Genomic DNA, 221,942 nt, shown 5'->3' on the forward strand with positions numbered 1-221,942 from the left:
CGCCACGCTGGAGGACGGGCTTTACACGCTGCAGGCGACGCTCGACGATCCGGCGATGCAGGACCGGCTGGTCCGGTTTGTCCGCGCCTCGATGAAGGGCTGGAAATACGCCGAGGAAAACCCCGAGGAAGCCGCGGGGATCGTCCTCGACAACGACGAGACGGGCGCCCAGACCGAGGCGCATCAGGTCCGCATGATGCAGGAAGTGGCCAAGCTCACCGCCGGATCGAACGGCGCGCTGGACGAGGCGGATTACCAGCGAACGGTCGACACGCTGCTGGCAGGCGGATCGGACCCGGTGATTTCCAAGGCGCCCGAAGGGGCGTGGAGCCACGCGATCACCGACAAGGCGCTGCAGTAAACGGGCCGGGGCGGGATCATGCCGCCCCGATCACCACCATGCCGCCCGCATCGACCGTCACCGGGATCGCGTCGAGCGCGCAGTCGAGGCCAAGCCCCTCGACCCCCACGCCGTCTTCCAGCCGGAAGGCGGCGTCGTGGTTGGTACAGCGCAGCAGCCGGCCGTCAGCGCTGATGACGTTCGGTCCGCGATGGTCCAGCGGCAGGTACTGGTGCGGGCAGGCGTTGACATAGGCGCGCAGCGTGGCTCCGTTCCGCGCCAGCAGCACCGGAAAGCGCCCGACCAGGACGCCGTGCGTACCCGGATCAGGGATCGCATCCAGGGAACACAGCGGCGTTCCGTCGGCGGGGGCGCCGCGATACTTGCGCCAGGCTTCGGTCATGGTTTTCCCCGCGTGGGCGGCCGCGGTGGGCCGCCCCGGAACGGATCAGGCCGTCAGCACGCCACGGCGGATCTGGTCTTCCTCGATCGATTCGAACAGGGCCTTGAAGTTGCCCTCGCCGAAGCCGTCGTCGCCCTTGCGCTGGATGAACTCGAAGAAGATCGGGCCGATCACGGTTTTCGAGAAGATCTGCAGCAGGATCCGCGTCTCGCCGCCCTCGACCACGCCTTCGCCGTCGATTAGGATGCCGTGCTTTTCCAGCCGCTCGACCGGCTCGTCGTGGCCTTTCACGCGGTCGAACGACTTGTCGTAGTAGATCGGGGGCGGGCCGGGCATGAACTCGAGCCCCTTGGCCGCGATCGCGTCGGTCGAGGCGTAGATGTCCTCGGTCCCGACCGCGATGTGCTGGATGCCCTCGCCCTTGTATTCGCGCAGATATTCCGCGATCTGGCTCTTGTCGTCGGAACTTTCGTTGATCGGGATACGGATCTTGCCGTCGGGCGAGGTCAGCGCGCGGCTGGTGAGGCCGGTCTGCTTGCCGGCGATGTCGAAATAGCGGATCTCGCGGAAACTGAACACGTCGGCGTAGAACCGGTACCACGTGCTCATGTTGCCGCGCTCGACGTTGTGGGTCAGGTGGTCGAGGTAGTAGAAGCCCACGCCCTGCGGCTTCGGGTCGGCCTCGCCCAGCCATTCGTAGTCGGCGGCGTAGGGCGAGCCCTTGTCGCCGTAGGTTTCCACCAGATACAGCAGCGAGCCGCCGATGCCGATCACGGCGGGCACGTCGAGGCTTTTGTCGGTCCCGGTGTATTCCTTGGCGCCGTAGTCGAGGCAGCGTTGCAGCGCGACCTTGGCATCGACCACGCGCCACGCCATCGCGGGGGCGCAGGGGCCGTGTTCCTGAACGAAGCGGGCGGCGTGGCTGCCCGGCTCGCGGTTCAGGACGTAGTTGATGTGGCCCTGCCGGTATAGCGAGATGTCGCGGGTCTTGTGACGCGCGACTTCGGTGTAGCCCATGCGCTGAAACAGCGTCTCAAGCTCGGCGGGGTTCGGGTGGGCGAATTCCACGAACTCGAAACCGTCGGTGCCGGCGGGGTTCGCCTCGCTGATGACGGCTCGGGGGGCGTCGTGCGGGAAGGGTCCCATGATGTTTCCTCACTCCTCGTTGTGGATGGACCATACCGCATCGAAAGGATGAGGAACACCGGATCGTTGCAAATGATGCGAATTGGCTGGCGACCTCAGTCGGGCGGTCTCAGGCCGGTGACGGCCGGGGGGCGTGGACCGCGCGGCTGTCGGCGGGGGCCTGCGCGCGGTCCGACATGCCGTAGTCGTGCACGACATGGGCGATGCGGATGCGATAGTCGCTGAAGATGCCCGCCCGGCCCCGCGCCTGCCCGTCGCGATGCGCGCCAAGATTGCGCCAGCGGGCCACCGCCGCCTCGTCGCGAAAAAACGACAGCGACAGGATCATTCCGGGGTCGGTCAGGCTCTGGAACCGCTCGACCGAGATGAAGCCGTCCACTGTCTCGAGGATCGGCCGCAGCTCCGCCGCGATGTCCAGATAGTCCTGCGCGCGGCCATCGGCGGGCAGGGTCTCGAAGATCACGGCCATCATGCGCGCGCCCCGTGCGGGGCCGAGGCGAGTTTCAGGAAGGTCCGGTCCTCGCGCAGGATGAACCGTTCGGACTGGGCGAAGGCGTAGTTTTCCCGGCCCAGCGGATCGGCGGACAGGCGGGCGCGATAGGCCTCGTACGCGGCGAGGTCGGGGATGTTGTAGATGCCGTAGGCGAGGGTCGACGATCCCTCGTGCGGGGCGAAGTAGCCGATCAGGTCGGCGCCGCAGCGCGGGATCGCCTCGCCCCAGTTGCGCGAATAACGTTCGAACTGGGGCTTCTTGGTCGGGTCGATGTGGTAGCGGATGATGCAGGTCAGCATGTCGTTTCTCCTTCGCTGCCTGGCTGTGCCACGTTGACCCGTGCGAATGTTTCGGTGAACATCGAAGCATGAAGGAAGGCCCCGACATCGCCCGCGTCGCCGCGCTGATCGGCGATCCCGCCCGCGCCAACATGCTGACCGCGCTGATGGCCGGAAAGGCGTTGACCGCGACCGAACTGGCGGGCGTCGCGGGCATCACCCCGCAGACCGCGACCTCGCATCTTGCCCGGCTGGTCGATGGCGGTCTGGCGATCACCCGCAAGCAGGGGCGCCACAAGTATCTCGCTCTGGCGGACGACCAGATCGCGGGCACGCTGGAATCGCTGATGGGCCTGGCCGCGCGGATCGGCCACAGCCGCACCCGTACCGGTCCGAAGGACGCGGCGATGCGCGAGGCGCTCGTCTGCTACAACCACCTCGCCGGGGCGATGGGCACGCGGATGTTCGACAGCATGGTCGGCCACGGCCTGCTGGAGCAATCGGGCGAGGCGCTGCGGCTGACCGACGCGGGCGCCCGCGCAGCCGCCGCGCTGGGGATCGACGTGGCGGCGCTGTCGCGCGGGCGCGCGCCCGTCTGCCGGTCGTGCCTGGATTGGAGCGAGCGGCGCACCCACCTGGCGGGCAGCCTGGGCCGCGCCCTGCTGGCGCGGTTCGAGGCCGAGGGCTGGGCCCGGCGCGATCCTGCCTCTCGCGCGGTGCGGTTCAGCCCCGACGGGCGGCGGCGGTTCGACGCGCTGTTTCCCGCGTAGCCCGTCTCGGGGTCCCGTGCCAAAGCCGCGCCGATGGGGTATGTCGCGGATGGAACGCGATCCGCCCGGCGCCACACCCGGACCTCGCGTCACGACACCGACCAAGCCTGCGCCGGGCACCACCCCCGCGCCTTCACCACACCGTCGAGGTATCCGCATGACCGCTCCGCGTTACGACACCATCCTGATCACCGGCGCCGCCGGCCGCCTGGGGACCGAACTGCGCCGGGGGCTCGCGCCGCTGGCCCGCAAGCTGCGGCTGGCGGACGTGACGCCGATCAAGGACGTGCGCTCGAACGAAGAGGCGCTGACCTTCGACCTGGCCGATCAGGCCGCGGTGGAAAAGGCGGCCCAAGGCGTGGACGTGATCGTCCATTTCGGCGGTCACGCAGCGGAAAAGGGCTGGGACGATATCCTGAACGCCAACATCCGCGGCAGCTATCACGTCTACGAGGCGGCGCGGAAAGCGGGGGTGAAGCGGGTCGTCTATGCCTCGTCGGTGCATGCGATCGGCTATCACAAGCTGGAAGACCAGATCGACGCCAACGCGCCGCACCGCCCGGACGGGCTTTACGGCGTGGCGAAATGCTTCGTCGAAGACCTGGGCCGGCTTTACTGGGACAAGTTCGGGATCGAATCCGTGATGCTGCGGATCTTCTCGTCTTTCCCGGAACCGGCCGATCGGCGGATGCTGTGGTCGTGGCTCAGCTTCGACGACTGCGTGCGGCTGGTCGCGGCATCGCTGACCGCGCCGCGGGTCGGCTATACGATCTCGTTCGGGATGTCGGACAACACGGTGAAGCCGGTGGACAACCGCTTGGCCGGGCACCTGGGCTATCACCCCAAGGACAGCGCCGAGCCGCATCGCGCCCGGGTCGAGGCCGACAAGACCGTGGGCGACCCCACCGCGCCCGCCGTCCAGTGCCTGGGCGGATGGTTCGTCGAACTGGGTCACCCGGACGACCCCACGAACGATTGAGGCGACGGTCGCGCATCGGGTGCGCGGCAGTCACGGCGCGGCGGCGGAACGACACCCTTGACGGGGTGGGCGTCCCGCCTGCTACGTTCCGGGACAGGACATCTGGGCGGTGCCGAGGGGGGGAAATTGCGTCGCCGCCCGGCTCTCTCTCGCGTGAACTAACAAATATTGTTCTTTTCAAACATGATATTATTCTGGTTTGATGCAGCTTCGCCCGCCTGACTGCCCGCATGACCGGTTGCGTCGGACCAGCCCGTGCCCTGCTTTTCCGATTTGACCATTTGTCCAACCCGACAGACCTCGCCATCCCGATGCCGCACGACAACTCAGCCCACCCCTCACACGCCGGCGCGCGGGACGCGATCGCTGGCCGGACCTTCTTTGCCGAGGGTGGGCAGACCGGGCGCGAACTTGCGGCCTTTGACTGGACGACCCACCCGCTGGGCCATCCGCAGGATTGGGATCCGCTGCTGCTGGCGATGGTCAATTCGCTTCTGTCGTCGGTCGAGGCCGAATACCTGCTGTGGGGCGACGAGCGGTGGTTCTTTTCCAACGACGCCTACCGCCCTGTGCTGGGGCCCCGCGTGGCCGATGCGATCGGCCGCACGCTGCCCGCGCTGTGGCCCGATGCGTGGCCCGCCGTGAAAGACATGGTCGAGCGCGGCTTTGCGGGCGTGCCGACAATGATGAAGGATTACCACATCCGCATGGCACGCTACGGCGTCCCCGAGGATACGTGGTGGACGTTTTCGTATTCGCCCGTCCGCGACGCTGCCGGACGGGTCCGCGGCCTGCGCTGCCTGACGCTGGAACAGACCGAGGCGGTGGCCACGGCCGCTCGACTGCAGGAATCCGAGGCGTGGTGGCAGGCGCTGTTCACCAAGCTGCAAGAGGCGCTGCTGGTGGGCGAGCTGGTGCGCGGCCCGGACGGGCGCGCCTTCGATGTTCGCATGATCGAATACAATCCCTCGTGGCGGCGGCTCGGCGGCTTTGACGACAAGGTCGCGGCCGGTGCGACCGTGCGCGAGGTCTTGGGCGACATCGACCATTACTGGATCGACCTCGCCGTCGAGGTGGTCGATACGCAGGCCCCCCTGTCATTCACCCGGCAGGTCGGCCGCGAGGGCGGCTGGTACGACGGCGTCGCGCAGCCGCTGGCGGGCGATCAGTTCGTGCTGGTCCTTTCCAACGTCTCGGACCGGGTCCGCGCGGAACAGCTGCGGGCCGAGCTTGAACAGCGCCGCCGCCTGGCCGTCGAGATCGGCGACGTGGGCCTGTGGGACATCGACCTTCGCACCGGGACGGTGGACTGGGACCGCAAGGTGCGGGCGCTTTTCGGCGCGGCCGAGGGGCGGGTCCCGGTCCTGCGCGACATGGTCGGCGCCATCCACCCCGACGACCGGGCCGAGTTCGAGCGCCGCTTTGCCGGGGCTTGCACCGGGACCGACGTGTTCGACATGAAGTTCCGCGTGTTCGGCTTGGACGACCGGATCGAACGCTGGGCCTCGATGAAGGGCGTGACGCTGCGCGAGGATGACGCGCCGACCAGCTTCGTCGGCGCGATGCGCGACATCACCCGGCGGGTCCGCAACGAACAGCGCCGCGCCACGCTGAACCACGAACTGGCGCACCGGCTCAAGAACACGCTGTCGGTGGTGTCGGCGATCGTGTCGCAGACCCTGCGCGACGCCGACGACATCGAGACCGGGCGGCAGTCCATGCTGGACCGGATCAGGGCGCTGTCGTCGGCGCATGACGTGGTGATGACGGGGCAAAGCAACGCCGCCGCGATCCGGTCGATCATCGAGGGCGCGGCGGCGGTCCACGGGCAGGGGCGGCGGATCGTGATCGACGGCCCGGACGTGACGATCGGGTCACGCTCGGCGCTGTCGCTGTCGCTGATCGTCCACGAGCTGGCGACGAACGCGGGCAAGTACGGCGCGCTGTCGGTGCCGGATGGCCGGGTGGACCTGACATGGTCGGTCCGGGACGGCGAGGGGGCGGCCGGTCCGGTCCTGGCGATGGACTGGGTCGAAAGTGGCGGTCCCGTGGTCGTGGCGCCCGAACACACGGGCTTCGGGACCCAGCTGCTCGAGATGGGGCTTGCCGATGCCGGCGCGGGCTGGGTCCGCATCGTCTATGACCCGGACGGGGTGAAATGCCACCTGACCGCGCCGCTGGCCGATGTCATGAACAACGACGACGGCTTGCCCGAGGCCGACGACACCCCGCTGGGCTAAGGCGGCGGGCGGCGTCGCCCGCGAAAGTCGCCACCGCGGAAAAGCGAAGCACCCGGCCGTGGCGACCGGGTGTTCCTTGTCGTCAGAACCGCGCCGTCACTCGCCGAGGTTCAGCGCCGAATAGGGGCCGGGATCCTCGTTCGTGACCGTCAGCGCCGCGTCGGTGCCGTGCGGTTCGGCGTCAAGCCCGATGATGAACACGGGCGGGCCCACCGGCACCTGCGCCACGACCGCGCCCGCGTTGGTAAAGACGAGGACCGAGGTGTCGTCCGTCAGGGTCTCGCCCAGCGGACCCATCTTGTAGTCGTCGCCCAGCCGGCTGCGGTACATCTGGATCGGCATGTTCGGGGCGAACCCGTACACCGTGTCCCATTCAAAGTCGGTCACGTCGGCCAGCTTCAGCCGCGCGCCCGAGGGGCCGGCGGCGGTAAAGGCCTGGATTTCGTCAAGCATTGCCGTATCGGTTCCCGTCGTTGCCCCCTGGGCCCAGAGCGCCGATCCGAGGATCGACGCGCCAAGCGCAAGTGCGGCGGCCTTGGCCGTGAGGTTCGGTAGCATAGGCTATCCAGTTCAGGTCGGTTCGGATCAGTTCGAGTTGTAGGCCGGCACCTTCTGCGTGCCGGGCAGGACCTGCGGCGCGGCGTATCCGGTTTCGCCCACCGCAACCCCGTCCGACCAGGTCAGCTTGCCGTCCTTGCCGACGACCAGCATGTCACCCTTCTTGACCGCCTCATAGGTTTTCTGGGCCAGGTCCTCGTCCGAGGCGTCCGGGTTCTCGCGTGCGATCTTGCGGCCGACCTCGTCGTTGTACAGGTCCATCGCCTCGCGGTCGGCAGGGTTGCCCGGAATACCTTCGTGCGCGGTCGAGAACGAGGTCGCGAAGTTCTCGCCGAAGCGCTTGCTCATCAGTCCGTTCCAGTAGGCGTGGCGGAAGGCGTCGTTGTGCCCGTCCTCGCCACCCTTCACGAAGGTGCCGTCGCCGTCCACCTGCGGGAAGCGTTCGTCGGCGACCTTGCCGGCAAGGCCCGGATCGTCCGGGTTGCGCGACGAGATCTTCTGGAACTCCTTGAGGTCGAAGACGTTGCCCGCGCCCAGCCGGTCCAGCAGGCTCGCCTCGGTCGAGGTCATGGACGTGCTGTCCACACCCGGCACCGTGATCGGCAGCGGCCCCAGCTTGGGCTTGTAGTCCGTCATCGTGTCGTCGCCGACCTGATAGCGCGACCGGATGTCGTCAATCGACGGACGGCCGTTGGCCGGGGCCGCGGGCGCGGCGGGCGCAGCTTTCGTCGAGCCGTTCGGTGCGGCGGGCGCGCCGGGGGTTGCGGGCTGGCCGTTGCTGGTCGTTCCGTTGCTAGAGGTGCCGCCGTTGCTTTTCGTCGGGTCGTTGCTGCCGGTCGTGCCCGGCTGGGTCGGGGCCTGCTGCGGCTCGACCCGAACCTCGACGGGCTTCGCGCCCTTGCCGGTCCCCGGCAGATAGACCTTGTCGCCCTGGAACACGAGCGACGGGTTGATGACGTGGTCCTTGTTCACCTCGACCATCTGCTTGGGATCGACGCCCAGCTTCTGCGCGAGATCGTAGAGGTTGTCGTCCTTTTCCACCTGAACGGTGTCAAAGCGTTCGTGATCGAGCGCCGGGTTGATCCGGCCGCGCTCGTCCATCGCGCCGGTCGCGCTGGAGTGTTTCTGCAACAGGTCCGACCGCACCCAGCCTTCGGCAAGCTTGTCCTTGTCGTCGGTGCCGGCCACGCGCGTCCATTCCTGGCCGTTGGCGTCGATTTGGCGGTCGCCCCGGTCGCGCACGAAGGTCCCGTTCTGCAGCGTGGCGCTTTCGGCACCCAGCGGCGCGTCGCGCACGATCGCGCCGTTGTACGGGGTCACGACCAGCGTCTTGCCGTCGTCGGTGGGGCCGGGCGGGACCACGGTCTTGGTTTTGGGATCGACCGGCGCGGGGGTGTCCACAACCTTGCCGGTGTCGGGCTGGATCGTCTTGGACGCGACATGGGTGATGTCGTTGACGCCCGTGGTCGCGATCAGCGACGCCTCGACGTCGCCCACGCCCAGGTCCACCTTCAGCCCGGTCTGGGTGTCGGTGCCGCTGCGCTTGATCTGCTCGGCCTTCAGGTCGACGCGCGCGCCCGTGTCGATCGCCGCCTGGCGGAAGTCGCCGTCGAGGAACTTGCCGACCGCGCCTTCGACGTTCTGCGGCTTGTCGAGCGTGAACGCCGCGCTCAGCCGCTTGCTGTCGCCGCGCGACGGGTCGCCAAACGGCTGGTCGCGATATTCGACCGTCGATTTCACCGACACCGACTGCAGCGGCATCCCGGCGCTGCCCGGCGTCGCGTCGAGTTCCGGGACAACCCGGCCGCCCGTCGATCTCGTCGGGTCGTTGCCGCCCTTGGGCAGCGTGAAGGTCATGCTGATCTTGGTGGCGCCCTGCGCGAGATCCAGCCGGTTCTCGAACTTCGGGTCGATCGGCAGGCCGTTGAGCTTGAAGCCCTTGTTCGCCTTTTCCTTTGCGGAAACGCGGGTGCCGCCTTCCATCGAATAGGTGACGCTGCCGTCCTTTTGGTCGGTCGGCAGCTCGACCCGGCGCGAGATGCGCGCGGTGCCGTCGATCCGGCCCTCGCCCGCGACCTTGAACAGCTTCAGGTCGCCCTTCAGCTCGCCCGCGAGCCGGTGGCGCGTGCCCAGCGTCTGCTCATAAGCGGACACGTGGCCCTTGAGGAACTTCATGTCGTCGTCCGACACGCCCGCGATCTTGCGGCCCAGCTTGCCGTCGGTGCCGTCCAGCAGCGGGTTCGACAGCGGGTTGTCGTTGCCGCCGTTGACATAGTCCTCGATCTTGTCGAGCGGCTTGGCCACCGGGCCGGCCGCGCTCAGCGACATGTCGATCGAGTTGTTGACGGCGTCTGCCATCGTGATCTTCTTCATCGTCTCGGCGGCGCGGACGGCGTCGTCCTTGCTGTCGAAGGTCATTTCGACCGCGTCGAAGGTCTGGCCGCCGACCTCGGCCTTGAGGTTCAGGTCGACTGCGCTCTTGTCGCCGCCGGGGGCCGCGCCGCCCGGGACCGCGCCGCCCTTGCCCTTGCCCTTGCCCAGAGAGTCCGACCCGATCTCGCCCGTGACCGCGGCAAGCGCCTGCTTGTCGTAGCGCACGACGTACTTGGCGTCCGGCCCCTCGCCCTTCTGGGTGACGGTCGTTTCCGAACCGAGCTGCCCTTTGGCGCCAAGCTTCCCAAGCCGCACGTTCGCCTGCGCCTTTCCCTCCGGCGTCAGGCGGAAGGTCGTGGAATCGCCGTCGCTGTTGAGCGCATTGATGCCGTCGCGCGGGTTCAGCCCCGCCTTGATGCCCTTGCCGGCTTCGGTGAAGCCCGAGGCGGTCGGGTCCTTGGCGGGTTGGCCCGCGGGCGGCTTGGCACCGGGAAGGCTGCTGGTCGCATCGTGCGGCTGCGCCGGGTTCTGGGGCTGCGACGCGGTTTGCGGCGGCTTGTGGGGCTGCGCGGGCGCGGTGGCGGGCGGCGTGAACGGCTTCGGCGTCGACTTGATGACGTTCGCGACGGCATTGGTCGCGGCGCGGCGGATACTGTCAAAGTTCATGGGCGTGTTCCTGGAAGAAGCCGGGCTTATGGCGGATGCAGGCTTTCGGACCCGCTGACCGAGCCCGAACGAATCACCGTTCCCCGCCATCACATCACCACGATGCAACGGTTTCTTGTCAGATGCTTAGGATACGATCTTTCCGCGCACCGCGGCGGATTGACGCTGACGGGGGCCGCGTCATGCGCGCCGAACCGCCGCCATTGGCCTGTGTTGGAAACGACGCGATTGCCCGATCCGCCGCTCGATGGCACCGTGCGCCGTTCTGCGCGCAGGCCCCGCTTACAGCCGCCCGTGACGCAGCCCCAGGGTGCGACGCACCAGTTACCCTGCCAGCCTGCCCGTCCCGGCCGTGCCCGACGACACGCTGACGACCGGATGCGCCGGACGGTCCGAACACAGGACCGTCAGCAGGTTCGCGGCCATCTGTGCCTTCTGTTCGTCGCTGAACTCGACCACATTGCGCGCGCTCAGCTCGCGCAGCGCGTCCTCGACCATGCCGACCGCGCCCGCCACGATCTGCTGGCGCGCCGCCACGACCGCCGTCGCCTGCTGGCGCTGCAGCATCGCCTGCGCGATCTCGGGCGAATAGGCGAGGTGGCTGATCCGCGCCCCGATGATCCGCAGGCCCGCCTGATCCACCTGGGCCGAGATGCTGGCCTGCAGCAGGTCCGAGATTTCGGCCGCGTTCGCGCGCAGCGACAACCGGCCCTCGGGCGCGTCATAGGCGTGCAGCGACGCGATTTCCCGCACCGCGGATTCGGACTGCACCCGCAGGAACGAGGGGTAGTCCTCGACGTTGAAGACCGCTTCGGCGGCGTCCGTCACCTGCCACACGACGATCGCCGCGATCTCGATCGGATTGCCGTCCAGATCGTTGACCTTGAGATTGCCGGTCTCGAAGTTCTGGACCCGGCGGCTGACATGGCGGCGCACGTGCAGCGGGTTGCTGAAGCGCAGGCCGGTGTGCCCGTCGGTGCCGACGTAGCGGCCGAAAAGGCTTGCGACCACCGCCTGGTTCGGCTGGTTGGTGTAGATGCCCTTGGCCACGATCAGAAGGAACAGGACGGCGATGACCCAGACGAGCGACAGGTCGTCGAACAGCATGCCCGCGGCCGAGCCGGCGACCCGTCCGTAAAGATAGCTGCCGCCCAGCACGAGCAGCAGGGTCAGGATCAGAAGCGCCGTCCACTGAAAGCGCAGCGGCCGGTCGGTGACGATCTGGCGCGGGTCGGGCTTCATGCCCCGGCACCGCGCGCGGGCGTCGGGTCCAGCTTGTCGATCATCATCCGCCCGGTCCCCACCTGTTGCCGCATCGCCCAACGCACGCGCCGCCTGCTTCGTTCAAGCACGAAACCCTTGCGATAGCGTAAACCTCGGGTCAAAACATTCGCAAGATCAGCCATCAAGCCGCGGCCGTTCGCTGGACTGTCACGGAAACTTCACGCGGTGGCCTTAACCGACAACGGCCGACCGAGGAGCCTTGATGACGTCCTTCACATCCTTCCCGCCCTCGCTGCGCCGGGCGCTCGTCGCGCTGCCCATGATCGGCGCGCTGGCCGCCTGCGATCCCGAATACGGGGTCGAGGAAACGCGCCAGACCACCGCCACCCAGCGCGTGGCGGAGCTTCGCCACGAACTCAGGACCGATCCGGGCGACGTGGACGCGCTGCGGCAGATGGGCAAGATCTATGCCGACCAGGGGCTGTGGGTGGAATCGATGGGCGCCTATCGCGAGGCGCTGATCGTCGCGCCCGGCGACCGGCTGCTGATGCTGGGCTATGGCCGCGGGCAGCTGGCGGTGGGCGACTACGCGGGCGCCTACAAGTCGGCGCAAAGCGCGGGCGGCGGCGATGTCGAGGTGATGCTGCTGCGGTCGGGCGCGCTGGCCGGCATGAACCGCCTGACCGAGGCGCGGACCGAACTGACGACGGCGCAGCAGATCGCGCCGCGCGACCTCGACGTGCGCAGCAACCTCGCGCTGGTCGCCGCGTTGCAGGGCGACGCGACCGCCTATGCGATCGGCCGCGCCGTGGCCTTCGCGCCCGACGCGGAATACAGCCACATCCGCAACATGGTGCTGGTCGGCGGGATCACGGGCAACGACGCGTCGGCGCGCAACGATGCCGAGCGGCGCGGCCTTGATCCGGCCGAGATCGGCGACATCCTGGCCGTGGGCCGCCGCGCCCGCACGCAGGGCATGCGCGCGTTCACGGTGCTGACCAACTGACATCGCAGCCGCCGCGAACCGAGAAACGAACGCCCGGACGATTGTCGTCCGGGCGTCTTGCGTTCAAGGGCAGGCGGGCAGGCGGGCCGTTAATCAGCCGCCATAGGGGTCCATCGGCACGCCCGGCGCGGTCACGACCGAGGGTTGGGCGCGCACGCCGCCCGACGACCCGGTAAGGATCAGCGGCCTGCCGCCCTGCAGATAGGTCTCGGCCGCGCGGCCGACCGGGCCCGCCGTCGGCGGCGCGGGGCGGCGCGGGGCCACCAGGTCGTCGGCGTTCGCCACCTGCCGCGCGAACACCACGTCGCGCTGGCAGCTGGACGGGGTGCCCGAATAGGTCGACGACCGCCCGGTCAGGCACGAGGTCGGGAAGATGCGCCCGCCCTGATCGTAGGTATAGGCGGGCTCCGACGCATAGCGGATCACGTCGCTGTCGGTGATCATCGGCTCGTTGCAGGCCGACAGCGCGATCAGCGGCAGCAGGGCGGCGAGGCCGCGTTTCAGCTTGCGTGTCATCGCGTGATGAACCCCACGGTTGATTGCGGTGCGGGACGGGCAGGGCGCGGCTGGGTCGCGTCCGATGCCTCGGCCAGGTAGGGCGTGATGAAGATCATCAGCTCGCGTTCGCGGCGCAGGCGGGTGTTCTGGCCCAGAACCTTGCTCATCCCCGGAACGCCGCGGCCCGAATCCTCGGACTGCTGCTCGTAAAGCCCGGCGATGGCGAAGCTTTGCCCGCTGCCGACCTCGACCATCGTATCGGCGCGGCGGACCGACAGGCCGGGCACGTTGAACCCTTCGACGGACGTCGAGTTCGACCGGTCCAGAAAGCTCACCTCGGGGGCGACGTGGATCGCGATGCGGTTGCCCGGCAGGATCGTGGGGGTGAAGTCGATCGAGACGCCGTATTCCTTGAACGCGGCCGAGATCACGCCGTCGCCCTGGTTGACCGGATAGGCGAACTCGCCGCCCGCGCGGAAGCTCGCGGTCTGGCCGCTCATGGTGGTCAGCGTGGGTTCGGACAGGATCTGCACCGCGCCCCGGCTTTCCAGCGCGTCGATCAGCGTGTCGATGGTGAACGACCCCGAGGTGATGCGCCCGCCCACGGCCGGGCTGCTGACGTCGGCCCCGCCCAGAAAGCCCGAGGGATCGCCAAGGCCCGTCACCACCCGGATCGGCCCGGCGGTCGACCGACCCAGCGCCGCAAGGTCCACGCCCAGGCGGCGCAGGTCGGTGCGCGACGCCTCGATGAACCGGACCCGCAGCGAGACGAGGTTCGGGCCGTTGTAGAAGCTGTTGTCCACGACCGTCTGGCCGTCGAGCGCCAGCGAGTTCTGCGCGGCCGAGACGCCGCGCGCGCCGGTCACGTCGTTGACGGAGCCGTTGATGACCGACACCTCGCCGCCCTGGCGGATGGTCAGCCCGTCCTCAAGCAGCGCCTGCGCGCCGCTGGTGTCGTTGCGCACGATCACCGTGTAGCTGGCGACCGTGGTGTCGGCCGCGTCGCGCACGACGATGTTGGTGCGGCCCGCGCCCATCCCGGTCACGAAGATCGAGGTGGGCGAGGTGCTTTGCACGTCCGCCACGCCCGGATCGGCCACGAGAACCGTCGATGCGCTGTCGGGCAGGTTCACGTCGCGCCCCTCGCCCTCGACCAGCGACAGGACGGACTGCGCGGACGCAGGCATCGCCAGCACGAAGGCCGCGCACAGCACGGCGGCAAGGGTCAGCGCGCAGCGGCGCAGAAGTTGCGGCAACGTCATCGGATCGACAGCATGGCGAGGGGTTGGACCTTGTACTGGGGCGCCACTTCCTTGTGCGACAGGACCGGCAGGTCCATGTCGTGGTTCGTGAGGAAGCGGCGCAGGAAACGGCGGACGTCCATCGCGGACAGGAACACCGGGGTGCGGGCGTGGTCGGACAGGTCGCCCACCGCGGACTTGAGAACCTCGAGCAGGCGGCGCGACTGCTGCGCCTCGAGCGCAAGGAACACGCCCGACGGGGCCTGCCGGATCGCGAGGCGGATGGTTTCCTCGATGTCGGATTCCAGCACGTAGGCCGGGATCATCCGGTCGCCGTCGGCGTATTTGTGGCTGATCTGGCGGGCAAGCGCGGCGCGGACGTATTCCGTCAGCAGGTCGCTGTCCTTTTCACGGGGCGCCCATTCGACGATCGTTTCCAGCAGGATCCGCAGGTTGCGAATGGGGATTTCCTCTTCCACGAGACGCCGCATGATTGCCGCGATCTTCTGCACGGGCAATGCCTTCTGCGCCTCGGCGACAAGGCTGTCATAGCGCGATTCCATCGCGCCCAAGAGCGCGCCGACCTCCTGCACGCCCAGGAACTCGGACGCGTGGCGGGGCAGGCGGGCGGTGGCGAGCGCGGCCAGCGCCTGTTCGGGCGACTGGAAGCGCAGACCGGCGCGACGCAGCGCGCTTTCGGACGAAGGTTCCAGCCACCAGCTGTGCTGTTCGGCCGCCGAAAGCGGCGCCTCGGTCAGCGTCAGGCCCAGGATGCGGGCGGCGTCGGGCTGGTCGGTCAGACGCAGCTTGCCGGGCGGGATCGCGCCTTCGGCCACGGGCACGTTTTCCACCCGAAGCTGCCAGCGGTCGCCGGGCAGCGTGGCGTCGGTGGACAGCTGAAGCCGCGGAAACGGCACGCCCAGATCGTCGAAAAGCCGGGTCCGCTCGCGCAGCGCCGCGCGGTCGAAGGTGCCGCGGTGCAGCCCTTCGGCGATGTCGTTGCCCACGGTCAGCTGCACCGGCGGCATCGGCACCAGCATCAGGTCGGTCTTGCCCACGGCGGTCGGCGCATCGGGGCCGAGGGGGTCGGATTCATCGGCCCGGCGGCGGACGTTGCGTTCGATCATCAGGCCGCCGCCGCCGATCAGCAGCGCCAGCAGGAAGAAGGTGAGTTTCGGAAAGCCGGGGATGAAGGCGAACCCCACCATGATGATGCCCGCGACCTGCATCGCGCGCGGGCTTTTGGCGATCTGGCCCGCGATGTCGCGGCCAAGGTCCGCGGAATCGGTGTGGCTGATGCGGGTGATGACGATGCCCGCCGCGATCGCCATCAGCAGCGCCGGGATCTGGCTGACCATGCCGTCGCCGACCGTCAGCACCGAATAGCGGTGCAGCGCCTCGCCGAACGGCATCCCCATCTGCCCCACGCCCACGCCGAGACCGCCGAGGATGTTGACGGCGATGATGATGAGGCCTGCGATGGCGTCGCCCTTCACGAACTTCATCGCGCCGTCCATCGAGCCGTAGAACTCGGATTCCAGCTGCAGCCCTTCGCGGCGGCGGCGCGCCTCGGCCATGTCGATCTCGCCCGCGCGCATGTCGCTGTCGATCGACATCTGCCGCCCCGGCAGCGCGTCGAGCGAGAACCGCGCCGACACCTCGGCCACCCGTTCTGCGCCCTTGGTGATGACGATGAACTGGACGATCGTGATGATGAGGAACACCACGATCCCGACGACCAGGCTGCCGCCAAGGACGAACTTGCCGAAGGTTTCGACGATCTTGCCCGCGTCGGCCTGCAGCAGGATCATCCGGGTGGTGGAAATCCCGATCGCCAGCCGGAACAGCGTGGCGAACAGCAGGATCGCGGGCAGGGTGGTGAAGCTCGACGGCCTGACGAGATAGATCGAGACGATCAGGATCAGCAGCGACAGCGCCATGTTGGTGCCGATCATCATGTCCAGCAGCCACGTCGGCAGCGGCAGGATGATCATGAAGACGATCAGGATCAGCAGCAGGATCAGCGCGAGGTCCTGCCGCGCGGCGACCTTCCGCAGGAATCCCGTGATCGCGTTCATGCGCGTGCCTCCGCCGGGGTGTCCGTGTCGTCGTCGTCGATGTTCAGCGGCGGCAGCATCGACGCACGCTCGATCGCGCGGTCGAACGCCTCGCGGGCGCTGTCCACGTCGCCGCGGCGCATCAGCACCCGGGCGGTGAGAAAGTCGCGCGCGGCAAGGTGGTAGTCGGTGACCGGTCCCTCGACCTGCGGCTCGCCCGGCGCCGCCATGGCGTCGGGCAGCTGCGGGTCCGGCCGGTCCACGACCCCCGGCACGCCGTCAAGGTCCAGCCGTCCCAGCACGGTCAGCGCCTGTTCGGGGTCGCCCGCCTGCAACAGCGCCTCGGCCACCAGAAGGATCGTCTGCGGCCGCAGATCGCCCATCGCCATCGCGGCAAGCCCCAGCACCATCGCGCGCGGCGCGGCGGCATGGCGCAGGTACAGAAGCGCCAGCGCCGACAGGTGCCGCGCATGGCGCGCGACGACGCGCGGGTCGGTCGAATTGCCAGGCACCGCAAGGTCCTGCGGATCGACGATGTCGAAGGACCCGGCCCCGCCTTGCCCGGCAGTTTGCGCCCCGGTGCCCGGGGTCGGCGGGTCTAGGCGGGTGGGCTGGTTCACTATCGCCCCAGGTCCAGCATGCGGGCCAGCTTGAAGCGTTCGTCCTCGATCACCGCACTGACGAGCCTGCCGAGGCCCGGCACCGCGCGGTCGGCCAATGGCGCGAACTCCTGCGCGGCCTCAAGCGCGGCCATCAGTTCAAGGGGCGGCGGCAGATCCACGCGGCCCATGCTTTCGCGCAGGATCCGTTCGGGGCCGGGCGGGGTCGGGGCAAGCCCTTCGGGCCGCGCGGTTCCGGCATCGCGGGCGCGGTTGCCGTCGGGGCGCGCCGCGCCACGGGTGGCCGTGCCCCGCGCGGGGTCCATCCCGCGCAGCCCGGCCGTGCGTTCCGCCTGACGGATCGCGCCCGGCGATGTGCCGGGCCCGGTCGGCCCGGTTGGTCCAGTCGGCGCCGGGGGCAGCTTCATGTCCATCAGAAGCGCACCGTCACGTCCTGTTCGCCCCGGACGAGGTCGATCCGGCCCTGCGCGATGCCCTTGACGGTCCAGCCGTCCTTGGTGCTGTCGCCGATCCGCAGCACGTCGCCGGCCTTGGTGCGAAGTTCGGGCGTGCCGCCCAGCCAGATGGACGACACCGCGAGCGAGGGCGCGCTGGGGCCGGCCCCGGTATCGACCAGCAGCGGCAGGCTGCGGCTGTATTCCGTCTCGAAGCTGCGGCGCAGGTCGGTCCACGCGGCCTCGCGTCCCTCGGGCAGGGCGCCCGACACGCGCAGCACGTCGCCGTCCACGGTCAGCGTCAGCCCGTCGAGCCCGGCGTCCGCCATCCGCGCGCGCAGCATCTCGGCCGCCGCCGTCTGGCAGTCGCCCAGGCATTGCTCGATCCGGGGCGAGGCCTGGACCTTCTGCGGCTTCGCCTCGACCGCGGCGGGCAGGGGCGACGGGCGCGCGGCGTCGGGTGAAATCGCGGCCAGCGCGGGCGTTACCGGGGCGATGTGGGTGCCCGGCGGCAGTTGCAGGCCGATCAGCAGCCCGCCCAGCAGCATCAGCGCGCCGCCGATCCCGGCCGCCTTCAGGCTGACGCGGTTGCCGTTCGCGGCGCTGCGGCAGGCCAGGTTCACGGTCGTCTCGTCGTTCAGGCGCACCATGACCGGCAGGGTCGCGATATGCGCCTTGCCGCGCGGCAGGTCCACGACGTTGGGCGCGGCATCGCCCACGGCCACGCCGTCGGCGCCCGCGCCGATCCGGGCGCGCTGGCCGTCGAGCGTCAGGGAAAGATGTCCGGGCGCCATCCCGTCAAGGATCAGCGCGTCGTCCTGCCCGCAGCCGATCGACGTGCGGCCGGCGGACAGCGGCACGCTTGCACCAGCGTTCGGCCCGGTAAGGACCGTCAGCACGAAAGCGGAAGTCGACTGTGCCATCTCGATACTCCTTCGCGCCGGTCGGCCAGTGTGGCCCCGGCGCAGGTCCGCCCCGTCGGGCAGCGGGAGGAATGGGAAGGCGGGGCGATCCCGCCTTCCCAGTGCAGTCAAAAGATCAGCCGTGGATCTTTTCGAACGCTTTTTTCTCGGCGTCCTTGTTCGCCATCAGCGTGTTGAACACGGCCGACTGGTTGTTCATCTTCGTCTGAGCGCCAAGAACGGCGGCCTGGGTGGCGGCGCTGTCCTTGATCGACTGGTTCATCGAAGCGGCGACGTTGTTGTCCATGGTACTCTCCTAAAATCTACTGGTTTTCAGCTTGGTGAATGGATGCCCAAAGCTTCGGCAGCGCATCGATGCCAGCATCGTATGCCTGGGAGAGAAGGGAGAGCCGGGCATATTCGTCGGTGCTCGTCCCCCGGCCCAGTTCCTGGACCACACGCCCTTTACCTGCCATCAGCCGTTCAGTCAGTCGCCGAAGCTCGAGCCCGTCAGGATCGTTCGCCAGGCGCCGATCCAGTTCGACGATCTCGATCTTTTGGTCGGACAACTTAGCCTCCTTAATGCAGACACCTTGTCTGCCGAACGACATGTCTCAGCCGAACGAGGGGAAACATGGGTTCGACATGTGACAGGAACATGAAATACCCGGAAAAGTTTGGCGACATAGAACTTCTTCGCGGGGCACCTGCGAAAACTGGGCGGAAGTCTGCCAACGCCGGCGATATTCGGCCGGTTCCTGCCGTGCGTCACAAAATTGACTCGGTCCCCGACAATTTTAGGCATGCTGGCGACCACAGGTTATCAACTCGGGAATCTGGTTACATGAACAACGTACTGACGCAGCAGCCGCTGGGCGGCCTGCAAAATCTTTTCCGACCCCATTGCATCGTCGGCGGCGGCTGCGGGGGCATGGCGCCCTTCGGCGGGCTGATGGGTGGCTTTTCGCAGCTGCTGTCGGGCCTGTCCGACGCGCTCAAGAACCTTGCTGCGCTGATCGGCGACGACAAGGGTGGCCTGTCGCCTTTCGGCAGCGGCTTCTTCGACACCGGCTCCAGCTCGCCCTTCGGCCCGAGCATCGGCAATCCCTTCGGTCCTGCGACCGAGCCGAAGAAGATCGCGGGCACGGCCCGGATCTGGGGCGACCCCCACTTCATCGACCCCGACGGCGGCAAGTTCGACGTGCAGGGCGAAGCCGGCAAGACCTACAATCTGCTGTCCGACAAGGGCTTCCAGATGAACGGCCGCTTCGACAAGTGGGGCAGCGAGGGTGCGACCGTCGTGGGTGAGGTCGGCATCACCGCCACCGGCAACACGATCAGCGTGGACAAGTCGGGCAAGGCCGTGGTCAACGGCCAGGTCCTCAAGGACGGCCAGCGCGTCGGCCTCGCCAACGGTGGGTATGTCGAAAAGAACGGCAACGACATCACCGTGAAGAAAGGGGAATGGGAGGTCAACTTCCAGACCAAGGGCGACCACATCAACATGGACATCAAGACCGACAACGCGATCGCCGACGGCGTTCGTCCGCACGGTCTGATCGGCCAGACGTTCGACGGCGACGGCAAGGCCCGCAACGGCGACCAGGGTTCCGGGACCCAGGGCGGCGGCGCGATCGAGGACGCGTTCGGCAACATGACGAAGGCCGGCGACAAGTATGCCGTCCAGTCGTACGAAGTGCGCGGCCTCTACGACAACCGCTTCTACAGCCATAACGAGGACTTTGCCGGTCTGGGCATGGGGTCGACCAGCGACCACGTGAGCCGCCTGCAGATGATGTCGGGCTTCCAGTCGCTGGGCATGTCGCTGCTTTCGCTGGCCGGCCTGGGCTTCGGCAGCTTCAGCGGCATGGGCGCGTTCGGCGGCTCGAACGACTGGTCGAAGCCGAACTGGCTCTGATTTCAGGCGTCACGAACAGGAAGGGGGCTCCGCGTCGCGGGGCCCCATTTCGTTTTGGGGGGCCTCAGCGGCTCAGATGCGGCATGATCGCGGCGATCTGTTCGTCGGTGGTGATCCAGTCGCCGACGGCCACGCCGCGCAGTTCCTTGATCGCCACGGCCGAATCGCCCGGCGTCAGGTCGGTCCGGGACGCCAGCGCCCGGCGGATCGCGCCCGCGCCCTTGGCCCTGATCGTGAGGTAGGGCGCAGGGGTGTCGCCCTCGACGTAGCGCACGCCGACCAGTTCGCGGTTGCCGTCGCGGATGAAGGCGGTGGTCATCGCCCCGCCCACTGGCCGCTCCCCCATCTCGCGGCGCTGCGCCTGGATGTGGCCCTTGAGCAGCGGGTCGCCTTCCTGTTCCTTGTATTCGCGCTTCAGCTCGGAAATCGACATCTTCTGCTCGCGCATGAACTCGCTGCGCTGCACCAGATAGTCGAACAGGCCGGCGAGAATCAGGATCGCCGCGATGCCCGTCAGCAGCGGACCCAGGATCCCCTCGGTGATCCGCGACATGCATTCGACCCCGCACGGCGGGGCGGGCAGCAGCGCGCCGATCTGCCCGCGCAGCATCACCGCGACCAGCGACCCGATCGCCGCGATTCGCACCAGATGCATCAGCATGCGCATCCAGGCGGCGCGTCCGAACATCTTCTTGAACCCCTCGGCCGGGTTCAGCTTGTTGAAATCGGGCGTCAGCGGCTGGACGGAAAACAGCGGCCCGCCCGAAATCGCCATCGCCCCCATGACCGACAGCACGATCACCAGGACAAGGACGGGGACAAGAATCCCCATCCCCAGATCGAACGCGATTCGCGCGCGTTCCTGCAGGTCCTGCATCAGCGGCAGCCCCGGCGCGGGCTCGACCGAAAATAGCGTGCGAAAGTCGTTCCAGATCGAATCGCGCCGCGCATAGATGTAGATCAGCCCCGCCAGCGTCGAAACCGACGCCAGCGTCTCGCGCGAGGTGACGACCTGCCCCTTTTCGCGCGCCTTTTTCAGCTTCTGCTGGCTTGGCGGGTGGGTCTTTTCCTCGCTGTTGCCGCTCATCGCGTCACCTCAGCGCGTCGAGGAACGGGCGCAGCGCCCCGGCGCTCAGCGCCGCGTCGTCCAGCATGCCCATCGCGTAGCGTGCCAGAAGCGCCGCATAGGCCACCATCAGGATCACGAACAGCGCCTGCTTGATCGACATCGCCAGGAACATGGCGTTGAGCTGCGGGATGTACTTGGTGGCGACGACCAGCCCCATCTCGATCAGCAGCATCGGCACGATCATCGGCAGCGCCAGGATGATGCCCGCGCGCAGAAGCGTGTCCAGCAGCCCCAGCGCCAGCGCCCCCTGCGCGGGGTCGAGGGGCGGCAGCTTTTCCAGCAGCGGGATGACGTTGTAGCTTTCGTAAAGCGGCCCGAAGAGCGCCGGGATCAGCGTGCCCGTGACCGCCAGCACCATCACGCAGACCAGCAGCAGTAGCGTTCCGGTCAGCGATTCCTCGGTGCCCGCCCCGGGGTCGAACAGCAGCGCCATCGACGCGCCGCGCTGCGCGTCCACGAATTCGCCCGCCGCCATCGCGGCCCAGAACGGGATACCGGTCAGAAGGCCAAGGACGACCCCGATGATAAGCTCACGCCCGATCAGCGCGGGCAGACCGGCGGGGGTGACAAGGTCCGGGGTCGCGCCCACCTGCACGATCGCACCGGGCAGGATCGGCATGATCATCGACGCCAGCACCGCCCCGCGCAGGAACCCCACGGTCAGGTGAAAGCGCCCGAAAAGCGGCATCATCGCGATGAAGCCCAAGGGGCGCGCGGCCACCAGAACGAGAATGACGAGCATCTGCCCGGCCTGCACCGGGACGGGCGCGCGGATGCCGGCCCCGGCCAGCAGGTCGGGCAGCAGCCCCTCCACCCGTCAGATCCCGGCGATGCGGGAAAACACGTCGTCGGCGAACCGCACCAGCTGCGACGCAAGGCCGCCGCCGACCAGCAGCAGCACCGCGCCCGCCGCGACCAACTTGACGGCATGCGGCAGCGTCTGGTCCTGGATCTGGGTCAGCGCCTGCACCAGACCCACGATCAGCCCCACGGCCGTCGCGGCGATGATGACCGGCATCGACAGCGTCAGCACCAGCCACAGCGCCTGGTTGAGCGAATCGTAAAGCGGCATCAGGTCCCCGGCACGTAGCTCATGACCAGACCGTGCGTCAGCCGCGACCATCCGTCCACCGCCACGAACAGCAGCAGCTTGAACGGCAGCGAGATCACCATCGGCGACACCATCATCATCCCCATGGCGGTCAGAATGTTGGTGATGACGAGGTCGATCACGATGAACGGCAGGTACAGCAGCACGCCGATCTCGAACGCGCGGGTCAGTTCGGCCGTGACGAAGGACGGGGCGAGGATGAAGATGTCGTTCTCGGTCGGGTTCATCGCCGTGCCCGCGTGCATTTCCTGCGCCGCCTGCAGGAAGAAGGCGCGGTCGCCCGGCGTGGTGAAGCGCAGAAGGAACGCGCGGACGGGGGCCAGCCCCTGTTCGATCAAACCGGGCCACTGGCCGGGCTGGGTCAGCGATTCCATGCCGCCCGCCTGGTTCACGGCGGCGAAGGACTGCGCGATCACCGGCGACATGACATAGGCCGTCAGCACCAGCGTCACCCCGTAAAGGACGAGGTTCGGCGGCGTCTGCTGGATCCCCAGCGCGCTGCGGACCAGAAACAGGACCACGGCGATCTTCACGAAGGCGGTCAGGCTGACCACGATGAACGGGACCAGCATCAGCCCCGACACCGCGATCAGCATCGGAAAGGGACTATCCATCGCCGAACAGGGTACGGATCTCGCAGGCTTTCTGGCCGGCCACGGTGACGATCTGGCCGGTGCCCACGACCTGACCGTTGACGACGATGTCCACCGGCGCGCCGTCGGGGCGGTCCAGCGTCACGATGGTGCCCACGCCCGCGCGGCGCAGTTCGGCCAGCGGCATCAGCGCCTCGCCCACGCGGAACGACAGCCGCAGTTCCAGCGCGTCGATGGCGGCAAGCTGACCGTCGCCTTCGCGCGGCTGATCGCCGGGGGCGGGGTCGGGCCGGGGCTGAGCCGACGGCTGCGGTTGCCGGGGGTCCTGCGCGGCGGGGGCGGCGTCGGTCGTGGAAGCCGGGGCGGGATCGGTGCCCGGTTGCTGGCCCGGTTGCTGGTCGGCGTCGGTCATCGCGTCGGTCCTTGGAATAAACGTATTGGGCAATTGCGTTGGGGCGTGGGCGGGCCACACCGCGCCTTGCGGCGGGCGCGGCGCAAAGGGCGCGGCCAGCCGCCAGCCGCCGCCCGGCACCGGGGCAACGGCGGCCGCGAGCGCGCCCTCGACGATCGCCACCGCCTGGCGCTCGGTCACGTCGCCGGGCAGAAGCAGCGCGTCGCCGGGGGCAAGGCTTTCCAGTTCGGCCAGAGTGATGGGCGTGCCGTCGATCTCGATCCGCAGCCGCAGGGACAGCCCCGGCAGCGCGCCGCGCGGGCGGTCCCAGTGCGCCAGCGCGCGGGCCAGCGCGTCGGCGGCGGCGGGCGACAGCATCAGCCGCAGCCGGTGGCGCGACGGCTGCGACCCCGCGATCTCGATCCCCAGCGACAGCGCGACCGGGTCGGCGATCCGCGGCAGATCGCGCGTCACCTGCGCGAAGCGCAGCGACAGCCCAAGCGCATCCTCGGCCGCGTCGAGCCACGTGGTCAGCGCGTCCTCGACCAGCAGCGCCGCGTCGTCGGGCGTCGCCGCCTCAAGCGGCTGGCCCGCGATCCGGCGGATCAGCGACCACGGCAGGGCCACGGCGGCGGGCGCCCCGTCGAGCGACAGCGCCAGCCACGGCGCGTCGCCCGCGCCGCCCGCGCCCGGCAGCAGCACCATCTGCACCTGCCGGTTGCCAACCCGCAGCCCGAACGGCCGCCGCCGGATCAGCGCGGCGTTGCCGCAGCGCGCCTGCGCGGCCGACACCGCAAGGGCGGGCGCGGCAGGGGATGCGGTCGCGGGGGCAAGGGGCGCCCGCCCGACCGCATCGGGCGCCGGTTGCGCCGCACCTGCCTTGGCGGCGGGCAGGCCCGGCAGCGACGCGCCGCGCAGGTCCAGCCCGAGGTTGGTCGGAAAGCCGTCGCTCATGCCATCTGTCCTGCGTTCAGCCCTTCGAGCAGGCGCCGTTCCTCGGCCTCGAGCTCGTCGCTGCGGTCGATCGCGCGCATCCGCGCATCGGCCAGCGGCGCGCGCATCCTGCGGCGCTTGTCGATCATGCGTTCGGCGCGGGCGACGAGCTGGCGCGCCTCGGTCACCTTGTGGCGCGCCGCCTCGACCGCCTGGTCGGCGGCGACGATGGCGCGCTCGGCCTCGGCCTCGCGCTCGCGGTCGGCGGCGAACGTGTTCAGCACGCTGTCGAGCGCGCCGCGCAGCTGCGCGTTGCCCAGCATCGGGTGGCGCAGCACCTCGCGCCGCGCGGCCTGCTCGTCTGCCAGCGCCCGGGCGGCGGCGGCGGCCGCCTCGCGCGCGGCGACCGCGTCGGCAAGGCCCCGGCGCGCGCCGGCAAGCGCCTGCACGGCCACGTCGCGGCGCAGTTCGGCCAGCCGGATCAGCACGTCCGACTGGTGCAAACGGCGCTTGAGCAGCGCGGGCGCGATCGACTTCATCATGGCGCGACGCCCAGCCGCGCCAGCCGCGCCAGCGTGTCGTCGCGGCTGCTGCGGTCGGCGGTGGACTGCTGAAGGAAGCTCTCCATGTCGCCGCGCGTGGCCAGCGCCTCGTCCGCCATCGCGTCGCTGCCCTGCCGGTATTCGCCGACCTGCACCAGGATCTCGATCTCTTCCAGCTTGGCCATGCGGGCGAGGATGCGCTGGCTGGCCGCGATCTGGTCGCCGTCCGCGACCGAGGACATGACCCGGCTTTTCGACCGCAGCACGTCGATCGCGGGATAATGGCCGCGCCCGGCGAGGTCGCGCGACAGGATGATGTGGCCGTCGAGCAGGCTTCGCATCTCGTCCGCGACCGGGTCGGCGGCGTCGTCGTCGCCTTCCACGAGGACCGTGTAGATTGCGGTGATCGACCCGGTCCGGGTCCGGCCGGGGCGTTCGACCAGCCGGGGCAGCTGGGCGAAGGTCGATGGCGGAAAGCCGCGCCGCACCGGCGGCTCGCCCGCGGCAAGGCCGATCTCGCGCAGCGCGCGGGCGACGCGGGTGACGGAATCGATCAGCAGCAGGACCCGCATCCCCTGCGCGCGGAACGCCTCGGCCGCGGCGGTGGCGGTCAGGGCGGCGCGCAGCCGTTCGGTCGCTGGCCGGTCCGAGGTGGACACCACGACCGCCGCGCGCTTGCGCCCCTCGACGCCGAGGTCGCGTTCCAGGAACTCGGCCACCTCGCGGCCGCGTTCCCCGATCAGGCCCAGGACCACGACGTCGGCTTCGGCCCCGCGGATGATCTGGCTGAGCAGGGTGGACTTGCCGACACCCGCCGCGCCGAAGATGCCGATCCGCTGGCCCTCGCCCATCGTCAGCATCCCGTCGATGACCCGCAGCCCGGTCACGAAGGGGGTGTCGATCACCGGCCGGTCCAGCGGCGCGGGCGGATCGACGGTCAGGCGGGCGGTGCGCGGGATCGGCTGGCCGCCGTCCAGGGGGTTTCCGAACGCGTCCACGACCCGACCCATCAGCGCCATGCCGGCCGGGCCAAGCGGCTCGCTGCCGGTCGGGATCACCTCGGTCCGGCCCGACAGGCCGCGCATGTCGCCGGCCGGCGCAAGGATCGCCTGCTCGCCATCAAAGCCGATGATCTCGGCCGTCATCTCGACCCGGCTCACGGGGTCGCGCAGGATGCATTCCTCGCCCACCCGGCCGTCGGCCAGCTGGGCGTGAAGGACGCAGCCCGAGATGCGGGTGACGCGGCCGCGCAGGTCGAGGACGGACACCCGGCTTGCCCGCGCGCGCAGGCTTTCGCCAAGGACGTCCGCACCGGGCGCGACCGGGTCGAAGGGCGCGCGCCCGGCGAGCGCGGCGGGGTCCGTGTCGGCGGGCGCGGTCATGCGTCGTCGTCCGGCGCGCGGGAAAGGGGCGCGGCGGGTTCGGCGGTCAAGGGCGGCGCGACGACGGCGTGGCGATCCGTCGCCGCCGGCGCTTCCCACGCGCGCAGCGCCTGGTCGGTCAGCGCGCCAAGCCCGATTTCGGCGCTTCCCTGATCGCTCGTCAGCACCGCGCGGCCGGGTTCCAGCGCGTGGTCGGTGTGGACGTCGAGGATTTCGGGACCCGACGCGCCCGCATCCTCGACCGCGCGGTCGATCGGGGCGGCGATGTCGGGCGCGGCGAAGACGCGGCCGCGCCGGTGTTCGCGGAACTGGCGCAGCGCGGTCAGCGCGGCATGGTAGGTCGCCTCTTCCCTGGCGAAGTCGCCGACGATCTGGCGCACGGTGTGGGCGACCAGCCGCGCAAGCTCGGGCTCCAGCCCGACCAGCCGTTCCTGCGCCTTGGCCTCGGCCTGCGCGATCAGCCGCGCGGCGGTGCGGGCGCTGTCGCGCAGCGCCTTTTGCCGTGCCTCGGTCAGCACCGACTGGGCCTCGGCGGCGGCGGCGGTTTCGCTGTCGCGGCGCGCGGTCTCGGCGTCGCGCAGGATCGATTCCGCCTGGCGAAGCTGGCGCAGCTCGTCGCTGCGCAGGATGGTCGCGGGACGTTCCGGGGGGCGCTCGGGCGGGGTCATGGCTTAGCGTCCGGGGCAGCGTTCAGGGCGGCGTCGGGGGGGGGCGGCAAACAGCGCGAGCGCCTCGTCCAGCGCGCGGGCGGGGCGGTCGGCCGCTGGCACGGCGGCGGGGTTGGCGGGGACGACGACGGCGCTGCGGCGGAAGATGCGGCCGCGCAGGCCGCGCGCGGGGGACGGTGCGTTGGCGGGCGCGACTTGAGGGTCGGCGCCGGTTTCAGCGCGTTCATCGGCGGTTCCGGCAGGCACGGGCGTCACGTCGCGGACATGACCATGCGCCGCGGCATACTCCCCGGCCAGCGGCTCGGGCAGGCGGGCGATCCATTCGGCTTGGGCAAGCATCCGGGCGGCCGCGAGCGCCTGCGGCAGGTCGCCGCCGCCCAAGGGCAGCGACAGGTGCCGGCGACGCAGCGCGAAGTCGCGGGCAATGCGGTCCACCAGCGCGTCGGCTTCGGCCCGGTCGGGCGCGGTCACGGCGAGCGCCAGGCGGTGCGACGCCAGCGCGGCGGCGGCGGCGGCAAAGACCCGGTCCTCGGCCGCGGCGTCGATGGCGGGTGCCAGCAGCGGATCGCCGGCGTCGATGTCGGCGGCCAGCGGCGGCAGCGCGCGCGCGCGGCGGCCCAGGCCCCGGCCCTGCGCCGCGCGTCCCGCGGGCAGCCAGCCCGCGCGCCGGTTCGCCAGCGCCACCCGCGCCGCCGCCGCCCGGACCCGCGCCGGGTCGGTGCGGCCGCCTGCGGTGGCGCCGGTGGCGGTCACGATCCGCCGTCCTGGCGCAGCGGATCGGCGGCGCGGCGGCGGCGCAGCAGCATCGCCGCGTAGGGCCAGCCCGCGAACAGGAAGCCCGCGGTGGCCGTCGCCATCAGCGCCGTCAGCATCCCCCACAGCCGCGCCACGCTCGCCGGGTGGACCCACACCCCCGCGATGTTGGCAAGCTTCGGCATCGCCTCGGCCTGCGCGGCGGGCGTCGCCTCGTCGGCCGGGACCATCACGACGGTGATGTTGTCGTAAAGCAGCCCCTCGATCGAGTTCGCGACCAGCATCTTGATCTGGGTGCTGTAGCTTTCGACGTTCGAGGTCGGGACGTAGCGCACGAACACCGACGCCGACGACGGCTTCACGTCGCGGCCCAGCATGTCGGCTTCGGGCAGGACAACATGGATCCGGGCGGACAGGACGCCGTCGATTTCCGCGATGGTGCGCGACAGTTCCTGGCTCAGCGCATAGATCAGCCGGGCGCGTTCCTCGGTCGGGGACGAGACGAGCCCTTCCTTGGCGAACACGTCGCCCATGCTGTCGTACTTGCGCGACGGCAGGCCGCGCTGATCCAGAAGCGTCATCGCGTCGCCGAAGCGCGCGTCGTCCACCATCACCGTCAGCCCCTCGGCGCCCGGCGCCTTGGACGCGGGAATGCCGGACCCGATCAGGGCGGCGACGATCTCGTTCGCCTCGCGTTCGGTCAGGCCGGTGTAAAGCTCGGATTTGCAGGCGGTCAGCGCCAGCACGACGGAAAGCGCCGCCGCAAGTCTGGCCGCGCGGCGGCGCGCGGCCGTTGGGGGCAGGGAAATCATGATGTTCCGGGGTCCGCGTCCGAAAAGGGTCAGGCGCCCTTCAGGAAGCTGTTGAGGTTGTTGCCCAGGCTCGACGAGACCGAGGTGGCCAGCGTGAACTGCACGATCTGCTGCTGCACCTGGATCGCCATGCGGGATTGCGACCGCATCGCCTCGATCTGCTGGCTCAGCATCTCGGGGCCGGATCCGGTGATCGCCACGGGGCGGTCCATTTCCTGCCGGATCGCCATCGAGCCGGACTGGTAATCCGAATGCATCTGCCCCAGCCCGTCCAGCGCGCGCTGCGCGAAATCGCTGAGCTGCGGCTGGTTCTGGGTCGCGGGTTGCGCCAGCGCGGCGCTAGCGGCGGACAGGTCGGTGACGGCGGTGACCATGACGGGTTCCTTTCGCGTCGGGCTTTGCCGGGGTCTCAGGCCGCGCGGGCGGCCCTGTCGTTGAAACCGTGGCGAGGGTGTCGGCAGATCGTAAAAGCGGGGATTCGGGGACAGGCGCAGCTGTCTTTTACCGGAACGGAGTGACGCGTCACAGGGTTCCGCGAAGCGACCTGCCGGTTCGGACTTCCGCCGCCTCCACCCGCAAGGCCGGTGCCGAGCGTGCTGAGGGTGGGTCGTCCGTACGGCATGGCGACGGAACGGGGGGTGACTTGCGGGCGGTCACTCCGCAAATGACCGGCGGCCCGGAACGGGCGCGCCATCGCCGCGACGAGGCGGCGAAACGGGTTGGCACGGCGACCCAGCAGTTCGTCCCGACGCCGCAGCATCGCCCGCAGCGCCGCCGCGACATCGCGGCGCGCGGTCCGGGCAAGGCCGGGTGCGGCCTTTGCGTCTGCAGGGGTTCGGGTCGTGCTGGTCATCTGGCCGTGCCGGTCTTTCCAGGGTCGTTGGCAGTGGTGGTAGTAGTAGTCGTATCAAGGATCAGGGACGCAGGGTCGCGTCCCGTGGGGAAGGGGGTGCGGCGAGGTCGTTGCTGGCGACCAGGATACCGCATCCCCCTAGTGCGGGCGCGTCAGTACTGCGCGCCGCCGCCGATCGAATCGGCCAGGCTGCCGGCCATGCCGACGAAGTTCAGGATGCCACCGGCTGCCGCGAGGGGCGGGAAAGCCATTTTCAGCAGGTTGCCGAGCGGCGAGTTCAGGATGCCGCCGAGAGCTTTGGCGATGCCGCCCAGGCCGCTGACGATCTTGGTCAGGCCGCCGAGCGCCTTACCGATACCGGAAAAAAGTCCCATGTTCATGACTCCATGCAGTTGAACTTGCCCACTTAACCGTCGGTGCCGGGACGCGCGGGCGTCGCCTCGGCCTCTGCCGCAAGGCCTTCGTGGCCCTGGGTCAGATCTTCTGCGCCATTGACCAGGCCGTCCGCGAAGGCCTCGGCGTGACCGCCGGTTCCCTGCAGGTCGGCGGCCAGGCGGCGCGCATCTTCGTGCTGGTTCTGAAGGACGCGGCACATGGCAAGGATCGCCGTCGCCTCGTTCTTGCCTTCCAGGTTGGACGCGATGATCGTTTCAAGCAGCTCGTCGGCGCCCCGAAGATCGCCGGCCACCATGCGGACCAGCGCGGTGCCGATCGGGCCGGCGGCGTATTGCGGCATCCATTCGGAAATGGCCGCGAACACGGGGCCCATGTCGGTGTCGATGCCGCGCATGACGCCGGAATACCCGGCCTCGATCAGCAGTTTCATGTCGGCGCGGTCGATCTGCATCGAAGAAATACCTTAACGTGCGAGTTCGGGAAAATCGGAAACGAGGGAATCGAGCACGTCGCGCGCCTGGTCGGCGCGGGTGCGGGCGGTGCGGGCGGCGTCGGCGATGATCGCGATCCCGCCCTCGGCATTGCCGTTGCCGACCATGAACAGGCCGATCCCCAGACGGCCGAGCGCGTCTTCGGGGTAATGCAGGCTCCAGCATTCGAACACCGGCAGGACCGGGGTGTCGATGCCGCGCTGGCCGGTCAGCACCGCGACCGCCATCAGCAGGTGCAGGTCGTCGATCTGTTCGGGGGTGCCAGCCACGGCGGTCTGGTCGGGCGAGGTGTTCATGGCTGGTCCTTTCACTGTGACGCCCGGCCGGCCGCGGGGGCCGTGGCGGGCGCGAAATAGCCGGGCGCGGTGGCACCGGATGTGGCGGGCGCCGGCGCGGCGCCGAAGTTGCCGGCCCCGAAGTTGCCAGCCCCGAAATTTCCGGCCCCGAAACTACCGGCCCCGAAATTGCCGGCCGGGTAACCCGCGCCGTAATACCCGTTCGCGGGATAGCCGCGGCCCGCGTCGACTGGGGCCGCGTTGGTGTTGGAATATGCGCCCGCCGGATAGCCGGAGGGCTGGTAGCCCGCGCCCGGCTGCGCGCCGTAGCCCAGGTTCGCGGGGCGGCGCTGGCGGGCGGGGCCGCGGATGATGAGCGGCATGCCCGAACGCCCGCCATCGGCGCGGGCCGAACGCTCGGCCGCCATTGCGGCGATGACCTCGGCCAGTGCGTCGGTATAGCCGCGCGGGGCAACCACGCGGACCACGCTCGCGCGGTCGTTCGCGATCATGCGGTAGCTGGTATGGGCCATGCCCACCGCGTCGAGCTGCTCGCGCAGCGCGGGCATCGACACGCCCTGCAGGGGAAGAAGGCGGCTGGTCATCGCGGATGCCGGCTCGACATGGACCGCGGCCCCGTCGAACCACCACAACAGACCCGCGTCGCCCGAAACCTGATCCAGCGCGTCGCGCAGCGAACCCGACCCGTTGGCCACGCTGACCCGACCCGCCAGCCCCTGGGCCGCGATGACCGGCACGCCGGTCTTTATGGTCATCTGCTGCAGCATGTCGGTCAGTGCCACGTCCTTCGCTTCGTACGGGAACGGTTGATAGAGAACCGCCAGATCGTCGAGTGCCCAGCCCGGCTCGTCACCGGCCTGTGCCCATGCGGCCCCCGGAACGGACAGCTTCGCCGCCAGCGTCAATGCCAGCACAATCAAGGCCACCCGGCCCCGGTCACGCCAGTCATTCCGCGTGCAGGTCATCTGTCTTTCCGTTCACCTGCCGAGGACACAAGACGATTAAAGCGACAGAAGCGTGACAAATCATGTGAAATCGGTCCTCCCGGCGGGGTGCCGCCCCAAGCGGCGAGTTCTCGCCGATGGCGCCAGCCTTTCAGCGATCGGGTATCGGGCGCAATAGCGCGGCTTCGGTGGCGACGAGATTTCTGCCCGGCCGCGCCTCACGGTGACGGCGCGGCTTTCAGCCGCCGCGCGCGGCGACCGGCAAGTTTTCGCCCGTCCGCAAACTTCGTCATGCAGGTGTCACCGGAAAGGTTAACCTGCCTGCAATCCATTACCCGGATCTTGCAGCAAGGCCGTTCGATGCGTCGTTACCTTTTTCCCATTGCGATCACCTGCGCCGTTTCGGCGTCACCCGCCTTTGCCGGCGACAAGCACATTACCCCGGAAGACGCCGACATCGCCGTCACCGCCGTCCATGCCCTGATCGAGGCGCAGGGCGGGTCGATCGACAAGGAAACGGTGCGGACCGAGCTTGACGCCATGTTCAAGATCGCGGACGCCGGCGCGAACGGGCCCAACGACCTGCCCGAGGGGCTGATGCAGGCCGCGCGCCTGGCGATCGCCGCCGACAACCCGGCCTCGCGCGGCGTGGCGCTGGACTGCACCCGCGACATTCTCGTGGCGTTGACCATCGAAGCCAAGGCCGAACACAGCAAGACCCTTGCCGCGTGGAACGCAGCCGACCCGATGATCCGCGAGCGGGTGCCGGGGCAGGGGATGGCGCAAAGCGACATCGACGCGTTCGAGCGGCTGAAGGCCCGTATGCCCGGGGTGGCTCACGCCGACGCGGTCGAGTTCTGGGACACCCAGGACAAGGAGGTCAACCGCATGTTCCCCACCAAGCTGGCGGCGTGGGAAGCGGGCGTGGCCGAGGTGTGGGACGAACTGGACGACAGCGAGCGCCGGATCGTCGTCGGCGTCCTCGACAACAAGGAAGTCCCGCCCAAGGCGCTCATCAAGAAAGTGACGGGCGCGGACGACATCCTCGCCTGGATCGCGGTCGTGAACCTGCCGCTGACCAAGGACGAACGCAAGGCCAGCCCCGACCTCGTCGACTTCGCGGAATACACCGCCTTCGCCGGACCGCTGCAGAAGCGGTTCCAGGAAATCATCCTGGCGGCCGCCCGCAACGGCGGCGGTGGCGGCGGTGGCGGCATGAACGAGATGTTCTGGCAGCAGTACCGGCTGAACAACTGGTCGGCCATGACCGGCGAAATGTACAGCTGGGATTCCTATCGCTACATGACCCAGGGGTACTGACGGGATGCCTGGCGCCGCCCCAAAGGCCCGCGGGCCACGCCGCGTCGGCGCCCACCGCCCGGGCCCCGACCGCCGACCGGGCGGACACCCGCACAGCCAGGCTTCGCCAACCGCCTTCATCCTCACACATCCGGGCCGCTGAGCCCCGCCCATCCGAGCCGGAGAACCGCCATGTCCAACATCTTCAGCGCCATCCGTGCCGGAATCGAGCGTGCCACGCAGCCGCAGAAGCCGCCCGAGCCGATCAAGCCGCCGGCCCCTCCGCAGCCGAAGCCGCAGCCCAAGCCGCAACCCCAGCCGCAGGCCCAGCCGAAGCCGCAGGCGCAGGCGCCCGCCCCCGCGCAGGTCCCCGCGAAGCCCGCGACGGCCCCGGCTGGCCTGACGCCGCTGCTTCAGAACGTGACGAACCGCCAGCAGGGGCCCGTTCTGGGTCCCGTCGCCCCCGGCGCGCCCACCGCGCCGGTCGCGCCCGTCGATACGGTCACGCCCGAACGGCAGGCCAAGATCGACAGCTGGGTCAAGGACAACGCCACCCACGAAAAGGGCGGGATCTTCTGGGACAGCGAAGGCGGCACCCGCGCGTCGCAGGCGCTGCGCGGCGATTCCGACCTGGGCCGGCTGACCGATGCCGAGCGCGCGGCGCTTGCCGAAGGCTCGGTCAAGGCGTGGCAGGGCCAGTCCGACAACGGCCGCTTCAACGAGAACGTGCGCGAGGCGGTCGACGGCGTCCGCAACGATCCCGCCGCGCGCGAGGCGCTGGCGGCGGCGCTGGCCAGGCCCGAGATGAGCAACCAGGCGATCTATGCGAAAGGCGGCAGCGTCGCCTCGTCCCCGGAATGGGCGCAGCGGTCGGTGGGGATGCTGGAAACGGCGATGAACCTCGATCCGGCGGCGGTGGTGCGCGCCAATCCGGGGCTCGAGCCGCAGATCGCCAAGCAGACCCAGTGGATGGACGGCAGCGTCCGCGACAAGCTGTGGTCGGCGGCGGCGGACCGCAACAGCTTCTCGCCCGAGCAGCAGCAAAGCATCGCCACCTCGTTGTTTATGTTCGAGGACAAGAACGGCGCGCGGAACGGCCCGCAGCGGACCGACATCGCGAACGCGCTGGCCAACGCCCGCGCCCCCGGCAGCACCGACGCGGACCGCATCGCGCGCGAGCAGATGGCGCGCAACCTCGACGGCGTGATGGCCCATGAAGGCGCGCGCGAGATGCTGTTCGGCGAAAAGGTGACGCCGGAAATGCGGGTCTGGGCGCTGGACCAGGTCGCCGGCCGCGGCACCAGCATCAACGCGGACGCGTTCAAGGACGGCTGGGAATCCGAGGCGATCTCGAAAGCCTATGCCGCCAAGGTGACGGACGCCTATCAGACGCGCGGCACCGATCCGCAGTCCCTGGGCGGCGAGGCGCTTCGCAACACCGTGGGCCAGGCGATGGGCATCCGCCCGGACATGCTGCCCCAGGGCGAGCCGTCGGCCGAGTTCCTCGAACGGGGGATGAACAACCAGTTCTATTCCAACGGCGGCAACAACCAGGCGATCGACGACGTCCAGCGCAAGATCACCGAACTTGGCGGGCCGCAGGCCAGGGTCTCGGTCGTGCCGGTGACGATCACCAGCAAGGACGAGGGCGCGGCGACCGTTCCCGTGTTCCGGGTCGATGACAAGGCCACCGGCGAGGCGCGCTTCGTCGATCACACCGGCCGGACCTACACCGACCTCAAGGATTGGGAAGAAAACAACAAGCTGCCCGAAGGCAAGATGACCTACGCCAAGGGCATGGACCTGAAGTCCGAGGAACTGTCGCACGGGAACACGCCCGGCGTCGTGGACAGCTTCGGCGAGGGGTTCGGCAAGGTCATGGACGGCGTCGCGCTTGGCGCGGGGATCGTCGCGGGTGGCGCGCTGATCCTGGGCACCGGCGGCACCGCGGCGCCGCTGGTCGCGGGCGGGGCCGCCCTGTGGGCGACGGGCCGCGCCGCCTCGGACCTGCACGACAAGGCGACCCACGGCCAGGACATCACCGACCTGTCGGACCCGTCGGTGCGGTCGAACTGGCTCGAGGTGGCGGCGGGCGCGCTGTCGGTCGGCGCCGTGGGCGGCGCGCTGAAGCTGGGCGCGATGGGCGGCCGGGCGACGCCCGCGTTCGCGCGCGCGGTGTCGGGCACGGCCACCGCGGCCGAGGTCATGGACGGTGCGGCCGTCACCGACCAGTCGATCCAGCTTGCCCGGAACTGGGACAACATGTCGGGGCAGGACCGCGCCGCGGGCCTGCTGAACGTGGCCTTCTGGGGTGGCATGGCGGGCGCGTCGCGGATGTCGGGCGGGGTGGCCCGGAACGGGACCGACGGCATGTCCTTCGCAGGCCTGGACCAGCGCATCCGCGCGGGCGCAACCACGCCGCCGGCCAACGTGCCGGTTTCGCAGGTGCCGGGGATGGGCCCGGGCGAGGTGCGGGTCGCCTATGACACCCGGAACGGCCGCGCGACCAACATCCGCATCGAACACGGCGCGGGCACGCCGGACCCGGCGCAGCTTGCGCTGCACGAACACACCGCCGCGCAACTGTCGTCGGCGGGCGGGCTGCGGTCGAAACTCGACAACATCCTGCGCGGCAAGGCCGAGCCCGAGCCCGGATCCTCGGCGTTCGAGGCCAAGCTGGAGATCGACAAGATCACCCGCGAGGCCGACGCGCTGGCCAGGACCCAGACCGCCGGCCTGACCCAGACCCAGCGCAACGACATCGCCGTGCGCCAGCGCGAACTGGACCAGGCGCTGGTGCGCGAGACGAACCGGCTGAACAGCCCGATCGCGCAGGGGAACGGCTTCGTCGCGGCCCCGCGTTCGCTGACCGACATCATCAACGACCACGAGGCGAGCGGGGCGATCACGCGCGGGGTGCCCGCGAACATTGCCCCGCTCAGCGCGCCGGCCGCTACCGCGCCGTCGCGGATCGACTATGGCAGCCTGAACGCGTCGGGACAGGCGCAGGGGATCGAGGCGACGATCACCAGAGACATGCTGGGGACGGGCAGCCATGCCAAGCAGTCAATCAAGCCGCCGGGCTTCGTCAGCGGTGATGAAAACCACTCGCGCGGCCACCTGCTGGCGCGTTCGCTCGGGGGTTCTGGCACCGACGAGCGAAACTTGGTGATGCTCTATCAGCGTTTCACGAACTCGCCGGTGATGAGCGACTTCGAGCGGCAGGTCCACGACGCCGTGAGCGCGGGAGAGGTGGTGAATTACAAGGTGACGCCCCTTTACGCGGCGGGCCAGGACCACCCGGTCGGCGTCGCACTTCAGGCGCGCGGATCCCAGGGGCTGGACATCTCCATCACCATCAACAACATCGACAACTCGTAAGCGGCTCCGGTCGCGACAGAAGGAGCCGACATGGATTGGTCCGCCGAACTCGCCGCAGTCATGCCGCCGCCCGCGTTGGAGCAACGCCATCCGGTGCCGCAGCCAGCCGAGTGGACCACGGTCGAAGAGGCATTGGGGCGCGCAATCCCTGCCGACTACACGGCGTTCATGGCCGAGTGGGGACCGGGCGGCATCGGCGATTTCATCCGCCTGTTTGCGCCGAACGGAGCCCGTCCTGCCGTGCGGATGCCGGATGCAACGCTCGGTCCCGTTCGATCCTACGAGACGCTGAAGGCGCACCATCCCCAGACCTTCACGATGCCGGTCTTTCCGCAGGACGGCGGGCTGATGCCCTTTGCCGTTACTGACAACGGCGACTATCTCGGCTGGATCGTCGGACCGGGCGGTCCGGAAACCTGGCCGGTCGGCATCTGGGGCGAGGACGAGGGCGTGGCAGAGGTGTTCCCGATGAGCTTTGGTCCGTTCATTGTGGAATTGGTAAAGGGCGAGCTTCGCCCGCAAGCGTTTCCCGAAGACCTGTGGGACAACCTTCCCCTTAGCTTCGAGCCCCGCGCGCAGAGCCGCTGAGCGGCGACGCGGTACTGCGGGCCGACTGGATCGCCGACCTCGCCGCGGTCATGCAAACCTGCCCGTGGCGGCGCTGTGGCCTGCGCTGGCCCGCCGCGGCCTACGCCACCCGCTTGCCGCCGACCCACGTCTCGCGCAGGACCGGGGTTCCGTCCAGCATGGCAAACCGGATCAGGTCGGCGCGGCGGCCGGGCTCGATCCGGCCGCGATCGGGCAGGCCCGCGGCCTCGGCCGGGTTCGCCGTCACGGTGGCGATGGCGCGGGGCAGGTCGTCCCAGATGCCGCCCAGGATGGCCGCGCCCGCCAGCAGCGACGAGGGCACGTAGTCCGACGACAGGATGTCCAGCCGGTCGGCGCGCGCCAATTCGGCGGCGGCGACATTGCCCGAATGACTGCCGCCCCGCACCAGGTTCGGCGCGCCCATGATCGTGGCGATCCCGTGGTCGCGGCAGGCGTCTGCGGCCTCGAGCGTGGTCGGAAACTCGGCCAGGCGGATGCCGTAGCCGGCCGATGTCGCGACCTGTTCGGGGGTGGTGTCGTCGTGGCTGGCCAGCACCGCCCCCAGCCGCTGCGCCACCGCGACCGCCGCCGCCTCGTGCTGGGCGCCGAAGCGTTGCTGCAGATCGGTCAGGCGGCGGACGTGGGCGGCGAACGCCTCGTCCGACATGCGGCTTTTGCCCTGCACGTATTTGGCCAGCTTGGTGATGTCGCGGAACTGGCGCTGGCCGGGGGTGTGGTCCATCAGGCTGACCAGCTTGACCCGGTCGCCCGCGTCGAACTCGTCCAGCTCGGCCACCAGCGTCTGCGAACAGACCTCGGCGCGCAGGTGGATGTAGTGGCTGATCCGCAGCGCGTCGGTCGCGATCATGGCCAGGATTTCCGACGCGAGGGGGCGGGCGTAGCGGGGGTATTCGGCCTCGTCCTCCTCGATCGAGCCGACGCGCAGCGCGTCGAACACCGTGGTGATGCCGACGCTTGCCAGTTCCGCGTCGTGGGCCACGATGGCTGCGGCGTGGGGCCAGCCGACGCTTGGGCGGGGCTGGATGTGGCGTTCCAGGTTGTCGGTGTGCAGTTCGACCATCCCGGGCGCGATGAAGTCGCCGCCGCAGTCGATCGCGCCGGCCGGCGCCGCGCCGCTTTCGTCCAGATCGGCGATCAGCCCGTCCCGGATGACGAGGCTGCCGCGGGCGACCCGGTCGCGCAGGATCAGTGAGGCGTTGGCGAACACGGTTTCGGAGGTCATGGAAAGCTCTTGTCTGTGGGGGCGGGCAGCAGCGAAAGGACCGCCCGCACGGCATGGTCCAGCGGGCCGGAATTGTCGATCAGGTGGACCCGGGTTCCGGGCAGGTCCGGCAGGTCGCGGCCCGCCGTCAGCAGGCGTTCGCCGATCGCGCCCGCATCCTCGCGCCCGCGCGCGCTGAGACGCCGGGCGAGGACTTCGGGCGCGGCCGTGATGTGGATCACGCTCAGCGGCGCCAGCACCTGCGCCGCCTGCGGCAGGACCGCGCGGGACAGGTTCACGCACAGGATCCGGCCCGCCTGCTGCGCCGCGCGGACCTCGCCCGGGATGCCGTAGGACAGCCCGTGCGCGTCCCAGTCGAGGACGAACCGCCCCGCCGCCCGGTCGCGGTCGAAGCTTTCGCGGGTCGCGGGCCGGAACGGTTCGGTCGGGTCGGCGGGGCGGGTAATGACGCGGGTCGCCAGCAGCACGTCGGGGCGGGCGCGGGCCACCGCCGCCATCACGCTGTCCTTGCCCGCGCCAGAGGGACCGACGAAGGCGAAGCAGGGGGCCGCGCCGGGTGCCTGTCCTGACGCCGATCCTGCCGCCGGGCCTGACGCCGGGTCGGGGTCCGCCGTCATGCCGCCGCCCGTTCCGGGGCGAAGCTCGTCACGTCCACCAGCCGGTCGCAGACGCGGGCGCGCGCGTCCTCGTCGTGGAAGATGCCGAGGATCGCGGCGCCGGCCGCCTTGGCGTCGAGGATCAGCGACAGCACAACCTCGCGGTTGGCGGCATCGAGGCTCGCGGTCGGCTCGTCCAGCAAGAGCGCGGGCCAGGGGTGGACGAAACCGCGGGCGATGTTCACCCGCTGCTGCTCACCGCCCGAAAAGGTCGTCGGCGACAGCGGCCACAGCCGTTCGGGGATGTTGAGGCGCGTGAGCAGCGCGGCGGCGCGGTCGCGCGCCTCGTCATCGGGAACGCCGAGGGTCAGCAGCGGCTCGGCCACGACGTCGATCGTGGGCACGCGGGGGACGACGCGCAGGAACTGGCTGACGTAGCCCAAGGTCGCGCGGCGCAGCGCGATGATGTCGCGCGGCACGGCGGTCGCCAGGTCCACCCCGCCCACGCGGACCGACCCCGCGTCGATCCGGTAGTTGCCCCAGATCATCCGCATCAGCGTGGATTTGCCCGCGCCCGACGCGCCGACCAGCCCCACGCATTCGCCGGGGCCGACCGACAGCCGCGCCCCTTCCATCACCCGCAGCACGGTCCCGCCCTGATTGTGGAGCGTGAAGTCCTTGGCCACGTCTTCTACGTCGATCATCGTCATACCTGCAGGACCGAGGACACGAGAAGCTGCGTATAGGCGTGGCGCGGATCGTCAAGCACCTGGTCGGTCAGCCCGGTCTCGACCACGCGGCCGTCCTTCATCACCATCAGCCGGTCGGCGAGCAGCCGCACCACGGCCAGATCGTGCGTCACCAGCACTGCCGACAGCCCCATCCGCCGCACCAGTCCGCGCAGAAGGTCCAGAAGCCGCGCCTGCACGCTGACATCAAGGCCGCCGGTCGGCTCGTCCATGAACACGAGCCGGGGGCCGGTCACCAGGTTCCGCGCGATCTGCAGACGCTGCTGCATCCCGCCCGAGAACTGGCGCGGCCGGTCGTCGATCCGCGAGGGGTCGATCTCGACCCGGCTCAGCCAGTCCTCGGCGGTGTCGCGGATCCGGCCGTAGTGGCGCGCGCCGACGGCCATCAGCCGCTCGCCCACGTTGCCCCCGGCGCTGACCGCCATCCGCAGCCCGTCGCGCGGGTTCTGGTGGACAAAGGCCCAGTCGGTGCGGCCCAGCATCCGGCGTTCCGGTTCGGACATTGTGACCGTATCGACCAGCCCGCGGTCGCTGGTGTCGAAAAGGACCTGCCCCCGGTCGGGCGCAAGGTGCCCGGCCATGCAGTTGAGCAGCGTCGATTTGCCCGACCCGGATTCGCCGACGATCCCCAAGACCTCGCCCGGCCACAGATCGAAGCTCACGTCGGTGCAGCCGATCCGCGCGCCGTAGCGTTTTTCAAGGTCGCGGACGGACAGCAGCGGGGTGTCAGTCATGGCCGCTCTCCTGCCTCGTAGCGCAGTAGTCGGTGTCGGAACAGACGAACATCCGCCCGCCCGCGTCGTCGGTGATGACCTCGTCCAGATAGCTGTCCGTCGCCCCGCAGATCGCGCAGGGGTGGTCGGCCTTGCTGGCGGTGAACGGGTGGTCGTCGAAATCGAGGCTGACGACCCCGGTCCACGGCGGCACCGCGTAGATGCGCTGCTCGCGCCCCGCGCCGAACAGCTGGATCGCCGCCGACATGTGCATCTTGGGGTTGTCGAAGCGCGGGATGGGCGAGGGGTCCATGACGTAGTGACCCGCGACCTTGACCGGATAGGCGTAGGATGTCGCGATCTCGCCGTGGCGGGCGATGTCCTCGTACAGCCGGACCTGCATCAGGCCGTAATCGGACAGCGCGTGCATCCGCCGGGTTTCCGTCTCGCGCGGTTCCAGAAAGCGCAGCGGTTCCGGGATCGGGACCTGGTAGACGAGGATCTGGTCCCCGGTCAGCGGGGTTTCCGGGATCCGGTGGCGGGTCTGGATCACGGTCGCCTCGGCCGTGCGCTCGGTCGTGGCGACGCCCGCCACCCGGCGGAAGAAGCCGCGGATGCTGACCGCGTTGGTGGTGTCGTCCGCGCCCTGGTCGATGACCTTGAGCGTGTCGTCGGGGGTCAGGCACGCCGCCGTCACCTGCACGCCGCCGGTGCCCCAGCCATAGGGCATCGGCATCTCGCGGCTCGCGAACGGCACCTGATAGCCGGGAACTGCCAGCCCTTTCAGGATCGCGCGGCGGATCATCCGCTTCGTGTCCTCGTCCAGATAGGCGAAGTTGTAGGCCTGGCCGGGATCGTGCGCGGTCACAGCAGCCACCGGTCGTTCAACTCGCGCTCCAGCGCGGCGGGGTCGGTGAACAGCACCGCGTCCATGCCGACGGCGCGCGCGCCCTCGACGTTGGCGGCGCTGTCGTCGATGAACAGGCAGTCCGATGCCTCAAGCCCGTTGCGGTCCATCAGCAGGCGGTAGATCGCGGGGTCGGGCTTCAGCATCTTCTCGCGCCCCGACACCACGATGTCGCGGAAGCGGTCGGTCAGGCGCGGGTGCAGCGCCAGCGCGTCGTTCCAGCTTTCGGCGGACCAGTTGGTGATCGCGTAAAGCGCGTGCCCGTTCTCGGCCAGGCGCTGGATCAGGTTCCACGTCCCCTCGATCGGCTCGGCGATCGTCAGGCGGTGGCGTTCGGGATAAAGCGACGCCGGATGCGCGCGCTCGCCGTGCCGCGCGCGCAGGTCGTCCACCGCCTCGGCCCAGCTTCGCCCGCCGTCCTGCTGCCGGTTCCAGTCGGAAAACCCCACCTCGGCCAGGTAGGCGTCGGTTTCGGCGGGGGATGCGAAGTGTCCCGCGAACGCCGCATGCAGGTTCCAGCGGATCAGGACGTTGCCGATGTCGAATACGATGTTCATTCCGCGGCTTCCCTGTTGTTGTCGGCGCCGGTCCCCGCCGCGTCCGCGCGCAGCCGCCGCACCAGCTCAAGCTCGGCCTGGAAATCGACGTAGTGCGGCAGCTTGATGTGTTCCAGGAACCCGGTCGCCTGGATGTTGTCGCAGTGATACAGCACGAACTCGGCGTCCTGCGCGGGCGCGCCCGCGTCATCCTCGCCCAGCTCCTCCCACCGCAGGGCGCGGTCCACCAGCGCCATCGACAGCGCCTTGCGTTCGGTCTGGCCGAAGCTGAGGCCGTAGCCCCGCGTGAACTGCGCGGGCTCGGTGCGGCTGCCCGTGAACTGGTTCACGGTGTCGCATTCCGTGACCTCGATCTCGCCGATGTCGATGGCGAAACCCAGCTCGGGAATGTCCATCGCGACCGGCACGGTGCCGATCCGCAATTCGCCGACAAAGGCGTGGTTGCGGGCGTAGCCGCGCTGCGTCGAATAGGCGAGGCCCAGCAGGAAGCCTTCGTCCCCCCGCGCCAGCGCCTGCAGGCGCAGCGCGCGGTCGGCGGGCAGTTCCAGCGGCTCGCGGGTCAAATCGCCGGGGTCGGCGTCGGTCGGGTTCTCGGACTGGATCAGCCCGTCGCGGTTCAGGAACGACAGGATGTGCAGCACGTCTGAGGCGGCGGGCGACGGCGCGGCCTCGGCGCCGGTGCCTTCGACCGGCACCTCGCCATCGGCCATCAGGCGGAAGTCCAGCAGGCGGTGGGTGTAATCGTAGGTTGGCCCCAGCACCTGACCGCCCGGCGCGTCCTTGAATGTGGCCGAGATGCGGCGGGCGATGTCCATCGCGCCGGTGTCCACCGGCGCGGACCCGCCGAAGCGCGGCAGGGTGGTGCGATAGGCGCGGATCAGGAAGATCGCCTCGATCAGGTCGCCGCGCGCCTGCTTGATCGCCAGCGCGGCAAGGTCGGGGTCGTAAAGCGAGCCTTCGGCCATGACCCGGTCCACCGCCAGCGACAGCTGGTCGCGGATCGCGTCGGTATGGATCGCGGGCTGGTCCGCGGGGCCGCGCCGGACCTCTGCCAGCCAGTAGTGGGCGGCACCGATCGCGCGCTCGCCCCCTTTCACGGCGACATACATCAGCGCGCCTCCCCGGTGTGGATCGCGGTCGAGCGCGGCACGGCGGCCACCCGGTCGCCGCAGGTCAGGATCGCGTCCCAGCCGAGCGGAAAGCGGGCGTGGTTCGCGGCAAAGGCGGCCGGGTCGGGCAGGGGCAGGGTGGCGGTGTCGCGGATGCCGGGGCCGGTGAGGGTCGCGCCGACCGGATCGAGCGCCGGCAATTCCACGATCAGCGTCGCGGCGCGGTCGGGATATTCGGGGTTGCCGATGGGGAAGCGGTCGGTCGGCAGCAGCGCGTCCCAGGTGCCGAGCGCAAAGGCCGCATCCCCGGCCGTCACCAGTGGCGCGGCGCAGTGGAACGTGACCCACGCCCGCACCTCGGCCGTGTCGTGCGAGGGGCCAAGGAACAGGGGCGTGGTCCGGTCGCACAGCGTCAGCAGCGCCGTTCCCGCCGCGATCGACAGCGGCGCGGGCGGGCGGGCGCCGGTGACGTCGTGGATCGTGCCGGGGCGGGCCATCGCCTGCATGATCGCGCGGAAGGCGTGGGCGGCGTCGGCGGGCGGATCGGCGAAGCCGCCCGACAGCAGGTGCGCGGTCATGCGTCCTCTCCCCTCACCAGCGTGAAGAACTCGACCCTGGTGGCGGCCGCGCGGCCGGCGCGGGCGTGGCGGCGGGCGGTTTCCTCGGCCCGCAGGGGGGCGATCACGCCGGCCTCGATTCGGGCGGCGGCGTCGGTTTGCAGCAGCGCGTCGATGGCTGCGGCGCGCAGCGCATGGGGGCGCGAGCGGCCCTGCACGTAGCCGTGGCCGACCGTCCCGCAGGGAAGCTGGACCGAGGCGCGGGTGACGGTCATCTCGCCCAGGTTGAAGGGCGCGCCGGTCCCGCCCGCGCGGCCGCGGACCATGACGGTCCCGATCTCGGGCGCGCGCAGGACCTGGTGGTCCGGCAGGTCGGGAAGCAGCGCCTGGATGCGGCTGGCGCTTGCGCGGGCCAGCAGACCAAGGTTGTCTGCGCGTGTATGGGGGAGGGGCGGGTGATCGGTCATGGAAACTATACAACTAGACAAATCACCTATAGCACGCCCCGCGCGCATGTCCCGTGAATATTCGGTGACGCCGTGAGCTTGTGGCGCACCATTGCCGATCACCTGCGCGACGACATCGCCCGCGGCCACCACGCGCCGGGCGAGCGCCTGCCGAGCGAGGCGGCGCTGGCGGCCCGGTTCGGGGTCAACCGCCACACCGTCAGGCAGGCGCTGGCCGCGCTTTCGGATGAAGGGCTGGTCTGGTCGCGGCGCGGCGCGGGGGTGTTCGTGCAGGCGGCGCCGACCGACTATCCCCTGGGCGGGCGCACGGTGCAGTTTCACCGCGCGATCGCGCTGGCGGGGCGGATGCCGGGGCGGCAGATCGACTTCGTGGCCACCCGCACCGCCGACGCGGTCGAGGCCGAGGCGCTGGCCCTGCCCCCCGGCGCGCAGGTCCACGTGGCCGAAGGGGTTTCGCTGGTCGATGGCCAGCCGGTCGCGATGTTCCGGTCGGTGTTTCCGGCCGAGTGGCTGCCCGCCTTGCCCGACGGGCTGCGCGAGACCGGCTCGATCACCGCGGCGCTGGACCGCTGCGGCGTCCCGGCCTTTCGCCGCGCCCATACCCGCATCACCGCGCGCGTGGCCGACGCGACCCGCGCGGCGCGGCTGCAGGCCCGGCCGGGCGACGCCCTGATCCGGACCGAGGCGGTGAACGTCACCCCCGACGGCACCCCGGTCGAACGGGGCCTGTCGTGGTGGCTGGCCGCGCGGATCACGCTGACCGTCACGCCCGAAGGGGGCGGGTCGGACCCCTGAAGCGCCGGCCCCGCCCCTGTCAGCCCCTGCCGATTACCGCCTCGATCTCGCGCCCCAGCCGGTCACTGTGCGCGCGCACGAAGCTGCCGGTCAGGTGGTGTTCGTCACGATAGACCAGCAGGCCGCCATCGGTCGCCCGGCAGCGCGTGTCGTCGCAGATGAGGTCGGAAAAATCCGCGAACCGCAGCCCCGGCATCGCCAGCCCGGCGGCCGGATCGCGGGCGTTCAGCAGGTCCGCCCGCCGCGCGTCGCAGGCCGCAGGGTCGTCCGCGTGGCGCGCGACGCAGTCCACCACGTCGCCCGGGAACCACGGGTTGTCCCGCAGCGCCAGCACCTTGATCCCCCGCCCCGTCAGCCCGGCCCAGAGCGAGCGGTAGATCTCGGGCACCGCCTCGTCAGGGCCGCGGCCCCGGGTGGCGATCGTCAGGATCAGGTCGGGCCGCAGGGCCATGACCCGGGCCAGAACGGCGGTGTTCCACGCGGCGCAGCTGTCTGGATCGAGCAGGTTGAACTCTGCCCCCGCCCGCGCGACCCGGGCCGGGTCGCGGGCGTCAAGAAACACGCACGAGCTTTTCGTGACGCTGACGATCCGCAGGTCCAGCGCCGGGGCAAGGTCCTGCAGCGCGGGCAGCCATTGCAGCGAATGCGAGCCGCCGGCCAGCACGACCGTGCGCGCACCGTCGCGGACGCCATAGACGCATTCGATCACCGCCGCGTCGGTGATGGTCTGGTGGCATCCGTCGGCATAGGCCCGCGCCACGTCCGCCCGCGCGATCAGCGGGTCGGGCACAAGGCCGCCGTTCCCCGCCCAGTTGAGTGGGTCCCGGTCGAACGCCGCCTTGCGCGCGTAGGCCGTGGCGATTGCGGCGCGGTTCGCGTCGGCCCAGGCATAGATCGCGCCCAGCACCGGCAGCATGACGACGACCCCCAGCGCGACGGACGCCAGGGGGCGCGCGACCAGCGGCGGCCAGCGGCGGACCGGCGCCTCGAACAGCCGCAGCGTCCCCCACGCGAGCAGCCCGGCCAGCGCCATGATGCCGAGGCCGGGCAGAATGCCGACCTCGGGCGTGCCGGTCCAGCTGCGCCAGAACACCAGCAGCGGCCAGTGCCACAGGTAAAAGGAAAAGCTGATCTCTCCCGCCGCCATGACGGGGCGGTTGGTCAGCGGGGCGATGTCGGCACCCGACCGCGCCGCGACGATCAGCCCCAGCGTGGACAGCACCGGGATCAGCGCGGCGATGCCCGGGAACGACTTGCCGACCGGGATCACGGCGGCGAACGTCACCAGCACGGCAAGGCAGGCGTATCCCAGCACCCGCGCCGCGCGGCGGGGGATGGTCGGCAGCCGGTCGATGTTCAGCGCCAGCGCCGCGCCCAGCATGTATTCCCATCCGCGCGCGAGGCTGTCGAAATACGCCCACGGCTGGTTCCGGTCGGTGATCCACAGGTTATAGGCGAACGACGCGACCATCAGCGCCACGACCAGCCCGGCCCATGCCCGCCTGACCGACACGCCGCGGCGCGAGGCGAAGGCCGCCGCGATCCACAGCAGCAGCGGCAGCACGAGGTAGTACTGCATCTGCAGCGACAGCGCCCACATCTGCTGGAACGGCGACACCGCCAGGCCAAGCCGCAGATAATCGGTGCCGGTCCATGCGAGCCACCAGTTCTCGACGAACACCGCCGACGCCAGCCCGTGAAACGCGAACTCCCGCCAGTAGATCGCCGGGATGAACAGGAGCGTGCCCGCGACCGTGGCAAGGATCACGACGGCGGCCAGCGGCACGACCCGCCGGACGGTGGCGCCGTAGTAGCGCAGCACGTCGCGCCCGCCGGGGGTGCCGATCCTGACGAACGACGCCATCATGAAGAACGCGGCGATGACGAAGAACGCATCCACCCCGCCCGACACCCGGTTGAACCAGATGTGGTAGATCGCCACCAGCAGCGCCGCGACGGCGCGAAGCCCCTGGATTTCCCGGATATAGGTCATCTGCCGTCGGCCCCTTGTCCGTTCAGGCAAAGGGCTAGCAGGCGGGGCGGTCGCGGTCACGCGCCGCGTGCGTCGATGGGCGAAGCCACGCCCGGACCGGACGCCCTCGCGTCCGAACCGCGCCTATTCGTAGCGGTCCAGAAATGCCTCGGCCGTCAGGCTGCGGAAATCGGGCAGGGCCGCGCGCAGGCGCTCGTGGTCCCAGTCCCACCAGGCCAGCGCCTCCATCCGCGCGGCGGTTTCTTCGCTGAAACGGCGGCGCAGGGGGCGGGCGGGGTTGCCGACGACGATGGTCCAGGGCGCCACGTCGCGGGTCACGACCGCGCCCGCGCCGACGATGGCGCCAAGGCCCACCGTCACCTCGGGCTTCACGATCGCGCCGTGGCCGATCCAGGTGTCGTGCCCGATCACCGTGCGGCGCGACTGGCGGCGGGTGAAGAACGCGTCGTCCCGCGCCTCGTCGGGCCAGTAGTAGTTCGAGCGATAGAGAAAGTGGTGCAGGCTCGCCGTGGTCATCGGGTGGTCGGTCGGCCCGATCCGGGTTAGCGCGGCGATGTTGGCGAACTTGCCGACGCTCGTGTTGGCGATGTCCGCCATACGGTCGCAATAGCTGTAGTCGTCGAAGTCCGAGTGGTTGATGCGCGACCCGGCCCCCACCTCGCAGAAGCGGCCGAAGCTGGTCGCCACGACCTCGGCGTCGTCGGGGATCAGGGGGGTGTCTGCCGAAAGGATCATGTCGCCTCAGTCTCCGCGGATCATGCGCCGCCTGATACGGCCGGAAATGCTGTCCATCAGCATCACCACCAGCACGATCAGCACGATGTAGTAGGTCACGTCCTCCCAGTCCTGCTGGGTGACGATGGACTGGGTGAGCAGCAGCCCGATCCCGCCGCCGACGATGGCGCCGATCACGGTCGCGCTGCGGGTGTTGCTTTCCAGTAAATACAGCACCTGGCTGACGATCACGGGCGCCACCTGCGGGATCACCCCCCAGCGCGCGCGCAAAAGCCCGTTCGCGCCGGTCGCGCGCAGCCCCTCGACCTGCCGGCGGTCGATGTTCTCCAGCGCTTCCGAGAACAGTTTCCCAAAGCTGCCGATGTCGGTCAGCATGATCGCCAGCGCGCCGGTCAGCGGCCCCGGACCCAGCGCCCGCGACAGGATCACGGTCCAGATCAGCGCGTCCACCCCGCGCAGAAAGTCGTAGCCGCGCCGGGTCGCGAAGCGCGACACGAACCCCAGCGAGAAGTTGCGCGCCGACAGGAACGACAGCGGCAGCGACACCAGCGCCGCGCCGATGGTGCCGAGGAACGCCATCAGCACCGTCTCGCCCATCGCCCAGGCGACGTCGCCGTGGTGCCAGACCTTGTTGGTCCAGAAATCGTGCCACATCGACGCCGCCGCGCCCGGCTGGGTCAGCGCCGCCAGCCGCTCGCCCCAGGACAGCGGGTGCCATTCGCTGTCGAGGGTGAAGAAGAACAGCTCCCACCCGGGCGAGCGGCGGAACACCTCGGTCTTGGATTTCGTGACCGCGATCCGCGACCCGCGGTCCGGCGTCAGCCCGACGCGGGTGTCCGAGGCGGAAATCCAGTCCGGCAGCGGTCCCTGCGGGGCGTCCAGCACGATGCCGCCGTCGGTGGTGACGATCTTCAGCGTGCCGTAGTCGGGCACCTCAACCTGCAGGCGGCGGTCGGGCAGAAAAGTCACGACCTTGCCGCCCGGCAGGTCCACGGTGGCGCCGCCGGGGGCGGGCGCGATCCAGCCCGGCGCATCGCCCGCGGCGTAGGTCATGTTCCGGCTGCCCTCGATCGCGACCTCGATCCCGCCCGCGCCCGCGCCGCGGTTGGGGCGGGTGACGTGGGTCTTGTAGGACCAGAAGTCCTGCAAAAGGACGGACGCGTTGTCGAGCCGGGCGCGGCCCGCGACGCCGGCAAGATCGAACGCGAAGGCGGCATAGGCCAGATAGGCCAGCACCAGCACCGGCGCGGCGAGGGCCAGCAGCCGCTTGCGGCGGATCAGCCGGTGCGCGGCCTGCGCGGGGGGCACGGCGCCTTCGGTCATCGTCGCGGTCATGCGGCGTTCCCCCGGATCAGGCGGTCGCGGACCATGCCGGACAGCTGGTCCACCGCGACGATGGTCAGGAACAGCAACAGGAACACGCCCGCGGCTTCCGTATAGCGGCCCGGACCCCAGGCGATGGCGTTGCGCAACTCGTAGCCGATCCCGCCCGCGCCGACGAAGCCCAGGATCGCCGAGGCGCGGATGTTGATCTCGAACCGCAGCAGCGCGTAGCTGAGCCAGTTCGGCGCGACCTGCGGCATCACCGCCAGCAGCATCCGCTGCGTCCAGCCCGCGCCGACCGACGCCAGCCCCTCGACCGGGCGCAGGTCGGCGTTCTCGGCCACTTCGGAAAACAGCTTTCCCAGCGAGCCGGTGGTGTGAAAGGCGATGGCGATCATCGCGGGCACGGGCCCGCCGCCAAGGACGAAGATCAGGACCAGCGCGATCACCACGTCGGGGATCGCGCGGGTGACGTCGAGAATGCGGCGCAGAACCCCCACCAGCGCGGGCCAGGGCGCCAGCGCGCGCGTGGCCAGCAGCGCCAGCAAGGCCCCGGCCGCGCCGCCGACCAGCGTGGACACGGCGGCGATGTTGATCGTTTCGATCAGCGCCGGGATCTTCGACGCCATGATCGCGGGCAGGCGGGCCAGGTTGGCCGCCGTCTCGGACAGCAGTTCGGCCGGATAGTCGAAAAAGCCCGGAAGCTGCGCCAGAAAGCCGCCCGCGTTGCGGTCGTTGGCGACGAGCCAGCTCCACCCGAAGAGCAGGCAGAAAAGCGCCAGCAGCACCGCCGACCGGATGCGGCGGCCCCGGACCGCGGCCAGGTAGCGCGCGGTTATGGCGGCGGTCAGGACGGGCGCGGGATGGATGCTGGTGTCGGTCATCGGCTCTGCGTGCGGCAGGGGAAAGGGCGGGCCGCGTCGATGCGGCCCGCCCGGATGGTCATGCGGCGGGAAAGGTCAGTTCTTGCCCGCTTCCAGCTCGGCCTTGCGGACGTCGATGATGGTCGAATAGGCGTCGTGCGTGACCGGCGAGAAGCCGGCGGTCTCGCCCGAGGCGACGCCGTAGGCGCAGTCCTTGTCGGTCTTGATAAGGTTCGCGACCAGTTCGGTCATCTTGGCCTTGGCGTCGGCGGGCAGCGCCTTGCGCAGCACGACCGGGCCTTCCGGGATCGGCGACGAGCGCCAGATCTCGACCATCTCGTTCATGTCCACCAGACCCGCGTCGGCCGCCTTGCGCAGCGCGCCCGAGTTGTAGCCGTCAGCGAAGTCGCCCTGCCCGTCGGCCCAAGTCACGCCCGCGTCCACGTCGCCGTTCTTGACCGCGACGATGGTCTGTTCGTGCCCGCCGGTGAAGGGCGTGTCCTTGAAGTATTCGCCCGGCTTCATCGAGTAGCCCGCCTTCGGCAGCTCGACCAGCGGGATCAGGTAGCCCGAGGTGGAGTTCGGGTCGCCGAAGCCCAGCGTCTTGCCCTTCATGGCGGCCATGTCGGTGATGCCGCTGTCCTTCCGTGCGATCCCGATCGAGTAATAGGTGAAGCTGCCGTCGAGGTTGGTCTTGACCAGCACCGGCTCGACCGCCTCGGGGTCGGTCAGGTAGATCTTGGCGTAACCCGACGCGCCCAGCAGCGCCATGTCCAGCGTGCCGCCCAGCAGGCCCTGGATCACGCCGTCATAGTCGGCGGGGGTGAACAGCTTGACCGGAACGCCCAGCGTTTCCTCGGCGTGCTTGCGCAGGCACTCGTTCGAGGTCATCCGGTCCTGGGCGTTCTCGCCGCCCATGACGCCGATGTTGAACTGCTGAAGGTCCTGCGCGAACACCGGCGCGGTCATTGCCCCGGTGATGGCCGAGGTGGCGAGGGCGAAGGCGAGAAGCGATTTCATGATCGTGAGGCTCCGTGGCTGGAGAGAGGGGGAGGGGGGCAGAAAAAAGGACGCCTACAGATCCGACAGCATCGCTTCGGCGTAGCGGTCGGGCGGGGGCGCTTTGGGCGTGTCGATGGCGGTCGAGGTCGCGGCTTCGGAAAAATCCGCGCCGGCGCCGTAGATCTCGCGCGCGGCGGAGGTGGTGAGCTGGTCGGGCGCGCCGTCGAACACGATCCGGCCCTTCCGCATCCCGATGATCCGGTCGCAGTAGCGGCGCGCGGTGTCGAGCGTGTGCAGGTTGGCGATGACCGTGCGGCCGTCCTCGTCATGGATGCGGCGCAGCGTCTCCATCACAATCTGCGCGTTCATCGGGTCGAGGCTGGCGATGGGCTCGTCCGCCAGCACGATGGCCGGGTCCTGCATCAGCGCGCGGGCGATGGCCACGCGCTGCTGCTGGCCGCCCGACAGCGCCTCGGCGCGCTTGGCCGCCTGCTCGGCGATGCCCAGGCGGTCCAGGATGGCGATGGCGCGGGTGATGTCGTCGCGGGACCACAGGTTGAACATCGCGGTCATCGTGCCGCGCTTGTTCAGAAGGCCGTGCAGGACATTCGACACCACGTCGATGCGCGGCACCAGGTTGAACTGCTGGAACACCATCGCGCAGCGGCTTTGCCAGGCGCGCATCGCCGCGCCCTTGAGCGCAAGCACGTCGGTCCCGTCCACGATCAGCTGCCCCGACGACGCGTCGGTGAGCCGGTTCACCATCCGCAGAAGCGTCGATTTGCCCGCGCCCGAGCTGCCGATGATCCCCACCATCATCGGCCGGTCGATGACGAAGCTGGCGGCATCGACCGCCTTCGTCTGGCCGAACAGGCGGGTGACGTTGCGGGCCTCAATCTGCATCGGCTGCCTTCCACTTTTCGCGGCCTCCTTTGATCCCCGGCCGCGAAGATCAGGCGACGTTCGGGTGACGGTTGGATGAAGTCTGGTAGCGCAAACTGTCCGCCCCGTGCGGCGACCGGCTTTCCACCGGCGCGCGGCGCGCGCTATGCGGGGTCCGGGACGCGAAGGGGCAGAGCGATGGACCAGCAGGCCGATCCGTGGACGGACGCGATGCGCCGGGGCGATCATGATGCTGCGTGGCACATCATGGCCACCGCCCACCGCGCGCGCGACCCCGCGACCCGCGACGATCCGAACCTGCCCTATCACCTGCGCTGGGTCTGGGACGGGCGGCCGTTCGATGGACGCCGGGTGCTGGTGCGCTGCTATCACGGCTACGGCGACACGGTGCAGTTCGCCCGCTTCCTGCCGCATCTGCGGGCGCGGGCGGCCCACGTCACGGTCGAGATGCAGCCCCGGCTGATGCCGCTGTTCGCGGGCCATCCCGGCATCGACCGGCTGGTCCCCTTTGACGTGGCCCGCCCCCTGCCGCCGCAGGATTGCGACATCGAGATCATGGAACTGCCCTTCGCGCTGCGGGTGCCGCCCGTCGCCGCGCCGCCGCTGCCGCTGGCGGTGCGCGCCGCCGACCTGCCGCCGGACGCGGTCGGGCTCTGCTGGCAGGGCGGCGACTGGGACCCGTCGCGGTCCATTCCCGAACGGCTGATGCCGCCGCTGTGCCGCGCGCCCGCGTTCTCGCTGGTGGCGGCGCCGACCGCGCTGCCGGTTCTGAACCCCGAGGGCTGCCCGATGGACATGCAGCGCACCGCCGCGCTGGTCGCGGGCGCGGCGCTGGTCGTCACGGTGGACACGCTGATCGCCCATCTGGCGGGGACTTTGGGGCGGCCGACATGGCTTTTGCTGAAGAACGACGCGGACTGGCGCTGGCCGGGCGAGGGCGAGCGGACGCCGTGGTATCCGTCGATCCGCATCTTCCGCCAGCACCGCCCCGGCGACTGGGCCGGGGTCATTGCGCGGGTCGCCCATGAGCTGGACCGGCAGCCGGCGGCCGCGCTTGACGCCCGGCCCGGCCCCGGCGACACAGCGCCATGATCACCCGCGCCCCAATTCCCCCGACCCCGCTCGTCCCCGTCTCGTGGGGCGAACTGCTCGACAAGATCACCATCCTTGAACTGAAGGCCCGGCTGATCCCCGAAGGCCCCGCCCGCGCCAACGTCACGCGCGAGCTTGACGCCCTGCGCGAGGTCGCAGCCCCCGCGCTCGGCGCCGACGAAAACCACGCCGCCCACGACGACCTCGGCCCGCTTCTCGACGCGCTCCGCGCCACGAACGCGGCCCTCTGGCAGATCGAGGACGACATCCGCGTCAAAGAGGCGCAGGGCCGGTTCGACGACCGCTTCGTGGCGCTTGCGCGGTCGGTCTATGTCACCAACGACGAGCGCGCGCGGATCAAGCGTCGCATCAACGACCTGCTCGGGTCGGCGCTGGTCGAGGAAAAGCACCATCCCCATGCGGGCCGCGCCCCGCAAGCGGCGGACGCGGGTCCAGCCGCCGGCTTGATTGACCTTGCCAACCCGGCGTGATTTGACCCGCCTGCAACGACCAGACGGGAACACTTCGATGAAGATCGCTGTCGCAGGCCTGGGCTACGTGGGCACCGCAAACGTGGTCATGCTGGCCGGCCGCCACCAGGTCGCCGCCGTGGACCTCAACCCCCAGCGGGTCGCCGCCATCGCCGCGCGGCAAAGCCCGATCGAGGATCGGCTTGCCAGCGAATGGCTGGCCAGCCGCAATCTCGACATCACCGCGACCACGGACGGCCCGTCCGCCTATGCGGATGCCGATCTGGTGCTTGTCGCGACCCCCACCGACTACGACCCGGTGACGAACCGCTTCAACACCTCGTCGGTCGAGGCGGTGATCGGCCAGGTCCTGTCGGTGAACGCCGACGCCCTGATCCTCGTGCGGTCCACCATTCCCGTGGGGTTCGTGGAACGGATGCGGGCGGAAACCGGCAGCGACCGGATCGTCTTCGCGCCCGAGTTCCTGCGCGAGGGGCAGGCGCTGGCCGACAGCGTCGCGCCGTCGCGGATCGTCGTGGGCGACCGTGGCGCGCAGGGGCGCCGCATCGCCGACCTGCTGCTGGAAGGCACCTCGACCCACACGACACCGGTGCTGCTGACCGGTCCGACCGAGGCCGAGGCGATCAAGCTGTTCGCCAACACCTTCCTGGCCATGCGCGTCGCGTTCTTCAACGAACTCGACAGCTATGCCGAGGCGCGCAACCTCGACACGCGCGAGATCATCGCGGGCGTGTCCGGCGATCCGCGCGTGGGCGACCACTACAACAACCCCAGCTTCGGTTACGGCGGCTACTGCCTGCCCAAGGACACCAAGCAGATGCTGGCGAACTACGACCGCGTGCCGCAGAACCTCATGGCCGCGATCGTGGAAAGCAACCGCACGCGCAAGGACTTCATCGCCGACCAGGTGGTGGCGCGGAAGCCGCGCGTCGTCGGCATCTACCGGCTGGTGATGAAGGCCGGGTCCGACAACTTCCGCCACAGCTCGATCCAGGGCGTGATGAAGCGGATCAAGGCCAAGGGGATCGAGTGCGTGGTCTACGAGCCCGCGCTGGACGCCGACGACTTCTACCGCTCGCGCGTGATCCGCGACCTCGAGGAGTTCAAGGCGATCTCCGACGTGATCGTGTCGAACCGGCAGAGCGCGGACCTCGCCGACGTGGCGGACAAGGTCTACACGCGCGACCTGTCGGGCCGCGACGACTGAGGGGTTCGCGGGCGATACCGCTCGCCTCCCGGATGATCCGTGCTAGCCTGCCTGTGGTGACGTGAGGGGAAGCGCATGGCGAACGTGATCCGCGACCAGCCGGGGGCGCAGCAACGCGCGGACAACGACCTCGTCCTGTCGTTCCTGCGGGTGCGCCGGGCGATCGGGCTGCTGGGGTTCTTCCTGCCCGCCGCGCTGATCGTCTGGGGAATCGTGTTCGGCCACGGCATCCTGCCCAGCATCTCGGCGTCCTACTATTCTCCGATGCGGGAAATCTTCGTGGGCACGCTTTGCGCGAACGCCGTGTTCCTGTGGAGCTACGAGGGGTATCGCCCGCGATCCGGCGAATGGATCAGCGACCTTGCCGCCGCGCGGACCGCGTCCCTTGGCGCCCTGACCATCGCGCTGGTGCCGACGCTGCCCGGCGGCGAGATCGCCTGCGCGCTCAGCCAATGCGTGCTGGGATTTTCGCTGGCCAGCACGGTCCATTGGCTGGGTGCCGCCGCGTTCTTCGGTGCGCTTGCGGTGTTCTGCCTGGTGCTGTTCGTCCGCGGCAGCGAAGGCTCAACCGAAAAGGCGGCGAGCAACCGCATCTATCGCGTCTGCGGCTGGACCATCGTCGGCTCGATGGCGGCGATCGGGCTGTTGATGGTCGCGCCCGATCCGCTGCAGGCGCGGCTGGTGCCGCTGCGCCCGGTGTTCTGGCTGGAGACGCTCGCGACCGTTGCCTTCGCGGTGTCGTGGCTGGTCAAGGGCGACGCGCTGCGCCCGGTGGTGCGGGCGATGGCGCCGGACTGACCCGTCAGCTGCGCCCCTGTCCCAGCCCGCTTTCGGCGCAGCGCATCTCTTCCTCGAACCACGCATAGGTGGCGGCCAGACCCTCGGACAGGGGCACCAGCGGTTCCCAGCCCAGCAATTCGCGCGCGCGGGTGATGTCGGGGCGGCGGCGGCGCGGGTCGTCCACGGGCAGGGGGCGATGGACGACCTGCCGCGGCTCGCCCGCAAGTGCGATCACATGGCCCAGCAGCTCGTTCACCGTCAGCTCGCCGGGGTTGCCGAGGTTCACCGGCTCCATCCCGTCGAACCCCGCTTCCATCAGCGCCAGCAACCCCGCGACCAGATCCGAGACATAGCAGAAGCTGCGCGTCTGGCTGCCGTCGCCATAGATCGTCAGCTCGTCGCCGCGCAGCGCCTGACAGATCAGGTTCGACACCACGCGGCCGTCGGCGGGGTCCATTTGCGGACCGTAGGTGTTGAAGATGCGCGCCACGCGCACCTCGGCCCGGCCGGCGCGGCCATAGTCGAAGGTCAGGCTTTCGGCGGCGCGCTTGCCCTCGTCGTAGCAGGCGCGGGGGCCGGTGCAGTTGACGTTGCCGCGGTAATCCTCGGCCTGCGGGTGGATGTCGGGGTCGCCGTAAACCTCGCTGGTCGAGGTCAGCAGGAACCGCGCGCCCGCGCTTTCCGCCAGCCGCAGCAGGTGGTTGGTGCCGACGACGTTGGTCAGCATCGTGTGTTCCGGGTCGCGCTGGTAAAGCGGCGGCGACGCCGCGCAGGCGAGGTTGTAGATCCGGTGGATGCGCGGCGCGAGGGCCAGCACGTCGGGCGGCAGCGGGTTCGCGATGTCGCAGCGGACAAAGGTGAAGTTCGGGTCGGCCTGCAACCCCGGCAGGTTCGACGGCCGCGCGGTCTGCAGGTTATCGAGGCACAGCACCGCCTCGCCCCGGCCCAGCAGCGCCCGGCACAGATGCGAGCCGATGAAGCCCGCGCCGCCCGCGACCACGGTCAGCTTGCGGTCGCTTGCCGGGGCGGTGTCGCGGCGCTGGGGCAGCGCGGTGATGATCGTGGGTTTCGTCATGCCGGGATTCCTTGTGACGAGACGGGACGGGCTTGCGCGTGGCCGCGCGCGGCGGCGGCTTCGGCGAGATGCGCGTCCAGTTCGGCGGCGCGGTGGTCGGAGGAATGGGCGGCCTCGATCCGGGCGCGCGCGGCCCGGCCCATCGCGCCCGCATCGCGGTCGAGCGCGGCCAGGACATCGGCGCCGCCGCCCGCCAGCACGATCTCGGACCCCGGCGCGAACAGGCTTTCGATCCCGTCCCAGCGGTCCGAGATGATGGGCGTGGCGCAGGCCCCGGCCTCGAACAGGCGGACCGAGGGGGACCAGCCCGCGCGGATCATGTCGGCGCGGGTGACGTTAAGGGTGAATCGGCTGGCCGAATAGAACGCGGCGTGGTCGGCGGGCGGGCAATGCTCGATCCGCTCGACGTTGGCGGGCCAGTCGATCGTGGCGGGATATTGCGGCCCGGCCACGACGAACTTGAGGTCCGGGCGCTGGCGGGCGGGTTCCAGCAGCAGCCGTTCCAGCGTCGGCTGGCGGTCGTCGCTGTAGGTGCCGAGATAGGACAGGTCCCACCGCACGGCCACGTCTCGCGGGCCGTAAAGGTCGAGGTCGACCGAACAGTAAAGCGCCCGCGCCATCGGCGACCCGTAGGCGCTTTCGATGTGGCGCAGCGTCGGGCCGCCGGTGAAGGACAGGTACAGGTCGAAGCCGGGGATGACCTCGGGCGACAGATACTCGAAGTCGCCGCGTTCCAGCTTGGCCAGCGTCACCGGCGTGTCGATGTCGTAAAAGGCGGTCGTGCCGCGCGCCCAGCCCTGCACGCGGCGCGCGACCTCGACCCCTTCCGGCACGTAGCTGCCGACGATCACCGCATCGGCGTCCGCGATCCGGGCGTGCCAGGCGTCGAGGCCGGGCAGGTCGTCGTAGAACGCAAGTTCGCACCAGTCGGGGTCTGTGAGGTCGCGGTGGCCCGCGTACCACGGCACGTCGCGTTCCAGAAACAGGATCTCGTGGCCGCGCCGCGCGAACGCCTTCAGAAGCGCGCGGAAGGTCGTCGCGTGGCCGTTGCCCCACGCCGACGACAGCGACAGCCCAAGGACCACCAGCTTCATGCGGCGACCCCGCGGGCCTGCGCGCGCAGCAGCGCGTCCACCTGCTCGCCACGCAGCGCATAGGTGTGTTCCGCCTTGACCCGCGCCAGCGCCGCGCGCCCGATCTCGGCCGCGCGTTCCGGCGTCAGCGCGGCCATGTGGTCGGCCACGTCCTGCCCGTCGCGGGCGACCAGCACCTCGGCGTCGGGGGCCAGGAACTGCTCGATCCCCTCCCACGCGTCGGTGATAAGGCAGGCGCCCGCGCCCGCCGCCTCAAACACGCGCGTCGCGGGGGAAAAGCCCACGTTCGCCATGCTGTCGCGTGCGACGTTCAGGACCGCCAGCGGGGTGCAGTTGAAGGCGTTGTGTTCGTGCGTATAGACGTGGCCGAGATGCCGGACATTCTCCGGCATGTCCTTGGTTTCCCAGCCGTTCCCGCCGATCAGGAACTTGCGGTCGGGCAGGGTCGCGGCAGGGCGTAGGAAGAACTCCTCCACCCGCGCCTCGCGGTCGGGCAGGCGGTTGCCGAGGAACGCGAGGTCGGCGGTGAACTTCGGGTCCGACGGGGCAGGGTGGTGGGTTTGGGGGTCGAGCGCATTGTAGACCGGCTCGCACAGCCGGGCGCCGAAACCGCGATAGGCGTTCACGACCGGCGGCCCGCCGCCATAGGTCAGAACCATGTCCAGATGCGGCAGCGCCTGCCGGACAGGGTGGCCTTCGTCGCCGCGCATCTCGTCCAGCGTCGCGGCCGCGTCCACGTCCCAGAAGATCTTCAGCGCGCCGGGCCGGGCGCCCGCGACGACGCCCTCCAGCAGCTCGCGGTCGAAGACGCCGACGCCGTTCGCCTTGACGACGATGTCCGCCGCGCCCGCCTCGGCCAGGACGCCGCGCATCGCGTCCTCGGTCGCCGGATAAACCACCGACCGGCACCAGTCGGGCGGGTCGATGTCGCGGTGCTTCTGGCGGTCGAAGGCGTCGGGTTCGTAGAAGGTGATCTCGTGGCCGCGCCGGGCGAGTTCGCCCAGGATGCCCCGGTAATAGGTCGCAGCCCCGTTCCAGTAGGACGACAGCAGGCTGGATCCGTAGAACGCGATCTTCATGCCGCGGATGCTCCTTCATCAAGGCCGAGCGTGGCGGCGATGGACATGAGTTCCCGCGCGCGGTGGGCGCAGGTGTGGCGGGCGCGGATCGTTTCCAGCCCGTGCGCGACGAGGCTTTGCCGCAGGGCGGGGTCGCCCGCGAGGTCGCGCAAACGCTGCGTCATCGCCTCGCCCGTGTCCGCGAACAGGAAATCGGTGCCGGGACGGAACAGGTTCTCGCTGTCCGACCACGGCGCGGACAAAAGCGGGATGCCGCAGGCCAGCGCCTCGAACACGCGGATGGTGGGGATGCCGGGCAGGACCGTGGTGTAAAAGCGGCGGGGCACGTGGACGGTGGCCATGTGGCGCGCGAAGATGCCGGGCGCGGCGGCGTTCGGCGCCCAGCCGTGGTAGCGCACGCCATAGCGGGACAGCGTCGCCAGCGCCTCGGCGGGGTAGCGCACGCCGTAGATGTCGAGCGGCTGGCCCGCGTCGCGGGCGGGGCGGAACAGGAAGCTTTCCAGTTCTCCGGTCCGCTCGCCATCGCCCCAGTTGCCGATCCAGACGAGGCCCGCGCGCGAGGTTTCCTGCGCGGGCGGGTGGAACAGGCGGGTGTCGGCGGCCTCGTGCCAGGTCCAGACCCGGTCGCCCCAGCCCCAGCGGCGATAGACCTCGGAGAGCGTCTCGCCGAACGCCAGCACGCCGTCGAAGCCGCCAAGGTCGAAGGCGCGGATCGCATCGGGATCGCTGACCGCGCGATGGTGGGTGTCGTGGAACAGCAGCTGGAAGCGCGCGCCCTGCTGCCGGGCGCGGCCCAGCGTCGCGGCCAGCGCGGGGTCGTTCCATTCGTGGACGATCACCAGGTCCGCGCCGTTCACCAGCGCCACCGGGTCGGCGTCGGCGGCGTAGGTTTCGACGCGAAGGTCGGGGTAGTTGTCGCGGAACGCGGCAAGGCCCGCCTCGCCATGGTCGCGCAGCAGGTTTTCCAGGCTCCACGCGCCTTGCGGTTCCAGCGCGCGGACATCGTGGCCCATCGCTGCAAGCTCGCGCAGGACGCCGCGCAGGAAATGGGCGTTGCCGTGGTTCCAGCAGCTTTGCAGCGAGTGGGTGAAATAGACGATCTTCATGCGGCGTCCTGTCGCGGGTCGAGCGCGTCGCGGTAGATGGCGGACATGCCGGCGGCGGTCGCGGCGGGGGTGTAGCGGGCGGCGCGGGCCTGTGCGGCCGCGCCGTTCGCCGCATGGCGCACGGGGTCGGCCAGAAGCGCGGCGATGGCGGCGGCGAATCCGTCCGCGTCGCCCGCTGCGACGAAGGTGGCCGCGCCCTCCCAAAGCTCCCGGAACGTCGGAATGTCTGACAGGACCAGCGGGCAGCCCGCCTGCGCGGCTTCCAGCACGGCAAGGCCGAACGGCTCGAACCGCGCGGCGCTGGCAAAGACGGGGCGGCGGGAAAGCCAGCCCGCCAGCTCCGCTTCCGGCAGCGGGCCGGTAGTTTGCAGATGGCGCGGGGCGACCGTCGCGCCGTGTGGCGCGCGGGTGGCGCCGATGGCGACGAAGGGGGCGTCCAGCCGGGCCGCGGCCGCGTCCAGCGTGTCGGTGCCTTTTACCTCATCCCACAGCCGGCCCACGGTCAGCGCGCCGGGGAACGGCGCAGCGTCGGGCAGGGGCATCGCGCCGCGCCCGTTGTGAACGGCCGTCGGCACCACGTTCAGCGCGTAGCAGCGGGCGACCGCTTCCGCATAGGCGCGGGTGGGCGCGACGGTCCGGTCAGCCGAGCGCAGCCCTTGCCCCACCAGATCGGGCAGCCACGCGAGGCCCGGATCGACCGCGCCCTTGCCCGCCGCGTCCCACCATGTTCCCAGACAGCCGTGGTTCACCGCGATGACCGGCGCCCCGAAATCCCCAACCGCCAGCGCCGGCGAGTTCAGGTGGACCACGTCCGCGCCAACCTCGCGCGCGAGCCGCGCGACCGCCGCGCCCGCCGCCAGCACCGGCGCGGGCCCGCCGCTCAGCCAGTCGAGCGGCAGCCCGGTCTCGACCAGCCGCAGCCCCGGCAGCGCCTCGGCCTCGGCCCGCTGGCCCGCGTCGGGCGCAGGCCCCAGCACCGCCAGCACCACCTCGGCATCCAGCGCGCCCGCGAGTTCCAGCGCATAGCGCCAGACCCCGCCCACGGCATCGGCCGTCATCAGGATGCGCCCCGGTGCGCCCATGTTCAGGCCGACTGCGCCAGCGCGGGGTTGCCGACCGGCAGGTTGATCCCGCCCTCGGCCGCCAGCCACTGGGCGAGCCGCGTCACGCCGTCGCGCCAGTCCACCTTGGGCGACAGGTCCAGCGCGGCTTCGACCGCGCGGGTGTCGGCCACGAAATACCGCTGGTCGCCCGCGCGCCAGTCGGAAAAGGCCACGTCCACCGGCCGGTCGATCACCTGCCCCACGAAGTCGAGCAGCTGCCGCAGGCTCACCGCATTGGCAGGCCCGCCGCCCAGGTTGAAGGCGTGGCCCGCAACCGCGTCGATCCGCCGCCACGCGCCCAAATAGGCGTCCACCGCGTTCGACACGTCGAGGATGTCGCGCACCTGGTGCCCGTCGCCGAACAGGGTGATCTGCTGGCCCTTGAGCGCGCGGATCAGGAAATGCGCGACCCAGCCCTGATCCTCGGTCCCCATCTGGCGCTGGCCGTAGATGCACGACATCCGCAGCACCGCCGTCGGCACGCCGTAGCTGCGGGCATAGTCGAGCACATACTGGTCCGCCGCGCCCTTCGAGCAGCCGTAGGGGGTGTGAAAGTCGAGCGGCCGCGCCTCGCCGATGCCGTGGCCCCGGATCGCGGCGTCGGTCGGCAGATACGCACCGTCCGCCAGCCGGAAGTCCAGGTCGGCAAGATCGCCGTAAACCTTGTTGGTGGACGCGAAGATCAGGGGCGTGCCGTCGCCCTTGGCCCGCAGCGTCTCGAGCATGTTGACGGTGCCGATCAGGTTGACCTGCAGATCCTCGACCGGCTCGACGAGGCTCGTGGTCACCGCGACCTGCGCGGCCAGGTGGAACACGGCCTTTGCCTCGCGCGCGCAGGCGGACAGGTTGGCCGCGTCGCGGATGTCGCCCTGCACGTGGTCGATCCGGTCGGGGTGGCGCGACTGCAGCCAGGCGAGGTTGCGTTCCACCCCCGGCCGCGTCATCGCGTCATAGACGACGACCCGGTGCCCGTCGTCCGCCAGCCGATCGGCGAGGTTCGATCCGATGAAGCCCGCGCCCCCGGTGACCAGCACCGGGCGCGGATCGGCGGCAGGGTCGGTCCGGTCCCCGGCAGGGGCCGCTTCTGTCTGCGAAACGGTCACGCGACGAGGCCCCGTTTTTCCAGCTCGGCGCGCGCCTGGTCCACCCGGTCCACGGCGGTCTGGCTTGCCACCCACTCGGCCAGTTCGCCCAGGCCCTCGCGGAAATCGGTGGTCGCCGCGAAGCCGAGCGTCTCGGCGGCAAGCGAGGTGTCGCAGAAGCAATGGCGGATGTCGCCGATCCGCGCCTTGCCGACGATCTGCGGATCAAGGTCGTTGCGGCCCATCGCCCGGCCCAGTTCCTGCGCGACCTCGGTCACCGACCGGTCCCGGCCCGAGCCGATGTTGAACGTGCCGCCCGCCGCCTGCGGCAGGCTCAGCGCCTCGGCGAAGGCCCGCGCCACATCGGACACGTGGACGAAGTCGCGCCGCTGCTCGCCGTCCTCGAAGATCATCGGCGCCTGCCCGTTGAGATAGCGCGAGGCAAAGATCGCCAGCACCCCGGTATAGGGGTTCGACAGCGCCTGGCCGGGGCCGAACACGTTGAACAGCCGCAGGCACACGCCCTCGATCCCGTAGGGGGCGGCCATGATGTGGGTCGTGCGTTCCTGCACGTACTTGTTGAGCGCGTAGATCGAGGCGAGGTTCGGCCGCTTCCATTCGGGCGTGGCCACCGGCGACAGGGGCCGGCCCTGCGCGTCCACCGGTTCCCAGTTCTTCAGCCCGTCGCGGATGCCGTGGCGTTCCGCGTCCTCGACCGTCGCGCCGTCCGCGTCGCGGTACAGCCCCTCGCCATAGATCGACATGGACGATGCGGTGACGACGCGGCGAACCGGGTTGTCGATCAGCTTCTCGAACAGGACCGCGGTGCCGACGTCGTTGGTCGAGGTGTAGCGCTCGACCTCGTACATGGACTGGCCGACGCCGACCTCGGCGGCAAGGTGGACGACGCTGTCCACGCCCTTGAGCGCGCGGGCGACGGCGTCCTTGTCGCGGACGTCGCCGTGGATGAACTCGGCCTCGGCGTTCAGCGCGTCGGGGCGGGTCGCGGCGTCGCCGTGGACCTGCGGGATCAGCGCGTCGAGAACGCGCACCTTGTGGCCGCGGCGCAGCAGTTCGTCGGTCACGAAGCGGCCGATGAAGCCCGCCCCGCCGGTGATCAGAACCTGTTCCAAACGTCCCCCTGCCTGCTTGTGTCCGGTTGTGTCGACCGCTTTGCTATGGTCTTAACTTGTTCATGTTCAAGCGGTTCCGCCCCCAGCTTCTTCTTCTACAACAAAGATCGACCGGGCCCACCACCCGCCGGGCGGTGGCATGAGCCGTCTTGTCGGGCTGGTCCGGCACGGCTCGCACGACGAGCTCGGGCGGGTGCTGAGCGGGCGCACGACCAACGTAGCGCTGAACCCTGCGGGCCGGGACGAGGCCGCAGCGCTGGCCCGCGCGCTCGCCGGGGCGGGCGTCGCCGCGGTCCTGTCCAGCCCGCAGCGGCGCACGGTCGAGACGGCGGCGATCCTGGCCCGCGCCCTCGGCCCGACCCCGCAGGTGGACCCCGCGCTGGACGAGATCGACTTCGGCGAATGGTCCGGACGGGACTTCGCCGATCTTTCCGGCGACGCATGGGACCTGTGGAACACGGCGCGCGCCACCGCGCCCACGGCGGGGGGCGAGACGATGGCCGCGGCCACCGCCCGCGCCGCCGCGCTCATCGACCGGCTTGGCGCGGGCGGCGGGGAACCCGTCCTGTGTGTCAGTCATTGCGACATCATCCGGGGCGTGGTCTGCCACTATCTGGGGCTGACGCTCGACAACATCCTGCGCTTTTCCGTCGATCCGGGCCGCATCTGCTGGCTGCACGCCGATCGACAGGGCGGCGCGCAGCTTCTAAGCCTGAACGCTCGAAACTGAGGACGCTCGCGATGGACGACCCGACGCCACCGATGGACGCGATCCGCGACGGGATCGACCGGCTGGGCCCGTGGTTTCACAACCTTGACCTGAACGGCCACGCGACCGCGCCCGGGCATTTCCTGGGCGACTACCCGGCGGCCAAGTTCGCGCGTTTCGCCGACCTCGTTCCGGCCGACCTGAACGGCAGGACCGTCCTCGACATCGGCTGCAACGCCGGCTTCTACAGCTTCGAGATGAAGCGCCGCGGCGCCGCCCGCGTCCTGGGGATCGACAGCGACGACCGCTATCTTTCGCAGGCCCGCTTCGCCGCCGAGACGCTGGGGGTCGAAGGGGTCGAGTTCCGTAACCTCTCGATCTACGACGTGGGCGCGCTTGGCGAACGCTTCGATCTCGTGATCTTCATGGGCGTCCTTTACCACCTGCGCCACCCGCTGCTGGCGCTGGACCTGATCCGCGAGCATGTCGCGGGCGACATGATGCTGTTCCAGACGCTCACCCGCGGGCCGGACGAGGTGGCCGACATCGCGCCCGACTACGACTTCGCCGACGACGCGCATTTCCAGGATCCCGCGCATCCGCGCATGGCGTTCGTGGAAAAGGCGTGGGCGAACGACTGGACCAATTGGTGGGTCCCGAACCGCGCCGGGGTCGAGGCGATGCTGCGCGCATCGGGCTTCCGTGTCGAGGCCGGGCCGCTTGATGAAGTTTATATGTGCCGCACCGGGCCGGTCCCCTATGAGAAATACGGTCCGCACACGGTCTATCCCGCCCGCCCCGACGCCCTTGCCCGCCCGACAGGAGAAGCCGCCCGATGATCGAAGCCGCGATGATCTGGAACGAGCCGAACAACAAGTCCCACTGGGACCCGGAACTCGACCCCGACTGGTCGCGCTTCGCCGACTGCGTGACCCGCGCCGGGCGCGCCATCCGGGACGTGAACCCGGCCGTGACCCGCGTCCTGGGCGGTATGTCGCCCATCGACCCCCTGTGGGTGCAGCGGATGCAGGGGCACGGCGCGCTGGACCATGTGGACGTGGTCGCGGTCCACGGTTTTCCGCTGGACTGGAACCTGTGGCAGATCAAGGAATGGCCCGCCAAGATCGCCGAGATCGAGGCGGTGACCGACAAGCCCGTCTGGGTGACCGAGGTCGGCGTAGGGTCCTTCGGCGCTGAAGAAGTGCAGGTGTTCGGCGTACAGAAGACGGCCGAGCTGCTGATCGGCCGGGTGCCGCGCATCTTCTGGTATTCGCTGTTCGACCTGCCGCAGGAATGGGGCGCGACCACCCGCCACCGCGAGGCAGAAGGGTCGTCCTATTACCGCCATTTCTACATGGGCCTGATCCGCGCCGACGGCACGCCGAAGCCCGGGCTGGACGCCTACGCCCCTCACGCGGCCGAAATGGGGCTGATGCAGTGGTTCCACTATCAGGACCCGCGTCTGGACGATGCGGTGAAGTGGATGAAGCGCCTTGGCGTCAGGCACCTGCGGACCGGCCTGTCGTGGGCCGACAGCTTCCGCCCCGACGCGATCGGCTGGTTCGACCGGCAGATGGAGGCGCTGGCCGACTTCGACACCACCGTCACCTTCTGCTTCACGCCCGAGCATCTGGGCCCCGGCGCGCACCACACGAGCCCGCCGCACGATCCCCAGCAATTCGCGGATTTCTGCGCCGCGATGATCGAACGCTACGCGCCCGCGACCGCGACCACTCGGCCGCTCGCGCCCCAGCCGGCCCTGACCTGAAAGCCATCCGCATGACCGACGCCAAGAAGCCCATCAACATCGCCATCATCGGCGTCGGCAACTGCGCCAGCTCGCTTGTCCAGGGGCTCGCGCACTACGCCGGGCGCAACGACGCAAGCGGGCTGATGCACCAGGACCTCGGCGGCTACGGCGCCGGCGACATCCGCGTCGTGGCCGCGTGGGACATCGACCGGCGCAAGGTGGGGCAGGACGTCGCGCAGGCGATCTTCACGGCCCCGAACTGCACCGCCGTGTTCGCGGCCGACGTGCCGGAAACCGGCGCGGTCGTGTCGATGGGCCGGCTGCTGGACGGCGTGGCCGAACACATGGCCGACCACCCCGACGCGCGCACCTTCCTGCCCGCGGACCTGCCCGAACCCTCGCGCGAGGACGTGGTGCGGGCGCTCAGGGCATCGGGCACCGACGTGCTGCTGAACTACCTGCCGGTCGGCAGCCAGAAGGCGACCGAGTTCTACGCCGAATGCGCGCTTGAGGCGGGCGTCGCCTTCGTCAACAACATCCCCGTCTTCATCGCCTCGGACCCGGCATGGGCGGAACGGTTCCGCGCCGCGGGCGTCCCCATCATCGGCGACGACATCAAGGCGCAGCTGGGCGCCACCATCGTCCACCGGGTGCTGACCGACCTGTTCGCCAAGCGCGGGGTCAAGCTGGCCCGGACCTATCAGCTGAACACCGGCGGAAATACCGACTTCCTGAACATGGCCAATCGCAAACGGCTGGAAAGCAAGAAGATTTCCAAGACCGAGGCGGTGCAGGCCGTCGCCGGCGAACGGATCGCGGACGAGAACATCCACGTCGGCCCGTCGGATTATGTCGCTTGGCAGAACGACAACAAGGTCTGCTTCCTGCGGATGGAGGGCGAGCTGTTCGGCGGCGTCCCCATGAACCTGGAACTGCGCCTGTCGGTCGAGGACAGCCCGAACTCGGCCGGGGTGGCGATCGACATGATCCGCTGCGCGGCGATCGCGCGCGATCGCGGGCTCGCGGGGCCGGTGCTGGCGCCCGCCGCCTATTTCTGCAAGCACCCGCCCGAGCAGATGACCGACGACGAGGCGTTCGACGCGGTCGAGGCGTTCATCGCGGGCGGTGCCGAGGGTGCCGCGCAGCCGGACGCCGAGACCCGTCCTGCCGCGGCGATCCGGGCGGTGGCGCCGGCGTCGTGACTGCCTCAGCGACTGCGGCCTTCGCGGCGCGGCACCCGTCGCGGTCCGCGCGCCCCATCCGTTCAGTCCGCCCGTTCGCCGCAGGGCGGGTCCAGCGCGTCCAGCACCCGTTCCGGGTTCACGTTCTTCTCGACCTCGCGCATCGCGTCGTCGTTCACCGGCACGTCCAGCTTTTCCGCGATCCGCCGGATCGTTTCGGCAAGCTTCGTCAGCTCGTCCTCGGCCAAGAGCCCCACGTGCAGGTCCAGATCGGCGCGCCGGTCGGCCATCGCCGCCTGCCGGTTCTGGTTGATGAGGACGAAGGTGGACAGGAAGATCGCCTCGACCGACGCCTCCATCGCCAGCACGACGAAGGTGTCGTCCCACGGCGTGACGCCCGGAATCCAGCCGAGGTTCGCCACGATCCAGAAGCCGTAGAACACAAGGTGCAGGACCACGAAGGTCATCGAGCCGGTAAAGTTCGTGATCGCCCGCGCGATCCGGTCGCCAAGCGGCGCCTGCCGTTCCTCGCGCCGCCTGCGGTCCTCGAGCATCTTGATGTTGGCGGCCAGCCGCTGGCCCATGTCGCGGCCGATCTCGTCCCGTTCGCTGTCGTCCATCCGTCTGCTCCTGCCCGACCGGATACAAGCCTGCCCGCCCCCCCGCGGGTTCCAGAGGAAAAGAAAACATGATCCCGACCACGATGCGCGCGGCCGTCCTGAAGGGCCCGCAGGACCTTGCCGTCGATGAGGTGCCGGTGCCCGCGCCCGGCCCGGGGCAGGTGCTGATCCGCGTCGAGGGCTGCGGCGTCTGCGCGTCCAACGTCGAGCCGTGGGAAGGGCAGCCGTGGTCCACCTTCCCCGGCGCGCCCGGCGGCATGGGGCATGAAAGCTGGGGCACCATCGCCGCGCTGGGCGCGGGCGTCGAGGGGCTGGCCCCCGGCACCCGCGTCGCGGCGCTGTCGGAACGGGCCTATGCCGAATACGATCTGGCCGACGCGCCCATGGTCGTGCCGCTGCCGCCGGAACTGGACGGCAAGCCCGTCCCGGGGGAACCTGTGGCCTGCGCCATGAACATCTTCGCCCGCAGCGACGTCCGCGCGGGGCAGACGGTCGTCATCGTCGGCATCGGCTTCCTTGGCGCGATCCTGACCCGGCTCGCGACCGACGCGGGCGCGCGGGTGATCGCGGTGTCGCGGCGAGCGGAATCGCTCGACCTCGCGCGGTCGATGGGCGCGGCGGAAACCATCGTCATGGACGACCATTGGCGTATCATCGAGGACGTGAAGCGCCTGACCGGCGGCCGCATGGCCGAGCGGGTGATCGAATGCGTGGGCAAGCAGTGGCCGCTGGACCTTGCGGGCGAACTGGTGGCCGAGGGCGGGCGGCTGGTGATCGCGGGCTACCACCAGGACGGGCCGCGGCAGGTCAACATGCAGATGTGGAACTGGAAGGGCATCGACATCGCCAGCGCCCACGAGCGTGACGCGGGCGTCCGCGTGGCGGGCCTGCGCGCGGCGGTCGATGCGGTCGCGTCGGGGCGGCTGGACCTGACCCCGCTTCTGACCCGCGACTATCCGCTGGACGACCTGGGCGCGGCGATGGCCGCCACCCGCGACAAGCCCGGCGCGTTCGTCAAGGCATGGGTGCGGATGTGAGCGGGGCGGCCAGACCCCGGCTGGGTTTCCTTGGCACCGGCTGGATCGGGCGGCACCGGATGGCTGCGCTGGCCGCCACCGGGCTGGCCGACATCGTGGCCGTCGCCGAACCCGACGACGCAAGCGCGGCCGAGGCGCTGGCGATCGCCCCCGGCGCGGTGCGCGTGGACGGGCTGGACGCGCTGCTGGCGGCAGGCATCGACGCGGTGGTGATCGCCACCCCCAGCGCCGCCCACGCCGCGCAATCGATCGCCGCGCTCGACGCGGGCAAGGCCGTGTTCTGCCAGAAGCCGCTGGGCCGCACCGGACCCGAGGTGGCGGGCGTCGTTGCCGCCGCCGAGCGTGCCGACCTGCTGCTGGGCGTGGACCTGTCCTATCGCCACACGGCCGCGATGCAGGCGATCCGCGGGCTTTTGCAGGGCGGCGCGCTGGGACACGTCTTCGGCGTGGACCTGCTGTTTCACAACGCCTGGGGGCCGGACAAGCCGTGGTTCTACGACCCGGCCCTGTCGGGCGGCGGCTGCGTCGTGGACCTTGGCGTCCACATGGTGGACCTTGCTCTGTGGGCGCTGGACTGGCCAAAGGTCGAGCGGGTCGAAAGCCGCCTTTACGCCAAGGGCGCGCCGCTGTCAGACCCCGCCCGGCAGGTCGAGGATTACGCCGTGGCGACCATCGACCTGACCGGCGGCACCACGATCCGGCTGGGCTGTTCGTGGGGTCTGCAAGCCGGGCGCGAAGCGGTGATCGCCGCCGAGTTCTTCGGCACCGAGGGCGGCGCGAGCCTGCGGAACGTGGACGGGTCGTTCTACGACCTTGTCGGCGCGCGGCACCTGCATACGCGCGAGGAACGGCTTTCGTCCCTGCCCGACGACTGGGGCGGGCGCGCGGCGGTGGACTGGCTGACCCGGCTTGCCGGCGGCGCGCGCTTCGACCCACAGGCGGGGCGGCTGGCCGACGTGGCCTTCGTGCTGGACCGCATCTACGGGCGCTAGCGCCGCCACCCGCGCGCCCCTTTCCGCGCATCATCTATCGGCTGGACCTTCGCGCCACCGGCTGTTTCAACCACCGGATCGGCAACCCGTCAGAGGTCCCCATGCAGGTCGGTGTCCTGACCTTCCATCGCTGCATCAACTACGGCAGCTACTGGCAGGCGCGGTGCCTGGTCGAAGGGATCGCCGCGCGCGGGCATGACGCGGTGCTGCTGGATCACCGGTCGCGCGCTGTCACCTCGCAGGAATGGCGCTATGCGTTCCAGCCGCTGCTGCCCGATCGCAGCGGGCGCGCCGACATCATGGCCTATGGCCGCAAGCTGCGCCGGTTCCTGCGCGCGTTCGCGGCGCTGCCGATGTCGGCGCCGTTCGACCTGGACGATCCGGCGGACATGCCGGGGATGGACCTGGTCGTGATCGGGTCCGACGAGGTGCTGAACCTCAGCCATCCCTGGTACGGCGGCAAGCGGCTGTTCTGGGGCGAGGGCGTCAACGCGCCCCGCGTCGTCACCTATGCGGCAAGCAGCGGCAACATGGACGCGGATGGCGGCCTTGCGCCCGACTGGCGCGCGCGGCTGCGGCGGCTGGACGCGATCTCGGTCCGCGACGGGAATACCTGCGCCGTGGTCCGGGCGGCGACCGGACAGCGGCCCGCCATGGTGCTTGACCCGGTGCTGCAGTTCCCGCCGCAGGTGCAGGCGGCGGGCGAACCCGCGCCCTATCTGCTGGTCTACGGCCACCATATCCCCGACTGGTTCGCGGCCCGCGTCCGCGATGCCGCGCGCCGGCGCGGCTGGCGCACGATCAGCGTGGGCTACCGCAACGACTGGGCCGACGAGCAGCGGCTGGACGCAGGCCCGCTGGATTTCGCCGCGCTGGTGGCGGGGGCAAGCGCCGTGGCGACCACCTATTTCCACGGCTGCGTCTTTGCGCTGGCGAACGGCAAGCCGTTCGTGGCCGCGCCGTCCTTCTATCGCTGGAACAAGCTGCGCGACCTGATCGCGCTTCTGGACGCCCACCGCCACCTGACGTTCGAGGACCGTCCCGCGTCCGAGGTGGACGCGGCGCTGGACACCCCGCCGCAGGTGGGCGCGAGGCTGGCCGGGTTGCGGGCGCAGTCCGACGCCTATCTGGACCGGGTGCTGGCGTGACCGCGCCACTCGTCAGCCCGGGCGCGATCGTCCGGTCCGGCCTCTGCATCGGCTGTGGCGCCTGCGCTGCGGGCGAGCCGCAGGCCCGCATGGAATGGGACCGCTTCGGCCAACTGAAGCCCACCGGCCCGGCTGCGTGGATGGACACCCCGACAGAGGCGTTCTCGGCCACCTGCCCGTTCTCGCCGCGGGCCGAGGACGAGGATTCCATCGCCGCTCGCGCCTTTCCCGACGCCCCCATGCTCGACGACCGTATCGGCCGCCACGTCTCCGCCCATGTCGGCGCGGCGGTCGAGGCGCCGTTCCGCGAACGGGGCAGCTCGGGCGGCATGGTCAGCTGGATCGCGGCGGAGCTGCTGCGGCGGGGCCACATCGACGCGGTGCTGCATGTCCATCCGGGGACCGGGGGCGCGCCGTACTTCGGCTACCGCGTGGCGCGCTCGGTCGATGACCTGCTGGCGGGGGCCAAATCGCGCTATCACCCGGTCCATCTGGCCGACGTGCTGGACGAGGTGCGGCGGGTGCCGGGCCGGTATGCGGTCGTGGGCATCCCCTGTTTCATCAAGTCCGTCCATCTGGCCGCCGCGCGCGACCCGCTGCTTGCGGAACGGATCACCCACCGGCTCGGCCTGTTCTGCGGGCACATGAAAAGCGCCCGCTTCGTCACCAGCTTCGCCTGGCAGCTGGATGCCGACCCCGATGCCGTCCACGCGGTGGAATACCGCAGGAAGGACGAGGGGCGGCCCGCCAACTGGTACACCGCGCATCTGACGCTGGACGGCGGTGCGACCGTTCAGAAGGACTGGTGGCACCTTGCGGACGGCGACTGGGGCGCGGGGTATTTCATGAACAGCGCCTGCAACTGGTGCGACGACGTGGTGGCGGAAACCGCCGACATCAGCTTCGGCGATGCGTGGGTCGAGCCCTATTCGTCGGACGGGCGCGGCACCAACGTGATCGTGGTCCGCACCGCGCTGATGCAGCGGCTGGTGGACGAGGGGCTGGCCCAGGGGCGGCTGGACCTCAAGGCGGTGGACGCGGATTTCATCGCCGATACCCAGGCCGCCGGGTTCCGGCAGCGGCGCGAGGGGCTGGCTTACCGCCTTACATGGGCCAGGCGCGGGGAGCAGCCGGTCAAGCGGGTCGCCCCCGACGCGACCGGGCTGACGCCCCGGCGGCGCGCGGTCTATCGCACCCGCGCGGCGATCAGCGCGGGGTCGCACCGCATGGCCGACATCGCGCGGCGGGTCGGGCGGCCCGGCATCTATGTCCGCTGGGCCTGGGCCGCCTATCGCCTTTACGAGGGGCTCGTCTACGCGCGCGGGCGGTTCGGGCCGGTGCTGGACCGGCTCGAACGGCTGTTGCCGCGCGGGCGGCGGGCGTGATGCGTCAGTCCTGTTCGGTCAGCGGCAGCTCGGCATGCTGGACCACGGTCCAGTCCTCGTGTTCGATCCGCCGGTAGACGGAGGTGCAGGCGGCGCGGAACGACTTGTCGCCCTTGGATGCGGCGACCTTGTAGCCGATCACGATCAGCCCTTCCTGCGGCCGCGAGACGTGCTGGTCCGAGAACGTCACCTCGTCCCATTTCGGCGTGTGGCTGACCGCCTTCACCGCGGCCTCGCCCGCGTAGATATGAGGGTCGGTTCCAAGCGCCATGACGCATTCCGCGTCCACGTTCTGGTGGTACCCCTCTTCCGAGGCGACCCACAGGCTTTCCTCGAAGCTCCAGATCCGGCTGTCGTCCATTGTCGTTCCTCCTGCGTTCGCAACAGGACGCGAGAGCGATGCAAAAGGTTGCCTGAATAATTGTGAGGCTTGACGCGCCGTCAGCGTGGGCGGGTCCAGAGGCCCGCGCGCGACAGGTCGGGCGGCGCGCGCCGGCTCAGCAGCGCGTCGCCCTGCGCGGCGGCGATCATGGCCACCTTGGCGGCCTTGCCGGTGCCGATGCGCCGGCGATAGGCGCCCGGCCCTCCGGCGCGGATGCGAAGGCCGATCGCCCGATAGATCCGCAGCGCAGCCGCGATCGACCACGCGGCGCGGTAAGGCAGCGCGGCAAGCCCGATCCGGGCCGAGGCGTAGTAGGGCTCGGCCAGGTCCAGCAGCCGCAGCGTCGCCGCGTACACGGCGGGCGAGGGGGTGGCTGCGGCGGCGTCCGGCGTCTCGTTCCCCATCCACGCGGCGGGCAGATAGACCCGGCCCATCCGCGCGTCGTCCATCACGTCGCGGGCGATGTTGGTCAACTGGAAAGCAAGCCCCAGGTCGCAGGCGCGGTCCAGCACGGCGTCGTCGCGCACGCCCATCACCCGCGCCATCATCACGCCCACGACGCCCGCCACGTGATAGGCGTAGCGCAGCGTGTCGTCGGGCGTCTGGTAGCGCGCGCCGTCCACGTCCATCGCGAAGCCCGCGATCAGGTCCATGGGCCAGCGTTCCGGGAAATCATGACGGCGGGCCACCGCCCGCAGCGCCTGAAAGGGCGCGCCGACGGGCGCATCGGTCCGCAGGGTGGCCAAGGTCTCGGCCCGCAGGTCGGCAAGCCGCGCCGCCGCGTCTTCGGGCGGTAGACCTTCGTTCCCCCCCGCGCTTCCCATGTCTTGCCCGTCGATCACGTCATCGGCGTGGCGGCACCACGCATACAGCATCACCGTGTCGTCGCGCATCGCGCGCGGCATCAGCAGGGACGCGGCGGCAAAGCTTTTCGATCCCTTGCGGATCACCTCGCCGCTGTCGCGGGCAAGGGTCGGGTCGGCGATGTCGGTCAAATCCGGTCCTGCGTCTCGGGGTTCCAGGCGTCGCGGTGGGCGGATGCGCGCTTGGCAAGCACCCCCGACCGCTTCAGGTCGGCCTTCAGCCCGTCCACGGGCGGCGCATAAAGGAACCCGAACGAGACGCAATCCTCGCGCCCCTCGACCGCGTGGTGCAGCCGGTGCGCCTGGTAGAGCCGCCGCAGGTAGCCGCGTCTGGGCACATGCCGGAACGGCCAGCGCTGGTGCACCAGCCCGTCGTGGACGATGAAGTACAGAAGGCCATAGACCGCCATCCCCACCGCGATCCACCACAGGGGCGGCCACCACGCCGACCCGATCGCGAACAGCCCGATCGACAGGACGGTAAAGACGACGGCGTAAAGGTCGTTCTTTTCAAAAATGCCGTGGTCGTCGTCATGCGCCTCGTGGTGGGACTCGTGCCAGCCCCAGCCCATCGGCCCGTGCATGATCCAGCGATGGGTGGCGTAGGCCACGAACTCCATCACGGCGACGGTGCCGATCACGATCAGGACGGGGACGATAACGTTCATGGTGCATCCTTGGCCCGCGCCCGCGTGCCGGGCAGGCGCCACCACGGCACACCGGGGTGCAGGTGGTGTTCGTGGTGATAGCCGCCGAAGTGATAGCAGGTCAGCAGCGACAGCGTGTCGGACATGGCGGGCGAGCGGGCGTTGTGGCTGTCGGCGAAGGGCGCGTAGTCGTCTGTCCGGTGCGGCAGCCAGGTGCCGAACACGAACAGCTGGATCGAGGCGAGGATCGACGGCACCGCCCAGTAGAGGACATAGGGCCAGCGGTCGCCCAGGATCAGCGCATAAAGGATTGTGGCGCTGCCCAGCACCCAGAACTCCCGCCAGCCGAAGTAATGCAGGACGAACGACGCATACCAGCGCACCGGGCCGCCGTGGGCGAAGTCGGGGTCGTCGTCGGTCCCCGGCGAACGGTGGTGGCGCATGTGCTGGACGATCATGCGGCGGAACGAAAACCCGGCATAAAGGGCCAGCGCCAGCGTCCCGATGGCGCGGTTCGCGCGCGGCGCACCGGGGACGACCGCGCCGTGCATCGCGTCGTGGGCGATGATGAACAGGCCCACGGACAGCCACGTCAGCCCGATCAGGCACAACGCTGCCACGACCGGATGGGCGGGCGCGTCGAGGAACCAGACCGCGACGACGTGAAGCGACAGCCACGCCGCGACGATTGCGGCGGTGATCGCCAGCGCCACCGCTGCCTGGCGACGGCGGGGCATGGCGCGCGCGAAGTCGATGCTGGTCATGGCGTCTTTCCACTTGGGGCGCCCGCCCCTGAATGTAGGCGGGGGTGGACCCTGCGGCAAGGGAGACGACCATGCAACCCGGACGGGGTCCCGCTGGTTGGGGCGGATAGGCGAGCGGGGTGACACTCTGACGACGATCTGCTGGTTCCGGCGCGATCTGCGGGTCGCGGACAATCCCGCGCTGACAGCGGCGGCGGCCGCCGGGCCGGTCGTCGCGCTGTTTGTGGTGGACGAGGTGCTGCGCGGGCAGGGGGCGGCGACGCGCTGGCGGATGGAAGGCGCGCTCGAGGCGCTGGCGGCCGATCTTGCCACGCGGGGCGGTGCGCTGGTCGTCCGCACGGGCGATGCGGCCGAGGTCGTGGCGCAGGTCGCGGCCGAGGTCCATGCCGACGAAGTCCACGCGAACGACTGGCCAGAGCCGTCGCGGATTGCGTCAGACCGCCGCGTGGCCACGCGCCTGACCGGCGACGGGCGCCGCCTGATCCTTCACTGCGGCCACCTGCTGGTTCCGCCGCACGAAATCCGCACCGGCTCGGGCGGGGTCTACAAGGTCTATACCCCTTTCGCCCGCGCCGTCCGCCGCCACGGCGTCCCCGCCCCGCTGCCGGTGCCCAAGCTTGACTGGGCCGGCCCCCCCGCGTCCGACCCGCTGCCCGACATGGCCGCCGACATGAACCGGGGCGCCGACGTGCTGGCCCGCCACGCCCCCCCGGCGGGCGAGGCGGCGGCGCTGAAGCGGCTGGACGCCTTTCTGGGGCGGACTGAGGGCTATACCCAGCGCGACCGCCCCGATCGGCCCGATGCGACCTCGGGCCTATCCGACGCGCTGGCTGTGGGCGAGGTTTCGCCCCGCACAATCTGGGCCGCGGCCGAGCGGCATCTGCACGACCCCGCCCGCGCGCAGGCGGCCGAAAAGTTCCTGGCCGAGCTGACCTGGCGCGACTTCGCCTGGCACCTGCTGACCGAATGGCCGACGCTGCCCGTCAAGGAATGGCGGCCTGAGTTCGCCGCCTTCCCGTTCCGCCGCGACAAGGCGGACGAGACCGCCTGGACCCGCGCCGTCACCGGCGAGCCGCTGGTGGACGCGGGCCTGCGCGAGATGTTCGTGACGGGGCGGATGCACAACCGCGTGCGGCTGGCCGTGGCGAGCTATCTGACCAAGCACCTGCTGATCGACTGGCGCGTGGGGCTTGACTGGTTTGCGGACGCGCTGATCGACTGGGACCCAGCGTCGAACGCGATGAACTGGCAGTGGGTGGCGGGCAGCGGGCCGGACGCCTCGCCCTATTTCCGCGTGTTCAATCCGGCGACGCAGGCGGCGAAGTTCGACCCGAAGGGCGACTATCGCCGCCGTTGGCTGTGGGGCTGGGACGGCAGCGACTCGGACGATGCCCGCGACTATTTCGAGGCGGTGCCCCGGTCGTGGGGGATGGAATCCGGCGACGGCTACCCGGACGCGCCGGTCGTGGACCTCGCGCAGGGGCGGCGGCGGGCGCTGGACGCGCTGGCGACGATGCGGCAGGCTCAGCCGGACGTGGATGCGGACTCGGACGCGGAAGAATAGCCGCCCGCAGGCAGCCCGTCCCGGAACGCGGCGGCGGCGGCGCGGATCGCCGACTGCTCGGCCGGGTCGAACCGTTCCCAGTTCCGCAGGATCGGCAGCATCCGGTTGTTCCCGCGCCAGCGATCCGCGTGCCGGGCGACGAAGTCCCAGTAAAGCGCGTTCCACGGGCAGGCGCCGTCGCCCAGCCGCTTCTTCGGATCGTACGGGCAGGCGCCGCAATAGTCCGACATCCGGTTCACATAGGCGGCGCTCGCCGCATAGGGCTTGGTCGCCATCAGCCCGCCATCGGCATGCTGGCTCATCCCCAGCGTGTTGGGCAGTTCCACCCACTCGTAGGCATCGACATAGACAGCCAGATACCATTCGTGCACCTGCCGCGGATCGACCCCCATCAGCATCGCGAAGGTGCCGGTGATCATCAGCCGCTGGATATGGTGGGCGTGGCCGATGTCGAGCGTCTGGCCCACGACCTCGGCCAGGCAGGCCATGTCCGTCTCGCCGGTCCAGTAGAGGTCGGGCAGGTCGGCGGTTGCATCCAGCGCATTCCGGTCCACGTAACCCGGCATCTCGCGCCAGTAGATCCCACGCACGTATTCGCGCCAGCCGATGATCTGGCGGATGAACCCCTCGACCGAGTTCAGCGGCGCGCGCCCCTCGCGCCACTCGGCCTCGGCCCGGCGGCACAGGTCCAGCGGGTCCAGCAGGCCGAGGTTGAGATAGGGCGACAGCAGCGAATGATAAAGATGCGGCTGGCCCAGCAGCATCGCGTCCTGAAAGCGGCCGAAGTCGGGCAGGGCGTTGGCGATGAACCAGTCGCGCGCGGCCTCCGCACCCGCTCTCGTGACGTGCCAGCGGAACTGGTCCAGCCGCCCCACATGGCCCGCGAAACGGGCGCGGACGAGGGCGATCACCTCATCCGTCACCTCGTCCGGTTCCGCATCCGGGGCCTGCGGCAGGAACAGGTCAGGCTTTGCCGGCGCGCGGTTCTCGGCGTCGAAGTTCCAGCGGTCGCCTGCGGGCTGGTCGCCGTCCATTAGCAGGCCGGTCTTGCGCCGGACCATGCGGTAGAAATGCTCCATGATGAAGCTGCGGCGGCCCGAGGCCCATGCCTCGAACTCCTCGCGCGAGACGATGAAGCGGTCGTCGGCGAGCAGGTCCACCGGCACGCCAAGGGTCGCGGGCCAGTCCTGCATCTGGTCCCACAGCCGCCATTCGCCCGGCTCGGTCACGGCGACGCTTTCCGCGCCGGTGTCGCGCAGCGCGTCGGCCACGGCGGCGCGCAGGTCGGGCGCGGCGTCGGGGTCGTCGATGCGGCGATAGGCGACGCGCCAGCCCGCCGCCCGCAGTTCGGCGGCAAAGTGGCGCATCGCGGAAAAGACCAGCACCAGCTTTTGCTTGTGGTGGTCGGCGTAGCCCGCCTCGGCCGCGACCTCGGCCATCAGGACCGTGTCGCGGGCGGGGTCGGCGTGGCGCAGGGACGATATCCCCGGCGACAGCTGGTCGCCGAGGATCAGGATCAGGCGCGGCTTATCCGCGGGCATCGGCGAGCATCAGCCCGGCGGTGGCCTTGGCCGACCCCACGACGCCGGGGATACCCGCGCCGGGATGCGTCCCCGCGCCGACGATGAACACGTTGCGGATGCGGTCGTCGCGGTTGTGGGGGCGGAACCAGGCCGATTGCGTCAGGATCGGCTCGACCGAAAAGGCGCTGCCGTGGTGCGCGTTCAGTTCGGACGCGAAGTCCGAAGGCGTGAACACGAACCGCGTGGTGAGCGACCGGCGCAGGCCGGGGATCAGCCGTTCCTCCAAGGTGGCGAGGATGCGGTCGGCGTATTCCTCGCCCTTCGCGGCCCAGTCCACGTCGGCGCGGCCGAGATGGGGGACGGGGGCCAGCACGTAGTGCGTCGACTGGCCCGGCGGGGCCATGGACGGGTCGGTCACGCAGGGCGAATGCAGGTACAGCGAATAGTCCAGCGGCAGCGCGGGGCCGCCGAAGATTTCGGTCACCAGCTCGCGGTAGCGCGGGCCGAACACGACCATGTGGTGCGCGAGCCCTTCTGGCAGATGGTCCAGCCCGAAATGGCAGACGAAGAGCGACATCGACCAGCGCTTGCGCCCAAGGCTGCGCGCCATCGACTTGCCGCGCGGCGTTCCGCCCAGCAGGTCGCGGTAGTGGTGCATCACGTCGGCGTTCGACGCCACCTGCGCGCAGCCGATCCGCCGCCCGTCCGCCAGCGTGACGCCGGTGGCGCGCGCGCCCTCGACCTCGATCCGCGCGACGCGGGCGTTCAGTTCCAGATGCCCGCCGAGGCGCTGGAAGTGCCGCGCCATGCCCGCGACCAGCGCGTTGGTGCCGCCCTTGGCGAACCAAACGCCGCCCTTTCGTTCCAGCGCGTGGATCAGCAGGTAGATCGAGCTGGTGGTGAACGGATTGCCGCCGACCAGCAGCGAATGAAAGCTGAACGCCTGCCGCAGCCGGGGGTCCTTGATGAACCGCGAGACGACCGAATAGACGGACCGGTACGCCTGCAGCCGGACCAGCTGAGGCGCGACCCGCATCATGTCGGAAAACGACTGGAACGGCACGGTGCCGAGCTTGTCGTAGCCTTCGGCCATCACCTCGCGCGAGTAGGCGAGGAAGCGGCGGTAGCCTTCGACATCCGGCGGGTTGATCGCGTGGATCGCGGCCTCGATCCGGGCCTGGTCGTCGGCGTATTCGAATGTCGAGCCGTCCGGGAAGACGAGGCGGTAGAACGGCTCGACCGGAACCAGCGTCACGTCGTCGCCGATCCGGTGGCGGCTCAGGCTCCACAGCTCGGCCAGCGCGGCAGGGTCGGTGATGACGGTCGGGCCCGCGTCGAAGACATGGCCGCGCTCGTGCCAGACATAGGCCCGCCCGCCGGGCTTGTCGCGCGCCTCGACCAGCACCACGCGGCGGCCCGCCGCCTGAAGGCGGATCGCGAGCGCAAGGCCGCCGAGGCCCGCGCCGATCACCACGGCGTCGCAAGTCTGGGGCAGGGATGTCATGTCGTGCGCTTTCGTCTGAGGTCGTCGATCAGCGGGCCTTCGCGCAGGCAGGGCAGCGCATCGCGGACCGGGATCGGGGGGCGGCCGATCAGGATGCGGGCCTGGTCGGCGCGGGTCAGGTCGCCCGCGTAGAACCGCTCGATCAGCGGCTCGGGCAGGCGGTAGAACCGTTCCAGCACCTTGCGCCGCGCGGCCGGCGCCGCGCCCATGAACAGCATCCGGCTGAGCAGGCGCAGGAACCCCTGCCGCGCGGCGGTGTCCAGCGCAAAGCGGCGCATCGCCGCCATGACGCCGGCGGTCGAGGCGGGGGCGTCCAGCAGCGCCGCGGCGATCGTGTCGGCCGCGCGCGCGGCCAGCGGCAGCGAGTAGCCCGTGACGGGGTGGAACAGGCCCGCGCGCATCCCCGCCGGGACCGGGCCGCCGGCCGCGTCGTTCCACAGCGCTTCGGCGTCGAATGCCATTGCGATGGGCAGGACGCCATGCTCGCGCCGCATCTCGGTCCCGTCCCAGCCCTGCGCGCGGGCGTAGTCGCCGATCCCGGCGGCGAAGCTCGCATGATCCAGCGCGGGGCCGTCCGAATAGCGGGTATCCTCGATCAGGATCCGGTCGGGCGCGAAGGGCAGGGTATAGACGAAGCGGTAGCCGTCCCGCTGGTCCACCGTCGCGTCCATGATGATCGGCAGGGCGCGGCCGTGCGGGCGGGGGGTGCGGATCTCGACCCCCACGAATTTCTGCCAGCCGAGCGCGAGATAGCCGCGCGGCACCCGGCCTGTCGCGTCGATGACGCAGGGCGCGTCAAGGCGGGTGCCGTCCTGAAGCTCGGCCCCCGCCGCGCCGATCGCGGCCGCGCGGCCGGGGCAAAGCGTGACCATCGGCAGCGCCTGAACCGCCGCGCGCAGCGACTGCGTCGTGAGGCTCGCGTAGCCCGCGCGCAGGCGGCGGGCGAAGGCGGGGAACCGCACCTCTTGCCCCGGCCAGCGGTGGGCGATGGCGGGGGCGATCCACCGGGCGGCGTCGGGGGACAGGTCGGTGTCGTGGAACGACCAGGTGTGGCTGCCCGACTGGTCGGGCGCGGGCGTGCCCGCGTCCACAATGATCACGCGGCGGCTTGCGTCGCGGGCCGCGATCGCCAGCGCGATCAGGCTGCCCGCCAGCCCGCCGCCGACGATCAGCACGTCGGCGTGGGTCGCGGGCGGGGGCGCGGGAAAGCCCGTCATCGCGCCCGCCCCAGTGCCGCCTCGACCGCGTCGGCGGCGGCGCGCGCCCCGCCCGCGCCCGCGATCTCGGCCCGCGCGGGGTCCAGCGCGGTGCGGTATCGCGGGTCGGTCGTGACGGCGCTCAGCGCCTGCGCCAGCCGCTCGGCCGTGGCCTGGCGGGGCGGCAGCACGACCGCCGCGCCCGCGCGGGTGAGCCGCGCGGCGATGCCGTTCTGGTCGTTGCCGAGCGGCAGCGCCACCATCGGCACCCCCATCCCCGCCGCGTCCAGCACGGTGTTGAGCCCGCCATGCGTCACCACCGCGCTGGCCCCGGCGATCGTCGGCAGCTGGTCGAAATACGCGCGCACGTCGATGTGGCCGGGCCAGATCGCGGCCAGCGCCGCCGCCTCGGTTTCCGACAGCCCGTCGCAATGGGCCAGTGCAAGGTTCGTGCCCGCCCGCCGCGCCGCCCGGGCGATCACGCGGAACAGCCGCAGCCGCCCGCCCGCGATCGTCCCGAGCGAGGCAAAGACATAAGGCGCGCCGCCGAAGGGCGGGGCACCGTCCGCCCCGGTGGGACGGCGGATCGGGCCTACGACCGGACCGACCGGGTTCGGCCGCGGGAAATCCAGCGCCGCGATCCACTGGGCGATCGACCCTTCGGCCGCGACCCAGTCGGACGGGCGGTCGCGGACGGGCAGGCCGTGCATCCGGCAGCCCTCGGCGAGCGCCCGGCGCTGCGCGGTCATCAGCCAGTCCGACACGCGCCACGCGCCCTGCGCGCGCCTGACCCCGTCCTCGCCCTCGCGCCAGTCCCAGCCGACATAGGGCGGCGGCACGCCCGGGTCGCGGCGCAGCGGCAGCGACGCGGCCAGCGTCACGCGCGGCACGCCCGCGGCTTCGGCGGCAAGACTGCCGCCCGGCTCCATCTCGTCCACCACGGCGATGTCGGCGCGGGCGCGGCTAAGCGCCTGCGGCCCGCCGGTCGCGTGGGCGCGGGTGGCGCGGGCGGTGTCGCGCAGCAGGCGCACGAAGCCCGGCAGGCCGCCGCCGATCCGGGCGGCGTCGACCGGGCCGGGAAAGGGCTGGAACCCCGCCCCTTCGCGCCGCGCGTGGGGCGCGAGCGACGGGGGACCCACGAAGATCGCCTGATGGCCGCGCGCCGACAGCTCGGCCGCGAGCGCCCCGTGGACGGCCGCGTGGCTGCGATAGGCGGGCATGAGGAACGCGATCCGGGCCATCCTTCGGGATCAGACGGACGCGGCGTTGCGGCCGGCGGTCGCCGGTGCCACGCCTGCCCCGACACCGCCCGCCGCCGCGATCCCGTCCAGACCGCGCGGCAGCACCTGCGCGATATAGTCGTCGACCGCCGTCGCGGTCAGCCCGCACTCCGACAAGCTGCGGTCCAGATCGGCCCGCAGGCGGTGATACAGCGCGACCGCCGCATCGACGCTGCGGACCGCCAGCTGCCCGCGCGCCGGGCTTCCGCCGCCCCCGCCATCCGCATCGCGGCCGACCGACTTGCCGGTCGATGCCTCGGTCCCCAGCGCGTCCGACAGGTCGTCGAGGCATTGAAAGCACCGCCCCAGCGGCAGTCCCAGCGCCGCCAGCGCGGCCTGCCGCTCTGGCCCCGCGTCGGCGGCCAGCGCCACCATCTCGAACCCGCAGACGAACAGCGCCCCGGTCTTGAGGTCGTGTTCCTGTTCGACCCCGGCGGGCGACTTGCCGGGGCTCAGGTCGCGCATCTGCCCCTCGCACAGCCCGGCGGTGCCGACCGCGCGCGCAAGAAGCGCGGCCATCCCCGCCTGCTGGACCGCCGGGCCGGGCGCGCGGGCGACGATGCCCACCGCCTCGGCCACCAGCGCGATGCCGGCAAGGATCGTCGTGGCCTCGCCGTGGCTGACGTGAAAGGCGGGCGTGCCGCGCCGCAGGTCGGCGTTGTCCATCGACGGCAGGTCGTCGATCAGAAGCGACGCGGTATGCACCATCTCGCAGGCCATGGCCGCTTCCAGCACGGCGTCGCGGACGGGGCCCTGGGTGCCCAGCACGTCGCCCGTCAGGATCATCAGCGTGCCGCGAAAGCACTTGCCCTGCGCGTCCAGCGACTGCGCCAGCACGCGGCCCAAGCCCGTCCCGCCGCCCCGCAGGTCCTGCGACAACTCCTGCAGCCGCGCGATCAACCGCGCGCGCGCCGCCACCGCCGGTCCCGGCGCGTCCTGCGGAATGTCCTTGCTGTAGCCCATCGCCCGCCATGTCCGCTTTTCCCGGCGAAGGTTGTGCCGCACGGGCGACGATTGCAAACCGAAACGCATGCCGGGCGTGCGCCGCGTCGGGTTGCGCCGCGTCACGGCTGCCCGGCCGCGAGTGGGCAGAACCCGGTGCCGCTGAACGGCGCGCGCGCATGGGCGAAAATCGCGCGCCTGTCCATCTGCCGTTTATCAACTCGCGGCGGCGGATCCGGCGCCGCCTGTCCCGGGTTGGCCGGTGCCATCGAAGCCCAAGGTAGCCATGCCCGCCAGAACCGCCAAAGATACCGCCGCCGCCGATCGCAGGCCCACCCACCCCCGCATGGGCAACGCCGAGACGGCGGCCGCGCTGGCCGCGCTGCTGGCGGACGGCGACGTGATCTTCGCCGCCGGGACCGAGGCGGAGGCGACTTCGGTCGCCCGCTCGCTCGCCGCCGCCGCGCCGGACGCCGCGGTGGTGTTCCTGCCCGACAGCGATGCGCTGCTGGCGCAGGACGCCCCGGCCTCGCCCGCGAACATCGGTCTTCGCAACACGGCGCTCGTGCGGCTCGACGAGCTTGCCGCGCAGTCCGATCGCGCCCCCGTCGCGCTGGTCACGACGGGCGAGGCGCTGGCCTGCGCGTTCCCCCGGCCCGGCGCCGCCCGCGACACGATGCTGACGCTTGCGACCGGCGACGCGGCCGAGGACGAGGCGTTCGTCGCGGACCTCGTCGCGATGGGCTATGTCGAGGACAACCGCGTGGACGAGCCGGGCGAGGTGGCCTTGCAGGGTCAGGTCGTCGATATCTTCCCCGGACAGGCCGAGGACCCGGTGCGGATCGAAATCGAGGACGGCCGGATCGTCCAGATCAGCCGCTACGACCTCATCGACCAGCGCACGGTCGAGGACGTGGCCGACGTCACGGTCGCGCGCCTGACCGAATTGCCGCTGACCGACGATTCTGCGGCGCTGATCGACCACCTGCCCGACGCGCGCATCGTCCTGCCCCGCACGGCCGAGCGCAGGCGCGCGCAGATGCTGGCGCTCGCCGACGAGATCGAGGGGGGCGAGGGTCGCGTCAGGCGCAGGCTTCTGGCCGAGGCGGACTGGCGTGACCGGCTGGCCGGGCGCGAGATCGTGACGCTGCCGCCGGGCGGCGAGCCGCCGCCGCGCTTCGTGGAAGGCAAGGCGCCGCTCAAGGCCTTTGCCAAGGCGGCCAAGGCCGCGATGGCCGATGGCGAGCGGGTGGTGCTGCTGGGGGCCGAGCGCGACCTGCGGTTCCTTGCCCGCCGCGCGCCGGCCGTTCTGGGGCAGGACGCGCGCGAGGTGGAAAGCTGGGCCGAGGTGGTCGCGGCGGATGCGGGCAGCGTCCTGTCGCTCGCCATGCCGTGCGGGCGCGGCTTTCGCCGCGACGGCGTGCTGGCCGTCGCGGCGGCGGACCTGCTGGGCAGCCGCGCGCGGCGCGACGACACGGGCCGCACGGGCGGGCCCGCCACGCTCGAAACGGTGGACATCGCCATCGGCGACGTGGTCGTCCACGAGGAACACGGGATCGGCGTCGTCGCCGGCATCGAGGCGCTGCCCGCCCCCGAAGGCGTCGAGGATCCGGGCGACGCGATCCGCCTGACCTATGCGGACGACGCCGACCGGCTGGTTCCGGTGGCGCAGGCCCACCAGATCTGGCGCTACGGGGCCGAGCCCGAGGCGGTGACGCTGGACCGGCTGGACGGGTCGAGCTGGCGCAAGCGCCGCGCCGGGATCGAGGCGGCGGTGGCCGAGACGGCGGCGGGCCTGGCCGCGCTGGCGGCGGAACGCGAGACGCGGACAGCGCCGGTGTTCGACCCCGACCCGTCCGACTACGAACGCTTCGCGGCCGGGTTCGCGCACAGCGAGACCGCCGACCAGGCCCGCGCGATCGAGGCGGTGCGCGACGATCTCGCCTCGGGCAAGCCGATGGACCGGCTGGTCGTGGGCGACGTGGGCTTCGGCAAGACCGAGGTCGCGCTGCGCGCCGCGGCCATCGCGGTGCTGGCCGGGCGGCAGGTCGCGGTCGCGGCGCCGACGACCGTCCTCGCCCGCCAGCATATCGAGGAGTTCACCCGCCGCTTCGCCACGCTGGGCGTCAAGGTGGGCGGGCTGACGCGCCTGACCTCGGCCGCGGACCGCAAGGCGGTGCTGGCGGGGATCGCCGACGGGTCGGTGCGGGTGATCGTGGGCACCGGCGCGGTGGCGGGCAAGGGGGTCGAATACAAGGACCTCGGCCTTGTCGTGATCGACGAGGAACAGCGGTTCGGCAACGCCGACAAGGGCAAGCTGCGGGCGCTGTCGGCGGGTCATGTCCTGACGCTGACCGCGACGCCGATCCCGCGCACGCTGCAGACCGCGCTCATCGGCCTGCAGCAGCTGTCGGTGATCGCGACCGCGCCGGGACGGCGGCAGCCGATCCGCACCACCGTCGCCGAATACGACGCCGGGATGCTGCGCGCGGCGCTGCTGCGCGAACGGGCGCGGCGGGGGCAAAGCTTCGTCGTGGTGCCCCGCATCGGCGACATGGACGCAATGGCCGCGACGCTGAAGGACCTCGTCCCCGACCTCGGCGTGATCGCCGTCCACGGCAAGCTGCCCGCGGCGGACATCGACGAGGCGATGGTCCGCTTTGCCGGCGGCGACGGCGACGTGCTGCTGGCCACCAACATCATCGAGGCGGGGCTGGACGTGCCCCGCGCCAACACCATGATCGTCAGCCGCGCCGACCGCTTCGGCCTGTCGCAACTGCACCAGCTGCGCGGGCGCGTGGGACGCGGCAACCGGCGCGGGCAGATGGTGATGTTCACGGACGAAGGGGCCGAGATCGCGCCGCGCACGCTCAAGCGGCTTCAGACCCTCGCCTCGCTGAACCGTCTGGGCGCGGGGTTCGAGATCAGCGCCCGCGATCTTGACCTGCGCGGGGGCGGCGACATCCTGGGCGACACGCAGGCCGGGCACATGAAGCTGATCGGGGTCGATCTGTATCAGCAGTTGCTGGCCGATGCGCTGGACACGCTGCGGGGCGAGCCGTCCGAACGCTGGACGCCCGAGCTTGCCATCGGCGCGCAGGGCCGCCTGCCCGAGGACTGGATCGCCGACGACGACATCCGGCTTGGCACCTACATGCGGCTGGCCCGGCTTGACGAGCACGACGAGGTGGACCTGGTCGCGGCCGAGCTTGAGGATCGGTTCGGCGACATGCCCGATGCGGCGCGGGCGCTGATCGCGGCCACGCGCCTGCGCGCGGACGCGCGGCGGGCGGGCATCGCGAAGCTGGGCGCGGGTCCGGCCGGGATCGCGCTGCACCTGCGCGAGGGCGCGGCGCTGCCCGGCGCGCCGGGCGACTGGGGCCGTGACTGGGGCCTTGAGGACCGCGACGGCGTGATGGTGCTGCCCGAGGCGATCGACGATCCCGCCGCGCGGCTCGACCGGGTCGCGGCGCTGCTGCGCGACCTTGCCGGTGCAGCGGGCGCGGCCGGTGCGGGGGATGGCGACGGGGCGTGATCCCGCCGCGCCGCGCCACCTTCTTCAGCGCGGGGGCGCGGTCCCCTGCGCCGTCCTGGTGCCCCGTGCCGGCTTGCCCGGCCGGTCGGGCCGGACCCCGAACACCACGCAGTAAAGCGCCGGCACGAACAGCAGCGTGACCAGCGTGCCGGCGATGATCCCGCCCATCATCGCATAGGCCATCGGCCCCCAGAACACCTGCCGCGCGATCGGGATCAGGGCAAGGCTCGCCGCCGCCGCCGTCAGCAGGATCGGGCGGGCGCGGCTGTCTGACGCCTCGTACATGGCGTCCCAGCGCGAATGGCCCGCCTTCAGCAGGTTCTGCGCCTCGTGGACGAGGATGATCGAGTTGCGGATCAGGATCCCCACGAGCGCGAGGATCCCCAGGATCGCCACGAACCCCATCGGCACCCCGAACGGCACCAGCGTCGCCACCACCCCGATCAGCCCCAGCGGCGCCGCGGCAAAGACGATGGCGGCAAGCCGCACGCTCTGCATCTGCGCCATGACCAGCACCGCCATGATGAGCAGCATCAACGGCACCACCGCCGCGATCGGCGCCTGGCTTTCGGCCGAGGATTCGACCGAGCCGCCGATCTCGACCTTGACCGACGGGGGCAGGCTGTCGGTGTATTCCGCGACCGCGTCGGTCAGCGCCGTTACGATCGTCGCCGGCTGGTCGGCGGTCGAGATGGCGGCCAGCACCGTCGCGGTGGGGCGGCCGTCGCGCTGCATGATGAGCGGCTGCTCGGTCCCGTATTCCAGCCGCGCCAGCGAGGCGAGCGGGATCGGCGTGCCGCTGGGCGTCGAAAGCTGCAGGTTCTGGATCGCCTCGATCGACTGGCGGTTCGCGGCGTCGCCCCGCGCGATCACGTCGATCAGGTAGATGTCGTCGCGCAGCTGGGTGACGGTCGTGCCCGAAAACAACGCCGCCAGCGCGCCCGAGATCGCCTGGCTGGTGATCCCGACCCGCCGCGCCTGATCCTGATCGACGACCACGCGCACCACGCGCGCAGGCTCGTTCCAGTCCAGCGAGATGTCGCGCAGCCGCGGCTCGCGCGCCAGCACGGCGGCCAGGCCCCGGGCGGCGTCCCGCGCCTCGTCCATGTCGGACGAGGTGACGCGGTACTGCACGGGCTTGCCGACCGGCGGGCCGATCTCGAGGTTCTTGACGAACACGTCCGTCCCCACCAGCTCGCGCCCCGCCATCTCGCGCAGCTTTTCCTTGAGCGCGTCGCGTTCATCAAGGCTGTCGGTCTGGATCACGATCTGGCCCATGAAGGGCCCCGGCGTCGGCACGTCCATCGCCAGGATGAAGCGCGGCGCGCCGGTGCCGACATAAGTCGTCCAGAACGCGGGCTCCTCCTGCTGGGACAGGAACGTCTCGATCTTGTCGATGGTGGCCTGGGTCTTGGCGATCGACGCGTTCTGGCGTTCGTTCACGTCGACGATGATCTCGGTCCGGTCCGAGGTCGGGAAGAACTGCTGTTCCACGAACTGCATGCCCCATACGGACGCGCCGAACAGGACAAAGGTGATCGCGACCGTGATCCACTTGAACCGCATCGCGGTACGAAGAAGGCCGCGAAAGGCGCGCCGAACGGGTCCGGCCTGCGCGGCGTGGTGCGCCATCCGCTTGGGCAGCAGCGCGACCCCCAGCACCGGCGCGAACAGCACCGCCACGACCCAGCTGACAACCAGCGACACCGCGATCACCACGAACAGCGAAAAGGTGAACTCGCCCGCCGCCGACGAGTTCAGGCCGATCGGGATGAACCCCGCCACCGTCACCAGCGTGCCCGTCAGCATCGGCGCCGCGATCGAGGTCCAGGCGTAGCTTGCCGCGCGGTCGATGGTCTCGCCTATCTCGAGCCGCGAGATCATCGTCTCGATGGCGATCATGGCGTCATCGACCAGCAGCCCCAGCGCGATGATGAGCGCGCCAAGCGAGATGCGCTGCAGCGTGATTCCGTAGATTTCCAGGATCACGAAGGTGATGGCCAGCACCAGCGGGATGGTCAGCGTCACCACGAAGCCCGCGCGGAAGCCAAGGCTCACGAAGCTGACGATCAGGACGATGCCCACGGCCTCGGCCAGCGCGCGGATGAAGTGACTGACCGCCTCGGTCACGACGTGGGGCTGGTCGGCGGTCTTGTGCATCTCGATGCCCACCGGCAGGTCGGCCGCGACCGTGGCCATCAGCGCGTCGAGTTCGGCCCCGAAGGTCTGGATGTTTTCGCCCTGCCGCATCGCGACCTGAAGCCCGATCGCCTCTTGCCCGTTGAAGCGGAAAAGGGACTCGGGCGGATCGGTGTAGCCGCGCCGGACTGTCGCCACGTCCGACAGGTTGAAGAAGCGGTCGCCGATCCGCAGGTTGACCTCGGCGATGGCGCGGGCGTCGTCGAACTGGCCGCCGACCCGGACGAGGATCAGCTCGGGCCCCGACTGGATCATCCCGGAAGCCGAGATCGCGTTCTGCTGCGCCAAAGTGTCCAGCACCTCCTGCTGGTTCAGGCCGAGCGCGGCCAGCCGCGAGGGCGAGAACTCCAGATACACGATCTCGTCGCGCTCACCCAGAAGCAGGGTCTTGCCGGCGGCGGGCAGGCTCAGCACCTCGTCGCGGATCGATTCCACCCGGTCGCGCAGCTCGCGCAGGGGATAGCCGTCGCTCGTGAAGGCATAGATGTTGCCATAGACGTCGCCGAAATTGTCGTTGAACTGGACGCCCGCGAACTCCTGCGGGAAATCGGGGCGGATGTCGCCGATCATCTGGCGGACGCGGTTCCAGATCTCGGGCACGTCGCGGCTGCGGGTCGTGGGCAGCAGCTCGACATAGACGACCGAGCGGCCGGGCATGGTGACCGAGCGGGTGAAGTCCAGCTCGTCCAGCTCCTCCAGCTTGGTCTCGATCCGGGTGGTGACCTGCTTGACCGTTTCCTCGATTGTGGCGCCGGGCAGGGCGGCGGTGATGACCATCGTCTTGATGGTGAACTGCGGGTCCTCCTCGCGGCCGAGGCGGGTGTAGGCGAGCGTGCCCGCGATCATCGACACGACCAGCAGGAACCACACGAACGAGCGGTGGTGCAGCGCCCAGTCGGACAGGTTGAAGCCGCCGGTGGCGGGGGTGGCGGGGGCCGGGGTGGAGCCGGGGGGCGCATCGTGGGGCGCGCCGTCGCGGGCGGGCGCGGAGCCTGCGCCGGGCGCCGGTGCTGCATCGGGCGCGGTGGGCCGGTCCTGCGGATGATCCGCGCGAGGGTCGCGGCGGGGCTGGTCGTCTTGTGTCGTCATGGTTCCACCGCCCGGCCCACGGCCTGGCCTTCCTTCAGCGAATTGACACCGCGGGTCACGACCTCGGTGCCCTGTTCGATCCCGCCCGTAATGAGGACGCGGCCCGCGAAGGCCGGGCCGGTCGTCACGTCGCGCAGCGACACCGTCGCCTCGTCGCCCGCGCGCGTGACCACCCAGACCCGCGCCGTGCCGTGGTCGTCGGTGCCCGCGCCGGTCTGCGTATCCGGCTGCGCGCCCGGCTGCGTCCCGGCCTGCGCGCCCACCAGCGCGCCTTCGGGCAGGGTCAGGACCGTGCCGTCCTCGCGCCCGCGCACGGCGCGGATCAGCGCGCCAAGGCGGAAGCCCGCGGGCTCTTCCAGCGCCAGGTGGACGCGGCGGGTGCGGGTCGCGGCGTCGGCCAGGGGTTCGATCCGGTCCACGCGCGCGGGCACCGCGCCGGTCCGGTCGGACCCCGACACCACCACGAAGGCGTCGCCGGGTTCCAGCCCGGCAAGCTGCGCCTCAGGCAGGTCGATCACCGCCTCGCGTTCGTTGAGCGAGGCGAGCGTCAGCACCGGCTCGCCCGCCGACACGACGCTGCCCGGATTGCGCGCGACCGCGCTGACCAGCCCCTCGAACGGGGCGGTCATGTCGGCCGACCCCAGCGCGTCGAGCGCGCGCGCCAGTTCCGATTCCGCCTGCCGCTGCGCGGCTTCCGCCGCCGCCAGCCCGCGCTCGGCTTCCTCAAGCTGCGCCTCGCTCGTCACGTCGCGGTTGTTGAGCGCCCGGGTCCGGTCGGCGGTCGAGCGTGCGGTCGTCAGCTGCACCTCGGCCGAGGCGAGCGCCGCGCGTGCCGCGCTCACGTCGGCCTGCAGGTCGTCGGGGTCGAGCCGCGCCAGCACCTGCCCGGCGGTCACCTCGTCGCCCACGTCCACGGGCCGCTCGATGATCGTGCCCAGCGTCTCGAAGGCAAGGACGGCCTCGGTCCGCGCGGCGATGACGCCCGGGACCGACTGCTGCAACGCGGGCAGGTCGGTCACGATCTCGGTCACGACCGGGCGTGGCGGGCCGGGGGGCGGCGTCTCGGTTTTCTTTGCCCAAGGCAGGGTGAAGGCTGCGGCGGGCGCGGGCAGGATCGCCGGCGCGGCCGGGAACAGGAACACGGCCGCCAGGGCAGCGGCGGCGCCGATCGGGCGGCGCGCGGGAACGAAGCGAAGGGGCCGGGTCATGGGGTCGCCTTTGGCTGCGCGGTCGCCGGTGGGGCGGCGGTCGTGGCGCCCGCCGCGCCGGCACCGTCGTCCGCGTGTTCCGGCCGGACCGGTTCGTTCGGGATCGCGTCGGACGGCGCGACGGGGCGGCCGGGGAACAGCATCTGCGAGCCCGCGCCGACCACCCGCTGGCCCGGGGTCAGCCCGGAATCGATCAGCACGATCCCGTCCTGGAACCGCTCAATCACCACCGGCGCGATCGCGACGCGCCCGTCCTCGCCGACGACCCAGACCGCCGGTTCGCCCGCGTTGGCGGTCAGCGCGGTCCACGGCACCTGCATCCCGCTGCCGTCCGGCACCGCGATCTTGCCCCGCACCGACGCGCCCAGCAGCGCGGTGTCGGTCACGGCGTCGTCGATCCTGACCGTGACCTCGACCGAGCCGGTGGCCGCGTTCACCAGCGGGTCCACGTCGCTGACCACGCCGGTCATTTCGCGGTCGGGCAGGTCCAGCGGCACCAGCGACACGCGCGACCCCACCGCATCGTCGAGCAGCGGCGAGTTCGGGGTCTGGAACACCGCGTCAAGGCCCGACAGCACCGCCAGCGACAGGACCGTCTGCGCGGGTCCGACGATCTGGCCCGGTTCGGCCACGCGGTCGGTCACCACCACGTCCTGGGGGGCGCGCAGCACGGTGTCGTCCACCGCCCGCCGCGCCTGTTCCAGCGCGCTCGTCGCCTGCGCGACGCCGCCCTCGGCCGAGGACAGCTGTTCGGCGGCGGCGTCCCGCGCGGCACTGGTGCCGACGCCGCGTTCAAGCAGCGCGACCGCGCGGTCGGCGGCCAGCGCCGCCTGGTCGCGCACCGCGACCGCGCTGTCGAGCGAGGCTTGCGCCACCCCCAGCGCCTGTTCCTGCTGGACCGCGTCGGTCCGCGCCAGCGGCTCGCCCTGCCTGACGGTGTCGCCGGCCGAAACCAGCACCTCGGTTACGCGCCCGCCCAGCCGGAACCCCACGTCGAGGCTGTCGCGCGCCTCGATCGCGCCGGTCAGGACGAAGTCCATCGCCACCGGCGCCTGCGTGACGGTGACGATCTGGACCTTGAGCGGCGCGCCGGATTGGGGCGCGGCATTCGCGGGCGCGGGGGCCGCGCCGCCGCCGTCCGTTCCGGATGCGTCCTGCGCGGGGGCGGGCTGCGCCGCGGCAATTGCGGCTGTCAGGGCCGCGACGATCCACGGTGTCGCCGTCATGATCGAAATGTCCTTGAATCTCACAATCCGCTTCCCGATCGGCCAACGCATTCTAATCCTGAAAGCCCAGGTCCAGCCCGAGGCTGTCGATATATTCGACGACCAGGGCGCGGATCGCGGGCAGGTCGTCGGGGAAGCGGGCGGGGCGAACCGTGACGGTCATGCGCCCGGCACGTGGATCTTGCCCAGCAGCGGCAGGTCGTCGGCCGGGCTGACGCTGTGGCGCTCGATCATCCGGTGGACCACCGGGTCGCCCTCGCCCCGGTGCAGGGCGCGCAGCTGCACGGTGACCTCGGCGTCGGACTTGGTGCGGCGCAGGTTGTGGCGGACGTAATCGTCCCAGGTGGCGATGTGATCATACATTCCCCAAGTGGCATGCCGTCTGACGTGAGTTTCGCCTGAATCCGACCGCAGGACAATCATTTTCCGTCCCGAGCGGCGTCGTCGGGCGCGCAAGGCGCTGAGACAGGGCAGATCGGCCCGCGAAGCCGCCGTGTTGTGCCCTGGTGGCGGTGTTTTTCAGCGCAGCGGACAGACCCATCCTGCCGTTTTCGTTCAGTTTGGGCGTGGATGGCGGTCATGCGCATAGCGGAGGCGCTCGCAATCGGCGGATGGCGGCGAGGATGGCGCGGACCATCGGACCGGTGACGGCCACCTCGGCCAGCTGGAAGGTGATGGCGCGGGCATGGCGGACGACACGTGCCCCGATCTTGATCAGCTTCAGTTGCAGGCTGGTCAACGACCAGTCGGCCATCGTCTCGGGCAACTCGATGCAGCGCAAGAAGATGGCCAGGTTGTAGGCCAGCGCATGCAGTTGCAGTCGCACCTCATTGTCGCGGAACTTCCGGCATGACAGCCGCGTCCAGTGGAAGGCATATTTACCTTCCTTGATGTGCTGCTCGGCGGTGCCGCGCTGGTTATAGAACCGCACCACCCAGTCGGGCTCCATCGGCAGGTTGGTGACGATGAAGCCGACACGCGGGAACAGTTCGCCCGGATGCCATTCGATCTTGGCGATCACCCGGCGTTCCTTGTCCCAGGATGCCGCCTGATACTCGAAGTCTTCGTAGAAGCGCTTGACCTTGGTCAGCGAAGGTCGCCCGACAGGGCGCGTCAGCCGATGCGCGATCTTCTCGCGCAGGACGTTGTTCGCAGGCAGCCGGATGGCGTAGAAGAATCGGGCTTCTTCCAGCCGCTCATAGATCGCGGGGATCGCGTAGGCGGCGTCAGCCCGGAAGAACCGGCCGCAAAGGTCGCGCTCCGCGTAGCGGGCGATGACGGGGTCGAGAACGTCCCGCCAGCCATCGGCGCTGTGGACGTTGCCATGGCGCAAGGCGCAGCGCTCCAGCATGCCGAACTGGTTGAACAAAAAGTTCGGGTGATAGCAGGTGCAGTCGAAATGCCCGTTCCAGGCCGCGCCCTCCTGATCGCCATGGGTGGGGCTGACCGAACTGTCCATGTCCAGAACGATGTACTTCAGCCCGTTACGGTCATGGAACCGGTCGATCCATTGGCCATTCAGGTCGGCCAGCGCGGCACGGTTCTCGGGCTGTGCCAGTGTCTCGGTCTCGAACCGTCCCATCTGCGAGGCCGAGGCCGCTTGCGCATCGACAGCCCTTCCACCCACGACCTGGCGCATCACCGGATCGAGGGCCAGGCGGTCGGCGTCGTTCACATCCTCGTATCCGGCCAGTCGCCCGAACACCGATTGCCGGAACAACCCGTCAAGCCGGTGGACCGTGTTCTTGCCGCGCCGGGTGTCGCGCAATGCTTTTGCCGCCAGATCGGACAGCCCGAGCGCGTCATCCAGCTCGCGCATCACCAGCAGGCCGCCGTCGGAACTGAGCTGCGCACCTCGGAACTCCACATGCACCCGGCGGTCGAACTCGACCCGATCTGCCCGCTTCGAACCCGCACCCTCTGGGTGATCCATCAAACGCGCCCCTCACGGCCATCAACACCATGATTTATATCGGAAATATTGAGATCCTGACAGCAAAATCAGCGATTTACTTGGGGAATGTGGGTCTAATGCCCAAGACGCCGCGACGCGCTTTGCGACGTTGCGTCCCGATGTTCCTCGGCCCATGCCGCAGGCCCCGGCCCTCACTCCATCCCGTTGAGCAGCGTCGCGCCGTCGCGCGACTCGATCTCCACCACCCACAGGTCGGGGTCCTGCGCCGCCTCGCGCGCGATCCGCGCGTCGATCTGTGCCTCGGCCCCGTCCAGCACGGCCCGCCACGGCCGCAGGTCGGTCTGGAAATCCCATTCCCTCAGCCACAGCTGCGCGGTTCCGTCCAGCCGCGCCACCTTGACCGCGACCGCCCCCGCCGTGTCGTCGCCCCGCCGCAGCACGTAGGCCGGGATCGTCCGCTGCCCCAGCCGCGCCAGATAGGCGGCCACCCAGATCCCCGAGGCGAGGCGGGGCGCGGTCATCCTTCGGGGTCGCCGTCGCGGAAGTCGAGGCCCATTTCAGTGTAGCGCTCGCGTTCCTCAAGCCAGTTCTCGCGCAGCTTGACCTGCAGGAACAGGTGGACCGGGCGGCCCATGAACTCCATCAGCTCGGCGCGGGCGGCCTGGCCCACGGCCTTGATCGTCTCGCCGCCGCGGCCCAGCACGATGCCCTTGTGGCCGGGCCGGGTGACGTAGACGAGCTGGTCGATCCGGGCGCTGCCGTCGGGCTGTTCGGCCCAAGCCTCGGTTTCCACCGTCAGCTGGTAGGGGATTTCCTCGTGCAGCCGCAGGGTCAGCTTTTCACGCGTGATCTCGGCCGCGATCATCCGCATCGGCAGGTCGGCGATCTGGTCCTCGGGATAAAGCCACGGCCCTTCGGGCAGGGTGCCCGCGAGCCAGCCCAGAAGGTCGCCGGTGCCGTGGCCCCGCTCGGCCGAGATCATGAAGGTGCGGGCGAAGTCGTATTCGGCGTTCAGCCGCTGGCTGAGCGCCAGCAGCTCCTCGGCCTTTACGCGGTCGATCTTGTTGATGGCGAGCGCGACCGGGGTCTTGCCCGCGCGCTCGCGCAGGTCGGCAAGGATCGCGGCCACGCCGTCGGTCAGGCCGCGATGCGCCTCGACCAGCAGGACGATGATGTCGGCGTCGGCGGCCCCGCCCCAGGCGGCGGCGACCATGCTGCGGTCGAGCCTGCGGCGCGGGCGGAAGATGCCGGGCGTGTCCACGAACACGACCTGCGCGCCCCCGTGCATCGCGATCCCGCGGATGCGGGCGCGGGTGGTCTGGACCTTGTGGGTCACGATCGACACCTTGGCCCCCACCATCCGGTTCAGCAGCGTGGACTTGCCGGCGTTGGGCTCGCCGATCAGGGCGACGAAGCCCGCGCGGGTCGGGCCGTCATGGGGGGGTGTTTCGGGGCCGGACGGATCGGGGGCGCCTTCGGTGCCGCCGTCGCTGATGCCGGACGCGTCATCGTTGGGGGTCGGGGTGTCGTCGTCGGTCATGTGTTGATCCTCGGTCGTGCCGGGCCGTTCAGCGGACCGCGCGCCGCGCGGTCGGCCGAAGGTCGGCTCAATCATAACGTGGAACGCGGGCCGGGGCGCGCGCTCATTCGCGGCCCTCGATGCTGTCCAGCAGCGCCTGCGCGGCGGCCTGTTCGATGCTGCGCTTGGTGCCGGCGCCGGACGCCTCGGCGTGGCTGCCGTCGTCAAGCACCGCGCTGATGCGGAAGTTCGGGGCGTGGTCGGGACCGGAGCGTTCCAGCACCTCGTAGCGGGGCGGGGGCATGCCTTGCGCCTGCGCCCATTCCTGCAGGGCGGTCTTGGGGTTGAAGGCCGCCGCCTCGGCCCCCGACAGCCGCCCGCCCCACAGGGTCAGGATCACGCCCCGCGCGACCTCGAACCCGCCGTCCAGATAGACGGCGGCCAGCACCGCCTCCATCGCGTCGCCCAGAAGCGCGTCCTTGCGGCGGCCGCCCGTCTTCATCTCGGACCGGCCCAGCTTCAGCGCGTCGCCCAGCCCGATCTCGCGCGCGACCTCGGCGCAGGTCTCGCCGCGCACCAGCGCATTGTAGCGCGGCGCAAGCTGGCCTTCGGTGGCGTCGCGGTCGGCCGACAGCAGCGCCTCGGCCATGACGAGGCCCAGGACTCGGTCGCCCAGGAACTCCAGCCGCTGGTTGTCGGGGCGGGTGGCGGAGGACAGCGATCCGTGGGTGAGCGCCCGCACCAGAAGCTCCGGCCGGGCGAAGTCGTGGCCCAGTCGCTGGCAGAAGGCGCGCAGGTCGGATCCCAGCTTCACGCGGGCCCTCTCAGTCGATCGCCTTGAGGAAGCGGTCGGCGCGCCAGGTCCAGAAATACAGCAGCGACGATCCCGCGGACGAGAAGATCACCCGGTCCGCGCGGCCGATCAGGTTTTCCGCGGGCACCATGCCGACGCCGTCCTGCATCGGCGTGAAGCGGCTGTCGAGCGAGTCGTCGCGATTGTCGCCCATGACGAAGTAATGCCCCGGCGGCACCTCGAACACGCCGGTGTTGTCGGCCCGGGGCGACAGGCCCACGTTCAGCACGTCGTGCGAGGGGCCGCCCGGCAGCGCCTCGACCGAGCGGGCCTTTTCGCAGACGCCGCCCGCGGCGACCGGCTCGTCCGCGCACAGCGGCACCTTGGCCTGCGGGCCCTGCGGTTCCTTGACCTCGGTGAAGGTCCCGGCGGGGGTCTGCACGGCTTCCTGCCCGTTGAGGAACAGGACGCCGTTGCGCATCTGGATCTTGTCGCCCGGCAGGCCGATCAGCCGCTTGATGTAGTCGAAGTCGCCGGACGGGTGGCGGAACACGACCACGTCGCCGCGCTTTGGCTCGGACCCCAGCACCCGGCCCGAGATCGGGCAGGCGCCGAACGGGCAGGAGTACTGCGAATAGCCGTAGGCCATCTTGTTGACGAACAGAAAGTCGCCGACCAGCAGCGTGTCCTTCATCGAACCGGACGGGATCCAGAAGGGCTGGAAGAACAGGGTGCGGAACACCGCGGCGATGATCAGGGCCCAGAACACCGTCTTGACGGTATCCCACAGGCCCTCTTCGCGTTTCGCCGTCTTGCGTGCCATCCTGTCCCCGGACCGTTGCGTCGATATCGGGCGTTCATGGTGCCCCGGGGGCCGGAAAGTCAAGGCGCGGCGGCTGCGGGGGGCCCGCGCGCGGCGTCACTCCGCCGCGGCCTGCTCGGCGCCAAGGAAGCCGCCCGACTGCCGGTTCCACAGCCGCGCGTAAAGACCGTCGCGGTCCAGAAGCTGGGCGTGGCTGCCCATTTCCACGATCCGGCCCGCGTCCAGGACCACCAGCCGGTCCATCGCCGCGATGGTGGACAGGCGGTGCGCGATCGCGATCACGGTCTTGCCGCGCATCAGCCGTTCCAGCTGGGTCTGGATCGCCGCCTCGACCTCGCTGTCGAGCGCGCTCGTCGCCTCGTCCAGCACCAGGATCGGCGCGTTCTTCAGCGCCACGCGGGCGATCGCGATCCGCTGGCGCTGGCCGCCCGACAGCTTGACCCCGCGCTCGCCGACATGCGCGTCAAGGCCGCTGCGGCCGTGGGTGTCGCGGAGGGCCGGGATGAACTCGTGCGCCTCGGCAAGGGCGGTCGCGGCGGCGATGTCGGCCTCGGTCGCGTCGGGGCGGCCATAGGCGATGTTCTCGCGCACGGACCGGTGCAGCAGGCTGCTGTCCTGCGTCACGACGCCGATGCTGGCGCGTAGGCTTTCCTGCGTGACCGTCGAGATGTCCTGCCCGTCGATCAGGATCCGCCCGCTTTCGACGTCGTGGAACCGCAAAAGCAGGTTTACGAGCGTGGACTTGCCCGCCCCCGACCGCCCGACTAGCCCGATCCGCTCGCCCGGCGCGATGTTCAGCGTCAGGTCGTCGAGCACCGCCATCTTGGGCCCGTCCGCGTCCTTTTCGCCGCCGTAGCGGAAGGTCACGTTCTGGAAGCTGACCGCCCCGGGGCCGGCCAGCAGCGGTTTCGCGCCCGGCGCGTCGCTGACGACGCGGGGCAGGGCAAGGCTGGTGATCCCGTCGCGGACGGTGCCGATGTTTTCGAACAGCGCCGCGAACTCCCACGTGATCCAGTGGCTCATCGCGTTCATCCGCATGGCGAGCGGGATCGCCACGGCGGCGGCGCCGATCGCCACATGCCCGTTCAGCCACAGCCACAGGCTGACGGCGGTGGTCGCGCCCAGCAGCGCCGTGTTCAGCAGCGTCAGCGACATGTCGTTCGTCGCGGCAAGCCGCATCTGCCGGTAAACGGTCTGCAGAAAGTCGTCCATCGACTCGCGGGCGTAGGTTTCTTCCCGCTCGGAATGGCTGAAAAGCTTGACCGTCGCGATGTTGGTATAGGCGTCGGCGACGCGCCCGGTCATGCCGGCGCGCGCGCCCGCCTGCGCCTCGGCCGCGCGGCCGAGCTTGGGGATCAGGACCGACAGCAGGAACCCGTAGCCCACGCCCCAAGCCGCGAACGGCAGCGCCAGCCGCCAGTCCTGCTGCCCGGCCACCAGCAGCGCGCCCGCGAAATAGACGAAGACGTAGATCGCCACGTCCACGATCTTCATCGCCACCTCGCGCACGGCCAGCGAGGTCTGCATCAGCTTGGTGGCGATCCGGCCGGAGAACTCGTCCTGGAAATAGCTGATCGACTGGCGCAGCAGATAGCGGTGCGCCTGCCAGCGGATCCGCTGCGGAAAGTTGCCCAGCAGCGTCTGGTGCATGACCAGCGCCGACAGGATGCTGAGCCCGGGCAGCCCGATCAGCAGCAGCGCCGCCATCCAGAACAGCCGCCGCCCCTCGACCGCCATGAACGACGCGGGATCGGCATCGGCCAGCCGGGTCACCAGCTCGCCCAGATAGCCGAACAGCGTGACCTCGCCCGCGGCGATCAGTCCCGACAGAAGCCCCAGCACCGCCAGCCAGCCGAGCATCCCGCGCGAATAATGCAGCACGAACCCCCACAGGCTGCGCGGCGGCATGGCGGGGCGTTCCTGCGGATAGGGGTCGATGCGGCGTTCGAACCAGCTAAACATTGCGGGCTTTCCCGGCCCTGCGGGCCGTCGGCTGTCATGTGTGACGTGAGGTATGATCGGGGGTGCAGTTGGGGTGCCTGTCCGGGCGGTTCAAGTCAAGTCCCGGCCGGCCGCGGTGCCCGCCCGCCGGGCGAGGCGGCGCGGGCGGCGGCGCGAAAGATTGCCCGGAACGACACGGAGGCCGCGGCGTTGGTCGGGCGACACAGCCGTATTTCCCACAGGAGCATGACATGGCGACGATCAAGAACCTGAAAGACCTTTACCTCGATGGCGTGAAGGACCTTTACAGCGCCTGCAAGCAGTCGATCCCCGTCACCGAAGAGATGGCCAAGGCGGCCAAGAACGCCGACCTGAAATCGGCGCTGGATGCCAGCGTCAAGGGCACCCGCGAGGGGATGGCCTCGATGGAAAAACTGGCCCGCGCGCATGACGAGGATCCGGCCGGCGAACATTGCAAGGGGATGGAGGGTCTGGTCGCCGAGGCCCGCAAGCACGCGCTGGAAACCGAGTTCGAAGACGACGACACGCAGGACGCGGCGATCATCGCCCAGTACCAGCGCCTCGCCCACTACGCGATCACCGGCTACGGCACGCTGAAGGCCTGGGCCCAGCGGCTGGACCTGGCCGAGGACAGCAAGGTGCTGGATGAGGCGACCGCCTCGACCTACGAGGGCGACGAGACGATGACCAAGATCGCGGTCAAGGGCGGCGTCAACAAGGCGGCGATGTAAGTTCGCGGCGAAGGATGCAGGGGCGCGCCGTCCGGGCGCGCCCCTTTTCCATGCGATGCGGCGGATCGGTGGCCGAACGTCCGGCGGCGGATCGGGCTGGACAGACGAGCGGCCGCCCGCGCCTCAAAGATGCCGCGTCTCCGGCGCCTCGTTCCACCAGTTGTCATGCGCGCCGTCGGCCCAGTGGATCGGGGCGGCGATCAGTTCCTCTTCGGTCGCGTCGTCCAGCGTGGGGACAAAGACCTGCATGAAGCGGCCGCCCATCTGCTCGATGTTTCCCGCCGACCACAGCCGCGTCCCGCAGCGGCGGCAGAAGGTGTTGTGCATCTCGGCCCCGTCGCTGCGCGGCGTGTCGGCGACCAGATCGGCCCCGGTCAGCAGCCGCAGCCCGTCCGGGTCGGGCAGGCGCATTTCCCAGTAGCGCGTCTTTCGGCAGAAGCTGCAGTTGCAGCGCATGGTGCCGTCGGCCAGATCACCGTCGGCCTCGAACGTGACCCCGCCGCAAAAGCAGCTGCCGTGATACGTCTTCATGCGACCGCCTCCGTGGTGCCGTCCGGGTTCGCGCCGTGGAACACGGCCTCGATGTTGTTGCCGTCGGGGTCCAGCACGAACGCGCCATAGTAGCCCGGGTGATATTCCGGCCGCGGTCCCGGCGCGCCGTTGTCGCGCCCGCCGGCGGCCAGCGCGGCGGCGTGAAAGGCGTGCACGGCGGCGATGCCGTTCGCCGCGAAGGCGACGTAGGTTCCCCCGGCCGCGCGCTTGCGGTCGTCGATCCAGAACTCGGGCTTGGTGCCCGAGCCGTAGCCCGGCTTGACGCCTTCGCCGCCGGTCTGGTCTGCGGTGACTTCCATCACGATCCCGAAGCCCAGCGGTGCAAGCGCCTGGTCGTAGAACCGGCGCGAGGCGCCGATGTCAGCGACCCGCAGGCCGATATGGTCGATCATCATCGTCGGGTTCCTTCATCATGATAAAGGCAGACTGATCGGTGCATGCTGACAGTTCACGTCAGCAATCTTCCCGGACGGCCCTAAGGGGGAATGCGCGCGGCCGGCTCAGGCGACCACGGCGGGCTTTTCCCCGGCATCCGCCGCACCGTGGAACACCGCCTCGATGTTGTTGCCGTCGGGGTCCAGCACGAACGCGCCATAGTAGCCCGGGTGGTATTCCGGCCGCGGTCCCGGCGCGCCGTTGTCGCGCCCGCCGGCGGCCAGCGCGGCGGCGTGGAACGCCTGCACCTGCGCCTCGTCCACTGCGGTGAATGCCACGTGGGCGCCCGTCGTGGCGGCGCGCGTGTCGCCGATCCAGAACGCATCCTCGCCGTCGCGGCCGTAGCCCACATGCTTGCCGGCCCCGCCCCATTCCGAGGCGTCGAGGACGTGCATCGCGGTAATGCCAAGCGGCGCGAGCGCCGCATCGTAGAACGCCTTGGCGGTGTCAATGTCCGACACGGCAAGGCCGAGATGGTCGATCATGCGCGTTTCCCTCTCATGCGGTTGCGCCTGCGCGAGACGAGGACACCGCAAGCCCTGCGTCAAGACCCGACGGACAGGGGCGCGTCCTCTCCCTCGTATGCGCGCGGGCGGATGCGCCCGCTGGACGCCCGCGGCCAAAAGAAAACGGCCGCCCCGAAGGACGGCCGTTCGATGTGCTGGATCGTCGGATCCGCCTCGGACCCTCGCTTACGCGATGATCTTCGACACCACGCCTGCGCCGACGGTGCGGCCACCCTCGCGGATAGCGAACCGCAGCTTTTCTTCCATCGCGATCGGGGCGATCAGCTCGACCTCGAACTTCAGGTTGTCGCCCGGCATCACCATCTCGGTGCCCTCGGGCAGCTTCACCGTCCCGGTCACGTCCGTCGTGCGGAAGTAGAACTGCGGGCGGTAGTTCGCGAAGAACGGGGTGTGGCGGCCGCCTTCTTCCTTGGTCAGGATATAGGCCTCGGCCTCGAACTTGGTGTGCGGGTTCACCGACTTCGGCTTGCACAGCACCTGCCCACGTTCCACGCCGTCACGGTCGATGCCGCGCAGCAGGACGCCGACGTTGTCGCCCGCCTCGCCGCGATCCAGCAGCTTGCGGAACATCTCGACGCCGGTGCAGGTCGTCTTCTTGGTGTCGCGGATGCCCACGATCTCCAGTTCGTCGCCGACGTTGACCGCGCCGCGCTCGATCCGGCCGGTCACCACCGTGCCGCGGCCCGAGATCGAAAACACGTCCTCGATCGGCAGCAGGAACGGCTGGTCCACGGCGCGCTCGGGCGTCGGGATGTACTCGTCGACCGCCGCGATCAACGCACGGATCGAGTTCTCGCCGATCTCGGCGTCGCGGCCTTCCATCGCCGCCAGGGCCGAGCCCTTGACGATCGGGATGTCGTCGCCGGGGTAGTCGTAGGAGGACAGCAGCTCGCGCACCTCCATCTCGACCAGCTCCAGCAGTTCCTCGTCATCCACCTGGTCGACCTTGTTGAGGTACACGACCATGTAGGGGATGCCGACCTGGCGGCCCAGCAGGATGTGCTCGCGCGTCTGCGGCATCGGGCCGTCGGCGGCGTTCACAACCAGGATCGCGCCGTCCATCTGCGCCGCGCCGGTGATCATGTTCTTCACGTAGTCGGCGTGGCCGGGGCAGTCCACGTGCGCGTAGTGGCGGGTGTCCGATTCGTATTCCACGTGCGCGGTCGAGATCGTGATCCCGCGCGCCTTTTCCTCGGGCGCGCCGTCGATCTGGTCGTAGGCCCGGAACTCGCCGAAGTACTTCGTGATCGCCGCCGTCAGCGTCGTCTTGCCGTGGTCGACGTGACCGATCGTCCCGATGTTGACGTGCGGTTTCGTCCGTTCGAATTTTGCCTTTGCCATCATGGCCTCCTGGTGACGGGCGGCGGCGACTCCGCCCCCTCGAAGAAACATCGCCGCGACTTATAAGCGGGCATGGGAAAAATCAAGCGCCACCGCGTGGCGCAGAAGGGACCGTCATGGACCGGATGGGCACGGCCGCCTCGACCCCGCGGGGGGACCCGGAACAGCTGCTGCGGGCGCTGTTCAGGGCGGCGGTCGAACGGGCCGATCCGATGCGTGTCGTGCCCGCGCATCTGCCGCCACGCCCGGACGGACGGGTGATCGTCGTCGGCGCGGGCAAGGCCGCCGCGCGGATGGCCGAGGCGGTCGAGGCGGTGTGGGGCGCGGGCGGCGAACCGGTCGAGGGGCTGGTGGTCACCCGCTACGGCCACGCCCGGCCCACGCGGCGCATCGAGGTGGTCGAGGCCGCCCATCCGGTTCCCGACGCCGCGGGCGAACGCGCGACCGAACGGATGCTGGCGCTGGTCCGGGGTGCGGGCGAGGGGGATCTGGTGCTGGTCCTGATCTCGGGCGGGGCCTCGGCCCTCCTGGTCGCGCCCGCGCCGGGGATCACGCTCGCCGACAAGGCGCAGGTGAACGCAACGCTTCTGGCGAGCGGGGCGCCGATCGACCGCATCAACCTGGTCCGCAAGCACCTGAGCCGGGTCAAGGGCGGCCAGCTTGCCGCCGCCGCCTGGCCCGCGCGGGTGCTGTGCCTGATGATCTCGGACGTTCCGGGCGACGATCCGGCGATGATCGGGTCGGGGCCGACGGTGGGCGACGGATCGAACCCTGCCGATGCCCGCGCCGTGCTGGACCGCTGGCGGGTGGCGGTCCCGGCCGGCGTGACGGCGGCGCTGGCGCAGGGTTCCGGCGTGGTTCCGCCCGGCGACCCGCGGCTCGCACGCACCCGCAACGAGGTGATCGCCGCGTCCGCGCAGTCGCTGGACGCGGCGGCGGACGTGGCGCGGGCGGCCGGGTGCGAGGTCCGCATCCTCGGCGACCGGATTGAGGGCGAGGCGCGCGAGGTCGCCCAAGCCCACGCAACCCTCGCGCTGCGCGAGTGGGCGGCGCGACGGCAGGGGGACGCGCCGCTGGTGCTGCTGTCGGGGGGCGAGCTGACCGTGACCCGGCGCGAAGGCCGGACTGGTGACGGGACAGGCGACGGGACCGGCGACGGAATCGGGGGACCGAACGCCGAATACGCGCTGGCGCTCGCGGTCGCGCTGGACGGCGCGGCGGGCATCCACGCGATCGCCTGCGACACCGACGGGGTGGACGGGGCGGCCGAGGTCGCGGGCGCCGTGATCGGGCCGGACACGCTGGTCCGCGCGCGCAGCTTTGCCCGCGATCCCGTCCGCGCGCTCGACCGCCACGACGCGCACGGGTTCTTCGCCGCGGTCGGCGGGCAGGTCGTGACCGGGCCCACGCTGACGAACGTCAACGATTTCCGGGCGCTGCTGATCCTGCCGCCCGACGCGCCAGAAGGCCGAGCGTGACCGCCGAACCTGGGGGTCGAAACCGGCGGCCGGAACTGGGGGGCGGAACGGGCGTTCGGTCCGCGACGCATCGCGGCCCTTCGTGCCGCCCCATCAGGATCGGAGCCATCCATGTCGATGATGAAATCACTCGCCCGGGTCGCCGCAGGCGTGATGCTTGCCAAGGGCATCGGAACGATGATGCAGCAACAGCCGGGCCGCCCCGGCGAAGGCGGGATGGGTCAAGGCGGCCGGACCAGCCGTTCCACCGGCGGCGGGCTGCTGGGTGAACTGCTGGGCGGCGGTCGCGGTGGCGCGTCCAGCGCCGGAATGGGTGGCGGTCTGGGTGGCGGTCTGGGCGGCAGCCTCGGCGGGGCGCTGGGTGGCGCGGCAGCGGGCGGCGGCCTGGGCGGCATCCTGGGGCAGGTGCTTGGCGGCCGGACGGCGGCCAATCCGGGAACCGGGCGCCCCTATGGCGGCCAGGCGGGCGACCGCACGACTGGGCACGCCGATGCGGGGCATACTGCGGGACACGCGACTAGCCACGCGACTGGCAGCGCTTCGGGCGGGCTTGGCGGGCTGATCGACGGCTACATGCGCCGTGCCGCGACTTCGCGCGGGGCCGGTGCCTCGACGGGCGCTTCGACGGGTGCTTCGGCCGGCGCGGGCGGCGGTCTGCTTGGCGGGTTGCTGGGCGGCGCGGCGGCCGGGGGCATGCTGGGCGACCTGCTGCGCGGACCTGCGCGCCACGGCTCGCAACCCCAGAACGACCGTTCGTTCGGCGAGCTGTTCAACGACTCGCTCGCGACCCAGGACGAACCCGAGGTCGCCCCGACCCCGGAACAGAACGCCGTCGCGGGGCTGATGCTGCGCGCGATGCTGCAGGCGGCCAAGTCGGACGGCAAGATCGACGACGCCGAAAAGCAGCGCCTGCTGAGCCAGATCGGCGATCTGGACGACGAGGACCGGCAGTTCATCCGCGACCAGATGGCCGCGCCGGTGGACGCGCAGGCGCTGGCCCGCGACGTGCCCAAGGGGCTGGAAACGCAGGTCTACATGATGTCGCTGCTGGCGATCGACTTCGACCACGAGGAAGAAGCCCGCTATCTGCGCGAACTGGCGCAGGCGCTGGGTCTGCAGCAGGACGCGGTGAACGATGTCCACGAGCAGGTGGGCGTCCAGAACCTGAACTGAGCCGGGGCGATCCCGCCCCGACCGAACCGCCGCCGCCGCACGCTTGCCTCACCGCAACGTGATGGTGGCGGCGGCGACTTCGGGGGCAAGCTTGCCCTCGCATCACGCAGCCGAGGAGCCAACGCATGCGCCCGATCCACGCCGCCGTCATTGCCCTTATGCTTGCCCCTGCCGTTCCGCTGGCCGTCGCGGCGCAGGACGGCGCGTCCCCCGCCGAGCAGGCGGTCGAGGTGCGGCACGGCTACATGACCGCCCTGTCGCTGAACATGGCGCCGCTGGCCGCGATGGCCAAGGGCGACGTGCCCTATGAGGAAGCGACGGCCACGATGCACGCCCGCAACCTCGCCGCGCTCGGCGCCTACGGGATCGAGATGCACTTCCTTCCCGGCTCGGCCAAGGGCGAGGTCGAGGGCAGCAACATGCTGCCCGAGGCGGTGCAGAACCTCGATGACGTAGCGGCCAAGCACAAGGCGCTGGCCGATGCCACCGCCGCCGCGCCGGCGGGCGTTGTCGGCGGGCAGGAACAGGTCGCGGCGGTCCTCAAGTCCATCGGGGGCACCTGCAAGGCCTGCCACGACCAATATCGCGGCAAGTGACGCGCCAAGCCGCCCCGCGCCCGGCACCCGCCCCGGCCGAGGTGTCCCCGGCAGGGACCGAACGGGTGCGACTGTGGGACCCGATGCTGCGGGTCTACCACTGGCTGCTGGCGGGGCTCGTGATCCTGAACTGGTGCCTGGGGAAGTTCGGACCAGACAGCATGTCGCTGCATTTCTGGTGCGGCTACGCCATCGCGGCGCTGCTGGTGTTCCGGGTGGTCTGGGGCATCGCCGGCCCCCGCTCGGCCCGGTTCTCGAACTTCGTGACCGGGCCGCGCGGGATCGTCGGCTACGGTCGCGGGCTGTTCCGGCGCGAGCCGTCATACTGGCCCGGCCACAACCCGCTGGGCGCGCTGTCGGTCATCGCGATGCTTGTGGTGCTGGCGGCGCAGGTGGGGGCGGGACTGATCTCGGACCCCGACGACTTCGTCAACGTAGGGCCTCTGGCCGACAAGGTCAGCGGCGCGACGTCGAGCGCGGCGGTGGGCTGGCATCACTTCGGTGCGGACGTGATCCTGATCCTCGTGATCCTGCACGTGGGCATGATCGCCTATTACCGGATCTGGAAGCGCGAGGATCTGGTGGCGCCGATGATTACCGGCTGGAAGACGGTCAGGCGCGACGACCGCGACGACCGCGACGGCCGGAGCCGCCCTTAGGCGGCCCGCTGGTCAGTTGAACCGGTTGTCGCGGGGGAATCCGCGCGGGGCCATGCGGCCCGACCCGGCGCGCTTGCCGATCCACTCGGCAAGGTCGGTTTCCGTCCGGGTCCGGCCCGCGGGGTCCTGCCAGGACAGCCCCACCGACAGCGTGATGAACTTCGCATCCGCCAGCCCGCCGTCCTTGAACCGTTGCAGGCGCACGCCCTTGCCGCGGGCCATTTCCGGCAGCTCGGAGATCGGGAACACCAGCATCTTGCGGTTGTCGCCCACGACCGCAAGGTGGTCGCCCGACACGCGCCGGATCAGGGCCGCGTCGCCGTTCAGCACCTGCTTGCCCGCGCGCGTCTGGGCCAGGATGTCGCCCGCGTTGACGATGAACCCGTCGCCCGCGCGCGACGCGACGAGGAACTGCGCGTCCGCCCGCCACGGGAACATGTCGATCACCTCGGCGTCGTTCGGCAGGTCGATCATCAGCCGCAACGGCTCGCCCAGGCCGCGCCCGCCGGGCAGGCCGTTCACCGGCAGGGTGTAGAACCGCCCGTTCGCGCCATAGACGACGAGCTTGTCAGTGGTTTCGGCGTGCAGCGCCATCAGGGGGCCGTCGCCGTCGCGGAACTTGACCTCGGCGTCCAGCGCCTGATGGCCCTTCATCGCGCGGATCCAGCCCATCTTCGACAGGATCACCGTGACCGCCTCGCGCTCGATCATCGAGTCCATGTCGAGGGGCTGAACCTCCTCGGACTCCGTGATCTCGGTCCGGCGCAGGCCCTCGGGCGTCGATTTCCCGAACAGGCCGCGCACTTCCTTCAGCTGCGCGGCGATGCGGCCCCACTGGCTGCCCTCGTCGGCCAGCATTGCGGCCAGCGCGGCGCGTTCCTCGATCAGCTTGTCGTGTTCCGCGCGCAGCTCGATCTCTTCCAGCTTCCGCAAAGCGCGCAGGCGCATGTTCAGGATCGCCTCGACCTGCGTGTCCGACAGGCCGAACTCGGCCATCATCACGGCCTTGGGGTCGTCCTCGTGGCGGATGATCTCGATCACGCGGTCGAGGTTGAGGTAGGCGACGATATAGCCTTCCAGCACCTCGAGCCGCGCCGCGATCTTCGCCAGCCGGAAGTTCGAGCGGCGGACCAGCACCTCGCGGCGGTGGTCGAGGAACGCGCGCAGCACCTCCTTCAGCGAGCAGACCTTGGGCACGCGCCCGTCGATCAGCACGTTCATGTTCAGCCCGAACCGCACCTCGAGATCGCTGACGCGGAACAGCGCCGCCATCAGCTGGTCGGGATCGACCTGGCGGGCGCGGGGTTCAAGGACGATGCGGATATCCTCGGCGGATTCGTCGCGGATGTCGGCGAGGATCGGGACCTTCTTCGTGTTCACGAGGTCGGCGAGCCGCTCGATCAACTTGGATTTCTGGACCTGGTAGGGGATTTCCGTGACGATGACCTGCCACTGGCCCCGCCCCATGTCCTCGCGGTGCCAGCGGGCGCGCAGGCGCAGCGATCCGCGGCCGGTGCGATACGCCTCGCGCAGCGTTTCCGGGCTTTCCACCAGCACGCCGCCGGTCGGGAAGTCGGGGCCGGGCATGATCGCCATCAGCGTGTCGTCGCGCGCGTCGGGCGCCTTGATGAGATGCAGGCAGGCGTCGATCACCTCGTGCAGGTTGTGCGGCGGGATGTTGGTCGCCATCCCCACCGCAATGCCGCTTGCGCCGTTGCACAGCAGGTTCGGGAACGCCGCCGGCAGCACCACCGGCTCGGTCAGCGTGCCGTCGTAGTTGGGGCGGAAATCGACCGCGTCCTCGGCCAGCCCGTCCATCAGCGCCTCGGCCGCGAGCGTCAGCCGCGCCTCGGTGTACCGGCTGGCGGCCGGGCTGTCGCCGTCGATCGACCCGAAGTTGCCCTGCCCGTCCACCAGCGGGTAGCGCATCACGAACGGCTGCGCCAAACGCGCCATCGCATCGTAGATCGCCCCGTCGCCGTGGGGGTGGAAGTTCCCCATCACGTCGCCCGAGATCTTGGCCGACTTGCGGAACCCGCCCGTGGGCGCCAGCCGCAGTTCGCGCATCGCGTACATGATCCGGCGGTGCACCGGCTTCAGCCCGTCGCGGGCGTCGGGCAGGGCGCGGTGCATGATCGTGGACAGCGCATAGGTCAGGTACCGCTCGCCAATCGCGCGCGACAGCGGCTCGGTGCTGTCGCGGCTGGTCAGCGGATCGGCGCCCGAAACGGGATCGGGGGCCGGGGCCGGGGCTGGGGGCGGGGCGGGATCGTCGGGCGTCGTGGTCATGGGGCGCAGGGATACGGCCTGCGGGGGGCGAAAGAAAGGTGTGACCATTTCAACGCATTCACGGCACGATGAAGCATGTTTCAGCCTTGCGCGGGAACGCTGCGGCAGTCGGGACGTTGACCCGCGAACCCTCGGCGAACGTAGAACCGGAGGAAGCTGGCCGGGCAGGCAAGCTTTGAGAAGCAGATGTTCAAGGTGCTGATGACCGTCCTGTCGGTGCTGTTCGTGGCGCTGGTCTTCCTCGAATCCGAGGGGGGCGAGCGCGGGCACACCTACGCCGAGCAGATCGACCGCGCCCGCGAGGGGCGCGCGACGTGGTCCGATGTCACGCGGGCCGATGTCAGGATCGGATCGCTGGGCGGCGCGGCTATGGCCCAGGGCGCGGCGGGGAACGGCACGGCTGCGGGCGGCATGGCGAATACCGTCACGGTGAGCGCAGGCGCGGCGGGCACGCCCGCCGTCGCGCGCGTCGAACGCAACGTCAGCGTGATGGCCGGTCCGTCGCTCGGGGCGCAGGTGGTCGGACGGCTGGTCGCCGGCCAGCAGGTCCGCACGGCGGGCGAGGCCGCCCCCGGCTGGCAGGCGGTGATCCTGCCCGGCCTGCGCGGCTACGTCCCCGCGGCGGCGATGTCGCAGGCGCCCCGCGCCGCCGACCGTCCCGCCGACCAGCCGCAGGATGCGCGGCTCTACCGCGCCGTCCTCGAAGACCCGGCCTGACCGCCCGCTTGATCCCCGACACATGCCCACCGTCCTTATCACCGGCTGCTCGTCCGGGATCGGCCTTGATGCCGCGCGCACGATGCAGGCGCGCGGCTGGACGGTGATCGCCACCTGCCGCAAGCCCGCCGATCTCGCGGCCCGCGCGGTCGACGGGATGATCGCCCTGCCGCTGGACCTGGCCGACCCGGCCTCGGTCGAGGCGGCGGCCGCCGCTGCGATCACGCACGGGCCGATCGACGCGCTGGTGAACAACGCGGCCTTCGCGCTGCCCGGCGCTGTCGAGGACCTGCCCCGCGATGCCCTGCGCACGATCTTCGAGGTCAATCTGTTCGGCACCCACGACCTGACCCGACGCCTAATCCCGCATTTCAGGGCCAACGGGGCGGGGCGGATCGTCAACGTCAGCTCGGTCCTTGGACTGGTCGGCATCCCGTGGCGCGGCGCCTATTCGGCGACCAAGTTCGCGCTGGAAGGGCTGACCGATGTCATGCGGCTGGAAATGGCCGACACGCCGGTCCGCGTGGTCCTGATCGAACCGGGGCCGATCACCAGCCGCATCCGCGCCAATTCGATCCCGCATTTCGAGGCGTGGATCGACTGGCGGTCCAGCCCGCGCGCCGACCAGTACCGGGCGAGCCTGCTCAAGCGCCTCTACGAACCGTCGGGCGGGGACAGGTTCGAGCTGCCGCCGTCCGCCGTCAGCGCAAAGCTGGTCCATGCGCTGGAAAGCCCGCGCCCCCGCGCGCGCTACCGCGTGACGACGCCCACGCGGATGGCGGCGGTGGCGCGCCGGGTCATGTCCACGCGCGCACTGGACTGGTTCGCGGGCCGGGGCTAGGATCGCGCCCTGATCTGGCGGCCCTTGCGGCGCCGACGGCCCGAAAGGCGGTGATCCCATGCGCGACCAGACCCTGTTCATCCTTGTCGCCATGGCCGTTCTGGCGACGGCGGCGGTGCTGATGACCGGCCTTGGCGGGTTCGCCCGCGGGGGTGAGTTCAACCGCCGCAACGGCAACCGCCTGATGCGCTGGCGGATCATCGCGCAGGCGGTGTCGATCGTCCTGATCCTCGCCTTCATCGCCCTTCGGGGACATTGATGGTCGTCCTGAACCGCATCTACACCCGCACCGGCGACAAGGGCGACACGGCGCTGTCGAACGGCGAGCGGGTGGCCAAGCATTCGCCGCGGGTCGAAGCCTATGGCACGGTCGATGAGCTGAACGCCATCCTGGGCCAGTGCAGGCTCGCGGCCGCGGGCGACGTGGCGACGGGCGAAATCGCTTCGTGGATCGCGGTCATCCAGAACGACCTGTTCGACCTGGGCGCCGACCTGTCGCGCCCCGACATGGCCGCCGACGACGCGGCGGGCTATCCGGTCCTGCGGATCGTCCAGCCGCAGGTGGACCGGCTGGAATCCGAGATCGACGCGATGAACGCGGATCTGTCGCCGCTCCGCAGCTTCATCCTGCCGGGCGGCTCTCCGCTCGCCGCGCATCTGCACGTCGCCCGCACCGTGGCGCGGCGGGCCGAGCGGCGCGCGACCGAGCTGGCGCAGGCCGGCGACGCCAACCCGGCCGCGATCCGCTATCTCAACCGCCTGTCGGACTGGCTGTTCGTCGCGGCGCGCGTGGCCAACCTCGACGCGGGCGGCGACGTGCTGTGGGTTCCCGGCGCATCGCGGTGACGTCGCGCAAGGCGCCGGTGCCCCGGCGTCAGTTGCGTTTGGCCTTGTTTACACCCGGTCCGCGCCGCTATTTCAGTCACCGATAATTGGGTGACGCATAAGGGAGAGAGACCGATGAAGGTTCTCGTGCCAGTCAAGCGCGTGATCGACTATAACGTAAAGGCCCGCGTGAAGGCGGACGGGTCCGGCGTCGATCTGGCGAACGTCAAGATGTCGATGAACCCCTTTGACGAGATCGCGGTCGAGGAAGCGATCCGGCTGAAGGAAAAAGGGGTCGCCACCGAGGTCGTCGTGGTGTCGATCGGCGTGAAGCAGGCGGCGGAAACGATCCGCACCGCGCTGGCCATGGGCGCCGACCGCGGCATCCTGGTGCAGGCCGCCGACGACGTGAACACCGACATCGAACCCCTTGCCGTCGCCAAGCTGCTGAAAGCCGTGATCGCCGAGGAAGGGCCGCAGCTCGTCATCTTGGGCAAGCAGGCGATCGACAACGACATGAACGCGACCGGGCAGATGCTGGCCGCGCTTCTGGGCTGGGGCCAGGCCACGCAGGCCGGCAAGGTCGAACTGTCGGCCGACGCCGCCACCGTTACGCGCGAGGTCGATGGCGGGCTGCAGACCGTGTCGGTCAAGCTGCCGGCGATCGTGACCGCCGACCTGCGCCTGAACGAGCCGCGTTATGCGTCGCTTCCCAACATCATGAAGGCGAAGAAAAAGGAACTGACCGAAAAGACCGCCGCCGACTACGGCGTCGACGTCTCGCCGCGCCTGACGGTCGTCAAGACCGCCGAGCCCGAGGGCCGCAAGGCCGGGATCAAGGTCGCGTCGGTCGATGAGCTGGTGTCGAAACTCAAAGCCGCGGGGGTGATCTGATGGCTGTCCTTCTGCTGGCCGAAATGGCCGAAAACGGGCTGAACCTTGACGCGACCGCAAAGGCCGTGACGGCGGTCGCGACGCTTGGCGACGTGACCGTGCTGGTCGCGGGCGCGGGGGCCGAGGCCGCCGCTGCCGAGGCCGCCAAGATCGACGGCGTGGCAAAGGTCCTGACCGCCACCGGCGACGCCTATGCCCACCGCCTGGCCGAGCCGCTGGCCGCGCTGGTGGTGGAACTGAGCAGCCAGTTCACCCACATCGCCGCGCCCGGCACGACCGACGCCCGCAACGTCCTGCCGCGCGCCGCGGCGCTTCTGGACGTGATGATCGTCCCGGAGGTCAGCAAGATCGTCGATGCCGACACGTTCGAGCGGTCGGCCTTTACCTCGGCCGCCGTGCAGACGGTGAAGTCGTCGGACAAGATCAAGGTCCTGACCGTCCGCATCGCCAGCTTCGACGCGGCGGGGCAGGGCGGTTCCGCCCCGGTCGAGGCCGCGCCCGAAGTCGCCGATCCGGGCCTCTCGTCCTGGGTCTCGGACGAGGTGGCGAAGTCGGACCGGCCCGAGCTGACCTCGGCCAAGCGGATCGTGTCGGGTGGCCGCGCGGTCGGGTCCAAGGAAAAGTTCGAGATCATCGAGCAGCTGGCCGACAAGCTGGGCGCCGCCGTCGGCGCGTCGCGCGCGGCCGTCGATTCGGGCTATGCGCCGAACGACTGGCAGGTCGGCCAGACCGGCAAGGTCGTGGCGCCGGAGCTGTACATCGCCGCCGGGATTTCCGGCGCGATCCAGCACCTTGCCGGGATGAAGGACAGCAAGGTCATCGTCGCGATCAACAAGGACGAGGAAGCGCCGATCTTCCAGATCGCCGATTACGGCCTTGTCGGCGACATCTTCACCGTGCTGCCGGAACTGACCGCGAAGCTTTGATCGCCTGATCCTGCAGCTAATGAACGCCCGGCCCCTGCGCCGGGCGTTTTCACGTCGCGCGGCTGGCCCCCGGCGTCCGGCCGTGCGCCTGCCTGAACGCGCGGGTGAAGTGCGAGCGCGACCGATACCCCGCCGCCGCCATCGCCGCCGCCGTATCGCCCCCGGCCTCGAGCACGCGCCGGGCCGCCTGCATCCGCGATTCCGCGACCAGGCTACGGAACGGCCGGCCCAGCCGGTCCAGTTCCCGCCGCAGCGACGATGCGCCCATTCCCAGCGCGCGGGCCAGGTCGCCGACCTGCCAGTCGCGATCGGGCTCTGCATCGATCAGCCAGCGCGCCCGTTCCGCCGCGTCGCCGGCCAGCAGCAGCCGCCCCGCCGGATCGTCCGACAGCAGCGTCAGCAATTCGCCCAGCCGCAGCTTCGCGATGGTGCCGCTGCGCGCGGTGCCCAGTGCGGCGGCGGTATGGGCGATCGCCTCGACGATGGCGGGGGTAAGCGCGACCGAGACCCGCTCGATCCGCGACGGCGCCGCGCAGGGGGCGACGTCCGGCGGCAGCTGGTCGATCTGCAGCACCAGCGATTCGTACAGCCCCCGGTCGTCGGGGATGTTCACCACGTCCACCGGCATTCCCCTGGGCAGGGCAAAGGCGGTGCCGGGGGTCAGCACCTCGGAAAAGGTCCCGCACCATATCTCTTTCCTGCCGCGCAGGACGATGCCCAGGATGGCTGCGCCGGGCACGATCGAGGCGATCCGCTCGCGCCGCAGCGCGCAATAGCAAAACAGCCGGTCGGCGATCTGGTGTTCACCCGTCAGACCGGGCGGGGCCGCGAAATGGTCGAGCCGCGCGAGCAGTCGCGGGCGAAGATCGGAAAGCATCTGGTTCATGCCGCGATCCTCGCACATCGCTTTCGGCGGCGCGCCCGCAATTCGAGCGTTACGGGCACATCAAGCGGCATTGCCGGCACATGACGTTCGCAACGGCAAGGCAGACTGGCGGCACCACGAACCTACAGGATTGACCATGAAGCCCGCATTCCTCGCCGCAGCCCTCGCGCTCGCCCCTCATTTCGCAACCGCGCAGACCGCCGCGGATACGCCCGCCCCCGGCCCCGACGTCGAGCTGTGGCGGCTCGACTGCGGCACGATCGAGGTGCCCGACATCGACGGGTTCTCGGACAGCTTCGCCTATCACGGGCAGTCCAAGACGCTGACGAACAGCTGCTATCTCATCCGGCACGGACGGGATTACATGCTGTGGGACACCGGGCTGCCGCTGGCGGTCAAGCCCGACGGCTCGGGGCCCGTCCCGACGCCGGGCCGGCCCCTCGTCGATCAGCTGGCCGAAATCGACGTCACGCCGGATGAGATCGGGCGCGTCGGCATCAGCCATGCCCATTTCGACCACATGGGCCAGGCGGCCGAGTTTCCCGCCGCCACGCTGACGATCGGCGCAGGCGACTGGGACCAGCTGCGGTCGGACAAGCACGACTTCGGCATCGACGCGGCGCTGGCGCAGCCGTGGCTGGACGGCGGCACCGTCGATCCCGTCAGCGGCGACCGCGACGTGTTCGGCGACGGCAGCGTGACGATGCTGGCGATGCCCGGCCACACCCACGGCGAGACCGCGCTGCTGGTGCGTCTGGCGCAAACCGGGCCGGTGCTTCTGTCCGGCGACGTGGTGCACTTTTCCGAACAGCTGGCCAACGAAGGCGTGCCGCCGTTCAACGTTGACCGCGCCGACTCGCTCGCCTCGATGCACAGGCTGGAATCGCTGATCCGGGGCACGGGCGCTCGGCTGGTCATCCAGCACGAGGCCACGCATGTCGGCCGGCTGCCGGCCTTTCCCGGCTCGGCGCGCTGAAGTCCGGCCCGGCGCCGCATTCCGGATTGAACCGCCACCGCCCGCCGCCCTATGGTCCCGGCGATCGGGATAATCGGGGTGACGGCGATGGCTATTCAATCAGTTGGCGTGATCGGCGCGGGTCAGATGGGCAACGGCATCGCGCATGTGTTCGCGCTGGCGGGCTATGACGTCGTGATCCAGGACGTGAACCCGCAGGCGGTCGAAAAGGCGTTGTCGCTGATCGACCGCAACCTTGAACGCCAGGTCAGCCGCGACAAGATTTCGGCCCAGGACAAGGCCGCAGCGCTGACCCGGATTTCCAGCGCCACGGACCCCGCGCAAGTGGGTCGATGCGACCTCGTGATCGAGGCCGCGACGGAGAACGAGGCGGTCAAGATCAAGATCTTCGAGGCGCTGCTGCCGCATCTGAAGCCCGCAACGATCCTTGCCTCGAACACCTCGTCGATCTCGATCACGCGGCTGGCGGGCCGCACCGACCGGCCGGAAAGGTTCATCGGCGTCCACTTCATGAACCCGGTGCCGGTGATGCAGCTGGTCGAACTGATCCGCGGCATCGCCACGGACGACGCGACCTACGACGCGCTGGTCGAGGTGGTGGCGAGGCTCGGCAAGACCGTCGCCACCGCCGAGGACTTCCCCGCCTTCATCGTCAACCGCATCCTGGTGCCGATGATAAACGAGGCGGTCTATGCGCTGCACGAGGGGGTGGGCGACATCCGTTCGATCGACGAGTCGATGAAGCTGGGCGCGAACCACCCGATGGGCCCGCTGGAGCTTGCCGACTTCATCGGGCTGGATACCTGCCTGTCGATCATGAACGTGCTGCACGAAGGCTTGGGCGACACCAAGTACCGCCCCTGCCCGCTGCTGGCCAAATACGTCGCGGCGGGGTGGCTGGGGCGCAAGTCCGGGCGCGGTTTCTACGACTATGGCGGCGACACGCCGGTGCCGACCCGCTAAGGGCGTCACGCCGCCGTCACAATGCCGTGGGTTGATGGGCGTGTTCAACACGGAAGGTAGGGGTTTTGCGTAATTTCTTCATCAAGAGCTTCGAGGCGATCGCCTCGATCATTGTCGTGATCGGCGTGGTGGCGATCATCGCCGGTGCGGTTTCCGTTTCGCAACTGCCGCAGGGCGGCATCGCACGGGCGATTGGGGTGCTGATCGGCGGCTTCGTCTATCTGTCGCTGCTGGTGGGCGGGATCTATCTTGTCATCGGCATCCACGACAACACCCGCCGCACCGCCGCGGCGGTCGAGGAGTTGCTGCGCCGCCAGCGGTGAACCGGTCTAGCGGTCGCCGCCCTCGGTGCGGCGGCCGATCCGGGGTTCGGTCCCGGCGATCAGACGCTCGATGTTGGCGCGGTGGCGGACAAAGATCAGGACCGCCATGAACGCCAGCACGGCCGCGACCGCGGGCAGGCCCCAGGCATAGGCGGCGATCGGCGCGCCGACGGCGGCGACCAGCGCCGACAGGGACGAGATGCGGAAGACCCCGGCCGCAGCCAACCACAGCCCGCAGGCGATCAGCCCGACGGGCCAGAACAGCGCCAGCACGGTGCCAAGGAAGGTGGCGACGCCCTTGCCGCCTTTGAACCCCAGCCAGACCGGGAACAGGTGGCCCAGGAACGCGGCCCCGCCCGCGACTTGCGCCGCGTCCTCGCCTGCCAGCCACCGCGCCAGCAGGACCGCGATGGCCCCCTTGCCGCTGTCCAGGATCAGCGTCGCCAGCGCCGCGCCCTTGTGGCCGGTCCGCAGCACGTTGGTCGCGCCGATGTTGCCCGACCCGATCTGCCGAAGGTCGCCCAGCCCCAGCGCCCGGGTGATGACGATCCCGAACGGGACCGAGCCGAGAAGATAGCCAATCACGGCCCACAGGATGATCGTCATGCGAATGCCTCGTCGTTCACGGCTTCACCGAACACGCGGCGGCCGCCGACCCAGGTGCCGATGATGCGGCCCTCCATCCGGGCGCCGTCGAAGGGCGTGTTCTTGGATTTCGACCGCAGCGCAAAGCGGTCCAGCACGAATGGTGCGTTGGGGTCGAACAGCACGAGGTCCGCGGGCGCGCCCACCGACAGCCGCCCGGCCGGCAGCCCCAGCCGCTCGGCCGGGTTCAGCGACATCGCCCGCCACAGCCGCGCCATTGGCACGCCGCCCTGGTGGTAAAGCCGCATCGCCGCGGGCAGCAGGGTTTCCAAGCCCACCGCGCCGGGTGCCGCCATCTCGAACGGCAGGCGCTTGGCCTCTTCGTCCTGCGGGGTGTGGAAGCTGCCGATCACGTCGATGGTGCCGTCCGCCACCGCCTCGACCAGCGCAAGGCGGTCGTCCTCGGACCTGAGCGGCGGGGTCAGGCGGAAGAAGGTGCGATAGTCGCCCACGTCGAACTCGTTCAGCGTCAGGTGGTGGATGGATGTGCCCGCCGTCACGTCCAGCCCCGCCGCCCGCGCCCGGTCCAGCACCGGCAGCGCCTGCGCCGTGGTGATCTGGTCGGCGTGCCAGCGCACGCCCGTCGCCTCGACCAGCGCGAGGTCACGCTCCAGGCCCATCCGCTCGGCCAAGGGCGACACGTCGGGGATGCCGTAGAGCGAGGCGAACTTGCCCTTGGTCGCCGCCGCCCCGCGCGACAGGCCGGGTTCCTGCGGGTGGCCGACGATCAGCGCGCCCAAGCCCCGCGCATAGGTCATGCAGCGGGAAAGAAGGCGGGTGTTTTCCACCACCCGCACCCCGTCGGTAAAGGCGACCGCACCCGCGTCGCGCAGGAAGCCCATCTCGACCATCTCGCGCCCCTCGCGGCCACGGGTCAGCGCGGCCTGATGGCGGATGCGGACGGGCGCGTCGGCCGCGCGGCGGGTCACGAACTCCAGCGATTCCGGCGTGTCGATGGGCGGCAGCGTGTCGGGCCGGGCGACGATGGTGGTGACGCCCCCGGCGGCTGCGGCAAGCGCGGCGCTTTTCATCGATTCCCTGTGCCGCTCCCCCGGCTCGCCGATCTTGACGCCCCAGTCCACGATCCCGGGCGCGAGATACTTGCCGCCGCAGTCGATGACCGTCGCCCCTTCCGGCGCGTCCCCGTCAAGCGCGGCGATGACGCCGTCCTGCACGGTGAGGCTGCCGGGCTCGTCGGTCAGCGCCTCGGGATCGACGAGGCGGGCGTTCTGGAAATGCAGGATCATGCGGGCGTCTCGGCGCGGCCCGCGCGGATGGCGTGGGCAAGTTGCAGGGCGGCATCAAGGCGGCGTTCTTCGCGGAACCCGATGTCCCTGAGCAGGACCCGACCCTCGTTCGACAGCGTGTCGGACAGAAGGCGGAAGCCCGAGACAATTGCCGTGTCCGGAAGTGGAAGCGCAACAAAGTTGCCATCGAGAAGGCGGAAAACGCGACGTTGGCTCATCGCACTAGATCCCCGCCTCATGCTGTCCGAACCGCGCGGTGCCGCCTTCTCGGCAATCTGGTTCAGCCAGTCCGCCACAGGTTTCGTCCTGACGCCCAAAAGATCGAGGACCAGCATGACGAACGCGAATGCGCCGACCGCCAAGTAGCCGTGAAACCATGCTCCGTAGCGGTCCGACGGGCCGTTCGGGACTAACCAGTCGAACAGCGCAACGGAGGCCACGACAACACTGCAGACTGACCACAGCAATCGGGCACTCCATACCTGCGTTTTACCTTGGCGCGGATAGAACCACAGCAATGCCTCATCGCTCTCAAGCCATCGCTGCCACTCATCGGCGCTGACCGGCTGTCGGTACGACTGTCCCGCCTCAGACATAGGTGCCCGCCGCGGCCTTGCCTCGCTCTGCGCGCAAGTTCCGCGCCAGCAGGTCCATCGCCGCCATCCGCACGGCGACCCCCATTTCCACCTGGTCCTGAATGACCGAGCGGTTGATGTCGTCGGCGATGGTGCCGTCGATCTCCACCCCCCGGTTCATCGGGCCGGGGTGCATCACGATCGCGTCGGGTTTCGCCAGCGCCAGCTTTTCGGCGTCCAGCCCCCAGCGGTGGTAGTATTCGCGCTCGGACGGGATGAAGCCGCCGTCCATCCGTTCCTTCTGAAGCCGCAGCATCATCACCACGTCGGCGTCGCGCAGACCCTCGGCCATGTCCTCGTAAATCTCGCAACCCCACTCGGCCGCGCCCGAAGGCATCAGCGTGGCGGGCCCGACAAGGCGCACCCGCGCCTCCATCTTGCCCAGCAGGATCAGGTTCGACCGCGCCACGCGGGAATGCGCGATGTCGCCGCAGATCGCGACCGTCAGGCGGTGAAGGCGGCCCTTGGCGCGCCGGATCGTCAGCGCGTCCAGCAGTGCCTGCGTGGGGTGTTCGTGCCGCCCGTCGCCCGCGTTGATGACGGCGCAGTTCACCTTTTCTGCCAGCAGGTTGACCGCGCCCGAGTTCGGGTGCCGCACCACCAGCAGGTCCGGCTGCATCGCGTTCAGCGTCAGCGCGGTGTCGATCAGCGTCTCGCCCTTCTTCACCGACGACTGCGCGACGGCCATGTTCATCACGTCCGCGCCCAGCCGCTTGCCGGCAAGCTCGAAACTCGACTGCGTGCGGGTCGAGTTCTCGAAGAACAGGTTGATCTGGGTCAGGCCGTCCAGCGCGTCGCCGTGCTTCACCGTCCGCCGGTTCAGCGCGACATAGCTTTCGGCGAGGTCCAGCAGGGTGGTGATCTCGTCGGGGGCCAACTGCTCGACCCCCAGAAGGTGACGGGCACGAAACGTCATCGGGGCCTCCGCTGGATGCGAGGTCCTTATGGCAAGCCCGGACGGCCGGGGCAAGCGGGCCGGGTGGCGCGCGCCGCCCCGCGGGCCGGTCAGGCGTGGCCGGCGGCCGACGACAGCATCACGGGGTCCACGCCCAGCGATTTCAGCGCGATCTGCCATTTGTGGTCGTTGTCGGTGCCGAACAGGATGTCGTCGCTCGCCTCGGCGGTAAGCCAGCCGTTCGCCAGCATCTCCCGTTCAAGCTGCCCGGCTTCCCAGCCCGCGTACCCCAGCGACAGGACGGCCGCCTGCGGACCCCGCCCGCGGGCGAGATCCTCGAGGATGTCGCGGGTCGTGGTCATGGCGAGGTCGCTTTCGCCGATCCGCATCCGCCCGTCGCCCTCGTCGATGTCGTCGGCGTCGGCCGCGCGGTGCAGCACGAACCCGCGCCCCGGCTCGACCGGGCCGCCGAAATGCACCGGCACCTCGCGCGCCAGCGGCGTGGCGTCGATTTCCAGCTGCTTGAGAAGGTCGGAAAAGTCGAGCCCGTCGATCGGGCGGTTCACGACCAGCCCCATCGCGCCCTCGTCGCCATGCGCGCAGATCAGCACGACCGAGCGCGAAAAGCGCGGGTCGCTCATGCCCGGCATGGCGATCAGGACCTTGCCGGTGAGGGAGTCTGTGTTCTTCATGAAACCACCTTTCGGATTGAAGATCGTCATCCGCGCGCCCCGGTGCAAGGGCGGGGGCGGCCCCTGCGGGTTGAGGAATGTTTGAAGCAGATGTGACTTCACGGTACGCGCGCGGCTGCTTTAGACCTGCGGCATGAAAACGCATTCCCCGACGATCCTCGCGGCGCTGGCCGCCACGCTGGCCCTGCCGCTGCTTCCTGCCCCCGCTGCCGCCCAAGCGTTTGCGCAGGAAAACGGCCGCCCGCCCGGGCTTCGCTCGGCCGAACTGCTGCCGGTCGCGACCCTGCCCGACGGCCGCCGGATGACCGCGCTGGTGGTCGAGATGGAAGAGGGGTGGAAGACCTATTGGCGCAGCCCCGGCGACAGCGGGATGCCGCCCGGGTTCGACTGGACCGGATCGACCAACGTGCGCGCGGCGGAACCCCTGTGGCCCGCGCCCGAGGTGATCCTGTCCGGGTCGGACCGGACGCTCGGCTATCACGACGCGCTGGTGCTGCCGGTCAGGGTCGATGCGGCGGGCGAGGGGCCTGTGGCGCTGGACCTGAAGCTGGCGATCGGGCTGTGCAAGAACGTGTGCGTGCCCGCGCGGCTGCACCTGGTCGCCGATGAGGCGGGCGGCGGGGCAGTCGGGGCGGCGGGCGCGGCGCCGGACCCGCGCATCGCGCAGGCGCTGGCGCGCGTGCCGGTCGCAGGTCCGCTGCCCGGGCGGGCGACACCCGCCTGCACGGTGACCGACATTCCCGACGGGGTGCGGGTGGCGGCGACGCTGCCCGGCCACGCGGGCTCGCCGTCGGTCGCGATGGAGGTGATGCAGGACGGCGTCTGGGTCTCGCAGCCCGAACTGGTGCAGGCTGCGGACGGGCTGACCGCGACCGCCGACTTCGTCCCGCCCGAGGCCAAGCCGTTTACGCTGGACCTGTCGAAGCTGCGGATGACGGTGATCGGTCGTGACGCCGCCGCCGCAGCCGACGGGACGGGGGGCGAGGCGGGGGTTGGGGCGGGGGCCGGGGCGGGGCCCGGCGCGGTCGAATATCAGGGCTGCGCCGCGTCCTGAGGGTTCAGCCGCGCGGCGATCTCCAGCAGGTCGGCCCAGGCGTCGCGCTTGGCGGCGGCGTTGGCCAGCAGGTAGGACGGGTGCGCCATCGGCATCGCCGGGCGGCCGAACGCGGTCGTCCACGCGCCGCGCATCCGCATGACGCCGCTGCGCCCAAGCGCGGAATGACAGGCGCAGTTGCCCATCAGGATCAGGATATCGGGCGCGGCGAGCTCGACATGGCGTTCAAGGAACGGGCGCATCGCCAGCACCTCTGCCTCGGACGGCAGCCGCCCGCCCGGCGTCCGCCACGGCAGCGCGGTGGTCAGATAGACCGCGCGCTCCGCATCGACAGTGTCGCGGGAAAGACCGATCGCGGCCAGCATCCGGTCCAGCATCGCGCCCGCGCGCCCCGCGAAGGGGCGGCCCGCGCGATCCTCGTCCTCGTCGGGGACGTCGCCCACGATCATCACCCGCGCGGCGGGATTGCCGTCGGCGAAGACGAAGCTGCGCGCGCCCTTGCGGATGTCGAGGCCGTCGAACCGCTCCATCGTCGCCGCGAGGTCTGGCAGGGACGCGGCCCGCACGGCAAGGGTGGCTGCGAGGGCGGGCAGGTCGGCGTCGCTCGCCGCGTCCTGGGGCTGGGGGACGGGCGTGGCCGCGGCGGCCGGCGCGGGCGCGGGGCGGGATTGTGCGGCCTCGGCGTAGCGGTCGAGCGGGGTATCCCCGATCGGCTCGTCCACCCCCATCTCGCGCTGCCAGTCCAGCAGCGCCAGCGCGGTGTCCGCGTCCAGCGCGAATCCTTTCCAGGTGGGGTCTGCGGTCATGCGGGCAGGCTAGAAGCGCGGCGGCTGGCGGGCAAGCGGCGGGCGGGCAGGCGAGAGGTCGGCATGGCAGAGAGGGGTCGGCGATACATCAGCGCGGCGCCGCCGCGCGGCGCAGGCGGTCGTTGATGGCGGCGCCAAGGCCCGCATCGGGGATCGGTGCGACCGCGATCGGACGGCCCAGCCGGTCGGCCTGCCGCAGCACGTCGAAGAGGCGCGCGGCGGCCTCGACCGGATCGGCGGTGGGCGACAGGGTCAGCGCGCCTGCGCCGGTCTCATCGCTGGCAGGGCCGAAGCCGACGAACGTCTCGCCTTCGCGCGGGCCGGCCGCGTCCAGCCGCAGGGGCGCGTCCGGCGCGTAGTGGCTGCTCAGCTGCCCCGGCGCGTCGGGGGCGTCCAGGTCGTGGCCGGGGGCGAGCGGGCCGATCAGCGCCTCGATCGCCTCGGCCGGAACGCCGCCCGGGCGCAGCAGCGTCGCCCGGCCGCCGCGCCAGCCGACGATGGTCGATTCCAGCCCCACCGGGCAGGCGCCGCCGTCCACCACCGCCGCGATCCGCCCGTTGAGGCCGCCGCTCGCGTCCAGCACATGCGCCGCCGTCGTCGGGCTGATCCGCCCCGAGGGGTTGGCCGACGGCGCCGCCAGCGGCTGCCCAAGCGCCCGCAGCACGGCTTGCGCGACCGGGTGCGCGGGCACCCGCAGACCCACGGTCGCAAGCCCCGCCGTCACCAGCGACGCGATCCCGGCATCCGCGCGCAGCGGCACCACCAGCGTCAGCGCGCCGGGCCAGAACGCTTGCGCGAGCCGCCGCGCATCGCCGTCCAGAACGCCGATCCGCTCGGCTTCACCGATCCCGTCCACGTGGACGATCAGCGGGTTGAAAGCGGGCCGGCCCTTGGCCGCATAGATCCGCGCGACGGCCTGCGGATCGCGCGCCGCCCCGGCAAGGCCGTAGACTGTCTCGGTCGGGATCGCCACGACCTCGCCCGCCGCCAGCAGACGCGCGGCGCGGTCGATGCCGGGGGCGTCGGCGGGCAGGGTCGGGGTCGTCATGGCGGGCCGCCTGCAAGGTTCCGGGACGCGACTGACGTCGGGTTGGTGCTTGCGTCCCCGCCCCGCGCATCTAGTCTTGCTGCGAACCGAACTGATATGCGCGCCACGGCCCGATGCCAAGGCGCGAAGGGGGAAAACATGGCCTACAAGGCTCCGGTCGACGACATCCGCTTCATCCTGCGCCACATCCTGCCCTTCGACCAGATCGCCGCCACCGACCGCTTCGCCGAGGCGACGGACGACATGGTGGACGCGATCCTGACCGAGGCCGGGCGCATGACGACCGAGGTGCTGGCCCCCCTGAACCGCGGCTCGGACCTTCAGGGCGCAAAACTGGAAAACGGCGCGGTGCGATCCTCGCCCGGGTTCGACGTGGGCTTCCGCGCGATCGCCGACGGCGGCTGGATCGGGCTGTCCGCCGATCCCGAATACGGCGGCGCGGGCCTGCCGCAGGTCCTCAACATCGCCGTGACCGAGATGATCGGCGGCGGCTGCCTGTCGCTGCAGCTGAACCCGCTGCTGACGCAGGGCCAGATCGAGGCGCTGGAACACCACGCCTCGGACGAGATGAAGGCGCTGTACCTGCCGAAGCTTACCTCGGGCGAATGGTCGGGCACGATGAACCTGACCGAGCCGGGCGCGGGCTCGGACGTGGGGGCGCTGACCACGCGGGCGGAACGCGGCGAGGATGGCACCTACCGGATCACCGGCCAGAAGATCTTCATCACCTGGGGCGACAGCGACCTGTCCGAGAACGTCTGCCACGCGGTCCTGGCCCGGCTGCCCGAGGCTGCGTCGGGGACCAAGGGGATCAGCCTGTTCATGGTCCCGAAATACCTGCCCGACGAGAACGGCAAGCCCGGCGTCGCCAACGACCTGCGCGTCGTCAGCCTGGAACACAAGCTGGGCATCCACGGCAGCCCGACCTGCGTGATGAGCTACGAGGGCGCGACCGGCTGGCTGATCGGCAAGGAACACGGCGGCATGGCCGCGATGTTCACGATGATGAACAACGCCCGCCTCGCCGTGGGCACGCAGGGCGTCGCGGTGGCCGAGGCCGCGCTGCAGCACGCCGCGGCCTATGCGACCGAACGTCACCAGATGGGCGCGATCGTCCGCCATGCCGACGTGCGCCGGATGCTCGCCACCGCCCGGGCCGAGGTGTTCGCGGCCCGCGCAATCTGCCTGTCCTGCGCCGCCGCGCTCGACATGGCGCGCGCGACGGGGGATGCGGAATGGGCCGCGCGCGCCGCGCTGCTGACCCCCATCGCCAAGGCGCACGGCACCGACGTGGGCGTGCGCGTGGCCGACACCGGGATCCAGGTCCACGGCGGCATGGGCTTTGTCGAGGAAACCGGCGCCGCCCAGTTCCTGCGCGACGTGCGGATCACGCCGATCTACGAAGGCACCAACGGGATCCAGGCGATGGACCTTGTCGGGCGCAAGATGATGGACGGCGGCGAGGCCGCGATGCGGCTGATCGATGAGGTGATGGACGGCGTGCAGGCCGCACAAGGCGCGGCCCCGGACCTCGCCCGCCCCGTGTGGGACGCGGCCGAGGCGCTGCGCGAGGCGACGACGGCGATCGTCGAGGCCGGCGCGCAGGACCGCTTTGCGGGCGCGGTGCCGTATCTCGCCGCCTTCGCGCGGGTGCTGGGCGCGAGCTACCACCTGACAGCCGCGCAGACCGGGGACGAGGCGCGCCGCGCGCTGGCCAAGATCTACATCACCCGCGTCCTGCCCCGGAACGCGGGCGACCTGGCCGAGGCGCGGGCGGGCGTGGCCGACCTGAACGCCGTTCCCGACGCGGCCTTCGCGGGCGCGGCTTGACCATCCACCACCCCTGGGACGACGCGCCGCCCGACGGCGGCGCGGCCGAGGTCGCGCCCGGCGTCCTGTGGCTGCGGCTGCCGCTGCCGCTGCGGCTGAACCACGTCAACGCCTATGCCTTGCGCGACGCGGACGGCTGGACGGTGATCGACACCGGCTTCGACGGCGCCGCCACCCGCGCCGCGTGGGAGGCGTTGCTGGCCGGGCCGATGGCCGGCTCGCCGGTCACGCGGCTGATCGTGACCCACCACCATCCCGACCATATCGGCCTTGCCGGCTGGTTCGTGGCGCGGGGGGCGGAGATGTGGACCAGCCGCGCGAGCTTTCTGACCGGACGGATGCTGTGGCTCGACCCGCACGACCGCCCGCCGCCTGAACAGATCGATTTCCTGCGCCGCGCGGGGATGCCGGCCGGGCAGCTGGCGGTCAAGGCGTGCGAGCGGCCGTGGAACATGTCCGACGTGGTTCACCCGCTGCCGCAGGGCTATCGCCGCCTGACCGAAGGGCAGGTGGTCCGGTTCGGCGACCGCTACTGGCGCGTCGCGCTGGGCGAGGGGCACGCGCCCGAGATGGTGACGCTGTGGTCGCAGGACGATGACCTCGTGATCGGCGGCGACCAGCTGCTGCCGGGGATTTCGCCCAACCTCGGGGTGTATCCGTCCGAACCCGACGCCAACCCGGTTCAGGACTGGCTGGACAGCTGCGCGCGGCTGGCGGCGCTGGCCGAGCCGCGCCATCTCGTCCTGCCGGGCCACAAGCTGCCGTTCCGGGGCCTGCCCACGCGTCTGGCGGCGATGACCGAAAACCACGAATCGGCGCTGACCCGGCTGGCCGAGGAACTGGGCCGCGCCCCGCGCACCGCCGTCGACTGCTTCGACCTGCTGTTCAAGCGCCGGATCGGCGACGGCGAGTTCGGTCTGGCCGTGGTCGAGGCGGTGGCCCACATCAACTGCCTGGCACATCGTGGCCTGATCGCGCCGGTCGGCGTGACAAACGATGGCGGAACGCTGTGGGGGGCGTGACACGCCCGGCCCCTTGCGCTAGCACGGCACCAAAGCTTCGAGCCGAGGAAGACCACGATGGCCACGCTGCACCAGAACCCCGCCCATCCGACCGCGCAGGGCCGCATGCACGACACCGCGCACGACGTGTCGCATGACAAGGCGCATGACACCCGCCACGCCCCGCATGTCCACGGCGACATGGACATCACCGCGCAGCAGCGCGGCTTCGCCGGCTTCGTGCGGTTCGCGACCTGGAACGTCGTCGCGATCGCCGTCATCCTGATCTTCCTGGCACTCGCCAACGCCTGACGGCGAACGGCTGGCCGCGGGCGACTGCACGCGCGCACAACAAGGGACCGGTCCATGCAACGGCGATCCTTCCTGGCCCTCGCGCTTCCTGCGGCCCTTGCGGCCTGCGGCGCGGACAACAAGTGGGCCGACGACGCCGTCCTGCGGTCGTCGCGCTTCGTCTCGCCCGAGCCGCCCTCGATCACGCTCTTCACCGTGATCGGTATTCCCCGGGGCGAGGGGGCGCACTCCGCTCTGATGATCAACGGCAGCCAGCGCGTGATCTTCGACCCGGCGGGCAGCTGGCAGCACCCGCAGATCCCCGAACGCCACGACGTGCTTTACGGGATCACCGACAACTACAAGCGCTTCTACATCGACTACCACGCGCGCGAGACCTACTGGGTCGCCGAGGACAGCGTGGCCGTCACGCGCGAGGTGGCCGACATGGCGATCCGCGCGGCCGAGGGGAACGGGGCCGCCAACAAGTCCTTCTGCGCGCAGGCGACCGGATCGGTGCTACGCCAGGTCCCGGGCTTTCAGGGCGCGCCGGGGACGTTCAGCCCGCTGAAGCTGCGGGCCTGGTTCCTGACGCTGCCGGGCGTGACCTCGCACCGCTGGCAGGACGGCGACCCCGCCAACAACCACGACGTGCTGCTGCGCCAGAAGAACGGCACGATCGAAGGCTACCAGAACGGACAGCTGCGCCGCGACCGGATCGCGGGCTGACCCGGATCGCGGGTGGACCCTGGATCGCGGGACGATGCGCCGGCCGCATCGAACCCCGTGCGCCGTTCAGATCAACCAGCTTCCCAGACCCAGCGCCACGGCGCCCGCGACGATCGCGGCCAGCGTGTTGCGCGTGAACAGCCCGACCGCCAGCGTCGCCGCCGCCGCGATCAGCCGCGCCGGATCGGGCCGTCCGCCGTTCGCGGCGGGCCACAGCACCATGGGCGCGATCAGCGCGGGCAGCACCGCGACGGCGGTGTAGCGCAGCAGCCGTTCGGCCCACAGCGGCACCGCGCGGCCGCCGACCGCGCCAAGGAACGACCAGCGGATCAGGAACGTGCCCGCGCCGAGGACGAGGATGACGATCCAGACGTCGGTTGCGGAATGGGTCATGCGCTGCGCTTCCTGCCTTCGGTCCACGCCTCGACCGCCGCGCCCGCGCACATGCCGGCGGGCCCCGCGATCAGAAGCCCGGTGCCGTTCGGCATCCCCGCCAGCACCAGCGCGACCCCGATCGCCACGGTGGCCGCGGCAAGATGCGCCCAGGTCCGCAGCATCGGCGCGACCATCGACAGGAAGGTGATCGGCACCGCGAAATCCAGCGGCCAGTCGGCCGGGATGACGTTGCCGACCGTCGCCCCGACATAGGTCGCCACCACCCAGGGCGGGCAGATCACGACCGCCGCGCCCCAGAAATGCGCGAGCCGCTGGGCGAGCGTCGCCTGCGGCCGCCGCTCGGCGTTTTGGACCGCCATCGCGAAGCTCTGGTCGGTCAGGGCATAGGCGGCGAGCGCCCGTTCCCACGGCCGGGCCGCGCCGATGATCGGCACCAGCGACGCGGAATACATGGCCATCCGCAGGTTGATCGCCAGCGCCGATGCGATCACCAGCAGCACCGGGGCGTCGTGGGACAGAAGCTCGACCGCCGTGAACTGCGACGCCCCCGCGAGGACGAGGACGGAAAAGCCCATCGTCTGCGAGACGTCGAACCCGGCCGTCTGGGCGATGACCCCGAACAGCAGCCCGAACGGGATGAGAACGAGTAGGAAGGGCAGCGCCTGGATCATGCCGCGCCGGAACGCCTGGCGCGGGGTTTCCGGGTCGGCGCCGCGGAGGGTCGGCGCGTTGTGTTGAGCGGGCGGGTTGGCGGGTGAGGGGCGGGAAAGGGGGGCGGTCGGCGCGGACATGGGATCAGCCTTCAGGACGTGCCGCCACCATACGTCCGGCGGCGGCACGTGCAAGCGACGGGCAGGGGATCATGGGTCCGCCTTGCCGAACCGCATGACGCGCCGGGCCTGCCATTCGCGCGGCCTTTCGCATCGGCACGGGGTCGCCCGACATCTGTTCCGCCGCTCATCCCGGCGTTCGGGTGGCCTCATCCAGCCGCTCCACGCGCCGCATCGACGCCGGGGCAGCGCGCGCCCCGGGCTCACCCTTGTCCCGGCGAGATGTGCCACGCCCGCGCCGCGCGGCTTTGCGCCCACCACGCGGCGAACCTGCCGCCACGGGCGATCAGCTCGGCGGGGGTGCCATCCTCGACGACGCGTCCTTCGTCCACGAAGAACACGCGGTCGGCTTGGGCCACCGTCTCGATCCGGTGCGCGACGATCACGATCGTTCGGTCGCGGAACGTGGCGAGGGCGCGGGCGATCGCGGCCTCGCTGGCGGTGTCGAGAGCGCTCGTCGCCTCGTCCAGCAGCACGATCGGCGACTGTTTCAGGAAGGCCCGCGCGATCGAGATGCGCTGCCGCTCGCCCCCCGACAGGCGCTGCCCGTCCTGCCCGACCGCTGCCCCCATGCCGCCGATGCGGTCGGCGATCTCGTCCACGCCCGCGGCGCTCGCGGCCGCCGCGACCTCGGCGTCGGTGGCGTCGGGGCGGGCGATGCGGATGTTTTCGGCGATGGACCCTTCCAGCAGTTGCACGGTCTGGAACACGATCGACAGGCGCGACAGATGCGCGTCCGGGGACAGGTCGCGCAGGTCGGTCCCGTCGACCCGCACCGCGCCCTCGTCGGGATCGTGAAATCGCGCGATCAGCGACAGGATCGTGGATTTTCCGGCGCCCGACGGCCCGACGATGGCCGTGGTCTGACCGGCGGCGGCGCGCAGGTTGACGCCGTTCAGGATCGGCTGGCCGTTCAATGCGACCCGCACGTCGTCCAGCGCGATGTCCGATCCCGAGGGGGCAAGATCGCGGCCCGGCGTCAGGCGGGGTGCGTCGAGGATCGAGACGGTCCGACCGACCGTGCCGTGCAGCGTCTCGATGACCGGGAACAGGGCCGCCAGCGCCTCGACAGGTTCAAGGTAGCGCATCACGACCATGCCGAGCGCCACCGCCTCGACCGCGCCGATCCTGCCGGACCACAGCAGCGCGGCGATGGTGCCGAACAGCGATACCACGGCCAGTTGCGACATGACGGAAAACAGCAGCGTCCCGGGCACGCTGAAGCGCAGCAGCCGCATGGTCGCGCGGCGCTGGCGGCCGACGGCGCGGGTGACCGGACCGGCAAGCCCGCCGCGCCCGGCCGCACGCAGCAGCGCCTGGTTGCGCGCGAACTCCTCGCTGCGCTCGCCGACCTCGCGCCCCGCGGCGGCGAAATCGGCTTCCGCCCGGCGCATCATGCGCGCGCCAAAACCCATCGTGCCGAGCAGCATCGGCCACAGCAGCAGCGCCACGAGCCCGAGCGGCCAGCAGGCGAACAGCAGGCCCGCCGCCAGCAGCCCCGGCACCAGCAGGTTGATGCCGATCTGGGCCGCGAAGTTCACGAACCCCGCGAACAGCTCCATCCCGGTGCCCGACAGGGCGCGCCGCGCCTCGGCCTGCCGATGGGCCGTGAGCCAACCGGGCGGGGCGGCGAGCAGTGCGCCGATCAGCCGGGTGTTGACGGACGTCATGGTGGACAGCCCGATGTCGAAGGCCAGGATACCCACCCGACGCTCGACCATCCAGCCGGTCGCCACCGCCGCCAGAAGCGCGCAAAGCCACGCGAGGCCAAGCGCGGGGTCGGTGAAGAGCGCGATCAGGAACGGCAGAAGCAGCAGCGCCGCACCGGCGCGCAGGGCGGCCGCCAGCGCGACCCAGCGCCAGAACGGCCGCACCTTGGGCCGGGCCTCGGAGCCGATGATCCGGCTCAGCTGCATGGCATGGTTTCCCGGCGCGACAGGCCTGCCGTCCACAGATCGGCATAGACCCCGCGCTGCGCCAGAAGCGCATCGTGCCGGCCCTGCTCGACGATGCGCCCGTCCTTGAAGACCGCGATCCGGTCGGCATCGGTGACGGTCTGCAGCCGGTGGGCGATCATCAGGACGGTCCGCCCTTCCGCGACGCGGTTCAGCGCCAGGTGCAGCGATTGCTCTGAATCGGGATCGGCCATGGCCGTCGCCTCGTCAAGGATCAGGATGGGCGGGTCCGCAAGCAGGGTGCGGGCGATCGACAGGCGCTGCGTCTCGCCCCCGGACAGGCGGACATCCTGACCGATGACGCTGTCGTAGCCACGGGGCAGCGCCATGATGCGGGCGTGGATTCGTGCCGCCTCTGCCGCCGCGCGGACCTGGGCGTCCGAGGCGTCGGGCCGCGCAAGGCGGATGTTGTCGGCCAGGCTGCCCGCGATCAGCCGCACGTCCTGAAACACGAAGCCGACGGCGCGTTGCAGCGCGTCCGCCCGCAGGCTGCGGATGTCGATCGTGCGGCCCTGCGCCGTCAGGCAGACCGATCCCGCGCCCGCGTCGAAGAACCGGCCCGCCAGCAGCGCCAGCGTTGTCTTGCCGCCGCCCGAAGGCCCGACCAGCGCCGTCAGGCTGCCGGGCGGGCAGTCAAGCGTCACGTCATGCAGCACCGGCCGTCCGGCGCGGTAGCCGAAGGACACGCCGCGGAACGACAGGCCCACCGGCCCGGCGGGCAGGTCCTGCGTCGCCCGCGACAGGTCAATTTCGGGTTCCGATAAAAGCTGGCCGATGGCCCGGGTTGCGGCGTCCGCATCGCGCAGCGGCAGGCGGCTTTGCAGGATCAGGCCGACCTGAGATCCGAACGCGGTGCCGAGGATCAGGAAGGGCACGATGTCGGGCGCCGTCATGCTGCCCCGGCCGACGAGCCACAGCCCGCCCGCGCAGATGACCGCAAGGAAGGTCTGCGGCTGAAGCACCATCTGCGCCGCGAGCTTGCGCCCCATCATCGAACGCTGCCAGCTGCCCAGGAACCCGGCCTGCCCGGCCAGCGTGTCGCGCAGCGGCGTCACCCCGCCGCCGAAGATCCGCATCACCGGCAGCGCGTCCACGAACCCCCCGGCGGCAGAGGCGGCCCTGCTGGACCATTCCGCGACCCTGGCGATGTTGTCGCCCTCGCCCATGATCATGCGGATCAGCAGGACGACATAGGCGACGAGCGGCAGGAACAGCAGCCCCGCCAGCCCGGCATCGACCGTGAAAAGGTAAACGATCGCGGCTGCTGGCGTCACGATGGCCGCGGTCAGATCGGGGACCGCATGGGTGTTGCGGTAGTGCAGGCGACCGGCCTCGGTATCGACGGCCTGCCGGACGGCGGTGGTATTGCGGTCCGAAAACCAGCCCAGGGGCAGCCGCGACAGCTTGCCCAGCACCCGCAGCCTCAACTGCTCGCCAAACGCGGCGTCGATCGCATGCAGCCACAGCAGAAGCGCGGCCGAGACGATTCCCGCCGCACCGAACAGGACCAGTGCCGCGACGACCGGGGTGGCGAAATCGTCCCACTCGCGCGATCCGTCCAGAACCCGGCGCGCGATCTCGGCGAGAAGGATCAGGGGGGCGATCCGCATCAGCGATGCGGCGACCTGAACGGCGGCCGCGATCCGCAGCTTCCACCTGAGCGGCGAGAGGATGCCGGCCGCCGCCTGCGAACGCCACGTGCCGGTCTGGGGGGCGGCGTGCGCGACCGCGGGCGGCTGCGTGGCCGCCGGGGCCGCGGCGCCGGTATCGCGTCCGCCGGCTTCGGCGACCTGATCCGCCGCCGGGTCGTCCTCGACCCGCTCCTTGCGGAGCCGCATTTCCTTGCCGCGGATCCAGTAGGCCGCGTGAACCACGTCGGTCAGGGGAAAGCCGTGGGTCTCGTTCAGGCGCTTGCGCAGCGTCTTGACCGCCAGGCTTTCCCCGGCGATCCATGCGTGCCAGTTCGACCAGTCGCGGATCGGCACCGCATCGGCGAGGGCGTCCGTTCCCGGCCCGGTCCAAAGCAGCTCGACGCCGGGATGCCCGGTCAGCGGGATCTGCGCGTCGCCGGGCTGGTGCGCCTGCAAGATCAGGGTGATCCGGGTCTCGGCCGGCAGCACGGCGAGGATCGCGTTGATCGCCGGGACCACCGCCGCATCCCCGGCCAGCAGATAGCCGGCAGGCTCGACATCCGGCGGCGTGAACTTCTTGTAGGCGAAATAGGATGCGGCGATCCGGTCGCCTGGCCGCGCCTTCGCCGCCCAGATCGAGGCCGGTCCCCCCGGCTCGTGATGGACGAAATCAAGCGACACCTCGCCCGTCGCCGGGTCGGGATCGACCAGCGTAAACCCTCGCTGATGGATCTTGCCCGCAACCTCGGGGTCCGGCGCCCAAAGTCGCACGTAGCTGGCGGCGGGGGTGTCGCGCCCGTCGATGATCGTCGGCGCGTGCAGCCGTATCCGCCGGAAGCCCGGCGTCAGGTCGGTGACGCGCAGCACGGTCATCTGGTGATCCGTCGCGCCCATGGCGCGCAGGATCGCCCGGTCGAGGCGGCTTCCCATCAGTGCCGCCCGCCGCGCGGGTCCGGGCCGGTCACGACCTCAGAACTTCACGCCGGCGCCGATGCCGACGACCCGGCCCCGGCCGACATAGGCGGACGCGACGCCGGGCGCGACCGGCACCGAGTAATGCACCGGCCGTTCGTTCAGCAGGTTGTTTGCAAAGGCATAGATCGACGTCGCCCCGTCTTCCCAGCCCACGCGCAGATCGACGGTGTGATATTCGTCCAGCAGGCCCGTGTTCGCGATGTCGGAATAGCGCTCGCCCACGAAGGCGTAGCTGCCCGACACGACGACCTCGCCCGGCAGATCGGCAAGCGGCGTGCGATAGCTCGCCGAAAGGTTGGCCGAGAACGATGGCACCTGCGGCACCTCGTTGCCGTCCCGGACCCCGGTCGAAGCCGAGCCGGCCGAGACGCCCACCAGTCGCGATTTCAGCGCCGAGAAACCGCCCGAAAGTTCAAGCCCGTCGATCGGCTCGGCGGTCAGGCTGACGTCGATGCCGTGGCTGCGGTAATCCTCGCTCGCGTAGTACAGCGCGAAGGTCCGGGGATCGAAGGTCGCCAGCTGGCCGTCGGCCACGTCGTTGTAGAACAGGCTTGCGTTCAGCCTGAACCGGTCGTTGAGCCGGACCTTGGTCCCCAGTTCGTGGGTCCACGAGGTCGAGGGCGAAAAGGCGGGCGTCGTCACCCCGAGCGGCGCGAAGTTCGTGCTTTTCTCGAACCCGCCCGAGGCGTAGCCGCGCGCGATCGAGGCATAGGCCATCGCCTCGTCCGCCCAGCTGTAGGACAGGGCAATCCGCCCGACCGCGTAGCTGTCCGACACGGTGTCGTCCTGTGCGAAGCCGGCGACGGTGCCGGGGAACCCGTTGCCGGTGTAGCGCCCTTCCAGCGACTGCTTGTCGTGCGCCAGCCGCAGCCCGCCCGACGCCGTCCAGTTCGGGCCCAGGTCCACGGTGGCATCGCCGAAGATGCCGACCGTCGTGCTGGTGATGAGGTTGTCGACCGTGCCGTTGGTCAGCGCCCCCACCCCGGGATTGAGCGCGCCGATCACCGGGTTTTCCATCTCGCGGCGGTAATCGTAGCGCGAGCGGAAGTAGTTGCCGCCGACGACCCACTGCACGGCGGAACCTTCGGCCGAGTTCACCCTCAGCTCCTGCACGAACGTCCGCTCGTGCTCGTCGCTGCGGTAATAGTCGCGGCCTTCGGCGTTGAAGAACGACGCGGGCTGGCCGCTCAGCGCGCTGAAGAAGAAAGCGTCCGAATAGTCGTTGTCGGCCTTGAGCCGAACGTCCTGGTAGCTGGTGACCGAGGTCAGGATGACGGACCCCAGGTCCTTTTCGACCTTCACCGTGCCGTAGCCCAGCTTCTGGCGATTGAACGGCTCGTAATCCGCGCCGCTGACGGGAAAGCCGGAACTGTCGGCGAGGATGTTCGAGGGATCGTTGCGCTCGCTTGAGCTGTAGGCGCCGGTCACGTCGATGGTGAGCGTGTCGTCGGGCGTGAAGCGCAGCGTGCCGCGCCCGGCGCCAAGCCGTGCGCCGCCGTCGCTTTCGCCGCGGACCGGGTTCTCGATGTCGCCGTCGAAGTCGCTGAACCGCAGCACCGCGCGCCCGGCGACCTTGTCGGGCACGACCCATCCGCCGACGGCCGCCTGCGCGTAGGCATGCCCGTCGCTGCCGATTTCGGTGTCCAGCCGGTAGTCGCGCTCGCCATCCGCCGTGCGGCTGACCACGTCGATCGAACCGCCGAGCGCGTTGCGCCCGAAGGTCGTTCCCTGCGGCCCGCGAAGAACCTCGACCCGCTCGACATCCAGCAGCGGCGCGTTCAGGCCCGACAGGCTGGACGGCACGCCATCGACCGAAAAGCCCACGGTGCTGTCCAGCGGGTTCAGCGCCGTCCCCAGCGTCGCCACGCCGCGCATGGTCAGGTAGCCTTCGCCGAAGCGCGCGAAGTCGACGAAGTTCGTGCCCGGGGCCGCGCGCGCGATGGCGTTCGCGCTGTCGAGCGAGGACGCCGGAAACTGAAGCGGCGTCACCACGGTGGTCGAGATGGGCAGCGTCGCCTCGTCCTCGGTGCGCTTGCGGGCCGTCAGGACGATCGTGTCCAGCACCAGCGGTTCGGCGGCGGTCTGCGCGCGAAGCGGGGCCACCTCGACGCCGGTGGCGGTGACGAGGATGGCAGTGCCCAGAAGCAATGCGCGGCGGTGTGCAGGCTGGTGCAAGTTTCGGGTCCCTGAAGCTGTCGGCGGGGCGGTGTCGGTGCCCGCCGGGGGAAGGCGACTGTTTCTGTCGGCTTCTACGCCCGCCGGTCGCGCCGACGCCAGTCTCATGTCTGTCGCGTGACGGTGAAAGATCGTCGGCGGACGCAATTATCCGGCGCGGCCCGATCCGGCCGCGCGCGGCAGGTGACTGAACTGCTGCTTGTAGGCCACGCTGAACGCCGACGGGCTGGCGAAGCCCACCTTGCGGCCAGCCTCGGCCACGGCAAGGCCGTGATCGACCAGCAGGATGCGCGCGACCGACAGCCGCTGCTGGCGCACATACCCGAAGATCGTGGTGCCGAAGGCCATGCGGAAGGATCGTTGCAGCGTCGTCACGTTGGTGCCGACGCGGCGGGCCAGTTCAAGGGTCGCGGGCGGGGCGATCAGGTCCGCGTCGAGGATCGCGCGCGCTTCCATCATGCGGTCGTAGTGGCGATGACCCAGCGCCGCCACCAGCGCGCCCCGGCGGCTCAGCTGGTCGGCGATCTCGGTCACCAGATGAAGGGTGCTGCTTTCCAGAAACAGCCCGGCCAGCGTGCCGGTATAGGCGTGGTCCAGCACGCGGCGCGCGCGCTCGACCAGCTGGCCCGACGGGGCCAGCATTTCGGTGTGGAACTCGCGCCCGAGGATGTCGTGCAGCGCGGCGATACCGTCGTCGGCCACCAGCGCGCCGAAGCGATCGAAGAAGCGCGGGCGGATCGTGAAGCCGACGCTGGCGCTGTGGCTGCCGGGGACCGCCGTCCACGCGCAGGTGCTGCGCCTGCCGTAGCCGACCATCACGGGCGCGTTCAGTTTCTTGGCGACCGCATGGCGCCCGTCCACGGTCATCGCCTGCGGCGCGCCCGCAAGCTGGATCCCGCACACGATCGACGGCTCGACCTCGACCGTGATGCTGCGGTCGATCTGGCAGATCACGTCGTTGGCGGTTAGAATCAGCCCCGGCTGAACCTCGCGCACCAGCAGGCGGCCGCGGAACAGCCCGGTGTCCATGATCGCGGGCGACAGGTCCTGCGGCTCGATCCCGAGCGAGGCCTCGGCGCTGGCCTGCAGCATCTGCGAGGGGGTGAAGGTTTGCGTCGAACAGTGACAGGTCATGATGCGAAACCGCGCAGGGTGACTGCGCCAGGAAGGTTGCCGGGTCTGACAGGCGTGCGGGACGGCGTGCAGGGTGACTGGCTGCGCGGTCAGGTGGGCGGCGATGGCCCGGACGCACGTGACTGCCGGGGACTATAATGCAGCAGGGCCCGGGATCAATTCATTCAGGCGCGCCGGCCGGCGTGCGCCTTGTCAGCCCGCTGCCGCTTGCGCTCAGGGCAGAAGCGGCGCGGCTGATCTGCGATGCGTTCGGGCACCGGATCGCGCCCCGGGCGGGCGGGCGGCGGCGGCTGGCGCTGGTCCGGCGCGGGCTTGCCCGCGACCGCGTGATCGGCGCGGTGGACGGGCGCGGGCGGTTGCTGGGGCTGACTGGGCTGCGCGGCGCGGACGGCGGCGCGGTGCGGCTGCCCGGGCGCAGGCTCGACCCGCTGCGGGCGCTGGTCGCGCCGCGCACCCGCGACATGGTGCTGGACTGCCTCGTCGTGGCGCCGGGGTCGCGCGGGCGGGGGATCGCGGCGCTGCTCGTCGCCGCCGCGCTGGCCGAGGCGCGCCGGCGAGGGCACCCCGCGCTCAGGGCCGAGGTCGAGCGCCGGAACGCCCCGGCGCTCGCGCTGTTCAGCCGCGCGGGGTTCACCCCGCAGGCCGGGCTGCCGGGCTGGGCGCGGGTGCTGCGCCGCATCTGACACGCCGCGTGGGCGCGTCGCCCTTGGCGACGCCGGCAAGGTCCGCCAGCAGCGTGCGCGACGGCGCCCACATACCCTCCCTGCATCCGCCCTCACGTTCCCGCACAGCGCAATGTCCCGTTCGGCGCAGGGAACCGCCGCGATCCCCCGCGGCTTGACCGTCACCACCGCGAAACCCTGCCCGGAGAACATCATGGCTACCCCCAAGGACCCGGTCCCCTATTCGCCCGATGTCGAGGAAATCCAGCCGGACGAGCGCGAGACGGCGGAAAAGATCGCCGAGCAGATGGTCTATATCGTGGACCGCACCCACGAGGTCGACGGCCACGCCGTCCGTTCGGTCCACGCAAAGAGCCACGCGATCCTCAAGGGCACGCTGACCGTCCACGACGGCCTGCCGGCGGAACTGGCGCAGGGCATCTTCGCCGCGCCGCGCAGCTACGACGTGCTGCTGCGGATCTCGACCATCCCCGGCGACGTGCTGCGCGACAGCGTTTCGGTGCCGCGCGGGCTTGCGATCAAGGTATTCGACGTGCCCGGCGAGCGGCTGCCGGGGACCGAGGGGGAAAACACGCAGGACTTCCTGATGGCGGGCGGTCCGGTCTTTTCGGCGCCCGACGCCTGGAATTTCCTGTCGAACCTCAAGCTGCTCGCGCTGACGACCGAGCGGGCCGAGGGCGCGAAGGCGGCGCTGTCCGCCGTGCTGCGCCCGGTCGAACGCGCGATCGAGGCGCTGGGGCTGAAAAGCCCGACCCTGTCCACCTTCGGCGGCTACCTGCCCACCAATCCCCTGGGCGAGGATTTCTTCAGCCAGGTGCCGCTGCGCTACGGCGACTATATCGCCAAGTTCAACGTCACGCCCGAATCCGACAGCTTCAAGGCGTTGAAGGGGAAAGAGGTCAAGCTGGACGATCCCAACGTGCTGCGCGAGGCGGTGATCGACGAGCTTGCCCGGCACGGCGGCGCGTGGACCCTGAAGGTGCAGCTGTGCCGCGACCTCAAGAAGATGCCGATCGAGGATGCGTCCGTCGAGTGGAGCGAGAAGCTGAGCCCCTATCAGCCGGTCGCGACGATCAGCGTGCCCGCGCAGGAAGCGTGGAGCGCGGACCGCGCCGCCAAGGTGGACGAGCGGATCGCGTTCCGCCCGTGGCACGGGGTCGAGGCGCACCGGCCGCTCGGCAACATCATGCGGGCGCGGCGGCACGTCTATCCGATCGCGGCCGGGCATCGCAGCAAGCTGACCGGCTGCCCGCTGCACGAACCGTCCACGCTGCCGGACCTGTAGGCGCGGGAACGAGCGGACGGCGGACTCAGGCGCCGCCGTCCTCCGCTGTAACTGGCCTCCCGTTCGCTGGGCCGGCCGTCGCCGCCGCCCCGAAAATGCCCGAGGTCTGGGCCAGCAGGACAAAGGCGCGGCCCGACCGTGTCTCGGTCAGCGCGGCCAGGAAATCGTCGTCCAGATCGGGCGCCATGCGCGCCATCATCCGGTCGAACTGGCGCAGGAAGTGGTGGGCCGCATCGCGGAAGATTTCGTCCCCGCGCAGCAGGTGGGCGGACACGTCGAGCGCGTTCGGGTCCGACACCCCGGCCAGCACCGCGACCTGCGGGCCGCGCACGCCTTCGGCGAAGGCGCGCCATGCCGATGCGGGACCGGGGGCGGGCGCAAGCTCGTCCATGTAGATGCCGGCCTGCGCCAGCAGCGTCACGACATCCTGCGCGGCGCGGATCAGGCGCATCGTGTCGTGGTCGGCCAGCGCCGCCTGCAGCGCCCGGATCGCCAGATGGTCGTCCGGCCCGTCGGGAAAGTTCAGCGCCCGCAACAGGTCGATCGCCGACACCGAAACGGACGCGGCATCGTCGAGCGGCAGCGCGGTCTGGCGGCTATCGGCGACAGGGTCGGGCCGGGCGGCGCGCACGGGCTGCGCCGCCGGCCGGGGCTGCGCGCGGGGGCGCGCGTCGGCGGGCGCTGCCCGGCCGGGGCGCGGCCCGGTGTCGGCGGCCGGATGCGGCGGCTCGGTCCCGAAGCCCGCGCCCGGACCCGGTCGGGTCAACGGCGCGCCGCCTTGCAGATGCGCGAGGTCGGCGCGCAGGGCGTCCGCCTCGGCCCGCAGTGCGGCGATGGCGCGGGCGAAGCCCACGGCCAGCCAGATCAGCGCCAGCGGCATCGCCACGCCGCTGAGCCGCATCAGCCAGCCGCCGCCGTTCCCGCCATCGCCCCCCGGCGCCAGCCACGCGAACAGCAGGACCAGCAGCAGCCAGCCCGCCGACGCCGCGGCACCCGCGACGATCGCCCGGTCCGCTACTGCTGCGTCCAGCGCGGCCTCGGCGCGGCCGCGCACGTCACTCATACCGGATCGACAGGATCTCGTAGGACTTCTCGCCCCCCGGGGTCGTCACCTCGACGCTGTCGCCCTCGTCCTTGCCGATCAGCGCGCGGGCCAGCGGCGAGCGCACGTTCAGCAGCCCGCGTTCAAGGTCCGCTTCCTGCTCGCCCACCAGCTGGAACGTCTTTTCCTCGTCGGTATCCTCGTCCACCACCGTGACACGGGCGCCGAACTTGATGCTGCCCGACAGCTTCGACGTGTCGATGACCTCGGCGCGCGAGATCACCGCCTCCAGCTCCTTGATGCGGCCCTCGATGAAGCTCTGCTTTTCGCGGGCGGAGTGGTACTCGGCGTTCTCGGACAGGTCGCCATGCTCGCGCGCCTCGGCGATCGCGCGGATCACGGCGGGGCGTTCGACGCCCTTGAGCTGGCGCAACTCCCTGTCGAGGCCATCGAAGCCCATGCGGGTCATCGGTATCTTTTCCATCCGTCCTCCGGGCCGCGCCCGCTCAGAGCCAAATCGAACGCCCCCGGAATTGGTCGGGGGCGCAGTCCGGGCAACATCGTGGCCCGAACCCCGCCAGCATGCAAGCTGGCCATCGGCACGGCCGCGCGGGCAGGCCCGCACGATCCTGTGTCGCTGTGCCAAAGGGAAGCCCAGCCACGACGCGGCGGAACGCCCGTTCAAGCTACGCGGCGGAAAGATTGTGAACCCTGAACCGAGCTTCTAGTTAAGTCAGGTCAGCACGCCAGAATGGGGGGAGCCAGCCGTGGACCAGATCGAACGCGAAGCCATGGATTTCGACGTCGTGATCGTGGGCGCGGGGCCGGCCGGCCTGTCGGCGGCGATCCGGCTGAAGCAGATCGATGCCGACCTTAACGTCGTCGTGCTGGAAAAAGGGTCCGAGGTCGGCGCGCATATCCTGTCGGGCGCGGTTCTGGACCCCGGCGCGCTGACCCGCCTGATCCCCGACTGGAAGGAACGCGGCGCGCCCATCAAGACCGAGGTCACGTCCGACAGCTTCCTGGTGCTGGGTGAGGCCGGGTCCGTCCGCATCCCCGCCTGGCCGATGCCGCGCCTGATGTCCAACCACGGCAACTATATCGTGAGCCTCGGCAACGTCTGCCGCTGGCTGGCTGGTGAGGCCGAGGCGCTGGGCGTCGAGGTGTTCCCCGGCATGGCCGCGAGCGCGCTGGTGATGGACGGCGACCGCGTGGCGGGCGTCGTCGCGGGCGAGATGGGCAAGAACCACGACGGCACCCCCGGCCCCGGCTACGAGCCGGGGATGGAGCTGCGCGGCAAGTACGTCTTCATCGCCGAGGGCGTGCGCGGGTCGCTCGCCAAGCAGCTGATGCAGGACTACGACCTGTCGGCCGGGCACGAGCCGCAGAAGTTCGGCATCGGCATGAAGGAAATCTGGGAAATCGACCCCGCCAAGCACAAGGAAGGCGCGGTCGTCCACACGATGGGGTGGCCCCTGGGCAAGAACGCGGGCGGCGGGTCGTTCATCTATCACGCCGAGAACAACCAGGTTTACCTGGGCTTCGTGGTCCACCTGAACTACGAGAACCCGTACCTGAACCCGTATCTCGAGTTCCAGCGCTTCAAGCACCACCCCGCCATCGCCGACCTGCTCGAAGGCGGCAAGCGCGTCGCCTACGGCGCCCGCGCGATCAGCGAGGGCGGCTGGCAGTCGATCCCCAAGCTGACGGTGCCGGGTGCCGCGATCCTCGGCTGCTCGGCCGGCCTTGTGAACGTGCCGCGCATCAAGGGCAGCCACAACGCGATCCAGTCGGGGATCCACGCGGCCGAGGCCGCCGCCGCCGCGATCGCCGCGGGCCGCGAGGGTGACGAGCTGGTGGATTACGAGGACGCGCTGCGGTCCGGGCCCATCGCCGACGACCTCAAGCGCGTGCGCAACGTCAAGCCCGCCTGGTCGCGCACCGGGATGATCGGGTCGCTGATGCTGGGGGGCGCGGACATGTGGTTCGCCTCGATCTTCCGGCGCAACTTCCTGCGGACGTGGAAGCACGGCAAGACCGACGCCGCCGCGACGGGCAAGGCCGCGAAGTTCAAGCCGATCGCCTATCCGAAACCCGACGGCAAGCTGAGCTTCGACCGGCTGACGAACGTCGCCTTCTCGTTCACCAACCACGAGGAAAGCCAGCCCAGCCATCTCAAGCTGAAGGACCCGTCGATCCCGATCCGCGTGAACCTGCCCGAGTTCGCGGAACCCGCGCAGCGTTACTGCCCGGCGGCCGTCTACGAGGTGGTCGAGGATGCGAGCGCCCCCGAAGGCGCGCGGTTCGTCATCAACTTCCAGAACTGCGTCCACTGCAAGACCTGCGACATCAAGGACCCCAGCCAGAACATCGTCTGGACGACGCCGCAGGGCGGCGACGGCCCGAACTATCCGAACATGTGATCGCGGGTGTCCGGGGCTTCGGGGCGCGGGACGTTGCCCCGAAGCGGCCCTGCGTCTAGGGTCGGTCGACATGATTGACAGCCAGATCGGGCCGGACGCGACATGAGAACCCTGTATTCCCTGATGCTCGCGGCGCTGGTGGCGTTACCCGCGGCCCCGGCGCAACTGTCCGCGCAGACGGCCCCCGCGACCCCGCCCGCGGGCGCGAACCCCGGTGACGCGAACCCCGGTGGTGCGAACCCGGGTGGCGCGGGGGACGTTCCGGCCGCAAGCTCGCCCGCGACGCCGGCCGCCCCGGTTGGCGCGTCCGAGGTGCCGGGCGCGCCGCTGGACGGCGCGGCGGGCCCCTATCTCGCCGCCCGCGCCGCCGCGATCGAAAACGACTTCGTCGCCGCCGCCAAGTGGTATGGCGACACGCTGGCCCACGACCCCGACGACGTGGTCCTGCAGGACAGCTACCTGGTGTCGCTCGTTTCGGCCGGGCAGTTGGCCCGGGCCATCGACTTTTCCATCGAGCTGGTGAACCGCGACGCGGCCACCCCGCTGGCCCGGATCGTCGAGCGGGCCGAGTTCGTGCATCAGGGCGACTGGCAGGCCGTGCTGGACAGCATCGCCGCCGCGCCCGGCGACGAAGGGCCGGGGGGCGGCGCGCTTCTGGACGGGATGCTGCGCGCCTGGGCGCTTCTGGGCGCGGGGAAAGCGACCGAGGCGATGGCCGCGTTCGAGAACATCCAGCAGGTGCCCGGCGCCGAGGCGATGGCGCAGTATCACCTTGGCCTCGCGCGTGCGAGCGTCGGCGACTACGAGGGCGCGAACGAGGTGATGTCCCGGCCCGGCGTCAGCGCCCACCTGCTGGGGCTAGTCGCGCAGGCGCAGGTGCTGTCGCAGCTGGACCGCAACGCCGACGCCATCGCGCTGATCGACAAGCTGGACGGGATCGAGAACGAGCCGATGCTGGTCGAGATGCGGCGCCGGCTGGAAGCGGGCGAGACGCTGCCCTTCGATGCGATCCGCACCCCCGCCGACGGCGTGGCTCAGGTGTTCCTGACCTTTGCCAGCGCGCTGGCCACCGGCGAGGATCCCGACCCGCTGGCGCTGATCCATGCCCGGCTTGCCGGCTACATCGCCCCCGACCTGGGCGAGGCGCGGCTGATCGCGGCGCAGATCCTGCAGTCGGTCGGGCAGTTCGACCTGGCCGAACAGGAGTTCGGCGCGCTGGCCAAGACCGGCGAGGTGCGCCCCATCGCCGAGCTCGCGCGGATCGAGGCGCTGGTGCAGGCCGAGCGCATGGCCGACGCCGAAAGCGCCGCCCGCGCCCTGACCAGCGCCCAGCCGGACCTGCCTTCGGCCTGGACCTCGCTCGGCGATCTTCTGCGCCAGCAGGACAAGTGGGCCGACGCGGTCACCGCCTACGACCGCGCGCTGGAGCTGCTGACCAAGGCGGGCGAGAAGCAGGCGACGTGGTTCCCGCTTTATGCCCGCGGCATCGCGCTGGAACGGTCGGGGCAGTTCGACCGCTCGGACGCCGACATGCGCGCGGCGCTCGAGCTTCAGCCCGACCACGCCTCGATCCTGAACTATCTCGGCTATTCCTGGGTCGACCGGAACGTGAACCTGGACGAGGGGCTGCGCCTGATCGAGCGCGCGGTCGAGCTGCGCCCGGACGACGGCTATATCCTGGATTCGCTGGGCTGGGCCTATTACCGGCTGGGCCGGTATGACGACGCGGTGCGGCCGATGGAACGCGCGGTCGCCGCGATGTCGGACGACAGCCTGGTGAACGACCACATGGGCGATGTCTACTGGCAGGCAGGCCGCGAGCGCGAGGCAACGGTGCAGTGGCGCCGCGCGCTGAGCCTGTGGACCGAAGACGACACCGATACCAACCGCGACCGGATCCGGGCCAAGATCGAGGTCGGGCTGGATGCGGTGCTGGCGGCCGAAAAGGCGAACGGCGGCAAGCTGCCGGCGGGGTTCGGCCTGCCGAAGGACCCTCCGCCCACGGCGGATGCGGGCGACGGCGCGGGGGACGACGATGCAGCCGACGGCGCTGCGGACAGCGGCGCGTCGGGTGATCAGGTGGACGACACCCCGCCCGCCGAACCCGCACCGGACGCGGTGCCCGACGCTTCTGCGCCCGACAGCTCTGCGCCTGCTGGCGACGAACCCGTCCCGCCCCGCCCGTGATCCGACCCGCGACGACGCCCGACGCCCCGCCCGGCCCCGTGCCGGTGCGGGACGAACCGGCCCCGGCCAAGATCAACCTCGCGCTGCACGTCACCGGCCGGCGGCCCGACGGCTATCACCTGCTGGATTCGCTGGTCGTGTTCACCGAACTGGGCGACCGGGTGACGGTCGCGCCGGGGCCGCCGTCGCTGCGGATCACCGGGCCCTTTGCCGACGACCTGCCCGTCACCGGCGACAACCTGTGCCTGCGCGCCGCCCGGTCGGTGGGGGCCGATGCCGCGATCACGCTTTACAAGGCGCTGCCGGTCGCGTCGGGCATCGGCGGCGGCTCGGCCGATGCCGCCGCCGTGCTTCGCGCGCTGGGCCGCCGCCCCGCTGCGCCCGAGGCACTGGGTGCCGACGTTCCCGTCTGCCTCGCCTCGGTTCCCGCCCGGATGCGCGGCCTGGGCGAGATCGTCGATCCGCTGCCGGGCGTCCCCGCGCTGCATCTGGTGCTGGTGAACCCGCGCGTCCCCGTCTCGACGCCCGAGGTGTTCCGGGCGCTTCGCCGCCGCGACAATCCGGGCCTGCCCGACCTGCCGGCTGGCGGTGACGCCGCGCTGCTGGTCGAATGGCTGAAGGCCACGCGCAACGACCTGCAACCGCCCGCGATCGGGCTTGCGCCCGTCATCGCCGACGCGCTGGCCGCGCTGGTGGATGCGGGCGCGGCGCTGGCGCGGATGTCGGGATCGGGCGCGACCTGCTTCGGCATCTTCCCCGACGCGGCGGCCGCGCTGCGCGCCGCGCAGTCGATCGCCGCAGTCCGTCCGGGATGGTGGATCGCGGACACGCGCACCCTACCTTCGCCCGCGCGCCCGCGCTAACCTGCCGCCGACGCGAAAGGAAAGGGGACGCGATGCTGCGGCTGGGGGTGAACATCGATCACGTGGCGACGGTGCGGAACGCGCGCGGCACGCCCTGGCCCGATCCCCTGCGCGCCGCCCTGATGGCCGAGGACGCGGGCGCCGACGGCATCACCGCGCATCTGCGCGAGGACCGGCGCCACATCTCGGACGACGACATCGCCCGGCTGGCGGGATCGTTGCGCGTGCCGCTGAACCTGGAAATGGCCGCCACGCCCGAGATGCAGGCGATCGCCCTGCGCCACCGTCCGCACGCCGTCTGCCTTGTTCCCGAAAAGCGCGAGGAGCGGACGACCGAAGGCGGCCTAGACGTGGCGCGCGACGAAAACTGGCTGTCGGACTTCATCGTGCCGCTGCGCGAGGCGGGGTGCCGGGTGTCGCTGTTCATCGGCCACGATCCGCGCCAGATCGACGCCGCCGCGCGGGTGGGGGCGGCCGTGGTCGAGCTGCACACCGGCGCCTATTGCGATTTCGACACCGAGGGGCGGCTTGCCGAACGTGACGCCGAGCTTGCCGGTCTGGCCGAGGGCGCGCGGCTGGCCGCCTCGCTGGGGCTCGAGGTTCACGCGGGCCACGGGCTGACCTTCGACACCGTGGGCCCGATCGCGGCGCTGCCCGAACTGGCCGAGCTGAACATCGGCCATTTCCTGATCGCCGAGTCGATCTTTACCGGCCTTGGTCCGGCGATCGCGGAAATGCGCGCCCGGATGGATGCGGCCCGCGACGAAAGGGCCGGCTCATGACCCGGATTGCCGCGGCTTTGGCCCTTTTCGTTGCGCTTTCTCCCGTGCTGCTGGCCGCGCCCGCGCAGGCTGGTCCCGCGGCGGTCCGCCCCTGTGGCGACGGCGAGCGGGTCGATACCGTCGCCGAGCCGTGGGAAGACAACACCGCCAGCTACGCCGAGGGGCGGGTGCGGGTGGCCAAGCTGGACACGATCGAGCCTGCGGGCGCGCCGGTCCACCTGCTGATCCTCAGCCCGCCGATGGACGAAAGCGGCATGTTCCGGCAGTGCCGCGTGGTGTCGCTGGCCGAAGGGTCGGGGTTCTGGTCGATGGACTTCGCGTCGCGGAAGGCCGCCTACGACCCCGGGCGCGGCCTGACGCTGACGATCCCGGTCAAGGTTTACGATCCTTCGGCCGGGGACGGCGTGCCGCGCGTGTTGACGGTGACGATCGACCAGTCCACCGGCAGGATTGCCGCCGGGACGGCGCGATGACGCCGCGGGGTTCCGATCGTCCCGGTGCCTGGTCGCGAGCCGCCCGCCGATCCGCGCCGCCGTCCGCGGGGTCGCGCGCATGATCCTGGGCGTCGGCACCGATCTGGCCAATATCGACCGCATCGCCGGGGTGCTGGACCGCCACGGCGACCGCTTCCGCAACCGCGTCTACACCCCGCAGGAACTCGCCCGCGCGAAGCGCCGTACGAACGAGGCCGCGACGCTCGCCAAGCGCTGGGCCGCGAAAGAGGCGTGCAGCAAGGCGCTGGGCACCGGCCTTGCGATGGGGATCGTCTGGAAGGACATGGCGGTCACGAACCTGCGTACCGGCCAGCCGCAGATGACGCTGACCGGCTGGGCGGCCGAGCGGATGGCGGCGATGACGCCGCTCGGCCACCGCGCCGTGGTGCATGTGACCCTGACCGACGACCACCCCTGGGCGCAGGCCTTCGTCGTGATCGAGGCGGTGCCGCTGGCCTGAGGCGCGGCGCAGACGGGCGGCGGGGTAGGGCGGCGGCGACGGGCGCGTCAGGGCTGGTAGCCCCGGACCAGCGCCGCCGCGATCAGCCCCCAGCCGTCCACCACCACGAAGAACGCCAGCTTGAACGGTAGCGCGACGATGGCGGGTGGCACCATCATCATCCCCATCGACATCAGCACCGCCGACACCACCAGGTCGATGATCAGGAACGGCAGCGAGACGAGAAACCCGATCTCGAACGCGCGCTGGATCTCGGACAGCATGAAGGACGGGACCAGCACCGACAGCGCCGGCTCGGCCGTCGCCTGGGCGCCTTGGGTCGGCGGGGTGGGCAGGCCGGTGCCGTCCTGCGGGCCGGAGCCCGGGCGGCCCGGCGCCACCTCGGCCAGCGCCGCAAGCGTGTCGGGGTCGGTGCGGGCGGCCATGAAGTCGCGGAACGGGCGGATGCCGCGCTCGAACGCCTCGGGGACGGTGATCACACCCTGCTGCAGCGGCGCGCCGGCCGTGTCCCACGCCTCGCGCAGGACCGGGTCCATGACGAACCACGTCAGGAACATCGCAAGGCTGACGATCAGCATGTTCGGCGGCGACTGCTGCAGCCCGATCGACTGGCGCAGGATCGACAGCACCGTCACGACGAACGGAAAGCAGGTGACCATGATTGCAAAGCCGGGGGCAAGCGACAGGAGCGTGAGGCCGAGAAAGATCAGGACCGCGTTGTTGCCCAGGCCCTGCGCCGCGGCCTGCGCCGCATCCTCGATCCCCTGCGCGCCCGCGCCCTGCGGCAGGGCCGCCGCAAGGGCCGCCAGCAGACCGGCCGCGGCGATGCCGCGATGACGCCCGCCCGTGGTCACGCCGGTCCTGCCGACAGGATCCTGACCGCAAGCCGCCCGTCGGGCCGCCCGTCGTCCACCAGCTCGCCCCGCGCGATCACCTTGTCGGCGATGCAGATGTCGACGCCGTCGCTGACCTCCTGGTCCAGCGCCAGCACGTCGTCGGGGCGCAGCCGCGACAGCTCGGCCACGGTCAGGCGGGTGCGGCCCAGCCGGATTTCGATCTCGACCTGGATCAGGTCGGTGGCGATTAGGGAGGAAAAGTCGCTCATTCGGAAGCTCCGTCCATGAAATCGCGGAAGAGGTCGCGGAAGGCCTGCGCGGTCGCCGCCTCGTCAAAGGTGATGCGGCCGTCGCCCGAGACGATCTCGACGGTGCCGTCGGGCCCCGTCGGGTCCAGCGTCGGCGCGGCGCAACCCGCCTGCTCGATCGCCTGGCTCAGGTCCGCCTGCTGGTCGGGCCCGCAGCGCAACCGGACGGTCACGGGCGCGGCGCTTTCGTCGGCGAGGCGCCGCAGCTCGGTCATGACCGCCACCTGCATCCGCGCCCGCGCCAGCACCGGCAACGCGCCGTCGGCAAAGGCGTCGAGCACGGGGGAAAGCTGTTCCATGACCCCGGTCATCATCGCCGCCCGGCTCGCGGCGGCGTCGCCCAGGGTGCGGCCAAGCTCCGCCACCCGCGCGGCCAGATCGCGGCGGGCGGCGGCGTCTGCGGCGGCCGCCCCCTCGGCCAGGCCGCGCGCGTGGGCGGCGTCAAGGTCCGCCTGCGCGAAGCGGGCGGGCGGCGGCGACGGCATTCGCCGGTCGAAGGATTCGAGCCTGAGGACAGCGGGCTGCATCACGCCTTTTCCTTGTCGTCGATCCAGCCCGACAGGATCCGCAGGCTGTCCTGCTGGCGTTCGCGCATGAGTTCGCGCAGCCGCGCCACGGGATCGGCGGCCTGGGCGGGCGGCGGGGTGAAGTCGTAGTCGGGACCGGCGATCGAGATCGCGGGCAGGCCCGGCAGGTCGGCCACGCCGCTGGCCATCGCCATGCCGATCGGGGCTGCGGGCGCGGGCAGGCCCGGCACCGCCGGCCCGCTGTCATCCAGAAGCAGCGGCGCGGCCTTCGCCTCGGCCCGGCCGCGCAGCACCGGGCGCAGCACCACCGCCGCGATGACCAGCGCGAACAGCCCCACCAGCGCCAGCCGGATCAGGCTGTTGGGGTCCAGCCGGTCCAAGGGCCCCGCGCGCTCGGCCAGCGTCCCGTCGCCCGACAGCGCCGCGAAGGGCAGGGACTTCACGGTGATCACGTCGCCCCGCGCCTCGTCAAAACCCACCGCCGACGCCACCAGCTCGCGCAGCGCGTCCAGTTCCGCCTGCGCGCGGGGGACCAGCGTCGCTTCCCCCTGCGGGTCGGTTCCGGGCACGCCGTTCACCATCACGGCGACCGTCAGACGGCGGGTCGCGCCGGGCTGGGTCACGACCTCGCGGGTGGTGCGGCTGACCTCGTAGTTCGACACCTGCCGGGTTTCCGAGCTGCTGGCGCGGTTCTGCTCGGCATCCGCCGCGTCGCCCCCCTCGGGCAGGTTCGAGGACGCCGTGACCGGCCCGCCCGACTGGTTGGTCGAATTGTCCGACGTCTCCTGGCTTTCCTGCGAAACCAGCGCCCGCGCGCTGGGGTCGAACCGCTGCTCGGTCAGGCTTTCCGCCTCGGTCTGGACGGCGATGTTCAGCTCAACGATGGCGTTGCCGGGGCCGACATGGGATTCCAGCATCCGCTGGACGTTGGTTTTGAGATCGCTTTCGCGGTCGGCCGGGCCAAGTTCGTCGGCCGCGGCAACGACGCCCCGCACGCTGTCGATGACGGTCACGCGGTCCGGCGTCATGCCGGGCACGCCCGAGGACACCAGGAACCGCAGCGCCTGCGCCTGCGCGCGTTCGACCGGGGCGCCGTTCGTGGTCAGCGTGACCGACGCGGTGCCCGCGACCTCGCGTCGGTAGCCGCGCCCCGACGGGACCGCCAGGTGGACCCGCGCCGTCTTGACGTTTGGCAGCGCCAGGATCGTGCGCGCAAGCTCGCCTTCCTTGGCCCGCCAGTAGGCGGCGTCGAACATCTGCGAGGTGGTGCCGAAGCCCGACATGCCGTCGAGGATCTCGTAACCCGCGCCGCCCGCGTTCGGCAGGCCCAGCCCCGCCAGCGTCATTCGCAGCTGGTCGCGCCGGGCCGCGTCGACCCAGATCGAATCGCCGCGCACCTGATAGGGGACGCCGGATTTCTCGACCTCTTCCATGATCTCGCCGGACTGCGCCCCGTCGAGGCCGCCGTAAAGCAGCGCCATGTCGGTGCGGCTGGACGCCCAGGCGAACCCCGCCACCGCAAGGAAGGTCAGCGCGAAGGCCGCGATCAGCGTCACCCGCTGCGACGCGCTGCGCGCGGTCCAGTAATCCAGCAGCTTCTGCATGCCATGCTCCGATTCGGGGTTCGTCGTGGTTCGTCCACGGCCGTCTCATCGCATGGCGCCGATTAAGAATGCGTTAGCCCCGTCCTGCTATTGCTGCCCCTGCAGGACGGAGAATCACGATGACCGACATCACCGCCGACATGGTTGCCAAAGGGGGCGGCACCGGGGCTGGAAACGCGGCCGAGCCGCCGCGAAAGCCGCTCCTTCGGCGCATGATTCCGGTGCTGCTGCCGCTGCTGGCGCTGGGGGCGGGGGCCGGTTCGACCTATGCGGGGCTGTGGTCGCCGCTGGCGCTGCTGCAGCCGTCCAAACCCGCGCCCGACGTGCAGGCGGCCCCTGCCGTCGTTTTCGTGGACGTGCCGCGGATCGTCCTGTCGCTGCCCGGCACGGGCGGGCGGTCGCTGGTGGTGACAGCGCTGATCGACATCGACCCCGCGGCGGCGGACCAAGCCCGGCTGCTGATGCCGCGGGTGGTCGATGCCTTCACCACCTTCCTGTCCGACATCGACCCCGCCGCGCTCGACCGGCGCGGCATCCTTGAAATCCTGCGCGCCGAGATGGCGACTCGCGCCCGCTTCGTGCTGGGCGACCAGGCGGTGCGCGACCTTCTGATCACGGAGTTCCGCATCCAATGACCCTGTCCACGATCCTGCAGCTTGCGCTGTGCCTGTTCGCGGGCGGCCTTGCGGCGTTCTGCCTGGTCCTGTCGCGGCGGCTTCGGCGGCTCAACGACCTGGAAAGCGGGCTCGGCGCCGCCATCGCCGTGATGACGGTCGAGATCGGCCGACTGGAAGGCGCCATCGGCGCCGCCCGGTCCGAAGCGACCGCCGCGACCCGCGACCTCGCCTCCGAGGTTGAGCGGGCCAAGGCGGAACGCGCCTACTGGGCGCTTCAGCGCAGCATGGTGGCGGGCGACGCGCCCGCCCGGCCGCGCCTGCGCCGCCGGGTCGCCCTTGATGCGTAGGGCGGTCCTGTCATCGGCGGCGCTGGCCCTGGGCGGGCTGGCGCTGGTCCAGGGTCTGCAGCTGCTGCCCGCCGGGTTCCAGATGCGCGCCTTCGCCGCCACCGGCCCGCAGTCGGCGGCATCCGCGCCCGCACTTCTCGACGGTTGCGGCGACGTCCCCGAGGCGTTGGCGCTGGCCGAGGAACTGCGCCTGCGCGGCCTCGCCGTCGATCGCGGGATCGAGGCGCTGGACGGCCGCCGGGCCGAAATCGCCGCCGCCGAGGCGCGGCTGGCAAAGACTCTGGGGCAGCTGCGCGCCGCCAAGGAGGCGCTGGGCAAGGGGCAGGCGGCGGTCCAGACCGGATCCGAGGCCGGCATTTCGCGCCTGATCGCCGTCTACGACGCGATGAAGCCCGCCGAGGCGGCCGAGGTTCTGGCGGCTCTTCCCCCCGACTTCGGGGCCGAGATCCTTGCCCGCGTCCAGCCTGAGACGGGCGCCCGGATCATCGCCGCCCTCGAGCCCGAGCAGGCGGCGATCCTGTCCGCGCGCCTGGGCGCCACCCGAACCACGAAGGACTGACCCATGTTCGGCATCATCGGCATCATCCTGACTGTCGCGATGGTCTTTGGCGGCTACATCCTCGCGGGCGGCAAGATGGGCGTCATCACCCACTCGCTGCCGTTCGAGATGATGATGATCGGCGGGGCGGCGGTGGGGTCTTACCTGCTGTCGAACAGCTCGGACGTCCTCAAGCACACGCCCAAGGGGCTGATGCGCGCCTTCAAGGGCCCGAAATGGCACGACGACGACCATCGCCAGGTCCTGTGCCTGATGTTCGAGCTGCTGCGGCTGTGGCGGTCGAACCCGGTGGAGCTTGAGGAACACATCGAGACGCCGGAGACCTCGAAGATCTTCGCGAACTATCCCGCGATCCTCGCCGACGATCAGGCCGTGCGGCTGATCACCGACACGCTGCGATCGGCGAGCCTGAACTACGACGACCCCTATCAGGTCGAGGACATGCTGGCGCGTCGGATTTCGCTGCTCAAGGACGAGGCGATGCACGTCCCGCACGCGCTGCAGAACATGGCCGACGCGCTGCCGGCGCTGGGGATCGTGGCGGCGGTGCTGGGGATCGTGAAGACGATGGCCTCGATCGACCAGCCGCCCGAGGTGCTGGGCGGGATGATCGGCGGGGCGCTGGTCGGCACCTTTCTGGGCGTGTTCCTGGCCTACGGGTTCGTGGCGCCCTTGGCGCAGCGACTGGGCGAGGTAACGAAGCAGGACCTGTCGTTCTACGACGTGATCAAGTCGGTGCTGGTCGCGGGGCTGCACCGCCACGCCACGAACCTGTGCGTCGAGGTCGGCCGGCAGGCCGCGCCGGAACATGTCCGGCCAAGCTTCGTCGAGGTCGAGAACGCGCTGCGCGACATCAAGAAGGCGTCGTGATGTTGCTCGCGCTCGCCGTTTCAGCGCTGCCCGTGGCGGCCGCCCCGCAGGACGACTTCTTCGCCCGCGCGACCGGGTGGGTGCTCGCGGGTGAAACGCTGCCCCCCGACTACCTGCGGCAACTGGCCGCGATGCCCGCCGACGAACGGCTGGCTGCGGTCGTGTTCCTGCGCCGCTCGGGGCTGCTGGACGGCGCGCCGATTCCGCTTGCGACCATGCTGGCGCCGCCGACCGGCGGCGCAGGCGCGGGGGTCGGGCAATGACGGCCGCCCCGGACACCGCCGCGGTCGGTGCGACCAAGACCCCGCTGCGCCCGCTCGCCGTCACCGGCGCGCTGCTGCTCATCACGCTGTCGATGGTGATCCCGATCCCGGCGGCGATTCTGGATATGGGAATCGCGCTGTCGATCGCCAGCTCGGCCCTGATCCTCGTCATGGCCTGCCTGGTCCAGAAGCCCACCGATTTCCAGGCCTTTCCGGTCCTGCTGCTCGTCACGCTGATGGTGCGCCTTGCCCTCAACGTGTCCTCGACCCGCCTGATCCTGACCGAGGGGCATACCGGCCCGCAGGCGGCGGGCGACGTCATCATGGGGTTCGCGAACTTCGTCGCGGGCGGGTCGCTGGTCGTGGGCCTCACGATCTTCGCCGTGATCTCGGTCGTGAACTTCATGGTCATCACCAAGGGCTCGGGCCGGATGGCCGAGGTGTCGGCGCGGTTCGCGCTCGATTCGCTGCCCGGCAAGCAGCTGGCGATCGACGGGGACCTGAACTCGGGCGCGATTGACCACGCCGAGGCCAAGCGCCGCCGGGTGGCGGAGCAAAGCGAGATCAGCTTCTTCGGATCGCTCGACGGGGCGTCGAAGTTCGTCAAGGGCGACGCGGTCGCGGGGCTCGTCATCACCGCGATCAACCTGGTGATCGGCCTTCTGGTGGGCATCCTCGCCCACGGGCTGCCGGTGGTCGAGGCGATGCACAGCTATTCGCAGCTGACCATCGGCGACGGGCTGGTGAGCCAGATCCCGTCGCTCATCACCTCGATGGCGGCGGCGATCCTCCTGTCGCGCGGGGGCGCCACCGACACGACCGCCGACATGCTGACGCGGCAGTTCTCGGACGGCTGGCACGCGCCCGCGATCGTCGGCGCGGCGATGGCGCTGCTGGCACTGGTGCCGGGGATGCCCACGCTGATCTTCCTGATGCTCGCCGCCGGTGCGGGCGCGCTTGCGTGGCGGAACGCGCGCCGGCCCGCCCCCGTCGAGGCAGAGCCGCTGCCGCCCGCCGCGCCCGTCGATCTGCGCCCCAAGATGGGCGACATCCTCGACACCGACGAGATCGGGGTCGAGATCGGGCCCGATCTCATCACCGCCGCGCTGGACGGCGCGCGGGGCCTGGGGCCGCGCATCAACAACCTGCGGCTTCACATCGCCCGCAGCCTGGGCGTGATCCTGCCCGAGGTGCGGATCACCGACGCGCCCGCGCTGGATGGCGGCGACTACATCATCCGCATCCACGGCGTCGTGCGCGCCCGGGGCAACCTGCGTCCCGCGCAGATCCTGGCGCTGGGCGACGCCGAGACGCTGGCCGCGTTGGGGGGCGAGCCCGCGCGCGAGCCCGTCTATGACAGCCCCGCCCGCTGGATCGCGCCCGCCGAACAGGACGAGGCCGCGATCGCCGGCGCGACCGTCGTCACCCCGATGGAGGTCCTGTCCACCCACCTGATGGAGACGGTCAAGGCGAACCTGCCCGCGCTTTTCACCCTGTCGGCCATGCAGCGCCTGATCCAGGAGCTGAAGTCGCTCAGCGACGAGGGGCGGGCGCAGTCCTACCAGCGCCTGTTCGACAACATGATCCCCGACAAGGTCGCGCCCGACCTGCTGCTGGCGGTGCTGCGCCTGCTGCTGGCCGAGCGGGTGTCGATCCGCAACCTGCCCCTGATCGTCGAGGCGGTGTACGAGGCGCGCAGCCCCGACCCGGACCTTGCGTGCGATCTGGTCCGCCGCCGCCTGCGCGGACAGATCACGGAACAGCTCGCCGACGCCGAGGGGCGCGTGGACGTGCTGCAGCTGCATCCCGCGTGGGAGGCCGAGTTCGTCCGCGCCGAGGCCGAGGCGGGCCGCCATCCCGGCGCGCTGAGCCAGCCGCTCATCAAGGCCATGACCGACCAGATCAAGCGCACCGCCGCGACCCTGGCGGCCGGGGCGCAGCCCGCGCTGGTCGTCCCCGACCACCGCCGCCGCGCGGTCCGCGCGATGGTGGGGGCGGCGGGCGTCGGCTGGCCGGTCCTGGGCATCGACGAGGTCGATCCGGCCGCGCGGATGCGGCTTCTGGGAACCGTCGAGACGTGATCGCGGGTCTTGCGCAGGTGCAGCAGGTCCTGCCGCCGGGCGCGCTGTTGCCCTTGGTCCTCGTCTATGCGCGGGTGCAGGCCTGCGTCCTCGTGCTGCCGGCGCTGGGCGAGCAGGTGCTGCCGGTTCGGGTGCGGGTGGCGATCGCGATGGCGCTGACGCCGATGCTCGCGCAGGCCGCGCAGGTGGACAGCGCGGCCGGCGGGGTGGATGCGGGCGGGCCGATCTACGCGGTCGCGCTGCTGGTCGCGGCCGAGATCGTGACCGGGCTCGCGCTCGGCATGATGGTGCGGCTGATCGCCATGGCGCTCGACATCGCCACCACGGCCATGGCGCAGACCGCGTCGCTGTCGCAGATCGTCGGCGTCTCGAACGAGATGGCGCCGCATCCGATCGGGAACCTTCTGCATCTTGCGGGCATCGCCGTGGTGATGGCGCTGGGCCTGCCCGCGATGCTGTGCGACCTGCTGGCCGACAGCCTGCGGCTGCGCCCGGCGGGCGGCTGGCCCGACATCCAGGTGCTGCTGCCCGCCATCGTCGACCTGGTCCGCAGCAGCTTCGGCCTGGCGCTCGTGATCGCCGCGCCGTTCGTCCTGGGCGGGTTCCTGTTCCAGGCGCTGTCGGGGGTGATCGCGCGGGTCATGCCGGCGCTGCCCGTGACGTTCATCGTGGCCCCGGCGGCGGTCCTGCTGGCGCTGGTCGCGCTGACGGTCATGTCCCCGGCCGTGCTGCGGATCTGGGCCGACGCGGTCCTGTCCGTGCCGCTGCCGGTCCTGCCATGAGGGCGCCCCGGTGAGCGAGGACAAGGAAGACCGCCAGTACGACCCGTCCGAACAGAAGCTGCGGCAGGCGCGGGAAAAGGGCGACATCCCCCGCTCGCCCGAAAGCACCGTCGCGCTGTCCTATCTGGGCACCGCGCTGGCGCTGGCGATGCTGGGGGGTGCTGCGCTCGACGGGTGGTCGGCGATGGCCGAGCGGCTTCTGGGGGCGGAACCCTGGCCCGAGGCGCCGGCGTCGGCCGCCGATCTGGCGGCGGCGCTGGGACGGCGCAGCGGCTGGACGGTGCTGGCGATGCTGGCCGCGCCCGCGCTTCTGGTGCTGCTGGGGCTGGTGATCCAGCGCGGGATCGTCTTCACGCCCTCGAAGCTTGCCCCCGACATCAACCGCATCAACCCGATGAAGAACGCGGCCCAGAAGTTCGGCCGCCAGGGGCTGACCGCCTTTGCCATGTCGCTGGGCAAGACCTGCCTTGTCGCGGCGGGGGGGTGGCTCCTGTTCGGCCGGTTTGTCGACCGGCTGGGCAGCGCCGCGTTTCTGGGCGGCGGGCAGTGGACCCTGGCGCTGCCCATCCTGACCCGGCAGGTGATGCTGCTGGCGCTGGGGATCGCGGTCGCGTTCGCCGCGATCGACATTTTCTGCAAGCGCCTCGACTTCATGCGCCGCAACCGGATGACCCGGAAAGAAGTCGAGGACGAGCACAAGGAAAGCGAGGGCGACCCGCATCTCAAGAACGCGCGGCGCCAGCGCGCGGTGGACATCGCGCTTGGCACGATGCTGGCCGACGTCGAAAAGGCAGACGTGGTGATCGTGAACCCGACCCACTACGCCGTCGCGCTGGAATGGAAGCGGGGCAGCGGGCGGGCGCCGGTGTGCCTGGCCAAGGGCGTGGACGAGGTCGCGCTGCGGATCCGCGAGCGGGCGCGCGAGCACAAGGTGCCGATCTGGTCGGACCCGCCCTGCGCCCGCGCGCTGCACGCGACGGTCAAGCTGGGCGAGGAGATCTCGCACGACCAGTTCGGCCCTGTCGCGGCCGCGATCCGGTTCGCCGAGGCGATGCGGGTCCGGGCGCGGGCGGGTTGGGGCGCAGAAGGGTCGGCGGGGCAGGGGGCGGACGGGGCGGGTCCGTCGCGGCCGGATGCGAGCGGGCCGGATACGCGCGTGCCGGGTGTGGCGGGGTCCAGTGCGGCGGGGTCCAGCGCGGCGGGGCCAGCTTCTGGCGGGGATCGTCCGAGTGCGCCGATCCCTGGCAGACCGGGCGCGCGGGGCGGGCCGCGATGACCAGCGACGCGCAGTTGCAGGCGCTGGGGCGGGTGGCGCAGCTGAAATCCGACCTGGAGCTGAAGAAGTTTTCCGCCTTCCGGTCCCATGTCGTGGCGCTGGAGGGGCGGATTGCCGCGATCCGCGACGAAATGTCGAACCTCAGCGCGGGCGACGCGCCGGGCACGCTCGACGACCTGCGGGCGGCGGCGGCGGTGGCGGGGCGCAACGCCGAGGCGCTGCTGCGCGCCGAGGCCGAGCTTGCGCGCATGCGCCCCGGCTTCGAGGCCGCGCGCGTCCGCGCCGTGCGCGAGTTTGGACGGGCGCAGGTCCTGTCGCAGATCAGGACCGAAGCGGCCGAGGATCGTCGCGCGCGGCACGAGGGAAAGCCGTGACGGTCAGCGCGGTCCCCTTCGGCCACGGCGGCGGACGCCCTTGCCCGCAAGGCGGTCGCGGAGGCAGCCGCGCGACCTGGCGGCGACGGTACCCGCGACCACGCCGCGCCGCCGCAAGCGCCGCCGGATGGCCTTGGCCCCGGATCACTTCGCCCCGAGAAGGCATCCGCGCCAGCGGACGCCGCCCCCCCTGCAGACGGCAACGCCACCCGGCGGCAGGTTGCGCTGCGCCGTGCGAACCTGCTAACCCGCCTCATGCCGCCCACGGGGGAACTCGCCATGTCGCATCTCGAAGCCGTTTCGGACCAACCCACCCGCCGCGTCTGGACCGCGGCCGAGGCGCGGGCGGTGTTCGACCTGCCCTTCATGGAGCTTCTGTTCCGCGCCCAGACCGTCCATCGCGCGCATTTCGATCCCAACCGCATCCAGCTGAGCCGCCTTCTGTCGATCAAGACCGGCGGCTGCCCCGAGGATTGCGGCTATTGCAGCCAGTCCGCGCGCCACGGGAGCGAGCTGTCCGCCTCGAAGCTGATCGAGGTCCAGCGGGTGCTGGCCGAGGCGAAGAAGGCGCGCGACGCCGGTGCCACCCGCTACTGCATGGGCGCCGCCTGGCGCAGCCCCAAGGAACGCGACATGGCGCAGGTGATCGCCATGGTCGAGGGGGTGAAGGCGCTGGGGATGGAAACCTGCATGACGCTGGGGATGCTGGACGCAGGCCAGGCCAGGCGGCTGAAGGACGCGGGCCTTGACTACTACAATCACAACATCGACACGTCGGAAGCCTATTACGACAAGGTCGTGACCACCCGAAGCTTCGCCGACCGGCTGGATACGCTCGCGGTCGTGCGCGACAGCGGGATCAAGGTCTGCTCCGGCGGGATCCTTGGCCTGGGCGAGGGGCAACAGGACCGCGTGGACATGCTGGTCACGCTCGCGAATTTGCCCGAGCCGCCCGACAGCGTGCCGATCAACATGCTGATCCCGATCCCCGGCACGCCGCTGGCGGACGCGGACCCGGTCGATCCGATCGACTTCATCCGCACCATCGCGACCGCGCGCATCATGATGCCGCAGGCCCATGTCCGCCTGTCGGCCGGGCGCACCGCGATGACGGACGAGATGCAGGCGCTGTGCTTCCTTGCCGGCGCGAACTCGATCTTCGTGGGGGAGACGCTGCTGACGGCTGGCAACCCCGACGAGGACAAGGACATGCGGCTGCTGGCAAAGCTGGGCATGCAGCCGATGGTCGCGCACGAGCATGCGCCGGGCGATGCGGACCCCGCGCCGATCCCGCGCGAGCGGACGCCGGTGCCGATCCTGCGCTGAGCCGTGGACGCGCAGGACCCATCCCGCCCGTCGCCGCCCGACCGGCTGGCGCCGTTCCGCGCTGATCTCGACTCGCTCGCGTCCAAGGGGCGCAGGCGCGCGCTGAGCGGGCGGGCGGGGGTGGATTTCGCGTCGAACGATTATCTCGGCCTTGCCGGGTCGGCGCGGCTTGCGGACGCGGTGCGCCGCGCGCTGGACGAGGGCGCGGCGGTGGGCGCGACCGGTTCGCGGCTGCTGCGCGGCAACGACGACTGGCACGAGGCGCTTGAAGCGCGGGCGGCCGGGTTCTTCGGGGCGGGGGCCGCGCTGATGTTCGGGGGCGGCTATGTCGCGAACCTCGCGCTGTTCGGCACCTTGCCGCAGACGGGCGACCTGGTGCTGATGGACGCGCTGTCCCATGCCAGCACGCGCGAAGGCACCCGCCTGTCGCGCGCGGCTGTCGCCGAGTTCCGCCACAACGACCCCGGCCACGCCGCCGATGTCATCGCCGACTGGCGGCGCGCGGGCGGCACGGGCGCGGTCTGGATCGCGGTCGAAAGCCTTTACAGCATGGACGGCGACCGCGCGGCGCTGGACGATCTGGCCGCGCTTGCGGACGAACACGGCTTTCTGGTCGTGGACGAAGCCCATGCGACCGGCATCTGGGGCGCGGGCGGGCGCGGGCTCGGCGCGCATCTGGAAGGGCGCGAGAACTTCGTCTCGCTGCATACGCTGGGCAAGTCGCTGGGCGGATCGGGCGCGATCCTGTGCATGGCGCCCGCCTTGCGCGACTTCATGGTGAACCGCGCGCGGCCCTTCATCTTCGCGACCGCGCCCTCGCCCCTGGTCTGCGCGGCGGCGATCGAGGCGCTTGCGATGATCGGGGACGAGCCGTGGCGGCGCGAGGCGCTGCACGCCCGCGTGAACCTGATAGGTCGGGAACTCGCCGCCCGGCTGCCGCATCTTTCGCCCAGCGGCAGCCAGGTCGTGCCGCTGATCGTGGGGGGCGCGGCGGATACGATGGCGCTGGCCGCGGCATTGCAGGCGCGCGGCCTCGACGTGCGCGGCATCCGCCCGCCCACGGTGCCGCACGGCACCTCGCGGCTGCGGGTATCGCTGACGCTGAACGCGTCGGACGCCGACATCGTGACCCTTGTTCAGGCGTTGGAGGATTTGTGGCCCGCTTCGTGATTTCCGGCACCGGCACCGACATCGGCAAGACGGTGTTCGCGGCCGGGCTGACCGGCCTGATCGGCGCCGACTATTGGAAGCCGATCCAGACCGGCGTGACCCTTGGCGACAGCGACGCGCCGCGCGATGCGGGCTTCGTCGCCCGCATGACCGGCGCCCGCATCCACCCCGAGGCGGTGATCCTGCCCGAGCCGCTGTCGCCCCACCGCGCGGCCGAGCTTGCGGGCGTCACCATCGACCCCGCCGCGATCGACCCGCCCGACGCCGATCCGCTGGTGATCGAGGGGGCGGGCGGCGTTCTGGTCCCCGTCACCCGCGACCTTCTGTCGGCGGACCTGTTCGCGCGCTGGGGCATCCCGGTGATCCTGTGCGCGACGACCGGGCTTGGCACCATCAGCCACACGCTGAGCGCGATCGAATCCCTGCGCGCGCGGGGCTGTCCGCTGCACGGCGTGGCCTTCATCGGCGACGACAACCCCGACAACATCGCGACCATCGGCCAGATCGGCGGGGTGCGGGTGCTGGGCCGGCTTCCGCGCCTGCCGGACCTCACCCCCGAGGCGCTGGCCCGGGCCATGCGCGACAATTTCGACGCGGGGGATTTCGCATGATCGACGGACCTGTCTGGCACCCCTTCACCCAGCACGCGACCGAGCCCGCCCCGCCCGTCGTCCACCGGACCGGGGGCGCGTATCTGCACACCGACCGGGGCCGGCTGATCGACGCGGTGTCCAGCTGGTGGGTCGTGACGCACGGCCACCGCCACCCGCCGATCATGGACGCGATCCGCGACGCGGCCGACCGGCTGGACCAGGTGATCTTCGCCGGGCTGACGCACGAGCCCGCCGAACGGCTTGCCGCCGCGCTGGTGCGGCTGGCGCCGGAAGGCTTGAGCCGCGTGTTCTATTCCGACAGCGGCTCGACCGCCGTCGAGGTCGCGCTGAAAATGGCGCTGGGATACTGGCGCGCCGCTGATCGCGGCGAGGCGCGCCACCGGATCGTCGTCATGGATCATTCCTATCACGGCGACACCATCGGCACGATGAGCGTGGGCGAGCGCGGGGTCTTCAACGCGGCCTACGGCCCGCTGATGTTCGACGTGGACAGCATTCCGTTCCCGCAGGGCGACGGCGGGGCGACGCTGGATGCGTTCCGCGCGCTGGCCCAAGGCGGGCAAATCGCGGCGCTGATCGTCGAGCCACTGATCCTCGGGTCGGGCGGCATGTTGATGTACGACCCGGGCGTGCTGGCGGGCCTGCGGCAGATCTGCAACGACCACGGCGTCCTGATGATCGCGGACGAGGTGATGACGGGCTGGGGCCGCACCGGGCGGCTCTGGGCCTGCGATCACGCGGGCATCGCGCCGGATATCCTTTGCACCTCGAAGGGGCTGACCGGGGGCGCGGTGCCGCTGGCCGCGACGCTCGCCTGCGAAAAGGTGTATCAGGCGCATTATTCGACCGACCGCGCGCGGACCTTCTTTCATTCGTCCAGCTACACCGCCAACCCGATCGCCTGCGCGGCGGCGGTGGCGAACGTCGCGATCTGGGAAGCGGCCGGGATGCAGCCGGTGCTGGACCGGGTCGCCGCGATGCAGGCGCAGCGGCTGGCAGTCGTGGCGGCGCGGCCGGGATGGGAAAACCCGCGCCAGCTGGGCACCATCGCCGCGATCGACCTGACGGCGGCCGCAGGCGGCTATCTGGCGCAGGAAGGCCCGGCGATGCGGGCGCATTTCCTGGACCGCGGCGTGCTGCTGCGCCCGCTTGGGAACACCGTCTACGTCATGCCGCCCTATTGCGTGACCGACGACGACATGGATGAAATCTGGGGCGCGATCGCCAGCTACCGCTGAGGCGCAAAAAAAAGGGGCGGCGGGGTCGTCGCCCGCCGCCCCAAGAACCAACCGACGTTTACAGCCCCAGCGAGTGGTAGCTTTCCGCGATCCGGCGGATCGACACCATGAAGCCCGCGGTCCGCAAATCGGGCACGCGCGAGTCGTTTTCCAGCTGCGTGTACATCTGCTGGAACGCGTTCCGCATCGTGTCGTCCAGACCCGAGCGCACCAGTTCAAGCTCGTTCGCGCCCGTGAGGTACCGCTGCTTGAACCCCGTCGACATCGTCCAGCCAAGACCGCGGTCGGCCGACAGCCGTTCCAGTTCCTCGACCAGCAGCCGGTGCCGGTCCTCTTCCTGGCGCCGTTCCAGCCGCCCGAACGAGATGTGGCTGAGGTTCTTGACCCACTCGAAGTAGCTGACGGTCACGCCGCCCGCGTTGGCGTACATGTCGGGAACGACGACCGCGCCGCGTTCGCGCAGGATCGCGTCGCCTTCGGCGGTGACGGGACCGTTCGCGGCCTCGACCACCAGCCTGGCCTTGACCCGCGCGGCGTTGCCTTCGTGGATGACGGCCTCGAGCGCGGCGGGGATCAGGATGTCGCAGTCCAGTTCCAGCGCCTTCGAGCCGTCGGCGTCGTAGGTCGCGCCGGGGAAGTCCTTGACGCCGCCGGTCGCGCGCATGTGGGCGTGCAGGTCGGTGATGTTCAGCCCGTCGGGGTTCGTGACCATGCCGTCGCGTTCGGCGACCGCGACGATCTTGGCCCCGTCCTCCTGCGACAGGAACAGCGCCGCGTGGTAGCCCACGTTGCCCAGGCCCTGCACGACGATCCGCTGCCCGTCAAGCGAGCCGTCGAGGTTCGCGCGCTTGAGAAGGCTGGGCGTGCGGAACACCTCGCGCAGCGCGTACTGGACGCCGCGGCCGGTCGCCTCGACCCGGCCGGCGATCCCGCCCATGCCAAGGGGCTTGCCGGTGACGCAGCCGCGCGCGTCGATGTCTTCGGGGTGCAGGCGCTTGTAGGCGTCGGCCATCCACGCCATCTCGCGTTCGCCCGTGCCCATGTCGGGGGCGGGAACGTTCTGACTGGGCGAGATCAGGCGGCGGCGCGACAGCTCGTAGGTGAAGCGGCGGGTGATCTGTTCCAGCTCGCTTGGTTCCCACGCGCGCGGGTCGATCCGAAGCCCGCCCTTGGAGCCGCCGAACGGCAGTTCCACCAGCGCGCATTTATAGGTCATCAGCGCCGCCAGCGCCTCGACCTCGTCCTGGTCGACGTTCATGGCGTAGCGGATGCCGCCCTTGACCGGCTCGTTGTGTTCGGAATGGACCGAACGGTAGCCGACGAAGGTCTGGATCTGCCCGCGCAGGCGCACGCCGAACCGGACCGTGTAGGTCGAGTTGCAGACGCGGATCTTTTCGGCAAGCCCGGGCGGCAGGTCCATCAGGGCGACGGCCTGCGAGAACATTGAGTCGACGGAATCGCGGAACGATCCTGCTGAGGTGGTCATGACGTGTCCTTGCGGATGAATTCGGTGGGCGCACGCTTGCACATGTCGGGCGCTGCGGAAAGCTTTGCCAGGCGGGCAATAAGCATGCATCTGCCGGCGAATGGCCGGTGGCGCCGGTGGTGGCGCTATCATCCGGGCTGCCCTTGGTGCCGGTCTGAAAGGCGCGGGCCAGACGATCGCGCCGGATCGCGGCGCGGCCGCAACAACTTGATCGGGTTGCGCGGGGCGCGGGTTCTCAACGCAGGGGCGATCGGGATATAAAGGTTTGATGAACCGGCGGAAGACGGGCGTTCGCGGCAACGCGCCGGGCCTTCCGCGACACGACACCAGCATGATGCTGCCCAACCGGACGAAGGATGACATGATCCCCAGACTGATCGCCCTGGCGCTCGTCGCCGCGCCTCTTGCCGCCTGCGCGCCCGCGCCCGCACCCGTCGTCGCCCCGGTGGCCGTCACCGCGCCGGTCGTGCCGGTCACGCCGGTCACGGGCATCTCGGGGCTGGAGGAACGCCAGCCCGACGCCTGCCACGCCAAGGACTACACCGCCGCGCTGGGTCAGCCCGGTTCGGTCATCCCGTCGCTCGGGATCACCCGAAAATACCGCGTGGTCGAGTATCGCGGCATCGAGCCGCAGGAATACGACTCGCTTCGGATCGTGTTCCGGCTGGACCAGTCGGGCAACATCTACAATATCGACTGCGGCTGAAAGGTTTGACGATGAAACGGCTTCTGCTTGCCCTTCCCTTCCTCGCGCTGGCCGGCTGCGTCGAGCCGGTGCCCCCGGTCACGCCCGAGGAACCGGACGCCGATCTTTGCAAGGCATCTGCGCTGCAGGGGCTGGTGGGCCAGCCCCGCACGGTCTTGGGCACGATGCTGCTGCCGGCCGGGTCGCGGGTGATCGAGCCGGGGCAGGCGGTCACGATGGACTACCGCGCCGACCGGCTGAACGTCGAGATCGGGACCGATGACCGCATCTCGAAGGTCGGCTGTTACTGAGGCGGCGGGCCAGTCCCAAGGGTCGCGGCGCACCGCCGTCCGCGACTTTCCACGCCACGAAGGGGCCGCGTTGCGGCCCCTTTGCCATTGATCGGGGCCGGGGCAGGTGTCACCTTGGCGTCATGCTGATGTCCGTCCCCCCTTCCGGCCAGCCGCCGGTTCCCGAACAGATCGCCTTCGACCGGGCCGAGCTTTCGGTCATCCTGTCGATCTATGGCCGGATGGTCGCGGCGGGCGAGTGGCGCGACTATGCCATGTCGTTCCTGCGCGAGGTGGCGGTGTTCAGCATCTTCCGCCGGGCGGCGGAAACCCCGATCTACCGGATCGAGAAGCGGCCGAAGCTGCGGGCCGCGCAGGGGCAATACGCGGTGATCGGGATGGACGGGCGGATCCTCAAGCGCGGGCACGACCTCAGGGCCGTGCTGCGGGTGTTCGACGCCAAGATGATCCGCGCCGTCTGACGGGGCTCAGGGTTTGGCGGGGCTTACGCCTCGGCCGGCTTGATCCGCGCCCCGCTGCCGTCGGCGAACGCCCGCAGGCGTTCCTTCGCGGCCTCTTGTGTGTTCACCACGCCCGCGACGACCGATTCCGCATAGCCCGCGTCCAGCGCCGACATGTTCTGCATGTGCGAGATGGCCGAGCAGATGGCAAAGTTCGACAGCGGCGGGTTCCGGGCGGCGGCGCGGGCAAGCTCCATCGTCTTTGCCTCGCTGTCGTCGACCAGGTACTGGGCAAGGCCCACGTCCACCGCCTCATGCCCGCGATACAGGCGCCCGCTCAGCATCATGTCGATCATCCGCGCCTTGCCGATCAGGTCAGCCACCCGGATCGTCGCGCCGCCGCCCGTGAACAGGCCGCGCTGACCCTCGGGCAGGCCGAAATAGGTCGTCTGGTCCGCGACCCGGATATGGGCGGACGAGGCAAGCTCCAGCCCGCCGCCCACGACCGCGCCCTTGAGCGCCGCAATCACCGGGACGCCGCCGTATTCCATCTTGTTGAACGCCTCGTGCCAGCGCAGGCAGACATGCATGAAGTCGGCGGCCGAGCGGTCCGCCTTCCAGTGTTCCACCAGGTCCAGACCGGCGCAGAAATGCGTGCCCTCGGCCCGCAGGACGCAGGCGCGGACGCCCGACCGGGGCATGGTGGAAAAGACGTCGATCAGTTCCTCGATCGTGGCCTCGTCCAGCGCGTTGCGCTTGGTCGGACGGTTGAGCGAGACGACGGCGATCCCGTCGTCGTCGACCGCGACGGTCAGGTTATGCAGGGTCAGGTCGGACAGCTGGCGCATCGGGATCAGCCTTTCGTGATGGCGTGGATGACGGCGGGAACGGTCAGGATGCTGACCGCGGTCGAGATCAGGATCGCGGCGGATACGCGCTGCTCGGCCACGCGGAAATGGTGCGCGAGCATGTAGACGTTGCCCGCGACGGGCAGGGCGGCGGCCGCGATCATGACCCCGGCGGGGCCGGGCGGGACGCCGAACGCCCAGGCGGCAACCGCGACGGCGGCGGGGTGCAGGATCAGCTTTGCCGCGCTCAGCCATACCGCCGGGCCGACGCGGCCGACCGGCCGGGTGGTCAGCGAGGCGCCGATCGCGAACAGCGCGCCGGGGGTGGCGGCGGCGCCCAGCAGCGTCAGGAAATCGAGCGCGGGAGCGGGCAGCGGCAGACGCAGCGCGGCCCAGGTCAGCCCCGCCGCCATTGATACGATCATGGGGTTGGTGACGACGCCCTTCAGCGCGGCCGTCAGCGCCCCCGGGCCGATCCGCCCGTGCCGCGCGGCGGCGATGATCAGCGTGATGAGCGTCGAGAACACGATCATGTCGATCGTCAGCACCATCAGCACCGGGCCGATCGCCCGCTCGCCCAGCAGCGCGACCAGCATCGGCACGCCGAGAAAGCCGGTGTTCCCGGTCATCCCCACATGCGCCTGCATCGCCGCATCGGCGAGCGGCTGCCCCGTCCGGCGCGACAGGGCGAAGCCCAACGCCCACAGCGCGCCCGAACCCGCCACGTAGGCCGCGACGAAGCGGGCATCGAACAGCGCGGGAAGGTCCAGCGTCGCGGCAAAGCGGAACAGCATCGCCGACAGCGCGAACCAGAAGACGAAGTGGGTCAGCCAGCGCGTCGCCTCGGCCGGGAAGAACCGCAGCTTGCCCGCGAGCCAGCCAAGGCCGATCAGCGCGAAGAACGGCAGCGTCTGCAGGAAGATCGCCAGCACCCGCCAGCCCTCCCCGCCCGTGCCCTCGGGTGGCACAGAACCAAATCGGACGCCGGGCCGCAAGCGGTCGGGCGGTTCTCAGGCGCGCAGGATTCAGGCGCGGCGGACGGTGAAGGCGCGGGCGCCGGGTTCGGACGGCTCGACCGAAACCAGCTCGTGCCCGCCCTCGGCGCAGAAATGCGGCACGTCGATGACCGCCGCCGGGTCGGTGGCCACCAGCCGCACGGTCGCGCCCGACGGCAGCGGTTGCAGCGCCCTGCGCAGCCGCAGGACCGGCAGCGGGCACAGCAGGTGGCGGGCGTCGATGTCCACCGTCACGTCAGGCGGCGCGCGGCCGGGCGGCGGCGCGGCACCAGCCAAGCGCCGCGTCGGGCTCGACGGCCTGTGCCAGGTCGCCCGCGAAGTCGTCGAAGGCGGCGCGGAACCGGGGCGGGACCGCGACGATGACGGGGATGCCGTCCGCGAGCGCCTGCGCGATCAGGTCGCGGAAGCCGCCGCCCATCGCCTCGATCCGGCCGAACTTGTTGACGATGACCAGATCCGCGCCCCGCTCCAGCACCATCGCGGCCCGGCCCGCCGCGATGGCAAGTGCGCCGCCGTCCACCCGGCACCCCTGCGAGCCCGCGCCCAGCGACTGCGAGATCCGCACGACCGGGCCGTCGCAACCCAGCACGGTCAGGTCCATGTCGCAGCTGCAATCCGCGCCCCGTTCGTGGTTGACCTGCACCGCGCCGGCAAGCCGCAGCCCTTCGGCGGCCAGCGTCGCGGCGATGTCGCCCAGCAGCAGGTCGGCGGCGCCGGGCGCATCGGAAAGGGTGATATGGGCGAGCATGGCGCGATCATAGGCGCGGCGCGCGGGCGCGGCAACGGTTGCGCCCGGCCCGCATCCGGGCAGGATGCGGGGATGGAGTTTGCGGGGATCATCCTGGCGGGCGGCGCGTCGCGGCGGATGCAGGCGGGGCCCGTGCCGATTGACAAGGCGCTGCTGCCGCTGGCCGGTCAGCCGATGATCGCGCATGTGATCGCCCGGCTGGGCTGCGCGCGGGCAATCAGCGCGAACGGCGATCCGGCGCGCTTCGCGCCCTTCGGGCTGCCGGTGCTGGCCGATTGCGTGCCGGACCGGCCCGGCCCGCTTGCCGGGGTGCTGGCCGGGATGGACTGGGCCGCGGCGCAGGGATTCCGGCGCATCGTGACCGCCGCCGCCGACACCCCGTTCGCGCCGCGCGACCTGGCGGCGGCGCTGATCGGGGCGGGCGGGCCGGTCGCGATCGCGACCCATGCCGGGCGCGACCATCCGACGATGGCCTCCTGGGACGTGGACCTGCGGGACGCGCTGCGCGCCGCGCTTGCCGCCGGGATGCGCCGTCCGGTCGCCTTTGCCGAAAGCGTCCGCGCGCGCCGGGTGGATTTCACCGGGGACGACCCGTTCCTCGACGATCCGTTCCTCGACGACCCGTTCTTCAACGTGAACACGCCCGACGACCTTGTCCGCGCCGAGCGGCGCGCTCGCGCCGCCTGAAGCCCCGTGGACATTCCGCCGGGCGCTGCATCTAGTGGCCCCCGGATCGGGGCGGAGGAACGCGGATGGACATCAAGGCACTGGCGATGGGCGTGACCTTCGCGGTGATCTGGGCCTCTGCCTTTACCAGCACGCGGCTGATCGTCACCGCCGCGCCGCCCTTGACGGCGCTGGTGATCCGGTTCGGGATCTCGGCCGCGCTTGCCATCGGCATCGCCCTCGCGCTGGGGCAGCGGCCGCGGTTCTCGCCCCGCGAGTGGTGGGCGCTGGTGATCTTCGGCCTGTGCCAGAACGCGCTTTACCTGGGCCTCAACTGGATCGGGATGCAGACGGTCGAGGCGTCGGCTGCGTCGATCATCGCCTCGATGATGCCGCTGCTGGTGGCGCTGTTCGGGCGGCTGTTTCTTGGCGACCGGCTGCGTCCGCTGGCGGTGCTGGGGCTGGCTGCCGGGCTGTTCGGGGTCGCGCTCATCATGGGGGTGCGGCTGACGAAGGGGCTGGATCCGCACGGCGCGCTTCTGTGCGTGGCGGCGGTGGTCGCACTTGCAGTGGCCACGCTGGCGGTGCGGGGCGCAGGCGGCGGGCGCAACGTCCTGATGGCGGTGGGGGTGCAGATGGGCGTGGGTGCCGCCGCGCTGCTGCTGCCCGCGCTGGTCATGGAACACGGCCGCCCGATCGCGTGGAGCGGGCCGCTGGGCGCGGCCCTTCTTTACACCATCCTCGCGCCGGGGATCGGGGCCACGTTCATCTGGTTCCAGCTGGTCAAGCGGATCGGGGCGGTCCGCGCCGCCACGTTCCATTTCCTGTCGCCGCCCTTCGGCGTCGCCATCGCGGCGGCGCTTCTGGGCGAGCATTTCGGCGCGTCCGACGTGATCGGGTCGGCCATCGTGGCGGCGGGCATCCTGATGGTGCAGCTGTCGCGGGTGCCCGCCGCCCCGCCTTATCAGGCGGAGGACGACATCCGCGCCATCCACTCGGCATCCTCGGTGCCCGCGCGGCGCACCGAATCGCGGTCCTGACAGCGGTCCACCCACGCCCTTATCGGCCCGGTTTCGGGGATCATCTGGCTGAAGAACGCGAACGCCCCGCCCACCAGCAGGTCGGCGGCGCTGTAGGTGTCGCCGAGCAGATAGGGGCGGTCCGCCAGCGCCTCTTCGACGCGCTGCACGGCGGTCGGCAGGTCGCGGAACGTGGCCTTCAGGTCCTCGTTCTCGATCTTGAGATAGTCGAGGATCGCCACAGGCTCCATCACGCCGGCATACCAGGCGAGCCACGACAGGAACGGGCCGCGGCCCTTTTCGCCTGCATTCGGGGCAAGGTCCGAGGGGTAGCGTTCGGTCAGCCAGACGATGATCGCGGCGCGTTCGCGGATCATGTCGCCGGCGTCCACGATGACGGGCGCCTTGCCTTCGGGGTGGGGGTTCGCGGGATCGGACGCGCCGGACCCGTCGCCGCGCCTGATGTCGATGCGCACGATGTCGAGGTCGGCGGGGTCGCCAAGTTCGTGGACCAGCGTCAGGATCGCGGTCGAGCGGCTGTGCGGGGCGTGGTAGAAGGTCGGCATGTGAAGCTCCTTTGCTTGCCGGACAGGTTCTAGCCCGGGGCTGCTGACAAAAGGCGACAGCATGGCGCGGACCGACAGACTGATGCGGCTGATGGATGCGCTGCGGCGCCTGCCCGCGCCGGTGACGGCCGCGCGGCTGGCCGATGAAACCGGCGTGTCGCCGCGCCAGCTGTACCGCGACATCGCCACCCTGCGCGCCAGCGGCGCGCTGATCGACGGCGAGGCGGGGGTGGGTTACCGGTTGACAGAGGACCCGGCGCTGCCGCCGCAAAGCTTCTCGCGCCTGGAAATCGAGGCGCTGCTGATCGCGGTTGCGCAACTGCCGCGCACCGGCGACGGGACGCTGGCACAGGCCGGGCGCGGGGCGCTGGCCCGGATCATCGCGACCCTGCCCGAGCGGCAGGCGCAGCAGGCGATGCACGCGGTCCTGCGCAGCTTCGCCGCCGAGCGGGGCGAGGTCGTGCCGCCCCATATCGACATGGACCTGATCCGCCGCGCCTCCTGGGACGAGACGTCGCTGCGGATCGTCTATCGCGACGCCGCCGACCGCGTCACCGACCGGGAGGTCTGGCCGCTGGGCATCAGCTATTCGGACAGCAGCCTGCTGCTGGCGGCGATGTGCCGGTTGCGGGGCGATTTCCGGATGTTCCACGTGCCGCGCATGATCTCGGTCGTGGCCGGGGCCGAAAGCTTTCGCCCGCACCGGGTGGCGCTTCTGCGCGAGTTCGCGGCATCGCGGGGCGCGCGTCCTGTTCCCGTGGCGGACAGCCCGCCGGGGGACTGCGCTTGATGGTGAACCCGGCGGGCGCTTGCGCGTTCTGACCCGATGCGCGCCGACGATTTCCTGTATCCGACCGATGCCGGGCTGTACTGCCCGGCCGGCGATTTCTTCATCGACCCGGTGCGCCCCGTGCCCCGCGCGCTGATCACCCACGGCCACGGCGACCACGCCCGTGCGGGCCACGGCGCGGTCATGGCCACGCGGCAGACGCTTGACATCATGGCGATCCGCTATGGCGAGGATTTCTGCGAGACGCGGCAGGTCGCCGACGGCGCGGCGCGGGTGGGCGGCGTCGAGGTCAGCTTCCATCCGGCGGGGCACGTGCTGGGGTCGGCGCAGATCCGGCTCGCCTGCGACAAGGGGCCGGTGATCGTCGTCTCGGGCGACTACTGCCGCACCCCGAACCCGGTCTGCGCCCCGTGGGAGCCGGTGCCCTGCGACATCTTCGTGACCGAGGCGACGTTCGGCCTGCCGGTGTTCAAGCACCCCGACCCGGCGGCCGAGATGGCCAAGCTGCTGGCCAGCATGGCCGAGTTTCCCGACCGCGCCCACCTGATCGGCGCCTATGCCCTGGGCAAGGCGCAGCGGGTCATGGCGCTGCTGCGGGCTGCCGGCTACGACCGCCCGATCCACCTGCACGGCGCGATCCAGCGGCTGACCGACTATCACGTGGAGCAAGGCGTCGATCTGGGCGACCTGCTGCCCGCCACGACGCCGAAAGAGATCGAGGGGCAGGTGGTGATCGCCCCGCCCTCGGCCTTCGCCTCCCCTTGGGTGCAGCGGTTCCGCGATCCGGTGATCTCGTTCGCGTCGGGCTGGATGGCGGTGCGCGCCCGTGCCCGGCAGCGCGGGGTGGAACTGCCGCTGGTGATCTCGGACCACGTTGACTGGCCGCAGCTGACGCAGACGCTGACTGAACTTCGCCCCGACGAGGTATGGGTCACGCACGGGGCCGAGGAGGCGCTGGTGCGCTGGTGCGCGCTCAATCAGCTGCGGGCGCGGCCGCTGCGGCTGGTGGGCTATGACGAGGACGAGGAATGAAGGACTTCGCGCTTCTGCTCGAGCGGTTGGCCTTCACGCCTTCCCGCAACGCCAAGCTGCAGATCCTGCAGCACTATCTGGAACGCACGCCCGACCCCGACCGCGGCTATGCCTTCGCCGCGCTGACGGGCGACCTGAAGCTGCGCGCGGTGACGCCGGGCCTGTTGCGCGGGCTGGTGGCCGAGCGGTTCGACGAGCAGCTGTTCGCGCTGTCCTATGATTTCGTCGGTGACCTCGCGGAAACCATCGCGCTCATCTGGGACGGCGAGCCCGTGGGCGACCTGCCCCTGACCGATGCCGTGCACCTGCTGGAAACCACCGGCAAGGCCGGGCTGCCGTCCGCCATCGCGGGCGTGCTGGACCGGCTGGGGCCGTCCGAGCGGCTGGCGTTCCTGAAACTCGCCACCGGCAACCTGCGGATCGGCCTGTCGGGCCGCCTTGCGCGGACCGCCCTGGCGCAGATGGGCGAACCCACGCTGGACGACATCGAGGAGGTCTGGCACGGCCTGAAGCCGCCATACCCCGAGGTCTTCGCCTGGGTCACCGGCGGCCCGCGCCCCGACCGCGCGGCACTCGCCCCGTTCCGCCCGGTGATGCTGTCCACGCCCACGGACCTTGAAGAACTGCGCGCGCTTGACCCGGCCGAGCATGTGGCCGAATGGAAATGGGACGGCATCCGCGTGCAGGCGGTCAGCGAGGGCGGGGTGCGGCGGCTTTATTCCCGCACCGGCGAGGACGTGTCGGGCGCGTTCCCCGACCTCATCGACGAAATGACGTGGGAAGGCGCGGTGGACGGCGAACTGCTGGTCCGCCGCCAGGGCGAGGTCGCAAGCTTCAACGAACTGCAGCAGCGCCTGAACCGCAAGACTGTCAGCCGCGCGCTGCTGGAAAGCCACCCGGCGGGCCTGCGGGTCTATGACCTTCTGATCTGGAACGGCGAGGACCTGCGCCCGCGCCCGCTGATGGACCGCCGCGCGGTGCTGGAGGCCGCGGATTTCCGCAGCGACCGGATCGACATCTCAAGGCTTCTGCCGTTCGGGACGTGGGACGACCTTGCCGCGCTGCGCGCCGACCCGCCCGACGCGGTGATCGAGGGCGTGATGATAAAGCGCCGCGACGCCGCTTACGTCGGCGGCCGCCCGCGCGGCCCGTGGTTCAAGTGGAAGCGCGACCCGCGCGTCGTGGACGCGGTGATGATGTACGCGCAGCGCGGCCACGGGAAGCGGTCGGGGTTCTATTCGGACTTCACCTTCGGCCTGTGGTCGGGCGCCGATCTGGTGCCGGTCGGCAAGGCCTATTTCGGCTTCACCGACGAGGAGCTGCGCGAACTGGACCGCTTCGTGCGCAACAACACCACCGAACGCTTCGGCCCCGTCCGCGCCGTCGCGCCCAAGCTGGTGGTCGAGGTCGCGTTCGAGGGGGTGAACCGGTCCACCCGGCACAAGTCGGGGGTGGCGATGCGCTTTCCCCGCGTTGCGCGGATCCGCTGGGACAAGCCGGTGGCCGAGGCCGACCGCCTGGAAACGCTGGAGGCGATGATCGACGCGCCGAACGTCTTTGCGGCGGACGCGGCGCGGGCCGGGACGCGGCACGGGCGCACGAAGCGCGCGGGCGGCGAGGATGAACCGGGGGCTGCGCGCCCCCGTGCCCCGGCGGGATACTTGGGGACAGAAGATGGGGAGGGGGAGCCGCCCAAGGGCAGCCGATGACGCTGCCGCCCGAGTTTCAGGACTGGTTCGCCCGGCAAGGCTGGTCGCCGCATCCCCACCAGCTTGCGCTGCTGGAGGCGCAGGGGGACACGCTGCTGATCGCGCCGACCGGCGGCGGCAAGACGCTGGCGGGGTTCCTGCCGTCGCTGGTCGATCTCGCGGGCGGGCATCAGGGCTTGCATACGCTCTATGTCTCGCCCCTCAAGGCGCTGACGGCGGATATCGGGCGCAACCTCGCGCGGCCCGTGGCCGACCTGGGTCTGCCGATCCGGGTCGAGGACCGGACCGGCGACACCCGCAGCGCCGCCCGACAGCGGCAGCGCACCGATCCGCCGCAGATCCTGCTGACGACGCCGGAAAGCCTTGCCCTGATGCTCAGCTACCCGGAAGCGCCGCGCATCTTCGGGAACGTGCGCCGGGTGGTGCTGGACGAACTGCATGCGCTGGCCGAGAACAAGCGCGGCGACCAGCTGATGCTGGGGCTCGCGCGGCTGCGGACCCTGTCGCCCGGGCTGACCGCGACCGGCCTGTCGGCGACGGTCGAGGACCCGGAGGCGCTCGCCGCGTTCATGGGGGGCGCGCGGGTGATCAATGCCGATCCGGGGCCCGACCCGGACATCGAGATGCTCGCGACCTCTCGCCCCGCGCCATGGGCCGGGGGCGGCGGGCATTACGCGGTGCCCGACGTGCTGGACGCGATCCGGGGGGCGAACACGACCATCGTCTTCATCAACACCCGCGCGCAGGCGGAGCTGTTCTTTCAGGCGATCTGGGCCGCGAACGAGGACAACCTGCCGATCGGCCTGCACCACGGCAGCCTTGCGCGCGAGGCGCGGGCGCGGGTCGAGGCGGCGATGGCGGCGGGCGAATTGCGGGCCGTGATCGCGACCGGCAGCCTTGACCTGGGGATCGACTGGGGCAACGTCGATCTGGTAATCCAGGTGGGCGCGCCCAAGAACGTCAAGCGGCTGGTGCAGCGGATCGGGCGCGCGAACCACCGCTACAACGCGCCCTCGCGGGCGCGGATCGTGCCCGCGAACCGGTTTGAGGTGATCGAATGCGTGGCCGCGCTGGAAGCGGTGCGCGCGCATGATCTGGACGGCGACGCGCGCGGCCCGGGGCCGCTGGACGTGCTGTGCCAGCATATCCTGCTGACCGCCTGCGCGGGGCCGTTCGAGGCGGGGGCGCTTTACGACGAGGTGCGGGCGGCGGGCCCATACCGCGATCTGTCCCGCGCCGACTTCGACGACTGCGTGCAGTTCTGCGCGACCGGGGGTTATGCGCTGAAAGCCTATGACCGCTGGCAGCGGCTGGTCGAGCGGGGCGGCCTGTGGGGCCTGCGCGACCCCCGCGCCGCGCGCGATCTGCGGATGAACGTCGGCACCATCGTCGAGGCCGAGATGCTGAAGGTCCGCTGGAAGCGCGGCGGCGGCCTGCTGGGCGAGGTCGAGGAAGCCTTTGCCGCGACGCTGGTGCCGGGCGATACCTTCCTGACCGGCGGCCAGACAGTCCGCTACGAGGGCTTGCGCGAACTGACGCTGGAAGTGTCGCCGAACCCGCACAAGCAGCCGAAGATCGCCGTGTTCGGCGGGCTGAAGCTCGCGACCTCGACCGAGCTCAGCCACCGCGTGCTGGCGCTGATCGGCGATCGCGCGCAGTGGGACGGCCTGCCCGAAAACACCCGCGAGTGGCTGGCGCTGCAGGCCGAGATGTCGGCGCTGCCGCGCCCCGGAGCGCTGGTCACGGAAAGCTTTCGCTATGACGGGCGCTGGCACTTTGCGCTTTACGGGTTCGCGGGCCGCAATGCGCTGCAGACGCTGGGCCTCTTGATGACGCGCACGATGGAAGTGGCGGGGCTGGGGCCGCTGGGGTTTCTGTCCACCGACTATGCGCTGCTGATATGGTCGGTCGATTCGGTGACCGATCCCGCCCCGCTGCTGGACCGGGACGGCTTGCGCGAGGGGCTGGGGGCGTGGCTTGGCGGAAACGCGGTCATGAAGCGGACCTTCCGCAACGTGGCGATCGTGTCGGGGCTGATCCAGCGCAACATGCCGGGCGCGCGGCGGTCGGGCAAGCAGGCGACGTTTTCCAGCGATATCCTGTATGACACGCTCAGGCGCTACGACCCCGACCACCTGTTGCTGCGCGTGACCGCGACCGAGGCGGCGCGGGGGCTGGTCGATTTCGGCCGGATCGAGGAGATGCTGGACCGCTCGGCCGCGCTTGACCACCGGATGCTTGACCGCGTATCCCCGCTGGCCGCGCCCCTGATGCTGGAAATGGGGCGCGTCAGGATCGAGGGCCAGGGCCGGATGCGGCTGGCCGAGGAAGAGGCAGAGGCGATGATGCGCGACGCGGGCCTGACGCTGACGGACGATCCCGATCTTGCCGCGCAGGCGGCGGGGCTGGACGGAATGCGCGCGGCGCGGCCGCAACCCGCGGCCACGCCCCGGCGCCGCGCGGGACGCGGACGGCCGCGGACCGTGCCGCTGGCGCGCTGAGGGCTGCGGATGACGACGGGGTTCCGGTTCGACTGGCACGGGCTCACGCTCGAGGCGCGCTGTTCTGGCGCGCTGTGGTGGCCCGCCGGGCGCTGGCTGATCGTGGCCGACCTGCATCTGGGCAAGTCCGAGCGGATGGCGCGGCGCGGCGGCGCGCTGCTGCCGCCCTATGACGGGGTCGAGACGCTGCGCCGCCTGGCCGAGGAGATCGGCGCCCTTGCCCCCGCCTGCGTCGTGAGCCTGGGCGACGGGTTCGACGACGATGCGGCCGCGGCGGCGCTGGACGATGACGTGGCGGGCCAGCTTGCCCGGCTTTCGCAGGGCTGGGACTGGCTGTGGGTCGCGGGGAACCACGATCCGTCCGTCCGGCCCGGCGTCCTGCCGGGGCGGCAGGCGGTCGAGGTGCGGCTGGGCGCGGTCACGCTGCGCCATATCGCCACCGCAGGGCAGGGGCCGGACATCAGCGGCCATTTCCATCCCGTCGTGCCCCTGGCCGGCGCGCGCAGGCGGGCGGCGCTGGTGGGGGCGGACCACCTGATCCTGCCCGCGTTCGGCAGCTACACCGGCGGGCTCGCGGCCGACGACCCGGCGCTGTCGGGACTGGTGGGGCCGGGGTTCGCGGTCGCCTGCCTGCACCGGGCCCTGCCGCTGCCCTTGGGGGTGCAGCGGTCACGGGCGGTTCGCACCGGACGTTGACGACGCGTCAGCGTCGGCTCGCGGGATCGGAGCGGGTGGCCAAAAAGAAAAAGGCCGCACCCGAAGGCGCGGCCCGAAGTTCAATGGTGGTGCGATCAGAACTTGAAGTTCACGCCGACCTTGAGGTTGTGGAAGCTGGGCGTCGCGTTGGTGTAGACGCCGCCGGTGGTCACATCGACCTCGGTGGTGCCGAAGTCGCTGTATTCGTATTCGCCGGTGATCGACATGCGCTCGCTGACCATCTTTTCGGCGCCCAGACCGATCACGTAGCCGTCGGCGTCATATTCGGCCTCGTTGTCGCCCGACGAGTAGGTGAAGTCGCCCTTCTGATAGCCGGCGATGCCGTAGATCAGCGTGTCGGGGCGCACCTGGTAGCCGGTCTTGAACTTGATCGCGAGGACGCTGTCGACTTCGCTTTCGAAGTCGCCGGCACCGACGCCGCCCAGTGCGAAATCGAAGTCGTCCGAGATGTCGCCGCCCTGGTAGGACAGTTCCGGGCCGAACACGACGCGGTCGCGCTGCCAGCGATAGCCGACGCGAACGCCGATGTTGGCGCCCGAAAGCTCGGCGTCGCCCAGGTTGCCGATAAGGCTGTCGGCGGGCGTGAAGAGACCGATGCGGTCGTCGCCGCCAAAGGCGTAGCCGAGCGTCGCACCGACATAGCCGCCCTGCCAGTTACCGACGGCGGGTTCGACGACGACGGGCGTCGCGGGCTCGACCTCGACAACCGGGGCAGCGTAGCCACCTGCCTGCGCCGAGGCGGTGAAGCCGAGCGCGAATGCGGCGGCGAGCGAGAGGGTGGTGATACGCATCGACAGTCTCCCAAAAACGAACTTTGCAGGATCCGGACAGGCGGCAGCCATACCCTCGCCAACGTGTTTAGCGGCCCGGGGGGTCGTCGGGCAACCCGCGCCCACCCCGTTTTTTCCAAGGTGTCGCTTTTCGGCCATAGCTCACCCGTGGGTTGAGTAAAGCCGAATCGCCTATGTGTCCAGATTTTCGACGCTCAGCGCATTGGTCTGGATGAAATCGCGGCGCGGCTCGACCACGTCGCCCATCAGCTTGGAAAAGATGTCCTCGGCTTCCGCCACATCCTCGATCCGCACCTGCAGCATGGTGCGGGCGACCGGATCGAGCGTGGTTTCCCACAGCTGTTCCGGGTTCATCTCGCCCAGGCCCTTGTAGCGTTGCAGGCTGAGGCCCTTTTCTCCTTCAAGGAAGATCGCCTGCAAAAGCGACAGCGGCCCGTTGATGACGGTGTCGCGGTCCTTGCGGACCAGACGGGCGGGGCGGGCATACACGTCCTGCAGCGCCTGCGTCATCGCGCCCAGACGGCGGCTTTCGCCCGACCGCAGCATCGGCCCTTCCAGCGTCCGCGCCTCTTCGACGCCGCGCAGCATCCGCGCCAGACGGATGCCAGCGTCCTGCGTCGGACGGCCCGACCAGCCGCGCTCGTATTCGGCGGCGATCATGTCCAGCCGCTCGGCCACGGCCGACGCCACGCCCTGCGCGTCCTGATCGACGCGGCCGGGCACCAGCGCGCCGGCGATCGCGGCCTGTTCGGTGATGTGGGGCGGGTAGTGGGTCGGATAGGCGCGCAGAACCCGGCGTGCCGTCCGCGCCTCCTCGACCACGCGGGCGAGGTCCTGGCCCACGATTTCCTCACCCGAGCCCAAGCGCAGCGCCGCGCCCTCGACCCCCTGCTGGATCAGGTAGTCCTCAAGCGCGGCCTCGTCCTTCAGATAGACCTCGGACCGGCCCCGCGCGACTTTGTAAAGCGGCGGCTGCGCGATATACAGGTGCCCGGCCTCGATCAGCTCGGGCATCTGGCGGAAGAAGAACGTCAGCAGCAGCGTGCGGATATGCGCGCCGTCCACGTCGGCGTCGGTCATAATGACGATCTTGTGGTAGCGCAGCTTGGACAGGTTGAACTCGTCGCGACCGATCCCGGTCCCCAGCGCGGTGATGAGCGTGCCGATCATGTCCGACGACAGCATCCGGTCGAAGCGCGCGCGTTCCACGTTCAGGATCTTGCCGCGCAAGGGCAGCACGGCCTGGTTCTGGCGCGACCGGCCCTGCTTGGCGGACCCGCCGGCCGAGTCGCCCTCGACGATGAACAATTCGCTCAGCGCCGGGTCCTTCTCCTGGCAGTCGGCCAGCTTGCCGGGCAGCGAGGCCACGTCCATCGCCGTCTTGCGCCGCGTGAGTTCGCGCGCCTTGCGCGCCGCCTCGCGCGCCAGCGCCGCCTCGACGATCTTGCCAAGGATCGACTTCGCTTCCGCCGGATGTTCCTCGAACCACTCGGCCAGCTTCTCGTTCACGAGGTTCTCGACCGCCGGCCGCACCTCGGACGAGACCAGCTTGTCCTTGGTCTGGCTGGAAAACTTGGGGTCCGGCACCTTCACGGACAGCACGCAGGTCAGCCCCTCGCGCGCGTCGTCGCCGGTGAAGTCCACCTTTTCCTTTTTCGCGATCCCGCTGGTCTGCGCGTAGGTGTTCACGACCCGCGTCAGCGCGCCGCGGAAACCCGCCATGTGGGTGCCGCCGTCGCGCTGGGGGATGTTGTTGGTGAAGGGCAGCACCGTCTCGTGGTAGCTGTCGTTCCACCACATCGCGACCTCGACGCCGATCCCGCCACGCTCGCCGGTGATGAAGATCGGCTCGGAGGTGACGGCGGTCTTGCTGCGGTCGAGGTATTTCACGAACTCGCGCACGCCGCCTTCGTAGAACAGCTCGGTGTGGATCGGCTCGGCCGGGCGGTCGTCTTCCAGAATGATGCGGACGCCGGAGTTCAGGAACGCAAGCTCGCGCAGGCGGTTTTCAAGCGTCCTGACGTGGTAGTCGAGATTGAGGAAGGTGCCGGTCTTGCCGTCCTCGCGGGTGGAGGCGAGGAAACGCACCTCGGTCCCCGTCTCGCCCGGCGCATCGCCCACGACGCGCAGGTGTTCAACCGTGTCGCCATGCTCGAACCGGGCGTAGTGTTCCTTGCCGTCGCGCCAGATCCGCAGTTCCAGCCACTCCGACAGCGCATTCACGACCGAGACGCCGACGCCGTGCAGCCCGCCCGACACCTTGTAGCTGTTCTGGTCGAACTTCCCGCCCGCGTGCAGCTGGGTCATGATGACCTCGGCCGCGCTCACGCCCTCGGTCGGGTGCATGCCGACGGGGATGCCGCGGCCGTTGTCGCGCACCGACACGCTGCTGTCGGCGTGAATCTTGACGTGGACATAGTCGGCATGACCGGCCAGCGCCTCGTCGATGCCGTTGTCCACGACCTCGTAGACCATGTGGTGCAGACCCGACCCGTCGTCGGTATCGCCGATATACATGCCGGGCCGCTTGCGAACGGCCTCCAGTCCCTTGAGAACCTTGATGGATTCGGCGCCGTATGCGTTCGGCTGCACGGAAGCTGCGCTCATGCGTCTTTTATCCTGCCGTTGACCAGCATGATATAGCGATGACGACCCGCAATGTCACGAGAAACACACAATATTTTGCGGGTTTCCGCCATGCGTGCAGGGGGTGGCACGCCCGGTCGTCAGCGTTCCTTGACGTAGGGCTCGCCGCCCGCGCGCGGCGGCGTCGCGCGGCCGATGAAACCGGCCAGGATGATGACCGTCAGGATGTAGGGCAGCGCGTTCATGAACATGGACGGCACGGTGAACGGACCAAGGTCGATGTTCGGAAAACGGTTCGCCACAGCCTCCATCAGCCCGAACAGGAACGTGGCCCCCAACGCGCGCCACGGCCGCCAGTTGGCGAAGATCAGCGCCGCCAGCGCGATGTAGCCGCGCCCCGCCGACATCTCCTTGACGAAGCCCGCAGACAGGCCGGTCGCGAGATACGCGCCCGCAAGCCCGGTCAGCAGCCCGGTGATGGCGATGGCGGTCCAGCGCAGGCGCGTGACCGACACGCCCGCCGTATCGACCGAGGCGGGGTTTTCGCCCACGGCCCGCAGCCGCAGCCCGAAGCGGGTGCGGTAAAGCAGCCACCACGTCGCGGGCACCGCCAGCAGCGCGGCATAGACCAGCGGCGTATGGCCCGACAGCACGTCGGAATACAGCGGCCCGATCACCGGCACGGGCGCGATCCGGTCGGCAAAGGGCAGCTTCCATTCGGCGAACCGCGCCGCCCCTTCCAGCGCCGGGGTGCGGCCGCCAAGGCCGAACCACGTCTGGCCCAGCAGCACGGTCAGGCCCGAGGCGAGGAAGTTGATCGCGACGCCCGAAATCAGCTGGTTGCCGCGGAAGGTGATCGACGCGGCCCCGTGGATCAGCGACAGCGCCAGCGACCCCGCGACCCCCGCCGCAAGACCGATCCAGACATTGCCGGTGACGGCGGCCGCGGCGGCCGAGGCGAAGGCCGCCATCAGCATCTTGCCTTCCAGCCCGATGTCGAAGATGCCCGAGCGTTCGGAAAACAGCCCGGCAAGGCACGCCAGCAGCAGCGGCGTCATCAGCCGCACGGCGCTGTCGAGGATCTGGATGACGGTCGCTACGTCCATCAGCGCCGCCCCCACAGCCGTTCAAGCGGCATCCGCACCATGTTGTCCAAGGACCCGGTGAACAGGATCACGAGCGCCTGGATCACGGTAATCAGCTCGCGCGGGATCGACGTCCACAGCGCCAGTTCCCCGCCGCCCTGGTACAGGAACCCGAACAGCAGCGCCGCCAGCAGGATGCCGAAGGGATGGTTGCGCCCCATCAGCGCGACGGCGATGCCGATGAAGCCCGCGCCCTCGACGCTGTTCAGAAGCAGCCGCTCCGCCTCGCCCATGACGTTGTTGACGGCCATGAGGCCGGCGAGCGCGCCCGAGATCATCATCGCGACGACGGTGATCCGCACCGGCGAGATGCCGGCGTAGCGGGCGGCGCGCTCGGACCGGCCGAAGGACCGGATCTCGTAGCCGAGCCTCGTGCGCCAGATCAGCAGCCAGACCACCACGCAGGCGGCGACGGCGATCAGGAAGGTGATGTTGGCGGGGGTGTTCTTGCCCCATTCGACCCCGACGCCAGCGGCAAGGTCGGTCAGCTTGGGCAGGCGCGTGCTGTCGGGGAACCGGGCGGACGCCGGGTCCATGCTGCCCGCGGGGCGCATCAGGTTGACAAGGACGTAGTTCAGCAGTGCCGCTGCGATGAAGTTGAACATGATCGTCGTGATGACGATGTGGCTGCCGCGTTTCGCCTGCAGGATCGCCGGGATGAACGCCCACGCCGCGCCGAACAGCGCCGCCCCGATCATCGCGGCGGGCAGCGCCACCCCCCAGTGCGGCCACGGCAGCGCCAGCGCCACCAGCGCGACGCCAAGTCCGCCCAGCGTCGCCTGCCCCTCGGCCCCGATGTTGAACAGCCCCGCGTGGCTCGCGACTGCGACGGCCAGCGCGGTGAAGATGAAGTTCGTCGCGTAATACAGCGTAAAGCCCCAGCCGTAGCTGGACCCCAGCGCGCCCGTGACCATGGTCCTGAGCGCGGTCCAAGGGTTCTCGCCGATGGCGAGGATCACCAGCGCCGAGATGGCGAAGGCCAGAACCAGCGACAGAAGCGGCGTCAGGACGATGTCGGCCCAGCGGGGCAGGCGGGTCATCAGATGATCCCCTTGGAAGGCGAAGGCGAGGCGGGCCCGGCGTCGGACGGCTGTCCGGCGGGGCGGTCGGGGGCCGCGGCTTCCGGCGGGATCCCGTCCTGCGGCCGCGTCGTCGCCGGATCGCAGCCGGCCATCAGCAGGCCCAGTTCGCCCGCGTCGGTCTGGCCGGGCAGGCGCTCGCCCATGATGCGGCCGTCGAACATCACCGCGATCCGGTCGGACAGCTGCATGATCTCGTCCAGTTCCACGCTGACCAGCAGGATCGCGCGGCCGGCGTCGCGTAGCGCGATGATGCGGCGGTGGATGAACTCGATCGCGCCGATGTCCACGCCGCGCGTGGGCTGGCCGATCAGAAGGACGGCCGGATCGTTCTCGATCTCGCGCGCGACGACCAGCTTCTGCTGGTTGCCGCCCGAGAAGTTGCGGGACGCGAGGTCGGGGTCGCGCGGGCGCACGTCGAACTGTTCCATCCACGCCGCGGCCTCGGCCCGCATCGCGCCGGTGTCCATCAGCCAGCCGCGCCCGTAGCGGGCGCGGTCGTGATAGCCGAAGGCGGTGTTTTCCCAGGCGGCGAAGTCCATGATGAGCCCTTCGGCCTGCCGGTCCTCGGGGATGTGGCCGACGCCTGCATCACGCCGCGCGCCCGCGTCGGTGCGGGTAAGCGGCAGGGGCCGGCCGTTCAGCGTCAGCGAGCCCTCGACCCTGGCGCCCGGCTCGGGGTAGCCGCCGAGGATTTCCAGAAGCGCGCTCTGCCCGTTGCCGCTGACCCCGGCGAGGCCCAGGATCTCGCCCGCGCGCAGGGTCAGGTCGATGCCGCGCAGGCGCTCGACCCCGTCCTTGTCCACCATCCGCAGGCCGCGCAGGTCGAGGACCGCGGGGCCGGGCGCGGCGGGCGTCTTGCCGCTGTCCAGAAGCACCTTGCGACCCACCATCGCCTCGGCCAGCTTTTCGGGCGAGGTGTCGCGCGTGGGCATGGTCGCCACGATCTCGCCGCGCCGCATGACGCTGACGGTGTCGGTGATGTCCATGATCTCGCGCAGCTTGTGGGTGATCAGGACGATGGTCTTGCCCTGGTCGCGCAGGCCGCCGAGGATGCGGAACAAGTGGTCGGCCTCGGCCGGGGTCAGGACGCCGGTCGGTTCGTCCAGGATCAGGATCTCGGCCTGCCGATACAGCGCCTTGAGGATTTCGACCCGCTGCTGGTGGCCCACGGACAGCGTTTCCACCGGCCGGTCGGGATCGACCTGCAGGTCGTAGTCGGCGGCCAGCCGCTGTAATTCGCCCCGCGCGCGCGACAGCGACCGGCGCAGCCAGGGCCCGTCCTCGGCCCCGAGGATCACGTTTTCCAGGACGGTGAAGTTCGGGACCAGCTTGAAGTGCTGGAACACCATGCCGATGCCTGCGCGGATCGCGGTCTGGCTGTCGGTGATCGCGATCTCGCGCCCGCCGATGCGGATCGTGCCCGCGTCGGGGCGGTAGAAGCCGTAGAGGATCGACATCAGCGTGGACTTGCCCGCGCCGTTCTCGCCCACGATGCCGTGGATCGACCCGCGCGCGACCGTCAGGTCGATGTCCTTGTTGGCCTGCACCGGGCCGAACGCCTTGGAAATGCCGCGCAGCTCGATCGCAGGGCCGGGCGCGGGCAAGGGCGCGGGCACGCCCGTGCGGGAGCCGGGGCCTTCAGCGGGCCCCGGTCGATGTTCGACGCCCAGGGTCATCCCGCCGGGCAGGCGTTGTCGGTCATGTAGTCGTGGACCTTGGTCTCGCCGGCGACGATCTTGGCCGTGGCGTCCTCGACCGCGGCCATCATCTCGGGCGTGATGAGCGGCTTGTTGTTGTCGTCCATCGCGAGCCCCACGCCGTCGGACTTGAGGTCCATGACCTTCACGCCCGGCTCGACCGCCGTGCCGGCCTTGAACGCCTCGTAGACCGAGTTGTCCACGCGCTTGAGGACCGAGGTCAGGACCTTGCCCGGGTGCAGGTGGTTCTGGTTGCTGTCGACGCCGACCGACAGGACGTTGGCGTCGGCCGCCGCCTGCAGCACGCCGATGCCGGTGCCGCCGGCGGCGGCATAGATCACGTCGGCGCCCTGCGAGATCTGGGCGCGGGCGAGCTCCGCGCCCTTCACCGGGTCGTTCCAGGCGGCGGGCGTGGTGCCGGTGAAGTTGGTCACGATCTTGCCGTCGGGCCGCGCGGCCATGAAGCCCTGCGCGTAGCCGCACTGGAACTTGTGGATCAGCGGGATGTCCATGCCGCCGATGAAGCCGGCGGTGCCGGATTTCGACGACATCCCGGCAAGGATTCCCGCGAGGTACGACCCCTCGGGCTCGCTGTAGACGACCGATTGCACGTTCGGCTGTTCGACCACGGTGTCGATGATGACGAAGCGGGTGTCGGGATAGTCGGGCGCGACCTGGTTCAGCACGTCGGCAAAGGCGAAGCCGGTCGTCACGATCGGGTTCGCGCCGGTTTCGGCCAGCCGGCGCAGCGCCTGTTCGCGCTGTGCCTCGGACTGCATTTCCAGTTCCTTGTAGGTGCCGCCGGTTTCCTCGACCCAGCGCTGCGCGCCGGCAAAGGCGGCCTCGTTGAACGACTTGTCGAACTTGCCGCCGAGATCGAAGATCAGCGCGGGCTCGGCCAGCGCGCCGGTGGCGGTCGCGGCGACGGCCAGGGCGACGGTCAGGGCGGGCGTCGCGCCACCGGCCAGAAGGGATTTCAGAAGGCTCATCGGGGCACCTTTCGCGTGGGCAGCTGTCGAACCTGCCGCCATGGCGGCATTCGGGGGCGGGCTGCCCGCGACTGCCAGATTGCGAAGATTAGCGCAATCGGGGGCCGGGGCGTCAACGGGATTCGTGCCGTGGGGTTAAGGGCTTCGTTCCAGCGACTTTCCCATCGTCAGCGCGTCGATCCCGGCGCCGTAGTAATCGCGCCTGCGCCCGGTCCGTGCCCAGCCCGCGCCCGCATACAGCGCCTGCGCCGCCGCGTTGTCGGACGCCACCTCGAGAAAACCCCGCGCCGCGCCCCGCACGCGGGCGACCGCGTCGAATTCGTCCACGAGCGTCCGGCCAAGGCCCTGGCGGCGCGCCGACGGCTCGACCGCGAGCGTCAGCAGCTCGGCCTCGTCGGCGGCGGTGCGGCCGATCAGGAAGGCGTTCGGGCGCACCAGCAGGAACGCGCCGGGCAGCGACGCCATGTCCTCGATCTCGGCCGCCGACCACGGGCGGGGGTGGGTGAAGCAGCGCGCGTGCAGCGCGGCCAGGTCGGCAATGGTGATGTCGGCGGGGGGCATGGGAACTTACGGCAGCAGCACGGGGGCCGGATCGCGGGGGGGCGCGGCGTCGGCCGGGCGCAGGTACAGGGGCGCGGGGCGGGGGATGGGGGTGCCGCCCGCGATCCGGGCTGAGATGATCCGGGCTGAGGCGATGCGGGCGATCGCCACCGCGGCGGGGACGGTGGCGGCGTGGACAGGCGGGCCGGGCGGCAGGTCGTCAGGCACCGCCTGGCCGGGCCCGCCCATCGGGCCGGTGGCGTCGAAGTCCTGCCAGAACACCTCGTCCCCGCGCGCCGCGACGATCGCGCGGGTCGGGCGGGGCGCGTCCAGCGCGGCGGCCTCGGTCACCGTCACCCCGACCGCAGGGACGCCCAGCGACAGCGCCAGCCCCCGCGCCGCCGCGACGCTGATGCGGATGCCGGTGAAGTTTCCGGGCCCCACGCCGACGCCGATCCCGGCGAGGTCGGCAAAGCCCACCCCGGCCGCGGCGAGCGTGTCCTGGATCACGCCCATCAGCCGCTCGGCCTGGCCCTTGGCCATCGGCTCGAACCGCATGGCCAGCACGCGGTCGCCCGATACGACAGCGGCCGCGCAATGCGCGGCCGAGGTGTCGAAGCCGAGGACGGGACCGGCCGTGTCAGGCAACCGGCCGGACCTCGGTCACTTCGGGGATGTAGTGGCGCAGCAGGTTCTCGATCCCCATCTTCAGCGTCAGGGTCGATGACGGGCAGCCGGCGCAGGCGCCCTTCATGTGCAGATAGACGACGCCGCGGTCGAAGCCGTGGAACGTGATGTCGCCGCCGTCCTGCGCGACCGCGGGGCGCACCCGGGTGTCAAGCAGTTCCTTGATCTGCACCACGATGTCGCCGTCGGGGCCGCTGTGTTCGCTGTGCCCGTCATCGGCGGGGGCGCTGTCGGCCAGCGCGGGCAGGCCCGACTGGTAGTGTTCCATGATCGCGCCCAGGATCGACGGCTTGATCTGGTCCCAGAGCGCCGGGTCGGTCTTGGTCACGGTGACGAAGTCGTTGCCCAGGAACACGCCGGCCACGCCGGGCACCCCGAACAGGCGTTGCGCCAGCGGGCTTGCGGCGGCGCTGTCGGGTCCGGGGAAGTCGGCCGTGCCGGACGCCAGCACCGTCTCGCCCGGAAGGAACTTCAGCGTCGCGGGGTTGGGGGTCGTTTCCGTCTGGATGAACATGGGCTCGCTCCTGCTACGGTTCGGATATGGTCGCAGGGGGGCATCGAGTCAAGGAAAGCCCGTCCCGCAGCGCCGCCGCTTCAGGTGATCTGCTGCAGCCGCTCGGCCGAGATGTCGCCGGGCACGATGGTCAGCGGGCAGGGCAGCGAGGCCACGTCGCGCAAGAGCCGCGCGACCAGCGGCCCCGGCCCCTGCGTCTCGGTCGAGGCGCCCAGCACAACCACGCCGATCTCGGGGTCGGCGCCGATCTGCGCCAGCAACTCGGCGCTGGGCTCGCCCTCGCGGATGACCAGCTCGGGTTCCAGCGCGGTCTTGTCGCGCATCCACTTGGCGAAGACCTGGAAATGCGCCTCCAGCCGCTCTTGCGCCTCGGCGCGCATTACCTCGGCCACGCCCATGCCGTGCTGGATCTCGTCGGCGGCGATCACGGCCAGCACCTGCACCGATCCGCCGGTCGCCGATGCCCGCAGCGCCGCATAGCGGATCGCGTTGAGACTTTCGCGGGTGTCGTCGAGGACGACGAGGAACTTGCGCACGGGGTTTCCTTTCCTGCACCGGAACCGTCACGCCCCGGCGGCGGAGACGGCGGCGGGGCAACGGCGCAGCGTGTCAAATCCGCAAGCCCGCCGCAAGATCACGGTTATTTCGTCGCTCCATGGATTTTCATTGACCTTTCGTGGTGCTAGGGGGTCGGAAAGAGTCCGGTGAAGACTTGGTGAAAGGTTGGGCGTGGCGGTTACCGAAAACTGGGACGGAACTCACCCGGTCGCTGAACGCGTCATCGCGTTGCAGCCGCCGATGCAGGATGCCGTTGCCCGCATGACGGTCGCCAAACGCGCCTTCGACATCTTCTTTTCCCTGTTCCTGCTGATCCCGCTGTCGATCGTGATGCTTGGCGTCGCCGGTGTGCTGCTGCTGTCGCAGGGCCGGCCGATCCTGTACGTCGCGCCCCGGATGAAGACGGCCGAGGACAGCTTCCACCTGCTCAAGTTCCGCACCATGCACCGCGTGGACGAGGATTCGGGCGCGACCGGCGCGCACAAGAGCTGGCGGATCACCAGCGTGGGGCGGATCCTGCGCCGGACCCGCATCGACGAGCTGCCGCAACTGTTCAACATCCTGCGCGGCGACATGAGCTTCGTGGGCCCCCGCCCGCCGCTGCGCGAGTATGTCGAGCGGTTTCCCCGCGAATACGGCCAGGTGCTGCGGATGCGGCCGGGCGTCACCGGGCTCGCCACGCTGATCTACCACGCGCAGGAAGACCGGATCATGGCGTCCTGCGACACGGCCGAGGCGACCGAGGCGGCGTATTACCGCCGCTGCCTGCCGACCAAGCTGCAACTCGACATGATCTACCAGCGCCGCCGCAACATGGCGCTGGATTTCTGGATCATCTGGAACACCTCGATGACGGTCATCATTCCGGGCTGGAAACCGAAGCGCCTTGCGGAACGTGCGGCGACCCAGGGCCAGGCCGGTCCTGCCGCACGTGCAGAGACTCAGCACAGCCGCTGAACGGATCCTGCGGGTAGCCGACGTTCGCAAGGTAAAGCCCGTGCGGCGGGCAGACCGGGCCGCAGGCGGCGCGGTCGCGGGCATCCAGCGCCGCACCGACACGCGCGGGGTCCCATGCGCCCGCGCCCACCCGTTCCAGCGTCCCCACGATTGACCGCACCTGGTTGTGCAGGAACGACCGCGCGCGCAGGTGAAAGCGGTATTCCGTGCCGCCGGGAACCGCCATCTCGTCGATCGCGATCTCGTCCAGCGTCTTCACCGGGCTGGCCGACTGGCACATGGTGGACCGGAAGGTGGTGAAATCGTGCCGCCCGATCAGATGCGCCGCCCCGGCCCGCATCGCGCCGGTGTCGAGCGGCTGGCGCACCTGCCAGACAAGGCCGTGGTCGTGGGTCGCGGGCGCGCGCCGCGCGAGCAGGCGGAACACATAGGCGCGCTCGACCGCGCTGAAGCGTGCGTGGAAGTCGTCGGGCACGCGCGCCGCGTCGAGGATCGCGACGGGGGCGGGCTTCAGGTGCCAGTTCAGCGCCTCGGACAGACGGAACGGGTCCCAGTCGCGGTCCAGATCCGCGTGGGCCACCTGGCCCGTGGCATGGACGCCCGCGTCGGTCCGTCCGGCCGCAGCGATCCGCGCGCCGCGCGCGAAGCCCGGGTCCAGCCGCGCCAGCGCAGCCTCGACCGCGCCCTGAACCGAGGGCAGGTCCGCCTGCGCCTGCCAGCCCGCGAACGGGCCGCCCGCATATTCGATCAGCAGCGCGTAGCGGGGCATGGGCCGGTCAGCGCCCGCCCTTCTGGTCGGCCGCCCGCGTGGTCGTGGCCGCGTCGGGCATGTTCCCGTCGGCCCCAGCCCGCTCCGGCATCCGCAGCAGGTCGTCCATCGTCTGGGTCGCAGGCTGGCGGCCGATCAGCGGCTGTTCGGCCGGCAGGCGCACGCCTTCGCGCGCGAGCCGGTCGCGCAGGACGCTGATCTCGATGTCCATGTTCGTGCGGTCGCCCTGCCGCAGCCGGTCGGCCAGCGCGCGGAAGTTACGTTCCAGATCGGTCAGCAGCGCCTCGTAGTCGTCGCGCGCGCGGCGGTCGCGGGTCTGGGCGTAAAGGTCCGCGAACTTCACCGTCGCGTCGCGCGCGCCCATCAAATAGACGCCGAGATAGCGCCGCGCGGACGACAGCGACACCGGGTCCTGCTCGACCTGGTCGAACAGCGTCCGCGCGGTCACGGAAAACAGGTTCACCCGCGCTTCCAGCTGGCGGTCGCCGGTGCGGCGGATCGCGTCGGTGATGCCGGCCAGATACCCCTCGGCGTCGGTGATGACGCGGGCCACGCGGTCCTGCTGGAAGGTGTCGACGCCTTCCATCCCCTTGTCCTTGGTGGGATCGGGGCCGAAGGACAGCCAGTGCAGCACCGCGCCGGTGAAGCCAAGGATGCCGGCCCCCGCCGCCGCCGCGCCCGGCTCGAACGCGCCCACCGCGATGCCCAGGCCGGCCATGATCCCGCCGAACAGCTTGCGCGGCACCGCGGGCCGGCGCGCCACCCGGCGGGCGTCGTAGGCGGCCTCGGCCTGCAGCCCCTCGCGTGTCAGGATCATCCCCGCCGCGATCAGGCCGAAGCCGCCGATCTGCGTCGCCACCTCGATCGGAGCGCCCTGGAAGAACGCCGTCATCAGCAGCGGCGATGCCATGATCGTCACCCACTTGGTGCGGGATTCGAACCGGTGGCGCGCCTGGCTCGCCGGGACCGGCAGCGGATCGCTGCCGTCCGCGCCGCGCATGCCGGGGATGGGCGAATACTTGCCGCCGAAACGCTGTGCCATGGCCCGCCCTCAGCCCGCGCCGACGAGCGAGGCGTAAAGCGTCACCCCCATCAGCAGATAGAAGGTGAGGCGATGCATGGCGGGGCGGGACATCGTGTTCCTTTCGGCCGTCTCTGGCGTCGTCGTGCGGGGTCCGGGTTCCATATCGGCCCGACCGGCGCCCCGATCAACCCGCGCGCGCGGATCATTTTAGGCCGGGGCCTGGCTTTCGTGAATGGCGGACAGCACCTCGGTCGGCGCGAACCGGGTCACGTCGATCAGCCCGGTGTCGGAAATCCGAAGCGCGGGGATCACCACCAGCGCCAGCAGCGAATGCTGCATGTAGGCGTTGTTGAGCGTGCAACCGCAGTCGCGCATCGCTTGGGTCAGCCGGTCGGCCTGGGCCGCCACGACCTCGGCCGGCCGGTCCGACATCAGCCCCGCGATCGGCAGTTCGACCAGCGCCAGCTCGCGCGGCTCGCCGCCTTGGGCGTCCGCCGCGATCACGACGATGCCGCCGCCGACCTCGTGCAGGCGGTTCGCGGCCCGCGCCATGCAGGCCTTGTCGGTGCCGACGACGATCATGTGGTGGCTGTCATGCGCGACGGTCGACGCGACCGCGCAGGGCCGGTCGTAGCCGAACCCCGACACGAAGCCGTTGATGACCCCGCCGGTGCCGCGATGGCGCTCGACCAGCGCGACCTGGCAGACGTCGGCGGCCGGGTCCATCCGCACGATCCCGTCCGCCACCGGCAGCACGCGTTCCAGCGCCCGCGTGGGCGCCTGGTTCTCGACCACGCCGATGACGCGGGCGGTCACCGCGCGCGCGTTCGCGGCGGGAACGTCGAAGTCGGCGGGCCCAAGGCTGCGGCCCAGCTTCACCGTGCCGCGCGCGCTCGCCGGATAGTCGAACCGGGGCAGCGTGCCCGTCAGCGCGCCGTCCTGCGCCATCAGGCGGCCGCGCGCGAACACCATCTCGACCGGCAGGGCCGCGAGGTCGCTGGTCAGGATCAGGTCCGCCCGCCGCCCCGGCGCGATCGCGCCGATCTCGCGTTCCAGCCCGAAATGCTGGGCGGCATTCAGCGTCGCCATCTGGATCGCGGTCACCGGCCGCAGCCCCTGCGCGATGGCGTGGCGCACGACGCGGTCCATGTGCCCGTCGCGCACCAGCGTCCCCGAATGGCTGTCGTCGGTGCAAAGGACGAAGTTGCGCGGGTCGAGGCCGCGTTCGGTCACCGCCTTCACCTGCGCCGCAACGTCGTGCCAGGCCGACCCCAGCCGCAGCATCGCCCGCATCCCCTGCCGGACCCGCGCCACCGCGTCGTTGGCCGTCGTCCCCTCGTGGTCGTCCGCAGGCCCGCCCGCCGCGTAGGCGTGGAACGCCCGGCCAAGGTCGGGCGAGGCGTAGTGCCCGCCCACCGTCAGCCCGGCGGCTGCGGTCGCGGCGATCCCCGCGACCATCTTCGGATCGTTTCCGACCACGCCGGGAAAGTTCATCACCTCGCCCAGCCCGATCACGCCCGGCCATTTCAGCGCCTCGGCGATGTCGGCGGGGGTCAGCTCGGCCCCCGCGTGTTCCAGTCCCGGCGCGCTCGGCACGCAGCTGGGGACCTGCACGTAGACGTTGACGGGCAGGCCCCGCGCCTCGTCGTGCATCAGCCGGACGCCGGGCAGACCCAGGACGTTCGCGATCTCGTGCGGGTCGATGAACATCGAGGTGGTGCCGTGCGGGATCACGGCGCGGGCGAACTCGGTCACGGTGACGAGGCCGCTTTCGACATGCATGTGCGCGTCGATGAGACCCGGGACAAGGTAGCGGCCGGCGGCGTCGATGACCTCGGTCCCCGGTCCCACGGCGTCTGATGCGTCGGGGCCGACATAGGCGAAGCGTCCCTCGGCCACGGCGATGTCGGTGCCGGGAATGACCTCGCCCGAATAGACGTTGACCCAGGCGCCGCCGCGGATCACCAGATCGGCCGGACGCCGGCCCATCGCCACGTCCACAAGGGCAGGGGCCGACCGGGCCCATGTTTCCTGCATCATCTTCCGCCCCCATCGCCGCCCTGGCCTTTGCGGCAAGGGCTCAAGCCTGCCGGGTTTTCGCCGTCGCGGCCAGCCCGGAATCACGGCCCGCCGCCCGCTGCCCCAGCCGGATGCTGGCCAGCACCAGCGCCGCGCCCGCGATCTGCAGCCAGCCAAGGCTCTGGCCCAGGAACACCCAGCCCAGCAGCACCGCCATGACCGGGCTCAGGAACCCCAGCGACGACGCGACGCGGGTGTCGAGCCGCGCCAGCCCCCGGAACCACAGCACATAGGTCAGCGCGGCCCCGATCAGCCCCAGCCACGCCAGCGCCGCGAGGTTCAGCGCCGTTGGCCGGGGCATCGCCAGGCCCAGCCACAGCGCCAGCGGCACCAGCAGCAGCCCGCCCGCCGTCAGCTGCCACGCGGTAAAGGTCGGCAGCGAGACCGGCGGCTGCCAGCGCCGGGTCAGGACGGTGCCGAACGCCATCGACACCGCGCCCGCGATCCCGGCGGCGACCCCGATCCCGTCAAGCCGCGCGGCCGGCGACAGGACCAGCAGCGCGACGCCCCCGGCCCCCGCAAGCGCCGCCACGACCGATGGCAGGCGCAGCCGCGCGCCCAGCATCAGCGACGACAGCAGCACGACGACCAGCGGCTGGATGGCGCCGACGGTCGCCGCCACCCCGCCGGGCAGGCGGTAGGCCGACACGAACAGCATCGCCCAGAAGATCGAGAAGTTGAGCGCCCCCAGCACGAACACCCGCAGCCACCAGATCCCCTGCGGCAGGGTCCGGGTCAGCGCCAGCAGCAGCAGCCCCGCCGGCAGCGCGCGCAGCATCGCGACGGTGATGGGCGAGAAGCCGGGCAGGAACTGGGTCGTGACGATGTAGGTGCTGCCCCAGATCGCGGGCGCGATCGCGGTCAGCGCCAGGTCCGCGGCACCGCCCGGTGGCTGGGTGCCTGCGGGTCGGGTGCCAGCGGGTCGGGTGCCTGCGGGTCGGGTGCCTGCGAGGGGGACGCGCGCGTGGGGGGATGTCATGCGATCTCCAGCACTTCGCCCAGCGCGCGGCGGGGCTTTTGGGGCCAGTTGCCCGGGGCGGCGCGACCGACCGACACCAGGACCACCGGCACCTCGTCCCCCGATGCGGCATAGGCCGCCGCGACGCCCGCCGCATCGAAGCCGCCGATCGGCCCCGACGCAAGTCCCATCGCACGCGCCGCCTGCATCAGCATCGCCGCGCCGAAGCTGGCCGAGCGCACCGCCTCGTCGCGGCTGGCGCGCGGGTCCGCGTATTGCGCGCCCGCCGCGGTGACCCAGGTCGTGGCCATGCCGCCCGGCATGATCTCGGCATCGACCGACGGTCGCAGCCGCGGCCCCAGCGTCGCCGCATCCGGCAGAACGCCGAAGACGACGAAGGTCACGGCCGCGTCCGCGACCTTCTGCTGCCCGTTCGCAAGGTCTTTCAGCCGCGCCTTTTCCGCGTCCGACCGCACGGCGACGAAGCGCCAGTTCTGCAGGTTGTAGGCGGTCGGCGCGCGGGTCGCGAGGTCGATCAACCGGCCGATCTGCGCCTCTGTCAGGTGGTGGGCGGGGTCGAACAGGTTCGCCGACACGCGGGTCTCGATCTGCTCAAGGGTCTGGGTGGTCATCGTCACACTCCGGGTTCCGTTCTGTCCGGGGCATGAGGTAGTGATTTCGCCGTCGGCTGATAATCTGGCGGCCGGGAAAGTCATTCTTCACCGAACGGAACGGATTCTATGGACCACCTGACCGCCCTGCGGGTCTTTCGCGAGGTCGCCCGCGCCAACGGCTTTGCCGCCGCGGGGCGGGTGCTGGGCCTGTCCGCGCCCGCCATCAGCAAGAACATCGCTGAGTTGGAGGCGCATGCGGGCGCCCGCCTGATAAACCGCACCACCCGTCGCATGTCGCTGACCGAAGAGGGGCGGACCTACCTCGATCACGTCACCCGCGCGCTCGACGCGATCGCCGAGGCCGACCGGGCGCTGTCGCCCGGCCGCGCCGCGCCGGTCGGGACGCTGCGGGTCAGCGCGCCGATGACGGTGACGCTCACGCGGTTGTCGCGCGCGATCCCCGGTTTCCTCGACCGCCATCCCGACCTGCGGCTGGACCTGCATCTGGACGACCGGCGCGTGGACATCGTGCGCGAAGGCTTCGACCTCGCCATTCGCGGCACCGACCGGCTGGAGGATTCGTCGCTGGTCGCGCGCAGGCTCGCGGTGATGCCGCACGTGCTTTGCGCCTCGCCCGGCTACTTCGCGGCGCACGGCACGCCCCGGTCGCCGGCCGACCTTGCCGCGCATAACTGCATCCTCTTCAGCCTCGCGGGCCATCCCGGCACGTGGGAGTTCGGGCAGGGCGGGCGCATCCGCCGCGTGGCCGTGGGCGGGCGCTACGCGGTGTCGTCAAGCCTTGCGGTGCGCGACGCGGTCCGCGCGGGCTTCGGCGTGACGATGATCCCGCGCCCCTATGTCGAGGACGACCTGCGCGCCGGCCGCCTGGTGTCCGCGATGGACGACTGGATCACCTCGTCCACGACGCTGTACGCGATCTACCCCTCGCGCGAACATCTCGCCCCGAAGAACCGGGTGTTCGTGGATTTCCTGATCGGAGAGTTCGCGGGCTGAGGGAATACGCGAGTACACCACCGCACGACCAGATACCGGCCGCAGCCGATCACCGCAGGCGGTGTCCCGCTTCGTCGAAGTGGAACACGCGGTCCGGGGCAAAGGTGATCCCTCGCTCGCTTCCCACTGCGAAATCGTGTTCGCCGAACAGCCTTGCGGTCAGCAGGCCGTGGTCTGCGGTGTGCAGGTAAACGAGCGTTTCTCCGCCCAGGCGTTCAACGTGGCTGACGGTGCTTCTGATCGCGCCCGGTCCTTCAACGAACTGCAACTGCTCGGGCCGGACCCCCGCGGTGTGCGAGGACATTCCGAGCGCCGCCGACTTCAGGAAGTTCATGCGCGGAGAGCCGATGAAGCCTGCCACGAAGGTGTTGGCGGGATCGTTGTAGAGTTCCATCGGCGCGCCGATCTGTTCGACCTTGCCCGCCCGCAGCACCACGATCCGGTCGGCAAGCGTCATGGCCTCGACCTGGTCGTGGGTGACGTAGATCATGGTCGCGCCGAGTTCGCGGTGCAGCTTCGCGATCTCGATCCTGGTGTTGACGCGCAGCGCGGCGTCGAGGTTCGAAAGCGGCTCGTCGAACAGGAAGAGCTTCGGCCGCCGCACGATCGCGCGGCCGATCGCGACCCGCTGGCGCTGGCCGCCGGACAGCTCGGCCGGACGGCGGTCAAGCAGCGTATCCAGCGACAGCATCGCGGCGGCGCGGTCGGTGGCGGCCCGTACCTCGGCCTTCGGGCGGCCCGCCTGTCGCAGCGCCAGCCCCATGTTGTCGCGCACGGTCAGATGCGGGTAAAGCGCGTAGGACTGGAACACCATCGCGATCTCTCGCTTCGCGGGCGGCAGGTTGGTGATGTCGCGTCCGTCCAGCGTCAGCCTGCCGGCGGTGGCGCTTTCCAGCCCGGCGATCAGCTTGAGAAGCGTGGATTTACCGCAGCCCGACGGGCCGACGAACACGCAGAACTCGCCGTCCGCGACCGCAAGGTCCACGCCCTGGATCACGTCGACGGGTCCGAACTTCTTCGTTACGCCGGAAAGAGTTAGCTGGCCCATTCCATTCCTTGCAATGTCACGATTTGCCCGCTCCGCACGCTTTCATCCGCCGCGAGGCAGATCGCCAGCGACCGCACTGCGTCGTGCATGTGGCCCGAAAGATCCAGATCCTCGGCGATCGCGCGGGCCACGAACGCCTGCTCGCGGTCGCAGAGATCCTGATGGTCCGGCTCGTCCGCCATCGACAGGTCCTCGTCGTCCCGCCCGACGCGGTGCACCCGCAGCGTCGAGGTTTTCGTATGCGTGTCGATGTCGTCCGAGCGCGCGCTTTCGGGCATCCTGATCGAGACCGCGCCATTCGGGCTGACCACGTCCTTCACGAAGAAGGCGGTGTCCGACATCATCGGCCCCCACCCGGCCTCGTACCAGCCAAGCGATCCATCCGCGAACAGGACCTGAAAGTGGCCGTAGTTGTACATGTCGGGTGCGATCTCGGGGGAAAGCCGCAGGCCCATGCCACGCACCTCGACCGGGGCGGCGTCGGTGATCTGCAGCATCACGTCGACGTAGTGGACGCCGCAATCGACGATCGGCGGCGTCGTGTCCATCAGCGCCTTGTGCACGTCCCACGTCGGGCCGGTGCTTTGCTGGTTGAGGTTCAGGCGGAAGACGTAGGGTCCGCCAAGGTCGCGCGCCTCGGCGATCAGGCGCTGCCAGCTCGGGTGATGGCGCAGGATGTAGCCGACGACCAGCTTTCGACCCAGCCGCGTGGCGGCATCGACGACGCGCCGCGCGTCGGCGACGTTGCCGGCGAGGGGCTTTTCCACGAAGACATGGGCCCCCGCCTCCATCGCCGCCACGGCGTAGTCGGCATGGGTGTCGGTGTAGGTGGCCACGCAGACGAGATCGGGCGCGGTTGCGGCCAGCGCCTCGGAATAGTCCTCGAACAGGGGGTAGCCCGCCAATTCGGGCGGCAGCGGGCGCGGGCTGCGGTTGACCAGCCCGACGATCCGGTAGGCCGGATCCCTGTGATAGGCGAGCGCATGGCTCTGGCCCATGTTGCCCAGGCCCGCGACAAGGACGCGAATCACTTGACGGCCCCCGCTGTAATGCCCCGGATCAGCTGCCGGGAGAAGATCAGGTAAAGGACCAGCACCGGCAGGATCGCCAGCGACAGCGCCGCAAGCACCGCGTTCCAGTTCGACACGAACTGGCCAAGGAACACCTGGCTTCCAAGGGTGATGGTCTTGGTCGCCTCGGACGGGGCGAGGATCAGCGGAAACCAGAGGTCGTTCCAGATCGGGATCATGGTGAACACCGCGACCGTCGCCATCGCCGGCCGGACGAGCGGCAGCACAAGCTGGAAGAAGATTCGGTATTCCGACAGTCCGTCGATCCGCCCGGCGTTCTTCAGGTCGTCCGAAACCGACCGCATGAACTCCGACAGGATGAACACCGCGAGCGGAAGCCCCTGCGCGGTGTAGACGAGGATCAGCGCGGCCAGCGTGTTCACCAGCCCCGTCGCCACCATCATCTGCAGGATCGCCACTGTGCCGAGCCGGATCGGGATCATGATGCCGAGCGCGAGGTAGAGTCCCATCAGCATGTTGCCGCGAAAGCGGTATTCCGATAGCGCAAAGGCCGCCATCGCCCCGAACAGCAGGACGAAGAACAGGCTCAGGCAGGTCACGACCAGCGAGTTCTGGAAGTAGGCCACGAAGTCGCCCTGCGCCGCCACCGTCTGGTACCCGACGAGATCGAAGGTTTCGGGGCCCGGCAGCGCCAGCGGCTGGGTGAAGATCGCCCGTTTCGACTTGAAGCTGTTCACGACGGTCACGAAGACCGGGAACAGCGCGATCAGCGTCCACACGATCAGCACCGCATGGGCGGCGAAAGCGCGGGCGGGGAAATGGCGGGTTCGGCTCATGCCCGGGCCATCAGAACTGGTAGCGGCGCAGGCGCCGCTGGATCAGGAACAGGTAGCTGCAGACGCCGATGAGGATGATGCCGAACATGGCCGTGGCGATCGTCGCGCCCATGTGCGGATCGCCAAGCTGCAACTGGAAGCCGAAGAAGGTGCGATAAAGGAAGGTGCCGAGGATGTCGGTCGCGAAGTTCGGCCCGGCCAGCGCGCCCTGGCTCACATAGATCAGGTCGAAGGCGTTGAAGTTGCCGACGAAGGTCAGGATCGAGATGATCCCGATCGCCGGCAGGATCAGCGGCAGCTTGATGCGCCAGAACTGCGACCAGCCGGTGATCCCGTCCATTTCCGCCGCCTCGATGATGTCGTCGGGGATCGACAGCAGCGCGGCGTAGATCAGCATCATCGGGATGCCGACGAACTGCCAGACCGAGATCAGGGCGAGCGTCGTGAGCGCGTACTCCTCGCGGCCGAGCCACGGCGCGAACAGGCTTTTCAGCCCGACCATGTCCAGCAGGTCGGGCGCGATCCCCCAGAGCGGCGACAGGATCAGCTTCCAGATGAAGCCCACGACGACGAAGCTCAGGATCGTCGGGATGAAGATCGCGGTGCGGTAGAAGGCCGAAAAGCGAAGCGCGGGCTGCGACAGCAGCGCGGCCAGCAGGATGCCGATCGGGTTCTGCACCAGCATGTGGACGGCGAAGAACCACAGGTTGTTGCCGAGCGCGTTCCAGAACGCCGAGGACCAGCGCGGATCGCCGAACAGGGTGCGGAAGTTCTGCAGCCCGACGAAGGCGGTTCCGCCGTCGGTCGCGGTGAACAGCGACAGGTTTAGCGTGCTGAACAGCGGCAGAATCATGATCGCGCTGTAGACCAGCACCGCAGGTGCCAGGAACACCGCGATGTGCCAGCGGATGGCCGGTCGCCTCGCCATGATCGCACCTTTCGTCAGAAGTCGTTCGTCGCGGAAGAAGGCCGGGGTCGGTCCCGGCCTTCCAGGGGGCGGAAAGACCGGTCGGTCAGGTCACTTCGCCTTCTGCGGCTCGTACCACGAGGCGAGGCCTTCCTGCAGCCGCTGGGCGGCAGCTTCGGGCGTCTCGGTCCCGCGGATCACGTTGGCCGACGCGTTCCACGTCTCGTTCTCAAGGTTTGGCGTGCCGCGCGACAGGATCTGGTAGGTCGAGCGGATCGTCGGCTTGCATTTCTCGCGCCACGAAACGAATTCCCTCGCCACCGGGTCTTCCATTTCGACCGGGGTGGAATTGAGCGAGAAGAAGCCCGGCAGCGCATTGGCGTAAAGCGTGGCGAATTCCGGCGAGCCGACCCATTCCAGAAGCTTCTTCGCTTCTTCCGGGTGGGCGGTCTTGGCATTCATGCCCAGCGCGATGTCGGTGTGATCCGAGATATAGCACTCGTCACCCGCGTTCTGCACCGGCGGCGAGAAGGCGCCCATCTTGAACGAAACCTGCGGGTTGAAGACGCCGATTTCCCATGAACCGGTCGGATAGACCGCGGCGCGGCCCAGGGTGAACAGGTTTTGGCTGTCGGGATAGGTCTGCGCCTCGAATCCGTCGCCGAGGTAGTCCTTCCATTTCGCCAGCTGGGTGAAGGGCGCGACCCAGGGTTCGTCCGTCAGCTTCTGGGTGCCCTCGATCAGGGCCTTGCGGCCTTCCTCGCCCTTCCAGTAGTTCGGGCCGATGTTCTGGTAGCCCATGGTCGCGGCTTCCCACTGGTCCACCGTGCCCATCGCCATCGGCACATAGGTTCCGTCGGCCTTGATCTTGTCGAGCGCGGCGTAGAACTCCGCCTCGGTCGCCGGCGGCTCGATCCCCAGTTCGGCGAAGGCGTCGGCGTTGTAGAGAAAGCCGTGAATGACCGATGCCATCGGCACGCAGAACGTCGCCGCGCCGTCATCCGTCTGCCAGGCGGACTTCGCCACGTCCGAGAAGTTCGCCATCGACGCGAGCGAGGTCAGGTCGGCAAGCTGGCCCTTGTCGTAAAGCTCGAGCGAGGCGTCGAACGGGCGGCAGGTAATCAGGTCCCCGGCCGAACCCGCATCCAGCTTGGAGTTCAGGACGGCGTTGTAGTCGGCCGGGGCGGTGGGCGAAAATGTTACCTTGATGCCGGGATTGGCCGCCTCGAACGCGGGGATCAGCGTGTCCTGCCAGACGGCGATATCATCGTTGCGCCAGCTTTCGATGTTCAGCGTGACATCTTGTGCCCAGGCGGCCCCGCTTATCACCGTGCCCGCCAGAACTGCGGTTCCAAGGATCTTCTTCATCGTCGTCTCCCTGCAAGGGCGGCTTTGCGCGCCCGGTGGTTCTTTCTTGTGGTCAGTTGGCCTGCAGCAATGGCGCGAGGTGGCCCCCGCTTTGCTGCAGGGCATGTTCCGCGTCTTCAAGCGTTTGTCCCTGCGCGATCAGCATCGCCCGCTTCACCCCACCGCGGGTCCGCGCCAGCGCGCCCTTCGCCGCTGCCTCATCGACGCGGGCGACGCGCGCCACGATCCGCGCGGGACGGCCGACCAGCTTGGCATTGCCGGCCCGGACGTTGACCATGGAGCCGTCGTGGACGTGGCCAGGTCCAATGCCGACCGGCATGGAAATCGGGTTCAGCGCGGCCTTTTGCGCGGTTGCCGCGCCAAGCCGGGTCGAGCCCGCCACCGGTTCCGGCGGCGTGCCTACGTGGATCGCGTGGCCTTGCGCCTTCACGATCAGCGCACCGATCTCTGCCGCCGGGCGCAGATGCAGCCCGTCCGCCTGTGTGTGGCGCAGTTCGGTAGGGCGATCGTCCACGTGATTCCTCCGTCCGTCAGAAAAGGCCGAGGCGATGCCGTGTGTAAAGCCCCTTGTTCGGAGCGTTCGATAAGCGCTGTAATGGTAGATCAGGATTTCCCGCCTTCCGGAGATCAATTGGCGAACGGGACAAAATCGACTTGCCGAAATGATGGCTGACGACTTAGATCAAATCTTGGGAAGCAAAAAACAATAAAGTCGTTTCCTGCTGAACAGGTCTGCGCAATGCGCTGCACCGTCGGCGCCGCGTTCTGCCGGCCACACACGAATATGACAGTACACACCGCTACCTCGGCATCGAGATCGAGTGTGCGTTGAGCTCTTCAAGTGCGTTGATCTTTGAAACCGACCCTCCGCGCAACTCTGCCGCATCATCTGCAGCAAACTGTGCCGCGTGTGGCGTGCATTCAAGGACGCCCATCAAATCGCGCCGCGACGGGGTTTAGCTAAATATTCGAAACGCGTGGAGCGGGTGATGGGAATCGAACCCACGTATTCAGCTTGGAAGGCTGCTGCTCTACCATTGAGCTACACCCGCGACCCGCCCGATATAGGCCGGGGCGGGGCGGGGGCGCAAGCGTTGCGTCGGGCGGCGCAACGGCCCGGTCCCACGGTCCCTTGATTTGCCGCAGGCGCGCGGGCAGTCAGGCGTCATGATCGACGTCCGCCCCGTTGCCCATTCCATCGGCCGCCTCACGGCCGTCTTCGGCGCGCTGATGGTGGCGCCGGGCGTGGTGGACTGGTGGGCGGGCGATCCGCACTGGCAGGTGTTCGCCGAAGTCGGGCTGATCTGCGCGCTTCTGGGCGCTCTGGTCGCCATTGCCACCGCCGGGCGCGGGGGCGAGTTGATGCTGGAACAGGCGTTCCTGCTGACCTCGGGCGTGTGGCTGGTTCTGCCTGTCGTCGGCGCGCTGCCGTTCGTCATGGGCGAGCCGCATGCCAGCTTCGTCGATGCGCTGTTCGAGGCGATGTCGGGCATGACGACCACCGGCGCGACGGCGTTTCCCGACCTCGACGGCCTGCCCCTGGGCACCCACCTGTGGCGGGCGATGCTGCAATGGACCGGCGGGCTGGGGATCATCGTCGTGGCGATGCTGTTCCTGCCGGTGATGCGGATCGGGGGCATGCAGTTCTTCCGGTCGGAAGGGTTCGACACGCTGGGCAAGATCATGCCCCGCGCGGGCCAGATCGCATCCGAGATCACGCGCATCTACATCCTGCTGACGATCGCCTGCGCCGTGACCTACGCGGCCCTCGGCATGTCGGGATTCGACGCGATCTTCCACGCGATGACCACCGCGTCGAGCGGCGGCTTTTCCAGCCGGGACGCCAGTTTCGGGGCTTTCATCGGCCCGCTTGAGATCGCGTCCTGCGTGTTCATGATCCTGGCCACGATCCCGTTCGTGCGGATCGTGCAGGCGGTCTACGGCGACATCCGGCCGCTGTGGCGCGACAGCCAGATCCACGCCTACCTAATGGTGCTGGGCACGATCACCGGGCTGATCGTCCTTTACCGGATGCTGTTTCTGGGTGAGACGGACCTGGGCCACCTGCTGCGCGAGACCTCGTTCAACGTCGTCACGACCGTTTCGGGCACCGGCTACTTCTCGGCCGATCCGCAGCGCTGGGGGGAACTGGCGCTGGCGCTGCTGATCGTGGGCGGGCTGATCGGCGGCTGCACGGGGTCCACCGCCTGCTCGGTCAAGATCTTCCGCTACCAGGTGCTGATCCGGTCCGTCGAGGCGCAGATCGTGCGGATGCAGTCGCCCCACCGCGTGGCCCACCCCCGGTTCGAGGGGCGCAGGCTGGATCCCGACGTGGTCACCTCGGTCACGGCGTTCTTCACGCTGTTCATGCTGACCTTCGGCGTCCTGATCGTGGCGCTGGCGCTGACCGGGCTGCACACCCGCACCGCGCTGACCGCCGCCTGGACCGCGATCACCAACGTCGGCCCCGCCTGGGGGCCGGAGGTCACGGCGAACGGATCGGTCGCCGGGTTCCCGGCCAGCGCCAAGTGGCTGATGATCGCGGGGATGTATGTGGGCCGGCTTGAGCTGCTGGCCGTATACGTGCTGTTCCTGCCGCGCTTCTGGCGGCAGTAGGCGTCAATTCGCAGGTGCGGCGGCTGCGGGTCCCGGCCCGGGAAGCGCCGCCGCGTCGTTGCCCGCATCATCGCCCGCGTCGTCGTCCGCATCCGTGGCGGCGGCCGCGAAGCGGGTCAGGCTGTCGGCGATCTCGGCCGCGACGCGGGGCTGGTTCTCGGCGTCCTCGACCGGCCAGATCAGCACGAAGCCCTCGGCCCGGCCATCCGCCACCCGGCCCTCGGCGTGGCCGATGTGGGTCGCGTTGCGGCCGTTAAGCGTGATCCGCGCCGGTGCCACGTCGCGTTCGGGGCGCGGCACCCAGCCAAGCGCGGTCACGAGACCGGCGAGGTCCAGCATCTCCTGCTGGCCGCCGGGCTGCGAGAACAGGATCAGCGCCGCGCCGGATTCGCCCTTTGGGCGATAGATCGACAGGGCGCGCTGCGTGCGGTCGAACTCCAGCCTGTCCATCGGCGCGATGGCTTGCAGCCCGGTGTGGTCGTCGCGCAGTTCCGACAGGCCCATCTGCACCCGCCACGCCTCGCGCCGTTCCATCAGGCGGCGCATCGCGGTGCCCGCGTCCGGCGCGGCGCGTTCTGCCACGACCTGCGCGGCGATCGCCTCGCGCGTTTTCGGCCCGTCCTTGCCGTCGATCGCGCCGTCATAGCTGCCCGCCCAGCGCAGCGCGCGCTGCACATCCTCGAGCGGCGGCATCTCGGCGCTGCCGGGGCCGGGCAGGTTCGGCGCGGTGCCGGCATCGACGACCGCGCCGAGATCCGCGGCGGGGGTGACGAAGGCGTCCTTGGGCGCGCGGCCCGCATTGCGGAACGCGGTCAGCCAGGCGGCGGCAACGGGTTCCTCCATCGGGCCCAGGGTCACGGCGAACCAGTCGTTGGGAAGCTGGGCAAGCCCCGCCTCGGGGAAGGTCGCGCGCCATTCGGCGAGCGCCGCGTCGGCCTCGGCCCGGGAGCGGAGGGATTGCAGGCGGATGTAGTGGTCGGGGGCGGCGGGGTCGGGGACGGGGGCAGGTTCCGCAGTTGCAGCGGCGTCGGTGGTGTCGGGCGCGGCACCCGCAGCGGGCAAGGCCGCATCCGTCGCCACTGGCGTCAGCGCCTCGGCGGGGGCCGCGATGAAACTGTCCTCGGGAATCCGGCCGTCGGCCTTTGCGGCGGCGATCAGCGTGTCCGCCTCGGCCCGTTCCATCGGTCCCAGCGCGATCCCGGTCCACCCGCCGGCCAAGGGGAAGGTCACCACCTGCGGAAACCGCGCGGCCCATTCCTGCGCGGCGGTCTGCGCCTCGGCCCCGCGCCGCGCCTCGACCCGGATCATCACCGGCTCGGCCAGCGCCGCCAGCGGCGCCGCGATCCCGGCAAGCGCCAGCGCAACGACTCTCAGCCCGCCGGTTACCCGTCCGCCCTTCATCCGCCCGCCCTTCACCCGTCCGCCCGGCACCAGCCCGCCTTGCTCCCTCATCCGCATTTCGCCCGTCCCGTTTCTTCTTGTTCGACGACCCGCCGCGGCCGCCCTTCATTGACCCTGTCAGGTCCGCTGAATAGAAGGTGCCCCCAAAGAAGGCCCCGACCTCGCAGGCTGCCCGCGCGGCCCCGACATCGCGCCAGTTATGCAAAAGGACGCCGGGATGACCAGCCCCCAGCCCGATTCCGAGCCGCACGCCAACCCTTACGCGCGCCCGGCGGCGATGCCGGTGCCGGACCCTGCGCCGGGCCGTCCGACCTGCTTTCAGGACGTGATCCTGCGGCTGCAGACCTACTGGGCCGCGACCGGCTGCGCGATCCTGCAGCCCTACGACATGGAGGTGGGGGCGGGCACGTTCCATCCGGCAACCACGCTCCGCAGCCTCGGCACCCGGCCGTGGGCGGCGGCCTATGTCCAGCCCTCGCGCCGCCCGACCGACGGCCGCTACGGCGAGAACCCGAACCGGCTGCAGCACTATTACCAGTACCAGGTCATCATCAAACCCTCGCCCCCGAACCTGCAGGAGCTGTATCTGGGCAGCCTGCGCGCGATCGGGCTGGACCCGATGATCCACGACGTCCGCTTCGTCGAGGACGACTGGGAAAGCCCGACCCTCGGCGCCTGGGGCCTTGGCTGGGAGGTGTGGTGCGACGGGATGGAGGTGAGCCAGTTCACCTATTTCCAGCAGGTCGGCGGGCACGACTGCCGCCCGGTGTCGGGCGAGCTGACCTATGGTCTGGAACGGCTGGCGATGTATGTCCTTGGCGTCGAGCATGTCATGGACATGCCGTTCAACGCGCCGGGATCGCCGATCGCGCTGAGCTACGGCGACATCTTCCTGCAGACGGAACGCGAATACAGCCGCTGGAACTTCGACCAGGCTGATACCGACATGCTGCTGCAGCACTTCAGGGACGCCGAGGCGGAATGCGCCCGCATCCTCGACGCCGCCGATACAGACGCGGCGGGGCGGCTGATCCCGATGGCGCACCCGGCCTATGACCAGGCGATTAAGGCGAGCCACCTGTTCAACCTGCTGGACGCGCGGGGCGTGATCTCGGTCACCGAACGCCAAGCCTATATCGGCCGCGTCCGGGCGCTGGCGAAACGCTGCGCGGACCTGTTCGTCACGACCGCGGCCGCAACGGGTGTGAACGCCGCGAGGGCTGGGGCGTGAGCGTCACGGCGGGCAAGCTGGCGGCGTCCGTGCTGGTCCTGTCGGGCATCGCGGCGGGGGTGGGCGTCTGGTACACGCAGGAGTATCTTTACTACGACGAACTGCCGCCGATCTCTGAACTGGCGGCGGTGGACGCGTCTGGCGCGCCGATGACGCTGACGGTGCGGGATTTTCAGGGGATCGACGGCACATCGTCCCCGATCAAGTGGCGCGGCTGCATGACGGTCGATCCGGTTCAGGCCGGGCACCTCGCCCCGTTCGAGGGCGCGACGCCGCTGAACCCGCCCGGCTGGTTCGACTGCTTTGATCCCGGCCAACTGACCGACGACCTTGCCGCCGGGCGCGCCACCTCGCGGCTGGTCCAGCCCGAGATACGCCCCGACGTGGACCGCGTGATCGCCGTTTATCCCGACGGCCGCGCCTTTGGCTGGCAACAGATCAACGACAAGACCCCGGAACGCGGAGTGATGGACTGATGGACCTGCTGATCGAACTTTTCAGCGAGGAAATCCCCGCCCGGATGCAGGCCCGCGCGCGCGAGGACCTCAAGCGCCTGATCACCGACGGGCTGGTCGAGGGTGGCCTGACCTACGCCTCGGCCGGCGCCTTCTCGACGCCGCGGCGGCTCGCGCTCGCGGTCGAGGGGCTGACGGCGGAATCGAAGCCCGTTCGCGAGGAACGCAAGGGTCCGCGCACCGACGCGCCGGAAAAGGCGATCGAGGGCTTCCTACGGTCCACCGGCCTGACGCTGGACCAGCTGGAACGCCGCGCCGACAAGAAGGCCGAGGTGTTCTTCGCCGTCATCGAAAAGCCCGGCCGCCGCGCCGCCGAGATCGTGGCCGAGGTGCTGGCGGCCGCGATCCGCGACTTTCCGTGGCCCAAGTCGATGCGCTGGGGGTCGGGAAACCTGCGCTGGGTGCGCCCGCTGCATTCCATCGTCGCGATCCTGTCGGACGAGGCCGGGGCGCAGGTCGTGCCGCTGACGGTCGAGGGGATCACCGCGGGCGACACCACCCGCGGCCATCGCTTCATGGCACCGGATGCGTTCCGCGTGACCGGCTTTGACGACTACGCCGCCAAGCTGCGCCGCGCCCGCGTCATGCTGGACCACGACGAACGCGAGGCCGCAATCCGGCAGGACGCGGCGAACCTGGCCTTTGCGCGCGGGTGGGACATCGTGCCCGACGACGCGCTGATGGCCGAGATCGCGGGCCTGGTCGAATGGCCGGTGCCGCTGATGGGGGTGATCGAGGACCGCTTTCTTTCGCTGCCCCCGGAGGTGCTTCAGACCTCGATGAAGGAGCACCAGAAGTTCCTGTCGGCCCGGAACCCGGCGACGGGCCGGATCGAGGGCTTCGTCACGGTCGCCAACATCGAGGCCCCGGACGACGGCGCGACGATCCTGAAGGGCAACCAGCGCGTGCTGGCCGCCCGCCTGTCGGACGCGGCGTTCTTCTGGGACAACGACCTGCGGGTCGCAAAGGCCGGGATGGAGGACTGGGCCGAGGGGCTGAAGTCGGTGACGTTCCACGCGAAGCTTGGTTCGCAGGCGGACCGGGTGGAGCGGATCGCGGCATTGGCGCGCGAGGTCGCGCCGGCAGTCGGCGCGGATGCGGACGCGGCGGAGCAGGCGGCGCGGGTGGCGAAGGTGGACCTGCGCTCGGCGATGGTGGGCGAGTTCCCGGAGTTGCAGGGCACGATGGGGCGCTATTACGCGCAGGCGGCGGGGTTGCCGGATGCCGTCGCTGATGCCGCGCGCGACCACTGGCGGCCGAAGGGCGAGAGCGACAGCGTGCCGGCCCAGCCGGTGAGCGTCGCGGTGGCGCTGGCCGACAAGCTGGACACGCTGACCGGGTTCTGGGCAATCGACGAGAAGCCGACGGGGAGCAAGGACCCCTTCGCGCTGCGGCGCGCGGCGCTGGGGGTGATCCGGTTGGTGCTGGGGAATGGGGTGCGGGTGCCGCTGGCTGAATTGCTTAGCGACTACATCGATGCTCGTCGCGTCCTCGCGGAGCAGGATGTGCACTTCTTTTCCGCCCGGATCGCTGCGGGCGTTAAACGGCGGGGAATTGTTCCCAAAGCCGCCGACCTCCTCGCCTTCCTCCACGACCGCCTCAAGGTCCACCTGCGCGAACAGGGTATTCGCCACGACGTGATCGACGCGGTGCTGGCGATGCCGGGCAGCGACGACCTCACCCTTGTCGTCGCGCGCGCCACCGCGCTCAACGACATGCTCAAGACCGAGGACGGCACCAACCTTTTGCAGGGGATCAAGAGGGCCGCGAACATCCTGTCGCAGGCCGAGGAAAAGGACGGGGTTGAGTATGCCTTCGGCGCCGATCCGAAGTTCGCGGAAACCGACGAGGAACGCGCGCTGTTTGCCGCTCTCGACGCGGCCGAGCCGAAGATCGCCGCCGCGATGAAGGCCGAGGATTTCCCCGCCGCCATGACCGCGATCGCCGCGCTTCGTGGTCCGATCGACGCGTTTTTCGAGGCGGTGCAGGTCAACACCGACAACCAGATCGTCCGCCGCAACCGCCTGAACCTTCTTTCCCGCATCCGCGAGGCCGGGCGCCTGATCGCCGACCTCACGAAGATCGAGGGGTGAGGGGCGCCCGCGAACAGTCCAGTGGACTGTTCGCAGCCCCGAACGCCCGTAGCGCAAGTGAAGGGCCGGAAGAGGGGCGCCCGCGAACAGTCCAGTGGACTGTTCGCAGCCCCGAACGCCCGTAGCGCAAGCGAAGGGCCGGAGGAGGGGCGCCCGCGAACAGTCCGGTGGACTGTTCGCAGCCCCGAACGCCCGTAGCGCGAGCGAAGGGCCGGCGTGAGACGTGACATCCTTGAAACGAAGAAAGGGCGCCTCGCAAGGCGCCCTTTCTAACATCCGTCCCCTCAGCGGCGGTCGTCGTTGTCGCCGTCGTCGGGGTAGTCGTCGTCGTCGCCGAAGCGGGCGTCGTCGGACAGCTCGTCCTCGCCCTCGCCGACATACTTGGACGACAGCAGGATCGAGTGGTTGTCGTGCAGCGGGTCCATGACCACGTCAGCCGGCAATTCGCCCGCGATCCAGTCACGGATCTCGTCACGCGCTTCGGACGGCTCGGATTCCGTGATCCGGGCGACGTAGGCCACGAAGGCGCGCTGGTCGCCGTCGATCTCGTCCAGCTCGGCCTCATCGGCGTCGGGCCATTTCTCCAGGATCGCCTCGTAAAAGGCGGACCAGTTTTCCTGCACATGCGACCATTTCATGGCGTGATCCTTTTCTTGGGCGACCTGCGCCGCGTTCGTGACCGAACCAAGAAGGACGACGCCGGTTCCCGGCCTTCGATCAGTTCGCCGGCATCGCGCCCGCGTCCCACCACCAGGTGTCGGGCATGAAGCCGGGCCAGTCGCCGTAGATCGGCAGCCGCTCGGGATAGTGCAGGGCCGCGGAATGGGCGACCCGGCTGACCGGCGAATAGGATACCGGGATCACGTAGCGCCCGGCCGTCAGCAGCCGGTCCAGCGCCTGCACGGCGGCGGTATAGTCCCCGGCCGTGGTCGCGTTCACCATCCGGTCGATCATCGCGTCCACGGCGGGGGATGCCACGCCCATCCAGTTCTTGCTGCCGTTCTGCGTGGCGCTGGCCGTTCCCCAGTACAGCGCCTGTTCGTTCCCCGGCGACAGCGACAGGCCGCGTTCGTACCAGGCCATGCCGAAATCGAAGCGGTTGGTGCGCTCGATGAACTGGGCGCTGTCGAGCAGCGTCACGTTCGGGCGGATGCCGATGTGCTTCAAGGCCTGGATGTAGACGTCGACGATGCGCTGCACCTCGGACCCCGACCGCATCGCGCTGCCCGACTGGTTCAGCACGATGTCGAAGGCGAAGAGGGTGCCGTCATCGCGCCTGAGCACGCCGTCGTCATGGATGGTCCAGCCCGCGTCCTTCAGCAGCGCCAGCGCCGACCGCAACCCCTTGCGGTCCAGCGCCTGCGCCGCGCCTGGGGGCAGGGCATAGCCGTCCATCGCGCCCTCCGGCAGGTCGGCCGCGAAGGGGGAAAGCAGCCCCGCCACCTCGGGGCCCGCCGCGCCGGGGCGCATGGCGAGGTCGGAGTTCGCGAAATAGCTCGTGATCCGGGGATCGCTGCCGCTTGTGAGCGTTTGGTTGATGAAGCGATAGTTGAACGCCTCGATCATCGCCTGACGCACGCGCCAGTCCGCAAAGGCCGGGTTCCGGGTGTTCATCACCAGACCCATGATCCCGGACGGCCGCCGGTGCGCGATCTCGTCCTTAACGACGCGGCCCTGCGTCAGCAGCGGAAAGTTGTATTCCCGCGTCCACTTGGCCGCGTCCAGTTCGCGCCAGGCGTCGATATCTCCGGCCTTGAAGGCCTGGAACATGGCGTTGGTGTCGGCGAAATAATCGTAGCGGATGGTGTCGAGGTTGTGCAGCCCGCGGTTCACGGGCAGGTCCCGGCCCCACCAGTCGGGGTCGCGGGTGAACGTCGCGGAGCGGCCGGGATCGACCTTCGAGATGACGTAGGGCCCGGACCCGATCGGCGGTTCCAGCGAGGACTCGGCAAAGTCCCTCCCCTCCCACTGGGCCTTTTTCAGGATCGGGCGCAGGCCCATCAGCATCGCAAGCTCGCGGTCGGGCGTGTTGAAGGTCAGCCGCAGGCTGCGGGGGCCGGTCTGTTCCATCTTGGCGACCTTGGCCCAAGTGCCTGCATAGCGCGGATGGCCCTTGGTCCCGAGCGTCTCATAGGACCACATCACGTCCTCGACCGTGACGGGCGAGCCGTCCGAGAAGGTGGCCTCGGGGCGCAGAGTGAACTCGACCCAGGTGCGGTCGGGGTCGGTCTCGACGCTTTCGGCAAGCAGGCCGTAAAGGCTGAACGGCTCGTCGATGGACCGGAACATCAGCGTTTCGGCCACCAGGTTGCCGACCGCCCAGACGGCGTTCCCCTTGAGGACCCAAGGCTTCAGCGAATCGAAACTGCCAGGTTCCGCCAAGCGAATCGTCCCACCCTTCGGCGCGTCCGGGTTGGCGTAGGGAAGCGCGGTGAAGCCGTCGGGAAGGGCAGGTTCTCCAACCATTGCAAGGGCATGCCGGGGCTCGGCGGCGCTTGCCAGCGGCATCGCTGCAACAGCTGCAAACGCCACCACCATCACGCGCAGCACACGCAGGATCGCGGATTCGTCAGGATTCTTGAAGATTCGCGCCATCGTCTGCCCGCCCGCCGTCCGGTGCGTCCCGGTTCTTTGCCGACAACCGTAACGAACCCGCGCCGGGCTGGCAAACTTGAGCCTTGGACTCACAGCCCGGAAGGCGTATATCGAATGCACTGCTCGATAGGTTTCTTGCCTGTATGAAACCTGCCTCATGACTTGACGCCCGCCTTGTGCGGGCGTCTTTTTTTGCGCGCGTGGGCAGTTTCCCGGGTCGCGCGGCCTTCCGGTTCATGCAGCGGTTGTGAAAAAGCCCGCCGGGTTGGCGGGCATTTTCCTTGGGTGTCCGGATGCGCGGATCAGCGCCGGCGACGGCGGCGGCGGCCGGGCGGTCCGTCGATCATCCGCATCGTTCCTTCCAGCACCAGCCCGTAGACAAGGTGGGCGATCAGCCCGCGCGCGTGGGCCTGCCACGGATACTCCTGCGGCTTCGCGCCGGTGCCGGTTATGGTGTTCAGCCCTTCGTCGTGGACGAGGAACAGGCCCAGGCCGAACAGCGTCCCGCCGCCCGCCGCCAGCGCCGGCGTCCGGTCGCGCATCGCCGCATAGGCAAGGGCCGGGCCCATCCCCAGCGCAAAGTGGACCGCGACGCCCGCCGGGTGCTGGTTGTCGGGCCCCTTGGGTTCGATGTCGGTGCCCATCGCGCGGGCGACCTTGCGCGCGATCACGTGCCCCGGGTCCAGCCGCTCGGGCCGCACGCTGCGGGTTTTCTCGCGCGTTTCGGGATCGAGGTTGTTCCACATGTACCAGTCCAGCTGGTCCAGTGCCACCGACGCCGCGACCCCCGCGACGGAACCCTTCAGCAGGGCGCCGCCCAAATCGTCGTCATCGTCATCGTCATCGTCGTTGCCGCGATGTGCCATGTTCGTCAATCTCCGCTGGTTTGTCGTTCCTTCCAACCTTGCCGGCAGCGGGACGGTTCCGGGCGAACGCGGCGGCGCCGCAAGAGGGCGGGGGCTGGCGGATGCGGCGCGCGGGCGGCTATGGTCCGGGCAGGGCAAGCGCACAGCGGGGTGGCAGATGACCGAACGTATCCTGGCCGGCAAGACGGCCGTCGTCACCGGGTCGAACAGCGGCATCGGGCTGGGCGTGGCCCATGCGCTGGCGCGGGCGGGCGCGGACCTCGTCATCAACAGCTTCACCGACACGGCCGAGGATCACGCGCTGGCCGAAAAGCTGGCCGCCGAGCATGGCGTTACGGCGCGCTACGTGCAGGCCGACATGTCAAAGGCGGGCGATTGCCGCGCGCTGATCGAAAAGGCCGGGCGCTGCGACATCCTCGTCAACAACGCGGGCATCCAGCACGTCGCGCCGATCCCCGACTTTCCGGTCGAGAAATGGGACCAGATCATCGCGATCAACCTGTCCTCGGCATTCCACACCACCGCCGCCGCGCTGCCGCTGATGCGGGCCGCCGGATGGGGTCGGGTGGTCAACATCGCCTCGGCCCACGGGCTGACCGCCTCGCCCTTCAAGTCGGCCTATGTCGCGGCCAAGCACGGGGTTGTCGGGCTGTCCAAGGTCACGGCGCTGGAAACCGCGACCGACCCGATCACCTGCAACGCCATCTGCCCGGGCTACGTCCTGACCCCGATCATCGAGGCGCAGATCCCCGACCAGATGAAGACCCACGGCATGAGCCGCGAGGACGTGATCGCCAAGGTCATGCTGCAACGCCAGCCCTCGGGCGACTTCGCCACCGTGGACCAGATCGGCGGCACGGCCGTGTTCCTGTGTTCGCCCGCCGCCGATCAGATCACCGGCACCACGATCAGCGTGGACGGGGGCTGGACCGCGCTCTGACCGCATCGCGGCGGGTCAGCCGTCCGCCGCCGCCTGGTCGGTCAGGAACCGGCGCAGCCGCTTGACGATGGGGCGGTTGCGGCGGGCGGTCGGATAGACCAGCCAGTATGCCTTGCCGTTCCGCGCCTCGATCCCGAAGGGCTGGACCAGCGCCCCGCTGGCCAGTTCGGCCCGGAAGAAGCGCGGCGTCAGCAGCGCCACGCCCGCGCCCGACATGGCGGCCTTCGCCTCGTGGACCTGGTTGCCGAGCGATAGCCCCGGGCGCGGAACGCAGACGGGATGTTCGATCCCGGCCGCGGCCAGCCACTCGGTCCAGGCCGCGTCCGTCGGGTCGAGCCACGGCATCGGGATCACGTCGGCTGGCGTCCGCAGCGGCCCCCATTTCTCCAGCAGCGCGGGTGAGAACATCGGCGTCAGCGTGATGTCGAACAGGCGGTGGGTCTCGTTCCCCGGCCAGTCGCCGCTGCCGTAGCGGATCGCCACGTCGAAATCCTCGCGCGCGAAATCGACCACCCGTTCCGATGAGTCCAGCCGCACCGCCACCTCGGGATTGTCGAGCTGGAACAGCCCCAGCCGCTGCACCAGCCAGTTGGTGGCGAAGGTGGGCAGGGTCGTGATCGACAGCGTCTGCTGCGCGGGCGCAAGGGCCCAGGTGGTGCGAAGCTGCCCGAACGCGTCCTTGGTCGGCTGGGCCAGCCGGTGCCCGGATTCGGTCAGCGCGACCCCGCGCGGCTGGCGCAGGAACAGCGCCCCGCCAAGGCGATCCTCGAGCAGGCGGATCTGGTAGCTGACGCCGGCCTGCGTCATCCCCAGTTCCGCCGCGGCGGCGGTGAAGGACAGGTGCCGGGCCACCGCCTCGAAGACGCGGATGGCGGCGAGCGGGGGAAGGGCTTCCACAAGTGGTCCTTATGGCGACGTGCTGGCGGTTGATTGGTCGTGCGGGGCCGAACGTAGCAAGGTGAACCCATCCCGCAAGCCTGCCTTGAAAGGAGCTTTGCCATGCAACCGAACGTCATCCAGCTTTCCGGCGCCACCCCCGTCATCCTGCGCGATGGCGATTGCGCGCCCGTCGACAGCCTCGTCACCGTCCTGCGCCGCTGGTACGCGGACCGGGTGGACCGCAACCGTTGCCGCCGCGCCCGCGCGCAGGCCCGCCGCCAGATGATGGAACTTCCCGCCCATCTGCGCCACGACGTGGGGCTGAACGAAAGCCTGCCCGAGGGGCGCTTCGTCAACGGCGGCCGCACCTTCGTCATCGACGACCGGCCAGATGCCACGCTGAGCGGTTGGACCTGGTAGGCGCACGCCCAAAAGTCGCGCGCTTACAACCGGCGACAAACCTCGCCTCCGGCCCGGACCTTTCCGGGCCGGGGCTGCCATTGACCTTGCCGGCCGCGCGCGGTTCCCTGCTGGCCGACACCGATACGAAAGGAAACGGCATGGATCTGGGGATCAGGGGCAAGACGGCGCTGGTCTGCGCCTCGTCCAAGGGCCTCGGGCGCGGCTGCGCCGAGGCGCTGGCGGCCGAAGGGGTGGATCTGGTCATCAACGCCCGCACGGCCGAGACGCTGGAACGCACCGCGACCGAGATCGCGGACCGGCACGGCGTGACCGTGACGCCCGTCGCCGCCGACATCACGACCGAGGATGGCCGCGCCAAGGTGCTGGAGGCATTGGGCGGGCAGGCCGACATCCTCGTCAACAACGCGGGTGGCCCGCCGCCCGGCGTCTGGACCGACTGGAATCGCGACGACTTCATCCGCGCGCTCGACGGCAACATGCTGAGCGCCATCGCGCTGATGCAGGCGCTGGTGCCGGGGATGATGGACCGTGGCTGGGGCCGGGTCGTCAACATCACATCGGCCGCGGTGCGGTCGCCCATCGGGCAGCTGGGGCTGTCGAACAGCGCCCGGTCGGGGCTTACGGGCTTTGTCGCGGGCATGTCGCGGCAGGTCGCGCCCAAGGGCGTCTGCGTCAACAACCTGCTGCCGGGGCTGCACGCGACCGACCGCGCCGTGTCGCTGGACACGGGCATGTCGAAGGCCGAAGGCATCAGCATCGACGAGGCCCGCGCCCGCCGTCAGGCCGGGATTCCCGCCGGCGTCTACGGCCTGCCCGAGGACTTCGGCGCAGCCTGCGCGTTCCTGTGTTCGCAGCACGCGCGCTTCATCGTGGGCCAGAACGTGCTGCTGGACGGCGGGGCGTGGAACTCGTCGATCTAAGTCAGGGGTGGAACCCCGTCGCGGGCGGTTTGTTGGACCTGGAGCAACCGATCCGAAGGGGGTCCGCCATGCCACGCGGCGACAAGGATGCCTATACCGACAAGCAGAAGCGCAAGGCCCAGCACATCGCCGAGGGCTACGAGGAGCGCGGCATGGGCGATGAGCGGGCCGAGCAGATCGCCTGGGCCACGGTGAACAAGGAAGACGGCGGCGGCAACAAGTCGGGCTCGGGCCGGGGCACGCCCGATACCCACGAATCGGCGAAGCGCGGGGGCGAGCGGGGCGGCAAGGCCAGCGCCGGACGCTCCGCCGCCGAGAAGTCGGCGGCGGCGAAGAAAGGCTGGGAAACACGCCGCCGGAACGGAAACGGGTGAGGGAACGCCGATGGACCACCAGAGCCACGACATGCAGGCCTGCATCGACGCCTGCCTGACCTGCTATCGCACCTGCCATTCGATGCTGATGGGCCACTGCGTCGAGGCGGGCGGCGATCACGTCGCGCCCGACCACGTCCGCACCATGGCCGCCTGCGCCGAGATGTGCCGCGCGTCCGCCCACATCATGCTGACCGGATCGGACCTTCACCGCCACAGCTGCCGCGCCTGCGCCGAGATCTGCGCGGCCTGCGCCGACGACTGCGCGCGGCTGGACGGGATGGAGGACTGCGTGCGCGCCTGCCGCGCCTGCGCCGAAGAATGCCGCCGGATGGCCGCCTGAGCCCGGCTGGAACGGCGGCCCGCAGGGACGCCCTTGCCGACAAATCCCTTGCCAGCCGACCCCCGCCCCGGCTATCGAAAACCCGGATACCGGGAGACGCTGGTACGTCCCAGGGCCGAAGGAGCAGCCGCCCCGGCAAACTCTCAGGCAAAAGGACCGGGTCCGCACGACACTCTGAAGAGAGGTTGCCTTTCGGGGCCGCCCGCCGAAGGATAACGATCTCAGGCGCCCCTTGCCGCAAGGTGGGGCAGGGACAGAGGGGGCATCTGGTTCGCGGCGCGTCGCGCTGCAATGGGGGATGCCGATGGACGACTTGCGCCGCACGCCGCTTCACGACCTGCACGCTTCGCTCGGCGCGAAGATGGTGCCATTTGCCGGCTGGGACATGCCGGTGCAGTACCCGATGGGGGTGCTGAACGAGCATCTGCACACCCGCGCCGCGGCGGGCCTGTTCGACGTGAGCCACATGGGGCAGGTGATCCTGCGCGGCGAGGGTGCGGCGAAGGCGCTGGAGACGCTGGTTCCCGCCGATATCGAGGGGCTGGCGCGGGGCCGTCAACGCTACGGGCTGTTCACGAACGAGAGCGGCGGGATCCTTGACGACCTGATGATCGCCAATAAGGGCGACCACCTGTTCCTGGTCGTGAACGCCGCCTGCGCCGACCAGGACATCGAACATCTGCGGAAGCTCGAGGCGATGGGGATTTCCGTCGAGGCCGTGACCGACCGCGCGCTGCTGGCGCTGCAGGGGCCCGGCGCCGAAGCGGCACTGGACGCGCTGGTGCCCGGCGCGGCGGCAATGCGGTTCATGGACGTGGCCGACCTTGAGTGGAACGGCATCGTTCTGTGGGTCAGCCGCTCGGGCTATACCGGCGAGGACGGGTTCGAGATCTCGCTGCCAGCCGACCGGGCCGAGGATTTCGCCCGCGCGCTGCTGGCCCGCGACGGCGTGGCCCCGATCGGCCTTGGCGCCCGCGACAGCCTGCGGCTGGAAGCCGGGCTGCCGCTTTACGGCCACGACATGAGCGCGGAGGTGACGCCCGCGCAGGCCGGGCTCGGCTGGTCGATCCAGAAGATCCGCCGCACGGGCGGCGCGCGCGAAGGCGGCTTTCCCGGCGCTGAGGTCATCCTGCCCGAACTCGGCGCCGCCACCCGCGCCCGTCGCGGCCTGCGCCCCGACGGACGCGCCCCGATCCGCGAGGGCGTGGCGCTGTTCGACGCGGCGGAAGGCGGGACCGAGATCGGCACCGTCACCTCGGGCGGGTTCGGCCCCTCGCTGGGCGGGCCGATGGCGATGGCGATCATCCCCGCCGACATTCCCGACGACGCCACCGTCTATGCCGAACTCCGCGGCCGCCGCGTGCCCGTGACGGTCGTGCCCACCCCTTTCGTCAAGCCAACCTACAAACGCTGAGGCCAGCCCATGCTGAAATACACCGAAGACCACGAATGGCTGCGCGCCGAAGGTGACGAGATCGTCGTCGGCATCACCCGCCACGCCAGCGAGCAACTGGGCGACGTGGTGTTCGTCGAACTGCCCGACGAGGGCCGCGAGGTCGAGGAAGGCGAGGAGATCGTCGTCATCGAATCCGTCAAGGCGGCGTCCGACATCGTGGCCCCGGTTTCGGGAACAGTGACGGCGGTGAACGCGGCGCTGGCCGACGCGCCGGGCGGGGTGAACGACGATCCGATGGCGGCCTGGTTCTTTCGCATCAAGCCCGCGGACGGCGTGAGCCTTGACGGCTTCATGGACGAGGCCGCGTATAACGAGCTGATCGGCTGATCGGACGTCCCCGCGGGACCGGGGCGCTGCCCCGGACCCCGGGATATTTAGGACAGGAGATGACGCGGGCCGCGATCAGGCCGGCCCGCGGTTGATGAATCCGGCCCGGACGGGCCAAGCGCGCGAGTGATCCCATGCCCCGCTGGACCCCCACCGACTACAATCCCGACGATTTCGCCAACCGCCGCCACATCGGCCCGTCTCCGTCCGAGATGGCCGAAATGCTCAAGGCCGTGGGCTGCGACAGCCTCGACGAGCTGATCGGGCAGACGATCCCCGGCTCGATCCGGCAGGACCGGGCGCTCGACTGGCCCGCGCTGTCCGAACATGAGTTGCTCAGCCTCATGCGCGACGTGGCGAGCCAGAACACGGTGATGACCAGCCTGATCGGGCAGGGGTATTACGGCACCGTCACGCCGCCCGCGATCCAGCGCAACATCCTGGAAAACCCGGCCTGGTACACCGCCTACACGCCCTACCAGCCCGAGATCGCGCAGGGCCGGCTCGAGGCGCTTCTGAACTTTCAGACCATGGTCGCGGACCTGACCGGGCTGCCGGTCGCGAACGCGAGCCTGCTGGACGAGGCGACGGCCGCCGCCGAGGCGATGGCGATGGCGCAGCGGTCTGCCAAGTCCAAGGCGAAGGCATTCTTCGTCAGCGACGACCTGCATCCGCAGACCATCGCCGTGATCGAGACGCGCGCCGCGCCGCTGGGGATCGAGATCGTCAAGGGCGCGGCGGGCGCCTGCGATCCGGCCAAGGTGTTCGGCGCGATCTTCCAGTATCCCGGCACCTTCGGCGATGTCCGCGACCTCGGCGCCGAATGCGAGGCGCTGCATGCCGCGGGCGGGGTCGCGGTCGTCGCGACCGACCTGCTGGCGCTGTGCCTGCTGAAGGAGCCGGGCGCGATGGGCGCCGATATCTGCGTCGGCTCCGCGCAGCGGTTCGGCGTGCCGATGGGCTATGGCGGGCCGCATGCGGGCTTCATGTCCTGCCGCGACGATCTCAAGCGGTCGATGCCCGGGCGGATCGTGGGCGTCAGCATCGACGCGGCCGGGCGGCAGGCCTACCGGCTGTCCTTGCAGACGCGCGAGCAGCATATCCGGCGCGAAAAGGCGACCTCGAACGTCTGCACCGCGCAGGCGCTTCTGGCGGTGATGGCGTCGTTCTATGCCGTGTTCCACGGGCCCATGGGCCTTCGCGCGATCGCGCAGCGGGTGCATCTGCACGCCGCGACCATCGCGGCGGCGCTGCGCGAGGCGGGGGCGGACATCCAGCCCGACGCGTTCTTCGACACCGTCACCGTGCGCGTGGGCGTGGGCCAGCAGGGCATCATGGCCGCCGCCCGCCACCGCGGCATCAACCTGCGCCGGGTCGGGCGCGACCGCGTCGGCATCAGCGTCGATGAAACCACCGACGCCGGCGTCATCGCGCGGGTGCTGGATGCGTTCGGGATCTCGGATGCGGTGACGCCCGCGACCGCCCCCGCGATCCCGGACGATCTGCTGCGCGAAAGCGACTACCTGACCCATCCCGTGTTCCACATGAACCGGGCGGAATCCGAGATGATGCGCTACATGCGCCGCCTGTCGGACCGCGATCTCGCGCTTGACCGCGCCATGATCCCGCTGGGGTCCTGCACGATGAAATTGAACGCCGCGGCCGAGATGATGCCGATCACCTGGCCCGAGTTCGGGGCGCTGCACCCATTTGCGCCGGAAAACCAGGCCGCGGGCTATCACCACGTCTTCGACGACCTGAACGAGCGGTTGTGCGAGATCACCGGCTACGACGCATTCTCGCTGCAGCCGAACTCCGGCGCGCAGGGGGAATATGCGGGGCTGCTGACCATCGCCGCCTATCACCAGTCGCGTGGCGAGGACCGGGATGTCTGCCTGATCCCGGTGTCGGCACACGGCACGAACCCGGCCAGCGCGCAGATGTGCGGGATGAAGGTCGTGGTCGTGAAGTCGGCGCCGAACGGCGACATCGACCTTGAGGATTTCGCCGACAAGGCGGCGAAGGCCGGGGACAGGCTGGCGGCGGTGATGATCACCTATCCGTCCACCCACGGCGTTTTCGAGGACACCGTGCGCGACGTCTGCCGCATCACGCATGAACATGGCGGGCAGGTCTATATCGACGGCGCGAACATGAACGCGCTTGTGGGCCTCGTGAAGCCGGGCGAGATCGGCGGCGACGTGAGCCACCTGAACCTGCACAAGACCTTCGCCATCCCGCACGGGGGCGGCGGTCCGGGGATGGGGCCGATCGGGGTCAAGGCGCATCTGGCGCCGCATCTGCCCGCCGACCCCCGCACCGGCCATGGCTTCGTCGGCGGCGCGGTCAGCGCGGCGCCGTGGGGGTCGGCCTCGATCCTGCTAATCTCGTGGGCCTATATCCGCATGATGGGCGGCGACGGGCTGACGCAGGCGACCCGCGTCGCGATCCTGAACGCGAACTACATCGCGAGCAAGCTGGCGGGCGCCTATCCGATCCTGTTCATGGGCAACCGTGGACGCGTGGCGCATGAATGCATCGTGGACACTCGCGTCTTCGCCGAGCACGGGGTGACCGTGGACGACATCGCCAAGCGCCTGATCGACAACGGCTTCCACGCCCCCACCATGAGCTGGCCGGTCGCCGGTACGCTGATGGTCGAGCCGACGGAGTCGGAGACCAAGGCCGAGCTCGACCGCTTCATCACCGCGATGCTGGCGATCCGGGCCGAGATCGGCGAGGTGGCCGAGGGCCGCATCACGGCCGAGGACAGCCCGCTGCGCCACGCGCCCCACACGGTCGAGGATCTGGTCGCCGACTGGGACCGGGCCTATTCGCGCGAGCAGGGCTGCTTCCCGCCCGCGTCGTTCCGGGTGGACAAGTACTGGCCGCCGGTGGGCCGCGTGGACAACGTCCACGGCGACCGCAATCTGATCTGCACGTGCCCGCCGGTCGAAGCCTACGCGGAAGCCGCCGAATAAGGCTTTCGCGACGCACCGTGCCCCGTTAACGATCCGTTAAGGTTCGTTAACGAGGTGCGGGTTTGCACAGGTCTTGTCTTGTCGCGGCGGCACTCGCCGCCTTTCCGCTGTGGCAGGGCGCGGCCGTGGCCCATCCCGGCGGGCTGGACGCCAGCGGCTGCCATCACGACAGGAAGCGCGGCGGCTATCACTGCCATCGCCCGCAGCGCTCGGCCGCGGTCGAGGCGCCGGTCTATCTGCTCGACACACCCGCGGACCGCAGCTTCAGGAACTGCACCGAGGCGCGGAACGCCGGTGCCGCGCCGTTGCGTCGGGGCGAGCCGGGCTACCGCCCGAAGCTCGACCGCGACAACGACGGGGTCGCCTGCGAATAGCGGAACCGCCACCCCGAGCGCGCGTTCGGCCAGATGGAAAAAATGCAGGAGTATCCGTCATGAAGGGCCTGATCGCGTGGTTCCTGGGCGTGCCGATCGTCGTCATCATCCTGCTGTACGTGACGGGGATCTTCTGATCGCACGGCGGGGCGGGGACCGGACATGGCACAGGCCGGCATCCTGACCTGCCTTGCCTGCGGGCAGGCCAACCGGGTCCCCGCCGAGCGGCTGGCGCAGGGGCCGAAATGCGGCACCTGCGGGACGGGGCTGCTGGCCCTGAAGCCGGTCGAGGTCGATCTGGCGACGCTCCGCAAGGCCAGCGCGACCGACCAGCTGCCGCTTCTGGTGGATTTCTGGGCGCCGTGGTGCGGCCCCTGCCGGGCGATGGCGCCCGAGTTCGAGAAGGCGGCGGCGCTGCTGAAGGGCGAGGCGCGGCTTGTGAAGATCGACACCGAATGGTCGCCCGAGGCTTCCGCGCGCTGGAACATCCGCGGCATCCCGGCTTTCGTCCTGTTCCGCAACGGCCGCGAGGTCGCCCGCCTCGCCGGCGCCCGGCCCGCCGCGCAGCTGGCCGACTGGGTACGCCAGTCGGTGGGGTGACGCGGTTTTCGCAGGGCTTTCATCCGGCCCGTCGCCCCGGCTTGACAATACCCCCGCGCCGATGGAAAACCGCCGCCAGTGGGGCCGTAGCTCAGTTGGTAGAGCGCATCGTTCGCAATGATGAGGTCAGGGGTTCGATTCCCCTCGGCTCCACCAGATTCCAAGAAAATTGCATTCTGTTCGTCAGACGATGCTGTTCGCGACCACGCTGCGCGGCGTCGCTGGCATTGCGCACGCGTAGGAATCAGCCCACGGCCAAGCATTTACGGCGCCGCCCGCATGCACGATCGCGCCTCGCCGCGGCGGGCATGCGGGTGTCAGGCTTTCCGTGTCACGCGGTCTGCCCGGCCACGGGCAGGCGCGCCCACCTTACGGGCAGGGCGAACGGCCACTGGTGGCCGGCGGCGTGGATCAGCCGTTCGGCCAGCAGGCTGCCTGCCACCGCGATCGCCACCACCACGGGCACGCCGATCAGGCGCAAGGCCGTTTGGTCGGTCGCGGGCAGGCTCGCGACAACAAGCGACACGATCAGCAGGTGGATCAAATAGATCGGCAGCGTGTTCCGGCCGAAATACGACAGCACCGTCCGGGCGCGGGCGAAGCCGCTGATCCACACCGACGCGATCAGCCCGGCGCACAGACCGCCGACGTTCAGGACGAAGTCGGCCGCGCCGTGGACGAAAGGGTGGGCGGCACCGACCCTTGCGCCGACCGCGGAGACGCCGATGCACAGCGCCACGGCCAGCGCCAGCCAGCCCAGGTTTTCCGCCACGCGCGGCAGGAACGGCTTGCCGTAAAGCGCCGGCACGACGAAGAACGGCGCGTACTTCAGCGCGTTGAGCTGGGCGAAGTTCAGCCCGTGGTCGCCCGCGCCCGGATGGAACGCCAGCACGCTGACCGCGATCGTCGCTGCGGCGACGGGCAGCCGGTGGTGGCGGCACAGCTTCGTCAGCGCGAAATAGAACGCGAGCGCCCAGATGAACCAGATCCCGGTCTGGGGATGAACCAGCCCGTAGAGATACAGCTTCACGAATGGACCGGCGGTGTCGGCGGACGGGTGCGGCAGCAGATACTTGAACAGGAACAGGTGGATAAGGCTCCACACCGCGAAAAGATAAAGGAACAGCGCGACCTTGTCGTGCAGCACGGAGCGCCAGCTGCGGGTGATCGCCGAGGCGCCGAGCAGTCCCGAGATCGCGAAGAACAGCGGCATCCGCACCGGTTGGAACAGGTCGGACAGGCGCTGGACCACCTCGTGGCTCAGGCCGTTCGCCGACATGAAGATGTTCGTGTGATAGGCCACGACCAGCAGGATCGAGCAGCCTCGTCCCACATCGACCCACGCGATGCGGCCCGCCCCGGCGGGGCTTCGTTCCGATCCAGTTGCCACGACACGCCCCCTTGGTCCGTAAGGCCGCAGGTAGGCGTCACCTGTCACATACTGTCAAAGTATATGTCCGGGGGTCGGCGCGGGTCCGCGTAGCGGGGTTCCCGTTTTGGGCGAGCTGCCGCCGAAACGGGCCGGATCAGCGGCTGATACCGTCCAGAAACGCGCCAAGACTGTCGCCGATGGCGTCGATCGCGTAGCCGCCTTCCTGCACGACAAGCGTCGGTAGGGCGAGCGCGGCGATTGCCGTGCCCACCCGCGCGAAGTCGCGCGAGGTCAGGTCCAGCACCCCGATCGGGTCGTCGCGGTGGGCGTCGAACCCCAGCGCCACGACCAGCGTGTCGGCGCCGAAATCGCGGATGCGGGCGGCGGCGGTGGAAAGTGCCTGTTCCATCGCGCCGATCCCGCTGCCGTGCGGCAGGGGCAGGTTCAGGTTCGCGCCCTGGCCTGGGCCGTCGCCGGTCTCGGCCGTGTAGCCGGTGTAGAAGGGATAGTAGCGGTCGGGATCGGCGTGGATCGACACGGTCAGCACGTCGCTGCGCCGATAGAAGATCTGCTGCGTGCCGTCGCCGTGATGCGCGTCCACGTCGAGGATCGCGACCCGCGCACCCCGATCCGCGAGATGCTGCGCGGCGATGGCGGTGTTGTTGAGATAGCAAAAGCCCGACGCGCGGTCAGCGCGGGCATGGTGCCCGGACGGGCGGCACAGCGCATAGGCAAGGCGCGCGCCGTCCGCGACCGCCGACGCGCCCGCGACGGCCGTTTCGGCCGACCGCAGCGTCGATATCCAGCAGTTCGGCCCGACCGGCACCGACAGGTCGCCCAGATACCAGCCAAGCTGACCCAGGAACCCGGTCGCGGGGCAGGGTGGGCGGACGTCCTGATCGGGCCGCCCGCTCCAATACGGAAAGGTCGAGGGCCAGGCTTCCGGCCCCCGCTCGGCCGGCAGGGTCTGCCAGTTGTCCCACGCCGTCTGCAGGAACTCGACATAGTGGGGCGCGTGGACGGCGTGGACGGGGTCGAGACCGCAGGCCGCCGGCACCGACGGCTCGATCCCGCGCCCGCGCAGCGCGGCCACCAATCGCTCGGTCCGGGCGGGCAGGTCCTTTGGCGGCACCACCCGGCCGAAGCGCATGTATTGCTGCGGATCGTGCAGCGCCTGATCGGGGTGGTAGAACGCCCGCATCACGCCCGCGCCCCTTGTCTCGTCGTCGCGCCCGCCCGCCGCATCAATAGTCACGTTCGTAGAACAGGCCGACGGTGCTGTCGCCGTCGCTGCCGACCGACCCGCGCGCCGTCAGCGCGGTCGAAACGTCGAGGTTGAGGTTGATCTTCGACGTCCCGTCCGCCTCGACCTGTACGTCGGTGTACAGGTTGTCCGACAGGTACTTGCCCGCGCGGACCGAGATGTCGCCCTCCTCGTCCGTGGTCAGGTCGAGATCGTCAAGGCCCACGGAATCGCGCAGGTTCGACACGATGCCCGCGCTGCCCGTCCCCGCCAGAACGGCAATGGCGTTCGCAAGCTGCGCGGCCTGCAGCGCGCTGATGCTGTCGAGCCCGCGA

The 221,942-nt window shown here is 70.3% G+C and carries 224 protein-coding genes, 2 tRNA genes and 1 riboswitch (2 of these 227 cut by a window edge); of the genes, 91 read left to right on the forward strand and 135 right to left on the reverse strand.

Annotated elements, in window-relative coordinates; translation table 11 throughout:
• Positions 1-361: the 3' portion of an ABC transporter substrate-binding protein gene (locus tag FNF32_RS12740; RefSeq protein WP_131674152.1), read on the forward strand. 626 nt of this gene lie to the left of the window's left edge; the window shows 361 of its 987 coding nt (coding positions 627-987); its start codon lies off the left edge, out of view; its stop codon occupies positions 359-361.
• A gap of 16 nt (positions 362-377) precedes the next feature.
• Here FNF32_RS12740 and FNF32_RS12745 read toward each other — a convergent pair whose 3' ends face one another.
• The 4 genes from FNF32_RS12745 to FNF32_RS12760 form a co-directional block, all read right to left on the reverse strand.
• A complete protein-coding gene (locus tag FNF32_RS12745; RefSeq protein WP_131674153.1) occupies positions 378-743 on the reverse strand; it encodes a Rieske (2Fe-2S) protein in 366 nt (121 codons plus the stop codon).
• 45 nt (positions 744-788) lie between these two features.
• Positions 789-1,889 (reverse strand): 4-hydroxyphenylpyruvate dioxygenase, encoded by a 1,101-nt coding sequence (gene hppD, locus FNF32_RS12750; protein WP_131674154.1) that lies wholly within the window; start codon positions 1,887-1,889, stop codon positions 789-791.
• Positions 1,890-1,998: 109 nt separating this feature from the next.
• Complete coding sequence (locus FNF32_RS12755; protein WP_131674155.1) at positions 1,999-2,361, reverse strand: antibiotic biosynthesis monooxygenase family protein; 363 nt, start codon at positions 2,359-2,361, stop codon at positions 1,999-2,001.
• On the reverse strand, positions 2,358-2,681 hold the full coding sequence (locus FNF32_RS12760) for an NIPSNAP family protein (protein ID WP_131674156.1): 324 nt from the start codon (positions 2,679-2,681) through the stop codon (positions 2,358-2,360). The genes FNF32_RS12755 and FNF32_RS12760 overlap by 4 nt, the downstream gene beginning before the upstream one ends.
• 68 nt (positions 2,682-2,749) lie before the next feature.
• On the opposite strand from FNF32_RS12760, the gene FNF32_RS12765 reads away from it, so the two are divergent.
• The 3 genes from FNF32_RS12765 to FNF32_RS12775 all read left to right on the forward strand — a co-directional run bounded on the left by FNF32_RS12765 (position 2,750) and on the right by FNF32_RS12775 (position 6,649).
• Positions 2,750-3,430: an ArsR/SmtB family transcription factor gene (locus tag FNF32_RS12765; RefSeq protein ID WP_143796679.1), complete on the forward strand. Its 681-nt coding sequence runs from the start codon at positions 2,750-2,752 to the stop codon at positions 3,428-3,430.
• A 157-nt stretch (positions 3,431-3,587) separates the two neighbouring features.
• Entirely contained in the window at positions 3,588-4,409 is an 822-nt protein-coding gene (locus FNF32_RS12770; RefSeq protein WP_131674158.1) for an NAD-dependent epimerase/dehydratase family protein, read from the forward strand.
• 311 nt (positions 4,410-4,720) lie between these two features.
• The gene (locus tag FNF32_RS12775) at positions 4,721-6,649 is read left to right on the forward strand and encodes a PAS domain-containing sensor histidine kinase (RefSeq protein ID WP_221930726.1); all 1,929 of its coding nucleotides are present in this window, start codon (positions 4,721-4,723) and stop codon (positions 6,647-6,649) included.
• Positions 6,650-6,745: 96 nt separating this feature from the next.
• Here the strand turns inward: FNF32_RS12775 and FNF32_RS12780 are convergent, their stop codons facing one another.
• The 4 genes from FNF32_RS12780 to FNF32_RS15355 form a co-directional block, all read right to left on the reverse strand.
• Positions 6,746-7,102, reverse strand: a complete 357-nt coding sequence (locus FNF32_RS12780; RefSeq protein ID WP_143796680.1) for a hypothetical protein — start codon at positions 7,100-7,102, stop codon at positions 6,746-6,748.
• A gap of 132 nt (positions 7,103-7,234) precedes the next feature.
• The gene (locus tag FNF32_RS12785; protein ID WP_131674161.1) at positions 7,235-10,246 is read right to left on the reverse strand and encodes a DUF6973 domain-containing protein; all 3,012 of its coding nucleotides are present in this window, start codon (positions 10,244-10,246) and stop codon (positions 7,235-7,237) included.
• Positions 10,247-10,570: 324 nt separating this feature from the next.
• On the reverse strand, positions 10,571-11,488 hold the full coding sequence (locus tag FNF32_RS12790; RefSeq protein WP_131674162.1) for an SPFH domain-containing protein: 918 nt from the start codon (positions 11,486-11,488) through the stop codon (positions 10,571-10,573).
• Positions 11,485-11,652 (reverse strand): hypothetical protein, encoded by a 168-nt coding sequence (locus FNF32_RS15355; protein WP_185961958.1) that lies wholly within the window; start codon positions 11,650-11,652, stop codon positions 11,485-11,487. Before FNF32_RS15355 ends, FNF32_RS12790 begins: the two co-directional genes overlap by 4 nt.
• 80 nt (positions 11,653-11,732) lie before the next feature.
• Between FNF32_RS15355 and FNF32_RS12795 the strand changes: the two genes are divergently transcribed.
• On the forward strand, positions 11,733-12,476 hold the full coding sequence (locus FNF32_RS12795) for a tetratricopeptide repeat protein (protein WP_131674163.1): 744 nt from the start codon (positions 11,733-11,735) through the stop codon (positions 12,474-12,476).
• Between the two features lie 93 nt (positions 12,477-12,569).
• Here the strand turns inward: FNF32_RS12795 and FNF32_RS15360 are convergent, their stop codons facing one another.
• The 8 genes from FNF32_RS15360 to FNF32_RS12830 all read right to left on the reverse strand — a co-directional run bounded on the left by FNF32_RS15360 (position 12,570) and on the right by FNF32_RS12830 (position 18,797).
• A complete protein-coding gene (locus FNF32_RS15360; RefSeq protein WP_185961959.1) occupies positions 12,570-12,992 on the reverse strand; it encodes a hypothetical protein in 423 nt (140 codons plus the stop codon).
• Complete coding sequence (locus FNF32_RS12805) at positions 12,989-14,236, reverse strand: type II and III secretion system protein family protein (protein ID WP_131674164.1); 1,248 nt, start codon at positions 14,234-14,236, stop codon at positions 12,989-12,991. Before FNF32_RS12805 ends, FNF32_RS15360 begins: the two co-directional genes overlap by 4 nt.
• A complete protein-coding gene (gene sctV, locus FNF32_RS12810) occupies positions 14,233-16,293 on the reverse strand; it encodes a type III secretion system export apparatus subunit SctV (protein ID WP_131674165.1) in 2,061 nt (686 codons plus the stop codon). The genes FNF32_RS12805 and sctV overlap by 4 nt, the downstream gene beginning before the upstream one ends.
• Positions 16,290-16,892 carry a tetratricopeptide repeat protein gene (locus FNF32_RS12815; RefSeq protein ID WP_131674166.1) on the reverse strand — a complete coding sequence of 201 codons (603 nt, stop codon included), beginning with the start codon at positions 16,890-16,892 and terminating at the stop codon, positions 16,290-16,292. Before FNF32_RS12815 ends, sctV begins: the two co-directional genes overlap by 4 nt.
• Positions 16,892-17,305: a hypothetical protein gene (locus tag FNF32_RS12820; protein WP_131674167.1), complete on the reverse strand. Its 414-nt coding sequence runs from the start codon at positions 17,303-17,305 to the stop codon at positions 16,892-16,894. Before FNF32_RS12820 ends, FNF32_RS12815 begins: the two co-directional genes overlap by 1 nt.
• A complete protein-coding gene (locus tag FNF32_RS12825) occupies positions 17,305-18,249 on the reverse strand; it encodes a SctD/MshK family protein (RefSeq protein WP_131674168.1) in 945 nt (314 codons plus the stop codon). The genes FNF32_RS12820 and FNF32_RS12825 overlap by 1 nt, the downstream gene beginning before the upstream one ends.
• Positions 18,250-18,364: 115 nt before the next feature.
• On the reverse strand, positions 18,365-18,535 hold the full coding sequence (locus FNF32_RS15365) for a hypothetical protein (RefSeq protein ID WP_185961960.1): 171 nt from the start codon (positions 18,533-18,535) through the stop codon (positions 18,365-18,367).
• Positions 18,536-18,551: 16 nt separating this feature from the next.
• Positions 18,552-18,797 carry an EscE/YscE/SsaE family type III secretion system needle protein co-chaperone gene (locus FNF32_RS12830; RefSeq protein ID WP_185961961.1) on the reverse strand — a complete coding sequence of 82 codons (246 nt, stop codon included), beginning with the start codon at positions 18,795-18,797 and terminating at the stop codon, positions 18,552-18,554.
• Between the two features lie 89 nt (positions 18,798-18,886).
• Between FNF32_RS12830 and FNF32_RS15370 the strand changes: the two genes are divergently transcribed.
• A complete protein-coding gene (locus tag FNF32_RS15370) occupies positions 18,887-20,146 on the forward strand; it encodes a VWD domain-containing protein (protein WP_185961962.1) in 1,260 nt (419 codons plus the stop codon).
• Between the two features lie 64 nt (positions 20,147-20,210).
• Here the strand turns inward: FNF32_RS15370 and FNF32_RS12835 are convergent, their stop codons facing one another.
• The 15 genes from FNF32_RS12835 to FNF32_RS12905 form a co-directional block, all read right to left on the reverse strand.
• On the reverse strand, positions 20,211-21,233 hold the full coding sequence (locus FNF32_RS12835) for an EscU/YscU/HrcU family type III secretion system export apparatus switch protein (protein WP_131674170.1): 1,023 nt from the start codon (positions 21,231-21,233) through the stop codon (positions 20,211-20,213).
• Positions 21,234-21,237: 4 nt separating this feature from the next.
• Entirely contained in the window at positions 21,238-22,089 is an 852-nt protein-coding gene (locus tag FNF32_RS12840) for an EscT/YscT/HrcT family type III secretion system export apparatus protein (RefSeq protein ID WP_131674171.1), read from the reverse strand.
• Between the two features lie 3 nt (positions 22,090-22,092).
• Positions 22,093-22,347, reverse strand: a complete 255-nt coding sequence (sctS, locus tag FNF32_RS12845) for a type III secretion system export apparatus subunit SctS (protein WP_131674172.1) — start codon at positions 22,345-22,347, stop codon at positions 22,093-22,095.
• Positions 22,347-23,000, reverse strand: coding sequence for a type III secretion system export apparatus subunit SctR (gene sctR, locus FNF32_RS12850; RefSeq protein WP_131674173.1), 654 nt, complete (start codon positions 22,998-23,000; stop codon positions 22,347-22,349). Before sctR ends, sctS begins: the two co-directional genes overlap by 1 nt.
• Positions 22,993-24,324, reverse strand: a complete 1,332-nt coding sequence (locus FNF32_RS12855; RefSeq protein ID WP_143796681.1) for a FliM/FliN family flagellar motor switch protein — start codon at positions 24,322-24,324, stop codon at positions 22,993-22,995. Before FNF32_RS12855 ends, sctR begins: the two co-directional genes overlap by 8 nt.
• Positions 24,321-24,845 (reverse strand): hypothetical protein, encoded by a 525-nt coding sequence (locus FNF32_RS12860; RefSeq protein WP_143796682.1) that lies wholly within the window; start codon positions 24,843-24,845, stop codon positions 24,321-24,323. Before FNF32_RS12860 ends, FNF32_RS12855 begins: the two co-directional genes overlap by 4 nt.
• A complete protein-coding gene (locus FNF32_RS12865) occupies positions 24,842-26,227 on the reverse strand; it encodes a FliI/YscN family ATPase (protein WP_131675485.1) in 1,386 nt (461 codons plus the stop codon). The genes FNF32_RS12860 and FNF32_RS12865 overlap by 4 nt, the downstream gene beginning before the upstream one ends.
• The gene (locus tag FNF32_RS12870; protein ID WP_131675486.1) at positions 26,224-26,895 is read right to left on the reverse strand and encodes a hypothetical protein; all 672 of its coding nucleotides are present in this window, start codon (positions 26,893-26,895) and stop codon (positions 26,224-26,226) included. Before FNF32_RS12870 ends, FNF32_RS12865 begins: the two co-directional genes overlap by 4 nt.
• Positions 26,896-26,898: 3 nt before the next feature.
• Positions 26,899-27,648 carry a hypothetical protein gene (locus FNF32_RS12875; protein WP_143796683.1) on the reverse strand — a complete coding sequence of 250 codons (750 nt, stop codon included), beginning with the start codon at positions 27,646-27,648 and terminating at the stop codon, positions 26,899-26,901.
• Positions 27,645-28,460 (reverse strand): type III secretion system inner membrane ring lipoprotein SctJ, encoded by an 816-nt coding sequence (gene sctJ, locus FNF32_RS12880; protein WP_131674035.1) that lies wholly within the window; start codon positions 28,458-28,460, stop codon positions 27,645-27,647. Before sctJ ends, FNF32_RS12875 begins: the two co-directional genes overlap by 4 nt.
• Positions 28,461-28,489: 29 nt before the next feature.
• A complete protein-coding gene (locus FNF32_RS12885; protein WP_131674036.1) occupies positions 28,490-28,834 on the reverse strand; it encodes a hypothetical protein in 345 nt (114 codons plus the stop codon).
• Between the two features lie 631 nt (positions 28,835-29,465).
• The gene (locus FNF32_RS12890) at positions 29,466-29,687 is read right to left on the reverse strand and encodes a hypothetical protein (protein ID WP_131674037.1); all 222 of its coding nucleotides are present in this window, start codon (positions 29,685-29,687) and stop codon (positions 29,466-29,468) included.
• Between the two features lie 32 nt (positions 29,688-29,719).
• On the reverse strand, positions 29,720-30,160 hold the full coding sequence (locus tag FNF32_RS12895; RefSeq protein ID WP_131674038.1) for a hypothetical protein: 441 nt from the start codon (positions 30,158-30,160) through the stop codon (positions 29,720-29,722).
• Positions 30,161-30,172: 12 nt separating this feature from the next.
• A complete protein-coding gene (locus FNF32_RS12900; protein ID WP_131674039.1) occupies positions 30,173-30,496 on the reverse strand; it encodes a hypothetical protein in 324 nt (107 codons plus the stop codon).
• Positions 30,497-30,507: 11 nt separating this feature from the next.
• A complete protein-coding gene (locus FNF32_RS12905) occupies positions 30,508-31,461 on the reverse strand; it encodes a hypothetical protein (RefSeq protein ID WP_131674040.1) in 954 nt (317 codons plus the stop codon).
• 339 nt (positions 31,462-31,800) lie between these two features.
• On the opposite strand from FNF32_RS12905, the gene FNF32_RS12910 reads away from it, so the two are divergent.
• From FNF32_RS12910 to FNF32_RS12920, 3 genes are all read left to right on the forward strand, one after another.
• A complete protein-coding gene (locus FNF32_RS12910) occupies positions 31,801-32,760 on the forward strand; it encodes a hypothetical protein (protein WP_143796684.1) in 960 nt (319 codons plus the stop codon).
• 171 nt (positions 32,761-32,931) lie between these two features.
• Positions 32,932-36,120 carry a DUF4781 domain-containing protein gene (locus tag FNF32_RS12915; protein WP_131674042.1) on the forward strand — a complete coding sequence of 1,063 codons (3,189 nt, stop codon included), beginning with the start codon at positions 32,932-32,934 and terminating at the stop codon, positions 36,118-36,120.
• A 30-nt stretch (positions 36,121-36,150) separates the two neighbouring features.
• Entirely contained in the window at positions 36,151-36,708 is a 558-nt protein-coding gene (locus FNF32_RS12920) for an SMI1/KNR4 family protein (RefSeq protein WP_131674043.1), read from the forward strand.
• Between the two features lie 100 nt (positions 36,709-36,808).
• On the opposite strand, the gene FNF32_RS12925 is transcribed toward FNF32_RS12920, so the two are convergent.
• The 9 genes from FNF32_RS12925 to phnG form a co-directional block, all read right to left on the reverse strand.
• Positions 36,809-37,951 (reverse strand): alpha-D-ribose 1-methylphosphonate 5-triphosphate diphosphatase, encoded by a 1,143-nt coding sequence (locus FNF32_RS12925; RefSeq protein ID WP_131674044.1) that lies wholly within the window; start codon positions 37,949-37,951, stop codon positions 36,809-36,811.
• Entirely contained in the window at positions 37,948-38,448 is a 501-nt protein-coding gene (locus FNF32_RS12930) for a phosphonate metabolism protein/1,5-bisphosphokinase (PRPP-forming) PhnN (protein ID WP_131674080.1), read from the reverse strand. The genes FNF32_RS12925 and FNF32_RS12930 overlap by 4 nt, the downstream gene beginning before the upstream one ends.
• Positions 38,449-38,564: 116 nt before the next feature.
• On the reverse strand, positions 38,565-39,251 hold the full coding sequence (phnL, locus tag FNF32_RS12935) for a phosphonate C-P lyase system protein PhnL (RefSeq protein WP_131674045.1): 687 nt from the start codon (positions 39,249-39,251) through the stop codon (positions 38,565-38,567).
• Positions 39,252-39,253: 2 nt separating this feature from the next.
• Entirely contained in the window at positions 39,254-40,030 is a 777-nt protein-coding gene (gene phnK, locus FNF32_RS12940; RefSeq protein WP_131674046.1) for a phosphonate C-P lyase system protein PhnK, read from the reverse strand.
• Entirely contained in the window at positions 40,023-40,877 is an 855-nt protein-coding gene (locus FNF32_RS12945) for an alpha-D-ribose 1-methylphosphonate 5-phosphate C-P-lyase PhnJ (RefSeq protein ID WP_131674047.1), read from the reverse strand. The genes phnK and FNF32_RS12945 overlap by 8 nt, the downstream gene beginning before the upstream one ends.
• Entirely contained in the window at positions 40,874-41,473 is a 600-nt protein-coding gene (locus FNF32_RS12950; RefSeq protein WP_131674048.1) for an HAD family hydrolase, read from the reverse strand. Before FNF32_RS12950 ends, FNF32_RS12945 begins: the two co-directional genes overlap by 4 nt.
• Positions 41,470-42,582 (reverse strand): carbon-phosphorus lyase complex subunit, encoded by a 1,113-nt coding sequence (locus FNF32_RS12955; protein ID WP_131674049.1) that lies wholly within the window; start codon positions 42,580-42,582, stop codon positions 41,470-41,472. Before FNF32_RS12955 ends, FNF32_RS12950 begins: the two co-directional genes overlap by 4 nt.
• On the reverse strand, positions 42,582-43,160 hold the full coding sequence (gene phnH, locus FNF32_RS12960) for a phosphonate C-P lyase system protein PhnH (protein ID WP_131674050.1): 579 nt from the start codon (positions 43,158-43,160) through the stop codon (positions 42,582-42,584). Before phnH ends, FNF32_RS12955 begins: the two co-directional genes overlap by 1 nt.
• The gene (gene phnG / locus FNF32_RS12965) at positions 43,157-43,606 is read right to left on the reverse strand and encodes a phosphonate C-P lyase system protein PhnG (protein WP_131674051.1); all 450 of its coding nucleotides are present in this window, start codon (positions 43,604-43,606) and stop codon (positions 43,157-43,159) included. Before phnG ends, phnH begins: the two co-directional genes overlap by 4 nt.
• A 72-nt stretch (positions 43,607-43,678) precedes the next feature.
• Between phnG and phnF the strand changes: the two genes are divergently transcribed.
• Complete coding sequence (gene phnF / locus FNF32_RS12970; protein WP_281285682.1) at positions 43,679-44,401, forward strand: phosphonate metabolism transcriptional regulator PhnF; 723 nt, start codon at positions 43,679-43,681, stop codon at positions 44,399-44,401.
• A 19-nt stretch (positions 44,402-44,420) separates the two neighbouring features.
• On the opposite strand, the gene FNF32_RS12975 is transcribed toward phnF, so the two are convergent.
• From FNF32_RS12975 to phnC, 6 genes are all read right to left on the reverse strand, one after another.
• Entirely contained in the window at positions 44,421-46,394 is a 1,974-nt protein-coding gene (locus FNF32_RS12975; protein ID WP_131674053.1) for an acyltransferase family protein, read from the reverse strand.
• A 123-nt stretch (positions 46,395-46,517) separates the two neighbouring features.
• Positions 46,518-47,129, reverse strand: coding sequence for an LbetaH domain-containing protein (locus FNF32_RS12980; RefSeq protein ID WP_131674054.1), 612 nt, complete (start codon positions 47,127-47,129; stop codon positions 46,518-46,520).
• Between the two features lie 6 nt (positions 47,130-47,135).
• Positions 47,136-48,464, reverse strand: a complete 1,329-nt coding sequence (gene phnE, locus FNF32_RS12985) for a phosphonate ABC transporter, permease protein PhnE (RefSeq protein ID WP_246087830.1) — start codon at positions 48,462-48,464, stop codon at positions 47,136-47,138.
• Complete coding sequence (phnE, locus tag FNF32_RS12990) at positions 48,461-49,336, reverse strand: phosphonate ABC transporter, permease protein PhnE (protein ID WP_131674055.1); 876 nt, start codon at positions 49,334-49,336, stop codon at positions 48,461-48,463. The genes phnE (FNF32_RS12985) and phnE (FNF32_RS12990) overlap by 4 nt, the downstream gene beginning before the upstream one ends.
• A gap of 75 nt (positions 49,337-49,411) precedes the next feature.
• On the reverse strand, positions 49,412-50,335 hold the full coding sequence (gene phnD / locus FNF32_RS12995; RefSeq protein WP_131674056.1) for a phosphonate ABC transporter substrate-binding protein: 924 nt from the start codon (positions 50,333-50,335) through the stop codon (positions 49,412-49,414).
• A 54-nt stretch (positions 50,336-50,389) separates the two neighbouring features.
• Positions 50,390-51,220, reverse strand: a complete 831-nt coding sequence (gene phnC, locus FNF32_RS13000) for a phosphonate ABC transporter ATP-binding protein (protein WP_131674057.1) — start codon at positions 51,218-51,220, stop codon at positions 50,390-50,392.
• Positions 51,221-51,397: 177 nt separating this feature from the next.
• Here phnC and FNF32_RS13005 point away from each other — a divergent pair, with 177 nt between their 5' ends.
• The 4 genes from FNF32_RS13005 (at position 51,398) to FNF32_RS13020 (ending at position 54,808) form a co-directional block, all read left to right on the forward strand.
• Complete coding sequence (locus tag FNF32_RS13005; RefSeq protein ID WP_221930727.1) at positions 51,398-52,312, forward strand: glycosyltransferase family 9 protein; 915 nt, start codon at positions 51,398-51,400, stop codon at positions 52,310-52,312.
• Positions 52,309-52,803: a DUF6165 family protein gene (locus FNF32_RS13010; RefSeq protein ID WP_131674058.1), complete on the forward strand. Its 495-nt coding sequence runs from the start codon at positions 52,309-52,311 to the stop codon at positions 52,801-52,803. The genes FNF32_RS13005 and FNF32_RS13010 overlap by 4 nt, the downstream gene beginning before the upstream one ends.
• 37 nt (positions 52,804-52,840) lie before the next feature.
• On the forward strand, positions 52,841-54,010 hold the full coding sequence (locus tag FNF32_RS13015; protein WP_131674059.1) for a nucleotide sugar dehydrogenase: 1,170 nt from the start codon (positions 52,841-52,843) through the stop codon (positions 54,008-54,010).
• Positions 54,011-54,085: 75 nt separating this feature from the next.
• Entirely contained in the window at positions 54,086-54,808 is a 723-nt protein-coding gene (locus FNF32_RS13020) for a DUF998 domain-containing protein (protein ID WP_131674060.1), read from the forward strand.
• 4 nt (positions 54,809-54,812) lie between these two features.
• On the opposite strand, the gene FNF32_RS13025 is transcribed toward FNF32_RS13020, so the two are convergent.
• From FNF32_RS13025 to FNF32_RS13055, 7 genes are read right to left on the reverse strand one after another with little or no spacing between them, the layout of a single operon-like run.
• Positions 54,813-55,865, reverse strand: coding sequence for a UDP-glucuronic acid decarboxylase family protein (locus FNF32_RS13025; protein WP_131674061.1), 1,053 nt, complete (start codon positions 55,863-55,865; stop codon positions 54,813-54,815).
• Positions 55,862-56,959, reverse strand: coding sequence for a CgeB family protein (locus FNF32_RS13030; RefSeq protein WP_143796685.1), 1,098 nt, complete (start codon positions 56,957-56,959; stop codon positions 55,862-55,864). The genes FNF32_RS13025 and FNF32_RS13030 overlap by 4 nt, the downstream gene beginning before the upstream one ends.
• On the reverse strand, positions 56,956-58,038 hold the full coding sequence (locus FNF32_RS13035) for a CgeB family protein (protein WP_131674063.1): 1,083 nt from the start codon (positions 58,036-58,038) through the stop codon (positions 56,956-56,958). Before FNF32_RS13035 ends, FNF32_RS13030 begins: the two co-directional genes overlap by 4 nt.
• Positions 58,035-59,144, reverse strand: a complete 1,110-nt coding sequence (locus FNF32_RS13040) for a CgeB family protein (protein ID WP_131674064.1) — start codon at positions 59,142-59,144, stop codon at positions 58,035-58,037. Before FNF32_RS13040 ends, FNF32_RS13035 begins: the two co-directional genes overlap by 4 nt.
• Positions 59,141-60,202, reverse strand: a complete 1,062-nt coding sequence (locus tag FNF32_RS13045) for a glycosyltransferase (protein WP_221930728.1) — start codon at positions 60,200-60,202, stop codon at positions 59,141-59,143. Before FNF32_RS13045 ends, FNF32_RS13040 begins: the two co-directional genes overlap by 4 nt.
• Before the next feature lie 26 nt (positions 60,203-60,228).
• A complete protein-coding gene (locus tag FNF32_RS13050; protein WP_131674066.1) occupies positions 60,229-61,350 on the reverse strand; it encodes an SDR family NAD(P)-dependent oxidoreductase in 1,122 nt (373 codons plus the stop codon).
• The gene (locus tag FNF32_RS13055) at positions 61,347-62,462 is read right to left on the reverse strand and encodes an NAD-dependent epimerase/dehydratase family protein (RefSeq protein ID WP_131674067.1); all 1,116 of its coding nucleotides are present in this window, start codon (positions 62,460-62,462) and stop codon (positions 61,347-61,349) included. Before FNF32_RS13055 ends, FNF32_RS13050 begins: the two co-directional genes overlap by 4 nt.
• Before the next feature lie 139 nt (positions 62,463-62,601).
• On the opposite strand from FNF32_RS13055, the gene FNF32_RS13060 reads away from it, so the two are divergent.
• Genes FNF32_RS13060 through FNF32_RS13075 form a run of 4 tightly spaced genes read left to right on the forward strand, consistent with a single transcriptional unit; the run spans position 62,602 to position 66,123 of the window.
• The gene (locus FNF32_RS13060; RefSeq protein WP_131674068.1) at positions 62,602-63,192 is read left to right on the forward strand and encodes a histidine phosphatase family protein; all 591 of its coding nucleotides are present in this window, start codon (positions 62,602-62,604) and stop codon (positions 63,190-63,192) included.
• A gap of 11 nt (positions 63,193-63,203) precedes the next feature.
• The gene (locus tag FNF32_RS13065) at positions 63,204-64,010 is read left to right on the forward strand and encodes a TIGR04290 family methyltransferase (RefSeq protein WP_246087831.1); all 807 of its coding nucleotides are present in this window, start codon (positions 63,204-63,206) and stop codon (positions 64,008-64,010) included.
• Positions 64,007-64,939, forward strand: a complete 933-nt coding sequence (locus FNF32_RS13070; RefSeq protein ID WP_131674069.1) for a glycosyl hydrolase — start codon at positions 64,007-64,009, stop codon at positions 64,937-64,939. Before FNF32_RS13065 ends, FNF32_RS13070 begins: the two co-directional genes overlap by 4 nt.
• An 11-nt stretch (positions 64,940-64,950) precedes the next feature.
• Positions 64,951-66,123, forward strand: a complete 1,173-nt coding sequence (locus FNF32_RS13075; protein WP_131674070.1) for an inositol-3-phosphate synthase — start codon at positions 64,951-64,953, stop codon at positions 66,121-66,123.
• 62 nt (positions 66,124-66,185) lie between these two features.
• Here the strand turns inward: FNF32_RS13075 and FNF32_RS13080 are convergent, their stop codons facing one another.
• Positions 66,186-66,722 (reverse strand): DUF1003 domain-containing protein, encoded by a 537-nt coding sequence (locus tag FNF32_RS13080; RefSeq protein ID WP_131674071.1) that lies wholly within the window; start codon positions 66,720-66,722, stop codon positions 66,186-66,188.
• A gap of 68 nt (positions 66,723-66,790) precedes the next feature.
• Here FNF32_RS13080 and FNF32_RS13085 point away from each other — a divergent pair, with 68 nt between their 5' ends.
• The 4 genes from FNF32_RS13085 (at position 66,791) to FNF32_RS13100 (ending at position 71,284) form a co-directional block, all read left to right on the forward strand.
• Positions 66,791-67,759, forward strand: a complete 969-nt coding sequence (locus FNF32_RS13085; RefSeq protein WP_246087832.1) for an MDR/zinc-dependent alcohol dehydrogenase-like family protein — start codon at positions 66,791-66,793, stop codon at positions 67,757-67,759.
• On the forward strand, positions 67,744-68,751 hold the full coding sequence (locus FNF32_RS13090) for a Gfo/Idh/MocA family protein (RefSeq protein WP_131674072.1): 1,008 nt from the start codon (positions 67,744-67,746) through the stop codon (positions 68,749-68,751). The genes FNF32_RS13085 and FNF32_RS13090 overlap by 16 nt, the downstream gene beginning before the upstream one ends.
• A 101-nt stretch (positions 68,752-68,852) precedes the next feature.
• A complete protein-coding gene (locus FNF32_RS13095; protein ID WP_131674073.1) occupies positions 68,853-69,899 on the forward strand; it encodes a polysaccharide pyruvyl transferase family protein in 1,047 nt (348 codons plus the stop codon).
• Complete coding sequence (locus tag FNF32_RS13100; RefSeq protein WP_221930730.1) at positions 69,896-71,284, forward strand: Coenzyme F420 hydrogenase/dehydrogenase, beta subunit C-terminal domain; 1,389 nt, start codon at positions 69,896-69,898, stop codon at positions 71,282-71,284. Before FNF32_RS13095 ends, FNF32_RS13100 begins: the two co-directional genes overlap by 4 nt.
• A 4-nt stretch (positions 71,285-71,288) precedes the next feature.
• Here the strand turns inward: FNF32_RS13100 and FNF32_RS13105 are convergent, their stop codons facing one another.
• The 4 genes from FNF32_RS13105 to FNF32_RS13120 all read right to left on the reverse strand — a co-directional run bounded on the left by FNF32_RS13105 (position 71,289) and on the right by FNF32_RS13120 (position 73,940).
• Positions 71,289-71,645, reverse strand: a complete 357-nt coding sequence (locus FNF32_RS13105) for a DUF4440 domain-containing protein (RefSeq protein WP_131674074.1) — start codon at positions 71,643-71,645, stop codon at positions 71,289-71,291.
• A gap of 80 nt (positions 71,646-71,725) precedes the next feature.
• On the reverse strand, positions 71,726-72,661 hold the full coding sequence (locus FNF32_RS13110) for a phytoene/squalene synthase family protein (protein WP_221930731.1): 936 nt from the start codon (positions 72,659-72,661) through the stop codon (positions 71,726-71,728).
• Positions 72,658-73,197: a sterol desaturase family protein gene (locus tag FNF32_RS13115; protein ID WP_131674075.1), complete on the reverse strand. Its 540-nt coding sequence runs from the start codon at positions 73,195-73,197 to the stop codon at positions 72,658-72,660. Before FNF32_RS13115 ends, FNF32_RS13110 begins: the two co-directional genes overlap by 4 nt.
• Entirely contained in the window at positions 73,194-73,940 is a 747-nt protein-coding gene (locus FNF32_RS13120) for a fatty acid desaturase (protein ID WP_131674076.1), read from the reverse strand. The genes FNF32_RS13115 and FNF32_RS13120 overlap by 4 nt, the downstream gene beginning before the upstream one ends.
• A 97-nt stretch (positions 73,941-74,037) precedes the next feature.
• On the opposite strand from FNF32_RS13120, the gene FNF32_RS13125 reads away from it, so the two are divergent.
• Complete coding sequence (locus FNF32_RS13125; protein WP_281285683.1) at positions 74,038-75,504, forward strand: cryptochrome/photolyase family protein; 1,467 nt, start codon at positions 74,038-74,040, stop codon at positions 75,502-75,504.
• Here FNF32_RS13125 and FNF32_RS13130 read toward each other — a convergent pair.
• Genes FNF32_RS13130 through FNF32_RS13150 form a run of 5 tightly spaced genes read right to left on the reverse strand, consistent with a single transcriptional unit; the run spans position 75,465 to position 81,970 of the window.
• Positions 75,465-77,045, reverse strand: coding sequence for a cryptochrome/photolyase family protein (locus FNF32_RS13130; RefSeq protein WP_131674077.1), 1,581 nt, complete (start codon positions 77,043-77,045; stop codon positions 75,465-75,467). The two genes, FNF32_RS13125 and FNF32_RS13130, sit on opposite strands and share 40 nt — an antisense overlap.
• A complete protein-coding gene (locus tag FNF32_RS13135) occupies positions 77,032-78,531 on the reverse strand; it encodes a phytoene desaturase (RefSeq protein WP_131674078.1) in 1,500 nt (499 codons plus the stop codon). Before FNF32_RS13135 ends, FNF32_RS13130 begins: the two co-directional genes overlap by 14 nt.
• Positions 78,528-79,748, reverse strand: coding sequence for a lycopene beta-cyclase CrtY (crtY, locus tag FNF32_RS13140; RefSeq protein ID WP_131674079.1), 1,221 nt, complete (start codon positions 79,746-79,748; stop codon positions 78,528-78,530). Before crtY ends, FNF32_RS13135 begins: the two co-directional genes overlap by 4 nt.
• The gene (locus FNF32_RS13145; RefSeq protein ID WP_143796686.1) at positions 79,745-80,968 is read right to left on the reverse strand and encodes a glycosyltransferase; all 1,224 of its coding nucleotides are present in this window, start codon (positions 80,966-80,968) and stop codon (positions 79,745-79,747) included. Before FNF32_RS13145 ends, crtY begins: the two co-directional genes overlap by 4 nt.
• Before the next feature lie 9 nt (positions 80,969-80,977).
• Positions 80,978-81,970 carry a polyprenyl synthetase family protein gene (locus tag FNF32_RS13150; protein WP_185961964.1) on the reverse strand — a complete coding sequence of 331 codons (993 nt, stop codon included), beginning with the start codon at positions 81,968-81,970 and terminating at the stop codon, positions 80,978-80,980.
• Positions 81,971-82,235: 265 nt separating this feature from the next.
• Here FNF32_RS13150 and FNF32_RS13155 point away from each other — a divergent pair, with 265 nt between their 5' ends.
• On the forward strand, positions 82,236-85,484 hold the full coding sequence (locus FNF32_RS13155) for a helicase-related protein (RefSeq protein WP_221930732.1): 3,249 nt from the start codon (positions 82,236-82,238) through the stop codon (positions 85,482-85,484).
• 24 nt (positions 85,485-85,508) lie between these two features.
• On the opposite strand, the gene FNF32_RS13160 is transcribed toward FNF32_RS13155, so the two are convergent.
• The 10 genes from FNF32_RS13160 to FNF32_RS13205 form a co-directional block, all read right to left on the reverse strand.
• Entirely contained in the window at positions 85,509-88,772 is a 3,264-nt protein-coding gene (locus FNF32_RS13160) for an efflux RND transporter permease subunit (RefSeq protein ID WP_131673932.1), read from the reverse strand.
• Positions 88,769-89,980 carry an efflux RND transporter periplasmic adaptor subunit gene (locus FNF32_RS13165; RefSeq protein ID WP_131673933.1) on the reverse strand — a complete coding sequence of 404 codons (1,212 nt, stop codon included), beginning with the start codon at positions 89,978-89,980 and terminating at the stop codon, positions 88,769-88,771. Before FNF32_RS13165 ends, FNF32_RS13160 begins: the two co-directional genes overlap by 4 nt.
• Complete coding sequence (locus tag FNF32_RS13170; protein WP_131673934.1) at positions 89,977-91,206, reverse strand: efflux RND transporter periplasmic adaptor subunit; 1,230 nt, start codon at positions 91,204-91,206, stop codon at positions 89,977-89,979. Before FNF32_RS13170 ends, FNF32_RS13165 begins: the two co-directional genes overlap by 4 nt.
• 159 nt (positions 91,207-91,365) lie before the next feature.
• Positions 91,366-91,680 (reverse strand): MFS transporter, encoded by a 315-nt coding sequence (locus FNF32_RS13175; RefSeq protein WP_143796687.1) that lies wholly within the window; start codon positions 91,678-91,680, stop codon positions 91,366-91,368.
• Positions 91,681-91,783: 103 nt separating this feature from the next.
• The gene (locus tag FNF32_RS13180) at positions 91,784-93,139 is read right to left on the reverse strand and encodes an IS1380-like element ISKpn23 family transposase (RefSeq protein WP_003168745.1); all 1,356 of its coding nucleotides are present in this window, start codon (positions 93,137-93,139) and stop codon (positions 91,784-91,786) included.
• A gap of 173 nt (positions 93,140-93,312) precedes the next feature.
• Entirely contained in the window at positions 93,313-93,642 is a 330-nt protein-coding gene (locus FNF32_RS13185) for a DUF1491 family protein (RefSeq protein WP_131673935.1), read from the reverse strand.
• Positions 93,639-94,661 carry a GTPase Era gene (gene era, locus FNF32_RS13190; RefSeq protein WP_131673936.1) on the reverse strand — a complete coding sequence of 341 codons (1,023 nt, stop codon included), beginning with the start codon at positions 94,659-94,661 and terminating at the stop codon, positions 93,639-93,641. Before era ends, FNF32_RS13185 begins: the two co-directional genes overlap by 4 nt.
• 103 nt (positions 94,662-94,764) lie before the next feature.
• On the reverse strand, positions 94,765-95,454 hold the full coding sequence (rnc, locus tag FNF32_RS13195) for a ribonuclease III (RefSeq protein WP_131673937.1): 690 nt from the start codon (positions 95,452-95,454) through the stop codon (positions 94,765-94,767).
• 10 nt (positions 95,455-95,464) lie between these two features.
• Positions 95,465-96,256, reverse strand: a complete 792-nt coding sequence (gene lepB / locus FNF32_RS13200) for a signal peptidase I (RefSeq protein WP_131673938.1) — start codon at positions 96,254-96,256, stop codon at positions 95,465-95,467.
• A 96-nt stretch (positions 96,257-96,352) separates the two neighbouring features.
• Complete coding sequence (locus FNF32_RS13205) at positions 96,353-98,218, reverse strand: ABC transporter ATP-binding protein (RefSeq protein ID WP_131673939.1); 1,866 nt, start codon at positions 98,216-98,218, stop codon at positions 96,353-96,355.
• Between the two features lie 230 nt (positions 98,219-98,448).
• Between FNF32_RS13205 and FNF32_RS13210 the strand changes: the two genes are divergently transcribed.
• Complete coding sequence (locus FNF32_RS13210) at positions 98,449-98,949, forward strand: DUF892 family protein (protein ID WP_131673940.1); 501 nt, start codon at positions 98,449-98,451, stop codon at positions 98,947-98,949.
• Between the two features lie 123 nt (positions 98,950-99,072).
• Here the strand turns inward: FNF32_RS13210 and FNF32_RS13215 are convergent, their stop codons facing one another.
• The 4 genes from FNF32_RS13215 to tuf all read right to left on the reverse strand — a co-directional run bounded on the left by FNF32_RS13215 (position 99,073) and on the right by tuf (position 101,804).
• Positions 99,073-99,480: a GFA family protein gene (locus FNF32_RS13215; protein WP_131673941.1), complete on the reverse strand. Its 408-nt coding sequence runs from the start codon at positions 99,478-99,480 to the stop codon at positions 99,073-99,075.
• Positions 99,477-99,896 carry a VOC family protein gene (locus FNF32_RS13220; protein ID WP_342778059.1) on the reverse strand — a complete coding sequence of 140 codons (420 nt, stop codon included), beginning with the start codon at positions 99,894-99,896 and terminating at the stop codon, positions 99,477-99,479. Before FNF32_RS13220 ends, FNF32_RS13215 begins: the two co-directional genes overlap by 4 nt.
• Before the next feature lie 105 nt (positions 99,897-100,001).
• Entirely contained in the window at positions 100,002-100,421 is a 420-nt protein-coding gene (locus FNF32_RS13225) for a VOC family protein (RefSeq protein WP_131673942.1), read from the reverse strand.
• A 207-nt stretch (positions 100,422-100,628) separates the two neighbouring features.
• Positions 100,629-101,804, reverse strand: a complete 1,176-nt coding sequence (gene tuf / locus FNF32_RS13230; RefSeq protein WP_131673279.1) for an elongation factor Tu — start codon at positions 101,802-101,804, stop codon at positions 100,629-100,631.
• A gap of 116 nt (positions 101,805-101,920) precedes the next feature.
• Here tuf and FNF32_RS13235 point away from each other — a divergent pair, with 116 nt between their 5' ends.
• The 4 genes from FNF32_RS13235 to FNF32_RS13250 all read left to right on the forward strand — a co-directional run bounded on the left by FNF32_RS13235 (position 101,921) and on the right by FNF32_RS13250 (position 105,710).
• Positions 101,921-103,282 (forward strand): glycerate kinase type-2 family protein, encoded by a 1,362-nt coding sequence (locus FNF32_RS13235; RefSeq protein ID WP_425467912.1) that lies wholly within the window; start codon positions 101,921-101,923, stop codon positions 103,280-103,282.
• 111 nt (positions 103,283-103,393) lie between these two features.
• Positions 103,394-104,455, forward strand: a complete 1,062-nt coding sequence (locus FNF32_RS13240; protein WP_131673943.1) for a tellurite resistance TerB family protein — start codon at positions 103,394-103,396, stop codon at positions 104,453-104,455.
• Positions 104,456-104,580: 125 nt separating this feature from the next.
• Entirely contained in the window at positions 104,581-105,051 is a 471-nt protein-coding gene (locus FNF32_RS13245) for a c-type cytochrome (protein WP_131673944.1), read from the forward strand.
• An 83-nt stretch (positions 105,052-105,134) separates the two neighbouring features.
• The gene (locus FNF32_RS13250) at positions 105,135-105,710 is read left to right on the forward strand and encodes a cytochrome b/b6 domain-containing protein (protein WP_131673975.1); all 576 of its coding nucleotides are present in this window, start codon (positions 105,135-105,137) and stop codon (positions 105,708-105,710) included.
• A gap of 12 nt (positions 105,711-105,722) precedes the next feature.
• On the opposite strand, the gene parC is transcribed toward FNF32_RS13250, so the two are convergent.
• A complete protein-coding gene (gene parC / locus FNF32_RS13255; protein ID WP_131673976.1) occupies positions 105,723-107,999 on the reverse strand; it encodes a DNA topoisomerase IV subunit A in 2,277 nt (758 codons plus the stop codon).
• 186 nt (positions 108,000-108,185) lie between these two features.
• Here parC and FNF32_RS13260 point away from each other — a divergent pair, with 186 nt between their 5' ends.
• The 6 genes from FNF32_RS13260 (at position 108,186) to FNF32_RS13285 (ending at position 112,202) form a co-directional block, all read left to right on the forward strand.
• Positions 108,186-108,716 carry an SH3 domain-containing protein gene (locus tag FNF32_RS13260; protein WP_131673945.1) on the forward strand — a complete coding sequence of 177 codons (531 nt, stop codon included), beginning with the start codon at positions 108,186-108,188 and terminating at the stop codon, positions 108,714-108,716.
• A 22-nt stretch (positions 108,717-108,738) separates the two neighbouring features.
• Positions 108,739-109,557 (forward strand): SDR family NAD(P)-dependent oxidoreductase, encoded by an 819-nt coding sequence (locus FNF32_RS13265; protein ID WP_131673946.1) that lies wholly within the window; start codon positions 108,739-108,741, stop codon positions 109,555-109,557.
• Between the two features lie 58 nt (positions 109,558-109,615).
• A complete protein-coding gene (locus tag FNF32_RS13270) occupies positions 109,616-109,816 on the forward strand; it encodes a twin transmembrane helix small protein (RefSeq protein WP_131673947.1) in 201 nt (66 codons plus the stop codon).
• Positions 109,816-110,403, forward strand: coding sequence for a cob(I)yrinic acid a,c-diamide adenosyltransferase (locus tag FNF32_RS13275; protein WP_131673948.1), 588 nt, complete (start codon positions 109,816-109,818; stop codon positions 110,401-110,403). The genes FNF32_RS13270 and FNF32_RS13275 overlap by 1 nt, the downstream gene beginning before the upstream one ends.
• Positions 110,404-110,517: 114 nt before the next feature.
• Positions 110,518-111,276: an electron transfer flavoprotein subunit beta/FixA family protein gene (locus FNF32_RS13280; RefSeq protein ID WP_131673949.1), complete on the forward strand. Its 759-nt coding sequence runs from the start codon at positions 110,518-110,520 to the stop codon at positions 111,274-111,276.
• A complete protein-coding gene (locus FNF32_RS13285; protein WP_131673950.1) occupies positions 111,276-112,202 on the forward strand; it encodes an electron transfer flavoprotein subunit alpha/FixB family protein in 927 nt (308 codons plus the stop codon). Before FNF32_RS13280 ends, FNF32_RS13285 begins: the two co-directional genes overlap by 1 nt.
• Before the next feature lie 49 nt (positions 112,203-112,251).
• Here the strand turns inward: FNF32_RS13285 and FNF32_RS13290 are convergent, their stop codons facing one another.
• Positions 112,252-113,088 (reverse strand): helix-turn-helix domain-containing protein, encoded by an 837-nt coding sequence (locus tag FNF32_RS13290; RefSeq protein WP_185961965.1) that lies wholly within the window; start codon positions 113,086-113,088, stop codon positions 112,252-112,254.
• A gap of 136 nt (positions 113,089-113,224) precedes the next feature.
• Between FNF32_RS13290 and FNF32_RS13295 the strand changes: the two genes are divergently transcribed.
• From FNF32_RS13295 to FNF32_RS13305, 3 genes are all read left to right on the forward strand, one after another.
• A complete protein-coding gene (locus FNF32_RS13295) occupies positions 113,225-114,064 on the forward strand; it encodes an N-acyl homoserine lactonase family protein (protein WP_131673952.1) in 840 nt (279 codons plus the stop codon).
• 87 nt (positions 114,065-114,151) lie between these two features.
• Entirely contained in the window at positions 114,152-115,027 is an 876-nt protein-coding gene (locus FNF32_RS13300) for a 3-hydroxybutyryl-CoA dehydrogenase (protein ID WP_131673953.1), read from the forward strand.
• 65 nt (positions 115,028-115,092) lie between these two features.
• Positions 115,093-115,350: a hypothetical protein gene (locus FNF32_RS13305; RefSeq protein ID WP_131673954.1), complete on the forward strand. Its 258-nt coding sequence runs from the start codon at positions 115,093-115,095 to the stop codon at positions 115,348-115,350.
• 6 nt (positions 115,351-115,356) lie between these two features.
• Here the strand turns inward: FNF32_RS13305 and plsY are convergent, their stop codons facing one another.
• The 5 genes from plsY to FNF32_RS13330 all read right to left on the reverse strand — a co-directional run bounded on the left by plsY (position 115,357) and on the right by FNF32_RS13330 (position 119,464).
• Positions 115,357-115,956, reverse strand: a complete 600-nt coding sequence (gene plsY / locus FNF32_RS13310) for a glycerol-3-phosphate 1-O-acyltransferase PlsY (RefSeq protein ID WP_131673955.1) — start codon at positions 115,954-115,956, stop codon at positions 115,357-115,359.
• Positions 115,953-117,242: a dihydroorotase gene (gene pyrC, locus FNF32_RS13315; protein WP_131673956.1), complete on the reverse strand. Its 1,290-nt coding sequence runs from the start codon at positions 117,240-117,242 to the stop codon at positions 115,953-115,955. Before pyrC ends, plsY begins: the two co-directional genes overlap by 4 nt.
• Positions 117,239-117,760, reverse strand: a complete 522-nt coding sequence (locus tag FNF32_RS13320) for a hypothetical protein (protein WP_143796688.1) — start codon at positions 117,758-117,760, stop codon at positions 117,239-117,241. The genes pyrC and FNF32_RS13320 overlap by 4 nt, the downstream gene beginning before the upstream one ends.
• A 70-nt stretch (positions 117,761-117,830) precedes the next feature.
• Complete coding sequence (locus FNF32_RS13325) at positions 117,831-118,793, reverse strand: aspartate carbamoyltransferase catalytic subunit (protein ID WP_131673958.1); 963 nt, start codon at positions 118,791-118,793, stop codon at positions 117,831-117,833.
• Positions 118,794-118,882: 89 nt separating this feature from the next.
• Complete coding sequence (locus FNF32_RS13330; RefSeq protein ID WP_131673959.1) at positions 118,883-119,464, reverse strand: YqgE/AlgH family protein; 582 nt, start codon at positions 119,462-119,464, stop codon at positions 118,883-118,885.
• A 133-nt stretch (positions 119,465-119,597) separates the two neighbouring features.
• Between FNF32_RS13330 and FNF32_RS13335 the strand changes: the two genes are divergently transcribed.
• Positions 119,598-120,518, forward strand: a complete 921-nt coding sequence (locus tag FNF32_RS13335) for a protein-disulfide reductase DsbD domain-containing protein (protein WP_131673960.1) — start codon at positions 119,598-119,600, stop codon at positions 120,516-120,518.
• On the opposite strand, the gene FNF32_RS13340 is transcribed toward FNF32_RS13335, so the two are convergent.
• Together FNF32_RS13340 and FNF32_RS13345 are read right to left on the reverse strand one after the other, a co-directional pair.
• Complete coding sequence (locus FNF32_RS13340; protein WP_131673961.1) at positions 120,497-121,324, reverse strand: uracil-DNA glycosylase; 828 nt, start codon at positions 121,322-121,324, stop codon at positions 120,497-120,499. The genes FNF32_RS13335 and FNF32_RS13340 overlap by 22 nt on opposite strands.
• Before the next feature lie 88 nt (positions 121,325-121,412).
• Complete coding sequence (locus tag FNF32_RS13345) at positions 121,413-122,372, reverse strand: L-threonylcarbamoyladenylate synthase (protein WP_131673962.1); 960 nt, start codon at positions 122,370-122,372, stop codon at positions 121,413-121,415.
• Between the two features lie 138 nt (positions 122,373-122,510).
• Here FNF32_RS13345 and FNF32_RS13350 point away from each other — a divergent pair, with 138 nt between their 5' ends.
• From FNF32_RS13350 to FNF32_RS13365, 4 genes are read left to right on the forward strand one after another with little or no spacing between them, the layout of a single operon-like run.
• Positions 122,511-124,202, forward strand: a complete 1,692-nt coding sequence (locus FNF32_RS13350) for an acyl-CoA dehydrogenase (protein WP_131673963.1) — start codon at positions 122,511-122,513, stop codon at positions 124,200-124,202.
• A complete protein-coding gene (locus FNF32_RS13355; RefSeq protein WP_246087835.1) occupies positions 124,199-125,224 on the forward strand; it encodes an MBL fold metallo-hydrolase in 1,026 nt (341 codons plus the stop codon). Before FNF32_RS13350 ends, FNF32_RS13355 begins: the two co-directional genes overlap by 4 nt.
• 57 nt (positions 125,225-125,281) lie before the next feature.
• A complete protein-coding gene (locus FNF32_RS15685; RefSeq protein WP_342778060.1) occupies positions 125,282-125,515 on the forward strand; it encodes an aa3-type cytochrome c oxidase subunit IV in 234 nt (77 codons plus the stop codon).
• A 54-nt stretch (positions 125,516-125,569) separates the two neighbouring features.
• A complete protein-coding gene (locus tag FNF32_RS13365) occupies positions 125,570-126,223 on the forward strand; it encodes a hypothetical protein (RefSeq protein ID WP_131673964.1) in 654 nt (217 codons plus the stop codon).
• Positions 126,224-126,289: 66 nt separating this feature from the next.
• On the opposite strand, the gene FNF32_RS13370 is transcribed toward FNF32_RS13365, so the two are convergent.
• The 6 genes from FNF32_RS13370 to FNF32_RS13395 form a co-directional block, all read right to left on the reverse strand.
• On the reverse strand, positions 126,290-126,616 hold the full coding sequence (locus FNF32_RS13370) for an AzlD domain-containing protein (protein WP_131673965.1): 327 nt from the start codon (positions 126,614-126,616) through the stop codon (positions 126,290-126,292).
• Positions 126,613-127,410, reverse strand: coding sequence for an AzlC family ABC transporter permease (locus FNF32_RS13375; RefSeq protein WP_131673966.1), 798 nt, complete (start codon positions 127,408-127,410; stop codon positions 126,613-126,615). Before FNF32_RS13375 ends, FNF32_RS13370 begins: the two co-directional genes overlap by 4 nt.
• Before the next feature lie 242 nt (positions 127,411-127,652).
• Positions 127,653-129,365, reverse strand: a complete 1,713-nt coding sequence (locus FNF32_RS13380; protein WP_143796689.1) for an ABC transporter ATP-binding protein — start codon at positions 129,363-129,365, stop codon at positions 127,653-127,655.
• On the reverse strand, positions 129,356-131,965 hold the full coding sequence (locus FNF32_RS13385) for an ABC transporter ATP-binding protein/permease (RefSeq protein ID WP_131673968.1): 2,610 nt from the start codon (positions 131,963-131,965) through the stop codon (positions 129,356-129,358). Before FNF32_RS13385 ends, FNF32_RS13380 begins: the two co-directional genes overlap by 10 nt.
• Before the next feature lie 39 nt (positions 131,966-132,004).
• Positions 132,005-134,158, reverse strand: coding sequence for a TonB-dependent receptor (locus tag FNF32_RS13390; protein WP_221930733.1), 2,154 nt, complete (start codon positions 134,156-134,158; stop codon positions 132,005-132,007).
• Between the two features lie 174 nt (positions 134,159-134,332).
• The gene (locus FNF32_RS13395) at positions 134,333-135,319 is read right to left on the reverse strand and encodes a helix-turn-helix transcriptional regulator (RefSeq protein ID WP_131673970.1); all 987 of its coding nucleotides are present in this window, start codon (positions 135,317-135,319) and stop codon (positions 134,333-134,335) included.
• A 182-nt stretch (positions 135,320-135,501) separates the two neighbouring features.
• Between FNF32_RS13395 and FNF32_RS13400 the strand changes: the two genes are divergently transcribed.
• The gene (locus FNF32_RS13400; protein WP_185961967.1) at positions 135,502-136,002 is read left to right on the forward strand and encodes a GNAT family N-acetyltransferase; all 501 of its coding nucleotides are present in this window, start codon (positions 135,502-135,504) and stop codon (positions 136,000-136,002) included.
• 193 nt (positions 136,003-136,195) lie between these two features.
• On the forward strand, positions 136,196-137,287 hold the full coding sequence (locus FNF32_RS13405) for a catalase family protein (protein WP_131675495.1): 1,092 nt from the start codon (positions 136,196-136,198) through the stop codon (positions 137,285-137,287).
• Between the two features lie 25 nt (positions 137,288-137,312).
• Here the strand turns inward: FNF32_RS13405 and FNF32_RS13410 are convergent, their stop codons facing one another.
• Together FNF32_RS13410 and greA are read right to left on the reverse strand one after the other, a co-directional pair.
• A complete protein-coding gene (locus tag FNF32_RS13410; RefSeq protein ID WP_143796691.1) occupies positions 137,313-138,350 on the reverse strand; it encodes a hypothetical protein in 1,038 nt (345 codons plus the stop codon).
• A complete protein-coding gene (greA, locus tag FNF32_RS13415) occupies positions 138,343-138,813 on the reverse strand; it encodes a transcription elongation factor GreA (RefSeq protein ID WP_131675411.1) in 471 nt (156 codons plus the stop codon). The genes FNF32_RS13410 and greA overlap by 8 nt, the downstream gene beginning before the upstream one ends.
• A gap of 283 nt (positions 138,814-139,096) precedes the next feature.
• On the opposite strand from greA, the gene FNF32_RS13420 reads away from it, so the two are divergent.
• The 6 genes from FNF32_RS13420 to acpS all read left to right on the forward strand — a co-directional run bounded on the left by FNF32_RS13420 (position 139,097) and on the right by acpS (position 145,538).
• On the forward strand, positions 139,097-140,752 hold the full coding sequence (locus FNF32_RS13420) for an electron transfer flavoprotein-ubiquinone oxidoreductase (RefSeq protein WP_131675410.1): 1,656 nt from the start codon (positions 139,097-139,099) through the stop codon (positions 140,750-140,752).
• A 102-nt stretch (positions 140,753-140,854) separates the two neighbouring features.
• Positions 140,855-142,939: a tetratricopeptide repeat protein gene (locus FNF32_RS13425; RefSeq protein WP_246087836.1), complete on the forward strand. Its 2,085-nt coding sequence runs from the start codon at positions 140,855-140,857 to the stop codon at positions 142,937-142,939.
• Positions 142,940-142,983: 44 nt separating this feature from the next.
• Complete coding sequence (locus tag FNF32_RS13430; protein WP_185961981.1) at positions 142,984-143,802, forward strand: 4-(cytidine 5'-diphospho)-2-C-methyl-D-erythritol kinase; 819 nt, start codon at positions 142,984-142,986, stop codon at positions 143,800-143,802.
• 32 nt (positions 143,803-143,834) lie between these two features.
• Positions 143,835-144,584 (forward strand): pyridoxine 5'-phosphate synthase, encoded by a 750-nt coding sequence (locus tag FNF32_RS13435; RefSeq protein ID WP_131675409.1) that lies wholly within the window; start codon positions 143,835-143,837, stop codon positions 144,582-144,584.
• Complete coding sequence (locus FNF32_RS13440) at positions 144,581-145,057, forward strand: hypothetical protein (RefSeq protein WP_131675408.1); 477 nt, start codon at positions 144,581-144,583, stop codon at positions 145,055-145,057. The genes FNF32_RS13435 and FNF32_RS13440 overlap by 4 nt, the downstream gene beginning before the upstream one ends.
• Positions 145,058-145,136: 79 nt before the next feature.
• A complete protein-coding gene (acpS, locus tag FNF32_RS13445; protein ID WP_131675413.1) occupies positions 145,137-145,538 on the forward strand; it encodes a holo-ACP synthase in 402 nt (133 codons plus the stop codon).
• Between the two features lie 47 nt (positions 145,539-145,585).
• On the opposite strand, the gene FNF32_RS13450 is transcribed toward acpS, so the two are convergent.
• The 4 genes from FNF32_RS13450 to fliF are packed head-to-tail and all read right to left on the reverse strand — an operon-like array spanning position 145,586 to position 148,813.
• Complete coding sequence (locus FNF32_RS13450; RefSeq protein WP_246087837.1) at positions 145,586-146,392, reverse strand: flagellar type III secretion system pore protein FliP; 807 nt, start codon at positions 146,390-146,392, stop codon at positions 145,586-145,588.
• Positions 146,389-146,643: a FliM/FliN family flagellar motor switch protein gene (locus tag FNF32_RS13455; protein WP_131675407.1), complete on the reverse strand. Its 255-nt coding sequence runs from the start codon at positions 146,641-146,643 to the stop codon at positions 146,389-146,391. Before FNF32_RS13455 ends, FNF32_RS13450 begins: the two co-directional genes overlap by 4 nt.
• Positions 146,640-147,209: a hypothetical protein gene (locus tag FNF32_RS13460; RefSeq protein WP_143796692.1), complete on the reverse strand. Its 570-nt coding sequence runs from the start codon at positions 147,207-147,209 to the stop codon at positions 146,640-146,642. The genes FNF32_RS13455 and FNF32_RS13460 overlap by 4 nt, the downstream gene beginning before the upstream one ends.
• A complete protein-coding gene (gene fliF / locus FNF32_RS13465; RefSeq protein WP_131674975.1) occupies positions 147,209-148,813 on the reverse strand; it encodes a flagellar basal-body MS-ring/collar protein FliF in 1,605 nt (534 codons plus the stop codon). The genes FNF32_RS13460 and fliF overlap by 1 nt, the downstream gene beginning before the upstream one ends.
• A 119-nt stretch (positions 148,814-148,932) precedes the next feature.
• Here fliF and FNF32_RS13470 point away from each other — a divergent pair, with 119 nt between their 5' ends.
• From FNF32_RS13470 to FNF32_RS13530, 13 genes are all read left to right on the forward strand, one after another.
• Entirely contained in the window at positions 148,933-149,448 is a 516-nt protein-coding gene (locus FNF32_RS13470; protein ID WP_131674974.1) for a flagellar basal body-associated FliL family protein, read from the forward strand.
• Positions 149,445-149,777, forward strand: coding sequence for a hypothetical protein (locus FNF32_RS13475; protein ID WP_131674973.1), 333 nt, complete (start codon positions 149,445-149,447; stop codon positions 149,775-149,777). Before FNF32_RS13470 ends, FNF32_RS13475 begins: the two co-directional genes overlap by 4 nt.
• Positions 149,770-150,336, forward strand: a complete 567-nt coding sequence (locus FNF32_RS13480) for a magnesium transporter MgtE N-terminal domain-containing protein (RefSeq protein WP_131674972.1) — start codon at positions 149,770-149,772, stop codon at positions 150,334-150,336. The genes FNF32_RS13475 and FNF32_RS13480 overlap by 8 nt, the downstream gene beginning before the upstream one ends.
• Before the next feature lie 3 nt (positions 150,337-150,339).
• Positions 150,340-151,206 (forward strand): flagellar motor stator protein MotA, encoded by an 867-nt coding sequence (motA, locus tag FNF32_RS13485; protein ID WP_131674971.1) that lies wholly within the window; start codon positions 150,340-150,342, stop codon positions 151,204-151,206.
• A complete protein-coding gene (locus tag FNF32_RS13490; protein WP_131674970.1) occupies positions 151,206-151,469 on the forward strand; it encodes a hypothetical protein in 264 nt (87 codons plus the stop codon). Before motA ends, FNF32_RS13490 begins: the two co-directional genes overlap by 1 nt.
• A complete protein-coding gene (locus tag FNF32_RS13495) occupies positions 151,466-153,550 on the forward strand; it encodes a flagellar biosynthesis protein FlhA (protein ID WP_131674969.1) in 2,085 nt (694 codons plus the stop codon). Before FNF32_RS13490 ends, FNF32_RS13495 begins: the two co-directional genes overlap by 4 nt.
• Positions 153,547-154,332, forward strand: coding sequence for a flagellar biosynthetic protein FliR (locus FNF32_RS13500; protein WP_246087838.1), 786 nt, complete (start codon positions 153,547-153,549; stop codon positions 154,330-154,332). The genes FNF32_RS13495 and FNF32_RS13500 overlap by 4 nt, the downstream gene beginning before the upstream one ends.
• A 10-nt stretch (positions 154,333-154,342) precedes the next feature.
• Positions 154,343-155,608, forward strand: coding sequence for a flagellar type III secretion system protein FlhB (gene flhB / locus FNF32_RS13505; RefSeq protein WP_143796693.1), 1,266 nt, complete (start codon positions 154,343-154,345; stop codon positions 155,606-155,608).
• Entirely contained in the window at positions 155,605-155,982 is a 378-nt protein-coding gene (locus tag FNF32_RS13510) for a hypothetical protein (protein ID WP_131674967.1), read from the forward strand. Before flhB ends, FNF32_RS13510 begins: the two co-directional genes overlap by 4 nt.
• A 279-nt stretch (positions 155,983-156,261) precedes the next feature.
• A complete protein-coding gene (bioB, locus tag FNF32_RS13515) occupies positions 156,262-157,308 on the forward strand; it encodes a biotin synthase BioB (protein WP_131674966.1) in 1,047 nt (348 codons plus the stop codon).
• 3 nt (positions 157,309-157,311) lie between these two features.
• Positions 157,312-158,478 carry an 8-amino-7-oxononanoate synthase gene (locus FNF32_RS13520; protein WP_246087839.1) on the forward strand — a complete coding sequence of 389 codons (1,167 nt, stop codon included), beginning with the start codon at positions 157,312-157,314 and terminating at the stop codon, positions 158,476-158,478.
• A complete protein-coding gene (bioD, locus tag FNF32_RS13525) occupies positions 158,463-159,089 on the forward strand; it encodes a dethiobiotin synthase (RefSeq protein ID WP_131674965.1) in 627 nt (208 codons plus the stop codon). The genes FNF32_RS13520 and bioD overlap by 16 nt, the downstream gene beginning before the upstream one ends.
• Positions 159,086-160,330 carry an adenosylmethionine--8-amino-7-oxononanoate transaminase gene (locus FNF32_RS13530; protein ID WP_131674964.1) on the forward strand — a complete coding sequence of 415 codons (1,245 nt, stop codon included), beginning with the start codon at positions 159,086-159,088 and terminating at the stop codon, positions 160,328-160,330. Before bioD ends, FNF32_RS13530 begins: the two co-directional genes overlap by 4 nt.
• A gap of 58 nt (positions 160,331-160,388) precedes the next feature.
• On the opposite strand, the gene FNF32_RS13535 is transcribed toward FNF32_RS13530, so the two are convergent.
• Positions 160,389-161,816, reverse strand: coding sequence for a Glu/Leu/Phe/Val family dehydrogenase (locus FNF32_RS13535; RefSeq protein ID WP_246087840.1), 1,428 nt, complete (start codon positions 161,814-161,816; stop codon positions 160,389-160,391).
• 361 nt (positions 161,817-162,177) lie between these two features.
• Here FNF32_RS13535 and FNF32_RS13540 point away from each other — a divergent pair, with 361 nt between their 5' ends.
• From FNF32_RS13540 to FNF32_RS13550, 3 genes are all read left to right on the forward strand, one after another.
• Complete coding sequence (locus tag FNF32_RS13540) at positions 162,178-162,522, forward strand: hypothetical protein (RefSeq protein ID WP_131674980.1); 345 nt, start codon at positions 162,178-162,180, stop codon at positions 162,520-162,522.
• Positions 162,523-162,533: 11 nt separating this feature from the next.
• Positions 162,534-162,812: an I78 family peptidase inhibitor gene (locus FNF32_RS13545; protein ID WP_131674963.1), complete on the forward strand. Its 279-nt coding sequence runs from the start codon at positions 162,534-162,536 to the stop codon at positions 162,810-162,812.
• A gap of 122 nt (positions 162,813-162,934) precedes the next feature.
• Positions 162,935-163,273 carry a DUF2794 domain-containing protein gene (locus tag FNF32_RS13550; protein WP_246087841.1) on the forward strand — a complete coding sequence of 113 codons (339 nt, stop codon included), beginning with the start codon at positions 162,935-162,937 and terminating at the stop codon, positions 163,271-163,273.
• 23 nt (positions 163,274-163,296) lie between these two features.
• Here the strand turns inward: FNF32_RS13550 and FNF32_RS13555 are convergent, their stop codons facing one another.
• The 4 genes from FNF32_RS13555 to FNF32_RS13570 form a co-directional block, all read right to left on the reverse strand.
• A complete protein-coding gene (locus FNF32_RS13555) occupies positions 163,297-164,100 on the reverse strand; it encodes a crotonase/enoyl-CoA hydratase family protein (protein ID WP_131674962.1) in 804 nt (267 codons plus the stop codon).
• A 5-nt stretch (positions 164,101-164,105) separates the two neighbouring features.
• Entirely contained in the window at positions 164,106-165,032 is a 927-nt protein-coding gene (locus FNF32_RS13560) for an AEC family transporter (protein ID WP_131674978.1), read from the reverse strand.
• A 93-nt stretch (positions 165,033-165,125) separates the two neighbouring features.
• Positions 165,126-165,344 (reverse strand): sulfurtransferase TusA family protein, encoded by a 219-nt coding sequence (locus FNF32_RS13565; RefSeq protein ID WP_131674977.1) that lies wholly within the window; start codon positions 165,342-165,344, stop codon positions 165,126-165,128.
• A gap of 7 nt (positions 165,345-165,351) precedes the next feature.
• On the reverse strand, positions 165,352-165,864 hold the full coding sequence (locus tag FNF32_RS13570) for a DUF2478 domain-containing protein (protein WP_131674961.1): 513 nt from the start codon (positions 165,862-165,864) through the stop codon (positions 165,352-165,354).
• A 72-nt stretch (positions 165,865-165,936) separates the two neighbouring features.
• On the opposite strand from FNF32_RS13570, the gene mobA reads away from it, so the two are divergent.
• Both mobA and FNF32_RS13580 read left to right on the forward strand, forming a co-directional pair.
• Entirely contained in the window at positions 165,937-166,551 is a 615-nt protein-coding gene (mobA, locus tag FNF32_RS13575; RefSeq protein ID WP_131674976.1) for a molybdenum cofactor guanylyltransferase MobA, read from the forward strand.
• A 65-nt stretch (positions 166,552-166,616) separates the two neighbouring features.
• Entirely contained in the window at positions 166,617-167,570 is a 954-nt protein-coding gene (locus FNF32_RS13580) for a DMT family transporter (RefSeq protein WP_131674960.1), read from the forward strand.
• Here FNF32_RS13580 and FNF32_RS13585 read toward each other — a convergent pair.
• Complete coding sequence (locus tag FNF32_RS13585; RefSeq protein ID WP_131674959.1) at positions 167,495-168,115, reverse strand: glutathione S-transferase family protein; 621 nt, start codon at positions 168,113-168,115, stop codon at positions 167,495-167,497. The genes FNF32_RS13580 and FNF32_RS13585 overlap by 76 nt on opposite strands.
• A gap of 61 nt (positions 168,116-168,176) precedes the next feature.
• Here FNF32_RS13585 and FNF32_RS13590 point away from each other — a divergent pair, with 61 nt between their 5' ends.
• From FNF32_RS13590 to pdeM, 5 genes are read left to right on the forward strand one after another with little or no spacing between them, the layout of a single operon-like run.
• Positions 168,177-168,905 (forward strand): helix-turn-helix transcriptional regulator, encoded by a 729-nt coding sequence (locus FNF32_RS13590; RefSeq protein ID WP_131674958.1) that lies wholly within the window; start codon positions 168,177-168,179, stop codon positions 168,903-168,905.
• 36 nt (positions 168,906-168,941) lie between these two features.
• On the forward strand, positions 168,942-169,937 hold the full coding sequence (locus tag FNF32_RS13595) for a ligase-associated DNA damage response exonuclease (protein ID WP_131674957.1): 996 nt from the start codon (positions 168,942-168,944) through the stop codon (positions 169,935-169,937).
• Positions 169,934-171,646: a cisplatin damage response ATP-dependent DNA ligase gene (locus FNF32_RS13600; RefSeq protein WP_131674956.1), complete on the forward strand. Its 1,713-nt coding sequence runs from the start codon at positions 169,934-169,936 to the stop codon at positions 171,644-171,646. Before FNF32_RS13595 ends, FNF32_RS13600 begins: the two co-directional genes overlap by 4 nt.
• Positions 171,643-174,147, forward strand: a complete 2,505-nt coding sequence (locus tag FNF32_RS13605) for a ligase-associated DNA damage response DEXH box helicase (RefSeq protein ID WP_143796694.1) — start codon at positions 171,643-171,645, stop codon at positions 174,145-174,147. The genes FNF32_RS13600 and FNF32_RS13605 overlap by 4 nt, the downstream gene beginning before the upstream one ends.
• 9 nt (positions 174,148-174,156) lie before the next feature.
• Positions 174,157-174,843, forward strand: coding sequence for a ligase-associated DNA damage response endonuclease PdeM (gene pdeM / locus FNF32_RS13610; protein ID WP_143796695.1), 687 nt, complete (start codon positions 174,157-174,159; stop codon positions 174,841-174,843).
• A 95-nt stretch (positions 174,844-174,938) separates the two neighbouring features.
• On the opposite strand, the gene FNF32_RS13615 is transcribed toward pdeM, so the two are convergent.
• From FNF32_RS13615 to FNF32_RS13660, 10 genes are all read right to left on the reverse strand, one after another.
• Positions 174,939-175,655: an outer membrane protein gene (locus FNF32_RS13615; protein ID WP_131672941.1), complete on the reverse strand. Its 717-nt coding sequence runs from the start codon at positions 175,653-175,655 to the stop codon at positions 174,939-174,941.
• A 171-nt stretch (positions 175,656-175,826) separates the two neighbouring features.
• Entirely contained in the window at positions 175,827-178,262 is a 2,436-nt protein-coding gene (gene gyrB / locus FNF32_RS13620) for a DNA topoisomerase (ATP-hydrolyzing) subunit B (RefSeq protein WP_131672940.1), read from the reverse strand.
• A gap of 119 nt (positions 178,263-178,381) precedes the next feature.
• Positions 178,382-179,347, reverse strand: coding sequence for an ABC transporter permease (locus FNF32_RS13625; protein ID WP_131672939.1), 966 nt, complete (start codon positions 179,345-179,347; stop codon positions 178,382-178,384).
• Positions 179,347-180,426, reverse strand: coding sequence for an ABC transporter permease (locus FNF32_RS13630; protein ID WP_131672938.1), 1,080 nt, complete (start codon positions 180,424-180,426; stop codon positions 179,347-179,349). Before FNF32_RS13630 ends, FNF32_RS13625 begins: the two co-directional genes overlap by 1 nt.
• A complete protein-coding gene (locus FNF32_RS13635) occupies positions 180,426-182,144 on the reverse strand; it encodes an ABC transporter ATP-binding protein (RefSeq protein WP_131672937.1) in 1,719 nt (572 codons plus the stop codon). Before FNF32_RS13635 ends, FNF32_RS13630 begins: the two co-directional genes overlap by 1 nt.
• Entirely contained in the window at positions 182,141-183,154 is a 1,014-nt protein-coding gene (locus FNF32_RS13640; RefSeq protein WP_131672936.1) for a BMP family lipoprotein, read from the reverse strand. The genes FNF32_RS13635 and FNF32_RS13640 overlap by 4 nt, the downstream gene beginning before the upstream one ends.
• 135 nt (positions 183,155-183,289) lie before the next feature.
• Positions 183,290-183,715 (reverse strand): GNAT family N-acetyltransferase, encoded by a 426-nt coding sequence (locus FNF32_RS13645; RefSeq protein ID WP_131672935.1) that lies wholly within the window; start codon positions 183,713-183,715, stop codon positions 183,290-183,292.
• 6 nt (positions 183,716-183,721) lie between these two features.
• Positions 183,722-184,342 carry a tRNA (adenosine(37)-N6)-threonylcarbamoyltransferase complex dimerization subunit type 1 TsaB gene (gene tsaB / locus FNF32_RS13650; protein WP_131672934.1) on the reverse strand — a complete coding sequence of 207 codons (621 nt, stop codon included), beginning with the start codon at positions 184,340-184,342 and terminating at the stop codon, positions 183,722-183,724.
• The gene (locus FNF32_RS13655) at positions 184,335-184,895 is read right to left on the reverse strand and encodes a NifU family protein (RefSeq protein WP_131672933.1); all 561 of its coding nucleotides are present in this window, start codon (positions 184,893-184,895) and stop codon (positions 184,335-184,337) included. The genes tsaB and FNF32_RS13655 overlap by 8 nt, the downstream gene beginning before the upstream one ends.
• Before the next feature lie 80 nt (positions 184,896-184,975).
• Positions 184,976-185,431: a universal stress protein gene (locus FNF32_RS13660; RefSeq protein WP_131672932.1), complete on the reverse strand. Its 456-nt coding sequence runs from the start codon at positions 185,429-185,431 to the stop codon at positions 184,976-184,978.
• A 193-nt stretch (positions 185,432-185,624) separates the two neighbouring features.
• On the opposite strand from FNF32_RS13660, the gene FNF32_RS13665 reads away from it, so the two are divergent.
• Positions 185,625-186,410, forward strand: a complete 786-nt coding sequence (locus FNF32_RS13665; protein ID WP_281285685.1) for a sugar transferase — start codon at positions 185,625-185,627, stop codon at positions 186,408-186,410.
• Here FNF32_RS13665 and truA read toward each other — a convergent pair.
• The 6 genes from truA to FNF32_RS13690 are packed head-to-tail and all read right to left on the reverse strand — an operon-like array spanning position 186,313 to position 191,872.
• Positions 186,313-187,179, reverse strand: a complete 867-nt coding sequence (gene truA, locus FNF32_RS13670; RefSeq protein WP_131672931.1) for a tRNA pseudouridine(38-40) synthase TruA — start codon at positions 187,177-187,179, stop codon at positions 186,313-186,315. The genes FNF32_RS13665 and truA overlap by 98 nt on opposite strands.
• 7 nt (positions 187,180-187,186) lie before the next feature.
• Positions 187,187-188,221, reverse strand: coding sequence for a 5-bromo-4-chloroindolyl phosphate hydrolysis family protein (locus FNF32_RS13675; RefSeq protein ID WP_143796696.1), 1,035 nt, complete (start codon positions 188,219-188,221; stop codon positions 187,187-187,189).
• A 9-nt stretch (positions 188,222-188,230) separates the two neighbouring features.
• Complete coding sequence (locus FNF32_RS15775; RefSeq protein WP_281285686.1) at positions 188,231-188,365, reverse strand: hypothetical protein; 135 nt, start codon at positions 188,363-188,365, stop codon at positions 188,231-188,233.
• 45 nt (positions 188,366-188,410) lie between these two features.
• On the reverse strand, positions 188,411-190,243 hold the full coding sequence (gene ade / locus FNF32_RS13680) for an adenine deaminase (protein ID WP_221930734.1): 1,833 nt from the start codon (positions 190,241-190,243) through the stop codon (positions 188,411-188,413).
• Positions 190,244-190,283: 40 nt separating this feature from the next.
• Positions 190,284-191,261: an EamA family transporter gene (locus tag FNF32_RS13685; RefSeq protein WP_131672929.1), complete on the reverse strand. Its 978-nt coding sequence runs from the start codon at positions 191,259-191,261 to the stop codon at positions 190,284-190,286.
• The gene (locus tag FNF32_RS13690) at positions 191,258-191,872 is read right to left on the reverse strand and encodes a nitroreductase family protein (protein WP_131672928.1); all 615 of its coding nucleotides are present in this window, start codon (positions 191,870-191,872) and stop codon (positions 191,258-191,260) included. The genes FNF32_RS13685 and FNF32_RS13690 overlap by 4 nt, the downstream gene beginning before the upstream one ends.
• A gap of 108 nt (positions 191,873-191,980) precedes the next feature.
• Between FNF32_RS13690 and FNF32_RS13695 the strand changes: the two genes are divergently transcribed.
• Positions 191,981-192,868 carry a LysR family transcriptional regulator gene (locus FNF32_RS13695; RefSeq protein ID WP_131672927.1) on the forward strand — a complete coding sequence of 296 codons (888 nt, stop codon included), beginning with the start codon at positions 191,981-191,983 and terminating at the stop codon, positions 192,866-192,868.
• 49 nt (positions 192,869-192,917) lie between these two features.
• On the opposite strand, the gene FNF32_RS13700 is transcribed toward FNF32_RS13695, so the two are convergent.
• The 7 genes from FNF32_RS13700 to FNF32_RS13730 form a co-directional block, all read right to left on the reverse strand.
• Positions 192,918-193,916, reverse strand: coding sequence for an ABC transporter ATP-binding protein (locus tag FNF32_RS13700; RefSeq protein WP_131672926.1), 999 nt, complete (start codon positions 193,914-193,916; stop codon positions 192,918-192,920).
• The gene (locus tag FNF32_RS13705) at positions 193,904-194,947 is read right to left on the reverse strand and encodes a Gfo/Idh/MocA family protein (protein ID WP_221930735.1); all 1,044 of its coding nucleotides are present in this window, start codon (positions 194,945-194,947) and stop codon (positions 193,904-193,906) included. Before FNF32_RS13705 ends, FNF32_RS13700 begins: the two co-directional genes overlap by 13 nt.
• Positions 194,944-195,783, reverse strand: coding sequence for a carbohydrate ABC transporter permease (locus FNF32_RS13710; RefSeq protein ID WP_131672925.1), 840 nt, complete (start codon positions 195,781-195,783; stop codon positions 194,944-194,946). Before FNF32_RS13710 ends, FNF32_RS13705 begins: the two co-directional genes overlap by 4 nt.
• Positions 195,784-195,793: 10 nt before the next feature.
• Positions 195,794-196,711, reverse strand: a complete 918-nt coding sequence (locus FNF32_RS13715) for a carbohydrate ABC transporter permease (RefSeq protein WP_131672924.1) — start codon at positions 196,709-196,711, stop codon at positions 195,794-195,796.
• 90 nt (positions 196,712-196,801) lie between these two features.
• Entirely contained in the window at positions 196,802-198,058 is a 1,257-nt protein-coding gene (locus tag FNF32_RS13720) for an ABC transporter substrate-binding protein (protein WP_131672923.1), read from the reverse strand.
• 52 nt (positions 198,059-198,110) lie between these two features.
• Positions 198,111-198,572, reverse strand: a complete 462-nt coding sequence (locus FNF32_RS13725; protein ID WP_131672922.1) for an N-acetylmuramic acid 6-phosphate etherase family protein — start codon at positions 198,570-198,572, stop codon at positions 198,111-198,113.
• A gap of 464 nt (positions 198,573-199,036) precedes the next feature.
• Positions 199,037-199,110 (reverse strand) — tRNA-Gly (locus FNF32_RS13730).
• A 115-nt stretch (positions 199,111-199,225) separates the two neighbouring features.
• On the opposite strand from FNF32_RS13730, the gene FNF32_RS13735 reads away from it, so the two are divergent.
• Positions 199,226-200,674 (forward strand): TrkH family potassium uptake protein, encoded by a 1,449-nt coding sequence (locus tag FNF32_RS13735; protein WP_131672921.1) that lies wholly within the window; start codon positions 199,226-199,228, stop codon positions 200,672-200,674.
• 3 nt (positions 200,675-200,677) lie between these two features.
• Here the strand turns inward: FNF32_RS13735 and FNF32_RS13740 are convergent, their stop codons facing one another.
• The gene (locus FNF32_RS13740; RefSeq protein WP_221930736.1) at positions 200,678-202,132 is read right to left on the reverse strand and encodes a peptidoglycan-binding domain-containing protein; all 1,455 of its coding nucleotides are present in this window, start codon (positions 202,130-202,132) and stop codon (positions 200,678-200,680) included.
• Between the two features lie 220 nt (positions 202,133-202,352).
• Here FNF32_RS13740 and FNF32_RS13745 point away from each other — a divergent pair, with 220 nt between their 5' ends.
• The 3 genes from FNF32_RS13745 to glyS are packed head-to-tail and all read left to right on the forward strand — an operon-like array spanning position 202,353 to position 205,914.
• Positions 202,353-203,306, forward strand: a complete 954-nt coding sequence (locus FNF32_RS13745; RefSeq protein WP_131672950.1) for a glycine--tRNA ligase subunit alpha — start codon at positions 202,353-202,355, stop codon at positions 203,304-203,306.
• Positions 203,303-203,782 carry a DUF6446 family protein gene (locus FNF32_RS13750; RefSeq protein WP_131672919.1) on the forward strand — a complete coding sequence of 160 codons (480 nt, stop codon included), beginning with the start codon at positions 203,303-203,305 and terminating at the stop codon, positions 203,780-203,782. Before FNF32_RS13745 ends, FNF32_RS13750 begins: the two co-directional genes overlap by 4 nt.
• On the forward strand, positions 203,779-205,914 hold the full coding sequence (gene glyS / locus FNF32_RS13755) for a glycine--tRNA ligase subunit beta (protein WP_131672918.1): 2,136 nt from the start codon (positions 203,779-203,781) through the stop codon (positions 205,912-205,914). The genes FNF32_RS13750 and glyS overlap by 4 nt, the downstream gene beginning before the upstream one ends.
• Before the next feature lie 284 nt (positions 205,915-206,198).
• Here glyS and FNF32_RS13760 read toward each other — a convergent pair whose 3' ends face one another.
• The 3 genes from FNF32_RS13760 to FNF32_RS13770 form a co-directional block, all read right to left on the reverse strand.
• Positions 206,199-206,552: a hypothetical protein gene (locus tag FNF32_RS13760; RefSeq protein WP_131672917.1), complete on the reverse strand. Its 354-nt coding sequence runs from the start codon at positions 206,550-206,552 to the stop codon at positions 206,199-206,201.
• Between the two features lie 79 nt (positions 206,553-206,631).
• Entirely contained in the window at positions 206,632-208,452 is a 1,821-nt protein-coding gene (locus FNF32_RS13765; RefSeq protein WP_246087873.1) for an extracellular solute-binding protein, read from the reverse strand.
• 359 nt (positions 208,453-208,811) lie between these two features.
• Positions 208,812-209,375, reverse strand: a complete 564-nt coding sequence (locus FNF32_RS13770) for a DUF1440 domain-containing protein (protein ID WP_131672915.1) — start codon at positions 209,373-209,375, stop codon at positions 208,812-208,814.
• Positions 209,376-209,532: 157 nt separating this feature from the next.
• Between FNF32_RS13770 and FNF32_RS13775 the strand changes: the two genes are divergently transcribed.
• Positions 209,533-210,315 (forward strand): 3-hydroxybutyrate dehydrogenase, encoded by a 783-nt coding sequence (locus tag FNF32_RS13775; RefSeq protein WP_131672949.1) that lies wholly within the window; start codon positions 209,533-209,535, stop codon positions 210,313-210,315.
• A gap of 15 nt (positions 210,316-210,330) precedes the next feature.
• Here FNF32_RS13775 and FNF32_RS13780 read toward each other — a convergent pair whose 3' ends face one another.
• Positions 210,331-211,212, reverse strand: a complete 882-nt coding sequence (locus FNF32_RS13780; protein ID WP_131672914.1) for a LysR substrate-binding domain-containing protein — start codon at positions 211,210-211,212, stop codon at positions 210,331-210,333.
• 102 nt (positions 211,213-211,314) lie between these two features.
• Between FNF32_RS13780 and FNF32_RS13785 the strand changes: the two genes are divergently transcribed.
• The 10 genes from FNF32_RS13785 (at position 211,315) to FNF32_RS13830 (ending at position 219,148) form a co-directional block, all read left to right on the forward strand.
• Positions 211,315-211,614 (forward strand): hypothetical protein, encoded by a 300-nt coding sequence (locus FNF32_RS13785; RefSeq protein WP_131672913.1) that lies wholly within the window; start codon positions 211,315-211,317, stop codon positions 211,612-211,614.
• A 140-nt stretch (positions 211,615-211,754) separates the two neighbouring features.
• Positions 211,755-212,537 (forward strand): SDR family oxidoreductase, encoded by a 783-nt coding sequence (locus FNF32_RS13790; protein ID WP_131672912.1) that lies wholly within the window; start codon positions 211,755-211,757, stop codon positions 212,535-212,537.
• A gap of 68 nt (positions 212,538-212,605) precedes the next feature.
• On the forward strand, positions 212,606-212,911 hold the full coding sequence (locus FNF32_RS13795) for a plasmid stabilization protein (RefSeq protein ID WP_131672911.1): 306 nt from the start codon (positions 212,606-212,608) through the stop codon (positions 212,909-212,911).
• Positions 212,912-212,921: 10 nt separating this feature from the next.
• Positions 212,922-213,254 (forward strand): four-helix bundle copper-binding protein, encoded by a 333-nt coding sequence (locus FNF32_RS13800; protein ID WP_131672910.1) that lies wholly within the window; start codon positions 212,922-212,924, stop codon positions 213,252-213,254.
• 80 nt (positions 213,255-213,334) lie between these two features.
• Positions 213,335-213,423, forward strand: a riboswitch (glycine riboswitch).
• 135 nt (positions 213,424-213,558) lie between these two features.
• Complete coding sequence (gcvT, locus tag FNF32_RS13805) at positions 213,559-214,668, forward strand: glycine cleavage system aminomethyltransferase GcvT (RefSeq protein WP_131672909.1); 1,110 nt, start codon at positions 213,559-213,561, stop codon at positions 214,666-214,668.
• Positions 214,669-214,680: 12 nt separating this feature from the next.
• Positions 214,681-215,037 (forward strand): glycine cleavage system protein GcvH, encoded by a 357-nt coding sequence (gcvH, locus tag FNF32_RS13810; RefSeq protein WP_185961982.1) that lies wholly within the window; start codon positions 214,681-214,683, stop codon positions 215,035-215,037.
• A gap of 134 nt (positions 215,038-215,171) precedes the next feature.
• Positions 215,172-218,018 carry an aminomethyl-transferring glycine dehydrogenase gene (gene gcvP / locus FNF32_RS13815; protein ID WP_131672907.1) on the forward strand — a complete coding sequence of 949 codons (2,847 nt, stop codon included), beginning with the start codon at positions 215,172-215,174 and terminating at the stop codon, positions 218,016-218,018.
• A gap of 62 nt (positions 218,019-218,080) precedes the next feature.
• Entirely contained in the window at positions 218,081-218,392 is a 312-nt protein-coding gene (locus FNF32_RS13820; RefSeq protein WP_131672906.1) for an excalibur calcium-binding domain-containing protein, read from the forward strand.
• A 162-nt stretch (positions 218,393-218,554) separates the two neighbouring features.
• Complete coding sequence (gene trxC, locus FNF32_RS13825) at positions 218,555-218,992, forward strand: thioredoxin TrxC (protein WP_131672905.1); 438 nt, start codon at positions 218,555-218,557, stop codon at positions 218,990-218,992.
• Positions 218,993-219,072: 80 nt separating this feature from the next.
• Positions 219,073-219,148 (forward strand) — tRNA-Ala (locus tag FNF32_RS13830).
• Positions 219,149-219,323: 175 nt separating this feature from the next.
• On the opposite strand, the gene FNF32_RS13835 is transcribed toward FNF32_RS13830, so the two are convergent.
• The 3 genes from FNF32_RS13835 to FNF32_RS13845 form a co-directional block, all read right to left on the reverse strand.
• Positions 219,324-220,382 carry an acyltransferase family protein gene (locus FNF32_RS13835; RefSeq protein WP_185961970.1) on the reverse strand — a complete coding sequence of 353 codons (1,059 nt, stop codon included), beginning with the start codon at positions 220,380-220,382 and terminating at the stop codon, positions 219,324-219,326.
• Positions 220,383-220,518: 136 nt separating this feature from the next.
• The gene (locus FNF32_RS13840; protein ID WP_221930737.1) at positions 220,519-221,619 is read right to left on the reverse strand and encodes a histone deacetylase family protein; all 1,101 of its coding nucleotides are present in this window, start codon (positions 221,617-221,619) and stop codon (positions 220,519-220,521) included.
• Positions 221,609-221,942 carry the end of a translocation/assembly module TamB domain-containing protein gene (locus FNF32_RS13845; protein ID WP_131672903.1) on the reverse strand. Its footprint extends 4,517 nt past the window's final position, so only the last 334 of its 4,851 coding nucleotides appear in the window; its start codon lies off the right edge, out of view — the gene reads right to left on this strand; the stop codon is at positions 221,609-221,611. Before FNF32_RS13845 ends, FNF32_RS13840 begins: the two co-directional genes overlap by 11 nt.

It is taken from the genome of Paracoccus marinus (genome assembly GCF_007018965.1).
In the GTDB taxonomy this organism is placed as follows: Bacteria; Pseudomonadota; Alphaproteobacteria; order Rhodobacterales; family Rhodobacteraceae; genus Paracoccus; species Paracoccus marinus.

Bases quoted from the DNA above. Each gene is read 5' to 3' on its own strand.
- FNF32_RS12745 (WP_131674153.1), bottom strand. From the start codon at position 743: ATGACCGAAGCCTGGCGCAAGTATCGCGGCGCCCCCGCCGACGGAACG.
- hppD (WP_131674154.1), bottom strand. From the start codon at position 1,889: ATGGGACCCTTCCCGCACGACGCCCCCCGAGCCGTCATCAGCGAGGCG.
- FNF32_RS12755 (WP_131674155.1), bottom strand. From the start codon at position 2,361: ATGATGGCCGTGATCTTCGAGACCCTGCCCGCCGATGGCCGCGCGCAG.
- FNF32_RS12760 (WP_131674156.1), bottom strand. From the start codon at position 2,681: ATGCTGACCTGCATCATCCGCTACCACATCGACCCGACCAAGAAGCCC.
- FNF32_RS12765 (WP_143796679.1), top strand. From the start codon at position 2,750: ATGAAGGAAGGCCCCGACATCGCCCGCGTCGCCGCGCTGATCGGCGAT.
- FNF32_RS12770 (WP_131674158.1), top strand. From the start codon at position 3,588: ATGACCGCTCCGCGTTACGACACCATCCTGATCACCGGCGCCGCCGGC.
- FNF32_RS12775 (WP_221930726.1), top strand. From the start codon at position 4,721: ATGCCGCACGACAACTCAGCCCACCCCTCACACGCCGGCGCGCGGGAC.
- FNF32_RS12780 (WP_143796680.1), bottom strand. From the start codon at position 7,102: ATGCTTGACGAAATCCAGGCCTTTACCGCCGCCGGCCCCTCGGGCGCG.
- FNF32_RS12785 (WP_131674161.1), bottom strand. From the start codon at position 10,246: ATGAACTTTGACAGTATCCGCCGCGCCGCGACCAATGCCGTCGCGAAC.
- FNF32_RS12790 (WP_131674162.1), bottom strand. From the start codon at position 11,488: ATGAAGCCCGACCCGCGCCAGATCGTCACCGACCGGCCGCTGCGCTTT.
- FNF32_RS15355 (WP_185961958.1), bottom strand. From the start codon at position 11,652: ATGGCTGATCTTGCGAATGTTTTGACCCGAGGTTTACGCTATCGCAAG.
- FNF32_RS12795 (WP_131674163.1), top strand. From the start codon at position 11,733: ATGACGTCCTTCACATCCTTCCCGCCCTCGCTGCGCCGGGCGCTCGTC.
- FNF32_RS15360 (WP_185961959.1), bottom strand. From the start codon at position 12,992: ATGACACGCAAGCTGAAACGCGGCCTCGCCGCCCTGCTGCCGCTGATC.
- FNF32_RS12805 (WP_131674164.1), bottom strand. From the start codon at position 14,236: ATGACGTTGCCGCAACTTCTGCGCCGCTGCGCGCTGACCCTTGCCGCC.
- sctV (WP_131674165.1), bottom strand. From the start codon at position 16,293: ATGAACGCGATCACGGGATTCCTGCGGAAGGTCGCCGCGCGGCAGGAC.
- FNF32_RS12820 (WP_131674167.1), bottom strand. From the start codon at position 17,305: ATGGACATGAAGCTGCCCCCGGCGCCGACTGGACCAACCGGGCCGACC.
- FNF32_RS12825 (WP_131674168.1), bottom strand. From the start codon at position 18,249: ATGGCACAGTCGACTTCCGCTTTCGTGCTGACGGTCCTTACCGGGCCG.
- FNF32_RS15365 (WP_185961960.1), bottom strand. From the start codon at position 18,535: ATGGACAACAACGTCGCCGCTTCGATGAACCAGTCGATCAAGGACAGC.
- FNF32_RS15370 (WP_185961962.1), top strand. From the start codon at position 18,887: ATGAAATACCCGGAAAAGTTTGGCGACATAGAACTTCTTCGCGGGGCA.
- FNF32_RS12835 (WP_131674170.1), bottom strand. From the start codon at position 21,233: ATGAGCGGCAACAGCGAGGAAAAGACCCACCCGCCAAGCCAGCAGAAG.
- sctS (WP_131674172.1), bottom strand. From the start codon at position 22,347: ATGCCGCTTTACGATTCGCTCAACCAGGCGCTGTGGCTGGTGCTGACG.
- sctR (WP_131674173.1), bottom strand. From the start codon at position 23,000: ATGGATAGTCCCTTTCCGATGCTGATCGCGGTGTCGGGGCTGATGCTG.
- FNF32_RS12855 (WP_143796681.1), bottom strand. From the start codon at position 24,324: ATGAGCGACGGCTTTCCGACCAACCTCGGGCTGGACCTGCGCGGCGCG.
- FNF32_RS12860 (WP_143796682.1), bottom strand. From the start codon at position 24,845: ATGATGAAGTCGATCGCGCCCGCGCTGCTCAAGCGCCGTTTGCACCAG.
- FNF32_RS12865 (WP_131675485.1), bottom strand. From the start codon at position 26,227: ATGACCGCGCCCGCCGACACGGACCCCGCCGCGCTCGCCGGGCGCGCG.
- FNF32_RS12870 (WP_131675486.1), bottom strand. From the start codon at position 26,895: ATGACCCCGCCCGAGCGCCCCCCGGAACGTCCCGCGACCATCCTGCGC.
- sctJ (WP_131674035.1), bottom strand. From the start codon at position 28,460: ATGATTTCCCTGCCCCCAACGGCCGCGCGCCGCCGCGCGGCCAGACTT.
- FNF32_RS12885 (WP_131674036.1), bottom strand. From the start codon at position 28,834: ATGGTCACCGCCGTCACCGACCTGTCCGCCGCTAGCGCCGCGCTGGCG.
- FNF32_RS12890 (WP_131674037.1), bottom strand. From the start codon at position 29,687: ATGGGACTTTTTTCCGGTATCGGTAAGGCGCTCGGCGGCCTGACCAAG.
- FNF32_RS12895 (WP_131674038.1), bottom strand. From the start codon at position 30,160: ATGCAGATCGACCGCGCCGACATGAAACTGCTGATCGAGGCCGGGTAT.
- FNF32_RS12900 (WP_131674039.1), bottom strand. From the start codon at position 30,496: ATGAACACCTCGCCCGACCAGACCGCCGTGGCTGGCACCCCCGAACAG.
- FNF32_RS12905 (WP_131674040.1), bottom strand. From the start codon at position 31,461: ATGACCTGCACGCGGAATGACTGGCGTGACCGGGGCCGGGTGGCCTTG.
- FNF32_RS12910 (WP_143796684.1), top strand. From the start codon at position 31,801: ATGCGTCGTTACCTTTTTCCCATTGCGATCACCTGCGCCGTTTCGGCG.
- FNF32_RS12915 (WP_131674042.1), top strand. From the start codon at position 32,932: ATGTCCAACATCTTCAGCGCCATCCGTGCCGGAATCGAGCGTGCCACG.
- FNF32_RS12920 (WP_131674043.1), top strand. From the start codon at position 36,151: ATGGATTGGTCCGCCGAACTCGCCGCAGTCATGCCGCCGCCCGCGTTG.
- FNF32_RS12925 (WP_131674044.1), bottom strand. From the start codon at position 37,951: ATGACCTCCGAAACCGTGTTCGCCAACGCCTCACTGATCCTGCGCGAC.
- FNF32_RS12930 (WP_131674080.1), bottom strand. From the start codon at position 38,448: ATGGCGGCGGTGGCCCGCGCCCGCCCCGACGTGCTGCTGGCGACCCGC.
- phnL (WP_131674045.1), bottom strand. From the start codon at position 39,251: ATGATCGACGTAGAAGACGTGGCCAAGGACTTCACGCTCCACAATCAG.
- phnK (WP_131674046.1), bottom strand. From the start codon at position 40,030: ATGACTGACACCCCGCTGCTGTCCGTCCGCGACCTTGAAAAACGCTAC.
- FNF32_RS12950 (WP_131674048.1), bottom strand. From the start codon at position 41,473: ATGAACATCGTATTCGACATCGGCAACGTCCTGATCCGCTGGAACCTG.
- FNF32_RS12955 (WP_131674049.1), bottom strand. From the start codon at position 42,582: ATGTATGTCGCCGTGAAAGGGGGCGAGCGCGCGATCGGTGCCGCCCAC.
- phnH (WP_131674050.1), bottom strand. From the start codon at position 43,160: ATGACCGCGCACCTGCTGTCGGGCGGCTTCGCCGATCCGCCCGCCGAC.
- phnG (WP_131674051.1), bottom strand. From the start codon at position 43,606: ATGACCGATCACCCGCCCCTCCCCCATACACGCGCAGACAACCTTGGT.
- FNF32_RS12975 (WP_131674053.1), bottom strand. From the start codon at position 46,394: ATGACCTATATCCGGGAAATCCAGGGGCTTCGCGCCGTCGCGGCGCTG.
- FNF32_RS12980 (WP_131674054.1), bottom strand. From the start codon at position 47,129: ATGATCCTTTCGGCAGACACCCCCCTGATCCCCGACGACGCCGAGGTC.
- phnE (WP_246087830.1), bottom strand. From the start codon at position 48,464: ATGACCGCGACGATGACCGAAGGCGCCGTGCCCCCCGCGCAGGCCGCG.
- phnE (WP_131674055.1), bottom strand. From the start codon at position 49,336: ATGACCGACACCAGCATCCATCCCGCGCCCGTCCTGACCGCCGCCATA.
- phnD (WP_131674056.1), bottom strand. From the start codon at position 50,335: ATGAAATCGCTTCTCGCCTTCGCCCTCGCCACCTCGGCCATCACCGGG.
- phnC (WP_131674057.1), bottom strand. From the start codon at position 51,220: ATGCAGATTGAGGCCCGCAACGTCACCCGCCTGTTCGGCCAGACGAAG.
- FNF32_RS13005 (WP_221930727.1), top strand. From the start codon at position 51,398: ATGGACCAGCAGGCCGATCCGTGGACGGACGCGATGCGCCGGGGCGAT.
- FNF32_RS13010 (WP_131674058.1), top strand. From the start codon at position 52,309: ATGATCACCCGCGCCCCAATTCCCCCGACCCCGCTCGTCCCCGTCTCG.
- FNF32_RS13015 (WP_131674059.1), top strand. From the start codon at position 52,841: ATGAAGATCGCTGTCGCAGGCCTGGGCTACGTGGGCACCGCAAACGTG.
- FNF32_RS13020 (WP_131674060.1), top strand. From the start codon at position 54,086: ATGGCGAACGTGATCCGCGACCAGCCGGGGGCGCAGCAACGCGCGGAC.
- FNF32_RS13025 (WP_131674061.1), bottom strand. From the start codon at position 55,865: ATGACGAAACCCACGATCATCACCGCGCTGCCCCAGCGCCGCGACACC.
- FNF32_RS13030 (WP_143796685.1), bottom strand. From the start codon at position 56,959: ATGAAGCTGGTGGTCCTTGGGCTGTCGCTGTCGTCGGCGTGGGGCAAC.
- FNF32_RS13035 (WP_131674063.1), bottom strand. From the start codon at position 58,038: ATGAAGATCGCGTTCTACGGATCCAGCCTGCTGTCGTCCTACTGGAAC.
- FNF32_RS13040 (WP_131674064.1), bottom strand. From the start codon at position 59,144: ATGAAGATCGTCTATTTCACCCACTCGCTGCAAAGCTGCTGGAACCAC.
- FNF32_RS13045 (WP_221930728.1), bottom strand. From the start codon at position 60,202: ATGACGGCCGATGCCGTGGGCGGGGTCTGGCGCTATGCGCTGGAACTC.
- FNF32_RS13060 (WP_131674068.1), top strand. From the start codon at position 62,602: ATGAGCCGTCTTGTCGGGCTGGTCCGGCACGGCTCGCACGACGAGCTC.
- FNF32_RS13065 (WP_246087831.1), top strand. From the start codon at position 63,204: ATGGACGACCCGACGCCACCGATGGACGCGATCCGCGACGGGATCGAC.
- FNF32_RS13070 (WP_131674069.1), top strand. From the start codon at position 64,007: ATGATCGAAGCCGCGATGATCTGGAACGAGCCGAACAACAAGTCCCAC.
- FNF32_RS13075 (WP_131674070.1), top strand. From the start codon at position 64,951: ATGACCGACGCCAAGAAGCCCATCAACATCGCCATCATCGGCGTCGGC.
- FNF32_RS13080 (WP_131674071.1), bottom strand. From the start codon at position 66,722: ATGGACGACAGCGAACGGGACGAGATCGGCCGCGACATGGGCCAGCGG.
- FNF32_RS13085 (WP_246087832.1), top strand. From the start codon at position 66,791: ATGATCCCGACCACGATGCGCGCGGCCGTCCTGAAGGGCCCGCAGGAC.
- FNF32_RS13090 (WP_131674072.1), top strand. From the start codon at position 67,744: ATGGGTGCGGATGTGAGCGGGGCGGCCAGACCCCGGCTGGGTTTCCTT.
- FNF32_RS13095 (WP_131674073.1), top strand. From the start codon at position 68,853: ATGCAGGTCGGTGTCCTGACCTTCCATCGCTGCATCAACTACGGCAGC.
- FNF32_RS13105 (WP_131674074.1), bottom strand. From the start codon at position 71,645: ATGGACGACAGCCGGATCTGGAGCTTCGAGGAAAGCCTGTGGGTCGCC.
- FNF32_RS13115 (WP_131674075.1), bottom strand. From the start codon at position 73,197: ATGAACGTTATCGTCCCCGTCCTGATCGTGATCGGCACCGTCGCCGTG.
- FNF32_RS13120 (WP_131674076.1), bottom strand. From the start codon at position 73,940: ATGACCAGCATCGACTTCGCGCGCGCCATGCCCCGCCGTCGCCAGGCA.
- FNF32_RS13130 (WP_131674077.1), bottom strand. From the start codon at position 77,045: ATGCCCGCGGATAAGCCGCGCCTGATCCTGATCCTCGGCGACCAGCTG.
- FNF32_RS13135 (WP_131674078.1), bottom strand. From the start codon at position 78,531: ATGACATCCCTGCCCCAGACTTGCGACGCCGTGGTGATCGGCGCGGGC.
- crtY (WP_131674079.1), bottom strand. From the start codon at position 79,748: ATGACGGGCTTTCCCGCGCCCCCGCCCGCGACCCACGCCGACGTGCTG.
- FNF32_RS13145 (WP_143796686.1), bottom strand. From the start codon at position 80,968: ATGGCCCGGATCGCGTTCCTCATGCCCGCCTATCGCAGCCACGCGGCC.
- FNF32_RS13150 (WP_185961964.1), bottom strand. From the start codon at position 81,970: ATGGGCTACAGCAAGGACATTCCGCAGGACGCGCCGGGACCGGCGGTG.
- FNF32_RS13155 (WP_221930732.1), top strand. From the start codon at position 82,236: ATGCCCGCCAGAACCGCCAAAGATACCGCCGCCGCCGATCGCAGGCCC.
- FNF32_RS13160 (WP_131673932.1), bottom strand. From the start codon at position 88,772: ATGACGACACAAGACGACCAGCCCCGCCGCGACCCTCGCGCGGATCAT.
- FNF32_RS13165 (WP_131673933.1), bottom strand. From the start codon at position 89,980: ATGACCCGGCCCCTTCGCTTCGTTCCCGCGCGCCGCCCGATCGGCGCC.
- FNF32_RS13170 (WP_131673934.1), bottom strand. From the start codon at position 91,206: ATGACGGCGACACCGTGGATCGTCGCGGCCCTGACAGCCGCAATTGCC.
- FNF32_RS13180 (WP_003168745.1), bottom strand. From the start codon at position 93,139: ATGGATCACCCAGAGGGTGCGGGTTCGAAGCGGGCAGATCGGGTCGAG.
- FNF32_RS13185 (WP_131673935.1), bottom strand. From the start codon at position 93,642: ATGACCGCGCCCCGCCTCGCCTCGGGGATCTGGGTGGCCGCCTATCTG.
- era (WP_131673936.1), bottom strand. From the start codon at position 94,661: ATGACCGACGACGACACCCCGACCCCCAACGATGACGCGTCCGGCATC.
- lepB (WP_131673938.1), bottom strand. From the start codon at position 96,256: ATGGCACGCAAGACGGCGAAACGCGAAGAGGGCCTGTGGGATACCGTC.
- FNF32_RS13205 (WP_131673939.1), bottom strand. From the start codon at position 98,218: ATGTTTAGCTGGTTCGAACGCCGCATCGACCCCTATCCGCAGGAACGC.
- FNF32_RS13210 (WP_131673940.1), top strand. From the start codon at position 98,449: ATGGCGACGATCAAGAACCTGAAAGACCTTTACCTCGATGGCGTGAAG.
- FNF32_RS13215 (WP_131673941.1), bottom strand. From the start codon at position 99,480: ATGAAGACGTATCACGGCAGCTGCTTTTGCGGCGGGGTCACGTTCGAG.
- FNF32_RS13220 (WP_342778059.1), bottom strand. From the start codon at position 99,896: ATGATGATCGACCATATCGGCCTGCGGGTCGCTGACATCGGCGCCTCG.
- FNF32_RS13225 (WP_131673942.1), bottom strand. From the start codon at position 100,421: ATGATCGACCATCTCGGCCTTGCCGTGTCGGACATTGACACCGCCAAG.
- tuf (WP_131673279.1), bottom strand. From the start codon at position 101,804: ATGGCAAAGGCAAAATTCGAACGGACGAAACCGCACGTCAACATCGGG.
- FNF32_RS13235 (WP_425467912.1), top strand. From the start codon at position 101,921: ATGGACCGGATGGGCACGGCCGCCTCGACCCCGCGGGGGGACCCGGAA.
- FNF32_RS13240 (WP_131673943.1), top strand. From the start codon at position 103,394: ATGTCGATGATGAAATCACTCGCCCGGGTCGCCGCAGGCGTGATGCTT.
- FNF32_RS13245 (WP_131673944.1), top strand. From the start codon at position 104,581: ATGCGCCCGATCCACGCCGCCGTCATTGCCCTTATGCTTGCCCCTGCC.
- FNF32_RS13250 (WP_131673975.1), top strand. From the start codon at position 105,135: ATGCTGCGGGTCTACCACTGGCTGCTGGCGGGGCTCGTGATCCTGAAC.
- parC (WP_131673976.1), bottom strand. From the start codon at position 107,999: ATGACCACGACGCCCGACGATCCCGCCCCGCCCCCAGCCCCGGCCCCG.
- FNF32_RS13260 (WP_131673945.1), top strand. From the start codon at position 108,186: ATGTTCAAGGTGCTGATGACCGTCCTGTCGGTGCTGTTCGTGGCGCTG.
- FNF32_RS13265 (WP_131673946.1), top strand. From the start codon at position 108,739: ATGCCCACCGTCCTTATCACCGGCTGCTCGTCCGGGATCGGCCTTGAT.
- FNF32_RS13270 (WP_131673947.1), top strand. From the start codon at position 109,616: ATGCGCGACCAGACCCTGTTCATCCTTGTCGCCATGGCCGTTCTGGCG.
- FNF32_RS13275 (WP_131673948.1), top strand. From the start codon at position 109,816: ATGGTCGTCCTGAACCGCATCTACACCCGCACCGGCGACAAGGGCGAC.
- FNF32_RS13280 (WP_131673949.1), top strand. From the start codon at position 110,518: ATGAAGGTTCTCGTGCCAGTCAAGCGCGTGATCGACTATAACGTAAAG.
- FNF32_RS13285 (WP_131673950.1), top strand. From the start codon at position 111,276: ATGGCTGTCCTTCTGCTGGCCGAAATGGCCGAAAACGGGCTGAACCTT.
- FNF32_RS13290 (WP_185961965.1), bottom strand. From the start codon at position 113,088: ATGAACCAGATGCTTTCCGATCTTCGCCCGCGACTGCTCGCGCGGCTC.
- FNF32_RS13295 (WP_131673952.1), top strand. From the start codon at position 113,225: ATGAAGCCCGCATTCCTCGCCGCAGCCCTCGCGCTCGCCCCTCATTTC.
- FNF32_RS13300 (WP_131673953.1), top strand. From the start codon at position 114,152: ATGGCTATTCAATCAGTTGGCGTGATCGGCGCGGGTCAGATGGGCAAC.
- plsY (WP_131673955.1), bottom strand. From the start codon at position 115,956: ATGACGATCATCCTGTGGGCCGTGATTGGCTATCTTCTCGGCTCGGTC.
- pyrC (WP_131673956.1), bottom strand. From the start codon at position 117,242: ATGATCCTGCATTTCCAGAACGCCCGCCTCGTCGATCCCGAGGCGCTG.
- FNF32_RS13325 (WP_131673958.1), bottom strand. From the start codon at position 118,793: ATGACGTTTCGTGCCCGTCACCTTCTGGGGGTCGAGCAGTTGGCCCCC.
- FNF32_RS13330 (WP_131673959.1), bottom strand. From the start codon at position 119,464: ATGAAGAACACAGACTCCCTCACCGGCAAGGTCCTGATCGCCATGCCG.
- FNF32_RS13335 (WP_131673960.1), top strand. From the start codon at position 119,598: ATGAAAACGCATTCCCCGACGATCCTCGCGGCGCTGGCCGCCACGCTG.
- FNF32_RS13340 (WP_131673961.1), bottom strand. From the start codon at position 121,324: ATGACCGCAGACCCCACCTGGAAAGGATTCGCGCTGGACGCGGACACC.
- FNF32_RS13345 (WP_131673962.1), bottom strand. From the start codon at position 122,372: ATGACGACCCCGACCCTGCCCGCCGACGCCCCCGGCATCGACCGCGCC.
- FNF32_RS13350 (WP_131673963.1), top strand. From the start codon at position 122,511: ATGGCCTACAAGGCTCCGGTCGACGACATCCGCTTCATCCTGCGCCAC.
- FNF32_RS15685 (WP_342778060.1), top strand. From the start codon at position 125,282: ATGGCCACGCTGCACCAGAACCCCGCCCATCCGACCGCGCAGGGCCGC.
- FNF32_RS13365 (WP_131673964.1), top strand. From the start codon at position 125,570: ATGCAACGGCGATCCTTCCTGGCCCTCGCGCTTCCTGCGGCCCTTGCG.
- FNF32_RS13370 (WP_131673965.1), bottom strand. From the start codon at position 126,616: ATGACCCATTCCGCAACCGACGTCTGGATCGTCATCCTCGTCCTCGGC.
- FNF32_RS13375 (WP_131673966.1), bottom strand. From the start codon at position 127,410: ATGTCCGCGCCGACCGCCCCCCTTTCCCGCCCCTCACCCGCCAACCCG.
- FNF32_RS13380 (WP_143796689.1), bottom strand. From the start codon at position 129,365: ATGCAGCTGAGCCGGATCATCGGCTCCGAGGCCCGGCCCAAGGTGCGG.
- FNF32_RS13385 (WP_131673968.1), bottom strand. From the start codon at position 131,965: ATGGGAAGCCGCCTCGACCGGGCGATCCTGCGCGCCATGGGCGCGACG.
- FNF32_RS13395 (WP_131673970.1), bottom strand. From the start codon at position 135,319: ATGACCTGTCACTGTTCGACGCAAACCTTCACCCCCTCGCAGATGCTG.
- FNF32_RS13405 (WP_131675495.1), top strand. From the start codon at position 136,196: ATGGCTACCCCCAAGGACCCGGTCCCCTATTCGCCCGATGTCGAGGAA.
- FNF32_RS13410 (WP_143796691.1), bottom strand. From the start codon at position 138,350: ATGAGTGACGTGCGCGGCCGCGCCGAGGCCGCGCTGGACGCAGCAGTA.
- greA (WP_131675411.1), bottom strand. From the start codon at position 138,813: ATGGAAAAGATACCGATGACCCGCATGGGCTTCGATGGCCTCGACAGG.
- FNF32_RS13425 (WP_246087836.1), top strand. From the start codon at position 140,855: ATGAGAACCCTGTATTCCCTGATGCTCGCGGCGCTGGTGGCGTTACCC.
- FNF32_RS13435 (WP_131675409.1), top strand. From the start codon at position 143,835: ATGCTGCGGCTGGGGGTGAACATCGATCACGTGGCGACGGTGCGGAAC.
- FNF32_RS13440 (WP_131675408.1), top strand. From the start codon at position 144,581: ATGACCCGGATTGCCGCGGCTTTGGCCCTTTTCGTTGCGCTTTCTCCC.
- acpS (WP_131675413.1), top strand. From the start codon at position 145,137: ATGATCCTGGGCGTCGGCACCGATCTGGCCAATATCGACCGCATCGCC.
- FNF32_RS13455 (WP_131675407.1), bottom strand. From the start codon at position 146,643: ATGAGCGACTTTTCCTCCCTAATCGCCACCGACCTGATCCAGGTCGAG.
- FNF32_RS13460 (WP_143796692.1), bottom strand. From the start codon at position 147,209: ATGCAGCCCGCTGTCCTCAGGCTCGAATCCTTCGACCGGCGAATGCCG.
- fliF (WP_131674975.1), bottom strand. From the start codon at position 148,813: ATGCAGAAGCTGCTGGATTACTGGACCGCGCGCAGCGCGTCGCAGCGG.
- FNF32_RS13470 (WP_131674974.1), top strand. From the start codon at position 148,933: ATGACCGACATCACCGCCGACATGGTTGCCAAAGGGGGCGGCACCGGG.
- FNF32_RS13475 (WP_131674973.1), top strand. From the start codon at position 149,445: ATGACCCTGTCCACGATCCTGCAGCTTGCGCTGTGCCTGTTCGCGGGC.
- FNF32_RS13480 (WP_131674972.1), top strand. From the start codon at position 149,770: ATGCGTAGGGCGGTCCTGTCATCGGCGGCGCTGGCCCTGGGCGGGCTG.
- motA (WP_131674971.1), top strand. From the start codon at position 150,340: ATGTTCGGCATCATCGGCATCATCCTGACTGTCGCGATGGTCTTTGGC.
- FNF32_RS13490 (WP_131674970.1), top strand. From the start codon at position 151,206: ATGTTGCTCGCGCTCGCCGTTTCAGCGCTGCCCGTGGCGGCCGCCCCG.
- FNF32_RS13495 (WP_131674969.1), top strand. From the start codon at position 151,466: ATGACGGCCGCCCCGGACACCGCCGCGGTCGGTGCGACCAAGACCCCG.
- FNF32_RS13510 (WP_131674967.1), top strand. From the start codon at position 155,605: ATGACCAGCGACGCGCAGTTGCAGGCGCTGGGGCGGGTGGCGCAGCTG.
- bioB (WP_131674966.1), top strand. From the start codon at position 156,262: ATGTCGCATCTCGAAGCCGTTTCGGACCAACCCACCCGCCGCGTCTGG.
- FNF32_RS13530 (WP_131674964.1), top strand. From the start codon at position 159,086: ATGATCGACGGACCTGTCTGGCACCCCTTCACCCAGCACGCGACCGAG.
- FNF32_RS13535 (WP_246087840.1), bottom strand. From the start codon at position 161,816: ATGACCACCTCAGCAGGATCGTTCCGCGATTCCGTCGACTCAATGTTC.
- FNF32_RS13540 (WP_131674980.1), top strand. From the start codon at position 162,178: ATGATCCCCAGACTGATCGCCCTGGCGCTCGTCGCCGCGCCTCTTGCC.
- FNF32_RS13545 (WP_131674963.1), top strand. From the start codon at position 162,534: ATGAAACGGCTTCTGCTTGCCCTTCCCTTCCTCGCGCTGGCCGGCTGC.
- FNF32_RS13550 (WP_246087841.1), top strand. From the start codon at position 162,935: ATGCTGATGTCCGTCCCCCCTTCCGGCCAGCCGCCGGTTCCCGAACAG.
- FNF32_RS13555 (WP_131674962.1), bottom strand. From the start codon at position 164,100: ATGCGCCAGCTGTCCGACCTGACCCTGCATAACCTGACCGTCGCGGTC.
- FNF32_RS13570 (WP_131674961.1), bottom strand. From the start codon at position 165,864: ATGCTCGCCCATATCACCCTTTCCGATGCGCCCGGCGCCGCCGACCTG.
- mobA (WP_131674976.1), top strand. From the start codon at position 165,937: ATGGAGTTTGCGGGGATCATCCTGGCGGGCGGCGCGTCGCGGCGGATG.
- FNF32_RS13580 (WP_131674960.1), top strand. From the start codon at position 166,617: ATGGACATCAAGGCACTGGCGATGGGCGTGACCTTCGCGGTGATCTGG.
- FNF32_RS13585 (WP_131674959.1), bottom strand. From the start codon at position 168,115: ATGCCGACCTTCTACCACGCCCCGCACAGCCGCTCGACCGCGATCCTG.
- FNF32_RS13590 (WP_131674958.1), top strand. From the start codon at position 168,177: ATGGCGCGGACCGACAGACTGATGCGGCTGATGGATGCGCTGCGGCGC.
- FNF32_RS13595 (WP_131674957.1), top strand. From the start codon at position 168,942: ATGCGCGCCGACGATTTCCTGTATCCGACCGATGCCGGGCTGTACTGC.
- FNF32_RS13600 (WP_131674956.1), top strand. From the start codon at position 169,934: ATGAAGGACTTCGCGCTTCTGCTCGAGCGGTTGGCCTTCACGCCTTCC.
- FNF32_RS13605 (WP_143796694.1), top strand. From the start codon at position 171,643: ATGACGCTGCCGCCCGAGTTTCAGGACTGGTTCGCCCGGCAAGGCTGG.
- pdeM (WP_143796695.1), top strand. From the start codon at position 174,157: ATGACGACGGGGTTCCGGTTCGACTGGCACGGGCTCACGCTCGAGGCG.
- FNF32_RS13615 (WP_131672941.1), bottom strand. From the start codon at position 175,655: ATGCGTATCACCACCCTCTCGCTCGCCGCCGCATTCGCGCTCGGCTTC.
- gyrB (WP_131672940.1), bottom strand. From the start codon at position 178,262: ATGAGCGCAGCTTCCGTGCAGCCGAACGCATACGGCGCCGAATCCATC.
- FNF32_RS13625 (WP_131672939.1), bottom strand. From the start codon at position 179,347: ATGGACGTAGCGACCGTCATCCAGATCCTCGACAGCGCCGTGCGGCTG.
- FNF32_RS13630 (WP_131672938.1), bottom strand. From the start codon at position 180,426: ATGACCCGCCTGCCCCGCTGGGCCGACATCGTCCTGACGCCGCTTCTG.
- FNF32_RS13635 (WP_131672937.1), bottom strand. From the start codon at position 182,144: ATGACCCTGGGCGTCGAACATCGACCGGGGCCCGCTGAAGGCCCCGGC.
- FNF32_RS13640 (WP_131672936.1), bottom strand. From the start codon at position 183,154: ATGAGCCTTCTGAAATCCCTTCTGGCCGGTGGCGCGACGCCCGCCCTG.
- FNF32_RS13645 (WP_131672935.1), bottom strand. From the start codon at position 183,715: ATGCCCCCCGCCGACATCACCATTGCCGACCTGGCCGCGCTGCACGCG.
- FNF32_RS13655 (WP_131672933.1), bottom strand. From the start codon at position 184,895: ATGTTCATCCAGACGGAAACGACCCCCAACCCCGCGACGCTGAAGTTC.
- truA (WP_131672931.1), bottom strand. From the start codon at position 187,179: ATGCCCCGCTACGCGCTGCTGATCGAATATGCGGGCGGCCCGTTCGCG.
- FNF32_RS13675 (WP_143796696.1), bottom strand. From the start codon at position 188,221: ATGGCACAGCGTTTCGGCGGCAAGTATTCGCCCATCCCCGGCATGCGC.
- FNF32_RS15775 (WP_281285686.1), bottom strand. From the start codon at position 188,365: ATGGAACCCGGACCCCGCACGACGACGCCAGAGACGGCCGAAAGGAAC.
- ade (WP_221930734.1), bottom strand. From the start codon at position 190,243: ATGATGCAGGAAACATGGGCCCGGTCGGCCCCTGCCCTTGTGGACGTG.
- FNF32_RS13685 (WP_131672929.1), bottom strand. From the start codon at position 191,261: ATGACATCCCCCCACGCGCGCGTCCCCCTCGCAGGCACCCGACCCGCA.
- FNF32_RS13690 (WP_131672928.1), bottom strand. From the start codon at position 191,872: ATGACCACCCAGACCCTTGAGCAGATCGAGACCCGCGTGTCGGCGAAC.
- FNF32_RS13695 (WP_131672927.1), top strand. From the start codon at position 191,981: ATGGACCACCTGACCGCCCTGCGGGTCTTTCGCGAGGTCGCCCGCGCC.
- FNF32_RS13700 (WP_131672926.1), bottom strand. From the start codon at position 193,916: ATGGGCCAGCTAACTCTTTCCGGCGTAACGAAGAAGTTCGGACCCGTC.
- FNF32_RS13710 (WP_131672925.1), bottom strand. From the start codon at position 195,783: ATGAGCCGAACCCGCCATTTCCCCGCCCGCGCTTTCGCCGCCCATGCG.
- FNF32_RS13715 (WP_131672924.1), bottom strand. From the start codon at position 196,711: ATGGCGAGGCGACCGGCCATCCGCTGGCACATCGCGGTGTTCCTGGCA.
- FNF32_RS13720 (WP_131672923.1), bottom strand. From the start codon at position 198,058: ATGAAGAAGATCCTTGGAACCGCAGTTCTGGCGGGCACGGTGATAAGC.
- FNF32_RS13735 (WP_131672921.1), top strand. From the start codon at position 199,226: ATGATCGACGTCCGCCCCGTTGCCCATTCCATCGGCCGCCTCACGGCC.
- FNF32_RS13740 (WP_221930736.1), bottom strand. From the start codon at position 202,132: ATGCGGATGAGGGAGCAAGGCGGGCTGGTGCCGGGCGGACGGGTGAAG.
- FNF32_RS13745 (WP_131672950.1), top strand. From the start codon at position 202,353: ATGCCGGTGCCGGACCCTGCGCCGGGCCGTCCGACCTGCTTTCAGGAC.
- FNF32_RS13760 (WP_131672917.1), bottom strand. From the start codon at position 206,552: ATGAAATGGTCGCATGTGCAGGAAAACTGGTCCGCCTTTTACGAGGCG.
- FNF32_RS13765 (WP_246087873.1), bottom strand. From the start codon at position 208,452: ATGGTGGTGGCGTTTGCAGCTGTTGCAGCGATGCCGCTGGCAAGCGCC.
- FNF32_RS13770 (WP_131672915.1), bottom strand. From the start codon at position 209,375: ATGGCACATCGCGGCAACGACGATGACGATGACGATGACGACGATTTG.
- FNF32_RS13775 (WP_131672949.1), top strand. From the start codon at position 209,533: ATGACCGAACGTATCCTGGCCGGCAAGACGGCCGTCGTCACCGGGTCG.
- FNF32_RS13785 (WP_131672913.1), top strand. From the start codon at position 211,315: ATGCAACCGAACGTCATCCAGCTTTCCGGCGCCACCCCCGTCATCCTG.
- FNF32_RS13790 (WP_131672912.1), top strand. From the start codon at position 211,755: ATGGATCTGGGGATCAGGGGCAAGACGGCGCTGGTCTGCGCCTCGTCC.
- FNF32_RS13795 (WP_131672911.1), top strand. From the start codon at position 212,606: ATGCCACGCGGCGACAAGGATGCCTATACCGACAAGCAGAAGCGCAAG.
- FNF32_RS13800 (WP_131672910.1), top strand. From the start codon at position 212,922: ATGGACCACCAGAGCCACGACATGCAGGCCTGCATCGACGCCTGCCTG.
- gcvT (WP_131672909.1), top strand. From the start codon at position 213,559: ATGGACGACTTGCGCCGCACGCCGCTTCACGACCTGCACGCTTCGCTC.
- gcvP (WP_131672907.1), top strand. From the start codon at position 215,172: ATGCCCCGCTGGACCCCCACCGACTACAATCCCGACGATTTCGCCAAC.
- trxC (WP_131672905.1), top strand. From the start codon at position 218,555: ATGGCACAGGCCGGCATCCTGACCTGCCTTGCCTGCGGGCAGGCCAAC.